Consider the following 230686-nt stretch of genomic DNA (forward strand, 5'->3'; position numbering starts at 1 on the left):
TTCGGGGTAACGCAGCGGACCCCTTCAGCGGGGCTTCCCGGTGCGCTGGGCGCGCGCGGAGGCGTAGAGGCACACGGCGGCGGCCGTCGCGAGGTTGAGGCTCTCGGCGCGGCCGTGGATGGGTACGCGCACCACCTCGTCGGCGAGTGCGCGGGTCTCCTCCGGCAGGCCCCAGGCCTCGTTGCCGAAGACCCAGGCGGTCGGGGTGCCCATGGTGCCGTGGTCGAGCTCGTCGTCGAGGTCCCGGTCCCCGGCCCCGTCGGCGGCGAGCACCCGAACTCCCGCTTCCCGCAGGCCGGTCACGGCCTCTTCGACGGGTACGCCGACGGCCACCGGCAGGTGGAAGTGCGAACCGACGGAGGCGCGTACGGCCTTCGGGTTGTAGAGGTCGACGGAGGCGTCGGTGAAGACCACGGCGTCGGCACCCGCGGCGTCGGCGCAGCGCAGCACGGTGCCGGCGTTGCCGGGGTCGCGCACGTGGGCGAGTACGGCGACCAGCTCGGGCCGGGCGGCGAGGATCTCGGCGAAGGGCTTGTCGAGGAACCGGCAGACGCCGACGAGCCCTTGGGGCGTGACGGTGGTGGAGATGTCGGCGATCACGGCCTCGTCGGCGAGGTGCACCCGGGCGCCGCCGTCGCGCGCGGCCCCGACGATGTCGGCGTACCGCTCGGCGGCCTCGACGGTGGCGAACAGCTCGACCAGCGTCGCCCCGGCGTCGCCGCGATGCCCGGCGGCTTCCCGTACGGCCTGCGGCCCTTCGGCGAGGAACAGCCGCTCCTTGCCGCGGAAGTTCCGCTTGCCGAGCCGCCGCGCGGCACTGACGCGCGGGGAGCGGGGGGAGATCAACTCGGGTACGGCACCCATGCATTCACCTTGAGCTAAAGGCTGGGCCCCTGTTTTTCAGGGGCGCGGGGCTGTGACATCAGCGGCTTCGGCGCGGGGCGCGACAAGCCACGACGGCGCGGCAGACGGCAATCAACGGTCGACGGCAGACGAGAAGCCGAACGCACTCGGACCCGCAGACCACAAGGGGTCTGCGGGTCCGACACGGCTCAGCTCAACCCGAAACTCAGGCGGAAGCCTTCGGCGCGTTGACGTCGCTCGGCAGCGCCTTCTGCGCGACCTCGACCAGCGCGGCGAACGCACCGGCGTCGTTGACCGCGAGCTCGGCCAGCATCTTGCGGTCCACCTCGATGTTGGCGGCCTTCAGACCCTGGATGAAGCGGTTGTAGGTGATGCCGTTGGCGCGGGCAGCGGCGTTGATGCGCTGGATCCACAGCTGACGGAAGTCGCCCTTGCGCTTCTTGCGGTCGTTGTAGTTGTAGACGAGGGAGTGGGTGACCTGCTCCTTCGCCTTGCGGTAGAGGCGCGAACGCTGACCGCGGTAGCCGCTGGCCTGCTCGAGGATCGCCCGACGCTTCTTGTGCGCGTTGACTGCGCGCTTGACGCGTGCCACTTGTTAACTCCTTGTAGCGGGGCCGTGGGTGTGGTCACACGGCCCGGTGTCGAATAGGTCCCGGTCCTGGCGTCCGGCCCCCTGCCTCGGGGGCCGCGACGTCACTTGCCGAGAAGCTTCTTGATCTTCGCGGCGTCGCCCGGGGCCATCTCGGCGTTGCCGGTGAGGCGACGCGTCACGCGGGACGACTTGTGCTCGAGCAGGTGGCGCTTGCCGGCGCGCTCACGGAGCACCTTGCCGGAGCCGGTGACCTTGAAGCGCTTGCTGGCACCGCTGTGCGACTTGTTCTTCGGCATAGCGCCGTTCTCTCCTCGTCAGTGGCGCTCCCACCGAGCCCGGTCGGGCAGGCGGGAGCGTCAGTTGTATCGGTTGCGTCCGGGACGTCCGGGGCTCGCACCCCAGGTCTCGGATCAGGCCTCGGCGGATTCCTGGGCAGACTCCGCGGCGGGCTCTTCGTCCGCCGCGCGGTCCCGGCGGGTCGTGGTGCCGGGGGCGTCCGCCTTGCGGGCCGCCTGGGCTTCACGGGCCTCGGCCATCGCCTCGGTCTTCTTCTTGTGCGGACCGAGAACCATGATCATGTTTCGGCCGTCCTGCTTCGGGTTGGACTCGATGAACCCGAGGTCCTCGACGTCCGAAGCGAGACGCTGCAGCAGTCGGAAGCCGAGCTCCGGCCGGGACTGCTCGCGACCACGGAACATGATCGTGATCTTGACCTTGTCGCCCTGCTTGAGGAACCGGACGACGTGACCCTTCTTGGTGTCGTAGTCGTGCGGGTCGATCTTCGGCCGGAGCTTCATCTCCTTGATGACCGTGTGCGCCTGGTTCTTGCGCGCCTCACGGGCCTTCATGGCCGACTCGTACTTGAACTTCCCGTAGTCCATGAGCTTGCAGACGGGCGGACGGGCGTTCGCCGCCACCTCGACGAGGTCGAGGTCGTACTCCTGAGCAAGCTCAAGGGCCTTGGCAAGCGGAACAATCCCGACCTGCTCGCCGCTAGGACCGACAAGTCGCACTTCGGGAACGCGAATCCGGTCGTTGATGCGGGGCTCGGCGCTGATGGATCCTCCTCGGTAGCACCACGCGACGGCCTGGCGGACTGCCGCGTAACGTCTCTTTTCGTAAGACCTAACCGCGCCGGCGCAAGAAAAATGCCCCGGAGACGATCACATGCGGGGCTCCATCACTTACCGGAGCACCGCCGCGTCGTACGCGGGGCGCGAGGACCGCCACTCGAGGTGGCCGTCGGACCGGTGACCCGCCGCCCTGGGGGCGATCAGGTGGGAGAGCGGAGCCTCCACTTGTGGGCCGGTGCGACTGCTTCCTTCAGCGAGGAAACCAGACATGTCCGGCCGGTCGGTTCACCAGCATACCAGCGTTCGGGGGCGCGGACGCCACGCCGGTGCCAGGCCCTGTCCTCGATCTCCCGTCGTCGCCCGGAGGGCGGCCCTGCGGCGTCAGGTGCGTGCTCTCGGCGTGCCGGGCGAAGGGCCTCGATTGGGGTCTCCCCTGCTCGAGCGAAGCCGAGAGCTTGGGGAAGGAGCTACTTGGGCCATTGCCCGGTGCGGCGAGAGTGCCTGCATGGCGTCGCGGGGCAGGCGGGAGATCGAAGACAGGGCCTGGGGCCTAGGCTGGTGCGCGCCCGGCAGCCGCCGGAACCCTCTGTAGCAGCAGCCAGGAAGTAGAAGCAAGCCATGAGCGACGCGACCCCCGCCCCCGGCGAAGAGACCTCCGCCGACTTCGACGCCATGACCCGTGACATCGCGGAGGTCCCCGCGGTCGAGGTGATCGTGACGGTCGCGGTCAACCTGATGAGCGCCGCCGCCGTGAAGCTCGGCCTGACCGAGGAGGGCGACGCGCACAAGGACCTGGACGAGGCCCGCAAGCTGGTGCACGCCCTGGCCGGACTGCTCGACGCGAGCACCACCGAGATCAGCTCGTTCCACGCCGCTCCCCTGAAGGACGGCCTGAAGTCGCTGCAGCTGGCGTTCCGCGAGGCGTCGGTCGTGCCGGACGAGCCGGGTCAGGGCCCGGGCGAGAAGTACACGGGCCCGGTCTTCGGCTGAGGGCTCACGCGCATACGTAGTCAGGCGCGCGTAATCAGGCGCGTACGTAGAGGGGCTCGCCCGGTGGCGTCGCCTCGGCGGGCAGGAGTGCCAGGTCGAGGCCGCGTACCAGGCGGGCCCTCAGCGTTTCGTCGGCGGCGAGTGCCCCTGCGATGCGGCGGGCGGCCTCGGCGGGGGCCAGGTCGGGCCCGAGGACGAGGGCGAGGGTGCCGTCGGCGCTGCCCGGGCCGAGGTGGGCGCGGAGCACCGCGGGCTCGGCGGCGACGATCGCGCGTACCGCCTCGGTGACGGCGGGGTCGGCGAGCGGGTCGGTGGAGGTGCGGCCCTCGGCGACGGCGAGCAGGGCGGGGCGCGGCAGTTCGAAGGGCACCGGTCCGGCGACGTCGAGGACGATCGTGTCGGCCTTCTCGTGCACGGCGGCCTGCACGGCCTGGTGCAGCGGTACGGCGACGGGGCGGGCCTCGGGGTCCCACAGGGCGAGGGCCTCGGTGGAGGTGAAGGCGGGCAGGGCGCTGCGGTCGCCGGCCTTCAGGATCGGCACGGCCATGTCGCTGGTCTTCTCGCGGCGCAGGCCGTTCTCGTCCGTCTCGACCTCGCCGAGTACGGCGACGACGGGGACGAGCAGCCGGGTGCCGGGGAGGTTCTCCAGGACGGCGCGGCCGGTGTCCTGGGTGCGCTGTGCGGCCCAGGCCGCGAGGGCCGCGCTCAGCTTCGGGTCGGCGGAGCCGTCGTCGTCGGAGAAGCCGGAGTCCGGGATGTTCTTGTTCGCCACGGTCCTCGACCTTACCGGGGGCGGTTCAGTACGTTTCGCGGCGCCCGCGCCACAGGACCACGGCCGCGACCAGGCAGACCGCGCCGAGGCTGCCGGCGAGGGGGCCGAGCCAGGCCGCGACGGAGTCGTCGGGGTCGGGGTCCGGGCCGCCGCCGAAGTACTCGTCCTGGTAGGCCGCCGGGCTCAGCTTCTCGGGCTTGAGCTCGCCGCCCTCCTCGATGGCGGCGGCGGGGTCGACCAGTCCGTAGCCGCGGGAGTCGTCGCGGCCGCCGTCGGGGGCGTCGCGGGCGGTGTCCTCAAGGAGCTGCTTGATCTGGGCGGGCCGGAGGTTCGGGTGGGCGGCGCGGACCAGGGCGGCGGCGCCGGAGACGAAGGCGGAGGCGGCGCTGGTGCCCCAGCCGCGGTAGTACTCGCGGTCCGGGTCGGCTATGACGATGTCCTTGCCGGGGGCGCTGACCGTGGCGTACCAGCGGCGGGTGGAGAAGGGGGCGCGGTCGCCGTACCGGTCGACGGCGGCGACGGCGATGACGCCCGGGTACGCGGCCGGGTAGGAGATGTGGTCGCCCTTCTCGCCGCCGTTGCCGGCGGAGGCGACCACGACGACGCCCTTCTTCAGGGCGTACTGGACGGCGGCGTCCTCGGTGGCGTCGGCGTGGGCGGACTCGCTGTCGTCGCCGAGGGAGAGGTTGATGACGTCGGCGCCGTTGTCGGCGGCCCAGCGGATGCCCTGGGCGAGGGCGCCGGCGCGGGTGGAGCGGGCCTTCTTGCGGGACTTGTCGCCGTCTTCGAGGATCACGCGCACGGGCAGGATCTTGGCCTCGGGGGCGATGCCGAGCACACCCTCGTCGTTTCCGGTGCCATGGCCGTGACCTGCGATGATTCCGGCCATGGCGGTGCCGTGCCGGGCCCAGGGGCGGTCGCCGCGGGTGGCGCCGAAGCCGATCATGTCCTTGCCGGGCAGGACGTTGTCCTTCAGGTCGGGATGCTGGTCGTCGACGCCGGTGTCGAGGACGGCGACGGTCATGCCCGCGCCGCGGGTGCTCTGCCAGGCCTCGGCGGTGTTCAGCGCGGCCAGGCCCCACTCCTGTGCACGGATCTCGTCGGCGCGGGCGGTGGCGGCGGGCAGCAGGGCGAGCGCGGCGGCGGCGAGGAGCGTGCCGCCCTTGCGCAGCGGGCCGACGCGGCGGGAAGTCGTTCTCGTACGGGCGCTCATGACGGCTCCTTCTCCGACGCCGCCTTGGCCGTCTTGCGCAGGGCGCGCTCCACCTGGTCCGCGAGGCCCTTCGCCTCGTGCCCGAGGCCGGACTGGGCCGGGGCGCTGGTGGCGCCGGACTTCATGGCCTCGGCGGCGGGCTCGGGCTCGGAGACCTCGCGGCCGTCGGCGAAGCCGGAGACGGCGTAGACGACGACGGGGGCGTCGGTGAGGACCGAGACCGTCCAGCTGGCCCGCTGCTCGTCCCCGAAGGAGGCGGCGACGGTGCCCTTCTTCGCGTACGGCCGTGGCATCAGGTCGTCGCGCCGGTCCAGGCCCTCCTCGGTGAAGCGGGTGCGCAGGGAGCCCATCGAGGGTGCGTCGGCCCTGGTGAAGAGCATGCCGACGGTGGTGACATAGCTCCGCGTCGCATCGGTGTACGTGGCGCGCAACAGCCGTTCGCAGCCCACGGGTTGGAGTGCCTTGCGCAGGAGCGGGTCGAGGGCGTCCTTGCAGCCGCTGTCGGGGGCGACGGCGATCCGGGTCCAGACGCGGTCGGCGCCGCCGGGGCCCGCGCCGTCGCCCTTGACGCGGGGCGGGAAGAGCGTGTCGACCTTCTCGTTGTGCCAGGCGGCGCCCGCCGCGCTGTAGACGCGCTCGGCGCTGGGGGCGCCGTCGGCCTCGCCGGTGAGCCAACTCCCGGTCACCGCACCGCTGATGAGGCCGAAGCCGAGCACGAGGCAGGCGGCGACGGCGGCGAGGCGGGGCTTGGTGCGGGCCGGGACGGGACGCAGCCGCGCGGTGCGGTCGTCGAAGACGGCGGGCCGGCCGAAGTGGATGGGGCGGCCGGCGCCGGGCTGCGGGGTGAGGTCGACGGAGCCGACGGGGCGGCGGCGCGGGGCGGGGCGGGGCGGCTCCGTGGGGCGCGGCGGCGGCTGCGGATGCCGAGGCGTCTCGGGCGACAGGGGCGTCTCGGGCGGCAGCGGCGTCTCGGGCGGCAGGGGTGCGGAGCCGCCGCGGCGCGCGGGCTGCTCGCCGGGGGCCGGGGGCACGGGCCGCAGCCGCGCGGTGGTCTCGCTGGGGCGCGGGGCGGGGGCCGCAGGGGGCGCGGGCTGCGCGGGGATACGGCCGGTGCCGCCGGGGCTCGGCATGCCTCCGTCACCGGCGGGCCCCTGGGCGCTTCCGGCGGCCTCGCCACCCTGCGCGCGTCCCGCGCCGCCGGGACCGTGTGCGCCGCGGGTGGTGTGCGGGCCTTGCGGCGGGACGGCGGGAAGCGGGGGGACAGCCGGGGTGGCGGGGCCGTTCGCGGGCGCGGGCGCAGAGGGCTGTACGGGGGCGCCGACCGTCGGATTCGGGCGCTGCGGAGGCGTGGGGTCGGCCGGTTCGGGGCGCTGTCCGGCATCGGCACGGTGGACCGGGACGGCGGTCTCGGTGCGGGGCGGCTCGTCGGGCAGCCGGGTCGACGGGTTGGGCGGGGGCGGCGAGGAGGGGCGCGGGGGGACTCCGGCACTGCGCGCGTCTGTGCTCATGCACCCCCCGTCCTCGAGCGCGGGCTCTGTTCGACCTCCGTCGGGTACAGCGGTCGGAGACAGGCCCGTTCTTCCCTGCCTGCGCGTCACTCTACGGGCTGATGCAGGCCGGGCGGGAACCCGTCCGAGGGCCACGGGTGATCTGTCCGGATCATCCCCCTACCCCTGGGTAGAGCGGTCTGGCAGGCTGCGTTCATGACGGCTCTCGCTGCAGATCGCGCCCGTTACGACCGGGCCACCGCCCACCTCGACGCCCCCGTCGCCATCGTGGACCTGGAGGCGTTCGACGCCAATGCCGCGGACCTGGTGCGCCGGGCCGGCGGCAAGCCGATCCGGGTGGCGAGCAAGTCGGTGCGCTGCCGTGCGCTGCTCGAACGGGCCCTGGCGAAGGACGGGTTCGCGGGGATCATGTCGTTCACGCTCGCCGAGTCGCTGTGGCTGGCCCGCTCGGGCTTCGAGGACGTACTGCTCGCGTATCCGTCGGCGGACCGTGCGGGCTTCGCGGAGCTGACCGCCGACCCGAAGCTGGCCGCGGCGGTCACGGTGATGGTGGACGACCCGGCGCAGTTGCGGCTGATCGACGCGGCGCGGGACGGCGACCGGGGGCGTGAAGAGGTGCGCGTCTGCCTGGAGTTGGACACGGCCCTGCGGCTGCTCGGCGGCCGGGTGCGGATCGGTGCGCGCCGCTCGCCGCTGCGCTCCCCCGCGCAGGTCGCCGAGTTGGCGCGGGCGGTGGCGCGCAGGCCGGGGTTCCGGCTCGTGGGTGTGATGGCGTACGAGGGGCATGTGGCCGGGGTGGGCGATCTGCTCGCCGGGCGGCCGGTGCGCTCGCGGGCGATCCGGGCCATGCAGGCGGCGGCGCGGCGTGAGCTGGCGGCGCGGCGGGCGGAGGTGGTGCGCGCGGTGCGGGCCGTCGAGCCGGGCCTGGAGTTCGTGAACGGCGGCGGCACGGGCAGCGTGCAGCACACGGCGGCGGAGGCGGCGGTCACGGAGATCGCGGCGGGCTCGGGGCTCTACGTCCCGCGGCTCTTCGACAACTACACGTCGTTCAGCGGCCGTCCGGCGGCCCTGTTCGCGCAGCCGGTGGTGCGCAGGCCCGGTGTGGGTGTGGTGACGGTTCTGGGCGGCGGCTATCCGGCGTCCGGTGCGGCGGGCCGCGACCGGCTGCCGGTGCCGCATCTGCCGCAGGGCCTGCGGTACGACCCGCAGGAGGGCGCGGGCGAGGTGCAGACGCCGCTGCTCGGCTCGCCCGCCGACGATCTGCTGATCGGCGACAAGGTGTGGTTCCGGCACGCCAAGGCGGGCGAGCTGTGCGAGCGCTTCGAGCAGCTGCACCTGGTCGAGGGCGACCGGGTCACGGAATCGGTGCCGACGTACCGGGGCGAGGGCCGGACGTTCCTCTGACGGGCCCTGGGGCACGTCTCCCCGGTCTTCGCTGATCAGTGGGTGCCCTCCGGCCGGAGGCTGGCGGCGCGTACCCGGGAACATCTCCCGGCCGAAGGCAGGCGGCGCGGCCCGCAAAGATCCGGAGACGGGCCCGGGCCGTTCAGCGGGTGGGGCGGATCCCGCGGGTGATCCGGTCGATGGCGGAGAGCGGGGGTCCGTCGGGGCCCGCGTCGAAGGCGAAGCGGACGACGACCATGCTGCCCGCGCCGCCCGAGGGTGCCGGGAAGGCCAGGGACTGCACGTATCCGCCGGGGCCCGACGCGGTGGTGACCCGCCAGCGCACGAAGTGCCCTGCGGCGCCCGCGACTTCGACGCGTCCCGAGTCGACCTCGCGGTGGTCCTTCATGCCGTTGTAGGGCCTGCGGCCGATGCTGTCGCGGTCGTACGCGAGCTCCGCGGCCTCGGCGATGTCCTGCTCGGCGACGCTGCGGGCGGAGGCGTTGCCGTCGGCGGTCACGGAGTACGTGCCGACCCGGCCGGTCCTGCAGAGGGCGGTGGTGCCGGGGCAGTCGTACTCGTCCTGCGTGACCGCGGTGGGCACCCGGTCGGCGGGGCGCTCGGCGCGCTCCCAGCCGTCGAGGAGGGGCAGCGAGACGCCGTTCAGCTGGTCGACCAGGACGTCCGCGTCGGCGGTGGGGCTCGCGGTCGGCGAGGCCGCCGGGGTCGTCGGTGTCGTCGGTGTCGTCGGTGTCGTCGCCGGGTTGGTGGGGCTTTCCGGGGCGGAGGCGGTCGGACCGGGGCCGGGGCCCGGCTCGCCCCCGCCGCCGAGGACGAAGACGCCGGTGACGATCGCGGCGACGAGCACGAGTCCGGCGGCGCCGAGCGCGACGACCTTGGCCCGGCCGGACGCCTCACCGGTCGGGGCAGGGGCCTGCGGCGGTCCGGTGTGCACCGCGCCGGGTGGGCCCGCGGCGCGCGTGTGCTCGGTCCACGCGGCGCCGTCCCACCAGCGCTCCAGGGACGGTGCCGCGGGGTCCGGGAACCAGCCGGGCGGGGTCGTCATGCTCATCCGCACACCTTAAGTGGGGTGCCGCCCGGCGGGGAGGGAGCCCTCGGACGCCGTACGAGCAGGGCTCTCGGCCCGTACGGCGTCCTGGGGCGGCCCTCCTACAGCGGCGTCACGTACGCGCCCGCGATGCCGCCGTCGACGAGGAAGTCCGTGGCGTTCACGAACGAGGAGTCGTCGCTGGCGAGGAACGCGACCGCCGCGGCGATCTCCTCGGCCTCGGCGAAGCGGCCCACCGGGACGTGCACGAGGCGGCGCGCGGCGCGCTCCGGGTCCTTGGCGAACAGCTCCTGGAGCAGCGGGGTGTTGACCGGCCCGGGGCACAGCGCGTTGACCCGGATGCCTTCGCGGGCGAACTGCACGCCGAGCTCGCGGGACATGGCGAGGACGCCGCCCTTGGACGCGGTGTACGAGATCTGCGAGGTGGCCGCGCCCATCCGCGCCACGAACGACGCGGTGTTGATGATGGAGCCGCGGCGCTGCTCGCGCATGTACGGGATGGCGGCCTTGCAGCAGAGGTAGACCGAGGTGAGGTTGACCTCCTGGACGCGCTTCCACGCCTCCAGGCCGGTCTCCAGGATCGAGTCGTCGTCGGGGGGCGAGATGCCGGCGTTGTTGAAGGCGATGTCGACGCTGCCGTACGTGTCGTACGCGGTCCTGAAGAGCGCCTCGACCTGCTCGGCGTCGGTGACGTCGACCTGCACGAAGGTGCCGCCGACCTCCTCGGCGGCGGTCTTGCCCGCACGCTCGTCGATGTCGGCGCACACCACGTTCGCGCCCTCGGAGGCGAGGCGGCGGGCCGTGGCGAGGCCGATGCCGCTGCCCGCCCCGGTGATGACGGCGGTACGGCCGACGAGGCGGCGGCAGACGGGGGTCTGGGGGGCACCCCCAGGAGAGGTCACAGTCTGGTCGGTCATGTGCGTCAGGCCTCCGTGCTTTCCGTGCTGATGAAGACGTTCTTGGTCTCGGTGAAGGCGGTCAGGGCGTCGGGGCCGAGTTCGCGGCCGAGGCCGGACTGCTGGTAGCCGCCGAACGGGGTCCAATAGCGCACGCTGGCATGCGAGTTGACGGACAGGTTGCCCGCGCGGACGGCCTGCGAGACGCGGATCGCGCGCCCCGAGTCCCGGGTCCAGATCGAGCCGGAGAGGCCGTACTCGGTGGCGTTGGCGAGCCGCACCGCGTCCGCCTCGTCCTCGAACGGAAGGACCACGGCGACCGGCCCGAAGACCTCTTCGGCGGCGACGGGCGCGGCCGGGTCGACGCCGGTGACGACGGTCGGCGGGAACCAGAAGCCGGGGCCCTCGGGCGCGCTGCCGGTGATCGTGTCCAGGTCGCCGGTGACGTACGAACGCACCCGCTCCAGCTGGACCTTGGAGATCAGCGGGCCCATCTGGGTCTTCTCCTCGGCGGGGTCGCCGACGACCACCGACTCGATGGCCGGGCCGAGCCGCTCCATGAAGCGGTCGTACGCGGAGCGCTGCACGAGGACGCGGGTGCGGGCGCAGCAGTCCTGGCCGGAGTTGTCGAGGAAGGACATCGGGGTGGCGGCAGCGGCGGCCTCGATGTCCGCGTCGGCGAAGACGATGTTGGGGCTCTTGCCGCCGAGTTCGAGGGTCACGCGCTTCACGCGGTCCGCGCACGTGGCCATGATCTGCTTGCCGACGCGGGTGGAGCCGGTGAACACGATCTTGGCGACGCCGGGGTGCTCGACGAGCGCGTTCCCCGTGACGTCCCCGGCGCCCGGCAGGACCTGGAAGAGGTGCTCGGGAAGGCCGGATTCCAGGGCGAGTTCGGCCAGGCGCAGGGCGGTGAGCGGGGTGGTCTCGGCGGGCTTGAGGAGGACGGCGTTGCCCGCGGCGAGCGCGGGTGCGGTGCCCCAGGCGGCGATCGGCATCGGGAAGTTCCAGGGCGCGATGACGCCGACGACGCCGAGGGGTTCGAGGAGGGTGACGTTCAGGCCGCCGGGTACGGGGATCTGGCGGCCGCTGAGACGTTCCACTCCCCCGGCGGCGTAGTCGAGGAGGTCGCGGACGTTGCCCGCCTCCCAGCGGGCGTTGCCGATGGTGTGCCCGGCCTCCCGGACTTCCAGCCGGGCCAGTTCCTCCAGGTGCTCGTCGACCTTCACGGCGAAGCGGCGCAGGGCCCGCGCCCGGTCGGCGGGGGCGAGGGCGGACCATGTCCGCTGGGCCGCGGCGGCCCGTACGACGGCCGTGTCGACCTCGTGCACGGTGGTCGCCGGGACCGTCGCGACCAGCTCTTCGGTGGCCGGGTTCAGTACGTGGTGCTCGTACGACAACAGGGGCCTCACATGCGTTCGAAGGAGCGGCGCAGCTCCCAGTCGGTCACCGCGGCGTCGAACGCGTCGAGTTCGACCCGCGCCATGTTGCGGTAGTGGGCGACGACTTCGTCTCCGAAGGCGGCCTTGGCGATGGGGCTGTTCTCCCAGAGTTCGGCGGCCTCCCTGAGGGTGGTGGGGACGTGCTCGAAGTCGGCGGTGTAGGCGTTGCCGGGGCAGGCCTCGGGGAGTTCGAGCTGCTGCTCTATTCCGTACAGGCCCGCGGCGACCAGGCCCGCGACCGCGAGGTGCGGGTTGACGTCGCCGCCGGGCAGCCGGTTCTCGAACCGCATCGAGCGGCCGTGGCCGACGACGCGGAGGGCGCAGGTGCGGTTGTCGTACCCCCAGGCCACGGCCGTCGGCGCGAACGAGCCCGGCTGGAACCGCTTGTACGAGTTGATGTTGGGGGCGTAGAGGAGGGAGAAGTCGCGGAGTGCGGCGAGCTGGCCTGCGAGGAAGTGGCGCATGACGGGCGACATGCCTCCCCCAAGCTCTCGGCTCCGCTCGAGCAGGGGGGACCCCCATCCGCCGTCTCCCGGCATCACGTTGGTGCCGTCGGCGTCGGCGAGCGAGAGGTGGATGTGGCAGGAGTTGCCCTCGCGCTCGTTGTACTTGGCCATGAAGGTGAGGGAGAGGCCCTCCTGGGCGGCGATCTCCTTCGAGCCGGTCTTGTAGATCGCGTGCTGGTCGCAGGTGACGAGGGCCTCGTCGTAGCGGAAGGCGATCTCGTGCTGACCGGGGTTGCACTCGCCCTTGGCCGACTCGACGGTGAGGCCCGCGCCCGCCATCTCGTTGCGGATCCGGCGCAGGAGCGGCTCCACTCGGCCGGTGCCGAGGACGGAGTAGTCGACGTTGTACTGATTGACCGGGGTCAGGCCCTTGTAGTCGGCGTCCCAGGCCTGCTCGTAGCTGTCCTTGAAGACGATGAACTCCAGCTCGGTGCCGACCTGGGCGGTGTAGCCGAGCTCGGCGAGCCGGTCGAGCTGGCGGCGCAGGATCTGCCGGGGGGCGGCCACCACGGGTGAGCCGTCGTTCCAGGCGAGGTCGGCGATCAGCATCGCGGTGCCGTCGTTCCACGGGACCCGGCGCAGGGTGGTGAGGTCGGGGACCATCGCGAAGTCGCCGTAGCCGGTCTCCCAGCTGGACATCGCGTATCCGTCGACGGTGTTCATCTCGGCGTCCACGGCGAGCAGGTAGTTGCAGCCCTCCGTGCCGTGCTCCAGGACGTCGTCGAGGAAGAAGCGGGCGGCGAACCGCTTGCCCTGAAGGCGCCCCTGCATGTCCGGAAAGGCCAGGACGACGGTGTCGATCTCGCCGCTCGCGACGAGGGCGCGCAGCTCCTCGACGGTGAGCGGCGGTGTGCGGTCTGCCACGGGGGTCTCCTCCTTGGGCGGTCCGGAGGCTTTAAGGTATGCATGAGAACCATTCCTTGGGAAGGGGGAAACGCTCGATGTCCACGACCGAGGGAGCGCAGCGCCTCCCGCGCGTCCTGCGCCCGGTCCGCGCGGGCAACGGCTTCGAGGAGGCGCTGGAGCAGATCCTCCAGGTGGTCCGGCTCGGCCTCGTGCCCGCGGGCGAACGGCTGCCCGCGGAGCGGGAGTTGGCGGAGCAGCTCGGCATCAGCCGGGTCACGTTGCGCGAGGTGCTCAAGGTGCTGCAGGACCAGGGCCTGGTGGAGAGCCGGCGCGGGCGGTACGGCGGCACGTTCGTGCTGCCCCGCGACGGCGGCGCGGGCGGCGAGGACGAGTTGCGGCGCCGCCTGAAGGACGTCGACCTGGAGGACGTCCTGCGTTTCCGCGAGGTCCTGGAGACGGGGGCGGCCGAGCTGTGTGCGGGGCAGGGCCGCCTGTCGAAGGAGCAGGAGGACCGCCTCCTGGACGCGCTGGCGGCGACGCAGGACGCTCCGCTCGCGGAGTACCGGCGCCTCGACACCCTCTTCCACCTCACGCTCGCCGAGCTGTCCGGTTCGCCGACCCTTGCCGGGCAGTATGCGGCGGTCCGGGCCACGGTGAACGATCTGCTCGACTGCATCCCGCTGCTCGTACGCAACTTGGAGCACTCGCAGCAGCAGCACGCGACGCTGGTGGCGGCGGTGCTGGACCGCGATGCGGGGGCTGCGCGGCGGGTCATGCGGGAGCACTGCTGCGGGACGGCGGCGCTGTTGCGGGGGTTCTTGGCGTAGGGGTTCCCGGGCCGCGGCCCCGCCCCGTCGACTCGGTCACCGCCGATCGCCCTGCGGGCTCGCCCTCAGGCGCCGGACGGGCTGATTCCTTTCCCCTCCCCGCCCCTTCCCGAAAAGCCTGCGGCGCTTCGGGGGCTCCGCCCCCGGACCCCCGCTCCTCAAACGCCGGAGGGGCTGAATTTGGCCCGCATAATTGAGCCCCTCCGGCGTTTGAGGAGGCCCGTCCGGCAGGACTTCGGGAAGGGGCGGGTAGGGGAGAAAAAGCGCCGCAGGCCTTGCGCCGCACCCGCCCCCACCGCAAAGGTATGGAACCACTCCATTGACCGACGCGGGAGCCCCTGCCATGACGCAAGCACGGCCCGAGCGCGAACACACCACCGCACCACCCGGCACGCCGACAGACGACTACCTGGAGCGCCGCGCGCTGCGCCGCGGCAGCGCCGGCTGGCTCCTGCTCACCGGCCTGGGCGTCGCGTACGTCGTCTCCGGTGACTTCTCCGGCTGGAACTTCGGCCTCGCGGAGGGCGGCTTCGGCGGACTGGCCATCGCCACCGTGCTCATGGGCGTGATGTACACGTGCATGGTCTTCTCGCTCGCCGAGCTGTCCTCGATCCTGCCGACGGCGGGCGGCGGCTACGGCTTCGCGCGCCGCGCCCTCGGCCCCTGGGGCGGCTTCCTCACGGGTACGGCGATCCTCATCGAGTACGTCCTCGCCCCGGCCGCCATCTCCATCTTCATCGGCGACTACGTCGAGTCCCTCGGCCTGTTCGGCCTGGAGTCGGGCTGGCCGCTGACCCTCGCCTGCTTCGTGATCTTCATCGGCATCCACCTGTGGGGCGTCGGCGAGGCGCTGCGGTTCAGCTTCGTGGTGACCGGTATCGCGGTGGCGGCACTGCTCGTCTTCGCGGTGGGCGCGTTCACGGAGTTCGACGCGTCGGGCCTGAACGACATCAAGGTGGACCCGGAGGCGTTCGGCGCCAACTCCTGGCTGCCGTACGGGATTCTGGGCATCTGGGCGGCGTTCCCGTTCGGGATGTGGTTCTTCCTCGGCGTCGAGGGTGTGCCGCTGGCCGCCGAGGAGACCCGGGACCCGGCGCGTACGCTGCCGAAGGCGATCCGCTGGTCGATGCTGATCCTGGTCTGCCTGGCCCTGCTGACGTTCTTCGCCGCGGCGGGCGCCCGCGGCTCCGCCGCGATCCAGTCGGCGGGCAACCCCTTGGTCGAGGCGCTGCAGCCGGACGGCGAGCCGACCACGCTCAGCCGGATCGTCAACTACGCGGGTCTCGCCGGCCTGGTCGCGTCGTTCTTCTCGCTCATCTACGCCGGTTCGCGGCAGCTCTTCGCGCTCTCCCGGGCCGGCTATCTGCCCAAGTTCCTCTCCTTGACCAGCCGCCGCAAGGCCCCCTACCTGGGCCTTCTGGTGCCGGGCGCGATCGGCTTCGCCCTCGCGGCGGCCAGCGGCAACGGCGCGCGCATGCTGAACGTCGCGGTCTTCGGCGCCACCATCTCGTACGCCCTCATGTCGCTCTCGCACATCGTCCTTCGCCGCCGCGAGCCGCACCTCGACCGCCCCTACCGCACCCCCGGCGGCGTCCTGACCTCGTCGGTCGCGCTGGTCCTCGCGTGCGCGGCGCTGGTGGCGACGTTCCTGGTCGACGTGACGGCGGCGTTCATCGCGCTCGGGGTGTACGTGGTGGCGATCGGGTACTTCGGCTTCTACAGCCGCAGGCATCTGGTCGCGCGGGCGCCGGAGGAAGAGTTCGCGGCGCTGGCCGCGGCCGAGGCAGAGTTGGAACGGAACTAGAGCGCCGTACGGCGACGAGGGAGCGTGAGCGGTGGCTGTCAGGCCGTTGATCGGGGTCAGCACCTATCTGGAGGCGAGCGCGCGCTGGGGCGTGTGGGACCTGGAGACGGCGCTGCTGCCGGCCGGCTATCCGCGCCTGGTGCAGTCGGCGGGCGGCGTCGCCGCGATGCTGCCGCCGGACGACCCGGCGCACGCGGCGGCCGCCGTCGCCCGCGTCGACGGTCTGGTGATCGCGGGCGGCGAGGACGTCGAGCCGGTGCGGTACGGCGCCGCGCCCGAGCAGCGCAGCGGCCCGCCGAACCAGGCCCGGGACAGCTGGGAACTCGCCCTGATCGACGCCGCGTTGGCCTCCGGCACCCCCCTGCTCGGCATCTGCCGCGGCATGCAGCTCCTGAACGTCGCCCTCGGCGGCACCCTCGTCCAGCACCTGGAAGGGCACGCCGCCGAGAAGGGCGTCTTCGGCAGCCACCCGGTCAAGCCGGTGCCGGGCACGCGGTACGCCTCGATCGTGCCGGACGAGGGCCACGTACCGACGTACCACCACCAGGCCGTCGACCGCCTCGGCCGAAACCTCGTGGCCTCGGCATACGCGGCCGACGGCACGGTGGAAGCGGTCGAACTGCCCGGACTCGCCTGGGTGTTGGGGGTCCAGTGGCATCCGGAGATGGGGGTGGACGTGCGGGTGATGCGAGCACTGGTGGAAGCTTCGGGCCCACCTCGGGCCCACTGAGCCCTCGGGCTCGCTGCCTCCTCTGGTCTTGCGGGGCTCAGGGCTCGCTGGGCTCCTCGGGTCTTGCCGACTCGCTGGGCTCCTCAGACCTCCCAAGCCCCCCAGACCTCACTGAGCCCGTCGCGTCAGCGACAGCAAGTCCCGCCCGGGGCCCGTGGGCCGTTGGCCCGAGCGCCATACCGCGCGCAGGGCGCGGCGCAGGTCGACGCCCTCGACCGGGATCTGGATGAGCCGGTGCGCGGCCAGCTCCTCGGCCACGGCGAGTTCGCTGAGCACCGCCGGGCCCGCGCCGCTGGCGACGGCCGCCTTGAGCGCGGTGGTCGAGGTGAGTTCGAGCAGGGGCGCGGCGAGGCCGCCGTGCTCGGCGAGTGCCGCGTCCAGGACCTCCCGGGTGCCGGAGCCCTCCTCGCGCAGGATCAGCCCGGTGGCGGCGAGTTCGGCCGGGGCCAGCGGTGCGCGCCGCCTGGCCCACGGGTGGTCGGGCCCGACGACCACGACGAGCCGGTCCCGGGCGACGACCGCGCCGCGCAGGCCCCGCGGCGCCGTCAGCCCCTCGACGAAGCCGAGGTCGGCCTCGTCGGCGAGGAGCCGCTCCACGACGGCCGCGGAGTTCCCGGAGAGCAAGGACACCGCGGTGTCCGGCCGCTCCCGGCGCAGCGCGATCAGCCAGCCGGGCATCAGATACTCGGCGACGGTCATGCTCGCCGCGACCCGCAGCCGGGAGTCGCGGCGGTCCCGCAGCGCCTGCGCGCCCGCGTCGAACGCCTCGGCGGCCTCGACGACGCGGCGCGCCCAGTCCGTGACGAGCACGCCCACGTCGGTGAGCCGCGAGCCGCGCGGCGAACGCTCCACCAGGCCGACGCCCAACTGCCGTTCCATGGCCCGGATCCGGTTGCTCGCGGCGGGCTGGCTGATGCCGAGCTCCGCGGCCGCGCGGCCCAGGCTGCCGAGCCGGGCGACGGCGAGCAGCAGTTGCAGCGCGCCGAGTTCGGGCACCCGGTGGGCGAGACGCGCGTCCCCCGCCGAATCCCCGGTCCCGTTCCCCCAGCCGTTCGCCGCGCCCGTCACGCCCGCCGCCGTCCCCTCGTCCCGCCTGTCGCTCATAACTCCAGCTTATGCCCTCATAGCAACATCCCCCCTGGTGAGGGCAGGACGGCGGCGGGACGCTGAGGCCATGGCAAGCTACGCGCACCCGCAGCACCTTCCCGCCCCCACTCTCGCGGCGGACCACAGGACCACCTCCCCCCTGCGCTACCTCGGCCCCAACTGGTACGCGGCCGTCATGGGCACCGCGATCGTCGCATCGGCCGGGGCCGCCCTGCCCTCCCCGGTGCCGCACGCCGCCGCCGTCGCCGTGTGGGCGCTGTCCGCACTGCTGCTCGCGGTGCTGCTCGTGGCCCGCGCCGGGCACTGGCTGCGCCACCGGGACCAGGCCAGGGCGCATCTGCTCGACCCGGCGGTGGCGCCGTTCTACGGCTGCCTCTCGATGGCGCTGCTCGCGGTCGGCGGCGGCACGCTCACACTCGGCGGGGGCGTCCTCGGCGAGCGCACGGCGGTCGCCGTCGACGTGGTGCTGTTCACGGCCGGTACGGCGATCGGCCTGGTCGCGGCCGCCGCGATCCCGTATCTGATGGTGACCCGGCACAAGGTCGACCCGGGCACCGCGTCGCCGGTGTGGCTGCTGCCCGTGGTGGCGCCGATGGTGTCGGCCGCGCAGGGTCCGCTGCTGCTGCCGCATCTCCCGGCCGGCCAGTGGCAGGAGGCCATGCTGCTCGGCAGCTACGCGATGTTCGGCCTGAGCCTGCTCGCCACGCTCCTCATCCTGCCGCTGATCTTCGGCCGGCTCGTGGTGCACGGCCCGCTGCCGCTCGCCCTGACGCCCGCCCTGTTCCTGGTCCTCGGCCCGCTCGGCCAGTCCACGACCGCCGTCAACTCCCTGGCCGACGTGGCCCCGGCCGCCATCGGCGGCTCGTACGCGGGCGCCTTCGAGTCCTTCGCCGTGGTGTACGGCGTGCCGGTGCTCGGGTTCGCGCTGCTGTGGCTGGCGATCGCGCTCGCGATGGTGGTCCGCGCCGCCCGTGCCGGACTGCGCTTCAGCATGACGTGGTGGGGCTTCACGTTCCCGGTCGGCACCTGCGTCACGGGCGCCGCGGGCCTGGCCCGGCACACGGGCCTCGCCGCGTACGACTGGCTCGCGACCGCGCTGTACGTCTTCCTGGTCGCCGCCTGGCTGATCGCCGCGACCGCCACGCTCCGGGGGCTGCTCGCGGGTCGGCTGCTTGCCGCGCCCGCGCGTGCGTGAGCGCGTACGCGAGCCCGTACGCGAGCCCGTACGACCTCCTCAGCGGGCCGTGAGCGCCGCCCGCAGCTGCGCGCCGAGTACGGCGGGCGCATGCACCAACGACGGCCCGTACCACGTAAGTTGGCGCCCGTCGACCAGCGCGGCGGGCAGCCCGGGGAACGCCTCGGGGCCGTCCTCGGCCGTGAAGCGGTACGGCTCGTCCGGCAGGACCACCAGATCCGCCCCGGACGCCCGCAACGCGTCGAGCGGGACGCGGGGATAGCGGTCGGCGTGCCCGGCGTACACGTTCGCGACGCCGAGCCGGGCCAGGAGATCGCCGGCGAAGGTGTCGCGGCCGAGGACCATCCACGGGCGGCGCCAGATCGGGACGACGGCGCGGGCGCCGAGAGGTTCCGGCGGCGACTGCCACGCGGCGGCCGCCTCGTCCAGCCACGGCGGCCGGGCGAGGCCGCACCCCCGCACCAGCACCCGCTCCAGTTCACGCAGCGCCGACGGCAGGTCGCGGATCTCCGTGACGAGGACGTCTAGCCCGGCGGCGCGCAGCGCGGCGAGGTCCGGGGCGCGGTTCTCCTCCTCGTTGGCGATCACCAGGTCGGGGGCGAGGCGGACGATGCCCGGGACGTCGGGGTTCTTCGTACCGCCGACGCGTACGACGCCCGCCGCGTCCAGGTCCGCCGGGTGACTGCACCAGTCCGTGGCGCCGACGAGCAGGCCGGGCGCACTGTGGGCCACCGCCTCGGTGAGCGAGGGCACGAGCGAGACGACCCGGCGCGGACTCACTCCGGCTCGGCCTTGATGTGCTCACCCACGGCGACGACCAGGACACGTGTGTCGGGCACCGCGGCCCGCCACCGGTGTCGCACACCGCCGGACAGGAACATCGAGTCACCGCGCGCCAGCCGGTACGCGCGGCCCTCCGCCTCGACCTCCACGGCGCCCTCGGCGACGTACATCAGCTCGTCGTTGCGGTGCTGGAACTCGCGGCCGGCGTCGTGGTCTCCGACGAACTCCAGTGCGTGCAGCTGGTGGTGGCCGTGCACGAGGCGGCGCGTGCTCGGCACCGGCTGCTCGGCCTCGGCCCGGACCACCTCGACGGTGCGCTCGGCGTCGGCGGCGGAGAGCAGCTCGACGGCGGTGGTGCCGAGGGCGTCCGCCACGCGCTCCAGGGACGTACGACTGGGGCGCGCCCGCTCGTTCTCGATCTGGCTGAGGAAGGGCACCGACAGGCCGCTGCGCCCCGACACCGCGGCGAGCGTCAGGCTCAGCGCGCGGCGGCGGCGCCGGATGGCCACGCCGACCCGCGCGGATTCCTTGTCGTCCATGGTCCGGCCCCCCTCTGTCGCTTCGGTCCGATCCTGTCTCAGCACCCTACGCAAGCAGCTCGGCCAGCGCCCTGCCAACGGTCCTGCTGCTTCAGGCACCCGTCGCAAACCAGCCGGGCTCGGACCGTACCGGCCGGAGGCACGGCCCGTACACCGTCTGGTTCACCCTTCCAGTGTGCGTCAGAAGATCAGTCGGCGGCTTCTGCGCTGCGGGCGGCCGCGAAAAGCCCCGAGGGGTGGGCCTCACCGCAGGCCGTACGGCCTGGGCAGACCCACCCCTCGGGCGGTGCGGTGCGCTCGGGTTACCCGATCGGTGCCATCCGGTCGACCATGCCCGGGTGGTCCTTCATCCACGCGGCGACGGCTTCCTCCTCCTCGCCCTTGCCGCGCTTCTTGATCTCGTTCTCCAGGCTCGCGAGCTCTTCCTCGCTCATCTTGAAGTTCTTCAGCCACTTGGAGAGCTGCGGGTACTGCTTCGGGAAGTTCTTGTTGGCGATGTTGTAGAGCTTGTCGCCCTCGCCGAACAGGCCCTTGCCGTCCTTCAGCTTGGTCAGGTCGTACTCGCTGTAGGCCCAGTGCGGCGTCCACAGCAGGACGGCGACCGGCTCCTTCTTGGCGTACGACCGCTTGAGCTCGGCCAGCATCGCCGGGGTGGAGCCCTCGACGAGCTCGTACTCCTTGTCGAGGCCGTAGCCCGGAAGGATCTTGTCCTTCATCTTGGTCATGATCCCGGCGCCCGGCTCGATGCCGATGATCTTGCCGTTGAACTCACCGGAGCGGCCCTTGAGGTCCTCGATGGACTTCACGCCCTTGACGTACGAGGGGACCGCGATCTCCAGGGAGGTCGGGCTGTACCAGGAGCCGAGCTTGGTCAGGTCGTTCTTGTGCTTGTCCCAGTACTGCTTCTGCGTGGTCGGCAGCCAGGCGTCGAAGTTGACGTCCAGGGAGCCCTGGGAGAGTCCGGCGAAGACCGGGCCGACGTCGGACTGCTTCAGGTTCAGCGTGTAGCCGCGCTTCTCCAGGACGTTCTTCCAGAGGTACGTGACGGCGACGTCCTCGTCCCACGGGAACCAGGCCACGTTGACCGGACGCGCGGCCTCGCCCTTGCCGCCCTCGGTGGGCGCCTTCTTCTGGACGGGGGCGAGCTTGTCGACCAGACCCGGGTTCTTCTTCAGCCAGGCGCGGACGGCCTCCTGCTGCTTGCCCTTGCCGGTCTTGTTGATCTGCGACTCGAGGCTGGTGAGCTGCTTCTCGGTGAGCTTGAAGTCCTTCAGCCACTTGGCGAGCTCGGGGTTCTCGGCGCCGAAGCCCTTGCGGGCCACGGTGTGCACCTGGTCGCCCTTGCCCCAGGCACCCTTCGGGTCCTTGAGCTTCTTCAGGTCGAAGTCGCTGTACGCCCAGTGCGGCGACCACAGCGTGGTGACGATGGGCTCCTTCTTGGCGTACGCGCGCTTCAGCTCGGCCAGCATCGCGGGCGTCGAGCCGTCGACGACCTGGAACTCGCCTTCAAGGCCGTACTCCTTGAGCACCTTGTCCTTGAGGAGCTTCATCATGCCGGCGCTGGGCTCGATGCCGATGATCTTGCCCTTGAACTTCTTGCCCTGGCCCTTGAGGTCCTCGAGCGAGTCGATGCCCTTCATGTACGAGGGCACGGTGAGCTCCAGGGAGGTCGGGCCGTACCAGTCGCCCATGTCCTCCAGCTTGGAGCCGTACTTCTTCCAGTACTCCGCGTGCGTGGTGGGCAGCCAGGCGTCGGTCTGGAAGTCCAGCTGGCCCTGTGCGAGCGAGGTGTAGAGCGGTCCGGCCTCGAGCTGCTTGACCTCGGGCTTGAAGCCGCGCTGCTCCAGGATCTCCTTCCAGAGGAAGGTGGAGGCGACGCCCTCGTCCCACGGGATGTAGCCCATGGAGATCTTCTTGCCCTGGCCGACGTTCGTGCCGTCTCCGGCCGCCTCGGTGTCGGACTTGCCCATGAAGTTCATGCCGCCCGCCACGAGGGCGAGGATCACGACGCCGATGACCGCGAACGCGGGGCGCGGACGGTAGCTCCAGATCTTCAGGCCCTGGGCGGCGCGTGCCTTGGCGGCGGCGCGACGGCCGAGCGGGGAGACCTGGCTGCCGAGCGAACCGGTCATGCGGTCGAGGTAGATGGCGAGGATGACGATGGAGATACCGGCCTCGGCGCCGAGGCCGACGTCGAGCTGGCCGATGGCCTGGTTGACGTCACCGCCGAGGCCCTGGGTGCCGACCATGCCCGCGATCGCGGCCATGGACAGGCCCAGCATGATGACCTGGTTGACGCCCGCCATGATCGTCGGCAGGGCCAGCGGGAGCTGGACGCGGAGCAGCGTGTTGCGCGGCGTGGTGCCGAACGCCTCAGCCGCCTCGACCAGTTCCTTGTCGACCTGGCGGATGCCCAGCTCCGTCATGCGGACGCCGGGGGCCAGGGCGAAGATCAGGGTAGCGATGATGCCCGCGGGAGCACCCAGGCCGAAGAACAGGATGGCCGGAATCAGGTAGATCATCGCGGGCAGCGTCTGCATGAAGTCCAGGACGGGCCGGACGATGCCGCTGACGGTGCTGGAGCGCGCCGCCCAGATGCCGAGCGGCACCGAGATGACGAGCGCGATGATCGTGGCGACGAGCACCAGGGACAACGTGATCATCGCGTTGTCCCAGAGTTCCATCGAGATGATCAGCCCGAAGCCCGCGACGGTGAGCACACCGGCGAGCAGCCCGCGCAGCCAGAACGCGATCACGGCGAAGATGCCGACGAGCAGCAGCGGCTCGGGGGCGGACAGGACGGCCATGATGCCGTCGTAGAGGCCCGTGACGACCGCCTTGACGGCGTCGAACAGCCAGTTCATGTGGTCGAGGAGCCAGTTGACTCCGCTGTTGACCCAGTCTCCGAGGGGGATCCTAGGCATGGGCGGCCACCTCCTCGGCCTCGCCGGCCTCGCCTTCGTCGGGCTTCACGTCCTCGACGGGCTTCCGGTCCTCGACGGGCTTCCGGTCCTCGGGCTCGGCGTCACCGGCCTTGTCGGCCTGCTTGGTGAGCGTCGGCGCCTCGTTCCGCTGCTGCGGTACGGCGGCCCCGGCCGAGCTCTCCTCGCCGAGCGCGGCGAGCAGGCACGTCCGCGAGATCTGGCCGACGAGCTCGCCCGCGGCGTCGGCCACGGCGACGGGGGCGTCGGTGGTGGCGCACAGCGCGAACAGCTCGACCAGCGGGGTGTCCTCGTCGACCGTCGCGGGCGCGGCGGCGCGCACGGCGTCGGCGGCACCGTCGACCGGCTCCATGACGGCACCGGCGGTGAGCACACGCGAGCGGTCCACGTCCTGGATGAAGGACGCGACGTAGTCGTTGGCGGGCCGCACGAGGATGTCCTCGGAGCTGCCGATCTGCACGATCCGGCCGTCCCGCATGACTGCGATCTGGTCGCCGAGACGCATGGCCTCGTTGAGGTCGTGGGTGATGAAGACGATGGTCTTCTTCAGGGTCTTCTGCAGCTCCAGGAGCTGGTCCTGCATATCGCGCCGGATCAGCGGATCGAGGGCGCTGAACGACTCGTCCATGAGCAGCAGGTCGGCGTCCGTGGCGAGCGCGCGGGCCAGGCCGACGCGCTGCTGCATACCGCCGGACAGCTCGTCGGGCCAGGACTTCTCCCAGCCCTCCAGGCCGCAGAGGCGCAGCGCCTCGGTGGCGCGCTCCTCGCGCTCGCTCCGGCTGACGCCCTGCACCTCGAGGCCGTAGCCGGCGTTCTCCAGGACGCTGCGGTGCGGGAAGAGGGCGAAGTGCTGGAAGACCATGCTGATCTTCTTCGAGCGGACCTCGCGCAGCCCGCGCGCGGTGAGGTGCGTGATGTCCTCACCGTCGAAGAGCACCCGGCCCGCGGTCGGCTCGAGCAGTCCGTTGAGCATGCGCAGCAACGTGGACTTGCCGGATCCGGACAGACCCATGACGACGAATATCTGGCCCGGCTCGACGGTGAACGAGGCGTCGATCACCGCCGCGGTGGTGCCTTCGGAGCGGAGGTCGTCACGGTCGGCGCCGCTTTCGAGCCTGCGGACCGCGTCGTCGGGTCGTCTGCCGAACACCTTGTAGAGGTGCTCGGCCTGCAGCCTGGACATAAAGCCTCTCGGTTCGTACGTGAGACGGCCCGCCTCCCCCGCCGGCGGGCCGTGGAGCGGCGCGGAATCCTCCCGCTCACCGTTACAAACGGACTAGTTGAATCCGTCAATCGGTTCGCTCCGGCTCCGCGCCTGCCCTGGCCAAGTGGCTTGAAACGCAAGAGTGTTCCAGCTCACAGCGCGTGGCGTTCACATTCCGTTTACGCGTACGACCGCGCACGGTGTGTGATCGTTTCGGGGTGCCGCGGTCGGCGCCGGTGCGCTGTCAGTGGGGTGCGGCATGATGCCCGTGTGACGCAGCAAACACGACGGCTCATGCTCCTCGACACCGCTTCCCTGTACTTCCGGGCCTACTTCGGCGTCCCGGAATCCGTGAAGGCCCCGGACGGCACGCCGGTCAACGCCGTGCGCGGGCTGCTCGAGTTCATCACGCGCCTGGTCCTCGACCACCATCCGGACGAGCTGGTGGCCTGCATGGACGCGGACTGGCGCCCGCAGTGGCGGGTGGACCTCATCCCCTCGTACAAGGCGCATCGCGTGGCGGAGGAGGTGCAGGGCGGCGGAGACTCCGCATACGCAGAGGAGATCCCCGACACCCTCTCCCCCCAGGTCCCGATCATCGAGGACATCCTGGACGCCCTCGGCATCGCCCGCATCGGCGCGGAAGGGTACGAGGCGGACGACGTGATCGGCACGCTCACCGCCCGCGCCGGCGGCCCGGTCGACATCGTCACCGGCGACCGCGACCTCTACCAACTCGTGGACGACAAGCGCGGGATCCGCGTCCTGTACCCCCTCAAGGGCGTCGGCACCCTCCAGGTCACCGACGAGGCGTGGCTGCGCGAGAAGTACGCGGTGGACGGCTCCGGCTATGTCGACCTGGCGCTGCTTCGCGGCGACCCGAGCGACGGACTGCCCGGCGTGCCCGGCATCGGCGAGAAGACCGCGGCCAAGCTGATCGCCGAGTTCGGCGACCTGGACGGGATCATGGCCGCCGTCGACGACCCGAAGTCGAAGCTCACGCCCACGCAGCGCAAGCGCCTGGACGAGTCCCGTCCGTATGTCGCGGTGGCGCCGAAGGTCGTCCGCGTCGCCACGGACGTCCCCATCCCGGACGTCCCGCTCGCCCTCCCCCGCGAGCCGCGCGACCCGGCGGCGCTCGACGAACTCGCCACCCGCTGGGGCCTGACCGGCCGCGTGAAGCGGCTGCTCTCCATTCTCGAAGGGTGAGCATTCTCGAAGGGTGAGCACGCTCGAAGGGTGAGCACTCTCGAACAGTGAAGTGTTAACTTAGGCTTACCTAAGCAATTCACTGGTCAGGGAGGCCTCCGTGGCAGAACGTCCGCCCCGCAAAGCACCGAAGGCCCATCTCGCGGAGGTGCTCCGCTCGGAGCGGCTCACCCCGCACATGCAGCGGGTGGTGCTCGGCGGCCCCGGGCTCGACCGGTTCGAGGCGGGCGCGCACACCGACCACTACATCAAGCTGCTGTTCCCGGCCGCGGGCGTGAGCTACCCCGAGCCGTTCGACATCCAGCAGATCCGCGCGGACTTCCCGCGCGACCAGTGGCCGGTGACGCGTACGTACACGGTCCGTGCCTGGGACCCCGAACTCCGCGAGCTGACCGTGGACTTCGTGGTCCACGGCGACGCGGGCCTGGCCGGACCGTGGTCCACCGCCGTGCGCCCCGGCGAGCAGCTGCGCTTCCTCGGCCCCGGTGGCGGGTACGCACCGGACGCCGCGGCGGACTGGCACCTCCTCGTCGGTGACGAGAGCGCCCTGCCCGCGATCGCCGCGTCGCTTGTGCGGATCCCCGCAGGCGCGCCGGTGCACGCCTTCGTGGAGGTCTCCGGCCCGGAGGAGGAGCGGTATGCCGCCGCCTCCCCCGAGGGCGGCCGGATCACCTGGCTGCACCGCGGCTCCCGTCCGGTCGGCGAGGCCCTCGTCGCGGCGGTCCGGGACCTGCCCTTCCCGCCCGGCGACGTCCAGGCCTTCGTCCACGGCGAGGCGGGCTTCGTGAAGGAGCTGCGCCGCCACCTCCGCCTGGACCGCGAGGTCCCCCGCGAGCGCCTCTCCATCTCCGGCTACTGGCGCCTCGGCCACAACGAGGACGGCTGGCAGTCCGCCAAGCGCGAGTGGAACGCCCAGGTGGAGGCGGAACAGGAGACCCCGACCACGGCGACTGCAGCCTGACCCCTCTCGGCCCCGGCCTACTGTCGGGGCCGGGCTCCGGCTACGTCGGATCGGCTCCGGCTACGTCGGATCGGCTCCGGCTACGTCGGCAAATCCAGCCCGTCCGGCGCTTGAGGACGAGCCCGCAGGGCGACAACCCAGCCCGTCCGGCGCTTGAGGACGAGCCCGCAGGGCGATCGGCGAGGCCCGAGTCGACGGTGCCGCCCTCCTACGGCAAGCCCCCTCCACAAAGACCCCCGTACCCTTGCCCCCGTGCCCCGACGCAAGCCGCACGTTCCGCCCTCGCCCCTCGCCCAGCGTGACGGGATCGACGCGGTGCACCTGAAGCTGCCGCTCGACGGGGGCTGGGGGACCGTGCGGGAGTACCTCGTGGAGCGGCTCCCCGTGGGCCCGGACGTCGTGGAGGCCCTGCTCGCCGCCGGTGAAGTGGTCGGCGTGGACGGCCCGTTGAGCGGCGACAGCCCGTACGCCCCCGGTGCGCACGTCTGGTTCCACCGCCCGCTCGCCCCCGAGCCGCGCGTGCCGTTCGCGCCGCGCGTGCTGTACCGCGACGCGCATCTGCTCATCGTCGACAAGCCGCACTTCCTCGCCACCACCCCGCGCGGCAGCCACATCACCGAGACCGCCCTGGCCAGGCTGCGCCGCGAGCTCGACCTCCCCCTGCTCTCCCCGGCCCACCGCCTGGACCGGCTCACCGCCGGCCTGGTCCTGTTCACCCTGCGCCCCGCCGAACGCGGCGCGTACCAGCGGCTGTTCTCCGAGAAGCGGGTCCACAAGGAGTACGAGGCGATCGCCCCGTACGACCCGGAGCTCCAGCTGCCGCGCACGGTGCGCAGCCGGATCGTGAAGGAGCGCGGGATCATCGCCGCGTACGAGGTGCCGGGCGAGCCCAACAGCGAGAGCCGCGTCGAGCTCCTCGACCACCGCGCACACGGCCCCGGCGCCCCGCTCGCCCGCTACCGGCTGCTCCCCCGCACCGGCCGCACCCACCAGCTGCGCGTGCACATGAACGCGCTCGGCGTGCCGATCCTCGGCGACCCGGTGTACCCGGTCGTCGCCGACCCCGCGCCCGATGACTACTCCCGGCCGCTGCAACTCCTCGCCCGTACGCTGGAGTTCACCGACCCGCTGACCGGCCGCGCGCACCGTTTCGAGAGCGAACGCACCCTGCGGGCGTGGACGGACCACGAGGGCTGGGCCACCGGAACCGCGCACGGCTGACCAAGGCCACACACGGCTGAGGGGCGGCGCGCCTCAAGCACACCCCTCAAGCCCACCGCCCCTCACCACGCCGCGAGAAACCGGCTCAGCCGACCGACGAGTAAGCCACAACTCCCCGAAGCAGCGCGTCGACCGCCTTGCGGGCGTTCTTGCCGACCGTCGTGCCGTCCGCCTGGGACGCCGCCGCGATCTGCCCGAGGACGTCGATGACCTGCTTGCACCAGCGCACGAAGTCGCCCGCGGGCATCTCGGCCTCGCGCAGCACCTCGTCCAGGCCCTTGTCGGACGCCCACATGTACGCCGCCCAGGCGAAGCCGAGGTCGGGCTCGCGCTGGCCGACGCCCTCGGCCTGGCTGATGCGGAACTCCTCCTCCAGGGCGTCGAGGCGGCCCCAGATCCGCACCATCTCACCGAGCGCCACCTTGGCGGGCCCGGCGGGCAGCTTCGGCGCGAGCGCGTCGTCGGCGGCACGCGCCTCGTACACCAACGCCGAGACGCAGGCGGCGAGTTCGGCCGGGTTGAGGCCCTCCCAGACGCCTGCGCGCAGGCACTCGGAGGCCAGGAGGTCCAGCTCGCCGTAGAGCCTTCCGAGGCGGCGGCCGTCGTCGGTGACCTCGTCCCCGCGCAGGTAGTCGAGCTCGGTGAGGAGGGCGACGATGCGGTCGAAGGTGCGGGCGATGGTGTTCGTGCGCCCCTCGATGCGGCGCTCCAGCTGCCGGGTGTCGCGCTTGAGCCGGTGGTACCGCTCGGCCCAGCGGGCGTGGTCCTCGCGTTCGTCGCAGCCGTGGCAGGGGTGGGCGCGCAGCGCGGTGCGCAGGCGGGCGATCTCGCGGTCGTCCGCGGCGGCCGAGCGGCCCTTGCGGTGCTTCTCGGGCCGGATGTGCCCGGCCTTGGTGCGCAGCGCGGAGGCCAGGTCCCGACGGGACTGCGGCGAGCGGGGGTTGAACGACTTGGGGATCCGCATCCGGTCGAGCGCCTCGACCGGCACCGGGAAGTCGATCGACGCGAGCCGCTTGACCTGCCGCTCGGCCGTGAGGACCAGCGGCCGCGGCCCGTCGTGGTACTCGAAGCCGCGGTGGCCGTTGGACCGCCCCGCCGCGAGCCCGGGGTCGAGCACGAGGGCGAGGCCCGCGAACTTGCCGGTGGGGACGTGGATCACGTCGCCCGGCTTGAGCTTCTCCAAGGCGGCGGCCGCGGCCACCCGGCGTTGCGCGGCGCCCTGTTTGGCCAGCTCGGTCTCGCGGTCCTTGAGGTCGCGGCGCAGCCGCGCGTACTCCTCGAAGTCGCCCAAGTGGCAGGTCATGGAGGCTTTGTAGCCCTCAAGGCCCTCTTCGTTGCGCTGCACCTGGCGGGAGATGCCGACCACCGAGCGGTCCGCCTGGAACTGCGCGAAGGACGTTTCGAGCAGCTCGCGCGAGCGGTGCCGACCGAACTGGTGGACCAGGTTCACCGCCATGTTGTACGACGGCTTGAAGCTGGAGCGCAGCGGATACGTACGCGTGCCGGCGAGGCCCGCGAGCTGTTCGGGGTTCATGCCGCGCTGCCAGAGCACGACGGCGTGGCCCTCGATGTCGATGCCGCGACGCCCTGCGCGGCCGGTCAACTGCGTGTACTCACCGGGGGTGATGTCGGCGTGCTGCTCGCCGTTCCACTTGACCAGCTTCTCCAACACCACGGAGCGCGCGGGCATGTTGATGCCGAGGGCGAGCGTCTCGGTGGCGAACACGGCCTTCACCAGGCCGCGTACGAACAGCTCCTCGACGACCTCCTTGAACGTCGGCAGCATGCCCGCGTGGTGGGCGGCGATGCCTCGCTCCAGGGCCTCCAGCCACTCGAAGTAGCCGAGGACGTGCAGGTCTTCGTCGGGAATGGAGGCCGTGCGCTCCTCGACGATCCGGCGGACCTTCTGGCGGCCCTCCTCGTCGTTGAGCCTGAGGCCCGCGTACAGACACTGCTGGACGGCGGCCTCGCAGGCGGCGCGGCTGAAGATGAACGTGATGGCCGGGAGCAGGCCCTCCGAGTCCAGCCTGTCGATGACTTCGGGGCGGCCGGGGGTCCAGATGCGCGACCTGGAGCGCCGCTCCCGCTCCCGGTCGGCCTCCCGGATCCGCTTGCCCTTGCGGCGGTCCCTGCCGTACGAGGGCCGGGAGTCCTCCAGGCGGGCCATCCGCGTGAGGTCCGGGTTGACGGCGCGCTTGCCGGACTCCCGCGACTCCTCGAAGAGGTCGTACATCCGCCGGCCGGCGAGCACGTGCTGGAACAGCGGCACGGGCCGGTGCTCGGAGACGATCACCTCGGTGTCGCCGCGGACGGTGTCCAGCCAGTCGCCGAACTCCTCGGCGTTGGACACCGTGGCCGAGAGGGAGACCAGCGTCACCGACTCGGGGAGGTGGATGATCACTTCCTCCCAGACGGCGCCGCGGAAGCGGTCGGACAGATAGTGCACCTCGTCCATCACCACGTACCCGAGGCCGCGCAGGGCCTGGGAGCCCGCGTACAGCATGTTCCGCAGCACCTCGGTGGTCATGACCACGATGGGGGCGTCGGCGTTGACGCTGTTGTCGCCGGTGAGCAGGCCGACCTTGTCCTGGCCGTAACGGCGGGCCAGATCGGCGTACTTCTGGTTGGAGAGGGCTTTGATGGGCGTGGTGTAGAAGCACTTCTTGCCCTGTCTCAGGGCGAGGTGGACGGCGAACTCGCCGACGATCGTCTTGCCCGAGCCCGTGGGCGCCGCGACGAGCACGCCCTTGCCCGCTTCGAGCGCCTGGCAGGCCTCGATCTGGAAGGGGTCGAGCCCGAAGTCGTACATCTCGCGGAAGGACGCGAGTGCGGTGGCCTGCTCGACAGCCCGCTTGCGTGCTGCCGCGTACCGCTCGGCCGGTGAGAGGTCCTCTGTCATCTTGTCTTCGAGCCTACCCGCCCCCACTGACAGCGTCGCGATCTTTGTTCAGGGTGCAGGTTTCTGACAGCTGCCCTTGCGGGGAGCGGGCCCCGGGGGCCTCAGGGAGCGAGGACGCGGACGGCTCCGGGCACGCACCGCGCGGTCAGCGGCAGCGGACCGAGCGGTTCCCCGTCGGCGTATCCGCTGACGTCCGGCGCCTCGACGCTGATCTTGGCGGCGCGGTGCACGGTGACCTTCGGGTGGTCGAGGTGGGTGCCCCGGTAGACGCGTGGGAAGACCCGCAGCAGCGTGGTGCGTGAGCAGTCGCCGACGACGGTGACGTCGAAGAGCCCGTCGTCGAGCACGGCCCCGGCGCAGATCCGCATGCCGCCCCCGTACGAGCTGCCGTTGCCGACGGCGACGAGGGTGGCGTCGACCTTGAGGACGGGCCCGTCGTCGAGCCGGATGCGGTACGGGACGGGCCGGAACGCGGCGAGTTCGGCGACCATCGCCAGGTCGTACTTGAAGCGTCCGGCGGGCCATCGCATGCGGTTGCCGCGGTCGTTGACGCGGGAGTCGAAGCCGGAGGCGAGCACGGTACCGAACCAGCGCCCGCCGCCTCGTCCTCCGTCGACCCGGCCGAGGTCGACGTCCCGGATGCGCGCGCTCTTCAGGGCCTCGGCGGCGAGCCTGCCTGCGGCGGCGGGGTCGCGTATGGGCAGGCCTAGGGCGCGGGCGAAGTCGTTGCCGGTGCCGACGGCGATCACGCCGAGCGGGGTGCGGGTTTCGGCGACGGCCTGCAGGGCGAGGCCCGCCATGCCGTCGCCGCCGACCGCGATGAGGGCACCGGTGCCTGCGTCGACGGCTTCACGGGCGCGCCGCAGGGCGTCCTCGGGGCCGTTGCCGACGAGGGTGCGTACGGAGAATCCGGCGGCCCGGAGCGCGGCGGCGGCCGGCTGCGCGGCGTGCGCGCCCCGGCCGCGTCCTGCGGTGGGATTGACGAAGAGTGTGATCTCGCTGGTCACTGCGGGCCCCTCCGGACAGTGTGGGGGCAGGACCCTACAAGATCAGGTGACGTCGTCGAAACCGTTCGCCCTGCGGTCGTTGGGCTCGGTGCTCGCCTGCTCGGGCAGGGCGCGCGCGGTCGGCACGGACTCGATGTCGCCGATGGCCTCGGGGGTGAGGTCGAGGTCGGAGGCCTCGTCGTCGGGGAGGGCGGCGTCGGGGTTGTTGCGGGCGCGGCGCTTGTCGTTGAGGAGGGAGATGCCGACGGCCATGAAGAACAGCACGATGATGGGCCCGGAGAGGGCGATCATGCCGACCGGGTCCGTGGTCGGGGTCGCGACGGCGCCGAAGACGAAGACGCCCATGACGACGCCGCGCCACCATCCGGCCATGCGGCGCCCGGTGACGATGCCCGTCAGGTTCATCATGATCAGCAGCAGCGGCAGCTCGAATGCGAGACCGAAGACGAGCACCATGCGGACGGTGAAGTCAAGGACGTCGTCCAGCGCGAGGATGTTCGCGGAGCCCTCGGGCGTGATGCCGAGCAGCACCTTCATGCTCACCGGCAGGACGATGTACGCGAGGTAGGCGCCGGCCGCGAAGAGCGGTACGGCGGCGGCCACGAAGGTGTAGGTGTACTTCTTCTCGCTCTTGTGCAGACCGGGCGCGACGAAGGCCCACAACTGGTAAAGCCAGACCGGACTGGCGACGATCACACCGGCCATGAGGCTGACCTTCACCGTGGTGGTGAACGGCGAGAGCAGCGTGTTGAAGGAGACCACCGCGCAGTTGCCGCCGGTGGACTCACCCAGGCCCCCCTTGCAGCTGGGTACGGGCTCGGTGAGGAACGCCATGAGTTCCCCGCTGTAGAACGCGGCCACCGCCGTGACTACGACGATGGCGAGAATTCCCTTGGTGAGCCGGTTCCGGAGCTCACGCAGATGCTCCGCGAGGGGCATCCGTCCCTCGGGGTCCTTCTCCTGTTGGCGGGCAGACTTGAGCAACCCACGTCCTCATCTCGTGCGGCAGACCTGCTCCGGCCTGCTCCGGATCAGCGCTGCGTCGTACGGTCGGACGGCTCGTTCACCGGGCGCGCGCTGTTCACGTCGCCGGGAGCGGCCTGGATCGTACGGGGAGCGGACTGGTCCGTGCCCGGGTTGGGCGGGTCTGCCGGGGCGTTCTGCTTCTCGTCGCTCTTCATCGCCTTGGCCTCGCTCTTGAGGATGCGGGCCGACTTGCCGAGGGAACGGGCCATGTCGGGCAGCTTCTTCGCACCGAAAAGAAGGACGATGACGAGGATGATCAGAATGATCTCGGTGGGGCCGAGCCTACCCATAGCGTTTACCTTCTTCACCGAGGCGACAGGATCAGGTGCTCGGTGGGCCGGACAGGCATCCGACCACCGCGCTTCACTGCGATCGTAACCCCCTGGAGTAAACGCAGGGCAATCCCCTTGCGTACTCCTGGTTGGCACCGGCGCCCTGGCGTCAGGCCGCTCGTTCGTCCAGCGCCCGCGCCGTGAACACGCCTCCGAGAGGTGCGCTCTAGAGGGCCTCGCGACCCGTCCGCGCCATGTCGGTGGCGGCCCGCTCCAGATCCTCCGCGGCGCGGTTGATCTTCCCCGCGGTGTCGGCGACTTGGGCACCGAGCCGCCTGACCTCCAGGAAGACGCGTACGGCGAGCACACCGAGGACGGCGAGCCCGCAGAACCCCAGGGCGATCGCGATCATGGGCCAGAACATGCGCGCCACCCTAGACCGTGGAGTGCAGCCGCAGGGTCCGCACCCCGCCCCGCGTGAGGAGTTCGACGATCCGCGCCCCGGCGGGCTTGCGGACGGCGGCGTCGCACTCGGGACAGGTGAAGGAGTAGAAGGTCGTACGGCGGCTGGCGCCGATGGCCAACCTGATGGCACCGGCGGCCAGTTGGAAGCGGGCCCGGCAGTCGGGGCAGGCGGCCTTGAACCGCGTGGGGCCGGGCGGCCGCGGGACGACCGGGTCGCCGTGACCCTCTGCAGAACACCGCATACGCTCCGCACTCACGGCGCCGAACGCGGATCTCGCAGACGTATCAGCCCTCGTCGACATGTCGTCCGGCACCCTCAGACCCCCTGCCCGCCGGGGGCCTCGTAGGCGGCCAGCGCCTCCGCCGCCGCGCTGCGCGCGCTCTGCGCCAGGTCCTCGGGCGCGGTGATCCGCCCGTCCGGGCCGAGCCGCAGGGCCAGCCTGCGCAGCGACGTCGGGTCGGGGGTGCGCAGGGTGATCCGCAGTCCGCCGTCGGGCAGTTCCTCGGCGCTGTCGTGCGGGTAGTACTCGGCGACCCAGCGCCCGCCGGGCCCGACCTCGACGACCACCTCCGGGTCGTCGGCGGAGGGCTGCACCAGCGCCTCGGACAGGTCGCGCAGCTCCAGCTCGGGGGGCGCCGCCGGCTCGTCCAGGATGCGGATCTCCGCGACCCGGTCGAGGCGGAAGGTGCGCCGCGCCTCGGAGCGGTAGCACCACGCCTCCATGTACGTGTGGCCGAGCGCGAACAGCCGGATCGGGTCGACCTCGCGCTCGGTCAGCTCGTCGCGCGCGGGCGAGTAGTAGCGCACCCAGAGGCGGCGCCGCTCGGAGATCGCCCGGTCCACCTCGGCGAAGACCCCGCCCTCGGACTCGAAGGTGACCGAGAGCCGGTCGCTCGCCCCGGCCGTCTCGCCCGCCGCGGCCTCCAGCTTGGCGGTGGCGCGGAGCAGCGCCTCCCGGTCGCCCTCGCGCAGCCCCGGCAGCGTGGCCACGGCACGGGCCGCCACGAGCAGCGCGGTCGCCTCGTCCGCGGCGAGTCGGAGTGGGGCTGCGGCCTCGGCCGACAGGGCGGCCGGGTTGTGCCACCAGATCCGCTCACCGTCGGTGTCGATGTCGAGCAGGTCACCGCCCCGGAAGCTGGTCCCGCACAGCGGCAGCACGTCCAGGTCGGAGATCAGCTCGTCCTCGCTGATGCCGAACGCCCGCGCCACATCGGCGATCCGGGCACCGGGGCGCTCGCGCAGATACGTCACCAGGGACAGCATCCTGCGGGTCTGGTCGATCGCGTTCGCGGCCATGATCTGTCCGTCTCCCCCTCAGCCCTTGGCCACGGCACGCAGCCGGTCCACGACGTCCGCCCGCAGCTCCGCGGGTTCGAGCACCACCACGTCGGGCCCGAACTCGACGAGCCAGGCGTCCATGCCGTGCCCGTACGGAATCTCCAACTCGTCCCAGCCGTCGCCCAGTTCGCGTACCGACGTGGCCTTGGCACGCAGCGGATAGCCCGCCCCGGAGCGCAGCCTGAGCTTCGCGGAGCGGTCGGCGATCTCCCCGGCCCAGCTCGCCACGGTCTCCCGTACGGTCACGACATCGGGGACCTCGGCGGTGAACTTCCCTGCCCGGGAACGGACCTTGCCGGTGATCCGGGAGAGCCGGAACAGCCGCTCGGCGCCCCGGTCGCGGTCCCAGCCCGCCAGATACCAGTGACCGCGCCAGCACTCCAGGGCCCACGGCTCCACATGCCGGGCCTCGGGGCGGGCCGCGGTGGCCTTGCGGTAGTCGAAGACGACCGGACGGCGGTCGCGGCAGGCCAGCATCAGCGGCTCGAACGCCGCCTCGTGCACGGGGATCCGCGGTTCGAGCGCACTGTGCGGCTCGTACGGATCGACCTCCTCCGGAAGCCCGGCGGCGCGCAGCTTCTGCAACGCGCCGCTCGCGGCACCGGCGAGGCGGGCCTGCTGCCACACCTTCGCGGCCAGGCCAAGCGCGGCGGCCTCCTCGGCGTCGAGCGTGACGGCCGGAAGGCGGTTGCTGTCGCGGCGGGCCAGGTAGCCGACGTCGCCGTCGATGTTCTCGACGGTCTCGATGACCAGGCCGAGTTCCCGCAGGTCGTCCTTGTCCCGCTCGAACATCCGGTTGAAGGAGTCGTCGGAACCCGCCTCCAGGTACGCCTCGATGGAGCCGCGCAACTCACGCTTGCTCAGCGGCCGCCGGGTCCCCAGGAGGCACAGCGCGAGATTCATCAGCCGCTCTGCCTTGGCAATCGCCATCGACGCCCTCTCCCACCTGCCACGCACGCTGTTCTACGACGGTCGACCGTACCGCTACGGAGGGTCGTGGCAAAGCCGAGGGCCCCATGCCGGCAGGCATGGGGCCCTCGGGCGGAACCCGGATCAGACCGCGACCAGGTCGCAGACGAAGATCAGCGTCTCGCCGGGGGCGATCCGGCCGCCGCCCGCGCCCTTGTCCCCGTACGCCAGGTGCGGCGGGATGACCAGCTGACGGCGACCGCCGACCTTCATGCCCTGCACACCCTGGTCCCAGCCGGCGATGACCTGGCCGGCACCGAGCTGGAACGCGAGCGGGTTGCCGCGGTTCCAGCTCGCGTCGAACTCCTCACCACTGGAGAAGGAGACGCCGACGTAGTGGACCTGGACGGTGTCGCCCGCCTTGGCCTCGGGGCCGTCGCCCTCCCAGATGTCCTTGATCTCCAGGTCCGCCGGGGGCTCGCCGCCGGGGAAGTCGACCTCGGGCTTGTCGATGCTCACGTGTATTGCTCCTGCTTCTTCGAATGTGCAGCGGGGACAGTCTTACATTTCCGCGGGACCGGCCGGACTCACATCTTCGCGATGATGTCGACCGAGAAGACCAGCGTCGAGTTGGCGGGAATACCCTGCTGCTCCTTGTCGCCGTACCCCAGGTCCGGCGGCACCACGATGAGCACCCGGCTGCCGACCTTCTTGCCCGTCAGCCCCTGCGACCAGCCCTTGACGACCCCCGCCAGCTGGAACTGCGCGAGCTGCGAGCGCTTGTACGTGGAGTCGAACTCCTTGCCGCCGTCCCACAGCACGCCCTTGTACTGCACGAGCACGGTGTCCGAGGCCTTCAGCGCCGCGCCGTCGCCCTCGATCACATAGTTCGACACGAGCTTCTTCGGGGCGTCCTTCTTCGGCACGTCGAGGGACGGCGCCTTGCCGTCGGTGTTCGTGCCCACCTTCGGCAGGTCGATGTTGTCCTGCGCGACGTCCTTGCCCTTCGCGGAGCTCTTCGCACCGAACGAACCCACGATGTCCACGACGAAGACCAGGGTGTCGGTGCCCTTGATGCCCGCCTGCTCGTTGCCCTGCTCGCCGTACCCGAGCGCCGGCGGAATGCCCAGCTCGACGCGGCTGCCCACCTTCTTGCCGACCAGACCCTGGTCCCAGCCCGGAATGACCTGGCCGACACCGATCGGGAAGATCGCCGGCGTACCGCGGTCGTAGGAGTTGTCGAAGACCTTCGCCGAGGTCCAGATCTGCCCCAGATAGTCGGCCTGCAGATAGTCACCCTTGGCGACCTCCGCGTCCTTGCCCTCGATCAGCACCTTCACCGCGAGGTCCTTCGACGGATCGCCCGAACCCTTCGCGACCGTCGGCTTCGTACCGAACTTGTCGCCCTTGGTGATCCGGGGCAGCGGCCCGTCCACGATCTTCGCGGCGTCCGCCGAGTTGGAAGCACCGTCCGTGGCCTTTGACTTGGACTTGTCGGCCTTGTCGTCGCCGCAGCCGGCGAGCGTCAACAGTCCGGCGGGAACGGCGAGAAGCAGCGAGCGTCGGCGCACTGGGGGCCTCATCATCGATAGATCTGGTGTGGGGTGCGCGCAACTCTACGACGTGAGAAGGGCGCCGTACGAGAAACGTACGGCGCCCCGCGTTGCGTTCCCGGCCTGATGAGCCCCCGGAACAGCCGCGATTCATCACATTCCGGCGATCAGCTTCTCCACCCGGTCGTCCACCGAACGGAACGGGTCCTTGCACAACACCGTGCGCTGCGCCTGATCGTTGAGCTTCAGATGCACCCAGTCCACCGTGAAGTCCCGCCGCTGCTCCTGCGCCCGGCGAATGAAATCACCGCGCAGCCGCGCCCTGGTGGTCTGCGGAGGCACCGACTTGCCCTCGAAGATCTTCAAGTCGTTGCAGATACGCGCCGCTTGCCCCTTCTTCTCCAGCAGGTAGTACAACCCGCGACGCCGGTGGATGTCGTGGTAGGCGAGGTCTATCTGCGCGACCCGCGGATGCGACATGGTCATGTTGTGCTTGGCGCGGTACCGCTCGATGAGCTTGTACTTCATGACCCAGTCGATCTCGGTGTCGATCTTGTCCAGGTCCTCCTGCTCGATCGCGTCGAGCGTACGGCCCCACAGCTCCAGGACCCGCTCCACGGTGCCCGTACGAATACCGCGGCGCTCGCAGAAGTCCACGGCCTTCTCGTAGTACTCGCGCTGCACTTCAAGGGCCGAGGCCTCCCGGCCGCTGGCCAGCCGCACCTTGCGGCGCCCCGTGGTGTCGTGGCTGACCTCGCGGATGGCCCGGATCGGGTTCTCCAGGGTCAGGTCCCGCATCACCGTGCCCGCCTCGATCATGCGGAGCACCAGGTCGGTCGCGCCGACCTTCAACAGCATCGTGGTCTCCGACATGTTGGAGTCGCCGACGATGACATGCAGGCGCCGATAACGCTCGGCGTCCGCGTGCGGCTCGTCCCGGGTGTTGATGATCGGGCGGGAACGCGTCGTCGCGGAACTGACGCCCTCCCAGATGTGCTCGGCACGCTGACTCACGCAGTACACCGCACCGCGCGGCGTCTGCAGCACCTTGCCCGCCCCGCACAGCAACTGCCGCGTGACGAGGAACGGAATGAGAATGTCGGCAAGCCGGGAGAACTCCCCGTGCCTGGCCACCAGATAGTTCTCGTGGCAGCCGTAGGAGTTGCCCGCGGAATCGGTGTTGTTCTTGAACAGATAGACGTCGCCCGCGATTCCTTCCTCGTGCAGGCGACGCTCGGCGTCGACGAGCAGGCCCTCGAGAATGCGCTCGCCCGCCTTGTCGTGGGTGACCAGCTCGGTCACGTTGTCACATTCGGGCGTTGCATATTCCGGATGTGAACCCACGTCGAGATACAGGCGGGCGCCGTTCCGCAGGAAGACATTGCTGCTGCGGCCCCATGACACGACTCGGCGGAAGAGGTAGCGCGCCACTTCGTCAGGCGACAGACGGCGCTGTCCCCTGAACGTGCACGTGACGCCGTACTCGTTCTCCAGCCCGAAAATGCGGCGGTCCATGACTGAACATTACGCCTGATGCCCCGCACTGAAACCGGGTTCGACCGCTCCGTTTCGATCACTTTCCGCCGAGCCCGCGACATGCCCGCCGCCCACGGGAGCGGAGAGCACCCGAACCGTGCCGAGGAGCACAAGCAGCGCGGCCACCCCACCGGCACCCGCCACGGCGAACCCCCACGCCGTGCCACCGCCCTCGATCGCCGGTCCCGCAACGCCCGTTCCCACCGCGGCACCCACACCGAACGTCGTCACCAGCCACGAGAACGCCTCCGTCACCGTGCCCCGCGGAGCGTGCCGGTCCACCACGATGAACGCACACGCCAACGACGGCGCCAGGAACACCCCGGCGACCGCGGCCAGTACACACATCGGCAGCACACCCGGAGTCAGCGTCAACGGCAGATAGCCCAACGCCAACAGACCCACCAGCACCCGCAACCGGCGCTCCGGCACCCCCGCCCACTGCCGCGCCCCATACACCACACCGCCGAGCAGCGCACCCAGACCCAGCGCCGCCATCAGCCAGCCGTACACCGACTCCTGGCCCGCGTCGTCCGCGTACGCCACACCCGCCACCGTGATCGAGCCAAGCGCGAGCCCCACAAAGAAGAACGAACCGAGCAGCGCCAGCAGCCCCGGCGAACGCAACGCCCCCAGCCAGTGCGCCTCCCGCGGCGCCGACCGCCACTTCCGCGACGGCTCCGACACCACCACCGACAGCGCCCCGAGCACCCCGATCACATTGATGACGAGCAACGCCGCCCCCGGCGACCACAGCGCCACCAGCAACGTCACCAGCAACGGCCCCACAGTGAACATGACTTCCTGCGCCACCGCGTCCAACGCGTACGCCGCGTGCACCTTGTCCGCCCGCCCGAGCACACTCGGCCACAACGCCCGCAGGCCGCCCTCCAGCGGCGGCGTGAACAGACCGGCCACACCCACCGCCGCGTACGCGAGCGGCAGCGAACCGATCCCCACGAACGCGAACGCGGCCATGCCGAGCGCCGACAGCACCGCCGCGGGCAGCATCACCCGCGCCTGGCCCCGCAGGTCGACCGCACGGCCGAGCAGCGGCTGCCCTACGGCCGTGGCGAGCCCGTACACCGCCGCCAGCGCCCCCGCGAGCGTGTAGCTGCCGCCCTCCGCGCGCGTGAACAGGACGATCGCGATGTGCCCCGTCGCGTTCGGCAGCCGGCCCACGAGCGTGCCGCTGAGCAGCCGCGCCGCATGCCGGGTCCGCAACAGCTCCACGTATCCCGCGGCCATGTCCTGCCCCCTGGAAGTTTTACGTATAACGTCGCTCCATACGTACCATGAGCGCGAACCCCCGGTCCACCCCACGCAGACCGCCCCGCCCCGCGCACACGCCACCAGAACGGAGCCCGACGTGGCACGGCCCACCAGCAAGGACGTCGCCAAGGCCGCCGGAGTCTCCCAGGCCGCCGTCTCCCTCGTACTCGGCGACAAATGGCGCGGCCGCGTCTCCGAGACCACAGCCGACCGCGTCCGCGACGCCGCCCGCCGACTCGGCTACCGCCCCAACCTCGCCGCCCGCAACCTCCGCCTCGGCCGCACCCGCACCGCCCTCCTCGTCGTCCCCGCCCTCACCAACGACTTCTTCGCCCGCGTCTACACCGGCGCCGCCCGCAAAGCCACCGAACACGACTTCGGAGTCGTCCTCTACCCCTCCCCCGAAGGCACCGGCCCCGCCAAAGACCCCTTCGCCTCCGCCCGCGCCGCCCTCGACGGCGTCATCGCCTCCTCCATGGCCGCCCACGCCCTCACCGCACTCCGCGGCGCCGACCTCCCCCTCGTCATGCTCGACAGCGACCCCACCGACCCCACCGCGGGCGCCCACGTCAACCTCGACGTCGCCGACGGCATGCGCCAGATCACCGAACACCTCCTCACCCTCGGCCACCGCCACTTCCTCCACCTCGCCGCCGACATCGACTCCTGGACCTTCGCCGCCCGCGCCCAAGCCATCGCCGCCACCCTCCGCACCGCCCCCCACACCACCCTCCGCACCGCCCACGCCCCCCTCTCCGCCGCCTACGCCCGCGCCGCCGCCACCTCGGCCCTCGCCGCCCCCGGCCCCCGCCCCACCGCCGTCATCTGCGACGGCGACATGATCGCCGCCGGCGCCTGCAAAGCCGCCCGCCGCATGGGCCTCCACGTCCCCCAGGACCTCTCCGTCACCGGCTTCGACGACCTCGCCCTCGCCACCGCCGTCGACCCCGAACTCACCACCGTCCACCTCCCCGCCGAACGCGTCGGCGAACGCGGCATGGAAGCCCTCACCGCCCTCCTCGAAGGCCACACACCCCAGAGCGGCGCCCTCCCCACCCAACTCGTCGTCCGCGACTCCACCGCCCCACCACCACCCGCCTGAAACCCGAAAACGCCCTGCGCCCCGCACCGCTCCGAGAGCGACACGGGGCAACAGGGCACGGGGCACGGGGCACACGCCACGACTGGCCGAAACCGGCTGCCGAACGGACCTCCAGGCGGGACTACTCCTCGCCCTCCTCCTCATCCGAAGGCGCATCCGTCGGCGCGGACGCCGCACCATCCGCCTCCAGAAGACGCGCCAACTGCCGACCGACGATCCGCTTGAACTTCCGCTGCTGCGGCCGCGTACGGTCAAGCACCGCAACCTCCAGCCGCTCGGCGGGAATCTCCCGCTCCCCACCGTTCGGCTCCCGCGACAACGCCTGCACAGCCAGCTTCAACGCCGCGGCAAGACTCATCCCGTCCTCATGCCGCTGATCCAGATAACTGCTGATCTGCTCGGAATTACCACCCACCGCGACCGAACCGTGCTCATCCACGATCGAGCCGTCGTGCGGCAACCGATAGATCTGGTCACCCTCAGGCGTCTCACCGACCTCGGCAACCACCAACTCCACCTCGTACGGCTTCTCCGCCGCACTGGAGAAAATGGTGCCCAGAGTCTGCGCATAGACGTTCGCCAGACCACGAGCGGTCACATCGTCCCGGTCGTACGTGTACCCCCGCAGATCGGCATAGCGGACACCACCGATCCGCAGATTCTCGTACTCGTTGTACTTACCGGCCGCGGCAAAACCGATCCGGTCATAGATCTCGCTGAACTTGTGCAACGCACGGGACGGGTTCTCGCCGACGAACACGATGCCATCGGCGTACTGCAGCACAACCAGGCTGCGACCACGGGCAATGCCCTTACGGGCATACTCCGCCCGGTCGGCCATGGCCTGCTGGGGTGAGACATAGAACGGCGTAGACACCGGCTATCCGTCCCTTTCTGTCAGTGGCTGGACGATCACATTTCCGGAACCGGCTCAAAGAAGCGCAGCACGCGGACCATCAGGCTGCTCAAGCCGCCGCTCAAGAACCGAGCGGGCAACCTCCGAAGCCTCGTCATCGCTCAGCCGACGGAAACCCTCGTCAGTGATCACAGTGACGATCGGATAGATACGGCGCGCCACATCAGGCCCACCCGTCGCCGAATCGTCGTCCGCCGCGTCGTACAACGCCTGCACGACCAGCGTCGTCGCCTGCTCCTCGGTCAGATCGTCCTTGTACAGCTTCTTCATCGACCCACGAGCGAAGATCGACCCGGAACCGGTGGCGGCGTACCCCTGCTCCTCGGAACGGCCACCCGTCACGTCGTACGAGAAGATGCGGCCCTTCTCGCGATCCAGGTCGTACCCCGCGAAGAGCGGGACCACGGCCAGGCCCTGCATCGCCATGCCGAGGTTGGAACGGATCATCGTCGAGAGCCTGTTGGCCTTGCCCTCCAGCGAGAGCGTCGCCCCCTCGACCTTCTCGAAATGCTCCAACTCCAGCTGGAACAGCTTCACCATCTCCACGGCCAGACCAGCCGTGCCGGCGATACCCACCGCCGAGTGCTCGTCCGCCGGGAAGACCTTCTCGATGTCCCGCTGCGCGATCATGTTCCCCATTGTCGCCCGCCGGTCACCGGCGAGCACGACACCTCCCGGGAAGGTCGCGGCGACGATCGTGGTGCCGTGCGGCGCCTCGATCACGCCCTTCACAGGCGGGAGTTGACGATTGCCCGGCAGCATCTCCGGCTGGTGCTCGGAGAGAAAGTCCACGAACGACGAGGACCCAGGCGTCAGGAAGGCAGCTGGTAGACGCCCGGTGCTACGAGGATTGGCTTCCACGAGTTTCCTTCCAGATAAGCGGCGGCCCGCCTCATGGCGTCCGGTCGATCCTTGTACTGGCCCAAACCTGCGTTGCAGCTGAAGCACAGCACGCCACGGACCCTACCCGTCTCGTGACAGTGATCAACATGTTCTGCAGGAGCCGTGAGACAGATGCAACAGACGCCCATCTGCTGGGCTTTGAGGTCATCCAACTCACTTGGCGTCAGGCCGTACTTGCGCTTGAAGTAGCTGATCCGGTTCCGCTCCGCACGGCACTCACGGCAGTAACTCGCCCAACCGTCAGAGGATGTCTTGTTGCGCTCCCACTGCGCGTGCGGTTTCACTTTGCCGCACTGCGGGCAGCGCTTGTGACCTCGCGGCACCGGGACCTTGGCCCTGACGGCCTTGCCCTGAGCCTCGCGGCGCCGCCGGTAGTGCGCGGCGCTGTACTCCGCCACGCACTCCCGACAGTGCGGCTGCAGCCCGTCTCGGCGATTCTTGTCCCTGGCGAACGACGCGACCTGAAGCACCCGCTCACACTTGGGGCACCGCTTCTGATCGAGCGAGTCCGACATGTCCGTTACTGTCCGCCTTTTTGCACAAATGACCTCACGAAATCCTCTGCGTTCTCCTCGAGCACATCGTCGATCTCATCCAGCACCGAGTCGACATCGTCGCTCAGCTTCTCCTGGCGCTCCTTGAGATCCTCCGAGGCCTCGGCATCCTGCGCCTGCTCCTCGACCTCCTCGGTGGAACGCGTCGCCTTCTGCTGTCCGCCGCCAGTGTCCTTGGTCGCCATCTGACTCACCCCGCTCGGTGTCGACGTTCGACGTTCTTGATCAGACCCTACGTTCTGGGTCCGACATTGGCCCCGCAGTTCGTTCAACGCGCGGGGCCCACCCCAGTGATTCCCAGCTCCCGGGCTTTCAGGCGCCGGTCAGCTGCCGGAAAGGACGCGGACGAGCTCTTCGGCCGTCCTGCACCGGTCGAGCAGCTCCTTGACGTGGTTTCGCGTTCCGCGAAGCGGTTCGAGGGTTGGGACGCGCTGGAGCGAGTCGCGGCCCGGGAGGTCGAAGATGACCGAGTCCCAGGAGGCCGCGGCGACGTCGTCGGCGTACTGCTCGAGGCAGCGGCCGCGGAAGTAGGCGCGGGTGTCCTCCGGAGGCTTGGTCTCGGCTCGTTCGACGGTCGGCTCGTCGAGGAGGCGCTTGATCTTGCCGCGGGCCGCGAGGCGGTTGTAGAGGCCCTTCTCGGGGCGTACGTCGGCGTACTGGAGGTCGACGAGGTGCAGGCGTGCGGCGTCCCAGTCGAGGTTGTCGCGGCGGCGGTAGCCCTCCATGAGTTCGCGTTTGGCGATCCAGTCCAGCTCGCCGGAGAGGCTCATGGGGTCGGTCTCGAGGCGGGTGAGGACGTCTTCCCAGCGGGTGAGGACGTCCTTGGTCTGGTCGTCCGCGTCGGCGCCGTAGCGTTCCTCCACGTACTTGCGGGCGAGTTCGAAGTACTCCATCTGCAGTTGTACGGCGGTGAGGGTGCGGCCGCTGCGGAGGGTGACGAGGTGTTGCAGGGACGGGTCGTGGGAGACCTGGTGGAGGGTGCGTACGGGCTGGTCGACGGCGAGGTCCACAGCGATGAAGTTGTCCTCGATCATCGACAGGACCAGGGCCGTGGTGCCGAGCTTCAGATACGTCGAGATCTCGGAGAGGTTGGCGTCGCCGATGATGACGTGCAGGCGGCGGTATTTCTCGGCGTCGGAGTGGGGCTCGTCGCGGGTGTTGATGATGGGGCGCTTGAGGGTCGTCTCGAGGCCCACTTCGACTTCGAAGTAGTCGGCGCGCTGGCTGATCTGGAAGCCGTGTTCGTGGCCGTCCTGGCCGATGCCCACGCGTCCGGCGCCGGTGATGACCTGGCGGGAGATGAAGAAGGGCGTGAGGTGGCGCACGATGTCGGAGAAGGGGGTTTCCCGCTTCATCAGGTAGTTCTCGTGCGTGCCGTAGGAGGCGCCCTTGTTGTCGGTGTTGTTCTTGTAGAGGTGGATGGGCTGGGCGCCGGGGAGCTGGGCGGCTCGTTCGGCGGCTTCGGCCATGATCCGTTCGCCGGCCTTGTCCCAGAGGACGGCGTCGTACGGGTTGGTGACTTCGGGGGCGCTGTATTCGGGGTGTGCGTGGTCGACGTAGAGGCGGGCGCCGTTGGTGAGGATGACGTTGGCGAGGCCGATGTCCTCGTCGGTGAGCTGGCTGGAGTCGGCGGCCTCGCGGGCGAGGTCGAAGCCTCGGGCGTCCCGCAGGGGGTTTTCTTCCTCGAAGTCCCAGCGGGCCCGGCGGGCCCGGTGCATCGCCGCCGCGTAGGCGTTGACGATCTGGGACGAGGTGAGCATGGCATTGGCGTTGGGGTGGCCGGGGACGGAGATCCCGTACTCCGTCTCGATGCCCATTACTCGCCGTACGGTCATGCGGCCCTCCTTGCCCGGCGGCGTTCCCCGGTGGGAACGGCGCTCAAGTACCGCTGGTTCTCCTGTGCGTGTGCGGTGCCCGTCCCCGCACTGCGCTTGTCGGCGGTACGGAAGAGCCTAGAACGCCTTTGCGCTGGTGGGGAGATCAATTCGGTCATTGCTGTGGCTCGGTGTGTGTTCCGCGTGTGTTCCCCGGAAAACAGTCGGCTGCGGGTACCCCGTGATGGGCACCCGCAGCCGCCCTGTTTTTACAGGTACTGCCCGGTGTTCGCCACGGTGTCGATGGAGCGTCCGGTGTCGGCGCCCTGCTTTCCGGTGACGAGGGTACGGATGTAGACGATCCGTTCGCCCTTCTTGCCGGAGATTCGGGCCCAGTCGTCGGGGTTGGTGGTGTTGGGAAGGTCCTCGTTCTCCTTGAACTCGTCGACACATGCCTGGAGCAGGTGTGCGACGCGGAGGCCCTTCTGCTTCTGTTCGAGGAAGGCCTTGATGGCCATTTTCTTGGCGCGGCCGACGATGTTTTCGATCATTGCGCCGGAGTTGAAGTCCTTGAAGTAGAGGACTTCCTTGTCGCCGTTGGCGTACGTGACTTCGAGGAAGCGGTTCTCCTCGGATTCGGCGTACATCTGCTCGACGACGGACTGGATCATGGCGGCTGCGGTGGCGTCGCGGTCGCCGGTGTGTTCGGCCAGGTCGTCGGCGTGCAGGGGCAGCGTGGACTTCATGTATTTGGCGAAGATGTCCTTGGCGGCCTCGGCGTCCGGGCGCTCGATCTTGATTTTCACGTCGAGGCGGCCGGGGCGCAGGATGGCGGGGTCGATCATGTCCTCGCGGTTGGAGGCGCCGATGACCACGACGTTCTGGAGGCCTTCCACGCCGTCGATCTCGGCGAGCAGCTGGGGGACGATGGTGTTTTCCACGTCGGAGCTGACGCCGGATCCGCGGGTGCGGAAGAGGGATTCCATCTCGTCGAAGAAGACGATGACGGGGGTTCCCTCGCTGGCCTTCTCGCGTGCACGTTGGAAGACGAGGCGGATCTGCCGCTCGGTCTCGCCGACGTACTTGTTGAGGAGTTCGGGTCCCTTGATGTTGAGGAAGAAGCTTTTGCCGGCGGCCTGTCCGGTGACTTCTGCGACCTTCTTGGCAAGGGAGTTGGCGACGGCTTTGGCGATGAGTGTCTTGCCGCAGCCGGGTGGGCCGTAGAGCAACACGCCCTTGGGCGGGCGGAGTTCGTGCTCTTTGAACAGGTCGGGGTAGAGGTAGGGGAGTTCGACTGCGTCCCGGATCAGTTCGATCTGGTTTCCCAGGCCGCCGATCTGTTCGTAGCCGATGTCCGGGACCTCTTCGAGGACCAGTTCTTCCACTTCGCTCTTGGGCACGACTTCGTAGACGTATCCGGAGCGGGGTTCGAGCAGGAGGGCGTCGCCGGGGCGGATGGTGATGTCGAGAAGCGGTTCGGCGAGCCGGACGACGCGTTCTTCGTCGGTGTGTCCGACGACGAGGGCGCGTTCGCCGTCCTCGAGGATCTCCTTGAGGGTGACGATGTCGCCGGCGCGCTCGTATTCCATGGCCTCGACCACGTTGAGCGCTTCGTTGAGCATCACTTCCTGGCCGCGCCTGAGCTCGTCGAGCTCGACGCTGGGGCTGACGTTCACGCGGAGTTTTCGGCCGCCGGTGAAGATGTCGCAGGTGCCGTCCTCGTTGGCTTGCAGGAAGACACCGAAGCCGGCCGGGGGCTGTGCGAGCCGGTCGACTTCCTCCTTGAGGGCCACGATCTGGTCTCGGGCCTCACGGAGCGTGTTCGCGAGCCGTTCGTTCTGGGCGGAGACTCCGGCCAGGTTCGTCTGCAGCTCGACGATCCGCTCTTCGAGAATTCTCGTGTGCCGCGGAGAGTCGGCGAGCTTGCGTCGCAGGACGGCGATCTCCTGCTCGAGATAGGCAATCTGTCCGGCAGGGTCGTCGGACCCTCGACCCGGGCGGATGCCGCGGTTCATGTCGTCGTCGTGGGCTGCCACGGTCCTCACCTCCTCCAAGGGGAGCTGGACGCTTCCTGACCCTACCTGGGCAGGTACGGATTGAAACCCCTAGATCACAAAGAGGTCTGGGGTGTGTCCGATCTTCACCCTTGCGTACTCCCTCACGCCAGGTGAATACCCACGGAACAACATCAAAAAGCGAGCGGTTGTAGGGTCGGAAGGTCCAACACCCGTCCGTACGGGGCCGACTTGTGAGTGAAGCAGGAGATATGAGCGTGCAGCAGGAGGCCCGGGGAGCGGCTGTCGGCGAGGAGCTGGAGGTCTGGATCGATCAGGACCTGTGCACCGGTGACGGCATCTGCGCGCAGTACGCGCCGGAGGTCTTCGAGCTCGATATCGACGGTCTGGCGTATGTGAAGAGTGCTGACGACGAGTTGCTGCAGGATCCGGGGGCTACGACGCGGGTGCCGCTGCCTTTGTTGAAGGATGTCGCGCACTCGGCGAAGGAGTGTCCGGGCGACTGTATTCATGTGCGGCGTGTGACGGACCGTGTCGAGGTGTACGGACCGGACGCGGAGTAGCGGTCCGTACACCTCGGGTGGTGGTGCTGGGGTTCCCGGTGGGGTCAGACGCTTTGGGCGGCGGGCTCGTCGGGCTGTTCGCTGCGGACGAACGATCCGTTCTGCCATTGCCACTTGGCCTTGTCCTGGGTGTCCGGGCAGCAGCTCGGGACGTCGGGTGAGGAGTAGCCGAGGAGGGTGGCGGTGACGGCTCCGTCGCGTACGGCGAAGTCGGTGACGCTGAGGCGGTCCTTGGGGTCGACGAGGGTGGCGACGACGCGGGGTGTGCCTTCGGTGGGGTTGGCGATGACGTAGACGCCGCTGGGTGGGGTGCCGGAGCCGGAGGCGCAGCGGACGACGGCGACGGTTTCGGGGTTCTGGTCGCCGTCGAGGTCGCCGGTGGCGTGCTTCTGGATCTGGGGTGCGGTGACTCCGCACTGCAGGGGGTATTCGGCGTTCTTGGGGTCGGGTGCGGTGGTTCTGGTGGCGGGCGGGGGGCCTGCCTGGGCTGCGGTGGCGTGGTCGGGCTGCAGGAAGGAGGAGCCCGCGACGACTGCGGCCAGTGCTGTGGCGGTGGCGAGCCAGTGCACGGGGCGGGGGGTTGTGTGTGCCAGTTCCGGGACGGCGGGGTGCTGCACTAGGAGCGTCTCCTGTGGGCTGTGCCGGTGGGAGGGGTGCCCAGCATGGTGCCATACGTCACAGTGGGGTGGAACGGCGGGGTGCGATGAGTTGCTGTCGGGTATAAGCGGTCAACGGCGAAGCGCCGCCGCCGAGTTCCGTGGTCGGTACGGGAACTCGGCGGCGGCGCTTGTTCGTTGGGGTGCTTCTGTGGTCCGGTCAGCGGCCGGCGGCTGCTGCTCCGCCGTCGGCGTTCGGTCCGGAGTAGTCCTCGCCGTACGCGCCCTTGGCGGGGCGGCGGCGGCGCATGGGGGGCTCGACTCCGTCGGCGAGGCGGCGTGCGGTGAGCAGGAAGCCGGTGTGGCCGATCATGCGGTGGTCGGGGCGGACGGCGAGGCCTTCGACGTGCCAGTTGCGGATCATCGACTCCCACGGCTGGGGCTCGGCGAAGCAGCCGATCTCGCGGATCGACTCGACGGTGCGGGCCAGCTGTGTGGTGGTGGCGACGTAGCAGCAGAGGATGCCGCCGGGGACGAGTGCCTTGGAGACGGCGTCGAGGCATTCCCAGGGGGCGAGCATGTCGAGGATGACGCGGTCGACGTCGCTGTCGGTGAGGTTGTCCTGGAGGTCGCCGACGGTGAGCTGCCAGGCGGGGTGGGGGCCGCCGAAGTAGCGCTCGACGTTCTGCTGGGCGATCTCGGCGAAGTCCTCGCGGCGCTCGTAGGAGTGCAGCATGCCCTGGTCGCCGATGGCGCGGAGCAGGAAGCTGCTGAGCGAGCCCGAGCCGACGCCGGCTTCCACGACGCGGGCGCCGGGGAAGATGTCGCCGAAGGCGAGGATCTGCCCGGCGTCCTTGGGGTAGACCACGGCGGCGCCGCGGGGCATGGACAGGACGTAGTCGGGGAGCAGGGGGCGCAGCGCGAGGTAGGCGACGTTGCCGGTGGTGCGGACAACGCTGCCCTCGGGTGCGCCGATCAGCTCGTCGTGCGGGAAGGAACCCTTGTGGGTGTGGAAGTTCTTTCCCTCTTCGAGCGTGAACGTGTAGTGGCGGCCCTTGGGGTCGGTCAGCTGTACCTGGTCCCCGACCTTGAAGGGCCCGCGTCGGCGGGCGGCACCGGTCGGTTCGGACATGTGACCAGCGTACCGGCCCGGTCGCGGGTGCCGGACCACGAGGGGTGGGCGGTGGGGTCAGTCGGAGCGGGCCATCGCCTTGACGAAGGCGCGTTCCACGTCGGCGGTGGAGAGGACGCCGTAGATCTCGCCGGTGGGTTCGACGACGAGGTACTCGGTGGCGGGGGTGGCGCGCAGGGTGTCGATGAGGTCTTCGCCGGCGAGTTCGGCGGAGACGCGCATGCCGTCGGTGAGGTCCTGGGCGAGTGAGCTGACGGCGACCCAGGGGCGGCGGTGTTCGGGGACTCCGACGATGGCGGCTTCGCGGACGACGGCGGTGGCGTCGCCTTCGCTGTCGACGACGACGAGGGCGCGGGCGCCGGCGGCGTTGGCGCGGCGGAGGGCTTCGGAGAGGGGGGTGTCGGAGGTGACGGGCACGGCGCGGCGGGTGAGGGTGCGGGCCTGGAGCTGTGGGAGGTGTTCGCGCAGGCGGGCCATGCGGAGGCTGTTGCCGGCGCCGGTCCAGATGATCGCGGCGAGGATGGCGGCGAGCAGGGCGTCGGTGACGGTCTCCACGCCGACGCTGCGGGGGGCGCCGCCGAGGATGCCGGACTGGGTGAGCAGCGGGAGTCCGATGAGCACGGTGATGGCGAGGGCGCGGCCGACCCAGGCGGCGGCGACGGTGCCGGCCATCGGCCTGCCGGTGATCTTCCAGACGACGGCGCGGAGCATGCGTCCGCCGTCGAGGGGCAGTCCGGGGAGCAGGTTGAAGATCGCCACGATGAGGTTGGAGATCATCAGGCCGGCCATGAGGACGCCGGGGACGGTGCCGGGTTCGACGACGTACATGCCGGCGTAGAAGACGGCGGTGAGGACGAGGGAGAGCAGCGGGCCGACGAAGGCGAGCATGAACTCGCGGCCGGGGGTCTCGGACTCCTTCTCGATCTCGGATACGCCGCCGAAGAACTGGAGTTGGATGCGGCGGACGGGGAGCTTGTAGCGGAGCGCGACGATGGTGTGGGCGATCTCGTGGACGAGTACGGAGGCGTAGAAGGCGACCGCGAAGAAGAGCGAGACGAGATAGCGCAGAGCGCCGAGCTCGGGCAGGATCCGGTCGAGCTGGGCGCCGAAGACCCAGGTGATGAGGGCGGCGACGAGGAACCAGCTGGGTGCGACGTGGATCGGCACACCGAGGATCCGCCCCATGACGATGCCGCCGCGGGGGCGGTCGGGCTTGGGGGCGGGGGGCTTCGGCTTGGGGGCGGGGGGCTTCGGCTTGGGGGCGGGGGGCTTCGGCTTGGGGGCGGGGGATTTCGGCTTGGGGGCGGGCTCGGGCTTCGGGTCCGCGTCGGGCTTCGGCTCTACGGAGGACTCCGGGGCGCCCTTGTCCGTGGCTGCGTCCGAGGTCACGTCCGACGCTGTGCCCGTGCCCGTGCCCGCGCCCGTGCCTGTGTCCGTGCCCGTACCCGAGCCTGTGCCCGTATCCGTATCCGTATCCGTGCCTGTGTCCGGGGGCGTGCCCGCAGCCGGGTCCCCGCCCGTGTGGTTCTCCGTATCGGTCGCGGGCGCAGCGAGGTCCGCCGACTGCTCGGCGTGCTTGGTGCTCTCGTCGGTGCCGGAGGCCGCTCCCCCGGTGCGGGAGCGCGGCTGGCCGCTCTCGTCCACTGTGACCCTGTCTCCTCGTTCGAAGCGTCTTCCGCCGCCGTGTGACGCGCCCGCCCGTCTTCCGGCCGGCGCATCCCAACGGGGCGCCGTGAGCCGCTGCTTCTCTGATCATGCAGTGCGAGAGGGTTCGACGTCGATGGTATGCGTCCGCTGTCAGTGGCGGGTCGTAGGGTCTTCTCCATGGAAAACAGCACCGCCGCTGCCGTGGCCGCCGTCCCCCCGGCGTCGCTCTCGCCGTCCCGGGCGAGCGACTTCATGCAGTGCCCGCTGCTCTATCGCTTCCGGGTGATCGACAAGCTGCCGGAGAAGCCGAGCGAGGCGGCGACGCGCGGCACGCTGGTGCACGCCGTCCTGGAGCGGCTCTTCGACGCCCCGGCGGCCGAGCGCACCGCGCCGCGCGCGAAGTCGCTCGTGCCCGGCCAGTGGGACCGACTGCGGGCGTCGAAGCCGGAGTTGGGGGAGCTTTTCGGGGATGCGGATGAGGAGAGTGCCGGGCTGCGGATGGCCGAGTGGCTGGCGCAGGCCGAGTCGCTGGTGGAGCGCTGGTTCACGCTGGAGGATCCGACGCGGCTTGAGCCGGCCGAGCGGGAGCTGTTCGTGGAGGCGGAGCTGGAGTCGGGCCTCAGACTGCGCGGCATCATCGACCGCGTGGACGTGGCGCCGACGGGCGAGGTCCGCATCGTCGACTACAAGACGGGCAAGGCCCCGCGCCCCGAGTATGCGGAGGGTGCCCTGTTCCAGATGAAGTTCTACGCCCTGGTGGTGTGGCGCCTGAAGGGTGTGGTGCCGCGGCGGCTGCAGCTGGTGTATCTGGGCAGCGGTGATGTGCTGACGTACGACCCGGTGCCGGCGGATCTGGAGCGGGTGGAGCGGAAGCTGCACGCGTTGTGGGACGCGATCCGGCAGGCGACCGAGTCGGGGGACTGGCGGCCGCGGCGGACGAAGCTGTGCGGCTGGTGCGACCACCAGGCGGTCTGCCCGGAATTCGGGGGGACTCCCCCGCCGTATCCGCTTCCGGTCAGGGCGCCCGGCTCCGGTGGGGAGGAGCAGGGCAGAATGGGCGGCCCGGTCTAGGCCTGTCGAAGGAGTTGTCTCGTGGCGATCCGCGTCCTGCTGGTCGATGACCAGCCGCTGCTGCGCACCGGTTTCCGGATGATCCTGGAGGCTGAGCAGGATCTCGCGGTCGTCGGTGAGGCGGGTGACGGGCTGCAGGCGCTTGATCAGGTGCGTGCGCTGCAGCCCGATGTGGTGCTGATGGACATCCGTATGCCGCGGATGGACGGGGTGGAGGCGACCCGGCAGATCACGGGTCCGGAGAAGGACGGTCCGGCGAAGGTCCTGGTCCTGACGACGTTCGACCTCGACGAGTACGTGGTGGAGGCGCTGCGGGCGGGCGCCAGTGGCTTCCTCCTGAAGGACGCTCCGGCGCACGAGCTGGTGCAGGCGATCCGGGTGGTCGCGGCGGGTGAGGCGATGCTGGCGCCGAGCATCACGCGCCGGCTGCTCGACAAGTACGCGGGGCATCTGCCGTCGGGCGAGGAGCCGGTGCCGGACACGCTGCACACGTTGACCGAGCGTGAGGTGGAGGTGCTGAAGCTGGTGGCTCGGGGGCTGTCCAACGCGGAGATCGCGGCGGATCTGTTCGTCAGCGAGACGACGGTGAAGACGCATGTGGGCCATGTGCTGACGAAGCTGGGCCTGCGGGACCGGGTGCAGGCGGCGGTGTACGCGTACGAGAGCGGTCTGGTGCGCCCCGGAGCGCAGTAGGGCGGGGAGTACGCGCGACGGCCCGGGGTGGTGTTCGCCCCGGGCCGTCGCGCGTGGGGCGTCAGTGCTTCTCGAGTTCCCAGAAGCGGAAGACGGTGGAGGCGTCCAGGCACCATTCGACGCCGGTGACGCGGTCGGAGGTCACCGCGTACTGCTTGCCCTGCCAGATGGGGAGGAGGGGCAGTTCGTCGGCGACGATCTCCTGGAGTTCGCCGAAGTCCTTCGCGGTGGCGGAGCGCTCGCTGACTCCGGCGGTTCCGGGGATGATCCGGTCGGTGATCGTCTCGTTGGTGTAGTTGTTCTGCAGCACGTTGTCGTGGCCGAAGAACGGCTGGGTGAAGTTGTCGGGGTCCGGGTAGTCGGGGACCCAGCCCTTGGCGTAGACGCCGTACTTCCCGGCCTTGATGTCCTTCTCGTACTGCTCGAACGGTACGGACCTGACCTTGGCGTCGAAGAGGCCGCTGTCGTTGAGCTGCTCGGCGATGGCCTTGAACTCCTGGACGGTGGCGGGCCCGTAGCGGGAGGGGGTGGCCCACAGGGTCAGGTCGACCTTGCCCCGCACGCCGTCCTCGCGCAGGGCGGCGGCGGCCTTGTCGCGCTGGGGGTGGGCGCCGTAGGTGTCGAAGAACGGGGTGGTGTGGGCGGTGATGCCGGACGGGATGATCGAGTACAGCGGGGTGGCGGTGCCGTTGTGGACCTTCTCGACGAGGGCGTCGCGGTCCAGGAGGTACGCGAGGGCCTTGCGGACGCCGAGCTTGCCGGTGACGGGGTGGTCCATGTTGAAGACGAGGTGCTGGACCTCGGCGCTGGAGCCTTCGACGACCTCGACGCCGGACTTGTCGCCCTGCCGCTCGATGTCGGCTATGTCCTCGGCGGCGAGGCCGCGGTAGGCGAGGTCGATGTCGCCGTCGAGGACGGCCTGCTTCAGCTTCTTCTGGTCGTCGTGGAAGAACTTGAGGGTGACCCCGGAGTTCTTGGGCTTGGCCGGGCCGCGGTACTTGGGGTTGGCCTTGAACACCGACTGGTCGTCGCCGAAGGACTGCAGGGTGTAGGGGCCGGAGCCGATGGCCTTGTGGTCGTCGCGGAGCCGGTCGTACGGGTACTCGCGGTGGTCGACGATGGATCCGGCGCCGGAGGCGATCTTGCTGGGGAAGGTGGCGTCGGGGACCTTGAGGCGGAAGACGACGGTGCGGGCGTCGGGGGTCTCGATGTGGTCGATCGAGGAGAGCATGGCGTCGGCCGGGCCGTCGGCGGCGTTGATCTCGCGGGTGCGGTCGAAGGAGAACTTGACGTCCTTCGAGGTCAGCGCGTTGCCGTTGCTGAACTTCAGTCCTGAGCGGAGGGTGCAGCGGAAGACCCGGGTGTGGGCGTCGGTGAAGCCGCACTCCTCGGCCGCGTCGGGCTCCGGCTGGGTGCCGCCCTTGGGGAAGCTGAGCAGCGACTGGAAGACGTTGTTGAACAGCATCCACGAGCCGGGGTCGTAGCCGGCGGCGGGGTCGGTGGCGAGGACCGCGTCGGACATTCCCATGACCACGCCGTCGGCGGTGTCGGCGGCGCCGCCCTGGTCGGTGCCGCAGGCGGTGAGCAGTCCGGCGGCGAGTCCCGCCGCGAGGAACGGGGCGTACCGCTGGGTGCGCTTGTTCACGTGGTTCTTCGTTCCTTTGGTGCGCAGTGGTTCAACTGGTGCGGTTCAACTGGTGCTGATTCAGCTGGTGCTGGTTCAACTGGTGCTGGTTCAAGTGGTGCTGTTCAACTGGTGCTGTTCACCAGGACATTGCTGAGGGCTCAGTCGCCGACGCCGCGGCCGAGCTCCCAGAGCTGCATGTTGGACGAGGAGTTGAGGGCCCATTCGACGCCCGTGATGTCGTCGCGTGCGGCGACGTACTGCTTGCCCTGCCAGAGCGGGAGGACCGGCACGTCGCGGGCGACGATGTCCTGGACGTCCTCGATGGGTTCGGCCGCGGAGAGGCGGTCGGTCTCCTGGCGGGACTCGGGGATCAGCGTGTTGCGGATCCTGCTGTTCGCGTACGGGGAGGCGAGGAAGTTGTCCTGGCCGAGGAACGGGGCGATGAAGTTGTCGGCGTCGGGGAAGTCGGGGAACCAGCCCATGCCGTAGACGGCGTACTCGCCGTCCAATTCGCTGGGGCGGAACTTCAGCCAGTCGGTGCCCTTGATGTCCACGTCGAAGAGGCCGGAGGCGTTGAGCTGCTTCTTCAGGAGCTCGAACTCTTCCTTGGTGCCGGGGCCGTAGTGGTCCGACGTGTAGTTGAGGGTCAGCTCGACCGGGGTCCGCACGCCGGCCTTGTCGAGCAGGGCGCGGGCCTTGGCGGTGCTGGGGTGGCCGTACTCGTTGAAGAAGGAGTTGGTGTGTCCGGTGATGGTGGCCGGGACGAGGGAGTAGAGGGGCTCGGCGGCGGTGCCGTACACCTTGGAGGTGATCTCGCCGCGGTCGACGAGCTGGGCCATGGCCTGGCGGACGGCCTTGTTCCTGACGGCGGGTGCGTCGGTGTCGAAGCCGAGGTAGCGCATCTCCAGGCCCGGCATCTCCACGACGTCGATCTTGTCGTCGGCGTCGTCGGACAGCGTGCGGATCTGTTCGGGCGTGACGCCGCGGGCCATCAAGTCGATGTCGCCGCTCTTGAGGGAGTCGCCCATGGAGTCGGCGTCGTCGAAGGGGCGCAGCACGATGCGATGGTCGCTCTTGGGCGTCAAGTTGCCTTTGTAGTGCGGGTTCTTGGTGAAGACGGCCTTCACCACGGTGTTCTTCTCGACCTCGGTCTTGAGGGTGTACGGGCCGGAGGCGTCGACGTCGAAGCCGCTGCGCAGGCCCTTCGCGTCGTATGCCTCGGGGTTGACGATGCCGGCGGCGGGGGTGGCCAGCTTGTACGGGAAGGTCGCGTCGGCGGCCTTGAGGTGGAAGATCACCTTGCGTTCGCCGCTGGTCTCGACGGTGTCGATGCCGGCGAGGAGGCCGGAGGGGCCGTTCTTGTCCTTGATGGTGAGGACGCGCTCGATGGAGTACTTCACGTCGTCAGCGGTCAGCTCGCTGCCGTCGGAGAACTTCAGGCCGCTGCGGAGCGTGCACTCGAAGCGCTCGTTGCCGTTGTCGGTGAAGCCGCAGCGTTCGGCCGCCTCGGGCTCGGGTTCGCCGCCGCCGCGGGGCAGGTGCATCAGGGTCTGCACGGTCTGCCGGAGTACGTTCCAGGAGCCCGCGTCGTACGCGTACGCCGGGTCGAAGGGGGCGGGGGCGTCGCCCGAGGCCGAGAACCGGTCGGTGGTGCCGACGACGATCGCGTCGTCGCTCGTGTCGCCGCCGTCCGGTCCGCCGCAGGCGGCGAGGACCGGGGCGAGCAGGCCGATGACGGCCGCCGGCACCAGAGTCTTGCGGTTCATGCTCGGACTTCTCCAACGTTCATCCCCGCGGTCTCCGCGACAGGGGTGGGTCGGGGAGGCACGGGAGCAGGGCGATGTTCTCGCGACGAGATTAGTCCGCGCTGTCAGGAACGCTGGAGACGCCCGGAGTTGGACGGTAATCACGCAGTGACAGCGGATGTGGACGCACCGAATACCCGAACCGGGGAAGTTTTCGTGCACGCGGCGATGAATCGGGACACAAGGTCACGCAAGTCCCTTGCCCCATAAGGGCCGCAGCACATCGGGCGAGCCTTGTCGACCGGCGTATACGTGACAAAGCTCACATGTGTCGTGCGGGCTGAACTGCCGTCATTCCGGGGCAGTCCGCCGGTGCCGCGTCAGCCGACGGGGAACTGGATCAGGCCGCGGAGAAACGGAAGGTCGACGTCCTCCAGCGAGGAGACGACCGTACGGCCCCCTGCGGGGGCGATCGGGGCGACCGACGGTACGGCGACGACGCGGCATCCGGCGGCCTCGGCGGAGGCGACCCCGGTGGCGGTGTCCTCGACGACGGCGCAGCGCGCGGGGTCGGCGTCGAGCCCCGCGGCGGCGGCGAGGTACGGCTCGGGGTGCGGCTTGGTGCGCTCGACCTCGTCGCCCGCGACGGTGAGGGCGAAGTGCTGCGGGCCGAGGGAGTCCAGGACGCGGTCGATGATGCGCCGGTGGGAGGCGGAGACCAGTGCGGTCGGTACGTCCTGCGCGGCCAGCTCGGCGAGCAGGCGGGCGGCGCCCGGCATCAGCGGGAGGCTGCGGCTGATGCGGTCCTCGAAGCCGTCGTTGAGCAGCATGGTGAGCTCGGGCAGCGTGATGTCGGCGCCGGTGGCCTCGAGGAGGAAACCGGCGCTGCGGGTCATCGGCCCGCCGACGACGACATGCCGCCAGGAGTCGTCCAGGGCGTGGCCCAGCTGCGCGAAGACCTCGACCTCGGCGTCCCACCAGAATCCCTCGGTGTCCACCAACGTGCCGTCCATGTCGAGGAGCACTGCCTGCAGGGCAGAGCCTTCGGCCGTTCGGGTACCGACTACGGGGACCGTACTGGTCATCCGGGCACACCTCCGTAAGGGACGAGAAGGCCGGTCGGGAGCGTCGCGGGTAGGTTCACCCGCTCCGTCGCCGACCGGCCTGCGCTGGACCGACCAGTGTACGTCCCCGATGGTCGAAGTGCCTCGCTATGAGGCCGCCACCGGTTCCTATCGGGCGTTGAAGTACTTCGCCTCCGGGTGGTGGATGACGATCGCGTCGGTGGACTGCTCGGGGTGCAGCTGGAACTCCTCGGACAGTTCGACGCCGATGCGCTCCGGCTCCAGGAGGTCGGCGATCTTCGCGCGGTCCTCCAGGTCGGGGCAGGCGCCGTAGCCGAGGGAGAAGCGCGCGCCGCGGTACTTCAGATCGAACATGTCCTCGATGGCGGCCGGGTCCTCACCGGCGAAGCCGAGCTCGGAACGGACGCGTGCGTGCCAGTACTCGGCGAGGGCCTCGGCCAACTGCACGGACAGGCCATGGAGTTCGAGGTAGTCGCGGTACGAGTTGGCCTCGAACAGCTCGGCGGTGGCCTCGCCGATCCTCGAGCCGACGGTGACGACCTGGAGGCCGACCACGTCGGTCTCGCCGGACTCCTCGGGGCGGAAGAAGTCCGCAAGGCAGAGGCGGCGGCCGCGGCGCTGGCGCGGGAAGGTGAAGCGGGTGCGCTCGTTGCCGTCGTCGCCGAGGAGGATCAGGTCGTCGCCCTTGGACACGCACGGGAAGTAGCCGTAGACGACGGCCGCTTCCAGCTGGTTCTTGGTCTGCAGCTGGTCGAGCCAGCCGCGCAGCCGCGGGCGGCCCTCGGTCTCGACGAGCTCCTCGTACGAGGGTCCGTCACCGGCGCGGTTCTGCTTGAGGCCCCACTGGCCCTTGAACAGCGCGCCCTCGTCCAGCCAGGACGCGTACTCCTTGAGCTGGATGCCCTTGACGACGCGGGTGCCCCAGAACGGCGGCTCGGGCACCGGGTTGTCGACGGAGACGTCCGAGCGCACGGGGCCCTCGTCGGGGCGGTCCTCGACCACGGCGTTCGACGTGGCCTTGACGCGGCGCTGCTTGAGTTCGGGCAGGGTCGCGCCGGGCACGCCGCGCTTGACCGCGATGAGCGCGTCCATCAGGCGCAGGCCCTCGAACGCGTCGCGGGCGTAGCGGACTTCGCCCTCGTAGATCTCGTGCAGGTCCTGCTCGACGTAGGCGCGGGTGAGGGCGGCGCCGCCCAGGATGACCGGGAAGTCGGCGGCCATCTTGCGCTGGTTGAGCTCTTCCAGGTTCTCCTTCATGATCACCGTGGACTTGACCAGGAGGCCGGACATGCCGATCACGTCGGCCCGGTGCTCCTCGGCGGCGTCCAGGATCGCGGAGACGGGCTGCTTGATGCCCAGGTTGACCACGTTGTAGCCGTTGTTGGACAGGATGATGTCGACGAGGTTCTTGCCGATGTCGTGCACGTCGCCGCGCACCGTGGCCAGGACGATGGTGCCCTTGCCCTCCGCGTCGGACTTCTCCATGTGCGGCTCCAGATGCGCCACCGCGGTCTTCATGACCTCCGCGGACTGGAGCACGAACGGCAGCTGCATCTGACCGGAGCCGAACAGCTCACCGACGACCTTCATGCCCTCAAGCAGCGTGTTGTTGACGATGTCGAGGGCCGGGGTGTCCTGCAGCGCCTCGTCGAGGTCGGCCTCCAGGCCGTTCTTCTCACCGTCGATGATCCGCCGCTGCAGGCGCTCGTCCAGCGGCAGCGCGGCCAGCTCCTCGGCCTTGCCCGCCTTCAACGACTTGGCGGTGGCGCCCTCGAACAGGGCCATCAGCTTCTGCAGCGGGTCATAGCCCTCCGCACGGCGGTCGTAGATCAGGTCGAGGGCCGTGGTCACCTGCTCCTCGTCGAACCGGGCGATCGGCAGGATCTTCGACGCGTGCACGATCGCCGAGTCGAGACCCGCCTTCACACACTCGTCCAGGAACACCGAGTTGAGCAGAATCCGCGCGGCCGGGTTCAAGCCGAAGGAGATGTTCGACAGACCGAGCGTGGTCTGCACGTCCGGGTGGCGGCGCTTCAGCTCCCGGATCGCCTCGATCGTGGCGACACCGTCCTTGCGGGACTCCTCCTGACCCGTGCAGATCGTGAACGTGAGGGTGTCGATGAGGATGTCCGACTCGCGGATACCCCAGCTCCCCGTCAGATCAGCGATGATCCGCTGCGCGATCGCGACCTTGTTCTCGACCGTACGGGCCTGCCCCTCCTCGTCGATCGTCAACGCGATCAACGCCGCACCGTGCTCGCGGGCCAGCTTGGTGACCTTCGCGAACCGGGACTCCGGCCCGTCACCGTCCTCGTAGTTCACCGAGTTGATGACCGCACGGCCGCCCAGCTTCTCCAACCCCGCCTGGATCACCGGCACTTCGGTCGAGTCGAGGACGATCGGCAGCGTGGAGGCGGTCGCGAAACGGCCCGCCAGCTCCTCCATGTCGGCCACACCGTCACGGCCGACATAGTCCACGCACAGGTCCAGCATGTGCGCGCCCTCACGGATCTGATCGCGCGCCATCTCCACACAGTCGTCCCAGCGGCCGTCCAGCATCGCCTCACGGAACTTCTTCGACCCGTTCGCGTTCGTCCGCTCACCGATCGCCATGTACGAGGTGTCCTGACGGAACGGCACCGTCTGGTACAGGGACGCCGCCCCCGGCTCCGGGCGCGGCTCACGCACCGTCGGGGTCAGGTCCCGCACCCGCTCGACCACCTGACGCAGATGCTCGGGCGTCGTGCCGCAGCAACCACCCACCAGGGACAGGCCGTACTCGCCGACGAAGGTCTCCTGGGCGTCGGCCAGCTCCTCGGCGGACAGCGGGTAGTGCGCGCCGTCCTTGCCGAGGACGGGCAGGCCGGCGTTGGGCATGCAGGAGATCGGGACCGTGGAGTGCCGGGCGAGGTAGCGCAGGTGCTCGCTCATCTCGGCCGGGCCGGTGGCGCAGTTGAGGCCGATCATGTCGATGCCCAGCGGCTCCAGGGCCGTGAGCGCGGCGCCGATCTCGGAGCCGAGGAGCATCGTGCCGGTCGTCTCGACGGTGACCGAGCAGATGATGGGGAGGTTGGCGCCGGTCGCGGTGAGGGCGCGGTGGGCGCCGAGGATGGCGGCCTTGGTCTGCAGCAGGTCCTGGGTGGTCTCCACCAGGAGGGCGTCGGCGCCGCCCGCGATCATGCCCTCGGCGTTCTGCTGGTAGGCGTCGCGCAGTTTCACGTACGGGGCATGGCCGAGGGTGGGGAGCTTGGTGCCGGGGCCCATCGAGCCGAGGACCCAGCGCTGCTGCCCGGTGGACTCGGTGAACTCGTCGGCGACCTCGCGGGCGATGCGGGCGCCCGACTCGGACAGCTCGAAGACGCGCTCGGGGATGTCGTACTCGGCGAGGGCCGCGAAGTTCGCCCCGAAGGTGTTGGTCTCGACGCAGTCCACGCCGACCGCGAAGTATTCGGCGTGCACCGACCGGACGATGTCGGGCCGGGTGATGTTGAGGACCTCGTTGCAGCCCTCGAGCTGCTGGAAGTCGTCCATCGAGGGGTCCTGGGCCTGGAGCATCGTGCCCATCGCTCCGTCGGCCACCACCACACGGGAGGCGAGGGCGGCACGCAAGGCGTCCGCTCGGGCGGCGCTGGTGAGTACGGGGGTCGGCTGCGAGGCCATGGACGATCTCCCTGGAGTGCGACGGCTGTCGGCTTTGCGGCTACCGGCGGAAGCCGCACCCCGCCAGGGTAGCCGGGAGGCCGCCCTCTCTGTGAAGGGCGTCCAGCTGGCAGACAGCGAGCCTGTCAGGTCGCGGTCGAGTACACCCGGTGCGGGGCCGGGATCCGGCTACAGGGACAATCTCGCGGGCGACGCGCCCACAACCACCGCACGCGGAACGGCAGAAGACCGCGTCACGGGTTAGGACAAGTTCGGCATGGGCCGATAGTGTTCAGCATTGCCGAACAGGGCATGTGCGGACGGACGGACGGATGGACGGGGCCGTCGTACGCCCCGCCAGAGGGACCGACAGAGCGAAGGGAGCCGACGCCATGGCGAAGAACATCCAGTCGCTCGAGCGCGCGGCAGCCATGCTGCGCCTGCTCGCGGGCGGCGAACGGCGCCTCGGCCTCTCCGACATCGCCTCCTCGCTCGGCCTCGCCAAAGGCACCGCGCACGGCATCCTGCGCACCCTCCAGCAGGAGGGCTTCGTCGAGCAGGACGCCGCCTCCGGGCGCTACCAGCTGGGCGCGGAACTGCTGCGCCTCGGCAACAGCTACCTGGACGTGCACGAGCTGCGCGCCCGCGCCCTGGTCTGGGCGGACGACCTGGCCCGCTCCAGCGGCGAGAGCGTCTACCTGGGCGTGCTGCACCAGCAGGGCGTCCTGATCGTGCACCACGTCTTCCGGCCGGACGACAGCCGGCAGGTCCTGGAGGTCGGCGCGATGCAGCCGCTGCACTCCACGGCCCTCGGCAAGGTCCTCTCCGCGTACGACCCGGTGGCGCACAGCGAGGCCGTCGAGGCCGAGCGCAAGGACTTCACTCCGCGTACGGTCACCGCGCTCGACGCGTTCGAGGGGACCCTCGACCTGACGCGGGCGCGCGGCTGGGCCGACGACGTCGAGGAGACCTGGGAGGGCGTGGCCTCGGTGGCGGCGCCGATCCACGACCGGCGCCGGATGCCGGTCGGCGCGGTGGGCGTCACGGGTGCGGTCGAGCGGGTCTGTGCGGAGGGCGAGCTGCGGTCCGAGCTGGTGGCGGCGGTACGTGATTGTGCTCGTGCCGTGTCCCGGGATCTGGGCGCGGGACGTTTTTAGCGGCCCCTGAGGCACGACGTCCCGCACCGTCGTCCGGGGCTCGGCACCCCAGGGCCTGCGGCCCCGGACCCTGCTCCCTTTGTCGGCCTGCTCGGCCCCGAACCGGTGGCCCCCTCTTCGGCCTTCGGCCTCGTCCTCAATCGCCGGACGGGCTGGATTTGGCCTCGCTCCTCCGGTACCGGGCGGGCTGGATTTGACCTCGCTCCTCCGATACCGGGCGGGCTGGATGGGACCTCGCTCCCCCGATACCCGGATGGGCTGGACGGGGCCTCGCTCCCCAAAACCGGACGGGACTGGATCACGCCCCGCCACTCCGGGCGCCTCCGACACGGACGAGGATGAATTGGACCTCGCCCCTCCGACACGGACGAGGCTGGATTGTGCCTCGCCCCCCTGGACCGGACGGGCCGGGTCAGGCCTCGCACCCCTGCACCGGACCGGCCGGATCAGGCCTCGCTCTCCAGCACCGGACCGGCCGGTCCAGGCCTCGCACTCCAGCACCGGACCGGCCGGACCAGGCCTCGCTCTCCAGCACCGGACCGGCCGGTCCAGGCCTCGCACTCCAGCACCGGACGGGCCGGGTCAGGCCTCGTCCCTCCGATGCCGACGGGCCGGATCAGGCCTTCCCAATGCCGGGCGGACTCGATTCGGCCTCGCCCCCGAGACGGACAGGCTCGATTCGGCCTCGCTCCCCCGGTGCCGGGCAGGCCGGTCCGAACCCGGCCCCGCGCAGTCCGCATAACGATCGCGACACCGCCCCCACACCTCTTGACGTCCAGTTCACCCGGAGGCAAAACTGCCGTTCATCGGTCGGCATTGTCGAACACCTACCGGTAATGCAAGGTAGAGTGTCGCAAGGCGGATCGGGCCAACGCCCTCAGCCTGAGGGCGCGAACCACCGGCGGGACCCGTGGTTCGCCTTCCCCTGGACGAAGGACAAAGGAGTCGCGGGTGTCCAGCTCCGACATCTTCATCAGCGAGACCATCGGTACCGCTGTTCTGATCCTCCTCGGCGGTGGCGTGTGCGCCGCCGTCACGCTGAAGCGCTCGAAGGCCTTCCAGGCCGGCTGGGTCGCCATCGCGTTCGGTTGGGGCTTCGCGGTCCTCACCGGCGCCTACATCGCCGCCCAGTCCGGCGCGCACCTCAACCCCGCGGTGACCGTCGGCATCGTCCTCAAGGGCGGCGAGGGCGCCCCCACGTGGGCTGACACCCCGGCGTACTTCGGGGGCGAGCTGCTCGGCGCCATGATCGGCGCGGTGCTGGTATGGCTCGCGTACTACGGCCACTTCAAGCTGCACCTGAACGACCCCGAGGTCGCCGAGCAGAAGACCGCGAACCCCGGGCCCGTGCACGGTGTCTTCTTCACCTCCCCCGAGATCCGCAATCCGCTGCAGAACCTCGTCACCGAGGTCATCGCCACCGCCGTGCTCGTGCTCGCGATCCTGTGCCTGGGCCTCAGCGACGACGGCAAGGGTGTCTCGTGGGGCGGCTCGCTGATCGTCGCGCTGGTCGTCGTCGGTATCGGTCTCTCCCTGGGCGGGCCCACGGGCTACGCCATCAACCCGGTCCGCGACCTCGGCCCGCGCATCGTGCACGCGCTGCTTCCGCTGCCCAACAAGGGCGGATCGGACTGGGGGTACGCCTGGATCCCGGTCGCCGGCCCACTCCTGGGCGGTGCCATAGCGGCAGGCATCTACAACGTCGCCTTCGCCTGAGCAGCCACCGGACCAGCGGACCACCGGACCACCGGACCACCGACCGGACCAGCGCACAGCGCCGCCGTACATGAGACTTCAGGAGCACACAGTGACCGACGCACACACCGCAGGGCCCTTCATCGCGGCGATCGACCAGGGCACCACGTCCTCGCGCTGCATCGTCTTCGACAAGGACGGCCGGATCGTCTCCGTCGACCAGCGCGAGCACGAGCAGATCTTCCCCAAGCCGGGCTGGGTCGAGCACGACGCCAAGGAGATCTGGGCCAACGTCGAGAGCGTGGTCGCCGGGGCGATCGCCAAGGCCGGGATCACCTCCGCCGACGTCAAGGCGATCGGCATCACCAACCAGCGCGAGACCACGCTGCTCTGGGACAAGCACACCGGCGAGCCGGTGCACAACGCCATCGTCTGGCAGGACACCCGCACCGACGCGCTCTGCAAGGAGCTCGGCCGCAACGTCGGACAGGACCGCTTCCGCCGCGAGACGGGCCTGCCGCTCGCCTCGTACTTCGCGGGCCCGAAGGTGCGCTGGCTGCTCGACAACGTCGAGGGTCTGCGCGAGCGCGCCGAGGCCGGGGACATCCTCTTCGGCACCATGGACTCCTGGGTCATCTGGAACCTGACCGGCGGCACCGACGGCGGCGTGCACGTCACCGACGTCACCAACGCCTCCCGCACCCTCCTGATGAACCTGCACGAGATGGCCTGGGACGAGCGCATCCTGCACTCGATCGGCATCCCCGCCGCCGTGCTCCCCGAGATCCGCTCCTCCGCCGAGGTGTACGGCCGCACCAAGGGCGGCGTCCTCGACGGCGTGCCCGTGGCGTCCGCCCTCGGCGACCAGCAGGCGGCCCTGTTCGGCCAGACCTGCTTCGAGAAGGGCGAGGCCAAGTCCACGTACGGCACCGGCACCTTCATGCTGATGAACACCGGTGACGAGCCCGTGAACTCGTACAACGGACTGCTCACCACGGTCGGTTACCAGATCGGCGAGCAGAAGCCCGTCTACGCCCTCGAGGGGTCCATCGCCGTCACCGGCTCCCTCGTGCAGTGGATGCGGGACCAGATGGGCCTGATCCAGTCCGCCGCCGAGATCGAGACGCTGGCGTCCTCGGTCGAGGACAACGGCGGCGCGTACTTCGTCCCGGCGTTCTCCGGCCTCTTCGCCCCGTACTGGCGCTCCGACGCCCGCGGTGTGATCGCCGGTCTGACCCGGTACGTCACCAAGGCGCACATCGCGCGCGCCGTACTGGAAGCCACCGCCTGGCAGACCCGTGAGATCACCGACGCCATGACGAAGGACTCCGGCGTCGACCTCGCGGCCCTCAAGGTCGACGGCGGCATGACCTCCAACAACCTGCTGATGCAGACGATCTCCGACTTCACGGACGCGCCGGTGGTGCGCCCCATGGTCGCCGAGACCACCTGCCTCGGTGCGGCCTACGCCGCCGGCCTCGCCGTCGGCTTCTGGCCGGACACCGACGCCCTGCGCGCCAACTGGCGCCGGGCCGCCGAGTGGACCCCCCGGATGCCCGCCGACCAGCGGGACCGTGAGTACAAGAACTGGCTCAAGGCCGTCGAGCGGACCATGGGCTGGATCGAGGACGAGACCTCCGGTGACTGACCCGGCGCTTTCGGCCTCGAGGACGAGCTGACGAGGAGCAAACACCCATGAGCACCCCCACTCTGCAGAACGGCCCCGCCTACCCGGCGCTCGGGCTGCACCCGGCGGGCGGTTCGAACCCGAGCCGCGCGGAGACCCGCGAGCAGCTGGCGAAGGCGACGTACGACCTGCTCGTCGTCGGCGGCGGCATCCTGGGCATCTCCACCGCGTGGCACGCGGCGCAGGCCGGCCTGCGGGTGGCCCTCGTGGACGCCGGTGACTTCGCCGGTGCCACCTCGTCGGCCTCCTCCAAGCTGCTGCACGGCGGTCTGCGCTACCTGCAGACCGGCGCCGTGAAGCTGGTCGCGGAGAACCACTTCGAGCGGCGTGCGGTGTCCCGTCAGGTGGCACCGCACCTCGCCAACCCGCTGACGTTCTACCTGCCCGTCTACAAGGGCGGCCCGCACGGTGCGGCGAAGCTGGGCGCGGGCGTGTTCGCGTACAGCGCCCTGTCCGCCTTCGGGGACGGCGTCGGCCACCTGCTGTCGCCCGCCAAGGCCGCGCAGGACGTGCCGGAGCTGCGCACGGACAACCTGAAGGCCGTGGCCGTGTACGGCGACGACCAGATGAACGACGCGCGGATGGCCCTGATGACGGTCCGCGCGGCGGTCGAGGCGGGCGCCGTCGTCCTCAACCACGCCGAGGTCACCGGCCTTCGCTTCACCAAGGGCCGGGTCACGGGCGCCGAGCTCAAGGACCGTCAGTCGGGTGACGAGTTCGGCGTGAACGCCCGGCTCGTGCTGAACGCCACCGGCCCGTGGGTGGACCACCTGCGCCGGATGGAGGACGAGAACGCGGCGCCGTCCATCCGCCTCTCCAAGGGCGCGCACCTGGTCCTCAAGCGCACCGCGCCCTGGAAGGCCGCCCTGGCCACGCCGATCGACAAGTACCGCATCACGTTCGCCCTGCCCTGGGAGGACATGCTGCTGCTCGGCACCACGGACGAGGAGTACGAGGGCGACCCCCGGGACGTGTCGGTGACCGAGCAGGACACCGCGCAGATCCTGGACGAGGCGGCGTTCTCGATCCGGGACCAGCAGCTGTCCCGTGACCTGATCACGTACGCCTTCGCGGGTCTGCGGGTGCTGCCGGGCGGTCCCGGCGACACCTCCAAGGCGAAGCGCGAGACGGTCGTCAGCGAGGGCCGCGGCGGCATGCTGTCGGTGGCGGGCGGCAAGTGGACGACGTTCCGGCACATCGGGCGCACGATCATGAACAAGCTGGCGGAGCTGCCCGGTCACCCGCTCGGCGAGGACATGCAGCCGATCTCGCAGCTGCCCAAGAAGATTCCGCTGCCCGGTATCTCGAACCCGAACGCGGTGGCGCACCGGCTGCTCGTGGATGGCGGTACGCCGGGTCCGCGGATGTCGGCCGACACCGCGCGGCACCTGGCCACGCACTACGGCTCGCTGTCCTTCGACATCGCGCGCCTGGCCAACGAGGACCCGGCGCTCGCGGAGCGCATACACCCGGACGCCCCGGAGATCTGGGCGCAGGTCGCGTACGCCCGTGACCACGAGTGGGCGGAGACCGCGGACGACGTGCTGCGGCGCCGTACGACGCTGACGATCCGGGGGCTGGCCACGGACGAGGTGCGGGGCAGGGTCGAGTCCATGCTGGGCTCCGACAAGTAGCCCCCAGGGGGCTACGCCCCCGGACCCCCTGCTCCTCAAGCGCCGGAGAGGCTCAGTTCGAGCCCCTCCGGCGTTCTCGTTCGTCGGCTGCGCCGTCGTGGCTGATCGCGCCCCGCGGCGGAACCGCACATGTCACAGCCCCGCGCCCCTAAAAACCAACCAGCGCGCCCCTGAAAACCAACCAGCGCGCCCCTCAAGAGCCACTCAGGGCGAGACCTCTTCCAGGCGCCGCCCGGCGGTCTCCTCCGCGCCGAAGCCCGCGACGACCGCGCCCGCGAGGGCGACTCCGCCCAGGACCAGGAAGACCGTGCCGATGTCGCCGCCCGCGTACACCGCGCCGACCGCGATCGGGCCGAAGATGACGCCGAGGCGGTTGAACGCGCCGCCGACGCTGCTGCCGAGGGCCCGCATCCGGGTCGGGAAGAGCTCCGGTGTGTAGACGTACAGGCAGATATTGGAGCCGAAGAAGAACACCGCGGCAAGCGACGTCCAGACCAGGACTTGCACCGGCGTGCTCGCGCCGAGCCAGGCGAGGACGAGCAGGACGGCCGCCGCGCCGCCGAGGCAGGACGTGATGACGCGGCGCCGGCCTGCCCGGTCGACGGTGAGGGCCGCGACCAGGCAGCCGAGGAGGCCCGCGCAGGACGTGACGGTGGAGTAGAGCAGGGCGTCCGAGAGGGAGAGGTCGTACCGGTTCTGGTAGATCGTCGGGAGCCAGGACATGATGCCGTAGTTGACGAAGTAGCCGGTGAACCAGAGCCCGCCGATGACGAGGGTGCGGCGGCGGTAGCGGCCGCTGAAGAGGCCGCGCAGGCCCGAGGAGCCCTCGCCGGGCGGGGTGACGGGCAGGGCCTCGCCGACCGGGGGCAGCGGTTTGCCGGTGGCGCGCTCGACCGCGGTCTCGATGCGGACCATGGTCGCCTCGGCCTCCTCGGTCCTGCCGTGCTCGGCGAGCCAGCGCGGGGACTCGGGCACGGCCTTCTGCACGAGGACGCAGAGCACCCCGGGGATCGCGGCGAGCGCGTACATCCAGCGCCAGCCGAGGATCGGCACCACCCAGGCGGCGACGAGGGCGCCGACGGTGAGGCCGGCCGGGAAGACGAGTTCGTAGAGAAGTACGAAGCGGCCGCGCTTGTGGCTGCGGGTGATCTCGGCGATGAAGGTGGCCGCGACCGGGACCTCACCGCCGATCGCCAGGCCCTGGACGAAGCGCAGCGCCATGAACTGCTCGGGCGAGGTGGTCGCGGCGAGGGCCAGGTTGGCGAGGCTGGAGATTCCGATGCAGAGGGCGATGACCTTGACACGGCCGATGCGGTCGGCGAGCCGGCCGGACAGGAGCGCGCCGACGAGCATGCCGAGGGAGCCGATGGTGAGCATCAGCGTGGCGGCCGAGGTGGACAGCTGCCACTCGGCGCGCAGCTCGGGCATCGCGTAGGCGATGAGGAGCTGGTCGAAGGCCTCGAAGAAGGTCACGGCGCCGACGATGAGGCGGACGGTGACGTGCCAGCGGCTGAGCGGCAGTCTCTCGAAGCGGGCGGAAATCGAGGCCCGGACGGCGCTGCCCGGCGTGGGGCGCGGCGTGTCGGGGGCGTTGAGCGTCATACGGGGACTCCGCGGCGATGAGGGAGCGGGGAACGTCGAACGGGGTACGGCGTACGGGAGGGACGGCGCAGCGCAGATTCTGCTTGCTGGCGCCGGTGGGCGGAACCCGGGCGGACGTGTCGGGTTAGCGCAAAGTTTCTAAGCGCTTAAGTTGTATCGCCCTCCTCCCGTGGGTCGTCAAGAGTCTGGGCAGCAAAAGAAGTCACGACGGGGTCTTGCGCCGAAAATATCTAAGCCCTTAGATTTCTAGCGCTGAGACGGCGCTGAGACGGACCGCCGCTGCAAGCCGCTGCAAGCCGCCGCAAGGAGACCCGCATGACCCCGACTCCCCCGGACGAGGCGCTCCCGGTCCCCCCGGACGAGGCGCTCCCGGTCCCCCCGGACGAGGCGCTCCCGGTCCCCCCGGACGAGGCGTTCCCGATCCCTCCGGACGAGGCACTGATCGCCGGAGCCTGGCGCCGTGGCACGGGCGCGCCGACCGAGACCGTCGACCCAGCCACCGGACGCACGCTCGCCACCGTGCACGCGGCCACCGTCGAGGAGGTCGCCGAGGCGGCCGAGGCCGCGGCGCGGGCTGCAGCCGACCCCCGCTGGCGCGACCTGCTCCCCCACCAGCGCGCCCGACTCCTCACCCGTATCGCGGAGTTGATCGACGCGGAGGCGGACGGCCTGGCTGCGCTGCAGACCGCCGACACCGGCAAGGCGCTCACCGAGACGCGTGCCCTGGTCGCGAGCGCGGCGGGCACGTTCCGGTACACCGCCGCCGCCCTGGAGACCGCCGAGGAGTCCATCACCCCGGCGCGCGGGGCGTACGTGACGATGAGCGTGTACGAGCCGATCGGCGTCGTCGGCGCGATCAACCCGTGGAACTCGCCGGTCGCGAGCGACGCGCAGAAGCTCGCCCCGGCCCTCGCCGGCGGCAACGCGGTGCTGCTCAAGCCCGCCGACTGGACGCCGCTCGTGTCGCTCGCGCTCGGCCGTCTGGTGACCCGGGCCCTCGACGAACTCGGCCTGCCCACCGCCCTGTTGGCGGTGTTGCCGGGGCGCGGCAGTGTGGTGGGGGACGCGATCGTGCGGGATCCGCGGGTCGGCAAGGTGTCGTTCACCGGTGGCACGTCGACCGGGCGCACCCTCGCCCACGCGGCCGCCGAGAAGCTGATGCCGGTCTCCCTGGAGCTGGGCGGCAAGTCGCCGACGGTCGTCCTCGCCGACGCCGATGTCGAACAGGCCCTCGCCGGGGTGATGTTCGGGGTGTTCTCGTCCAGCGGCCAGTCCTGCATCGCCGGTTCGCGGCTCTTCGTGGCACGTGCGCTGTACGACGAGTTTGTCAGTGAACTAGCCCAGCGGGTGCGGAAGTTGAGGGTGGGCCCGGGTACAGACCCGGCCACGCAGGTCGCGCCTCTCGTGCATCACAAGCACCGGGACGCGGTCGCCGCGTACGTGGACCTGGCCCGCTCGGAGGGCGCCCGGGTGCTCGCCGGTGGTGCCGTGCCGGAGGGCGAGGCGTACGCCGACGGCGCGTACTACCTGCCGACCGTGCTCGACGGGCTCACCAACGACGCCCGGGTCTGCCAGGAGGAGATCTTCGGGCCGGTGCTCGTCGCGCTGCCCTTCGACGACGAGGACGACCTGGTCGACCGAGCCAACGCCTCCGTCTACGGCCTGGCCTGCGGGATCTGGACGCGGGACCACCGGGCCGCCTGGCGGATCGCGCGCCGCATCGAGGCGGGCACCGTCTGGATCAACACGTACAAGCAGTTCAGCATCTCCACCCCGTTCGGCGGCATGAAGGACAGCGGCCTCGGCCGGGAGAAGGGCCGGGACGGCATCCGCCGGTACCAGCGCCAGAAGTCCCTCTACTGGGGCACCTCCGAGTCCCCGCTGCCCTGGGCCAACTGATCACCCCCGTCGGAGAGTTCCTATGACCAACCATCCCCCGATCGCCCGGCTGCGCGCCCTGCGCTCCGTCGAGCTGCTGACCCCGGCCTTCGCCGAGGCCACCGACTTCTACGAGGACGCCTGGGGCCTGGAGGTCGTCGAGTCCGAGCACAGCGCGAGCTGGCTGCGCGGCACCGGCGAGGAGCACCACGCCCTGCAGCTGTCCCGCTCCGAGCGCACCGGGCTCGGCCGGATCGTCTTCGCCGTGGCCACCCCGGCCGAGATCGACGAGGCGGCCCGCAGGCTGGAGGCGCGCGGTATCACGCCGGTGGCCGGTCCTGGCCCGCTCGACCAGGTCGGCGGCGGCTACGGCCTGCGCTTCCACGACCACGAGGGCCGCCTCATCGAGCTGTCCGCCGACACCTGGGCGGTCGCCCCGCGCGGCCGGGAGGCCGCCGTGCCGGTCGGCGTGACGCACACCGTCCTCAACACCCCCGACATCGACGCGGCCGTCGCCTTCTACTGCGACGTGCTCGGCCTGCGCGTCTCCGACTGGTCCGAGCACCAGATGGCGTTCCTGCGCTGCAACGCCGACCACCACTGCATCGCGTTCAACCAGGCCGAGTGGGTCTCCCTCAACCACGTGGCGTACGAGATGAGTTCGGTCGACCACTTCATGCGGGGCCTGGGGCGCCTTCGGCACCACGGGATCGTCCCGCAGTGGGGGCCCGGCCGGCACGGCCCCGGCAACAACACGTTCTCGTACTTCACCGATCCGACCGGCCTCGTCTGCGAGTACACCTCCGAGGTCGCGCAGGTCGTCGAGGACCGCTGGATCGCGAAGGTGTGGCGGCGGGTGCCGGAGCTGTCCGACCTGTGGGGCACGGCCGGGCCGCCGTCGAAGGAGATCCGCTGCCACATGGCCGGACGGCCGGAAGGAGAGCAGAAGTGACCAGGACCCTCAAGGTGGGGATCGTCGGCTGGGGCGCCATCGGCCGCGTCGTCGGCACTGCGCTCGCCGGACAGGACGTCCAGGGAGCCGAGTTGACGTGCGTCGTCGACAACCGGCCGCTCGGCGAGGCCGCGCCCGCGCCGCAGGTCCCCTTCGAGGAGGCCGTCGAGCGGTGCGACCTGATCGTGGAGGCCGCGGGCCAGGGTGTCGTACGGGAGTGGGCCGAGCGGGTCCTCACCTCCGGCACCGATCTGCTGATCGCCTCCACCGGGGCCCTCACCGACGACGAGCTGGCCAAGCGACTGCTCGCGGCCGGGCCCGGCCGGGTGTACTTCACGGGCGGCGCCGTCGGCGGACTCGACCTGCTGCAGGCCGTACGGCACCTCGGCCCCCTCGAAGACGTCCACCTCACCACCACCAAGCTGCCCTCGACCCTCGAACAGCCCTGGATGGACGAGGAGTTGCTCGCCCGGATGAGGTCGGCCACCGGCCCGGTCGAGGTCATGGCGGGCACCGCCCGGGACGTCCCGGTGAAGTTCCCCAAGTCGACCAACGTCGCGGCCTCGGTCGCGCTGGCCGTCGGCGACCTGGACGCTGTGCGGGTCCGGGTCGTCGCGGACCCGGGCGCGACCCGCACCCGGCACGTCGTCGAGGCCTCCGGCACGCACGGCGCGTACCGCTTCGAGGTGGCCCACGCCCCCGACCCGGGCAACCCGGCGACCAGCCAGGTCGTGCCGTACGCGGTACTGCGCTCACTCGCCGCGCTCGCCGGGCGGACGGGGCAGATTCTGTGACCGCCGTCCACCTGGAAGAGGCAGGCGCCGAAGGGCCGCTGCTGCTCTGTCTGCACGGCATCGGGTCGTCCTCGGCCGCCTTCGCGCCGCAGCTGGACGCCCTCTCCGCGTACGCCCGGGTGGTCGCCTGGGACGCTCCCGGATACGCCAAGTCCCCCGATTCCGAGGGCGAGTTGGACCTGGACGGTTTCGCGGACGCGGCGGCCGGGGTGATCCGCTCGTACGGGGAGCCCGCGCATGTCCTCGGCGTCTCCTGGGGCGGCGTGATCGCGCTGCGGCTCGCCGCCCGGCACCCGGACCTGGTGGCCTCGCTGATCGTCGCGGACTCCAGCGCCGGTTCCGGTACCGATCCGGAGAAGGCGGCGGGGATGCGCGCCCGCGCCGAGGAACTGGCCGAGCTGGGGCCGCGCGCCTTCGCCGAGCGGCGCGGGCCACGGCTCGTGTCGGACGAGGCGCCCGCCGCACTGGTCCAGCGGGTCGTCGACACCATGGCGGGCGCGGTACGACTGCCCGGCTACGGGCACGCCGCCGCGTCGATGGCCGCCGCCGACCTGCGCCCCGAACTGTCCGCCGTCACCGCGCCCACGCTCGTGGTCTGCGGCGACCGCGACACGGTCACCGGAGTCGAGGCCTCCCAGGCCCTCGCCGGGGGCCTGCACAAATGCGCCTACGTGATCGTCAAGGACGCCGGTCACCTGGCCAACCAGGAACAGCCCGAGCGGTTCAACGCCTGGGTCCTGTCCCACCTGCACATCGTCACGAACCAGCGAAGCACGCACCAGCGAAAGGGCTGAGCCATGCCTCTGACCACCACCGCGTACGACAACGGCGGCGACCTCGGCAAGTACACCGACTCGCTGATCGCCTCCAAGGAGTCCCGCGAGCCCGACTGGGGCACCCTCTCCTTCCAGGAGAAGGCGGGCCCGCAGTACAAGCGCGCGCAGATCCGGTACGTCGGCTCCGGCGCCACCGGCAACCACGAGGGCGACAACCGCATCCTGCCCTCCGGCGGCTTCACGTTCTCCAACATGCTGCTGCCCCCGGGCGCCGAGGGCCCGGCCCACACCCACCACGACGTGGAGGAGGCCTTCTTCGTCCTGGAGGGCGAGGTCCGCGTCGGCGTCCACCGCGGCCCCGACGAGGTCGAGTACCGCACACTCGGCTACCGCGACATGATCGTCGTCCCGGCCGGCGTGACCCGCTCACTGAAGAACGAGGGCGACACCGACGCCCTGTTCTGCGTCGTCATCGGCACGCAGAAGCCGCAGGTCCCGACGTACCCCGAGTACTCCCCGCTGTACGGGATCACCCGTGACTGAGCAGTCCCCCGACGGCCGCCTCGTCGTCGTGACCGGGGCGGGCCGTGGCCTGGGACTGGCCATGGCCCGCCGGGCGGGCGCGGACGGCTTCCGGGTCGTCGTCGCCGAGCTGGAGCAGGAGCGCGGCGAGGCGGCCACGGCGGAGCTGCGGGGCGAGGGCATCGACGCCCACTTCGTGCGCTGCGATGTCGCCGACCCGGCCTCGGTCGCCGAACTCGCCGCAACCGCAAGGGAATTGGGCGGGCTCTACGGTCTCGTCAACAATGCCGCGCTCGCCAACGGGGTGGGCGGCAAGGAGTTCCAGGACATCGACATCGAGACCTGGGACCGCCTGATGACGGTCAACGCGCGCGGCCCCTGGCTCGTCGCCAAGGCCCTGCACCCGCACTTCGGCCCGGTCGGGCGGATCGTGAACATCGCCTCGGACGCGGCCCTCTACGGCTCGCCCCGGCTCGCCCACTACATCGCGTCCAAGGGCGCCGTCATCGCCCTCACCCGGGCCATGGCGCGGGAGCTGGGCGAGCGCGGCATCACCGTGAACGCCCTCGCGCCCGGCCTCACCGAGTGCGAGGCGACCGAGACGGTCCCCGAGGAGCGGCATGGCCTGTACGCCGCGAACCGGGCGATCTCCCGGCCGCAGCAGCCGGACGACCTGGTCGGGCTCGCCGCGTTCCTCCTCTCCGAGGAGTCCCGCTATCTCACCGGACAGGTGGTCGCCGTCAACGGCGGCTTCACCATGCACTGAACCAACTGACGTACTGGAGACGGAACTTATGGATCTGGGCCTCGCCGACCGGACCTACGTGGTCACCGGAGGCAGCTCGGGCGTCGGCCTGGCCACGGTCCGCGCCCTGCTCGACGAGGGCGCGAACGTCGCCACCTGCGGCCGCGACGCCGAGCGCCTGAAGCGCGCCGGGGAGCACGAGCGGCTCTTCACCGCGGTGTGCGACGTACGGGACGCCGCCGCCGTAAGGGAGTTCGTACGCGGCTCCGCCGACGCGTTCGGCGGGCGCGTGGACGGCCTGGTCAACAACGCCGGGCAGTCCCGCATGAAGCGCCTGGACGACACGACCGCGGACGACTGGCGCGACGAGCTGGAGCTGAAGTTCGCGGGCGTCCTCCACCCGCTGCAGGCGGCCCGCGGACATCTGAGGGCCTCGGACGCGGCGTCCGTCGTCAACGTCAACGCCGTCCTCGCCAAGCAGCCCGAGCCCCGCCTCATCACGACCAGCGCCGCCCGCGCCGGCATCCTCAACCTGTCCAAGTCTCTTGCCCAGGAGCTGGCTTCGGACGGCATCCGGGTCAACTCGGTCTGCCTGGGCCTGGTCGACACCGGCCAGTGGACCCGCCGGCACGCGGCCGCCGACTCCGGGCTCTCGTACGAGGACTGGCAGGCGGAGCTGGCCGCGGACCGGGGCATCGCGCTCGGGCGGCTCGGCCGGGCCGAGGAGGTCGCGTACGCGATCGTCGCGCTGCTCTCGCCGCGGGCCTCGTACATCACCGGAACCAGCATCGACGTCTGCGGCGGAGTCGGCCGCGGCATTCTCTGAGGGGTACTGCTGCATGCGTTACGACCATGGGGGCGCGCTCCTCGTCGCCGTCCTGAGGGAACTCGGCATCGACACGGTCTTCGGGATCGTCTCGGTGCACAATCTGCCGCTGGTCGAGGCCGTCGACCGCGAGCTGCGCTTCGTACCCGTCCGGCACGAGGCGACCGCCGTGAACGCGGCCGACGCGTACGGCCGGGCCCGCGGCGGACTCGGCTGCGCGCTGACGTCGACGGGCACGGGTGCGGGCAACGCGGCCGGTTCGCTGGTCGAGGCACTGGCCTCGGGAACGTCCGTCCTGCACGTCACCGGCCAGGTCGAGACCGAGTTCCTGGGCAGCGGCCGTGGCTTCATCCACGAGACCAAGGACCAGCTGGGCATGCTGACCGCGGTCTCGAAGTACGCCGCGACCGTGCGCTCCGCCGGCGAGGCGGGCCGGGTCCTGCGCGAGGCGGCGGCCGCCGCGCTCGCCGCGCCGGGCGGCCCGGCGAGTGTCGAGTGGCCGATCGACCTGCAGTACGCGGCCCAGACGGACGCGCCGGATGCGCCGCCCGCGGAGCCCTCCCCGGCCGCCCCCGACCCCGCCCAAATCGCCTCCGCAGCAAAGCTGTTGTCCTCCGCTCGGCGTCCGCTGATCTGGGCGGGCGGCGGCGCGGTGCGGGCCCGTACCGAACTGGCCGCGCTCGTAGAGGCCACCGGCGCCGGGCTACTCACCTCCAACTCGGGGCGCGGCAGCGTCCCCGAGGACCACCCGCAGGTCGTCGGCAACTTCGCCACCACCCCCGCGGGCCGCGCCCTGCTCGCCGACGCCGACCTGCTCCTGACCGTGGGCACGCACTTCCGCTCCAACGAGACGGCCGACTACGGGCTGCGGATTCCGGAGCAGCACATCCAGATCGACATCGACGCGGCGGCGCTCGGCCGCGTCTACCCGGCCACGCACGCCCTGCACGGCGACGCGGCCGACACGCTGGGGGCCCTGCTGCCGCACGCCCGCCGCGCCGAGCCCGCGTGGACGGAGCGGGTCGGCCAGGTGCGTACGGAGGTCCGGTCGGCCCTGCACGACAACCTCGGCCCGCAGGCCGCGATCTGCGACGCGCTGCGGGCGGCGCTCCCCCGGGACGCCGTGGTCGCCCGTGACGTCACGATCGCGTCCAGCAGCTGGGGCAACCGCCTCCTGGAGATGTACGACCCGAGGGCGAACGTCTTCCCGCGCGGGGGCGGCATCGGGCAGGGCCTCGGCATGGGCATCGGGGCCGCGCTCGCCGCCCCGGACCGGCCGACGGTCGTGATCGCCGGCGACGGCGGCCTCGCGGTCCACCTCGGCGAACTCCTCACCCTGGCCCAGGAGCGCCCGTGCCTGACCCTGCTGGTCTTCAACGACGGCGGCTACGGCGTGCTGCGCAACATGCAGGACCGGTACGCGGACCGCCGCTCCGGTGTCGACCTGGCCACGCCCGACTTCGAACTCCTGGCCCGCGCCTGCGGGTTGCCGTATCTGCGGATCGCGGACGCCGAGCACGCCGCGCCGGTAATCGACCAGGCCGTGGCCTCCGACGGGCCGGTGCTCGTCGAGGTGGACCTGGCGGCGCTCGGCCCGATGAAGAACCCATTCACCCCGCCCGTCAAGATCCCCGCCGCGTAGGGAGGCCGCCATGAGCGAAGAACGTCAACTGGAGCTGCTGGTACGGCGGATGACCTGGGAGGCCGAGGGCGTCCTGTCCGTCGAGCTCGTCCACCCGGACGGAAAGCCGCTGCCCGCCTGGGCGCCGGGTGCGCACATCGACGTGCACGTGGGCGGGCAGATCCGCCAGTACAGCCTGTGCGGCGACCCGGCCGCGTGCGGCTCGTACCGCATCGGTGTCCTCGACGCGCCGTCCTCGCGCGGCGGTTCGCGCCATGTGCACACCGTGCTGCGGCCCAGCCAGCGGGTCACCGTGTCGGAGCCGCGCAACCACTTCGCCCTGGAGGAAGCCGCCGGGTACGTGTTCCTCGCGGGCGGCATCGGCGTCACCCCGATCCTCGCCATGGCCCGCGAGGCCGCCCGGCGCGGGGCCGCGTGGCGGATGGTGTACGGCGGCCGCAGCCGCGCCTCGATGGCCTTCGCCGACGAACTGGCCGCGTTCGGCGGCGACTTGACCCTCGTACCGCAGGACGAGCAGGGCCATATCGATCTGGCCGCCGCGCTCGCGGAGCTGCCGGAGGGCACGCTCGTGTACTGCTGCGGGCCCGAGCCGCTGCTCGCCGCCGTGGAGGCCGCCTGCCCGGCGGAGGTCCTGCGGGTGGAGCGGTTCGCGGCTCCGGTCGTCGAACGCGTCGCGGACGACGGGGAGTTCGAGGTGGAGTGCCGCGCGTCCGGGCTCACCCTGACCGTCGGACCCGACACCTCGATCCTGGAGGCCGCCGAGCAGGCCGGCCTGACCGTGGAGAGCTCCTGCCGCGACGGCATCTGCGGCTCCTGCGAGACCCGGGTGCTCGACGGCACACCCGACCACCGCGACTTCCTCCTCTCCGAAGCCGAGCACGCCGCGAACGCCTCGATGATGATCTGCGTCTCGCGCTGCGCGTCCGGCCGCCTCGCCCTCGACCTCTAGCCCCTGGGAGCACCCGACATGAACACCGCAGAGACCTGGCCGTACCTGGACGTGCACCAGTCCCGTACGCGCGAGCCGTCCCCGTACGAGTACAAGCTGGCCGCCACCCTCGAAGAGGTCTTCACCAAGGAAGGCCATGAACTCGCCGATGTCGTGCGGGGGTTGAACGCCCGCCAGGTCCCCGCGCCCGACGGCACCCCGTGGACCGAGGACTCCTTCCGCGCCGAGATGCACCGACTGGGAGCGTGACCACCATGACCCTGACCCTGACCCTGACCGCTGACCAGATCTACGCGACCGGCCTGCGCGGCCAGTGGCACCCGGTCTGCCCCTCCGACTTCGTCGCCCCGGGTGCGATGCACAAGGTCACCGTCCTCGGCGAGCAGTGGCTGCTGTTCCGCCGCTCCGACGGCACCCTGAGCATGCTCGCCGACCGCTGCCCGCACCGCGGCGCCCCGCTCTCCCTCGGCAAGCACCTGGGCGACCGGGTGGCGTGCTGGTACCACGGCGTGGAGGTCGAGACCGACGGCACGGTGTCGTCGGTGCCCGGGCTGCCCGGCTGCAACCTGGAGGGCAAGCAGCTCGTCCGCTCCCTTCCGGTACGGGAGGTCGCGGGTGCGGTCCTCGCGTACTTCGGCTCCGAACAGCAGCCGCAGCCGGTCGAGTTGACGCTCCCCGAGCCGCTCACCGACCCGGACATCGACGCGTTCCTCTGCTACGCGGAGTGGAACGTGCCGTGGCGGTACGCGGTGGAGAATCTGCTCGACCCGATGCACGGGGCGTTCCTGCACCACGACTCGCACACCATGTTCGAGGGCGACACGACCGCCAAGTTCCGCATCCGGGAGACCGACCGCGGCTACTTCTTCGAGAAGACCGACCAGCGGGGCGTCAACTTCGACTGGGTGGAGCTGTGCCGCACGGGCGTGGACTGGGTGGACCTGTCCATCCCGTACCCGCCGTCGGCGGGTCCCGGCGGCCCGTTCGGGATCGTCGGCATGGTCCGCCCGGTCGACGAGGAGCGCTGCGCGGTGTTCTTCTGGCGCTACCGCAAGGTCCAGGGCTGGCAGCGCGACAGCTGGCGCTTCCTCTACCGGACGCTGATCGAGGAGCGCCACTGGGCCGTCCTGGAGCAGGACCGCGTGATGCTGGAGGCGATGCCGTCCGACGCGGACCAGCAGGAGAACCTCTACCAGCACGACCTGGGCGTGGTGCGGCTGCGGAGGCTCTACCGAGCGGGGGCGGAGTCGCAGGCGGTCCCGGCCGGCTGACCTGACGGTTCCCCGTGCCTCTTCAGGGGCGCGGGGAACTGCACGCTCAGCCCACGACCAGGCGCGGACCGGACTCCGCGGAAACCCCCGCGGCGAACCCGGCTCACCCCTCGTCCGGCACCGCCGTCTCCTCGATGGACCGCTCCAACTTGGACAGCAACCGAGCCAGTTGACGGCACTCCGCAGGAGACAGTCCGGCCAGCATGCGGCGCTCGTTGTCCAGGTGCTCCGCGAACACCTCGTCGACCTTGGCCAGACCGGCGTCCGTGAGCCGCGAGTACACGACGCGCCGGTCGTCGGCGTCCCGCTCCCGCACGATGAGCCCGTCCTTCTCAAGCCGGTCGATCCGCAGCGTCACCCCGGCCGACGAGACGAGCCCCGAGTCGGCCAACTGCCCGGCCGTGAGCCGGTACGGCGCTCCCGCGCGGCGCAGCGCCGTCAGTACGTCGAACCCGGCCACCGCCAGGCCGTGCCGGTCGATCGCGGAGGTCAGCCGGGTGTTGTAGCGCAGGAAGGTGCGGTGCAGCCGTGCGAGGACCTCCAGGGGCGAGGTGTCGAGCTCGGGCCGCTCGCGCGCCCAGTCCTCGATGATCGACGCGACCGCGTCCTTGCGGACGGCCCCGTTCTTCCCGGCGTTCTTCCCGGCGTTCTTCCCCGTCATGTGCGACTGCCTGCCTTCCCCTCGTGGCCGCTCCGTCGAGCCGCCGAAGAAACCTTAGCCCTGAAACACATACGCCCTCCCCCCACCCGGGGTCATAATGAGGCCGATACATCGGATGTCTACCGGCGCGCACGGCCTCGGCGAGGATGCGGCGAGGACGCGGGCGTGCCGACGGGTCGAGGCGGGGGCACCATGGCGGTCACGGACGAGGCGATCGAGAAGATCAAGGGCATGATCGTCTCCGGCGCGCTGCGCCCCGGCGACCGCCTGCCCAAGGAGAGCGAACTCGCCGCCGACCTGGGCCTCTCCCGCAACTCCCTGCGCGAGGCGGTGCGCGCCCTCGCCCTGATCCGCATCCTCGACGTACGCCAGGGCGACGGCACGTACGTCACCAGTCTCGACCCCCAACTCCTCCTGGAGGCCCTGAGCTTCGTCGTCGACTTCCACCGCGACGACACGGTCCTGGAGTTCCTCGCCGTCCGCCGCATCCTGGAACCGGCGGCCACGGCGATCGCCTGCAAGCAGATCGGCGACGCCGAACTGGACGCCCTGGAGGCCCAGTTGGACGCCCTCGGCACGGCCCCGTCGGTCGAGGAGCTGGTCGCGTCCGACCTGGAGTTCCACCGCGGCATCGTGCAGGCCTCCGGCAACTCGGTGCTCTGCTCGCTGCTCGACGGCCTGTCCGGGCCGACGACCCGGGCCCGGGTCTGGCGCGGCCTCACCCAGGAGGACGCGGTCAGCCGGACCCTGCACGAACACCGCATGATCCTCACCGCGCTCCGCGACCGCGACGCCGAGGCGGCCCGCTCCTGGGCGACGGTGCACATCGCGAGCGTCGAGCAGTGGCTGCGCTCGACGCTGTGAGCGCCGTCACCAGCACCACTCCCCCACCCACCTCGCACAGTTGACCATCCACGGCTCGGACGAATAGACCTCTGCGCTGAGGCGTATGCATCACTTCTGGCGTGCCAGGGGCATGCAAGGGGGCTGCGGAGGCCCCCCGCGGACGCCGTAAGGTTGGGGCGTACGCGAGTGGGGTCCCTCCCAGACCCTCAAGGCTCTGGGGGAACGTCGGAAGGAGGCGCTGGGTGATCGAGCTCGAGGGGGTTCCCGAGCTGGTCGACCCGGTCATGGTGGCCGCGTTCGAGGGCTGGAACGACGCAGGCGACGCCGCCTCCACCGCGGTCGCACACCTGGACCGGGAGTGGAAGGGCGAGGTGTTCGCCGCCCTCGACGCCGAGGACTACTACGACTTCCAGGTCAACCGTCCCACGGTGTGGCTGGACGGCGGCGTCCGCAAGATCACCTGGCCGACGACCCGCCTGTCCGTCGTCCGGGTCGGCGGTGACAAGCCGCGCGACCTCGTCCTGGTGCGCGGCATCGAGCCGTCCATGCGCTGGCGCTCGTTCTGCAACGAACTCCTCGGCTTCGCCCACGAACTGGGCGTCGAGCTCGTGGTGATCCTGGGCGCCCTGCTCGGCGACACCCCGCACACCCGCCCCGTCCCGGTCAGCGGCGTCACGTCCGACCCGGACCTGGCCCGCACGATGAACCTGGAGGAGACGCGGTACGAAGGCCCCACCGGCATCGTCGGCATCCTCCAGGAGGCCTGCACGCACGCGGGTGTCCCCGCGGTCTCGCTCTGGGCGGCCGTCCCGCACTACGTCTCGCAGCCGCCCAACCCGAAGGCGACCCTGGCCCTCCTGAACCGCCTGGAGGACCTGATCGACCTGCGCATCCCGCTCGGCGAGCTGGCCGAGGACGCGCGCGCCTGGCAGCTGGGCGTGGACCAGCTGGCGGCCGAGGACAGCGAGGTCGCGGAGTACGTGCAGAGCCTGGAGGAGGCCCGCGACACGGCGGAGCTGCCCGAGGCGTCCGGCGAGGCGATCGCCCGCGAGTTCGAGCGCTACCTCCGTCGGCGTGACGGCGGCCCGGCGGGCCCGGGGCACGCGACGGACGGCAGCGACGCGGGCCCGTTCCTGCGCGACACCGCGAGCGACCGCACGCGCCCGCCGAAGCCGCTGCCCCAGGAGCCCAAGGCACAGCCGGAGCCACCGGAGGACGACGAGCCCTCCGATGACGACGAGCAGGGCGACAATTGAGCCCCTCTGGGGGCACCTCCCAGCGATAGCTGGGGGAGATTGAGGAGCGGGGTCCGGGGCAGAGCCCCGAAGCGCCGCAGGCTTTCGGGAAGGGGCGGGGCGGGGAAAGCAAAAGAAGGCGCCGGACGAGTCGAACTCGTCCGGCGCCTTTGCCTACGCAGGTACTACAGCGCCACACCAAGGAGCGCGTCGACGGCGCGGGACACCACACCGGGCGCCCCCTCGTCCGTACCGCCCTCGGAGGCCTGGAGCGCGGCCCAGCGGTCGACGGCCGCGAGCGCCTTCGGGGCGTCGAGGTCGTCGGACAGGGCCTCGCGGATCTCCTCGACGAGCGCCTCGGCGGCCGGGCCGTCGGGCCGGGAGACGGCGGCGCGCCAGCGGCCCAGGCGGTCCACGGCGTCCTGGAGGACCTGGTCGGTCCACTCCCAGTCGGCGCGGTAGTGGTGGGCGAGGAGCGCGAGCCGGATCGCGGCCGGGTCGACGCCGTCGCGGCGCAGCTTCGAGACGAAGACCAGGTTGCCCTTGGACTTCGACATCTTCGCGCCGTCCAGACCGACCATCCCCGCGTGCACGTACGCCTTCGCGAAGGGGTGCTCTCCGGTGAGGACCTGGGCGTGCGAGGCGCCCATCTCGTGGTGCGGGAAGGCCAGGTCGGAGCCTCCGCCCTGGACGTCGAAGCCCATGCCGAGGTGGTCCAGGGCGATGGCGACGCACTCGATGTGCCAGCCGGGCCTGCCGCGGCCGAGGCTGGCGCCGTCCCAGCTGGGCTCGCCCTCGCGGGCGGCCATCCACAGCATCGGGTCGAGGGGGTTCTTCTTGCCGGGGCGCTCCGGGTCGCCGCCGCGCTCCGCGGAGAGCGCCTTCATGGCGGCGGCGTCGAGGCGGGAGACCTCGCCGAAGTGGGCGTCCGACTCGACGGAGAAGTAGACGTCGCCCTCGAGTTCGTAGGCGGCGCCCATGTCACGCAGTCGCTCGACCAGCGGGACGATCCCGGGTATGGCCTCGACGGCGCCTATGTACTGCTGCGGGGGCAGCATCCGCAGGGCGGTCATGTCCTCGCGGAAGAGTGCGGTCTCGCGCTCCGCGAGCCCGGTCCAGTCGACGCCGTCGCGCACGGCCCGCTCCAGGAGCGGATCGTCCACGTCGGTCACGTTCTGGACGTAGTGAACCTGCCGCTTGGTGTCGAGCCACACGCGCTGAACGAGGTCGAACGCGTTGTAGGTCGCCGCGTGACCCATGTGGGTCGCGTCGTACGGCGTGATGCCGCAGACGTAGATACGGGCGACGGGACCGGGGTCAAGGGCGATGCGCCCACCGGTCGCGGTGTCGTGGATCCTGAGGTCGCGGCCCTTGCCGGGCAGGGCGGGGACCTCGGAAGCGGGCCAGGCATGCATGCTTCGAGACTAACCGGACGCGCCTTCCGGATACGAACCGGACCGGATCTTCTGGCCGGGAAGGCCCTCTTGCGTCTCGGCCGCCGATGTGCCGCGCCGCTCCACCACCCCGGCCCCACCCGTCGCCGAGGGCAGAGCTCACACGGGCGGCCACGGAATCGCCGGCCACGATCCGTTCGGCACCGGGTGCACCCCGGACCGCAGCAATTCGGCCACCCGTTCGCGTACGGCGTGCACCTCGGCCGGAGTGATCAACTCCACGAGCCGGTTCGCGAGCGGCGCCCCCTCGGCCAGGTCCCGCGCGAGGGCGGCGAGGACGTCGACGGCCTCCGCGGTCAGCGGCTCGCCGGCCCAGCCCCACAGCAGGGTGCGCAGCTTGTCGTCCACGTGGAAGGTGACGCCGTGGTCGATGCCGTACAGCGTGTCGCCGGGTGCGGGCAGCAGGTGGCCGCCTTTGCGGTCGGAGTTGTTGATCACGGCGTCGAGGACGGCGAGGCGGCGCAGGCGGGGGTCGTCGGCGTGCACGAGCAGGGCGGTGCGCCCCTCGCCGACCTCGGCGAAGCCGACGGCCTTCCAGCCCTCGCCGGGCTCCTCGCCGTCGACGAGCGCGAGGAGTTCGGGCGCGGAGTCCCCCTCCGACGGGGCGACCGGCTCGATCCACAGCTGGCACATGCCCTCGCCGTGCGGCCCGTCGCGCAGGACGGTCGGCGGTACGAGATCCCAGCCGGTGGCCCGCGACACCTCGTACGCGGCGACCTCGCGCTGGGCGAGCGTGCCGTCGGGGAAGTCCCACAGCGGACGCTCACCGGCGACCGGCTTGTACACGCAGTGCGCGCGGGCGCCCTCGTGCTCGACCGAGCAGTAGAGAACCGCGTTAGAGGCTTCGCGGATCCGTCCGAGCACGGTGAGTTCGCCGTGCGTCAGCAGATCGACGGCCTCCGCGCCTGCGGTCACAGGCCGCGCCGGTATCCGTTCTGACGCGGGCATACGTGTCCTTCCGGGTCGAGCGGCAGGCTGCACAGCGGGCACGGCGGACGGCCCGCGTTCACGACGTCGAGGGCGCGCTTGGCGAAGGCCCTGGCCTGCGCTCCGGAGAGCCGTACGCGCAGCATCGGCGGGCCGTTCTCGTCGTCTTGGAGCAGCCGCTCCTCGGCCTCGGCGAGGTCCTCGTCGTCGTCGGCGTCCAACTCGACCAGCGCCTGGGCCTCGACGACCATGCGCTGCTCCTCGCCGTCCCAGGCGAGCGCCATGGTGCCGACGCGGAACTCCTCCTCGACGGGGGCGTCGAGGGGCGCGCTGTCAGCGATCTCGCTGGGTGCGACGGCCGGCACGGGGGCGCTGCCGCCGCTGCGCCGCACGACCTCGTCGAGCAGCTCGTCCATCCGCTCGGCGAGCGCGGCCACCTGGGTCTTCTCCAGGGCAACGCTCGTGACCCGGCCACCGGCGGAGGCCTGCAGGAAGAACGTACGGCGCCCGGGGAGCCCGACCGTGCCGGCCACGAAACGTTCCGGCGGGTCGTAGAGGAACACCTGACGGGACACGTCCTGGCCTCTCCCTCGGTATCGGGTACTGCTGGTGTAAGTACTGCTGGCTGTCGGGCCTGCTGGCGTTGTCGGGCCTGCCGACTATCGGGTTCGACGGCTTGAAGTGCTGCGACCCGGGCCGCGGCCGACGTGGGTCACCCTACTGCGGGCGACGATCACGGTGCGCCCGCACCGCCCCCGACCGTCGCGTCGCCCCGCCCGGCGTCGGTCCCGTTGTCGCGCGGGGCGAGCCCGCCCAGGTCCCCGGTGTCCCCGAGGCGTACGAGGAAGGGGCGGAGCCGCGTGTACCGGATCACGGTGACCGAACAGGGCTCGACGGAGATCCGCTGGAACAGGTCGAGGTGGAGCCCCAGCGCCTCCGCGACGAGCGACTTGATGATGTCGCCGTGGGAGCACATCACATAGAGGGCGTCGGATCCGAAATCACGCTCCACGCGCGCGTTCCACTCCCGTACCGCCTCGGCGGCGCGGTGCTGCATGGCGCGCATGGACTCGCCGCCCGGGAAGGCGGCGGCGGAGGGGTGCTGCTGGACCACCTGCATGAGGGGTTCGTCGGCGAGCTCGGCGAGCTTGCGGCCCGACCAGTCGCCGTAGTCGCACTCGTTGACGCCCTCCTCGGTGTGCAGCGTGAGCTCCGGGCGGGCGGCGAGCAGCGGCTCAAGGGTCTGCCGGCAGCGCTCCAGGGGGCTGCTCACGGCCGTGGCGATCGGCAGATCGGCGAGCCGTCCCGGCAGGGCGGCGGCCTGGGCCGCGCCGCGCTCGTCGAGGACCACTCCCGGCGTCCGTCCGGCGAGCACGCCCGCGGTGTTGGCGGTGGACCGGCCGTGCCGGACAAGGATCAGGGTGGGCATGGCTGCCAGCGTAGGCGGACCTGGCCGCGGGGATGCGTACAGGCCCGGATCACGGGAGAATGCCCGCAATGATCGTGGACTGCGCCATCTATCGCGACGGCCGCCGCGCCGAGGGCCCGGAGGACTTCTCGACGGCCCTCGCGGAGGCCAGGGCCGGCGGGGACGCGTTCCTGTGGGTCGGCCTGCACGAGCCGACGGAGCGGGAGTTCGACCACGTCTCGGACGAGTTCGGCCTGCACCCGCTGGCCGTCGAGGACGCCCTCAAGGCGCACCAGCGGCCGAAGCTGGAGGTGTACGACGACTCGCTGTTCATGGTCCTGAAGCCGATCGTCTACGACGAGGCGGCGGACAGCATCAGCTCGGGCGAGCTGATGCTCTTCGTCGGGGACGCGTTCGTGGTGACGGTGCGGCACGGCGAAGGCGCACCGCTCGCGGCCGTACGCAAGCGCCTGGAGGCGGACCCGAAGGTACTGCGGCAGGGGCCGACGGCGGTGCTCTACGCGGTGAGCGACGCCGTGGTGGACCACTACATCGACGTGGCCGCCGAACTGCACCTGGATCTGGAGGGTCTGGAGGCGGAGGTCTTCGAGCCGACCGGCGGCGACACCCGGCACACAGCGGGCCGCATCTACAACTTCAAGCGCCAGGTTCTCGGGTTCCGCCGCGCCACCATGCCGTTGGCGGCCCCGATGACCCGGCTCGCGGGCGCGGCCGTGCCGTTCGTGCACGAGGAGTCGCAGCCGTTCTTCCGCGACGTCGCCGACCATCTGACCCGCGCCAACGAGAGCGTCGAGGGACTGGACCGCCTCGTCTCCGATGTCCTCTCCGCGCACCTGGCGCAGACCGGGGTGCGGCAGAACGACGACATGCGCAAGATCTCCGCGTGGGCCGCCATGGCCGCCGTCCCGACGATGGTCGCGGGCGTGTACGGCATGAACTTCGAGCACATGCCGGAACTGAAGCACGCCTGGGGCTACCCGGCCGTGGTGGCGCTCATGGCGGGTGCGGTGTACGGGCTCTACCGGCTGTTCAAACGCCGCGGCTGGCTGTAACCCGTCACAGGGTCCCGCTAGGCGTACTCGGGGGCCGAAGTCGCGGGCTCGCCAAGGGCGTTGCGCCGCTCCGGCATCCTCAGGGACACCATCCGCCGCCACCCGCCGCCCCGCTCGTAGGCGTGGACGGCGTGGATACCGGCCGCGAGCAGGGCCGCCTTGGGGCGGGGCCAGCCGAGGATGCGGCCCATGTGGGACATGACGGCGAGGCTCACATCGCGGTAGACGCGGATCTCGGCGTGCGCGGACTCGTGCAGGATCCGCTGGATCTCCCGGCCGTGCCCGGCGTACGCGAACCGCAGCAACTCCTCGTGGCAGTACGCGAGATGGTTGTCCTCGTCGTGGGAGATCATCTTGACGGCGCGGCCGATGTCGGGGTGGTCGGCGAAGTGTCTGCGGAGCAGGTCCATCTGCTCGGAGGCGCGCTGTTCGGTGACGCGGCTGTGGGCGAGGTACCTGATGATGTCCCGGTCGCCGAGCGGCCGCTCCGCCCTCAGCTGTTCATGCGCGAGGCCGATGCCGTTCCGCTCCAGGAGCATGGTGTAGTCGGTCTCCGGCGGGACCTCGCAGGGTTCGAGGCGGCGCTTCTTCAGGAGGGCGTTGAAGATCCGCCCGTGCTTGTCCTCGTCCGCCCCGTGCCTGCTGATCCTGGGGGCGAGGTCGCGTTGACTCTCCGGTACCAGCGCGGCGATCCGGCCGTTCTCCCAGCCCCCCTGAGACTCGCCGCCGGCCGCGATGGAGCAGAACAGCCGGAACGCCTCGTCGTCGTCGAGGATCTCGGAGAACAGGCTCTTGGCCGAAAGCATCACTGCCACCTCCTGGGGGCGCCCGCGAAGTGACCCCGCGAAGAACGAGTCAAATGCGGTGCGAGGCGGCGGGCAACTCGAGATGGTTCGTGCGCCTGGAGAGCGGGCGGGCAGGCAGGACTCCCCGGAGCCCGTCAGCGGACCGCGGCAGAGCCCGCCACCGCCCGCCAGAGCCCGTCGGAGGCGTAACCGACCGGCTTGTGCGGCGTTGTACGCAGTAACGGCCGTGGCGGGGAAGACCCCCCGAGCCCCCACCACGGCCGTAGAGACTTCCCCGGCGCTTCCCCGACGCCTCCACGACGCCTCCCGAACGCCTACCGGAGCACTCCCTAACGCTCCGGACTCCGGAAATCCCCCGCCTCAGGCCAGTCCGGCCCGCTCCAGCGCCTCGGTGCCCGCGCGCAGCGCGGCCAGCCGCTCGTCGAGCGTGAAGCCGGCCGGTGCGAGGGTCAGCGTCGTCACTCCGGCCTCCGCGTAGGCCTGCATGCGGTCGGCGATCCGCTCCACGGAGCCGAGCAGCGTGGTGGAGTCGATCAGCTGCTGCGGCACGGCGGCGGCCGCGCCGTCCTTGTCGCCGGACAGGTACTTGTCCTGGATCTCGGCGGCTTCCTTCTCGTACCCCATGCGCTGCGCGAGCTGGTTGTAGAAGTTCTGCTTGCGGCTGCCCATGCCGCCGACGTAGAGCGCGGTGTACGGGCGGAAGGTGTCGGCGAGGGCGCCCACAGCGCCGTCGTCGCCGAGCGCGAGCGGCAGCGTCGGGCACACGTCGAAGCCGTCCATCGTCAGCCCGGCCTTCTCGCGGCCCGCGCGGATGTGCTTGAGCGCGGTGTCCTCGATGTGCTCGGCGGCGGGAAAGATCAGCAGCGCGCCCTCGGCGATCTCGCCGGTCTGCTCCAGGTTCTTCGGGCCGATGGCCGCGATGTAGACCGGGATGTGCTCGCGGGCCGGATGCACGGTGAGCTTGATCGGCTTGCCGGGGCCGTCCGGCAGCGGCAGCGTCCAGTGCTCACCTTCGTACGAGAGACGCTCGCGGCTCATCGCCTTGCGGACGATGTCGACGTACTCGCGGGTGCGGGCCAGCGGCTTGTCGAACTTCACGCCGTACCAGCCCTCGGAGACCTGCGGTCCGGATACGCCGAGGCCGAGGCGGAAGCGGCCGCCGGAGAGGGAGTCGAGGGTGGCCGCCGTCATGGCGGTCATCGCCGGCTGCCGGGCCGGGATCTGGAAGATCGCGGAGCCGACGTCGATGCGCTCCGTCTGGGCGGCGACCCAGGAGAGCACGGTCGCCGCGTCCGAGCCGTACGCCTCGGCCGCCCAGCAGACCGAGTAGCCGAGCTTGTCCGCCTCCTTGGCGACGGCGAGATTGTCCGCGTCCATCCCGGCGCCCCAGTAGCCGAGGTTGATCCCGAGTCGCATGCGCCGAACCCCTTACCCATGAGTAACGTGCCTGTTGTCCGGACTCTAGCGCGCCGTGGTGCGATCCGTCAGCGGGTGGTTCTCCACGGGCTCCGGCGAAGGGTTATCCACAGGCCCACCCGGGTTCGGCACGTGAGCAGTAACCTCAGCGCCCATGGAGCAGAGGCATCTCGGCCGCACCGGCCTGCGCGTGTCCAGGATCGGCCTCGGCACCCTCACCTGGGGCCGTGACACCGACGAGCACGACGCCGCCCACCAGTTGAAGGTCTTCTGGGAGGCGGGCGGCACGCTCGTCGACACGGCGGACGTGTACGGCGGGGGCGAGGCGGAGTACGTCCTGGGGCAGCTCGTCGAGGGATTGGTGCCCCGGCGTGACCTGGTCATCGCCACCAAGGCGGGCAGCGTCCCCGATCCGGAGCGCCGCTTCGACGGTTCGCGCGGCCATCTGCTCGCTGCCCTGGACGCCTCGCTCCAGCGGCTCGGCACGGACTACGTCGACCTGTGGCAGGTGCACGCCTTCGACGCGTCGACGCCCCTGGAGGAGACCTTGCAGGCCCTGGACATCGCGGTCTCCAGCGGCCGCGCCCGCTACGCCGGGGTGTCCAACTTCTGCGGCTGGCAGCTCGCCAAGGCCGCCACCTGGCAGCTCGCGGCCCCGGGCGCGCGCACCCGCCTGGCCAGTACGCAGATGGAGTACTCGCTGCTGCAGCGCGGTGTGGAGCGGGAGGTGCTGCCGGCCGCGCTCGACCTGGGCGTCGGTCTGCTGCCCTCCTCGCCGCTCGGCCGGGGCGTGCTCACCGGCAAGTACCGCCACTCCACGCCCGCCGACTCGCGGGGCGCCTCCGAGCAGTTGGCGCCCTTCGTGGAGCCGTATCTCGACGAGGCGGCGGGCCGGGTGGTGGACGCGGTGGCGACGGCGGCGGACGGCCTCGCGGCCACACCGCTGCAGGTGGCCCTCGCGTGGGTGCGCGACCGGCCGGGGGTGGCCGCGCCGATCGTGGGCGCGCGCAACGCACAGCAGCTCACGGCCGCGTTGTCAGTGGAGAGCCTTAGTCTTCCTGACGAGATCTGCCGGGCTCTCGACGACGTGTCGGCGCCCGTGCACCGCTACCCCGACCAGGACTGGAGCACCCTGTGAGTACGGAGTCCGCCGCCCCGGACGAGACCGGCAGCACCACCCCCGAGCCGGCCGCGGAGGACGCCCTGCCCGAGACGCCCACGGAGGACGCCGCGGCCCCCGGCGGGGCGGCCCCCGGCGGGGCGGCCCCCGGCGGGGCGGCCCCCGGCGGGGGCGGCGCGGAGGGCTCGGACGGCGTCGAGGACGGCGCTGGGGAGGACGTTGCGGAGTCCTCCGCCGACGGCACCGACGGCACCGACGGCACCGACGGCACCGAGGAGGAAGCCGCCGCCCAACCCTCCGAAGCCGAGGCCGAGTTGACCGCCCAGCGGGAGCTCAGGGAGCGGATCGAGCGGCGCAAGGCCGAGCGGGACGCCCCGATCGAGAGCGGCACGAAACTCAGCGGCACGGCGGCCGACCTCCTGGCCGCCGTCCGCGCCGTGGAGAGCGGCGAGAAGCCGGCCGGAGCGGTCTTCGAGCCCGAGTCCGCACCCCGCCGCCCGGCCCCCGAGCCGGTCCGCGGGCCCGAGCGCCCGGCGCCGGTGAGCACCCCCGCGGGCCCCGCCGCCGAGGCCGTGGACGCGGTCCGCGCGGTCCTCACCGAAGGCGGTGCTCCCGCCGTGCTCGCCGAGCAGACGGCCACGGCCCTGGGCGACGGCGCCGAGGCCGTGCTGCGCGAGGACCCCTGGCAGCTCCTCCGGGTCACGGGCGTGCGCCCGGAGCAGGCCGACGGCTTCGCCCGCGCCCTGCTCGGCGACGCCTGCCGTCCGGACGACGAGCGCCGCGACCGCGCGGTCGCCGTCTGGCTCCTGGAGCAGGCGGCCGTCGCCGGCCACACCGCTCTGGACGCCCCGGCGCTCGAATCCACGCTCGGGCGGTACGGCGTGGCGGACGCCGACGCCGCCGTCCAGAGCGCGATCGCCGAGGGTGACCTGCTGGTCTTCCAGGACGCCCTGGAGAGCGCCCCGGGCGGCCCGCCCGCCCCCGCCGCCGCAGCACCCGAGCGCGAGGTCGAGGGCGAGGGCGAGGAGGCGGAAGAGCAGGAGCGCCCGGTCCGTGTCCTCGTCGGCCTCGAGCGCTACGCCATGGCGGAGGAGAGCCTCGCCGACGGCCTGGCCAGGGTGCTCAACTCCCTTGCCAAGGAGGAGAGTCCGCAGCAGTCCGCCCTGCTCGCGGCGGCCGGTTCCGCTCGCGGTTCGACGGCCGAGCTGATCCGTGCCGTCGCGGGCTCCAGCCTCGTCCTGCACACCGGAGGCGAGGAGGCCCGCGCCGAGCCCGCCGCCCTGGTGGCCGCCGCCGCAGCCGCCGGACTCCGGGTCTGCGCCGCCTCCCACACCCCGTACGGGAAGAGGACGTTCCGGCAGGCCATCGCCGCACGAACCGGTGCGGCACCCGGGTCCGCGGGGGCCGGGTCCGCGGGGGCCGGGTCCGCGGAGGCCGGGTCCACGCCGGGCGGGTCCACGCCGGGCGGCACCGCGGCAGGCGCCGCCGTGACCGTCGCCGAGTTGCTCTCCGGCGCGGAGGGCCCCGGCCGGGACGCCGAGGGCGCGTTCGACCTTGACCTGCTCGTGCTGCTCGACGCCCCGCAGCTGGACGTCGAGGGCGCGGCGATGCTCGTGGAGTCGCTGCCCGACGGTGCCCGGCTCGTGCTGAGCGGCGATCCGGGGACGCTGTGGTCGGCGGGCCCGGGGCGGGTCTTCGCCGATCTCCTCGGCGCCCGCGTCTGCCCCGTGGTGGTCTCGCGCGTCCCGGACGAGGGCCCGATCGGCGAGCTGGTCTCCGGCATCGGCATCGGCGAGCTGAACCAAGTGGCCGCGCCGGACAAGGAAGTTGTGATCGTCCCGGTGCGGGACGCGGGCGAGGCCGTGCACCGTACGGTGCAGCTCGTCGCCGAGTCGGTGCCCCGCGCCTTCGGCCTGCCCGCCGGCGCCACGCAGGTGATCACCGTGGGCCACGGCGGCGCCGCGGGCACCCGCGCGCTGAACGCCGCGCTGAAGGAGCGGCTCAACCCCGGCCCCGGCCGCTTCGGCGGCTTCGACCCCGGCGACCGGATCGCGTACTCCCCGGCGCCCGGCCGCACCGTCCTCGGCCAGGTGGTCCGGGCCGACGCGGACGGGCTGCACGTGGAGTGCGAGGGCAGACCGCTCGTCGTCCGCAAGGACCGGGTGGAGCAGGCCGTACGGCACGGCTGGGCGCTGACCGCTCAGCAGGCCGTCGGACAGCGCTGGCCCGCAGCCGTCGTCGTCCTGCCCGGTGACGCGGCCCAGGGGCTGACCAGAGCGTGGGTCTACACCGCGTTCGGGCGGGGCGAGCGGCATCTGTCGGTGGTGCACGGCGTGGAGCAGGCCCTCCCGCGCGCCGTGGCGGAGCGCCCGGCGAAGCCGCGTACGACCCGGCTGCAGACGCTGTTGCGTACGCAGGTCCCCGCGCCCGAGGCCACACCGGCCCAGGACGCCTGACCCCGCACGCACGGGGGCGCCCGACGGGAAGAACCCGTCGGGCGCCCGGCCGTGACCGACGGCAGGCGGTGAGATGCCAGGCGCGGTGAGGACGCCCGGCGTCGGCCTCAGGCGAGCCCGTCGACCTCCTGCGATGTCGTACGGGCGGCTCTGCCGCGGCCTGCTGCGGGGCGGGTTTCGTCCACGTCGTCGTCCAGGTCCTCGTCGAAGACCGAGCTGACGTCGAAGCGGCACACGATCTGCTGCGGGTCGGCCTGCTCGAACGGCGCGTCCAGCCACTCCCCCGGTTCGGCCGGCTCGTCCGCGGCCGCCACCCACAGCGTGGAGTCGCCCTCCTCCAGGCCGAACTCCTTGTGCCGCGAGGCGATTTCGTCTGGTTCGAACTCGCCGAAGAGCACACCGAGCGCGGCGTGCACGCTGTGGCCCACGACCCCGGCGGCCGAGGGCTCGCCCGCGGCGGTGTCGGTGTCCAGATCCGCGACGCGCTGTGCCTGTGCCCGCAGCCGCTGCGGCTCGATCACGGTGTAGTCCCGGCGGATCAGCACGCTCACCGCGTTCGGCTCCTCCGGCCCGGTGTACGGCGGCAGGCCGTCCTCCGCGCCCGGGATCTCGAAGGGTGTGACCTCGTCGTAGGCGTCGTAGAGCAGTTCGTCGTACACCTCCGCCGCCGCGGCCAGCTGGTTGAACGCCTCATGGACGCCCGAGTCGTCCTCCCCCGACCTCCGCTCGACGGCCGCCAGGTGGGCGTCGAGCGCGGCCTTGACCGCCTCGGCGGCGGCACGTACCTCGGCAGCTGTGGGCTGCGCAGCATCAGACATAGTGCAGACGCTATCCGTACCGGGGCGCTGCCCGCACAATAGATGCGATGCCGGAATACGAATTTGTCGATGTGTATGTGCCGCGCGGGGTGTCCCGCAAGGAAGCGACGCGACTACTGACGGACCACGCGGAGTACGGACACTGGGAGTTGGACCGACTGAGCCTGCGCAGGGACGGCAGCCGAAAGGTGCGGTTGCGCCGCCGGATCATCCGGCAGGTGCGCGCCACCTGGTGAGGCCGCTGGGCAGGAGCCGCCGGACCTGAGGTGCATGGCGCAAGGAGCTGCCTGACGTAAGGCCGCCGGACATGCGAACGGAGTGGGTGCCGTCCTTGACGGCGCCCACTCCGTCGTCGTGCTCCCGGGGGCGTCAGGCGCGCACGCGGGCCCTGCGGTACAGCACGGTGCCGGCGAGCAGCATGCCCGCACCCACCGGAACCGCCACACCGAGCGGCAGCTCACTGCCGGTCTGCGCGAGTACCTCGGTCTCCTCGACCGGCTTCACGAGCTGGGTCTTCGGCTCGTTCGGCGGCTTGCCGGGCTCCTCCGCGACCGGGTCGCGGGGGTCCTGCGGCTTGACGGGGACCTCGGGAACCTCCTTGTCCGGAGGCGCGACCTCCCCGTTGCCGCAGTCGTTGCCCAGGGTGGGGTTGAGAGCACCGACAACCGAGACGCCGTTCCCGCAGGCGTTGACCGGCGCCTCGACGGGGGCCTGGACGTTGTTGCCGGAGAGCACGCCGGGTGAGCCGGAGGTGACACCTTCGGCGGTCGCTCCGCCGCCCGATCCGTGCTCGGAACCGCTGCCGCCCTCGCCGTAACCGCCGCCCTTGCCGGAACCGCGGCCGTGGTCGGACGAACTGCCGCCTCGCTTGGAGGAGTTGCTGCAGTCGTTGCCGGCCGCCGGGTTGAGGAGGCCGACGACGTTCACGGTGTTGCCGCAGACGTTGACCGGCACCTCGATCGGTGCCTGAACGCTGTTCCCGGAGGCGACGCCGGGCGACCCATGGGCGCCGCCCTTGGCGCCCGAGTCGGCGTGTGCGTAGCCGGTGACGGCGAGGACGCCGGACGCGGCCGCCACGGTGATCAGGCCTTTACGCGTGACCTGTCGCATAGGTACTTCCCTGTCTTGGAACTACTGGGAACGCGCACGCCCCACAGCGGAACGTGCGCCGAATGCCCAACAGCCCCGGAGCGCATGGCGCACACTCCGGGGCCACGGACTCAACCCCTCAAGGGGTGAGGCACATACAGATCACTTGTTGATGCAGGTGTTGCCGAAGGTGGGGTTCAGCAGCCCGATCACGGAGACCGTGTTGCCGCACGCGTTCACCGGCACGTGCACGGGCACCTGGATCACGTTGCCCGAGACCACGCCCGGGGACTTGACGGCAGCGCCCTGAGCACCGGCGTCGGCGACGGCGATACCCGCGCCGGCGAGCACCAGACCACCGGTGGCAGCCGCAGCAGCGACGACCTTCTTGATCATTATTCCTCCTTGTTGGCAATGCAGTCCCAGCCGCGGACTGCATCACCTGTAACGAGGAGAGGTGACGGGGGCTACGACCGAACAGCCCCATTCACCCGTTTCAGTCAACTGCGCACACGCAGACGATTCTTGACGCGAGCGCGACGCCTTCCGGAGGGCGCCAGGAGGCGTCACGAGACGTCACGAAGGCATCACGAGACGTCACGAGGCATCACGAGGCATCACGAAGCGTCGATGAACCGGTCGAGGACGCGCACGCCGAACTTGAGGCCGTCCACCGGAACCCGCTCGTCCACGCCGTGGAACATGCCCGCGAAGTCCAGCTCCGGCGGCAGCTGCAGCGGCGCGAAGCCGAAGCAGCGGATACCGAGGTCGTCGAAGGACTTGGCGTCGGTTCCGCCGGAGAGCATGTACGGCACGGCCCGCGCGATCGGGTCCTCCGCCTTGAGGGCGCTCTGCATGGCGTCGACGAGCTTGCCGTCGAAGTCGGTCTCCAGGGCCTTGTCGGCGTGCACGTCCTCGCGCTGCACGCGCGGGCCGAGGAGGCGGTCGAGGTCGGCCAGGAACTCCTGCTCGTAGCCGGGCAGGAAGCGGCCATCGACGTGGGCGGTGGCCTGGCCGGGGATGACGTTCACCTTGTAGCCCGCGCCGAGCATGGTGGGGGCGGCGGAGTTCTTCAGCGTCGCGCCGACCATCTTGGCGATGCCGCCGAGCTTGGCGAGCGTCTCGTCCATGTTCTCCGGGTCGAGCTCGGTGCCGAGGGCGTCGGAGAGCTCGTCGAGGAAGGAGCGGACGGTCTTGGTGACGCGGATCGGCCAGTTGTGCCGGCCGAGGCGGCCGACGGCCTCGCAGAGTTCGGTGATGGCGTTGTCGGTATTGGTCATGGAGCCGTGGCCCGCCGTGCCGTCCACGGTGAGCCGCATCCAGTGCATGCCCTTCTGGGCGGTCTCGACGAGGTAGAGGCGGAGGTTCTCGTTCACGGTGAAGGAGAAGCCGCCGACCTCGCCGATCGCCTCGGTGACGCCCTCGAAGAGGTCCGGGTGCTGGTCGACGAGGTAGCGCGCTCCGTACGTACCGCCGGCCTCCTCGTCCGCGAGGAAGGCGAGCACGATGTCGCGCGGGGGCTTGCGGCCGCTGCGCAGCCGGTCGCGTACGACCGCGAGGGTCATCGCGTCCATGTCCTTCATGTCGACCGCGCCCCGGCCCCAGACACAGCCGTCGGCGATCTCGCCGGAGAAGGGGTGGTGGGTCCAGTCCTGCGCGTTGGCCGGTACGACGTCGGTGTGGCCGTGGATCAGCAGCGCGGGCTTGGACGGGTCCTCGCCCTCGATGCGGGCGACGGTCGAGGCACGGCCCTGGTGGGACTCGAAGATCTTCGGTTCGAGGCCGACCTCGGCGAGCTTCTCCGCCACGTACTCGGCGGCCTTGCGCTCGCCCGGCCCCGAGTGGTCGCCGTAGTTGCTGGTGTCGATACGGATCAGGTCCCGGCAGAGGTCGACGACCTCGTCCTCGCCGGAGACCGACGGTGCCTTCTCGCCCCTGCTCGACTCGCTCACGCTGCTTCCTCCCGAGTTGCCGCTGCTGGTCCCTCACATCCTCGCGCGCCGACCCCGCTCGCCCCAAGGCAGGGCACCGCCCGCAATGCGCCGTTCATGGCCGGGCGGGGGTGGGGCAGGGATGGGCCGGGGGTGGGCCGGGAGTGGGCCGGGGGTGTGATCAGGGCACCCCGAATGTTTGCTATGGTTTTCCACGTCGCCGCGGGAAACCGCGGGTCACCGGTCCGGGTGGCGGAATGGCAGACGCGCTAGCTTGAGGTGCTAGTGCCCTTTATCGGGCGTGGGGGTTCAAGTCCCCCCTCGGACACAGCGAAGATCCCCGGCTCCACTGGAGCCGGGGATCTTTTCGTTGGGCGGCGGCTCAACTCCCGTACGGGCGCGGCCGGTTCGGCGCCGGACACACGTCCGCCCCGGCCGGGCTCGGGGCGCACCGGTCGGGGCGGGGTTCGTGGAGGCGGTCAGTTGCCCGGGGGCCACGCCTTGAAGTGCTTCGGGCGGGGAGGCGCGTACGTCCGGACCTTGGAGGTCCTCAGGCCGAGGCGGACCAGGGACTCGGCGATCGTCACGGCCGCCGCGACGCCGTCGACGACCGGGACGCCGGTGCGCTCGACGACGCGTTCGCCGAGGCCCGACATGCCGCCGCAGCCCAGGCAGATGACCTCCGCGCGGTCCTGCTCGACGGCGCGGGCGGACTCCTCCACGATCGCCTCCACGGCGGCGGCGGGGTCGCGCTCCAGGTCGAGGACGGCCATGCCGCTGGCGCGGACGGAGGCGCAGCGGTCGGCGAGGCCGGCGAGGGCGAGGCGGTCCTCGATCAGGGGGACGGCCCGGTCGAGGGTGGTGACGACGGAGTACGTACGGCCGAGGAACTGGGCCGTCGAGGCGGCGGCCTCGGTGATGTCGACGACGGGGACGTCGAGCAGTTCCTGCAGGCCCTCGCGGCCGTGCTCGCCGTAGCCGGCCTGGATCACCGCGTCGAAGGGCTCCGGGTAGGCGCGGACGGTCTCCATGACCGCGATGGCGGCCAGGTGGCTCTCGTAGTTGCCCTCGACGGAGTCTGCGCCGAAGGCCGGGGTGAGCGGGACGATCTCGGTGCCGGGGGCGGCGACGCTCGCGGCTTGCTCACCGATGCTCTTCGTCATCGTTTCGGTGGTGTTGACGTTGACGACCAGGAGTCGCATGGGGTGGTGTTCCTGTTTTCTCGCGTGAGGGTGCGGGTGGGACGGGTGCGGCGGTCTTCCGCTCAGACGCTCGGTACGGCGATGTCCTCGCCGTCGACGTCCTCCTCGGGAACCCCGGGGCGGCCCGGCAGGACGACGAAGAGCAGGGCGGCGAGCAGGGCGCCGATGAACCAGGAGAAGCCGGAGATGCCCTTGAAGGCCGGGACGAGCGCGATGACCACGGCGACGGCGGCGGCCGGGACGAACGCTCCGACGGCGCGGGGGTTGATGCCCTTGCGGTACGCGTACGTGGCCTCGGGGTGCTCGGTGTAGAGGTGCGGGACGTGCACGCGGGTCTTGCGGATCAGCCAGTAGTCGGCCATGACGATGCCGAAGACCGGGCCGAGGAGCGCGCCGAGTCCGCCGAGGAAGTAGTTGACGACGACCGGGTTGTTGTAGAGGTTCCAGGGCAGGATGACAAGCCCGATCGAGGCGCTGACGACGCCCGCGCGGCGGAAGTTGAGCTTGCGCGGGAAGAGGTTGACCAGGGTGTAGACGGGCGCGACGAAGTTGGCCATCAGGTTGACCGCGACGGTCAGGACGATCAGCGCGAGCGAGGCGAGGACCAGCAGGAACGTGTTCGGGATCGTCTGCACGATGTCGGAGGCGCTGGTGACGACCCGGCCGTCGAGCTTGAACTGCGCGCCGCTGAGGACGACCACGATGCCGGCGAAGAACAGCATGTTCACGGGGATGCCGACGAGGTTGCCGATGTTGATCGAGCGGTTGCTCTTCGCGGAGCGCGTGAAGTCGCAGAAATTGAGCACGAACGTGCCGTAGATGACGACCCAGAGCGCGGCGGCCTGAAGGATGTGCAGCCAGCGGTCGGCGCCGGTGAAGGCGTTGCCGGCGTCCATGGCGATGGACATGTCGGCCTTGGCGAACATCCACACGGCGAGGGCGAGCATCGTGATGAGGACGGCGGGCGCGGCGAGCTCGACGTACTTGCGGATGGCGTCCATGCCGAAGCTGACGATCAGGACCTGGATGACCCACAGGCCGAGGAACGAGACCCAGCCGAGCGCGGAGAGGCCGAGCACGGAGGTCTGCTCCCAGCTCGCGAGGCTCGGGATCAGCGCCTTGAGCAGTGCGGAGAGCACGGTCGCCGCCAGATAGGTCTGGATGCCGAACCAGGCGATGGCGACGCCGCCGCGGATCATGGCGGGGAGCTGGGCTCCTTTGACGCCGAAGGCGATGCGGCTCATGACCGGGAACGGGACGCCGGTCTTGGAACCCATGTAGCCGGAGAGGGTGAGCAGGCCGAACAGGAAGAGCGAGGCGAGCAGGAACGCCGCGAGGATGTCCCAGACGCCGAGCCCGAGGGCGAACAGACCCAGGGCGAAGGCGTAGTTGCCGAGGCTGTGCACGTCGTTGGCCCAGAGGGTGAAGACGCTGTAGCCGCTCCAGTTGCGGCCTTCCTTCTTCGTGGGCGCGAGGTCCGGGCTGTAGAGCCGGGTACTGGTGCCCGTCGCGGTCGCCTGCGAGGCGTCCGGAGACGACTCTCCTGTGTGCGATGCGTCCTGTGCTGTGGTCACACCAGTCACCTTCCGGGAGTTCCGACATCCGGGAGTTCCGGTATACGGAATCAGTTTTTCGAAGCAGGTGAGCCAGGACGCTACGACCGGTTTCGCATACCGGTCAAGAGGTTCGCGGGAGAAAACCACAGGTGAACGGGGGGCGATCAAGGCCGGAGCCTGCGGCAGGAGCCTCAAACCGGGGCTGGAACCGCTGGGTAAATGGGATACCAAATCTTGCTGAGACACAAGGGGTGACCTGCCCACACGTCGCCCGAGCCGCCTCGCCGCAGGCACGGCACAATGAGCGGCATGTCCCTCGTACGACCTCACCGTGCCCTTGCGGACAGCCGCTCGCCTACGCGGAATGCTGCGGAAGATTGCACTCCGGAAAGGCCGTCGCGGCCACTCCGGAGGAGCTGATGCGCTCCCGGTACGCGGCGTTCGCCGTCGAGGACGAGGCGTACCTGCTGCGGACCTGGCATCCGCGCACCCGTCCGCCGCGGATCGGCTTCGAGGCCGGCGGGTCGATGCGCTGGACGGGCCTGGAGATCCTGGACAGCGCGGAGGGCAGCGCGTTCCACAGCACGGGCACGGTCACGTTCCGGGCCCGGTACGTCGACGGCGGCCGGGCGGGCGCGCTGCACGAGCGCAGCCGGTTCGAGCGGCTCGACGGGGCGTGGGTGTACGTGGACGGGGATGTGTACGAGTAGCGGGGCGCCGGGCTGGGGGTACCCGCGGACCCGCGAAGACCGGGAAGCGGCTAGGCCGGGTCCTTGAAGTCTCGCCCGCTCTCAGGGAGTTGCCGCATCTCAGGGTATTGCCGCATCGCGCTCCGCTGGGACCACATGCTCAGGGCCATGCCAATGTGCCCGGCCACCACGATCGCGACCGCGAGGGCCAGCCAGTCGTGCACGAAGGTCGCCCCGGTGCGTACGGCGAGCGGGGCCAGGCCGGTGAACCACATCAGGAGGCCGGTGCCGAGCATCACCAGGACCGCGCCCGCGATCCACGCCGCGTACAGCTTCTGGCCCGCGTTGAACTTGCCCTGCGGGCGCGGCCGGCGCTCGCGGCGGAGCGCGGCCCGCAGCCAGTGGCGGTCGTGCGGGCCGAAGCGGTCGAGGCGGCGCAGGTCGGCGCGGAGCGCGCGGGAGGCGAGGGCGGCGAGGAGCGGCACGGGCAGCAGCAGGCCCGTCCACTCGTGCACGGTGACGACCAGGGCGCGGCGGCCGACGAGCTGGGCGAGCGCGGGGATGTAGAGGCAGGCCGCCGAGGCGATGCAGAGCAGCATCAGGGCGGCGGTCGCGCCGTGCGCCCAGCGTTCGGCCGGGCTGAACCGGCCTTCGCGTACGGCCTGTTCAGGTGGTCGGGGCGTCGTCGCGGCCGTTGGAACGGCCGACCCAGGCGTCGACGTCATAGCCTCGCTCCTCCCAGTATCCGGGCCGGACGTCCTCGGTGACGGTGATGCCGGAGAGCCACTTGGCCGACTTGTAGAAGTACATGGGCGCGACATACAGGCGTACCGGCCCGCCGTGTTCGTGGCTGACCGGCTTGTCCTGCATGCGCAGGGCCACCAACACGTCGTCCCTGCGGGCCTGTTCGAGGGTGAGGCTCTCGCTGTACGCGCCGTCGAAGCAGGTGAAGCGGACGGCGCGGGCCTCGGGGCGGACCCCGGCGGCGTCCAGGAGCCGGGACAGCCGTACGCCCTCGAAGGGGGTCTCGGGGACCCGCCAGCCCGTCACGCACTGCACGTCGCGCACGATCCGGGTCTGCGGTTCGGCGCGCAGCCCGGCCAGTGTGTACGTGCTCGGGCGGTCGACGAGGCCGTCCACGCGCAGGCGGTACGTGCGGTCGTTCTTCGACGGTACGGACGCGGTCACGGAGTAGTACCGGAAGGTGCCGCCCGCGGGCAGGACGTCGGTCAGGCCGGTCGGGTCCTGCCGGGCCAGCGCCTCGACTCCGCGCTGCAGGAGCGGGGCGGCGGCGACTCCGGCCGCGCCCAGACCGAGCATGCCGAGCACGACGCGGCGGCCGACGGGGGCGCCTGAGGCGTCGTCGGACCGGTCGCGGACGTCTTCGGACCCGTCGCGGACGTCGTCGGACCGGTCGCGGACGCCGTCTGGCGGGGTGGGGTTCACATCCCCGAGTTCAGCACTCGGGACGCGGTCGGACCAGGGGGCTCGGGGCGTCGTCAGGGTTTCGTCATCTCTTGCGGTGCGGCCCTACGTGGGCGTGCGCTGTGTCGCCTGCTCCAGCTGGAACGCCTCGTTGCCCAGGCCGATGCGGGCGTGCGCCTCCGGGCGCCGGGCGCGCAGGACCGCGCCGTGCACCAGGCCGACGACCGCCGCGAGGCCGATCACGCCCGGCAGCACCCACGCGAGGGCGGAGCCGGGGCCCGCGCCGACGAGGACGTCGAAGTCCTTCACCGTGTACCCGGCGATCACCAGGAGCGCCAGGCCCGAGAGGGCCGCGGCGACCAGCCGCCAGGCCTGGGCGCGGGCGGCGCCGCGGCGGGCGAAGAAGACGATCACCGCGAGGGAGGCGGCGGCCATGAGGGCGATGATGCCGAGGGCGCCGACGTTGCCCATCCATGTGAACAGCCGCAGCACCGGAACGGTCGGGTCGCCGATGGGCTTGTCGTCGGTGACGGCGAAGGCCGCGACGACGGTCACCGAGATCACCGTCTGGAGGAGTGAGCCCGAACCGGGCGCCCCGCTCGCCTTGTTGGTACGGCCGAACGCGGCGGGCAGCAGCCCCTCGCGGCCCATGGCGAAGGCGTACCGCGCGACGACGTTGTGGAAGCTGAGCATCGCCGCGAACATCCCGGTGACGAAGAGGATGTGCAGGACGTCCGTGAAGCCGGTGCCCAGGCGGTCCTCGGTGAGGCCGAACAGCAGGCCGGGGCCCTGCTCGCGGGCCGCGTCGACGATCCCGGACGGACCGGCCGCCACCGTCAGCGCCCACGAGCTGACCGCGAAGAACAGCGCGGCGAAGCCCACCGCCAGGAACATCACACGGGCGACGACCACCTGCGGCCTGCTGGTCTCCTCCGCGTACACCGGCGCCTGTTCGAAGCCGACGAACGCGGCGATGCAGAAGCAGAGAGCCGTGCCGAAGCCCGCGCCGGTGAGGGAGTCCGGGTCGAACGCGGTGAGCGCGAGCCCGGAGGCGGCGGGCTCGGCGACCGCCGCCACGTCGAAGACGACGACCAGGAGGCACTCGATGAGCAGCAGAACGCCCAGCACGCGCGCGTTGAGGTCGATCTTCAGCCAGGCGAGTGCGGCGACGAGTGCGACGGCCGCCAACGCCGGTATCCACCAGGCCAGTTGGATGTCCAGGTAGGTGGCGAAGAGGGTGGAGACCTCGAAGCCGAAGATGCCGTAGATGCCGACCTGCATGGCGCTGTACGCGACCAGGGCCACAAGGGAGGCGCCCGCACCGGCGGTGCCGCCGAGGCCGCGGGAGATGTACGCGTAGAAGGCGCCGGCGTTGTGGACGTGCCGGCTCATCTCGGCGTATCCGACACTGAAGAGCGCCAGGACCAGGCCGAGGATGACGAAGAGCAGCGGCTGTCCGACCATGCCCATCACGCCGAACGTGGTGGGCATGACACCGGCCACGACCATCAGGGGCGCGCTGGCGGCGAGGACGGAGAGCAGCAGGCCCGCCGTGCCGAGCCGGTCGGCGCGCAGGGCGCGCTCCTCGCCCTTGTAGGTGTTGATCCGGCCGTCACGCGCGGTGGCGCTGACGTTCGCTGTGCTCGAACTGCCCGTCGACATGGTGGGGTCGGGTCCTTTCGGGGTCGGGTTCATGCGGCGCCGAGGGCCGCGTTGCGGGCCGCGCCGAAGGCCTGTGCCGGGTCGCGCCCGGGGTACGACCAGGGGGCTTCGGTCGCGCTTCGGCCGATGCGGTGGAACAGGGCCGCCGCTTCGGCCGCGCGGCCCTCGCAGAACTTGGCGTGGGCAAGGAAGTTGAGGTCGATACGGCCGCGCGGATGCCGGTCGCCGCCCCACTCCAGCCACCAGTCGAACGCGCCCTTCAGGACGAGGCGCGCCAGACGTCCGGACCAGTGGCCCGAGCGCTCCGGCGGGGACCCGGCGCGGGCGGCACCGGCGAGGACGCGGTAGCGCTCGGCGTGCGCGACGACCGGGAGGATCGCGAGCGGGGAGTCGGGCGGCGCCTGGTCGACGGCCCAGGAGGCGAAGTCGTACACCTCGTGCAGCGGGTCCTGGCCCAGGTCGGCGCGGCGCTCGGCGAGGCGGCCGACCATGAGGTGGTGGGCGTGGTGGTGCTGCGGGTGGCGGTGGCGGACCTCGTCGAAGAGGCGGACCACGTCCTCCTCCGAGCCGAGGGTGCGGGCCAGGAGCAGCAGGGCGAGCCACGGGGTGGGGTCGTCGGGGGCGAGCGAGGCGGCGGCGCGGCAGGCGTCCTGCGCGCTCTCGGGGCGCTCCTTGCCGCGCAGGGCACGCCAGACCGAGGCGCAGGCGAACAGGGCCGCGGCGTCCGCGCTCTCCGGCTCGACGAGCCGCCACTCCTGCGCCCACGCGCGCGTGGCGGGTGACTGGCCGAGGACGACGAGGCGGTGGCCTCTGCGGTCCCAGTCGGGGCCGGTGGCGGCGAGCAGGGCACGCGTGTCGGCCCAGCGGCCGCGTTCCAACGCGGCGCGGGCGGCGGTCAGTTCGGTGTCGTCGAGGGCGGGGTCGAAGTCGTACGTGGCGCGCTTGCGGGCGCGCCCGAGCGGAGGAGGCGGTGGGGACACCTCGGTGAGTCCTTCCCATCACGGTGGTCAAGCGGAGGGTGTGGACGGCTGCTGCGGGCCTGTGGTCGTGAGCCCGCGGCGATCACGCACCGCAGACCGGATGATCACGGACAGCTAAGCGGCAGGGGTCTCTTCCGTCAAGGCCGGGCCGGGAGGAATCGATTCGCCAACTTGCTTGTCCACAGGGTGAATTGGGGTGGTGGGGCGATTGTCAGTGGGGGGTCGTAGTCTCGGCGGCAGTGGGAACGAACGGGCCACCGTCGCCCAAGCCGAGCGAAAGGGAGCAGACCATGAGTGAGAATCCGAAGCGGACCGAGCCGATCCCTGGCTCCGACAGCCTGCCGCCCCTGGCCCTGGGCTTCCCCGGACCGCTCCGGGACACCCTGGTCGCGGCGGTGCTCTCGGGCGAGAAGACATCGACGACGGGCTTGCTGGTGGAGTACGAGCTGGAGGGCGAGCCCCTGCCCAGACCCGGGAACCGCTATGCGCTGATCGACTCCGACGACCGGCCCGTCGCGGTCGTCGAGACCACCGGAGCGCAGGTCATGCCGCTCGCCGAGATCGACCTGCGGCACGCCCTGGACGAGGGCGAGGGGTACACGTCGGTGGCGGAATGGCGGGTGGAGCACGAGAAGTTCTGGCACTCCCCGGAGATGCGGGCCGCGCTCGACGACCCGGAGTTCACGGTCGACGACACCACGCTCGTCGTCGCCGAACGCTTCCGCATGGTCACGGACGACCAGAGCTGACGCCCCCTACCCCACCGCCCGACCCGCGGCCCGCCCCGCCGCGCGGCCGGAGAAGATGCAGCCGCCGAGGAACGTGCCTTCGAGGGAGCGATAGCCGTGCACGCCGCCACCGCCGAACCCGGCCGCCTCCCCCGCCGCGTACATCCCGGGCAGGGGGTCGCCGCCGTCCGTGAGCACGCGCGAGGTCAGGTCGGTCTCCAGGCCGCCCAGGGACTTGCGGGTGAGGATGTTCAGGCGTACGGCGACGAGCGGGCCCGCTTTCGGGTCGAGGATGCGGTGCGGGGACGCGGTGCGGATCAGCTTGTCGCCAAGGAACTTGCGGGAGCCGCGCATCGCGGTGATCTGCAGGTCCTTGGTGAAGGGGTTGGCGATCTCCCGGTCGCGGGCGGTGATCTCGCGGCGCAGCTCCGCCTCGTCGATCAGCGGCTCGTCGGTGAGCGCGTTCATGCGGCGGACGAGCGCGGCCAGGTCGTTCTCCACGATGAAGTCGTCGCCGTGGTCCATGAACGCCTTCACCGGTCCCGGCACGTCGGCCCGCGCGCGCCCGATCACGTCGCGTACGGACTTGCCCGTCAGGTCCGGGTTCTGCTCGGAGCCGGAGAGGGTGAACTCCTTGCCGATGATGCGCTTGTTGAGCACGAACCAAGTGTGGTCGTGGCCGCTGTGCATGATGTGGTCGAGGGTGCCGAGGGTGTCGAAGCCGGGGAAGAGCGGCACTGGGAGGCGCTTGCCGCGGGCGTCCAGCCAGAGGGAGGACGGTCCGGGCAGGATGCGGATGCCGTGCCTGTTCCAGATCGGGTTCCAGTTCTCGATGCCCTCGGTGTAGTGCCACATCCGGTCGCGGTTGACGACATGGCCGCCCGCGTCCTCCGCGATGCCGATCATCAGTCCGTCGACGTGCGCGGGCACCCCGGAGAGCATCCTGGCCGGCGGGCGGCCGAGGCGCTCGGGCCAGTTGGCGCGGACCAGCTCGTGGTTGCCGCCGATGCCGCCCGAAGTGACGATCACCGCCTGGGCCTTGAGCTCGAAGAGACCGGTGACGGTGCGGCCGGACTCCTGGCCGCGCTCGATGTCGGACGGTTCGAGCACCTCGCCGCTCACGGTGTCGACGGCGCCCGCGCTGCGGCCGAGGCCGGTCACGCGGTGCCGGAACCGCAGGTCGACCAGGCCGCGCGCCACCCCTTCGCGCACGCGCCGCTCGAACGGGGCGACGAGACCGGGCCCGGTCCCCCAGGTGATGTGGAACCGGGGCACCGAGTTGCCGTGCCCGGTCGCGTCGTACCCGCCGCGCTCGGCCCAGCCGACGACAGGGAAGAACCGCACGCCCTGCGCGTGCAGCCAGGAGCGCTTCTCGCCCGCCGCGAAGTCCACATAGGCCTCGGCCCACTTGCGCGGCCAGTGGTCCTCCTCGCGGTCGAAGGCGGCGGTGCCCATCCAGTCCTGGAGGGCGAGGGCGTGGCTGTCCTTGATCCGCATCCGCCGCTGCTCCGGGGAGTCGACGAAGAACAGCCCGCCGAAGGACCAGTGCGCCTGCCCGCCGATGGACTGCTCGGGTTCCTGGTCGAGGAGGATCACCTTCCGTCCCGCGTCCACGAGTTCGGCGGTGGCCACGAGACCGGCGAGGCCCGCCCCGATCACGATCACATCAGCGTCGTACGCCATGGTCATCCGTCCTGTCGGCGGTGCGCTCCGGGGAGAGGGCACGGGGGTCGGGCAGGGAACTCAGGGATGGGTTAAGGGTTATGGGTTACCCATGGGTTAGATCTTCGGGACACATGTGCGGGGCGTCAACCGCTGTGTTGGACGTGCCTGGTGCGGCGCGGGTTGGATGGGCCGCATGAGTGCTGACGAGATCCTCGACATCGTGGACGAGCAGGACCGCGTCGTGGGCACCGCGCCGCGCGGCGAGGCCTACGCGAAGGGCCTGCGCCACCGCTGCGTCTTCATCCTCGCCCGGGACGCGAAGGACCGCGTCTTCGTGCACCGCCGTACGCCGACGAAGCTGGTCTTCCCGTCGATGTACGACATGTTCGTGGGCGGCGTCGTCGGCGCGGGCGAGGCGTACGACACGGCGGCGCTGCGCGAGGCCGAGGAGGAGCTTGGCGTCTCCGGACTCCCGCAGCCCCTCCCGCTGTTCAAGTTCCTGTACGAGAGGGACGAGCACACCTGGTGGTCGTACGTCTACGAGGTGCGCTGCGAACTTCCGGTGTCCCCGCAGGTCGAGGAGGTCGAATGGCACGCGTTCCTGCCCGAGGACGACCTGCAGCGCCGGCTCGGCGAGTGGGAGTGGGTGCCCGACGGACTGGCCGCGTACGAGCGGCTGAGGGCCTGGCGTGCGCGGTGATCGGGCGCCGGTAGGGTGCGGGGCGTGATCGGGTTCGTGGAGTCGCTGCGGCTGTGGTTCGCCCCCGCGCGGGTGCGGGAAGAGGGCGAGACGCCGGACTACCGCTTCTCGCTGGCCAACGAGCGGACCTTCCTCGCCTGGATCCGTACGGCGCTCGCCCTTGTGGGCGGCGGCTTCGCGGTCGACCAGTTCCTGCCGGACCTGTCCTGGGGCTGGCGGATCGCGCTGGCCCTCGCGCTGCTCGTAGTGGGTGTGCTGTGCGCGCTGCGGGCCGTCAACCACTGGATGCGGTGCGAGCTGGCGATGCGGCGCGGCGAGGACCTGCCGGTGTCCCGGTTCCCTGCGCTGCTCGCGCTCGCGGTGGGGCTCGTCGCCCTCGCGATGGTGGTGGTCGTGCTCTTCGGCTGGGCCGAGGGGTGAGTCACCCCGTACCCCCGGCAACTCCCGAGCGGGATCCGGGACTTCAGCCGGAGCGGACCCGACTCGCGTGGCGGCGTACGACGTTGTCCTGCACGGTGGCCGCCGTGCTCGCGGGCAAGCAGGCGCTGCACGGCGGGGCGAGCCCGCTCGCCCTTGCCGCCACCGGGTTCTCGCTGGTCCTGTGGCTGGTGTTCGTGGTGGTCGCCAACCGGCGGATCCACGCCCTGGTGAGTGCCCGGCCGGTGTCGATGCGGTGGGGTACGGCACTGGGGGCGGCGGGCTGCACGGTAGGGCTCGCGGTCTTCGCGGTGGCCGTGGTGCGCTGAGGCCGAGCGCCGAGCGCCGAGCGCGAGCGCGGTCTTAGTGCGCCGAGCACCGAGCCCCAGTCGCCGAGCACGGCGGTGGCGCGCCGAGCACCGAGTCCCAGTCCGAGTCGCCGCGTGCCGAGCACGGCCGTGGTGCACCGCGCAACGAGCCCGAGTCGCCGCGTGCCGAGCGCGGCCGTGGCGCACCGAGCACCGAGTCCGAGCCGCCGTACACCGAGCGCCGAGCGCGGCCGTGGTGCGCTGAGCGCGCGGACGGAGCGCGCCCTTCCGCGCGCGCCACCGCACACCGGGACGCACCCTCCACCGCACACCCGGACGCCCCCGCCACCCCTGCCATCCCCACCACCACAACCGGATGAATCCGACATACGGGTCTAGCCTGGTGCTGTCATCCACCCCCGGAACACCGAAGGTGAGCAGCATGACCACCCTCCACCTGGAGCACCCGACCCACGAGCACACGCACGGCGAGGGCTGCGGGCACCCGTCGGTCACGCACGGCGACCACATCGACTACGCGCACGACGGCCATCTGCACCGCGAGCACGAGGGCCACTGGGACGAGTGCGAGCCCGCCGGGCATCAGGCCCACGAGGGGCACGAGCACCAGCACGGCGAGGGCTGCGGCCACCAGGCCGTCCCGCACGGCGACCACGTCGACTACGTGCACGACGGACACCGGCACGCCGAGCACGAAGGCCACTGGGACGACCACTGAGCAGCACCCCCGAGCCGTACTTCCCCCGCTCCCGCCCCGACTGGCAGGCTCTGCCGAGAGGGTGCGGTGGGCGGGGGTTCTCGTGCGGCGGCCCCCGCACGCTCAGCGGCTGGGCACCTCGCCCTTCCGGACGAGAGTCCGATCACTTTCGGCCCACAGGGTAGACGGCATACCGACTGGTCGGCATGATGCTCCTGGAGTCAAACACACAGGGAGCTACAGCATGGCCTCAGACCAGCCACCGGGCCTCGACCTCGACGCACTGCGCGGCCACCTCGACCGTGTGCACCCCGGACTCGTGCGCGGCCCCCTCGAAGGACGGCTGATCGAGGGCGGCCGCTCGAACCTCACGTACGCGGTGACCGACGGAGCCGACCGCTGGGTGGTGCGCCGCCCGCCGCTCGGGCACGTCCTCGCGACCGCGCACGACATGAAGCGCGAGCACCGGGTGATCAGCGCGCTGCGGGACACCGCGGTGCCGGTCCCGAACGCGGTGCTGCTGTGCGAGGACGAGTCAGTGATCGGTTCGCCGTTCTACGTCATGGAGTTCGTGGAGGGCACGCCGTACCGCACCGAGGGCGAGCTGGCGGCGATCGGGGCCGAGCGGACCAGGGCCGCCTGCCTCAACCTGGTGGACACCCTGGTCGAGCTGCACGCCGTGGACCCGCAGGCCGTGGGGCTCGGCGACTTCGGCCGGCCCGAGGGCTTCCTCGACCGCCAACTGCGGCGCTGGGGGAAGCAGTTGGACGCCTCCCGCAACCGTGACCTCGCGGGCGTCGACGAACTGCACGCGGCGCTCGGCAGGGAGCTGCCCAACTCCCCCGCGGCCACCGTCGTGCACGGCGACTACCGGCTCGACAACGTCCTGATCGACGACCGCGAGCAGATCACCGCGATCCTGGACTGGGAGATGTCGACGCTCGGCGACCCGCTGACCGACCTCGGGCTGCTCGCGATGTACAGCGCGCGGCTCCAACTTCCCGGCTCCCCCATCTCCACGACCGCTTCGGCTCCCGGCCACCCGGACGCGAGCGAGCTCATCGAGCGGTACGCCGCGCGCTCGGGGCGCGACGTGTCGGCGGTCTCCTGGTACACGGCGTTCGCCTGGTTCAAGCTCGCCGTGATCCTCGAGGGCATCCACTACCGGTACACGCTCGGGCAGACGGTCGGTCCCGGTTTCGACCGTATCGGCGAGCTCGTACCGCAATTCATCGAGCACGGCCTGACCACCCTTCAGGAAGGCTGATCCGCCATGGACTTCGCATTCGACGCCCGCACCGAGGAGCTGCGCACGAAGCTGCTCGCCTTCATGGACGAGTACGTGTACCCGGCGCAGCCGGTGCTGCACGAGCAGCACGCGCGGCTCGACTCGCCCTGGAAGGTCCCGCAGATCGTGGAGGACCTGAAGGCGGAGGCGCGGCGGCAGGGATTGTGGAATCTGTTCTTGCCGGACTCGGAGCACGGGGCCGGGCTCACCAATCTCCAGTACGCGCCGCTCGCCGAGATCACCGGCCGTGCCCCGCAGTTGGCGCCGACCGCGCTGAACTGCGCGGCGCCAGACACCGGCAACATGGAGGTGCTCACCCAGTTCGGCGACGAGCGGCAGAAGAAGCAGTGGCTGGAGCCGCTGCTCGCCGGTGAGATCCGGTCGGCGTTCGCGATGACGGAGCCGGAGGTGGCCTCGTCGGACGCGACGAACATCGAGACGCGGATCGAGCGAGCCCCCGATAATCCCGCTGAATACGTCATCACCGGGCGCAAGTGGTACATCTCCGGGGCGATGAACCCCGACTGCAAGATCTTCATCGTGATGGGCAAGACCGACCCGGACAACGAAGACGTACGCCGGCAGCAGTCGATGATCCTGGTCCCGCGCGACACCCCGGGCCTCACCGTGAAGCGCGCCATGACGGTGTACGGCTACGAGGACCACTGGCACGGCGGCCACGCCGAGGTGGTCTTCGACCAGGTGCGGGTGCCCGCCTCGAACCTGATCGGCGAGGAGGGCGGCGGCTTCGCGATCGCGCAGGCGCGGCTCGGCCCCGGCCGTATCCACCACTGCATGCGCCTGATCGGCATGGCGGAGCGCGCCATCGAGCTGATGTGCAAGCGGGCCGTGTCGCGTACGGCGTTCGGCAAGCCGCTCGCGCAGCAGGGCGTGGTGCACGAGTGGATCGCGGACGCGCGGGTCGCCGTGGAGCAGTTGCGGCTCCTCGTCCTGAAGACGGCCTGGCTGATGGACACGGTCGGCAACAAGGGCGCGCACACCGAGATCCAGGCCATCAAGATCGCCACTCCGCGTACGGTCGTCGACATCATCGACCGCGCGGTGCAGCTGCACGGCGCGGGCGGTGTCAGCCAGGACTTCCCGCTGGCCGAGCTGTGGGCCGGGGCGCGCACGCTGATGCTCGCGGACGGCCCGGACGAGGTGCATCAACGGTCCCTCGCTCGGCGGGAGTTGAAGCAGTACCTGTGACCTGAGGAGTCAGGGGCGCAGCGCGCGCAGCAGCAGGTCGGCGAGGTGATCGGCGACCTGCTGCTGTGTGAGCGGGCCGTCCGGCCGGTACCACGTCGACAGGTGGTGGACCGAGCCGAAGTGGTAGTCCACGACGAGGTCGGCCGGGGTGGCGGTGGAGAACACCCCGGCCTTCTGGCCTTCTTCGATCAGGGCGCGGAACCGTTCGTGGTAGCGGCGGCGTTCGGCGCGTACCTGCTTGTTCTTCTCCGGGCTCAGGTGGTGCATGGAGCGGAAGAAGATGGCGGCGTCGTCGAGGTTGTCGATGGTGGTGACGACGACATCCGCGGCGGCGTCCCGCAGCCGCTCCTCCACGGGTGCGTCGGAGTCCGCGTACGCGTCGAGGCGCTCCTGCTGGAGGCGGAGCACACGCGCGTAGACCTCCTGGAGCAGGTCTTCCTTGGAGCCGAAGTAGTGGTAGAGGGCGCCCTTGGTGACGCCGGCCGCCTCGACGATCTCCTGCACGGAGGTGCGGTCGTAGCCCTGCTCGGCGAAGAGCCGGGTGGCGGCGGCCAGGAGCCGTTGGGGGACGGGCGTGCCGGCATCGGAGTCCGTCACCTTGGCCATGGCCGCCACCTGCCTTTCGTACGTGTGCGAGTTGCTATGTGTGCGAGTTGCTATGTGTGCGAGTTGCTATGTGTGCCAGTTGCTGTGTGTACCGGTCAGCGGGCAACCGTATGCGATCTACGGCTGGGAGCGCAGTTCCCGTCGGAGGATCTTCCCACTCGTGGTCTTGGGGAGCTCCGGCAGGATCTCCACCTCGCGCGGGTACTTGTACGCGGCGAGCCGCTCCTTGCAGTACGCGCCGAGCTCGTCCGGGTCCGCGCTCGCGCCGGGGCGCAGGCTGACGTACGCCTTCACGGACTCGCCGCGGTAGCTGTCGGGGACTCCGACGACGGCCGCCTCGCGGACCGCCGGGTGGCCGTAGAGGACGTCCTCGACCTCGCGGGGCCAGACCTTGAAGCCGGAGGCGTTGATCATGTCCTTCTTGCGGTCGACGACGTAGAGCCAGCCGTCGGCGTCCATGAAGCCGATGTCGCCGGTCCTCAACTCGCCCTGGGGGAAGGTCGCTTGGGTGGCCTCGGCGCGGCGCCAGTAGCCGGGGACGACCTGCGGTCCGGTCACCGCGATCTCGCCGTGCTCGCCGAACGGCACGTCGGCGCCCTGCTCGTCGACGATCCGCACGACGGTGTCCGGGCCCGGCACGCCCACCGAGAGCGTCCCGGAGGCCGGGTCGACGGGCACCTCGTGCTCGGGCGGCACGGAGGCGCAGGGCGCGGTGCACTCGGTGAGTCCGTAGCCGTTGCGGATGTACGGGCCGAAGGCGGCGCGGAACTTCTCCACCAGGGCGGGCGGCAGCGGGGCGCCGCCCGAGGAGATGACCTCGAAGGACGAGAAGTGGTCGCGGGTGACGTCCGGGTGCGCGGCGAGCGCCATGAACGCGGTGGACGGGCCGACGGTGTACGCGGGCCGGTGCTCCAGGAACGCGTCCAGGACGACACCCGCCTCGAAGCGGTACGCGAGGGCGAGGGTGCCCGCGTTGGCGAAGCAGGCGGAGAGCTGGCAGACCATGCCGGTGATGTGGAAGAGCGGCGCGAGCCCGAAGTAGGTCGCGCCCTCGGCGATCCCGTGGCCGCCGCGCTGCCGTTCGGCGTTGTACGTGATGTTGCCGTGCAGGTTCATGGCGCCCTTGGGGGTGCCGCTGGTGCCCGAGGTGTAGCTGATCAGCGCGATGCCGTCGGCGGCCGGTTCGCGGCCGGTGGGCGGTTGGGCGCCTGCGCGGGCGACGGTCAGCAGGTCGTCGGCGTCGGCGTCGGCGTCGGCCGCCCGCTGGAGGCGCTCGAAGCCGAGGACGCGGGTGTCGCCCCGGGTCTGCAGGTCCAGCTCGCAGGCGGTGAGCACGATCCGTACCGGCGAGTCGGCGGCCGTGTCCCGCAGGTACGACTCCCAGGCGCGGTCCGAGCAGATCAGTGCGGTGACCTCGGCGTCGTGCAGGACGTGCCGGACCTCGCCCGTCTTGTACATCGGGTTGACCGGGACGACCGTGGCCCCGGCCTTCCAGGCGCCGAGCAGGGCGAGGACGAAGTGCGGGGTGTTCTGCAGCATGATCGCCACCCGGTCCCCGGGACCGAGGCCGCGGGCCGCGAGGTGTCCGGCGACGGAGTCGCTGAGCGCGTCCGTCTCCGCGTACGAGAGGCGGCCGTCGAAGTAGGCGAGGGCGGTGTGCCGCGGGGCCCTGGCGACGGCCTCGCGGAAGGCGTGCACGACGGAGGGCGGCGGGTCGGCGGGGGCGCGCTGGGCCTCGCTGAGGCGGCCGAGCCAGGGCTTGGCGGCGTAGATGCCGTTCGGGGCCACGGTCACTGAGCGGCCTCCCACTTCTGCTGGATGTGGTTCATGTTGCCGAGCCAGCGGTCCGGGTCCGAGGCGCGTGCCGCGTAGTATCCCGCGACCTCGGGGTGCGGCAGGATCAGGAAGCGGTCGGCCTCGATGCCCGCGAACAGCGCGTCGGCGACGTCCTCGGGCTCGATGGCGCTGGGCGCGAGGACGAGTTCGCCGGCCGAGCCGGAGGCGGTGAGCATGTCGGTGCGCACGCCCTGCGGGCAGATGGCGTGCACCTTGAGGCCGCGGTGCCGGTACGTCAGCGAGAGCCACTCGGCGAAGGCGTACGCGCCGTGCTTGGTGACGCTGTACGGCGCCGCCCCGACCATGGTGAGCAGTCCGGCGGCCGACACGGTGGAGACGAAGCGGCCGTCGCCGCGCTCCAGCCAGCCGGGCAGCAGGGTGTGGGCGGCGCGGATGTGGGCCATCACGTTCACGTCCCAGGCCGTGGCCCACACCTGCTCGGCGGCGGCCTCGGTGCCGCCGGAGGCGAGGCCCGCGTTGGCGCAGTAGACGTCGACGGTGCCGCCGAGCGCCTCGCGCGCGGGCTCGACGATCGCGGAGGCGTCCCCGGGTACGGCGATGCCGCCGATCTCCCCGGCCACGGTCTTCGCCTTGTCGGGGTCCAGGTCGTTGACGGCCACCCGGGCCCCCTCGGCCGCGAACCGGCGGGCCAGTGCGGCGCCGATGCCGGCACCTGCCCCCGTGACGACAACTGCCTTGTCCCGCATGCTCTCCACCCTCGTGTCTCCCCTCGTGAACGACTCGTCAACAGCCTCGACGCGATCGCAGACTAACCAGTCGGTATGCCGTGGGGGAAGGGGACGGACGAGACGACCCCTGTCCGGTTCGTTCCGTGGGAGGCGTGTGCGCGTTAGCGTGCGTGCGCATGTCAGCCGCGCTCATCGATGTCACGGAGGTCATGGAATGAATCTCTCCAGACGGAGCCTGCTCGCCGCCGGAACCGGAGCGGTCGCCGCGACGGCCGCCTCGTCTCCCGCCCTCGCGGCCGGTGCGGGCCGTACGGGACATCCGGGCGGCCGCAGGCTCCGGACCGGCTTCGAGCGGCTCGCCGACGACGGCTACGGGATCCTCGACGGCGAGCGCGTCGGCATGGTCACCAACCCGACCGGCGTGACCCGCGACGTCCGGCACATCGTGGACGTGATGCACGCCGACGAACGCGTGGACCTGGTCGCGGTGTTCGGCCCCGAGCACGGCTTCCGCGGCACGGCGCAGGCGGGCGGTTCGGAGGGCCGGTACGACGACCCGGCGACGGGCCTGCCCGTCTTCGACACGTACCGGCAGAGCGGGCAGGCGCTCGCGGACATCTTCACGGAAGCGCGCGTGGACACCGTCGTCTTCGACATCCAGGACGCGGGCGCGCGCTTCTACACGTACATCTGGACGCTCTACGACTGCATGGTGGCCGCCGAGCTGGCCGGGAAGCGGTTCGTGGTCCTGGACCGGCCGAATCCGGTGTCCGGCCGGTCGGCCGAAGGGCCGGTCCTGCACAAGGAGTTCGCGACGTTCGTGGGGCGCGAGCCGATCTCGCAGGCGCACGGGATGACGGTGGCGGAGCTGGCGCGGCTGTTCAACGCGGAGTTCCTGAAGCGGCCGGTGGAGCTCGACACGGTGCTGATGTCGGGCTGGCGCAGGGACGAGTTCTACGACGCGTCGGACCTGCCGTGGGTGCCGCCGAGCCCGAACATGCCGACGCCCGAGACGGCGCTCGTGTACCCGGGTACGTGTCTCTTCGAGGGCACCAACCTGTCGGAGGGGCGGGGCACGACGCGGCCGTTCGAGCTGCTCGGCGCCGAGGGCATCGACCGTCGATGGGCCGAGGCCGCGAACGAACTCGGGCTGCCCGGCGTGCACTTCAGGGAGGCGTACTTCGCGCCGACGTTCTCCAAGTTCCAGGGCAAGACCGTCGGCGGTGTGCAGCTCCATGTGCACGACCGGGAGGCGTTCGACGCGGTGGCGACCGGGATCGGGCTGCTCGTGACGGCCAAGCGGACCTGGAAGGGCTTCGCCTGGCGCGGTGACCACTGGATCGACAAGCTCACCGGGTCGACGCAGGTGCGCACGATGATCGACGCGGGGGCGGACGCGGAGGACGTGGTGGCTGCCTGGCAGGGGGAGTTGGCGGAGTTCCGCGCGGTGCGCAGGAGGTATCTGGCGTACCGCTGAGACCGATGCGCGGTCTCAGCATCCGAGACCGCCCGTCCCACCTATTGACTGCACGGTACACCGATCGCCACAGTGCCGACGTGATCGACGACGACCCCACCACCGACCTCAGCAAGGCCACCGCCCCCGGCGACGCCGCCTCCACGGACGAGAGTCCGGAGAGCCTGCGCCGGGTGGCGGTGGCCAGCTTCATCGGCACCGCCATCGAGTTCTACGACTTCTACGTCTACGGAACGGCCGCCGCCCTCGTCCTCAACGACGCCTTCTTCCCGAACCTGTCGCCGGTCAACGGCACGCTCGCGGCGTTCTCCACGTACGCGGTGGCCTTCGCGGCGCGGCCCATCGGCTCGCTGGTCTTCGGCCACTTCGGGGACCGGGTCGGCCGCAAGTCCGTCCTGGTCGCCTCGCTGCTCCTGATGGGGCTCTCCACGGCGCTCGTGGGCCTGCTGCCCGGCTACGGCACGTGGGGCATCTGGGCGCCGCTGCTGCTCGTCCTCCTCCGCTTCCTCCAGGGCGTCGGGCTCGGCGGCGAGTGGGGCGGGGCCGCGCTGCTCGCCGTGGAACACGCACCGCGCGGCAAACGCGGCATGTTCGCGGCGTTCCCCCAACTCGGCCCGTCCGTGGGGTTCTTCGCGGCGACCGGCATCTTCTGGCTGCTCTCGTCCGTGCTGGACGACGAGGCGTTCCGCGGCTGGGGCTGGCGGGTGCCGTTCCTGCTGTCGTTCCTGCTGGTGGCGGTCGGCCTGTTCGTGCGGCTCAGGATCAGCGAGACCCCGGTCTTCGCGCGCGTGATGGCCGCTCAGGAAGCCAGCAGGGCCCCCGCCCTGGAGGTGTTCAAGCGGCACCCGCGCGAGCTGCTGCTCGGCGCGGGCGGCATGGTCGTCGCGTACGGCCTGTTCTACACGGCCACCACGTACTGCCTGGCGTACGGGACGAACACGCTCGGCGTCTCCCGGAACACGATGCTCGGACTGTCCCTGGTGGCCTGCGTGTTCCTCGCCGCGGGCACCTGGTTCGCGGCGACCCGCTCCGACGCGGGCGGACGGCGCCGCCTGGTCCTCGCGGGCAGCGGGCTCGCGGTGGTGTGGGGGTTCGTGCTGTTCCCGCTGATGGACACCGAGCAGCCGGTGCTCATCGCGATCGCGCTCGGCGGTGCGCTGTTCTGCATGGGTGTGGTCTACGGCCCGATGGGCGCGTACCTGCCGGAGCTGTTCGGGGCGCGGGTGCGGTACTCGGGGGCGTCGTTCGCGTACAACCTGGGTGGGGTGGCCGGGGGTGCGGTTGCTCCGCTGGTGGCTACGCGGTTGCAGGAGTCTTTCGGGTCGGGCGCGGTGGGGTGGTACGTGTCGGCGATGGCGGTCGTCTCGCTGGTGTGCGTGTTGGCGCTGCCGGAGACTCGGGAGCGGGAGCTGGGCTGAGGCGTTTTCTTCCCCTCCCCGCCCCTTCCCTAAAGTCCTGCGGACAGCTTCCTGGGCTCCGCCCCGGACCCCGTATCGCGCTGAGGCGCTCGTCCTCAAACGCCGGACGGGCTGATAAATCAGCCCCTCCGGCGTTTGAGGAGCGGGGGGCCGGGGGCGGAGCCCCCGGGACGGTGCCGCGCAGGTGCCTCACCTGTGCCGGGGGAACTCCACCACCTGCTGATACGTAGGCCGGTTCTGCCACTGGATCGGCTCGTGCGTGATGCCGCCGACCGCCCGGTGGACGATCGTGTCCGCGCACCACTGGTCGCCCGCCTCGCAGCTGTCGTCGCCCGGGTAGACCTCTTCCGCGGACAGCGCCGCCGCCTCCGCGAGGCTGCCGAGGAGGGCGTCGCGGCACGCGTCGAGCTTCCCGCCACCGCAGTACGTCGCACCCAACTTGCCCTGCACCGGCTGCCCCAGCACCGTCCGCAGGTCCTTGTCGACATAGCCCCACCAGCCGTACTGGAAGGCCGAGCCCGCGTGCGCGCCGGTCGGGCCGTGGCCCGCGGACGGGGCCTCGTCGACGGCGAGCTGCCCGGTCAGGGCCTCGTACAGGTCGCCGCCGAGCCCCGGCTTGAACTGGGCCTCGACGAGCCGTGGCCACCAGGCGTCCATGACGCGGATCGCGTCCGGGTGTGCGTACGTCTTCGACCCGGCCGAGGTCTGGTTGCGCTGCGCGCCCGCCTTCCGCCAGGACTCCAACTGCTGGACGACCTTGGCGAGTCGGGGGTCGGTGATCGGCTTGCTGCGCAGCACCTTCAGGAGCTCGGGCAGCACCTGCTCGCCGCGCAGATCGGTGACCGCGGCCTCGGCCATCGCGCGCGTGAGCGAGGCACGGGTGACGCCGCCCTCGTCGACCAGCTCCTTCACCCGGTCGTCGAGGAGATCACCGCGGTGCACGGCCCCGTAGCTGAAGTTCGCGCCGCTGAAGTCCTTGGCCTGCTTGTTGTTCCAGGAGATGTAGTAGTCCTGGTTGACGGACTGCGGGTGCTCGGCGGGCGGGGTGTACGCGGCCGTGTTGTCCGTGGGGTCGAAGTCCCGCCATTCGTACGCCTTCTCGGCCTTCACCGGGAACGACGGGTCCACGCCCTCCGCGCGCTGCGGGTTGGAGCCGCTGTTGTAGTACGCGGTGTCGCGGGAGTCGGCGTAGAACCAGTTGAAGGCGTAGCCGATGTGCTCGGCGGCCTTCTGGAAGGACTCGGCGTCCTTGACGTACGACGGGTCGTTGAACATCTGGAAGCCGATGATCGAGTCGGCCTCGTGCTGGTAGGTGGAGCGCAGCGAGGTGTACGCGACGGGCTTGCCGTCGACCGTCGCGCGGTGCGTGACGATGCCGTACTTGGTGCGGAAGACCTGGAGGCGGTAGGAGCCCGCGGCCGTGGAGTCGGCGAGGGTGGGCTTCCAGGCGTTCTTCTTCTCCAGCTTCTCCATGGGCAGGCAGTCGCCGCGGTGGCGGTAGTGCGTGGACTGCTTGGTGGGCGCCGAGCCGTCGGATTCGCAGAGTTCGACGGCGTACGTGTCGGTGATGTCCTGGTTGGCGGAGGTCGCGCTCCAGGCGTAGTCCTGGCCGCGGCCGAGCTGGACGTACATGCCGACGCCGGCGAAGGAGACGCCGCGGGCGCTGATGCCGGGCCCCTGGAGCTCCTGCATCATGAGGAGCTGGGGCGCGAAGTAGCCGGTCTGCGGGCCGAAGACGGCCACCGGGTTTCCGCTCGCCGTGTGCTTCCCGGAGACAAGCAGGGCGTTCGACATGCCCTTGCGGGATGTGGAGTTCGGCCCGCTGAAGGTGTCCTCGGGCAGGACCCCGTCGTCGTACATCCCCTGGAGCTTCTTCAGCTTCTCCGGGGCCTTCACCGGGTCCTTGGCGCCCGTCTTCGCGGCGCCTTCCCGGTCGTACACGAGCGGTTCGCGCTCGACCGAGCCCTGGTCCGGCATCGCCTTGCCGCGCGCCTTTTCGGGCTTGCCCGCGTACGGGAAGGACGTGCCGTCGTGGACGGTGAGGACGGTCTCCGGGTCGTTGCGCTGGCGGAACGACTCCCAGACCTTCGTGCCCTTCTCGACGCCGTACTTCTCCTGCGCCTTGAGGAGCGAGAGCGCCGCGTCCACCTCTCCCCCGCCGCCGCCTCCGAAGAGGCCGCCGACGACCGAGGCGAGCGCGATCATGTCGGTGATCTTGAAGGGTTCGATCTCGCCGATGTTGGTGATCGCGTCGACCTTGCCGGTCAGCACGTACTCACCGGGGAAGTAGCGGCCCTTCTTCGCCTTCTCGCGATAGGAGTTGAGGCCGTCGACATAGGCCTGCGCGTCCTTCATCGCCTGCTCGCCGCGCGGGCCCGCGTTCGTCCGCAGCCACTCGACCTGCTTCTCCAGGTCCTTCTCGGTGTACGGGGCCTGCGGCCAGAACTGCTGCTCCAGGCCCTGGTTGGCGGGGGCGCCGCCCGCGAAGGGGGTCAGCTCGCCGCGGCCGATGTGCCGGAACAGGTCGATGAGCCAGAGCCGGTCCTGGCCCGCCGCGTAGCCCGCGCCGAACTCGGTGCCGTAGCGGGTGGTGCCCTTGATGTGCGGGACGCCGTGTCGCTTGTCGCGGGTGATCGTGACGTCCTCGCGCGGCTGGGTGACCGACGCGGCCTGGCCCTCGGGGACGCCGAAGGAGGAGTCCCGGAAGAAGTCGGTGAGGGAGTCGTCGGTGAGCGAGGAGTAGCCGGAGGAGAGCGCGTCGTACGGCCCCAACTGGTCGTCGCTGTGGGCCGGTTTGGTGCCGAAGAGGCGGTGGCCGAGGATCTGCGCGAGGGTGGCGCTGCCGTTGGCGCCGGGCGGCAGGATGTCGGCGCACTGCTTGCCGCAGTAGTCCCGCGCGGTCGCGGCGGGCGCGGGTTCGGCGGCCGCGGCCTGCGGCAGCGGCGCGAGCAGGCCGCCCAACAGGGCCGCGGCGGTGAGAAGTACACCCGGGCCGCCGCGGACGCGATGGCCTCTGCGGATCACTCTGCGCGGGATGCGCCGTTGCATTCCTGCTCCTCCCGAAGACGGTGGCCGGGAGGTTACCGGCGGTAGAGCAGGGACTGAAGATGAACAACCGTCACTTTTTCCGAATCACCACAGTCGACTGGCCGCGGACAGGGCGGGCTTACGCGGATCCCACGGCCGCTGTGGTGGACTCGCGCCACTCGACGCATCGCTGATGGGTGCCATCGGAAATCGGATGGAGCCGGATCGCGAGTCGATACGTCTATGAGGCGACGTCTTTTCGCCGACGCCGAAGTAGCCGAAGCAGTAGCGACGGAGGTGTGATGCGGTGGCTGGATTCAGAAGCCTCGCGAGACAGGTCCGCGACGGACACAACGACTTGGCCCTGCGGCGGTACTCACTGCGCAAATGCCTGGAGCGATTCGCTCCGTACGGCCACCGGGCCACCTGGGACCACCTGTGCACGCGGGCGGGCTTCGGCCCCGAGGACCGGTCCCCCGACCCGGCCCGCCTCACGGCCGCGCTCGACGAACTGGAGGAGGCGCGGGCGGTGTGGCTCGCGTACGAGACGGAGTTCGCGCACCGGCGCAAGCAGGAGAAGCACGACGGACTCCGCAGCCCCGGCACCGTCGACGACTGGCACCGGCTGACCTGGGGCGGCCACGGCATCGCCTGGTGCGACGACCCGCATGTCCACCCCACCGAACCGCTCGCCGTTGTCCTGCGCAGGCTGATCGCGGCCCTCGAACGGGAGCCGGGGGGCTGCTGCCCGGTCTGCGCGTCGGACGGCATCGTCTGGAAGTACGACCTGGCGCACGAACCCTCCGCGGGACCGGTGTGCACCGGCTGCGGCATCGTCGTACCGCAGCCCGTCCTCGTACCCGGATCGCTCGCGCGGGCCCGGCAGTTCAGGACGCTCGTGACGGTTTGAGCACGACGGGGGTGCGCCGGACCGGCCGCACCCCCGTGCCCTCGGGGCTCAGGGCGTCTTGACGTCCGTGTGGATCGCCAGCTTGAACTGGGCGTGCATCAGCGGGGTCTTGATCTTCACGTCGCCCCGAGCGCGCGCGGACACCTTGAAGCCGAGCGGTATGCCCTTGTGCACGAACATCTGCCAGACGTAACTGCGGTACTGGCCGCCGCCGGTGGGCGTCGAGTCCGTCGTGGCCGTCGAGTCGTAGCCGGAGCCGAGCGGGTCGCGCACGAATCTGGCGCGGTACTCGCGCGGCCGGGAGTCCGGCTCCCAGAACACGAGCGCGGAGAGCACACCCCAGCCCTCGTGGCTCGGCCAGATGAGCCCGGAGCGCCCGTCGGGGAACTTCGACGGCGTGCTGCCGCCGTGCGCCGGGTCGTGCATCTTCCACGGGTCGTACGACTCCTGACCTGAGGTGTACGGGAATCGCACCAGGTAGTACCCGTCGTCGTCATAGCCGACCGACTGCTTGCCGCCCTGTGCGGCGTCCCACAGCAGCGAGCAGATCACGAGGCTCATCGGCACTCCTTCTGGCGTCGGTGGTGGTACGGGCCTCCTGAGCTTCTCCCCACCCCGCCCCTTCCCGAAAGCCCCCGGCGGGCAGCCCTCGGGGCGGAGCCCCCGGCTCCGCGGCCGTCAGCCCGACTTCCGTCCCTCCGCCAACAGCCGCGACCCCGTGAGGCGTTCACCGAACACGTCGTCCGGGTTCGAGAGCACGCAGGTCTCCAACGACAGGCAGCCGCAGCCGATGCAGTCGGTGAGGTGGTCGCGCAGGCGGCCGAGCTGCTTGATCCGCTCGTCGAGCACCGAGCGCCAGTTCTCGGAGAGCCGCGCCCAGTCTTCGCGGTTCGGGGTGCGCTCCTCGGGGAGCTGCGCGAGGGCGTCCCGGATGGTGGCCAGCGGGATGCCGACGCGCTGGGCGGCCCGGATGAACGCGACCCGGCGCAGCGTGTCCCTGGTGTACCGGCGCTGGTTGCCGCTGGTGCGGCGGCTGCCGATCAGGCCCTTGGACTCGTAGAAGTGCAGGGCCGAGACGGCGGCGCCACTGCGCTGGGACAGCTGGCCGACGGTGAGCTCATGAACCTTCTCTGGAATCTGCGCCACCCCGTCGACCCTACCCGCGTGATCCGTTGACAGGCACACATACCGGCGAGCATGCTGAGCAAGCGCTTAGACATACTCACGTGGGAGGCATGGAACATGGCGGAGCCGAGGATCTTCCGGTCGGTCGAGGAACTGCAGGCCGCGGTCGGCGAGGAGCTGGGCAGCGGTGACTGGCTGGAGGTCGACCAGAAGCGGATCGACCTGTTCGCCGACGCCACGGGCGACCACCAGTGGATCCACGTCGACCCCGACAAGGCCGCCGCGGGCCCCTTCGGCACGACGATCGCGCACGGCTACCTCACGCTCTCGCTGCTGCCGACGCTCGTGCCGCAGATCATGCGCGTGGAGAACGTACGCATGGGCATCAACTACGGCACGAACAAGGTGCGGTTCCCCTCCCCCGTCCCGGTCGGCTCGCGGCTGCGCGCCACCGGCACGCTGAAGGACGTCTCGCCCACGAAGGACGGCGGCGTACAGATCACGACGACGGTGACGGTCGAGCGCGAGGGCGCCGACAAGCCGGCCTGCGTGGCGGAGTCGGTGTCGCGCTTCTACTTCTGAGTCCCGCTTCTACTTCTGAGGGCCGCTTCTAGTTCTGAGGACCCGGGGCCCCGGCTCCCACCATCCGCAGCACGAGGTCGGCGTACATCGCGCCGACCTCGTCCGGCGTCCAGCGCCCGTCGAGGCTGAACCAGCGGGCCACGTCGATGCAGAGGGAGAGCACGGCGAGGGTGGTCCCGGAGACGTCCGGCACCTCGAACTCGCCCGCGTCGACGCCGTCGCTCAGGATCCGCCGTACGGCCGCGTCGCAGCGGCGCCGCAGCAGGACGACCTCGGCGCGGTGCTCCTCGCCCAGCGCGTCCAGCTCGTACTGCACGACGCGCGCGGTGGTGGCCTGGCCGGCGTGCCAGACGACGAAGGAGCGTACGGCCTCGACCAGGCGGTCGGCGGCGCTGCCGGGGCCGTCCGCGGCGGACTCCAGGATGGCGAGCGCCTTGGTGTGACCGATGGTGCTGATCTTGTGGAGCAGCTCTTCCTTGGTCTTGTAGTGGATGTAGAGCGCGGCGGGGCTCATGCCGGCGCGGCCGGCGATGTCACGCGTGGTCGTCGCGTGGTACCCGCGCTCGGCGAAGGCCTCGACCGCGGCGATCAGCAGCCGCCTGGCCGCGTCCGGAGTCACCTCGCCCCACGGCATGTTCTCGCCGCCGGTCTCCTCCGCCGTACTCATCACAGGCCCCTTCCCTCTCGCAGGACGCACACCATACCTGCTGGGGGTGAGCAAGCGCTTAGGGTTGGGGCGGGCACTTGGGTCAGGACACCGGGAACTGTCGGCTGCGGCACCGTCGATCGCCCTTACGGGCGGCTTCTTCCCCTCCCCGCCCCTTCCCGAAAGTCCTGCCGGACGGGCCTCCTCAATCTCCCCCAGCTACCGCTGGGAGGTGCCCCCAGAGGGGCTCAAATTGAGCCCCTCCGGCGATTGAGGAGCGGGGGTCCGGGGGCGGAGCCCCCTGGGAGGATCCGTACAGCTGCTCAACTCCGTACTCAGAACGCCGAGATCCCCGTCAGCGCGCGGCCGATGACCAGTTTCTGGATCTGGCTCGTGCCCTCGTACAGCGTCATCACGCGGGCGTCGCGGAGGAGTTTGCCGACCGGGTACTCGTCGATGTAGCCGTAACCGCCGAAGACCTGGAGGGCGTTGTTGGCCGCGCGTACGGCCGCCTCGGAGGCGAACAGCTTGGCCTTGGAGGACTCCGTGGTGAAGGGCTGCCCGCGGTCGATGAGGTCGGCCACGCGCCAGGTGAGCAGGCGCGCGGCGTCCACGTCGACGGCGATGTCGCTGATCAGCTCCTGCACCAACTGGTGCTGCGCGATGGGCTTTCCGAACTGCTCGCGCTGGCCCGCGTACGTCACAGCCGCGTCCAGGGCCGCCTGCGCGATGCCGACGCAGCCCGCCGCGACCGACATCCGCCCCTTGGCGAGCGCCGACATGGCGACCGAGAAGCCCTTGCCCTCGGGCCCGAGCATCGCGCTCGCCGGCACCCGCACCCCTTCGAGGACCAGCTCGGCGGTGGCCTGGCCGCGCAGGCCGAGCTTGCCGTGGACGGTGCGGCGGGTGAGGCCGGGCGTGTCGGTGGGGACCAGGAACGCGGAGACGCCGCGGTGGCCGGGCTCGGGGCCGGTGCGGGCGAAGAGCAGGACGACATCGGCCCACGTCCCGTTCGTGATGAACATCTTGGCGCCGTCGATCACGTACGAGTCGCCGTCCCGTACGGCCTTCGGGGCGAGGTTGCCCGCGTCGGAGCCGGTGCCGGGCTCGGTGAGGCCGAAGCAGCCGACGTACTCCCCCGAAGTGAGGCCGGGCAGCCACTTCCGCTTCTGCTCCTCGTTCCCCCAGGACGCGATCGTCTTGGCGACCAGGCCGAGGGAGACGGAGACGATGCCGCGCACCGATGAGTCGCCCCGGCCCAGCTCTTCGGTGACCAGGCAGTACGCGAGGTGGTCGCCGCCGGAGCCGCCGTACTCCTCGTCGATGGTGAGGCCGAGGAAGCCGACCTCGCCGAGCTTCTTCACGATGCCCCGGTCGACGCTCTCGGCCCGGTCCCACTCGACGACATGGGGCGCGATCTCCCGGTCGACGAAGTCCCGTGCGAGCTGCCGGACGGCGTTCTGTTCCTCGCTCAGCTCCAGGTTCACTCGGTCCACCCCACTTTTAATTACCACTGCTAGTTTTAGTCTCAGCAGGGCCTACTATGAGCCGCATGGCCCGACCGCGCAAGCCCCTGCTCAGCCGAGATCTGATCGTCGACACGGCACGCGCGCTCGTGGACGCGGAAGGGCTCGCGGCCCTCTCCACCCGCCGCCTCGCCGCCGAACTGGGCGTCAGCGGACCCTCGCTCTACAACCACTTCCGCACCAAGGACCAGCTCCTGGAGGCGGTCGCCGATTCGGTGAGCGCGCGGGTCGACCTGTCGATGTTCGAGGACGGCAGGCCCTGGCGTACGGCGCTGCACGACTGGGCCGTCTCGTACCGCGCCGCGCTCACCGAGCACCCGAACATCGTCCCGGTGCTCGCCCAGGGTCCCGGCCGCCGGCCGGCCGGACTGCGGCTCGCGGACGCGGTGTTCGGCGCGATGACCGCGGCGGGCTGGCCGCACGCGCAGGCCACGTCGATCGGCGCCCTGATGAGGTACTTCGTGATGGGCTCCGCGCTCGGATCGTTCGCGGGCGGCTTCGTGGACGACGAGACGGCGTACGACCCGGCGGACTACCCGCACCTCGGCCAGGCCCATCTGCTCGCCGAGCGCCAGGAGAAGGTCGACGAGCGCGCCTTCGAGACCGGCCTGCAAGCGCTGCTCGACGGCCTTGAAGTGCAGTACCGGGCGGTGGCCGAGGGCGCGGACGGGCGGGCCGGGCGGGACGTTTGACGGGTGCCGTCAATTCGTTCGACCCCGAAGTGTTCCGCCCTTAGGTTCGGCCCATGACCAACCCCTTCTCCCGGGCCGTACCGCGCCCCGAAGTCCTCGCCATCCTGGCCGCCGCCGTCACGGTGGTGCTGTGGGCCTCGGCCTTCGTCTCCATCCGCAGCGCGGGCGAGGCGTACTCGCCGGGCGCCCTCGCGCTCGGCCGGCTGCTCTCCGGCACCGTCGTCATCGGGCTGATCTGGGCGCTGCGTCGGGAAGGGCTGCCGCCGCGGGCCGCGTGGCCGGGCATCGCGGTGGCCGGCGTGCTGTGGTTCGGGCTCTACATGGTGGCGCTCAACTGGGGCGAGCAGCTGGTCGACGCGGGCACCGCGGCCCTGGTCGTGAACGTCGGCCCGCTCCTGATGGCGCTGCTCGGCGGCTGGCTCCTGAAGGAGGGGCTGCCGCGGCGGCTGCTCGCCGGGATGGCGGTGTCGTTCGCGGGCGCGGCGATCGTGGGCCTGTCCATGTCGGGCGGCGGGGACGCCTCCCTGCTCGGCGTCGCACTCTGCCTGGTCGCGGCCCTCGCGTACGCGAGCGGGGTCGTGGCGCAGAAGCCCGCGCTGCGGTACGCGAGCCCGCTGCAGGTCACCACGTTCGGCTGCGCGATCGGCGCGGCGGTCTGCCTGCCGTTCGCGGGGCAGCTGCTCGACGAGGCGGCGCACGCCCCGCTGCCGGCCACGCTCAACATGGTCTACCTGGGCGTGTTCCCGACGGCCCTGGCGTTCACGACCTGGGCGTACGCCCTGGCCCGTACGACGGCGGGGAAGATGGGCGCCACCACGTACGCGGTGCCGGCGATCGTCGTCCTGATGTCCTGGCTGGCCCTGGACGAGGTGCCGGGGTGGCTCACGCTGCTCGGCGGTGTCTTCTGCCTCGCGGGCGTGGCGGTGTCGCGCTCCCGGCCGCGCCGGTCCCGCGACACCGCCACCACCACCGCCCCCGAGGCCGACGCCGTCAGCGCTGAGCAGCCCGCCCGGCCAGCACCTTGATGCTGATCAGGGCAATGATGGCGAGCAGGATGATGTACGCGGACACCGACATGGACGTGCCGGTGAGTTCGAGCAGCAGCACCATCACGAACGGCGCGAGCCCACCGCCGCAGACGGCCGCGATCTGGTAGCCGAGCGAGGCGCCGGTGTACCGCATCTCGGCCGTGAACAGCTCCGCGAACAGGGCGGCCTGGGGCCCGTACATGATGCTCAGGAAGCAGCTGCAGACGAAGGTGGCGACGGCCAGCCAGAGCAGCGAGCCGGTGTCGATGAGCAGGAACATCGGCACCGCCCAGACGGTGAGTCCGACCGCACCGAGCCCGTAGATCTTGATCCGGCCGATGCGGTCCGAGAGGGCCGCGGCGAGCGGGATCAGGGCGAGCTGGGTCAGGCTGATGCAGAGCGAGACCATCAGCACGGAATCGCGCTCCATGTGCAGCTCGCGGGTGGTGTAGTCGAGGACGCCGGTGATGATGATGTAGAAGGTCGCGGTGTTCACGGCGAAGGAGCCGCCCGCGAGCAGCACCGTGCCGAGGTGCTCGCTCAGGATCGCGCGCAGCGGGGAGCGCTTGGCGCCCTCGCCCTTCTCCTGCTCGGCGAGCGCCTTCTCGGCCTCCTTGAACGCCGGGGTCTCCTCCACCTTCGCGTGGATGTACCAGGCGAGGCCGAGCACCAGCAGGCCGACGAGGAACGGCAGTCGCCAGCCCCAGGCCGCGAAGGCGCTGTCGCTGGTGAAGGCGCCGGCGATGAGGAAGACGGTGTTGGCCGTCACGACGCCGATGGGCACGCCGAGCTGGACGAGGCTGCCGTAGAGGCCGCGCTTGCCCTCGGGGGCGTACTCGGTGGCCATGAGCATCGCCCCGCCCCACTGGGCGCCGACGGCGACGCCTTGCAGGATGCGCAGGACGACGAGGAGCAGCGGGGCCGCGATGCCGATCGTCTCGTACGTCGGGAGCAGGCCGATGCCCGTGGTGGCGAGGCCCATCAGGGTCAGGGCCATGACCAGCATGGGCTTGCGGCCGCGCTTGTCGCCGAGCTGTCCTGCGATGACGCCGCCGATGGGGCGGGCCAGGAAGCCGACGGCGAAGGTCGCGAACGAGGCGAGGACGCCGGCGGAGGGGCTGCCCGCGGGGAAGTAGAGCTCGCCGAGGACGAGGGCCGCGGCGATGCCGAAGACGAAGTAGTCGTACCACTCGACGGCGGAGGCGAGCGCGGCCGCGGTGGCCACCCTGCGGCGGTGCTTGTCCGTGGGGCCTTGGGCGGTTTCGGGCGTGACTGCGGAAGGTGCCGAGTCCATGCGGATGCACACTCCGGTGGGTGCGGGGATGGTGGGATCGGGGGGCGGCGCCGTGAGATGCGGGGAACGTACCGACCAGTCGGTGCGCGGTCAACGGGTCGCGCGGTCACAGTTTTTTGCTTCTGGTTTGCCTGTACGTGGCCCTCACGCGGGCAGCACGACGACCCCGGCCGCGGGTGGGTGCGGTCGGGGTTGTTGGGTGGTGCAGGCGCGGGCTGTTCCCCTACCCGCCCCTTCCCGATAGTCCTGCGGACGGCTTCGGGGGCCAGCCCCCGGACCCCCGCTCCTCAAACGCCGGAGGGGCTGATCCCTCAGCCCCTCCGGCGTTTGAGGAGCGGGGTCTGGGGCGGAGCCCCGGTTACTCGAAGACCACCAGCGCCCTGCCCCCCTTGCCCGCGATCATGTTCTCGAAGGCCGACGGAATCCCGTCCAACCCGATGCGTTCCGTGATCAGGGAGCCCAGATCGAGCCGCCCCGCACGGACGTGCGACGCCAGGACCGGCAGGTCGCGCTCCGGATCGGAGTTGCCGTACACGCAGCCGGAGAGCGTGCGGCCCCAGTGGAACAGCTCCAGGGCGTTGAAGCTGACCTGCTGGTCCTTGCCGCCGATGCCGACGACCGTGGTGCGGCCGCCGCGCCGCGTGGACTCCCAGGCGGTACGGATCGTCACCGCGTGGCCCACGCACTCGACGGCCACGTCCGCCCCCTGGCCGCCGGTCAGCTTGCGGATCTCGCGGGCGGTCGTGTCGGAGGCGACGACATACTCGGTCGCTCCGGCCGCGCGGGCCAGCTCCTCCTTCTCCGGGGAGACGTCGACGGCGACGATCGGGCCCGCCCCGGCGATCCGGGCCGCCTGGAGGGTGGCGAGGCCGACGCCGCCGACGCCGAAGACGGCCACCGACTCGCCCTCGCGTACGCGCGCCGAGTGGTGGACCGCCCCGTACCCGGTGAGGACGGCGCAGCCGAGCAGGGCCGCGTCGGTGAGCGGTACGCCGTCCGGCACGGGCAGCACGCAGTTGGCGGCGACGACGGTCTCCTCGGCGAACGCCGCGACGTTCAGGCCGGGGTGCAGCTCGGTGCCGTCGGGCAGCTTCGCGTAGACGTTCGCGGCTCCGGCGAGGGCGCTGGTGCAGAGCCACACCTCGCCGATCGCGCAGGCGTGGCAACTCCCGCAGGACGGCGCCCAGTTGAGGACGACACCGTCACCGGGGGACACGTGGGTCACGCCCTCGCCGACGGAGACGACGGTGCCGGCGCCCTCATGGCCGAGCACGCAGGGGGTGGGCACCCGCATGGTGCCGTTGGACAGGGACAGGTCGGAGTGGCAGACCCCGGCGGCGGCGAGACGGACCCGGACCTGGCCGGGGCCGGGCTCGGGGAGGTCGATCTCCCTTATCTCCAGGGGTGAGTCGACAGCGGGCAGAACGGCGGCGCGGACCACGTGGCGTACTCCTCGGAATTCCGGAACAGGCTCAGAACTGCAGGGACTTGGTCTGGAGGTACTCGCCCAGGCCGTGCGGGCCCAGCTCGCGGCCGACGCCGGACTGCTTGTAACCGCCGAAGGGGGCCTGCGGGTTGAAGCGGCCGCCGTTGATGTCGACCTGACCGGTGTCCATACGGCGGGCGAACGCGACGGCCTCCGCCTCGTCACCGGCCCACACCGCACCGGCGAGGCCGTAGACGGTGCCGTTGGCGATGGCCAGGGCCTCGTCCTCGTCGGCGTACTTCAGGATCGACAGGACCGGGCCGAAGATCTCCTCCTGGGCGACGGTCATCTCCGGGCGTACGTCCGCGAAGACGGTCGGCGCGATGAAGTACCCCTGGTCGTGGGGGGTCTCGGGGCCGCCGACGACCACACGGGCGCCCTCGGCCACACCCTTCTCGATGTAACCGCGCACCCGCGCCTGCTGCTTGGCGTTGACGACCGGGCCGATCCGCTCGCCGTACTTGGCGGCGGCAGCGGCGGCGAGCTCGACCGCCTCGTCGTACTGGTCGGCGTGGACCAGCATCCGGGTCCAGGCGCTGCAGGTCTGGCCGGAGTTGGACATCACGTTGGCCACGCCCACGTTGACGGCCTTGGCCAGGTCGGCGCTCGGCAGGATCACGTTGGCGGACTTGCCGCCCAGCTCCAGGGCGACGGGCTTGACGGCCGCGCCCGCGGTGGCGCCGATCTGCTTGCCGACGGCGGTGGAGCCGGTGAACGAGACCAGGTCCACGCCCTCGTGCTCGGCGAGCGCCTGGCCCGCGACCGGGCCGAGACCGGTGACGAGGTTGAACACCCCGGCCGGGACGCCCGCCTCGTGCGCGGCCTCCGCGAAGAGCTGCGCGACCAGCGGGGTGTCCTCGGCGGGCTTGAGGACGACGGTGCACCCGGCGGCGAGCGCGGGCGCGACCTTCGCGACGATCTGGTGCAGCGGGTAGTTCCAGGGGGTGATCGCGCCGACGACACCCACCGGTTCGAGCAGCACGGTGGAGTTGCCGATCTTCTCCTGGAAGGCGTACGAGGCGGCGAGTTCCGCGTACCCACCGGCCACCGCGATCGGCACGGCCGCGTGCACCATCTGGGAGAACGGGAGCGGGGAGCCCAGCTCGGCGGTGACAGTCTCGGCGATCTCGTCCTTGCGGGCGGCCAGGGCGTCGCGCAGGGCGCCGATCACGGCCCCGCGCTCGGCGGGCGGGGTCGCGGCCCAGCCGGGCAGCGCGGCGCGTGCGGCCGCGACCGCGGCGTCGACGTCCTCGGCGGTGCCGGCCGGGACGTGGGCGATCACCTGCTCGTCGACCGGGTTGACCACCGCGATGGTGTCCGCGCCCGTGGCGGGCCGCCACGCGCCACCGATGTACATGCCGTCGTGCGCCTTCATGACACTCCTTCCGAGCCTGGTTCCGTCGTCCGCGAACCAAACTAGCGGTGTTAGTTTTCTGGCGCCAGAGTCACCTGGTGTCCCGGTTGCAGCGTACGGACACACGCAACGGCCCGGCGGTGGGGTGCACCGCCGGGCCGTTCCGCAGGACCGCGAGGGTCAGGCCTTCGCTCCGGCCATCGCCTGGGCCTCCGGTTCGGGCTTCGTGATCTTCACGGGCGGCGCCGCACCCGCGAGGGCGTTGTGCCGCTCCTCCCAGGTGGCCAGGGCCATCGCGCAGGCGTGGTCGACGTGGCGCAGACCGCTGAGGTCGATGTGCAGCTCACGTTCGTCGGGCAGCGACTCCAGGGAGTCGAGCAGCTTGGGCAGGCGCAGGAAGGTCGCGTTGCCCAACACCCGTATCTTCAGGGCGGGTTGCGCGCCCTCCTCGGCCACGGGCTCCTCGGTGACGTCGATGTGGACGTGGCTGACCTCCCAGGCCGTCTTGGCGATGGCGAGGAACAGGCCGATGAGCACGCCCTCGAAGAGGTTGCCGACGACGATCGCGACGGCCGTGACGACCAGGATCACCAGCTCGCCCCGGTGCTCGCGCCACAGCGGCTTCAGGTCCTTCCACGGGACCAGCTTGACCCCGGCGTGTACCAGGACACCGGCGAGCGCGGCGATCGGGATGACGCCGAGGGCCGCCGGAAAGGCCGCCGCGAAGATCAGCAGCCAGACGCCGTGCATGATCCGGGAGGCCTTCGTACGGGCGCCCGCCGCGACGTTGGCCGAGCTGCGGACGATCACCGCGGTCATCGGGAGCGCGCCGAGGGCGCCGCAGACCGCGTTGCCCGCGCCCTGCGCCATGAGCTCCTTGTCGTAGTCGGTGCGCGGGCCGTCGTGCATCCGGTCCACGGCCGCGGCGCTGAACAGCGACTCGGCCGAGGCGATCAGCGCGAACGCGAGGACGGTGCCGAGCATCGCGACATCGGCCAGCGCGGCGAACCCGGCGCCGCCGGGCGGCTGTACGGCGTCGAACAGACCCTGCACCTCGACCCGGGCGACCGGCAGGCCGAACACGGCGACGGCGAGCGTGGCGGCGGCGACGGCGACCAGCGGGGCGGGCAGGATCTTGGCGGCGGCCTTCCAGCGCGGCCACAGGACGAGCAGCACGATGGTGCCGACGCCGACGCAGAGCGCGGCGAGCGCCTCGGACGACGCGGCCACGTCGAGGACGAGCCCCGGCAGGCCCGCGATCTTGGCGAGGCCGCCGCCGGGCGCCTCCAGGTCGGCCATGGCGTACACCTGTCCGGCGATCAGGACCAGGCCGATACCGGCGAGCATGCCCTGCACGACGGCGAGCGAGATGGCCCGGAACCAGCGGCCCAGCTTCAGCGCGCCCATGGCGAGTTGGAGCGCTCCGGCGGCGAGCACGAGCACGCCGAGCGCGGCCAGGCCGTACGCCTGCACCGCTTCGTAGACGAGCACGGTGAGGCCGGCGGCGGGGCCGGAGACCTGGAGGGAGCTGCCGGGCAGGAAGCCGGTGAGGAGGCCGCCGACGATGCCGGTGACGATGCCGAGTTCGGCGGGGACGCCGGAGGCGACGGCGATACCGACGCACAGCGGCAGCGCGACGAGGAAGACGACGAGGGAGGCGGTCAGGTCGTACCGGAGGGTGCCGCCACGGGTGTCGGGAGCGGTTTCGGAGGGGGGAGCAGGCATGGTGTTCGTTCCCTTCACAGCGGCAGGAAGGCGTCGGCCGCCGGGTCGTGCTGCATCACGAGGCCGGTGTCTATGGCGTAGTACCAGCCGTGCAGGCGCAGCCGTCCGGCCGCCAATCCCTCGCGTACGCAGGGGTATTGGCGGAGCCGGTCGAGCTGGGCCTTGACGTGGCGCTGCACCGAGCCGGCCACCTGGGCGTCGTCGTCGACGCCGGAGCCGGGCTCGCGGACCGGGAGGTGCGGCAGCTGGCGCTCCAGCCAGCCGGCGACGGCGGGCACGGCCGCGAGGTCCTCGCCGTGCACGCGGGCGCGGACGGCGCCGCAGTGCGAGTGCCCGCAGACCACGATGTCGGGGACCTTGAGCACGCTCACCGCGTACTCGATGGTGGCGGCCTCGCCGCTGGCGCCCTCCGCGTAGTCGGGTACGGCGTTGCCCGCGGTGCGCAGTTCGAAGAGCTGGCCGGGGCGGGCGCCGGTGAACAGGGAGGGGATGACCCGCGAGTCGGAGCAGGTGATGAACAGGGCTTCGGGGGACTGCCCTTCGGCGAGCCGGCCGAAGGCCTCGCGCTCCTGCCCCGCCGCGGCGATGCGGCCGGGGAAGTCGCGGGCATGGTCGATGAACGAGTGCATGAAGGTTCCTCCAGGCGTTCCACGCCGGGCGGTCGGGCAGGGCGCATCGCCGGGCGAAGGGACGCCTCGGTCGGATGTGCGCTGCCGGTGCCGCCCTCGGGAAACGTGGTCGGGGGCACTGAAGTGCGGTACGGGGGAAGGGAGTTGCTCGGGGCCGCGGGTGGGGGGTGGTGCCGTGGGTGCGGGTTCCGCCGACAGTGCGACGGTTCCGCGCCGAGGGTGCCGGGGCCTCGCGGGCTCAGGTGCTGTCGTACGGACTCGTCTTTGAACGTACGCGCGTGCCGCGGGGCGGGTGACCTTCGGGGATGCGGCCCGGAGAGGGGGCGGGGATCAGCAGCGGAACACTTGCAGCAGGGCGGGCCGTTCGCCCGGGTCGGGGGCCGCGGCGACGGCGGCGTGGCCACTGACCGGTCTCGGGACGCGCACCGTGTGGGCGGGGCGCTCGGGCGACGCGCAGCAGTCGCAGGGCTCGGGCTGCGCCACGGGCGCGGCGACCGAGGCGCGGATCGCGCGCCGGTGCCGGCAGTCGTCGAACGGACCCGGGTGGCGGTCCTGCTCGACGTTGGACGCGCTGTGGCCCTGGCCCGCCGCGGCGGGGGCGCCGAAGGAGGCGGGCGCCGCGGCGGCCGCGGCGTACGGGATGGTGGCCGCGGAGGTCGGGGCGCCCGGGTGGGCCATGGCGCTGTCCGTGGTGACCGCGAGGGCGAGGAGGGCGCAGAGGGCGACGGTCAGCGCACCGAACAGGCCGCGGCATCGACGCATCTCAACCCCCTTGCACTTCTGGACGGTTCACTCAGGGAACGTCGGAGCACCCCTGAATGGTTCACTCCTGGAACGGCAAACGCAGCTCGCGCTCGGGCGCGCGGTGTGCCGCCAGGCGGTGATCACCATTGTGCCCAAGTGCTGTGTCCAGTGTGCAAGTTGCCGTGTGAACGGCGGGTTAACCCTGGGGCGCAGTGTGGCTGGATTCACGCTGGTCAGTGCCGTGCGTGATCCTTCGTGGCCGATTTTGACCCCCTTACGCCGGTCGTGCTTTGCGACCGCAGACCTCCGCGTGTCGCGAGCCCCGCGGCGGCCACGAGGAGCGCGCCGAGCATCAGGAACGGCGCGGCGGCGCCCGCGACTCCGGCGACGAGTCCGGCGGACGCGGGGGTGGCGACCTGGCCGAGCCGGTTGCCGGTGAGGCGCAGCGCGAGGGCGGTGGACCGGGCTCCCTCGGGGGCGGCCTGGACGACCGTCGTCATGGACAGCGGCTGGCCCACACCGAGGCAGAAGCCGAGCAGGGCGAGCATCAGGGCGAGCGCCCACACCGGTACGGGCAGGGCGATCCCGGCGCAGAGCAGGCCGCCGAGCAGGCAGGTCGTGACGAGCAGGGCGGTGCGGCCGATCAGCCGGATCATCGGCGTCATGACCAGTCGGCAGGCGATGGTCGCGGCGGCGCGCAGGCTCAGGAGGAGGCCGATGGTGGCGGGCGCGATGCCGCGGTGCTCGCCGACGACCGGCAGGTACGCGGTGAGGATGTCGGTGGCGGAGAGCACGGCCAGGCTGATGAGGATCCCGGCGGGGACGCCGCGGGTGCGCAGGATGCGGTGCACAGGGACCTTGGAGCCCTGTTCCGTGCGGGTTCCGGTCGCGGTGCGGTGCTCGATGCGCCAGAGCGAGGTGAAGGCGACGGCGGCGACCGCGGCGGCGGCGATCAGGGCGAGTGCGCTGGTCCGCGCCATCGCCCCGTCCTGCTCGGAGATGAGGAGTCCGGCGGCGATCGGGCCGATGAGTTGGCCGAGTGAGGCGCCGATCGTGAAATGGCCGAAATTGCGGTCCTGTTCGGCGGGTGCGGACTGCCGGGCGACGATCGACTGGGCGCCGATCACGAAGCAGAGGTGCCCGAGCCCCATGACGCCGCTCCACGCGGCCATGGCGGCCAGGGAGTTCACGGCGCCGCTCAGGGCGCAGCCGCCGGCGATCAGGACGACGCCGAAGGGCAGCAGCGGCGCGCACCGGCCGTGGTCGGTGCGGCGGCCGAGGGGGACGGCCGCGAACAGCGGCAGGAGCGCGTACACACCCGCGATGACGCCGATCGCGCGTTCGTCGGCGCCGAGCGACAGGGCCCGGTAGGACACGGCGGGCCGCGCCATCGACACCGCCGCCTGGGCGAAGCCGAAGGCGATGACGAGGCGCAGGAGCCATGCCCTTCCGGGCCCTGAACTGCCGTCCCGCATGGGTCAGATGATCCCGAAGAGGATTCCGGAGGCGAGCACCACGAGCGAGGTGAGCGCGGCCCATTTGACGGTGAATTTCGTGTGGTCGCCGAACTCGACCTTGGCCATGCCGACGAGGACGAAGACGGCGGGCACCAGCGGGCTCGACATGTGCAGGGGCTGGCCCGCGATGGAGGCGCGGGCGATCTCCACGGGGGCGACGCCGTGGGCGGCGCCTGCCTCGGCGAGGACAGGCAGGATGCCGAAGTAGAAGCCGTCGTTCGACATGAAGTAGGTCAGCGGGAGCGAGAGGAGGCCGGTGACCAGGCCCATCTGCGAGCCCATGCCGTCGGGGATGGAGCTGACCATCCACTTGGCCATGGAGTCGACCATGCCGGTGCCCGACAGGACGCCGGTGAAGACGGCGGCGGCGAAGACCATGCCGGAGACGTTGAGGACGTTCTCGGCGTGGGCCCCGATCCGGGCCTTCTGGTCGGTCATGTTGGGGAAGTTGACGGTGAGCGCGAGCGCGGCGCCGAGCAGGAACAGCACCGGGATGGGCAGCAGTTCCGTGATCATCGCGGTGAGCAGGGCGACGGTCAGGAGCGCGTTGAACCAGTACAGCTTGGGGCGCAGGGTGGCGCGGTTCGGGTCGAGCCCGACGAAGGTCTCGCCGTCCTCGTTCTCGTACGCGGGGGCGCTGTGGTCGCCGCCGCCGGTGCCGGAGCCCTCGGCGGAGCCGGAGCCCTTGCCGGTGCCCTTGCCGTTGCCCTTGCCGTTGCCGTTGCCGTTGCCGGAGCCCGCGCCGACGAGGACCTTCTCGTCGGCGGTCTCGGTGACCGTCTCGGTGGCCTCTTCGAGGGAGAGGTAGCCGAGGCGCTTGCGCTCGCGGCGGCCGAGGACGTAAGCGAGGACGAAGACGGCGAGCAGACCGACCGCGAGCGCCGGGATCATCGGCACGAAGATGTCGGTGGCGTCCAGCTTGAGGGCGGTCGCGGCGCGGGCGGTGGGGCCGCCCCAGGGCAGCGTGTTCATCACGCCGTTGGCGGTGGCGGCGACACCGGTCAGCACGACGAGGCTCATCTTCAGCCGCTTGTAGAGCGGATACATCGCCGAGACGGTGATCATGAAGGTGGTGGAGCCGTCGCCGTCGAGGGAGACGATCGCGGCGAGCAGGGCGGTGCCGACGACGATCCGCATCGGGTCGGCCTTGCAGAACCGCAGGATGGCTCGGACGACCGGGTCGAACAGGCCGACGTCGATCATCACGCCGAAGTAGACGATCGCGAACATCAGCATCGCCGCGGTGGGCGCGAGATCGGTGACGCCGTCGAGGACGTAGTCCCCGAGCTTCGCTCCTTGTCCGACGATTACGCAGAAGAGCGCGGGGATCAGCACGAGTGCCGCTATCGGCGACATCTTCTTCATCATGATCAGGACCAGGAAGGTCGCGATCATGGCGAAGCCAAGGATTGTCAGCATTTTGGGGCCTCTCACGTTCGCCCTTGAACACCCACCACGGCCGGCGGTTCGGACGACGTTAAGACCCGCTATTCGGCGTTAACAAGATGTTGACACGCGAGCAATACGAGCAAAACTCCAGGTCACAGCCTTGCCTGCGGTTCTTCGCCGCCGACGGGCGTGAGCAGAACCGGCACCCCGTTGAGGACCGCCGTGCCGGACAGCGGGTCCAGGAGCGTCCCGTCGAGCAGCTGGTTGCTGTTCACCCCGGGAGTCGCCCCCGCGACGGTCGTACGGGTGCCGGGCCGGTCGTGGCCCCAGCCGTGCGGCAGGCTGACGACGCCCCTGCGCACGGTCGCGGTGACCTCGGCGGGCGCCTCGACCTCTCCCCCGGCGCCCTTGACGCGGACGTGCTCCCCGTCGGCGATCCCGGCGCGGGCGGCATCCTCGGGGTGGATGTGCAGGGTGCAGCGGTTGCTGCCGCGGTTGAGTACGGGGACGTTGTGCAGCCAGCTGTTGTTGGACCGCAGATGGCGGCGGCCGACGAGGACGAGTCCGGCCGGGTCGCGGTCCAGGGCGGCGCGCAGCCGCGGCAGGTCGGCGGCGACCGGCTCGGGCAGCAGCTCGACGTGTCCGCTGCGGGTGCGCAGGATCTCGGGGAGGCGGGGCCCCAGGGCTCCGAGGTCGATGCCGTGCGGGTTCGCGAGCAGCCTGGCGAGGCTCAGCCCCTCCGGCTCGGCGCCGAATCCGTCGCCGTACGGGCCGAGGCGCAGCATCAGGTCGAGGCGGCGTTCGGCGCCGCTGTCGCCGGTGAGCTGTGCGGCGAGTTCCTTCGGGTCGCGGCCGTGCACGCTCTGGTGCGGGTCGGAGACGGCCTTGCCGAGGGCGCGCTCGATGACCATGTCGTCCACGGCGCGCGCCGGCGCCCCGTGCATCCCGGACACGGCGAGCACGAGCCGGGCCTGGATCTCGCACTCGTCCAGGGCACCGTCCCGCAGCGGGACGGCGGCGCGCGTGTAGCGGGCCTGGTTGCGTACGGCGAGGGCGTTGAAGGCGAAGTCGTAGTGGGCGCTCTGGGCGGGCGGCGGCGGGGGCAGCACCACGTGCGCGTGCCGGGAGGTCTCGTTCAGGTACGGGTCGACGCTCACCATGAAGTCCAGGCCCGCGAGGGCCCGGTCGAGGCGGTCGCCGTCGGGCGCGGAGAGCACCGGGTTGGCGGCGAGCACGAGCAGGGCGCGGATGCGGCCCTCGCCCGGGGTGTCGATCTCCTCGGCGAGGGCGGCGGTGGGCAGCTCGCTCTTGACCTCGGGGTGTCCGCTCACCCGGCTCTGCCAGCGCCCGGTCCGGAACCCCTTGCCGGGCGCGGCGGGACGGGGTGCGCGGTCGGTGGCGGAGAGCGGGAAGAGGGCGCCGCCGGGCCGGTCGAGGTTGCCGGTGAGCACGTTCAGGACGTCGACGAGCCAGCTCGCGAGGGTGCCGAACTCGACGGTGCAGGTGCCGATGCGGCCGTACACGGCTGCGGCGGGCGCGGCGGCCAGCTCCCTGGCCAGGGCGCGGATCTCGGCGGCCGGTACGTCGCAGGCGCCCGCGACAGCCTCGGGGCTGAACTCGCCCACGGCGTCCCGGACTTGGCCCATTCCTTCCACGTACGGCTCAAGTCGGCCGAGCGAGATCAGGCTCTCCTCGAAGAGGACATGGACGAGCGCGGCGAGCAGCAGGGCGTCGGCGCCGGGGCGGATCGCGAGGTGCCGGTCGGCGAGCTTCGCGGTGCGGGTGGCGCGCGGGTCGACGACGGTGAGCGTGCCACCGCGCTCGCGCAGGGCCTTGAGGCGGCCGGGGAAGTCGGGCGCGGTACAGAGGCTGCCGTTGGACTCAAGGGGGTTGGCGCCGAGGAGCAGCAGGTGGTCGGTGTGGTCCAGGTCGGGCACCGGGATGGCCAGCGGGTCGCCGTACAGGAGCCCGGACGAGACGTGCTTGGGCATCTGGTCGAGCGTGCTGGCGGTGAAGAGGTGGCGCGTGCCGAGGGAGCTGAGCAGGACGGGCGGGTAGAGGGCGCCGGCCATGGTGTGCACGTTGGGGTTGCCGAGCACGACGCCGATCGCGTCGGGCCCGTGCTCCTCGACGAGCGGCCTGATGCCCTCGGCGATCGCGTCGAAGGCCTCCTCCCAACTCGCCTCCTGGAGCGTGCCGTCGCGGCGGACCAGGGGGCGGGTGAGGCGGTCGGGGTCGCTGTCGAGCGCGCCGAAGGCGGCGCCCTTGGGGCAGATGAAGCCACGGCTGAACACGTCGTCGCGGTCGCCGCGCGCGCCGGTGACCCGGGTGCCCTCGATGGTGAGGGTCAGCCCGCAGGTGGCCTCGCAGAGGGGGCAGATCCGGGGCGCGGTACGGGATTCGGTACCGGATTCGGTGCGGGATGCGGTACGGGAATCCGTAAGGGGCGCGGTACGGGCGTTGCGGGACACGGGGCCCTCCCTGGGCGGCGGCAGCGGCGGCGCACTCTCCGCCGCGAGCATACCGACCGGTACGCATGGGGGCGAGACCCTGGCGCACACACTCCCGGCGAGCTCAGTCCAGCGCCCGCGCCAGATACGCGTGCAGCAACTCCCGGGTCTCCTTGATCAGTTCGGGATCGCCCTCCGGCCGGAGGCGGAAGGCCAGGCGGAGCACCGCGTCGGCAGCCTCCACGCCGACCAGGAGGCAGCGGCGCAGACCTGCGTCGAGGGAGCGTTCCAGGTGCCGGGCGAGGAGGTCCGCGAGGCGGTCGGCGAGCAGATGGTTGGCCTCGGACGGCGCCTGCACGGGCCCGGCGAAGTCGACCAGGGCGAAGCCGGGGACGGTGCGCTTCATCGTCAGGTACTCGTCTAGCGCGGCGTCGACGGCGGTCCGCCAGTCGTCGTGCCCGACCGTCGCCAGGCGCCCGGAGATGCGCTCGGCGTACCGGTCGAGGTTGCGCTGCGCGAGGGCCTCGGCCATGGCGCGCTTGTTGCCGAAGAAGCGGTACACGGAACCGATCGGCACGTCCGCGCGCTCGGCCACGGCGCGGGTGCTCAGCGCCTCGTACCCGGCCTCGTCGAGCAGGCCCGCGCAGGCGTCGAGTATCCGGTTGAGCCGCTCGGCGCTGCGCTGCTGCACGGGCGCGCGCCGGAGCCGGCTCGGGTCGGGGTCGGGGGTCCAGGACATGGGCGTGAGCGTAAGGGGTTCGCGCAACAGTCGTCGGCACCGCGGCACGGGGCTCGGCATCCTGGGGCCTTCCCCCAGACCCCGCCCCATCGCCCTCCGGGCTCGTCCTCAATCTCCCCCAGCTACCGCTGGGAGGTGCCCCCAGACGGGCTGAATCTGTTGACGGGACCACCGCACAATCCTACGGTGAACCATAGGATTGCGAGATTCCTACGGCAGCGGGGAGCACACATGAGCGGCACCGAGCAGGCGCGGAAGACGGCGGAGGGGCTCTCGTACCTCTCCGGCTTCGGCAACGAGCACAGCAGCGAGGCCGTCCCCGGCGCCCTGCCGCACGGCCGGAACTCCCCGCAGCGCGCCCCCCTCGGCCTGTACGCGGAGCAGCTGAGCGGCAGCGCGTTCACCGAGCCGCGCGGCCACAACCGCCGCTCGTGGCTGTACCGCATCCGCCCCTCCGCCGCGCATCCGGCGTTCACGCGGATCGACAACGGCGCGGTGCGCACGGCCCCGTTCACCGAGTCCGTGCCCGACCCGAACCGGCTGCGCTGGAACCCGCTGCCCGAGCCCGCGCCCGGCACCGACTTCCTCGACGGCCTGTGGACGGTCGGCGGCAACGGCGACGTGACGCAGCGCACCGGCATGGCCGTGCACCTCTACCACGCCAACTCCCCCATGGAACGCAGGGTGTTCAGCGACGCCGACGGCGAGCTCCTGATCGTCCCCGAGCACGGCGGCCTGCTGCTCCGCACCGAACTGGGCCTGCTGCGCGCCGAGCCGGGCGAGGTCGCCCTGATCCCGCGCGGGGTGCGCTTCCGCGTGGAACCGCTCGACGCGACCGCCCGCGGCTATGTCTGCGAGAACTACGGCGCGCCCTTCCAGCTGCCCGACCTCGGCCCGATCGGCGCCAACGGCCTCGCCAACGCACGGGACTTCAGGGCCCCTCAGGCCGCGTACGAGGACGTGGAAGGGGACGTGGAGGTGGTCAGCAAGTACTGCGGCAACCTCTGGTCGGCGGTCTACGACCACTCCCCGCTCGACGTCGTCGCCTGGCACGGCAACCACGTCCCGTACGTCTACGACCTGCACCGCTTCAACGTCATCGGCTCGATCAGCTACGACCACCCGGACCCGTCGATCTTCACGGTCCTCACCTCGCCGACCGACACCCCGGGGCTCGCGGGCGTCGACTTCGTGGTGTTCGCGCCGCGCTGGCTGGTGGGCGAGGACACGTTCCGGCCGCCGTACTTCCACCGGAACGTGATGAGCGAGTACATGGGCCTGATCGAGGGCGCGTACGACGCCAAGGCCGAAGGCTTCGTGCCGGGCGGCGGCTCGCTGCACAACATGATGTCGGCGCACGGACCGGACCGGGACACGTTCGAGAAGGCGTCCGCGGCCGAGCTGAAGCCGCAGAAGATCGACGACGGCCTGGCGTTCATGTTCGAGACCCGCTGGCCCGTGACGCTCGCCCCGCAGGCGGCCGAGGCGTCCCACCTGCAGACGGGCTACGACGATGTGTGGCAGGGTCTCCAGCGTCATTTCCGGCCAGGAAATGTCTGAGGCTCGGGACACTCCTGAGCTCAACCCCACGCATTCCGTCATGAACCGGTCGCAAGACGGAGCGGATCCTTACGGAGCGGAGCAGCCGTGACCGCCTTTGCCCCGGACTCGATCGTCCTCAACCGCAAGCTGCCGCTGTGGTACCAGGTGTCGCAGTCGCTGCGCGCCTCGATACTCGGCCGCACCCCGGAGGCGCCGCTGCGCCTGCCCACCGAGGAGCAGCTCGCGCTGCACTACGGCGTGAGCGTCCTGACCATGCGCCAGGCGCTCAAGGAGCTGGAGGACGAGGGCCTGATCAGCCGGCACCGCCGACGCGGCACGTTCATCGAGCCGAGCGCCGAACGAGGCGCTCCGGTACGGCTGTTGGGCTCGGTCGACGCGATCGTGGCCCAGCAGTCCGGCATGCGCACCGAGCTGCTCAGCCACGGCGAGGGCCCGGCGCCGGCGGATGTCGCCGCGTACTTCCCGGGCCTCGCGGAGGTGGCCACGTACCACCGGCTGCGCGGCGACGAGCAGACCGGGGAGCCGACCAACCACGCGCGCAACTACGTCCGTCCGGACGTCGCCGCCCGTATCGATCCGGCCGATCTGGAGCGCTGGCCGATGACGAAGGTGCTCCGGGACGTGGTGCGGCTTCGCATCAGCCGCATCACGGACACGGTGGAGGCCCGGCTCGCGGACCCGGAGACGGCGACCCTGCTCCAGGTCCCGCTGCTCAGCCCGATCCTGCACTACACCGGCGTCACCTACGACGAGGACGGCGAGGTCCTGGACGTCGCCCGCATCCACTACCGCGGTGACCGCTTCTCGTTCACGGTCACCCTGGACGCCCACTGATCACGCCGTACGATCGGTGCGTGACTCAATCGGACGTGGCAGCCGTTTCCGCCGCCCCGCTGCTCGACGATCTGCTGCCCTGGTCGGTCGCTCCGCTGCGGCTCGGCCGCGGCTGGCCGATGGCACCGGACGCGGCGTCACTGAAGGCGCGCTGGGCGGCGTTCGTACGGGCGGACGCCGAGAAGCGTCAGGTGCTGCTGCACCCCAGCCGGTCCCGCACCCTGATCACCTCCGTCGCCCAGCTCCCCGGCCAGAGCAGCGGAACGCGCCCGCTCGCCGACGAGTCCGGGCCGTGCCCCGAGCCCGTGCGGGTGCTGCACGGGCCGTTCGACGAGCAGTGGCTGCTGCCCGACCACCGGCTGATCGACGCGGCCAGGCCCGAGCTGTGGCGGGTCGCGGACGTCGAGCAGCTGTTCCTCGTCGAGCCCGGGCACGTGCCGGAGGCCGGTGGGCCCGCGCTGGTCGCCACCGGGCTGCTGCCGGACGGCCGCTCCCCCGCCGGGCGCCCCGGCCGGATCCGCCCGCTCTACCGGCGCCCCGGCGGCACCGAGCCCAACCTGGCGCCCGGCCTCCTGGACGCACTCGCCGACCGCCTCGGCACGGACGTACGCCCCGAGGACCTGCTCGCCTGGTGCCTGGCCACGGCCCGCCGCACCCCGTCCGGCTGCCGGGTCCCGCTCACCGCCGACCCGGACGTGTGGGCGCACGGCGTGGACCTCGGCCACCGCGTCCTGTGGCTGCATCTGCGCACCGGCGAGCGCCCCAAACTCCCCGGCGGCCGCCGCCCGTACGTCCGCTCCGCGCTGCCCGCCCGCCCCACCGAGCTGCTCTACGACCGCGAGGAGGAGGCCCTGCACATCGGCGAGGGCCGGATCTCCCCGGTCCCGGCGGCGGCCTGGGACTTCCACGTGTGCGGGGTACGGGTCCTTCAGCTGTGGTTCGAGCGGCGCTCGTGGGCCGAGCAGCCGGAGGGCCTGGAGGCGCTGCGGCCGTCGGAGTGGCCGCAGACCTGGACGTCCGAGCTGCTCGAACTGATCACGGTCCTGTCCCTTCTCGCCGAAGTCCGCCCACGTCAGGAGGAGTTGGCGCGCGCGGCGGCCGAGGCGCCGATCGGCGCGGAGGCGTTGCGTACGGCGGGGGTACTTCCCGTGCCGGACACGGCCCGCCGACCCGCCTCGGTCCTGGACCACCAGGAGGAGGGTCCGGGCGGGCAGTTCGCGCTGCTGTGAAATTGAGCCTCTCTGGGGGCACCTCCCAGCGGTAGCTGGGGGAGATTGAGGAGCGGGGGTCCGGGGGCTGGCCCCCGAAGCTCCGCAGGATTTCGGGAAGGGGCGGGGTGGGGAAGAAGCCCCCTAGGCCACCTCACGATGCAGCCACCCCCGCGCCACCAATTCCAGCACCGCCGCCACCGCAACCCCCTGCACCGCCATCAGCGCGACGAGCACGAAGAGCTGGACCGCGCCGGCCTGTACCGGTGACGCCCCGCCGAGGAGCATGCCGACGAACGCGCCGGGCAGCGTGACCAGGCCGACCGTGCGGGTCTGGTCGAGGCCGGGGATCAGCGCGTCCGACGCGGCCGGGCGGGCGACCAGGAAGCGGGCCTCGGGGTCGCTCAGGCCGAGGGCCATGGCCGCCTCCACCTCGCCCTTGCGGGCGTCGAGTTCGTCCAGGGCGCAGCGGCCGCCGAGCACGGTGGCGGTGAGCGCGCCGCCGATGAGGATGCCGGTGACGGGGATCAGCGCGATGCCCTTGAGCGGCACGAGCCCGGTGAGCAGCAGCGCCAGGACCACGGGGACGACGCCCGCCCCGATGGGCACGGCCGCCCACCACCAGCTGCCGTCGGCGGTGATCCGGCGTCCGGCGGTGCGGGTGGCCACCGCGTACATCAGGACGAGGAAGCCGAGCAGCAGCGGTACGGAGCGGACCACCCAGCCGATCAGCAGGGAGACCACGGCGAGCTGGACGGCGGCGCGCAGCCCGGCGACGACGATCTCGCGGGCGCGCCCCCGGTCCTCGGCGGGGCTCAGCCTGGCGAACGCGGCGACGCAGGCGGCCACCGCGAGCAGCACGGCGAGGACCGCGCCGAGAGTCAGGTTGACCGGGAGCAGGGTGGTGGAGGCGGCATACGCGGGCACGCGGCAACCCTATGCTCCCCGACCCGCCCCGCCCCTTCCCGAAAGCCTGGCCTACTTCTGCGGCGCCAACTCCGGCCCCAGGGAGGAGAACTGTTCCTGCGAGACCACTCGCCCGGGCGGCCACGTGATGTTGCTCGGGGGCCACTTCTGGCCGGTCCGCTTGAGGAACCACGCCGGCGGCTCGTACATCGGCGGCTCGTACCCTTCCGGGAGCGCCGTCTTCCACTCCACCCCCTTCGTCCGCTCGGCGAACTCCTCCTTGACCGCCTTCAGCCGCTCCGGCTGAGTGAGCAGGTCGACCGCCGTCGCCGCCAGGTACGAAGCCGCGGCGAGCACCGCCGCCCGGCCGGGCGCCGCCGCCGCGCAGGCCGCCGTGGACCAGGTGTGCATCTTGGTTCCGATGGGCGCGAGGGCCGCGCCCAAGGACACGGTCGGCACGTTCCAGCTGATGTCGGCGACATCCGTGGAACCGCCGCCCATGAAGACCGGGTTGGGCGGGCTGAGCTCGCCGATCTCGGTGTGCAGGCCCTTCTCGGGCAGGCCGAGGGACTTCTGCAGTTCCTTCGCCAACTCCTGCGCCTCGCCGGAGAACTCGGGCGGACCGATCTGCCGCATGTTGTCGTGCAGGAGCTCGGCGAAGGACCGGGACGGCAGCTGGTTCCAGCAGGCCGCGGTGATGCGGTGGCGCACCTTGGTCTGCGAGGCCTTCGCCGCCGCCTCGGCCACGGCGATCACCTTGTCGAGCAGCACCTGCACACGCGCGGGGCTGCCCTCGCGTACGTAGTACGAGATCTCGGCGATCTCCGGGGTGACGTTCGGGATGTCGCCGCCGTTGTTGATCACCCAGTGGAGCCGGCCGCTGGGTGCCAGATTCTCCTCGCGCAGGAACTCCGACATCGTCGCCATCATCACGGCGGCGTCGAGGGCCGACTTGTTGCCGAGCGGGGTGCCGCCGTGCCCGGCGACGCCGAGGAAGGTGAACGTCACGGCGGTCATCGCGGTGGTGCTGCCCCAGCCGGTGGCGTTGGCGGTCGAGGGGTGCCAGTCGAGGAACGCGTCGAGTCCGTCGTACACACCCTTCGAGACCGCGTACGTCTTGCCGACCAGGGTCTCCTCCGCCGTGGAGCCGAAGAACTTCACGGTCACGGGCATGTCGTGCTTCTTCGCGGCCCGTGCCACGGCGGCGGCCGCCGCTGCCGCCGCTGTGCCGAGCGCGCTGTGCCCGCAGCCGTGGCCGGGGCCGTACGTGGGGGCGTACGGGTCGTGCACGTACTCCAGGGGGTCGTGGTGGCCGACGCCCTTCTTCTGGGAGAGGCCGGGCAGCGCGTCGTACTCGCCGCTGAAGCCGATGGCCGGTCCGCCCGAGCCGTGCCGGTACGTCGCGGTGAAGGCGGTGGGGAATCCGGCGGTGCCGAACTCGACCTGGAATCCGGCCTTCTTGAGGAAGTCGGCCTGGGCGAGCGACGACTTCCACTCCCGCAGGGAGAGCTCGGCCAGCTCCCATATCTCTTCGTTGAGGCCGGTGATCCGGTCCGCGTGGGAGGCGATCCAGCCGAGCGCGGTCCGCTTGGCGGCGCTGTCCTCGGCGAGCCCTTCGGGTGCCTTGTACGGGCCGTCCGTATCGGCGGATTCGGAGGCGGCGGCCATCGCGGGGTCGGCGTCGGCGCTCATCGCGGCGGCCGTGACGCCCGCGGCGCCGAGGAGCTGCACCACGCGCCGGCGGCTGAGCGCGGGGTGTCCGGCGGTGGCGGTCTCGTGGTCGTGCTCGTGCTGATCGTGCAGGTCACACACGCGGGCCTCCGGGGGTGAGGGCGGTGGCGAGGACATCGGCGAATCGCGGCATACGGGGACAACAGCGCACGGGCACACCGCAGTTCGGTGTACCTGCCATGCGCTTGCGGTGATCAGCACCTTGGACCGTGATCGTTGCCACGTCAACATCCGGGGGTGACAAAGCCATTACGCGGGGTTCAGGATCAAGAACCATGCAGAACTCTCCGCGTCCCCCTCAGCCGCAGCAGCAGCCGCTGCCCCTGGACGGCATCACGGTCGTCGCCGTCGAGCAGGCCGTCTCGGCACCGTTCGCCACGCGTCAACTGGCCGATCTGGGCGCCCGGGTGATCAAGGTCGAGCGGCCGGACGGCGGCGACTTCGCCCGCGGCTACGACACGGCGGCGGCCGGTCTGGCCTCGCACTTCGTGTGGGCGAACCGCGGCAAGGAGTCCCTGGCGGTCGACCTGAAGGATCCACGGGGCCTCGCGGCCGTACGGGCACTGATCGCGGACGCGGACGTCTTCGTGCAGAACCTGGCGCAGGGTGCGGCGGCCCGCCTGGGCCTGGACGCGGCGTCGCTGTGCGCGGAGCATCCGCGGCTTGTGGCGGTGGACATCTCGGGGTACGGGGCGGGCGGCCCGTATGCGGACAAGCGGGCGTACGACATGCTCGTGCAGTGCGAGGCGGGCCTGGTGTCGGTCACGGGGACGCCGGAGCAGCCGGTGAAGGCGGGCATCCCGGCGGCCGACATCGCGGCGGCGATGTACGCGTTCTCGGGGGTGCTCGCGGCGCTGCTCAGGCGGTCGACGACAGGGCTCGGCGGCCCGGTGGAGGTCTCCATGCTGGAGGCCCTCGCGGAGTGGATGGGCCATCCGCTGCATCACGCGATGCACGGCGGCGAGCCACCGGTCCGCACGGGCCTGGCGCACGCGGTGATCGCCCCGTACGACGCCTACGGGACGGCGGACGGGGCGCGTGTGCTGCTCTCCGTGCAGAACGACCGGGAGTGGCGGCGCCTGGCCGAACTGGTCCTGGAGCGGCCGGAGTTGGCGGACGATCCGGCGTACGCGACGAACGCGGCGCGGACGGCGCACCGGGCGGCGACGGACGAGCTGGTGGCGAAGGCCCTGGTGCGGCTCGACGCGGACACCGCGCTGGCGCGTCTGGAGAAGGCAGGGATCGCGTGCGCGCGGCTGCGGGACGTCACGGAGGTGGCGGAGCATCCGCAGCTGGCGGCGCGGGGGCGGTGGCGCGAAGTGGGGTCACCGGTGGGGCCGTTGCGGGCGCTGCTGCCGCCGGTGACGCTGCCGGGCGGGGCGGAACCGGTGATGGGAGCGGTGCCCGCGCTCGGCGAGCACACCGGGGCGCTGCTGCGTGCCGTGGGGATGTCGGACGCCGAGATCGCAGCGTTGCGCCGGGACGGTGTGGTCGCCTGAGCGTGGCGGGCTGTGCGTGGCGGGCCTGTGCGTGTGACGGGCCGGGGTGTGGCCCGCGGGCTGCGGGCTCACACTGTCGTGCTCTGCTCTGTCGTGCTCTGCTCTGTCCTGCTCGCTTCGTACGGTGGCCGGGTGGCCGCCGCAGACGGCTCAGTGGCCGCAGACGGCTCAGTGGCCGCCGAAGAGCGAGCGGGTCAGCCGCCGGAGCGGCGCGAAGAGAGAGACCTTGCGCACACGGGCCACACGGCTCGTGCGCTCGTGCGCCACATCACGCGTCGTGAGCTCGCGCATCAGCGACGTCGCGTCCGCCGACTCCCGCCGCGGGACGGCGGGGCCGCCCAGCACCGACAGATGGCGGTCGAGACGAGAGCTGGTCGCACTGCTCCCGCAGGTGATCGCAGGGATTCGCGCCCTGCTGCGCACTGTTATCTGTTCCATGTCACTCCCCACCCGTACGAGGGCACCCGGCCCGGGCAGGTTAACCCTATCGCCCCACACTGACACCCGTGTATCCCGGTCGCAGGATTCACTTCCACCTTAAGGATGTTGACGCTCACTCTCTGAATACGCCTGATTCCAGGGCGAGTTGGACAAGTTGGGCGCGGCCGACTCGTGGTGACCGACCGTCACCTCGGGGGCGGCCGAGGGCCTGTTCGCCCATGCCTCCAGATGGCGGAACGCGGCATGTCCCGACGGCCCTGTGTGGACGGTAACGCGACGCGAGCCCTTGCAGTCTGTGATGATCACCACTTTCCGGCGTGGCGATGTTTACGAGGGCGGATCGCGGGGCCGAACTGCTACCCCGCGCGCATCAGCGGTCACCCTCCGCGTCAAGTTCCTTGTGCGGGAGGAGAGTTGACCTGTCGTCGAACGGCACGGCGAACGGGCAGGAGCCCCGGTCGTACGGGAGCTCCTGCCCGCGGTCCTGCACTGCTCACACGGTGCCGCTGAAGCTGGGCAGGTATCCGCCCGACTGACCGGCGGCGGTGGGGTGGTAGGACTCGCCGATGTTGCCCCAGTTGACGCTGTGCAACCAGGAGTCGCCGGAGCAGATCTCGTGACCGGTGAAGGCCGGGACCACGTCGCCGAAGGCGAAGCCGTGGTCGGCGGCCCGCTTGGCGGTGGCGGCGTTGAGGTGGTCGGCGGCGCCGTTGATGGCGGCGCGCTCGTTCTCGGTGAGCCCCGCGACGCAGCCGCCGTTCAGCTTGTAGAAGCGGGGGTAACCGAGCACGGCCACCTGCGCGTTGGGGGCCTTGCCGCGGATCGCGCTGTACGCCTTGTCGAGGTTGCCGGGAAGCGTCGTGTCGACGTATCGCTTCGCCTCGTTGACGCGGGCGATGCAGTTGCTCTCGGACTGCAGGACGCAGGTGGTCATGACGTCTGCGAAGCCCGCGTCGTTGCCGCCGATGGTGAGGGAGACGAGCGTGGTGCCGGAGTTGAGGGGGCCCAGCTGGTTGTTGATCAGATCGCCGGTGCGGGCGCCGGAGCAGGCGGTGAAGGAGAAGGACGACGGGGAGTGGGAGTTGGCCCACAGGACGGGGTACGCCCGGGTGCTGCGCTTGCAGTCACCGCTCCCGCTGTCGTAGCTGCCGGCGCCGAGGCCCGAGGAGTAGGAGTCGCCGAGCGCCACATAGGCCTCGGCCGCCGCGCCCTCGGTGGCCCCTGCCGTGCCCGCTCCGGTGAGAGCTAAGCCTGTGGCAAGGAGAAGTGACGAGGCGTAAGCCGTGATTCGGGACAGTCTCATGGAACCTCCCTTTAGCAGGATCTCTGCCTAAGCCGTGGTAGCACGCGGCCGGTGACGCCGGGAGTGTCCATGCCAAGAAGGTTCGGTGTGGGGACCTTCACGCGGAACAGGTTTGACCTGGGAACGGCCCCTTCACAGGACAACTCCCTTGCTGGGAGCGGGAGATGAGAACGGCTCAGTTACCAGGGAGTTCGGTGGGGCTCAGCGGTCCCGGAGGGCGCCTTCGCTTCCGCCCCGCTTCCGGACGCGGCACGCGCACCAGAGGCCCCGCCCACCTCGTAGCAATCGGCGTCCCGGTTGCGGTGCTTGGGCCGGATCGCCCCGAGCTGGAGCGCGAGCAGGAACGGCGAATCCGTGACCGCCGCCGGGCCAGTGCGGTGCGAGGGTGCCCCAGAGCGGCGCCGACCAGAAGAAGGTGCCCGTCGCGGAGGCGGTCAGGGCGAGCACGATGAGCGTGATGGCGGGCCAGGCGCGGGAGCCGGTTCGGCCGCGGGAGCCGGTTCGGCCGCGGGAGCCGGTTCGGCCGAGGGAGCCCCCGCCTCCTCGGGAGCCGCCGACTCGTCGCAGGCCGCCGCGCTCCCCGGCGCCTCGCTCACGTCGTAGCCGGGGTGCGCGCGGTGCCACCGCCAACGCCGAAGGTGCCGCCCTGCGCCGTTTCGGCCGCGCTGAACCCGGCACGTCAACTCCCCCGCCCCGCACGGATCTGCCGGTCCGGCCGCCACGGCTCGGCGCGCCGGGCCGCCTCATTGCACCACGCCGCCCGGCACGGCCCGGAACCACGTCGCCCGGCCCGCCCCGCAGCACGGCCGGGCCTTGAGGAAATGCGGTGCGGGACCGGCGGGTGTGCCGGATCATGGGCCGCATGCCTGCTGACGACCCTCACGGTGCCCTGCCGATCCGGCTCAACGTCGATGACAGCGACTCCCCTTCGGACGTCGTCGACGCGCTGTTCCTCGGCCGCTTCGCGACGGGCGAGCAGCCGTACGCGCACAGCTCGTCGATCGACCGCGTCAAGTCCGGCCTGACCCTGATCCCCCCGGGTGCGGCGGTGCTGCGCGCCGCGCGCGACGACGACCGCAGCGCGACCCTCGCTGAGGGCGAGGGCTGGACCCTGCTGATCTCCCGCTGGAACCGGGGCGCGGACGTCACCGTCACCGCGGTCACCGAGGAGCTCGCCCGCGAGATCGTGAAGCAGTCCACGGACGGCGCCGCCGACGAGCCCGAACCCCAGCCCGAGAACGTGACGATGGGCTTCTGGTACGTGTCGCCGCGCCGCGGCCCGCACCGCACCACCCGGCAGATCGCCGCAGGCACCTGGGACGAGGTCCGCCCCAACTACACGACACCGGTCGCCGAGGCCATGGACCGGCTGATGAAGACCACCCCCGAGGACATCGCGGGCCGCCTGCTCCTCCTGCACGGCCCGCCCGGCACCGGCAAGACCTCCGCCCTGCGCACCCTCGCCCGCTCCTGGCGCGACTGGTGCCAGGTGGACTGCGTACTCGACCCGGAGCGGCTCTTCTCCGACGTCGGCTACCTCATGGACATCGCGATCGGCGAGGACGACGCGGCGGGCGGCCGCTGGCGGCTGCTGCTCCTGGAGGACTGCGACGAGCTGATCCGCGGCGAGGCCAAGCACACCGCAGGCCAGGCCCTCTCCCGGCTGCTCAACCTCACCGACGGACTGCTCGGCCAGGGCCGCAACGTCCTGGTGGGCGTCACCACCAACGAGGACCTGGAGCGGCTGCACCCGGCCGTGGTCCGCCCGGGGCGCTGCCTGGCCCGGATCGAGGTGGGCGGACTGACCCGCGTCGAGTCCCTCGACTGGCTGGGCGCGGGCTTCCCCGACGCCGAGGAGGCCGTGGGGCGGGACGGCGCGACGCTCGCCGAACTGTTCGCCCTGCGCCGCGGCACGAGCCCGACGTCCGTGCCGGACCAGCGGGACGCAGCGGATGCGGGGTTGTACCTGTAGGGGCTCGTCCTCAAGCGCCGGACGGGCCGAAGAATCAGCCCGTCCGGGGCCGAAGAATCAGCCCGTCCGGCGCGTGAGGACGAGCCCTTGGGCGATCCGGCGGTGACCGAGTCGACGGTGCGGGACGTGGTCCGCGAGCCCTTCCCCGTACCTACTCGTACGCCGCCCGCACCGCATCCCGTACCGCGTCAAGGGCGGCGCCGTGGCCGAGGCCCAGGCGACGGGCCTCCCTCGCATACGCCTGCGCGGCGGCCGCCGCACGCCGCTCCGCCGCGTCCCCCGCGGCCGCGATGAACGTGCCGTTGCGGCCGCGGGTCTCGATCACCCCGTCCGCCTCCAACGCGCGATATGCCTTGGCCACCGTGTTGGCGGCGAGGCCGAGTTCCTCCGCGAGGCCGCGCACCGTCGGGAGTTTGTGGCCCACGGGCAGTGCGCCCGACCTGGCCTGCTCGGAGATCTGGGCGCGCACCTGCTCGTAGGGCGCACCGGCTTCGTGGTCGACGTGGATCTTGAGGGTCACGGTTCGATTCTGGCGTACGGACCGGAAATTCGAAGGCGCGGGCAGCGGTTCGCGTCGTACGGTCCGTCACCATGACTGTGCTCGTCAGAGAATTCCGCCCCGAGGACGCCGAGGCGACCGCCGAAGTGCTGCGCGCGGCCATCCCGTTCCTGGTGACCACGCCCCAGGAGATCGTATGGTCGGTGGCGCACGCCAACCCGGCGAGCGCCTATCGGCTGCTCGTCGCCGAGATCGACGGCCGGGTGGTGGGCCGCGCCCAGGTCGGTCTCGCGTACGAGAGCGGCACGCCGGGGCAGGCGTACGCGAACGTGTACGTCCACCCGGAGCACCTCGGGCAGGGCGCGGGCTCCTTGCTCGTGCGCACCGCCGAGGAGCATCTGGCGTTCGCGGGCGCGAGCTCCGTCTACTCCTGGGTGCTCGACGAGCCGGGGAACCGGGCCTTCGCGCAGCGGCGCGGCTACCTGGCGCGCCGCTCCGCGCGCTTCCTGCGGCTCGGCCTGGCCGAGGACACGCTCCCGCCGCTGCCCGAGGTCCCGGCCGGGGTGGAGCTGCGTACGGCGGCGGACTTCGCGGCCGATCCGCGGCCGCTGTTCGCCCTCGACGCGGAGACGACGGCGGACGAGCCGAGCGACGTCGGGGCCGAACTGGACGACTACGAGGGCTGGTTGACCAGCACCTGGGGGCACCCGGGCCTGGACCGCGACCTCACCGTGGTGGCCGTGGTGGACGGGGTGCCCGCGGCGTTCACCGCGGCCCGCACGGACCGGGTCAGCCGGTACACCTCGGGGATGACGGGCGTGACGCGCGCCCACCGGGGCAAGGGGCTGGCCAAGCTGGTCAAGGCGCACTCGCTGCACCGGGCGCGGGCCGCGGGCCTCACCGAGGCGTTCACCGGCAACGACGCGGGGAACCAGCCGATGCTGGCGGTCAACAAGTGGTTCGGTTACGAGATCTGTGCGACGGAGGTACGGCATGTCCGAGAACTCGGCATCGGCTGAGGCGGTCGTGGACGTGGTCCTGCGCAAGGCCGGGCGCACGAAGATCAGCTATCCGGCGGCGCTGCTCAGCGACGACGGCACCCATCTCGTGGTGCGGGCGGCCTGGGCGGGCGCGGGCGTGCGGGACTTCGGCTTCGTACGCTTCGAGCCGGGCGACATGTTCACCGAGCACTACTGGCGGGACCGGTGGTACGCGGTGAAGGAGGTCCGGTCGGGCAGCGGGGAGTTGAAGGGCTGGTACTGCGACGTGACCCGGCCGGCCGAGGTCGGCGCGGCCGGGGTCGTCGTGGAGGACCTGGACCTCGACCTGTGGGTGTCCGCCGACCGCACGTCGGTGCTGCGCCTGGACGAGGACGAGTTCGCGGAGAGCGGCCTCGCGGAGCGGGACCCTGCGGCCGCACGGCAGGCCGTGGCCGCCCTCGACCAGCTCGAACTCCGCGCTCCGGGCGAGGGCTTGGGCCCGCTCCTCACCGGCTGAGCCGCGCCCCGGGCCGTCCGTCTCACACCTGTCCCGGGGCATCGCCCGCACCCCCGCTCACCGGCAGCGGAACCGCCCGCCCGGACTTCGGGTCGTACGCGATCGGGTCGTCGTCCTCGTGCCAGTGGAGGACGAAGCGCTCACCCGCGCGGTACGCGTCCAGGCCCGCTCTGCAGTACGCGACCATGTCGTCCGGCAGCGCGTCCAGCGCGTACCAGCCGAGCTCGGAGCACTTGTCCGGCTCGCAGTTGACGGGGGTGCCGCCCGCGCCGTGGTCCGCCTCGAAGAACCAGCCGATGCGGGGTGCGGTGCCGGGGCCGCGGTGCTGCATCACGAGGGCGACCCGCAGGTCGTCCGGGGCCAGGCGCAGGCCGACCTCCTCCTCGGCCTCGCGGATCACCGCCTCCCGTACGTCCTCGCCGTCCTCGGTGTGGCCGGAGGGTGCGTGCAGCAGGCCGTCCGCGTAACCGGTGTTCGCGCGGCGGGCGAGCAGTACCTCGCCGCCCCTGCGGACGATCAGGTGGACGTCGACCACCTCTCGGTGGCGGCGCGGGCCGTCCACGACCGCCACCAGTGCGTACCGCTCGTCGGTGACCGGGCCGCCCCACAGCCGGGCGTCGGACGACAGCGACTCGGTGTGCACCCGGCCGGCGAGCGGGGCGAGGGCGCGGGTGAGCCGGGCGGCGGGGAGGCCGACGGGGCTGCGCTCGCCCCGCACGCCCTCGACCAGGACGAGCCGCCCGCCGGGCCGGAGCAGGGAGCACCAGTGGCGCAGGGCGGCCTCCGGGTCGGGCAGCGCCCCCAGCACGTGCCGGACCAGGACGGCGTCGAAGCGGCGGCCGCCGACCGGGGGTCTGCTCGCCTCGCCCACGAGCACCTCGGCGCCGGTCCCGGCGAGCCGCGCGCGGGCCCGCTCGGACATCCTCGGCTCGCTGTCGACGGCGGTGACCCGGTGTCCCCGCTCGGCGGCGAGCAGTGCCAGGCCGCCGGTGCCGCAGCCGAGGCCGAGGACGTCCGCCGGGGCGGGCGGGAGCCACTGCGCGAGCCGTTCCGCCCAGGCGGTCTCGGTGTGGTCGCGGGGGACGGTGCGGTCCGTGCGGTCGGTGCGGTCGGTGCGGTCGGTCCGGTCCGTGCGGTCGGTGCGGTCGGTGCGGTCGATCGTCATGACGCCGATGGTCGCAGTCGGCACTGACAGCGAGGAGTCGTCCCGTCACAGGAGTGCACAGGGGGCGCACGGGGCGCAGGAACAGTCCCGTAGAACGGGGTCCACACCTCTGCGCGCGGGTCCGCGCACCAGAGGGAGTGACGCACGCCACAGACAGAGGTGCGGCGATGGGTGACGCTCCTCTTCCGGGTCTGCCTCCGGAACGCGGAACCAGGCCTGCTCCACCCTAGGAGGCCGTCATGCGTCGCCAGACCCTGCACAAGCCCCTGACCAGGCCCGCCAAGCGCCGCGCCGAGGAGCGCCGCGAGGAGGCCGCCCGGCCACGCCCCGAGATCCGCGAGGACGTTCGCAGAACGTGGTGGCCGGAAAGCTGAGCATCCTGCCGGACAGGCCTCCTGAAGCGCCGGAGGGGCTCATTTTTGAGCCCCTCCGGCGCTTGAGGAGCCGGGGTCCGGGGGCGGAGCCCGGTAAGCCGTCGGGGGGTGTCATGCGTCCACGGTGCGGTCCGAACGGTCCGAACGGTCCGAACTGCTCTTCCTGATCAGCTTCTTGAGCAGCGGCCAGGCCAGCAGGATCACGACCACGGCGTAGACCGTCACCGAGAACGGCGTGTTGACGAGCCCGGTGACGCTGCCGTCGCTGATCTGCAGGGCGCGGCGCAGCTGCTGCTCCGCGGCCGGGCCGAGGATGACGCCGATGACGGCGGGCAGCACGGGCAGTCCGTAGCGCCGCATGCCGAAGCCGATCAGGCCGATGACGAGCAGGATCACCAGGTCGAGCGACTCGCCGCCGACCGCGTACGCGCCGACCGCCGCGAAGAACAGGATGCCCGCGTAGAGGTAGGGGCGCGGGATCCGCAGGAGCTTCGCCCAGAGCGGGGCCAGCGGCAGGTTCAGGGCGAGCAGCAGCACCATGCCGACGAACAGCGAGGCGATCAGGCCCCACACCAGCTCCGGCTCGCGCTCGAAGAGGAGCGGGCCCGGCTGGATGCCGTACTGCTGGAACGCGGCGAGCATCACGGCCGCGACCGCGGTGGTCGGGAGGCCGAGGGTGAGCATGGAGACCAGCGTTCCGGCGGCGGAGGCGGAGGCCGCGGACTCGGGGCCCGCGACACCTTCGATGGCGCCCTTGCCGAACTCGTCCTTGTGCTTGGAGAGCCGCTTCTCGGTGACGTACGAGAGGAACGTGGGGATCTCCGCGCCGCCTGCCGGGATCGCGCCGAACGGGAAGCCGATGGCGGGGCCGCGCAGCCAGGACTTCCAGGACCGCTTGACGTCCGCCCTGCCGAGCCAGGGGCGGCCGACCGGAATCGCCTCGGCACTGCCCCGCCGCAGATGGGCGGCCACCCACAGCGCCTCGCCGATCGCGAACAGACCCACTGCGACGATCACCACGTCGACGCCGTCGGCGAGTTGGAGCGAGCCGAACGTGAGGCGCTGCTGTCCGGTCATCTGGTCGAGGCCGATCAGGCCGATGGTGAGGCCGATGAGCAGGGAGGCCAGGCCGCGGATGCGGGAGGAGCCGAGGACGCTGGTCACCGCGATGAACGCGAGGACCATGATGGCGAAGTAGTCGGGTGCGCCGATGTCGACGGCGAGTTCGGCGATCTTCGGGGCGAGCGCGACGAGCAGGATCGTGCCGACCATGCCGCCCGCGAAGTGGCCGATGGCGGCGGCCGCGAGCGCCTGCGCGCCGCGCCCGGACTTGGCCATCGGGTTGCCCTCCATGGCCGCGACGACGGCGGCGCTCTCACCGGGGGTGTTGAGCAGGATGGAGGTCGTGGAGCCGCCGAACATCGCGCCGTAGTAGATCCCGGCGAACATGATGAACGCGCCGGTCGGGTCAAGTCCGTACGTCACCGGGAGCAGCAGGGCGACGGCCATGGCCGGGCCGATGCCGGGCAGCACGCCGATGGCGGTGCCGAGGAGCACACCTATGGCGGCCCACAGCAGGTTGAGCGGGGACAGCGCCGTACCGAAGCCGTCCATCAGGGAGTTGAGGGCGTTCATGTCACAGCACTCCCATCAGCGGACCGCCGGGCAGCGGCACCCCGAGCAGGTTGTTGAAGACGACGTAGGTCAGCAGTGAGAGCGCCGCGGCGATCAGCGGGTCGCGGTCGTAGCGGCGGCTGCCGAGCGTGAAGGCCGCGCCCCAGAAGAGCAGCGCCCCGGCGACCGGGAAGCCCAGCGGGTCGATCAGGACGGCGGTCGCCAGGAAGACCCCGGCGAGCAGCAGGACCGTGCGCCAGTCGGCCGGTTCGGACAGGTCGACGTCCTCGCCGCTCTCGGCCTCGCCGCGGCCGCCGCGCAGCACGTCGACGGCGAGCAGTACGGCGATCAGGAGCAGCCCGGCGCCGACCGCGATCGGCACGGTCTTCGGGCCGATGGGGCCGCGCTGCGCGATGTCGACGTCCATGGTGAGGGCGTCGGTGAGGACGAGCAGGCCGAGCACCAGCAGCAGGACGGACACGCCGAGTTCGGAGTGTTCCTTGAGCCAGGACCGGCGCGGCTCGGGCTGTGCCCCAGGGGACTCAGGGGGTTCAGGGGATTCAGGGGACTCAGGGGTCGCGGTCGTCACAGGCCTAGCTCCTTCAGTACGGACACGACACGCTTGTCCTGGGCGTCGAGGAAGTCGCCGAACTCGTCGCCGGTGGCGAAGGCGTCCTCCCAGCCGTTCCTCTTCATGGACTTCTGCCACTGCTCGGACTTGTGCAGGTTCTCCACGAGGCCGGTGAGCTTCTCCCGTTCGGCCTCGCTCAGGCCCGGCGGGGCGACGATGCCGCGCCAGTTGGTGAAGTTCACGTCGTAGCCGGACTCCTTGAGGGTCGGCCCGTCCAGGCCCTTGACCCGCTTCGGCCCGGTCACCGCGAGCAGCCGCAGCTCCCCGGACCTGATCTGGTCCAGGTACTCGCCGACGCCCGACACCCCGAAGGCGACCTTGTTGCCGAGGATGGAGGCGAGGAGTTCACCGCCGCCGTCGAACGGTACGTAGTTGACGTTCTTCGGCTCGATCCCGGCGGCCCGCGCCATCAGCATGGGCGCGATGTGGTCGGGCCCACCGGGCGAGGAACCGCCGCCCACGGGCATCTTGCCCGGATTCTTCTTCCAGGCGTCGACCAGGTCCTCGATGGTCTTGTACGGGGAGTCCTTGGCGACCACCACGACGTCCTGCTCCTCGGTGAGGCGGGCGATCGGGGTGGTGTCGGCGAGGGTCTTGGGCGAGTCGTTGGAGCGTACGGCGCCCACCACGCCCAGGCCCATGGACATGGCGAGCTTGCCGTTGCCGTGCTCGCCGACGAGCCGGGTCAGACCCACGGTGCCGCCCGCGCCGGGCAGGTTGAACACCTCGATGTTGTGGGTGAGGCCGGCGTCCTCGGCGTCCTTGGCGGCGGTGCGGGCCGTGATGTCGTAGCCGCCGCCCGGGGTGTTGGGAACCATGAAGCGCAGGCCCGGGATCTGCGTGCCGGTGTCGGCGCCGCTGCCCGAGGTGAGCAGCGGCGGCCCGGCGAGCACGAGCAGCGCGGCCCCGAGCAGGGCGAGGGGAGTGCGCAGGCGCACGTGTGCCACCACCTGTCGGTACGTAGACGGAATTTGTGGACGGAACTCGTTGACGGAACTCGTTGACGGAATTCACAGATAAAGGTCCCGTGAAGGCTTGTGAAGTGGCCCACATGTTGCCCGTGCGTGAACAAGCTGTCTCCCTTCCGCAAGCAACGGACGTTGTGGTCGTTGTGGTCACGCGCTTAGCCTGCGGCGATGACGAAGGTGCTGGTCGTGGACGACGACTTCATGGTGGCCAAGCTGCACGGCCGCTGCGTGTCCGCGATGGACGGATTCACGGTGGTCGGTGTCGCCCACAGCGGCGCCGACGCGCTGCGCGCGGCCGAGCGGCTGCGCCCCGATCTCGTCCTGCTCGACGTGTACTTGCCGGACATGGACGGCATCTCCGTCCTGCGCGAACTGCGCGCCGCCGAGGAGCGCGATCCCGGGCGGCCGCGGGTGGACGCGCTGTTCATCACGGCCGCCAGGGACGGCGACATCATCCGTTCCGCGCTGCGCGCCGGGGCGCTGCACTACCTCATCAAGCCGTTCAACCAGGCGGCGCTGCAAGAGCAGTTGAGGCATGTGGCCGCGCTGCGGGCCCGCCTCGACGACCTGGGCGAGGCCCGCCAGGAGGACGTCGACCAGATCTTCGGCACCCGCCCGCCGGGCTCCCGCGAACTGCCGAAGGGCCTCGCGGCCCATACGGCGGACCTGGTCGAGCGGGTGCTGCGCGCGGAGCCGGGCGGCCTGTCCGCCACGCAGTGCGCCGAGGCGGGCTCCCTGTCGAGGGTGAGCGCCCGCCGCTATCTGGAGTTCTTCGCGGACACGGGCCGGGTCGAGGTGACGCTCAAGTACGGGGGTACGGGGCGGCCGGAGCGGCGGTACCGGTGGGTGGGATGAGCTCCGGCGAACACGGCTCCGGGGAGAAACCGGACGTTCCGCACGCTGTCTTTAACCACTTCTGAGCCGACCCTTAAAGCGACCATAAGGATCACCAAGACCCGGCCTCAGCAGGCGATTTCACGGTTTCCAGGGGCTAGCTTCGAACTCGCCAACCCCCAGGGCTCGTCTCAGGCAGAACCCTGTTGAACCGTTTCGAGGAGACCCCCAATGACCACGCGCCGCACCGTCGCCTCCGTCGCCGCCCTCGGCATCGCTCCGCTCGCGCTGACCGCCCTGGCCGCCTCCCCCGCCGCCGCGCACGGCTCGATGACGGACCCGGTCAGCCGCGTCTCGGCCTGCTTCGCCGAGGGCCCGGAGTCGCCGAAGTCGGCCGCCTGCAAGGCCGCGGTCGAGGCCAGCGGGGCGCAGGCCTTCTACGACTGGAACGAGGTCAACATCGCCGACGCCGCGGGCAAGCACCGCGAGATCATCCCGGACGGCAAGCTCTGCAGCGCGGGCCGCGACAAGTACAAGGGCCTCGACCTGCCCCGCGCCGACTGGCCGGCCAGCGAACTCGGCGCCGGGAAGCACACGTTCCGCTACAAGGCGACCGCCCCGCACAAGGGCTCCTTCGAGCTGTACATCACCAAGGACAGCTACGACCCGAGCAAGCCGCTGAAGTGGTCGGACCTGGAGTCGGAGCCGTTCGCGAAGGTCACCGACCCGAAGCTGGAGAACGGTGAGTACGTCTTCGACGGCACCGTTCCGAACAAGTCAGGGCGCCACCTCGTCTACAGCATCTGGCAGCGCTCGGACTCCCCCGAGGCCTTCTACACCTGCTCGGACGTGACGTTCGGCAAGGACGGCGGTAGCGCCGCGAAGGCGCCGGAGGCCGAGGCTCCGTCGGGCGACCAGATCGACGCGGGCGCCGAGAAGTCCACGGTGGACCACTCCGGCCACGGCGGCGACCACGCCGAGCACGGTGCGCAGCACCAGGAGGCTGGGGCCGCCGAGACCGCCGGGGGCGCCGCGCCGCAGGAGGACACCGGCAACGCGCCCGAGGCGAACGGCGCCGCCGAGCCCGCGGCGGCCACCGGTACGGAGCTCGCCGAGACCGGCGGCGACTCCACCACCCCGTACATCGCGATCGGCGGTGCCGCGGCCCTCGCCGTCGGCGCCGCGGCCCTGTTCGGCTCGGTCCGCCGCCGCGCCACCGCGGGCGGCCGCCACAGCCGCTGACGCCCGTCCGGCTCCCGAACCCCGGCGCCTGCACGCCGGTTCCGCCGCGCCGCCGCTCCCCTTCCTTCACCTCGGGGGCGGCGGCGCGGCCCTGCGTACGCTGGCCGGGTGCCCGAGTTCCGGATCGCCCACCGCTGCCCGCTCACCCCCGCCGAGGCCTGGCGACGCGTCACCGACTGGCCGCGGCACGCCGCGCAGGTCCCGCTGACGCGCACGGCCGTACTGACGGCCCCGCCCACCCGTACGGGCACCTGCTTCGTGGCCCGCACGGGAGTCGGCCGGTTCGCCTTCGACGACCCGATGGAGGTCACCGCCTGGCAACCCCCGGCCGGGGACAGCGAGTTCGGCCACTGCCGACTGGTCAAGACGGGCTCATTCCTGACGGGTTGGGCCGAGATCGAGGTACGCCCCCTCGGCACGGGTTCGTACGTGGTGTGGCGCGAGGACCTGCGGGTACGCCCCCTGCCGAGGTTCCTGGACGCGTTGACGGCGCGGGCGGGCCGGGTGGTGTTCGGGTACGCGCTGCGGAAGGTGCTGGCTTGACGGGGGCTTCTTTCCCCTACCCGCCCCTTCCCGAAATCCTGCGGAGCTTCGGGGCTCCGCCCCGGGCCCCGCTCCTCAATCGCCGGAGGGGCTCAATTTTGAGCCCCTCCGGCGATTTAGGAGATTCGGGAAGGGGCGGGGAGGGGAAAAGTCAGCCCTACGCCGCCAGCGCCCCCAACCCCACCGCCCCCTCCCCGAACCGCGCCCGCGCCCGGTCCGTCGCGGCCTCCAGGCGGCGGGCCTTGTCGTCGACCGGGTCGAAGGTCAGCTGGCGGGCGGCCTGTTCGGCGGGGCCCAGGCCCTCCGCGCGCAGGGAGAGCGTCCGTACCCGGGCGCGCTGCAGGCCGAGGGCCTCGTACATGCCGTACGCGGCGGCGGTCAGGGACGCCGAGTGCGCGGTGGGTTCGCGCAGGGCGCGGGAGCGGGTGGTGGTGGAACGGTCGGCGTAGCGCACCGTCAGCGTCAGGGAGCGGCACACCTGGCTCGCGCCGCGCATCCGCGCCCCCAGTTCCGCGGTGAGCGAGAGCAGGGCGCGCCGGTGCCTGGCGGGGTCCAACTCGTCGCGGGCGAAGGGCCGTTCGGCGGCGAGGGAGCGGGCCGCGGCGTTGCGTACGACGGGGGTGCGGTCGATGCCGCGCGCCTTCTCGTACACCTCGCGCCCCGTCTTCGCCCCGAGGATCCGCTGGAGTGTGCCGGGCGGTGCGGCGGCGACGCGGTCGACGGAGTCGAGGCCGTAGGTGCACAGGGTGCGGGCGGTGGCCCGGCCGACGCCTTCGAGGGCGACGACCGGCTTGCGGTCGAGGAACTCCCGTACGCCGTCGGCCGTCGCCGGCACCACCCGGGTCTGCCCGGGCCCCGCCTCCCGAGCGGCCATCCTGGCCAGCATCGGGTTGGGGCCCGCGCCGATCACGCAGTCCACGCCGTGCAGGGCGAGCGCGCGGACCCGTACGAGCGCGGCGAGCTGTTCGGCGTCCCGGTCGAAGTAGCGCAGGGCGCCGCGCACGTCGGCGAGGGCCGTGTCGGGCGGCGCGGCCTCGACGACGGGCGTCAACTCGCCGAGCAGCGCGATGAGTTCGGGCAGCAGGGCATCACTGTCCGCGCCCGTCAGGAACCGTACACAAAGAATCATCCCGCGCTCCCCTGGCTCCGGTGCCACAACTTCCGTCCTCCCGGGGGCCCTTCGCCGGGTGGCTGAAGGTCGGCCCACGGGTTCATCTCGTAGCCGGTGGGCATACGGATCCGCCGTCCCGTATCGGCGTCCGTATCGGCGTCCGTATCGGCGTCCGTATCCGCGACGGCGACGGGCGCCGCCAGCCGCTCCCCCACCGCTTCGAGCCCGCCCGTCCCGCGCAGCTCGACCAGCTCCTGGAGGTTCCACGCCGCCGCGCCCACCACGGACAGGCTGCGCGGGCCGCGCCGCTGGACCACGCCGCGGACGAGGAGCAGCCAGGAGTGGAAGACGGTGTGCGCGCACCGCTCGTGGCTGTCGTCGAAGAAGGCGAGGTCGACCAGGCCCGTGCCGTCGTCGAGGGTGGTGAAGATGACGCGGCGCCCGGAGCGGATGGGCGGCGTCTGGGTGGCCGCCTTGGCGCCCGCGACCAGGACGGTCTGCCCGTTCTCGGCCAGCCGCAGCCGCTTCGCGGAGGTCACGCCGAGCTCCTGCAGGAACGCGTAGTGGTCGCCCATGAGGTGCCGCGATGCGTCCATGCCGAGGACGCCGAGCTCGGCGCTGAGCCGTTCGGCCTCGCCGAGGTCGGGCAGGCCGACGGCGGCGGTCTTCCGGCCGCCCGCGAGGGGGAGTTGCGAGCCGTACGAGCCGCGGGCGCCGCGGTGCAGTTCGGCGAGGTGCAGGAGCAGATCGCGCCGGTTGCCGCCGAACGCGTCCAACGCGCCCACCTGCGCGAGCCGTTCGGCCACCGGCCTGCCGGGCCTGGCCCGCTGCCAGAAGTCGAGCAGCGAGGAGTACGGGCGGCCCTCGTCGATCCGCCGCGCCTCCGCCTCGCTGATCCCGTGCACGTCGGACAGCGCGAGCCGCACGCCCCAGCGGCCACCGGACCGCCCACCCTCATCGGACACCAGTTCGATGGTGTGGGCGACCGCGGACCGGTTCACGTCGAGGGGTAGCACCGGCACCCCGCGCCGCCTCGCGTCCGCGAGCAGCAGCCGCTTCGGGTACATGCCGGGGTCGTGGGTGAGCAGCCCGGCGTAGAACGCGGCCGGGTGGTGGGCCTTGAGCCAGGCGGACTGGTAGGTCGGCACGGCGAAGGCGACGGCGTGCGCCTTGCAGAATCCGTACGATCCGAACGCCTCGATGATCTCCCAGGTCCGCTGGATCGTCTCGGCGTCGTACCCGTTCGCGGCCGCGTGCTGGGCGAACCACACCTTGATCCGGCCCTGCGACTCGGGGTGGGAGAGCCCGCGCCGCACCCGGTCGGCCTCGCCGCGGCCGCAGCCGGTCATGATGTCCACCATCGCGATGATCTGCTCGTGGAAGACGACGACGCCGTACGTCTCGCGCAGCGGTTCCTCCAGGTCGGGGTGCGGATAGCTGACGGGCCTGCGGCCGTGCCGGGACTCGATGAACGGCCGCACCATGTCGGCCGCGACCGGTCCGGGCCGGAACAGCGAGATGTCCACGACGAGGTCGTGGAAGGTCGCGGGCTGAAGCCGCCCGACCAGGTCGCGCTGGCCCGGCGACTCGATCTGGAAGCACCCAAGGGTCTCGGCGCTGCGGATGAGTTCGTACGTCGCCGGGTCGCCAGGCGGGACCGCGTCCAGGTCGACGGAGGCACCCGTGGCGCGTTCGACCTCTCGTACGGCGTGCGCCATCGCGGACTGCATGCGGACGCCGAGCACGTCGAGCTTGAGCAGTCCGAGCTCCTCCACGTCCTCCTTGTCGAACTGGGACATGGGAAGCCCTTCGCCGCTGGTCGGCACCACGGGCGTACGGGCGAGCAGCGAGGCGTCCGAGAGCAGCACCCCGCACGGGTGCATGGCGATCCCGCGCGGCAGCGCGTCGAGCCCTTCGACCAGCTCCCACAACCGCCCGTACTTCTCCCGCTGTTCGGCCACGTCCTTCAGCTCGGGCAGTTCCGCCATCGCCGCGCGGGCGTCCTTGGCGCGGATGTGCGGGAACGCCTTGGCGAGCCGGTCGATCTCGGCGGGGTCCATGGACAGGGCCGCGCCGACGTCCCGGATGGCGTGCCGTACGCGGTAGGTCTCGGGCATGGAGACGGTGGCGACCCGTTCGGCGCCGAAGCGGTCGATGATCGCGCGGTACACCTCGATCCGGCGGGCGGACTCCACGTCGATGTCGATATCGGGAAGGACGGACCGCCGCGTGGACAGGAACCGCTCCATCAGCAGCCCGTGCTCGACGGGGTCGGCGTGCGCGATGCCGAGCAGGTGGTTGACGAGCGACCCGGCCCCCGAGCCGCGCGCGGCCACCCGGATCCCCATCTCCCGTACATCGTCCACGACTTGGGCGACCGTCAGGAAGTACGAGGCGAAGCCGTGGTGGGCGATGACGTCCAGCTCCTGGTGCATCCGCTCCCAGTAGGCGCGCCGGTCGCCGTAGCCGCGAAGCAGCATTCCGGCGGCGGCGCGGGAGGTGAGGGCGCGCTGCGCGGTGCGCCGCCCGGCGCCGACGAGCCGCGCCTCCGGGAAGTGCACGGAGCCGATGCCCAGGTCGTCCTCGGGGTCGACGAGGCAGGCGGCGGCGGTCTGCTGGGTGCTTTCGAGCAGGCGGTACGCGGCCTCGCGCCGGTAGCCCGCCGCCTCCACGACCCGCTCCGCCTCATGCAGCATCGCGTCGGCGCCCTTGAGCCAGCGCTCACCGCTGTCCAGCCCCTTGCGCGGATCGATGGGCACGAGGCGCCGGGCGGCGTCCAGGACGTCGGCGACGGGGCCCTGGCCCGGGTCGGCGTACCGGACGGCGTTGCTGAGCACGGGCCGTACGCCCTGCTCGGCGGCGAAGCCCACGGTGCGGGCGGCGAGCCGCAGCGATCCGGGCCCTGTGCCTTTCAGCCCGTGGTGGACGGCCTCCAGGCGGAGCGCGTCGGCGTACCGCTCCCGCCAGGGCGCGAGGAGTTTCGCGGCGCGGTCGGGGCGGCCTGCGGCGAGGGCGCGGCCCACGTCGGAGGCGGGGCCGAGCAGCACGGTGAGGCCGTCGCCGTGGTTGTCCGACCAGGGAAGCAGCGGCTGCGCCGAGGCGTCCCGGGCGTCGGCGTGCGCAGCGGTGATCATCCGGCAGAGCTCGGCCCAGGCGGCGGCGCCGTCCCGGGCGAGGTAGGTGACGCGGGGCGCGGACTCGTCGACGAAGGCGCCGCCGCGCACGGGGGTGCGCCGCTTCTCCTGCGCGGAGCCCGATTCCCGTACGGCCGGCGCCACCGCGAGGTCGACGCCGAACAGCGGCCGCACCCCGGCCTTCTCACAGGCCGAGGCGAAGCGCACCGTCCCGGAGAGGGTGTCCCGGTCGGTGAGCGCAGCTGCGTCCATGCCCCGCTCGGCGGCGCGCTCGGCCAGCCGCTCCGGGTGCGAGGCGCCGTAGCGCAACGAGAACCCGGAGACGGTGCGCAGATGCGTGAACTCCGGCACACGCACCTCCTGAACCCACCTGAACCATCGCTCTCCGCATCCCCTTCTCCACCATAGACCAGTTTCGAACGTACGTACGACCCCACGGGACTCCACGTGGACCGCAGGTGTGCCGCTCGCCCGCACTCACCCGTTCGGTCCCGCCCTGCTGCGGGCCGCGGGCTCCCCGTCGAGCGTGGTGGGCATGACGAGGACCACACGCGGCGGCGGCCTGGACGGCGACCCGGGAACCGGATTTCTCCACGAGGTCAGGGACGCGGTGAGCGTCCGCACCGGTCTCCTGGTCATCGGGGTGCTCCTGGTGCAGCTCGCCTTCATCGCTTCGTACATCGGCGCTTTCCACAAGCCCGTGCCGCACGAGATCCCGATCGCGGTGGCGGGACCGAACGCCCAGGTCACCGGGCAGGCCGTGGAGCGGCTGCGCGCGCTGCCGGGCGAGCCGCTGAAGCCGCGCGCGGTCAGGGACGAGGCGGAGGCGGTCGAGCAGATCCGGAACCGGGGCGTCGACGGCGCCCTGATCGTCGACCCGCGCGCGCCCGGCGACCGGCTCCTGGTCGCGAGCGCCGCGGGCGGCAGCCTCTCGCAGGCGCTCGAAGAGGTCGTCGGAGCCGCGGAGAAGGCCCAGAAGCGCACGCTGACGGTCAGGGACGTGGTCCCGGGCGCCGCCGGGGACGCCCGCGGCCTGTCCTCGTTCTACCTCGTCGTCGGCTGGTGCGTGGGCGGCTATCTGTGCGCCTCGGCCCTGGCGATCAGCGCGGGCGCCAAGCCCGCCAACCCGGCCCGCGCCCTGATCCGGCTCTGCGTGATGCTCCTGTACGCGATCGTGGCGGGCCTGCTCGGCGCGGTGATCGCGGGCCCGTGGCTGGACGCGCTGCCCGGCAACGTGATGGCGATGTGGGGCCTCGGCGCGCTCCTGGTCTTCGCGGTCGGCGCGCTGACGCTCGCGTTCCAGGGCATCGCGGGCGTGGTCGGCATCGGCCTGGCGATCATCGTGGTCGTGGTCCTCGGCAACCCGAGCGCGGGCGGCGCCTACCCGTACCCCTTGCTCCCCGGCTTCTGGCGCGGCCTCGGCCCCGTACTCCCACCCGGCGCGGGCACGTTCGCCGCCCGCTCCATCGCGTACTTCAAGGGCAACGGCGCGGGCGGCCCGTTCCTGGTCCTCGGAGCGTGGGCGGTCGCGTCGGCGGCGGTCACCCTGGTTCTTTCACTGCTACGCCAGGACCGGCGCGCCCGAACCCGGCAGCAGCCTCAACTCCCGTAGTACGCCCGCCGCATCAACCGCTCCATATCCCCCAGCACCGGCATCCGAGGATTAGCCGGCGCACACTGATCCGCGTACGCGTTCACCGCCTGCTGCGGCACCGCCGCGAGGAACGCGGCCTCGTCCACCCCGGCCTCCGCGAACGACGCGGGAATCCCGCACCGCTCCCGCAGCGACTCCACCGCACGCGCGTAGGACTCCACGCCCTCCTGAGGCGTGGCCGCCGCGAGGCCGAGCGCCCGCGCGATCTCCTGGAACCGCTCCGGCGCCCGGTACACCTCGGCCTTCGGCCACGGCGTCGCCTTGTGCGAGACGGTGCCGTTGTACCGGATGACATGCGGGAGCAGCAGCGCGTTGGTGCGCCCGTGCGCGAGGTGGAAGGTGTTGCCGAGGGTGTGCGCCATCGCGTGCACGAGCCCGAGGAAGGCGTTGGCGAAGGCCATGCCCGCCACCGTCGAGGCGTTGTGCATCTTCTCCCGCGCCTCCGGGTCGCCCGCCCCCGTCCGCGCCGCGTCCACGCACCGCTCCAGGTTCTCGAAGATCAGCTTGATGGCCTGCAGGCAGAGCCCGTCGGTGTAGTCGTTTGCGTACACGGAGACGTACGCCTCGGTCGCGTGTGTCAGCGCATCGAAGCCGGAGTCGGCGGTGACGGCCGCCGGGAGGTTCATCACAAGGACCGGGTCGACGATCGCGACGTCCGGGGTGAGGGCGTAGTCGGCCAGCGGGTACTTCTGCGCGGCCTCCGGGTCGGAGATGACCGCGAACGGGGTGACCTCGGAGCCCGTCCCTGACGTGGTCGGCACGGCCACGAGCTGCGCCTTCGCGCCCAGCGAGGGGAACTTGAAGGCCCGCTTGCGGATGTCGGAGAACTTCTCCTTGGTGTCGGCGAACTCCACCTCGGGGTGCTCGTACATCAGCCACATCACCTTGGCCGCGTCCATCGGCGAGCCGCCGCCGAGCCCGATGATCGTGTCCGGCTCGAACTCCCGCATCCGCGCGGCCCCGGCCCGTACGGTCGCGAGCTCCGGGTTGGGCTCGACGTCGTCGATGACCTGGACGGTGACGGGTTCGGGGCGGGCCGCGAGGATGTCGGTGACCTTCCGTACGAAGCCGAGCTCCGACATGGTCCGGTCGGTCACGATCGAGACGCGTCGTACGCCCGCCAACTCGCGCAGGTAGCGCAGGGAGTTGCGCTCGAAGTAGATCTTCGGCGGGACCTTGAACCACTGCGTGTTGGTGTTGCGCCGCCCTATCCGCTTGATGTTGACCAGGTCGACCGCGCTGACGTTGTTCGACACGGAGTTGTGCCCGTACGAGCCGCAGCCGAGGGTGAGCGAGGGCAGGAAGGCGTTGTAGACGTCGCCGATCCCGCCGAACGTGGAGGGCGAGTTGGCGATGATCCGGACCGCCTTGACCCGCTTGCCGAACTCCTCGACCAGCTCCTCGTCCTCGGCGTGGATCGCGGCGCTGTGCCCGAGGCCGTCGAACTCGACCATGCGGGCGGCCAGTTCGATGCCGAGCTCGGTCGAGCCCGCCTTCAGGACGGCCAGGACCGGGGAGAGCTTCTCGCGGGTCAGCGGCTCGGCGGGGCCGACCTCGGTGCACTCGGCGAGCAGCACGGAGGTGGACTCGGGCACGCTGAACCCGGCCTGTCCGGCGATCCACCGCGGGGACCTGCCGACGACATCGGGGTTGAGCCGGGCGCCCGCACAGTTCGCGCCGTCCGCGCCGACACCGAAGACGAACTGCTCAAGCAGCGCCTTCTCCGCCCCGCACACGAGGTACGCGCCGAGCCTCTCGAACTCCGCGAGGCCCCGGTCGTACACCTCCTCATCGAGGATGACGGCCTGCTCGGAGGCGCAGATCATGCCGTGGTCGAAGGCCTTGGAGAGCACGATGTCGTGCACGGCCCGCCGCAGCCCGGCGCTCCTGTGGACATACGCGGGTACGTTGCCGGCGCCGACGCCGAGGGCCGGCTTGCCGCACGAATAGGCGGACCTGACCATGGCGTTGCCGCCGGTGGCGAGGATGGTGGAGACGCCGTCGTGGTGCATCAGGAGGTCGGTGGCCGCCATCGACGGCTCCTCGATCCACTGCACGCAGTGCTCGGGCGCACCGGCCTCGATCGCCGCGTCGCGCACGGTCCGCGCGGCCTCGGCGGAGCAGCCCTGGGCGCTCGGGTGGAAGGCGAAGACGATCGGGTTGCGGGTCTTCAGGGCGATCAAGGCCTTGAAGATCGTCGTGGAGGTGGGGTTGGTGACCGGGGTCATCGCGCAGACCACGCCGACGGGTTCGGCGATCTCGGTGATGCCGTTCAGCTCGTCGCGGGAGATCACGCCCGCGGTCCTCAGGCCGCGCATCGAGTCGACGACGTGCTCGCAGGCGAAGAGGTTCTTGACGGCCTTGTCCTCGTAGAGGCCGCGCCCGGTCTCCTCGACGGCGAGCCGGGCCAGCTCACCGTGGCGGGCGAGCGCCGCGAGGGCGGCCTTCCTGACGATGTGGTCGACCTGCTCCTGGTCGTAGGTCCCGAACCGGTCGAGCGCCTTCAGCGCCCCTTGCACCAGTCCGTCCACCCGTGCCGCTGTGTCCACCATTTCCTCGGCCTGCATGGCAGGGCCTCCTTCGGTGCGACCTTCTCGTAACACCTCAATTCGACACCCGTACGCATGACTGCAGGCATGGAAAAAGCCCTGACCGAAAGGGACGAAAGCCCTGGAATCCCGTGACTTGTGACAGCGAACGCAAAAGGCTCGGCCCACCGAGGTGGGCCGAGCCGTGGAGCGGTGCGGGAGGCGGACCGTCAGCCGATCTCGGCCCCGAAGGCCTCAAGGGCTTCCGGAACGGGCTGGAAGAAGGTCTCGCCACCGCCGGAGCAGTCGCCGCTGCCGCCCGAGGTCAGACCGAGCGCGGTGTCGCCCGCGAAGAGCGCGCCGCCGCTGTCACCGGGCTCGGCGCAGACGTTGGTCTGGATCAGGCCGTTGACGATGTCGCCGCCGCCGTAGTCGACCGTGGCGTCGAGGCCGGTGACCTCACCGTCGTGCAGCTGCGTGGTGGAGCCGCTGCGCTGCACCTGCTGGCCGACCGTGGCGTCGCCCGCCTGCGCGATGGCCTGCGTCGAGCCGTTGTACAGGTTCACCTCGCTGGGGTGCGCGGTGTCACCGGTGTACTTGACGATGCCGTAGTCGTTGTCAGGGAAGCTGGAGCCGGCGTTGGTGCCGATGACCGGGCCGCCCTGCTCCTCGGACCACTCCTGGATCGACTCGGTGCAGTGGCCGGCCGTCAGGAAGTGCGGCTCACCGCCGACCGTGACGTTGAAGCCGAGCGAGCAGCGTCCGCTGCCGCCCCAGATGGCGTCGCCACCGGCGATGAACTTCTTGAACTCGCCCTGGCTGCGCTTGAGTTCGACCTGCGCGCCGAGCGCGTCGGTGGCCTTGGTGAGCTTGGCGAGCTCGGCGCCCTTGACCGTGCGGTCGGCGGTGACGACGACCTTGTTGGTCTTCGGGTCGAGGGCCCAGGAGACGCCCTTGGTGCTGGCCTTCTCGATCAGGTCGCTGCGGGTGCTCTTGAGCTCGGCGAGCGAGTTCTCGACGACCTTGGCCTTGGCTCCGGCCTGCTCGACGACGTCCGCGGCCTTCTGGTCGAGGACGTTCACCACGAGCGACTTGGCTTTGGCGTCGTAGTAGGCGCCGGCCGCGTCGGCCCCGAGGTCCTGGCCGAGGACCGAGCCCAGCTTGCCGGCCGCGGTGGCGGTGAGGGTCTTGAGCTCCGGGGTGGCGGGAGCGTCGCTCGCGTTCGCGGTCTGGAAGGTGACGCCGGCGGCGACCAGTGCGGCGATGCCCGCGCCTGCCATGGCCGCGCGGCGCTTCGGTATGCGTCGGTGCTTCAAGTCACGTCCTCCTGTGGGGGGTCGGGTCCGGATCGGTGGGGTTCACCGGGCCCTGAAGGGTGACAGTCACTATTGCCACGTTCACAGGGGGCACACAAGGTCGAGTTCCGGACGCGCACTCGACAACCACGGCGCGGTTCCCGTGCCTTCACGGAACCTTCGCTTGCAGGTGGCCTGTCCTCCGCAACTCGACGCGGGGCTGGCCGATTCCTTTCCCCTCCCCGCCCCTTCCCTAAAGCCTGCGGCGCTTCGGGGGCCAGCCCCCGGACCCCCTCCCCCAAGCTCTCGGCTTCGCTCGAGCAGGGGGGACCCCCATCTCAAACGCCGGAGGGGCTGGATTTGGCCGGTGGGGCGGATCTTTCAGGGGCGCGGGGAACTGCGCGACCAGCCACGACGGCGCGGCAGCCGAAGACGGAGCCGGGGGCGGGGCGGAGCCCCGAGCTGTCCGCAGGACTTTCGGGAAGGGGCGGGGTGGGGAAAGAAGCGAGCCCCCGCCCGGGAGTTCGGGCAGGGGCTCAAGAGGTGCGGGAGGGGATCCCGTACGGATCAGTACACGGCAACCCCGTACGCGCTCAGCGCCTCCTTCACGGGCTGGAAGAACGTCGTACCCCCGGAGGAGCAGTTCCCGCTGCCGCCGGAGGTGAGCCCGATGGCCCGGCTCCCGGAGTACAGCGGACCGCCCGAGTCACCGGGCTCGGCGCACACATTGGTGCGAATCATGCCGTAGACGACATCTCCGCCACCGTAGTTGACCGTCGCGTTGAGGCCGGTGACGGAACCGCTGTGGGTGCCGGTGGTGGATCCGCGACGGGTGACGGACATGCCGACCGTGGCGTCGGCCGCGCTGGTGATGTCCTGACCGCCGACGGTGCCCGGGTGGGAGAGCCCGGTGTTGGAGTAGCGCACCAGGCCGTAGTCGTTGCCCGGGAAGCTGGATCCGGCCGTCGGGCCGATGGTGGTGGTGCGGGCGGAGTTGGTGTACCAGGTGCCCGCGCCGTCGGTGCAGTGGCCAGCGGTCACGAAGTAGTACGTGCTGCCGCTGCGCACGTTGAAGCCGGCCGAGCAGCGCCAGCTGGAGGCGTAGATCGCGTCGCCGCCGGAGAGCAGCTTGCTGAACTTGCCGGGGGTGCGCTCGATCTTGAGGGCGTCGGCGTTCGCACCGGCTTCGCGCTCGATCTTGTTGATCTCGGCCCGGGAGACGGTGCTGTCGACGGTGAGCACGACGCGCTTGGTCTTCGGGTCCACGTTCCAGGCCGTGCCCGCGACATCGGCGGCGAGCACCGCGTCGCTCGCCTCGGTGAGCTGGGCGCTGCTGAAGGTGGGGGCCTCGTCCGCACTGGCGGCCGGTGCGGCGAACGCCCCGGCGGCGACGAGGGATCCGGCCACGACGGCCAGGGACGCACGTCTCGCGACGCTGCTGCGGGGGGTGGTGCGCTTGATCCTCACTTCACGTTCCTCCGAGGGAATCGGGGGCCCGCCTGGGAGGAGCGGGCCCGTGAGGCGCAGCCGGGGGCGGGCGGCCCGGGTCCGGTGTCCGGAATCCGGTTTGGCCGTGCCCCTGACAAGCGCTGGCTCGGAGTATTCGGTCGGCGTGAGAGGCGCACAAGGCCAGCTTTCGGCCGTCTGCGCATGACACACCTCGGCCCCGGCGGCGGGTGCGTCGCGGTGTTTCGCGGGTGCCGTCGGGGTCGCTCGTCGAGGGTGTGACGTACGGGTGACGCTCGGGGTTCCAACCCGGTACGCGGCGGAGCTCACCCTCAAATCAACGCGTCCAGAAGGGAGTTGAAAGATGAACCGATTCGCCCGCGTCCGTCCGGGGCCCGGGCCTGGCCGGAAGTCGCCGCTCCGGATGACCTCCGGTAACCGGCGGGGGTGACGGTGACGGTGGCGGTGGCGGTGGCGGTTCAGCCGCAGCCGCAGTCGCAGTTGCAGTCGCAGCCGTCACAGCACCCGCCGTCGTCGCCTTCGCCGCTCTCCCCGTCTCCCCCGCAACAACTGCAGCAGTTGGAACAGTTGGAACAGCAGTCACAGGCGCCGCAGCAGTCGTTGCACAGCCCCTCCTTGCGCTCCCGGCTCCACGGGTCCTCGTGCGTGCCGCAGCACAGCTGGCACGTACAGGCGAGCCCCGCCCACACCAGGCACCCGGCGATCAGCCCCCGCCGGTCACGGCGCGGCGGCCGCGGTCCGCCGGGCCCACCGGGCGGCGGCCCGAACGGCCCGCCGGGCCCCGGCCCGTACGGTCCACCGGGGCCACCGGGGCCGGGCTGCTGCGGAGCGTACGGACCGGCCGGACCACCAGGGCCACCCGGACCCGGCTGCGGGTACGAGACGTACGGACCGACGGGACCGGAGCCACCGCTGCCCGGCTGCTGGTGCGAGCAGCCCGTGGTGCCGAAGGCGCGGTCGACGGAGCGCGGCAGTTCGTGCACGAGCAGCCGGTGCGCGAGCCCCGCGTCCGTGAACTCCACGTCGCGCAGGGCGAGTCGGATGCCGCGCAGCGCGTCGTCGGCGAGCCTGCGGGCCTCGGTGAGCGAGGTCCCGGTGACGGCGAGCGGGTTCCACGCCCCGCGTACGGCGTCCTCCTGCCGGTCCTCGACGGCGTCCAGGAGGTGTGCGAGCCGCCCGAAGAGCCGGCCTGCCTCGGCGAGCGGTGCCGCGTTGCCCGGCCGTCCGGCGAGGTGCGCGGTGTGCGCGAAGGCCGCGGCGGTCGCGGTCTCGGTCGGTTCGGTCACGACGAGCAGCGAGGTGCCGGGACCGGCGAGCGCCTCGATGCCGCCCTGCCGCCGCACTGCGTCGACGAGCACGGACGTGTCGAAGCCGACGTCGGCCCCGGTGCGCGCCCCGGCCCGGTCCCAGGAGCGGGCCACCCGGCGCGCGGCCAGGGCCACCGGCTTGCGCCCCAACATCCCGTCCCCGTCGGCCACGTGGTCGCGCACCTTCGCCGAGGCGAGGACGAGCGAGACGGCCGCGGCGAGGCGCGCGCCCTCGCCCTGGGCGACCGAGGCGCCGCGCATCCCGCGCAGCGGACAGGGCCCGGCGGTGCGCCGCCACTCCGTGGCCCGCTCGACCTGACCCTCCGTCAGAACCGAGACGAGCAGCCCGTCGTAGTTGGTGACGACCCGCGCGAACTGGCCGTGATCGCTGCGCAACGCGAGGCAGAGCCCGCACAGATGCGCCATCCACTGCGTCTTGAGGCCCTCACCGAGTCGGTGACTGCAGGGCCTGACGATGCCGAACAAGACGGCTCCCCCGTGAGTCGCTGATGACGTGCGACCGCATCGTATCGGCCACGCTCAGCACCTCGACACGCCCGTCGTCACCCGGACGCGCCGACAAGTCATATTTCACTCACTGTCAGCAGCCCTGCCTGGCAGGACCCTTGGAGAATGGGGGTGCGTTCTGCACCAGTACCGTCACGAAAGGCCCGCGGCGCGACTAACCGCTTGGTCGGAGCGACGCGCCTTCCGCATCATGGACGACCATAGGGGTGCGGACAGCAGGACCGCTTGAGAGGAGGCGTCCATGGGATCGGTGCGCAAGGCGAGTGCCTGGCTTGGCCTCGTCGACGACAACGATGACGAGCGTTACTACGACGGTTACGAGGACGACGCGGCCGAGGGCCCCGAGTCCGGCGAGACCTGGGTGACCGACCCCCGGGTGCGGGTCGCCGGCGAGCAGGCCGAGGAGGCCGGCCGCCGGATCGGCACCATCGCCCCGGACGGCTTCCGGGACGCGCGCGCCATCGGCGAGCTCTTCCGGGACGGCGTCCCGGTCATCATCAACCTCACGTCGATGGACCCGGGCGACGCCAAGCGCGTGGTCGACTTCGCGGCCGGGCTCACCTTCGGCCTGCGCGGCTCCATCGAGCGGGTGGCGACCCGGGTCTTCCTGCTCACCCCGGCCGACACCGCGATCGTCAACGGCGAAGCGGCCGCCCGGCCTTCGGACGGCTTCTTCAACCAGAGCTAGCCGGCAGGCCGCTCACCGACTCCCCCCGGACCGTACCGGACTACCGGAACGCGTCGAGCCCGGTGAGCGCCTTGCCGAGCACCAACTGATGCATCTCGACGGTGCCTTCGTAGGTCAGCACCGATTCGAGATTCGTCGCATGCCGCATCACGGGGTACTCCAGCGAGATCCCGTTGGCCCCGAGGATCGTCCGTGAGGTGCGGCAGATCTCGATGGCCTCTCGTACGTTGTTGAGCTTGCCGAAGCTGACCTGCTCCGGCCGCAGTCGGCCCGCGTCGAGACGGCGCCCCAGGTGGTGGGCGAGCAGGATTCCCTTGTGCAGTTCGACGGCCATGTCGGCGAGCTTGGCCTGGGTGAGCTGGAAGCCGCCGATGGGCCTGCCGAACTGCTCCCGCGTCTTCGCGTACTCCACCGCCGCCTCGAAGGACGAGCGGGCCGCTCCCATCGCGCCCCAGACGATGCCGTAGCGCGCGTGGCTCAGGCAGCTGAGCGGGCCGCGCAGACCGGTGACCTCGGGCAGGACCGCGTCGGCGGGCAACCGCACCTCGTCCAGGACGAGTTCGCTGGTGACCGAGGCGCGCAGGGACCACTTGTGCTTGATCTCGGGGGCGGAGAAGCCGGGGCTTCCGGTGGGGACGACGAAGCCCCTGATGCCGTCGTCCGTCTGCGCCCAGACGACCGCGACACCGGCCACCGAACCGTTGGTGATCCACATCTTGCGGCCGGTCAGGATCCAGTCCGTGCCGTCCTTCTTGGCGTGCGTCCGCATCGAGGCGGGGTCGGAGCCGTGGTCGGGCTCGGTGAGGCCGAAGCAGCCGATGACCTCGCCGGCCGCCATCCGCGGCAGCCACTGCTGCTTCTGCTCCTCGGAGCCGAACTTCCAGATGGCGTACATCGCGAGCGAGCCCTGGACGGAGACCAGGGAGCGGATGCCGGAGTCGGCGGCCTCCAGCTCCAGGCAGGCCAGGCCGTACTGGACGGCGCTCGCGCCCGCGCAGCCGTAGCCGGTGAGGGACATGCCGAGGGCGCCGATCCCGCCGAGCTCCCGGGCCAGTTCGCGTACGCCGGGCAGTTCGCCGCGCTCGTACCAGTCGGCGATGTGCGGCAGTACGCGGTCCTGGGTCCAGGTCCTGACGGTGTCGCGGATGGCGAGGTCCTCGGGGTCGAGGAGATCGTCGAGGCCGAGCGGGTCGGCGGGGTCGAAGGGCGGCGGGGCGGGGCGGGACGAGGACGACATGGGCGGGCCTCCGGACACGTAAAACTAGCAGCGTTAGTTACGGTGGTGCCGACGGTACGGCCCCGGGAAGCCGCACGTCCAGAGTGTGCCCCGCGGGCGGCGTCAGGCAGAGGACTCGGCGGCGAGGGCCTCGTGGTCCCGCTGGGCCGGGGCGGTCTTCCGCAGGCCGCGCTCGCTGGTCGCGGGGGCGGCGTCCTCGTCCGCCGGGGACGCGGAGAGGTCCATGGCGCGGGGCAGCCGCAGGGCGGCCAGGGCGCCGATGAGGAGCAGGCCCGCGCTGGCGTACAGGGTGACGTGCAGTCCGTGCACGAAGGCGTCGCGGGCCGCGGTGCGCAGGGCGGCGCCCGCGCCGGATCCGAGCCCCTGGGAGATCTCGTAGGCCTCGCCGAGGGAGTGCCGGGCGGCGGCGACGTCGCCGCCGGGGACGCCGGGGACCGAGTCGAGGCGGGGGCCGTAGGCGGCGTTCATGACGCTGCCGATGAAGGCTATGCCGATGCCGCTGCCCAGCTGGTACGAGGTCTCGCCGATGGCCGCGGCGCCTCCCGCCTGGCCCTGGCTGACGTCGCTGAGCATCGACTCGTACGCACCGAAGAGCGTGGTCTGCAGGCCGAAGCCGAGCAGGACGAAGCCGGTCAGGAGCAGCGCGAGGTTGTCCTCGTGGCCCATGAACGTGAGCGTGAGGACGGCGACGGCGGTCAGGCAGAAGCCGAGCGAGACCATCACGCGCGGGCCGAGCCGGGGCAGGATCGAGGATCCGGTGAGCCCGCCGGCCATGGCGGCGAGGGTCAGCGGGACCATCCTGAGGCCGGTCTCAAGGGGCGAGAGGCCGAGCACCAGCTGGAGGTACTGCGCGGCGATCAGCATCAGGCCGACGAGCGCCAGCATCGCGATGATGATGCAGCCGACGGAGGTGCCGAAGGCCGGCCGGGAGAACAGGCTGAGGTCGACCAGCGGGTGCTTGCGGCGGCGCTGGCGGCGGACGAAGAGCACCAGGAGCAGCGCGCCGAGCAGCAGCGGCACGAGGGTCATCGGGGAGACGACGCCCTCGCCGCCGCCCGCGCGCTTGATGCCGAGCACGACGCCGAAGAGTCCGGCCGCGGCCATCAGCGCGCCGACCACGTCCCACGGGCCGTCGCGGTCGCCGGTGGACTCGGGCAGCAGCCAGCGGCCGACCAGGAGGCTGGCGAACATCAGCGGGATGTTGATGAGGAAGACCGAGCCCCACCAGAAGTGCTCCAGGAGGAAGCCGCCGAGCAGCGGTCCCGCGGCGGCGCCGACGGCGGCGACCGCGCTCCAGATGCCGATGGCGAGGGCCCGCTCGCGCCGGTCGGGGAAGACCTGCCGGACGATGGAGAGCGTCGCGGGCATGATCATCGCGCCACCGACGCCAAGCAGGACGCGGGCCGCGATCAGCGTCTTGGGCTCGTGCGCGAGCGCGGCCATCGCGGAGGCGACGCCGAACAGGCCGTACCCGAGGAGCAGGATCCTTCTGCGGCCGACGCGGTCGCCGAGGGTGCCGAAGAGGATCAGGAGCGAGGCGCAGACCAGCGGATACGAGTCGACGATCCACAGGAGCTGGATGGCGCCGGGCTTGAGGTCCTCGGTGACGGCCGGAACCGCCACGTGCAGCACCGTCGAGTCGATGGCGACGATCGCGAGGCTCACGCACAGGACTATGAGGACGACCCAGCGGTTGGCGCCTTCCGGGCGTCCGATGCCCATGCGCTCCAGGAACCGGGATGCCGAGGGCCGCGTCGGAGCAGCCGTGGTCGTCCCGGTCATGTAGTACCTCCCAGTGATCCCGTACTCAGGCGGTCGGCGGGCGGCGGCTCTGCCAGCGGCAATGGGCCCGACCGGGTGTACGAGTGAGCAGTCAGCGTACGCGAGTCCACAGCGGGCTTGGGTGTCCCACCTCTCACGTAGCTGAACGACGCGGTGTGGCATACGCCACGCCTCGCCGTCCGAAGCCCCCCGTCCCAACTGGTCGTCCCCGTCCAGTGGAACGACCGCCCGGGGGTATGCGGTTCCCTCTTCCACCCATAATCGAGCCCGTGACCGACCTTGCCCCGTACGTTCCGACCGTCCGCCGCGCCCGGGTCCGCAGTGCGCTGCGCCGGGCGGCGCCCGCGCTCCTTGTGTACGCCGGGGTGCGCGCGCTCGGGCTCGTGGTGCTCGCGGGGTGGTCCGCGGCGAACGGCAAGAGCGCGCACGGGCTGCTCACCGCGCGCTGGGACTCGCTCTGGTACACCCGCGTCGCCGATTTCGGCTACGGCTGGGAGACCCGCCTGCCGGACGGCTCGGTCCACTCCAACCTGGCGTTCTTCCCGCTGCTCCCGTGGCTGGAGCGGCTCGGCCACGCGCTGACCCCGCTGTCGTACGCGGATGCCGGGCTGCTCGTGGCCTGGCTCGCCTCACTTGCGGCGGCGCTCGGGATCTTCCTGATCGCGGAGCGGCTTTACGGGCTGCGGGCGGGCGTGTGCGCGGTGGCGTTGTGGGCGGTGCTGCCGGTCGGGATCGTGCAGTCGATGGCGTACAGCGAGTCGCTGTTCACGGCGCTGGCCGCCTGGGCGCTGTACGCGGTCCTCCGGGAACGGTGGGTGTGGGCGGGCGTGCTCGCGGCGCTCGCCGGGCTGACCCGGCCGGTGGGCGCCGCGGTCGTGGCGGCGGTCTGGGTGACGGCGGCGATCGCGGTCGCGCGCGAGCGGCGGGCCGGATGGCGGCTCGTGCTCGGGGTGCTGCTCGCTCCGCTCGGGGCGGCGGGGTACGTGCTGTGGGTCGGGCAGCGGACCGGCGACGGGCTGTTCGGCTATCTCGACGTCCAGGCGCAGTGGGGCAACGGCTTCGACGGCGGCCTCGCCTTCGCGCGGTTCGTCGGCGGGATGCTGACCTCGTTCCCCTCGGTGTTCGCCGGGCTCGGTCTGACCGTCGGGGTCGCCCTGGTGATCTGGCTGTACGTGGTGTGCGTGCGCCGGGGGCAGCCGCCCGCGCTGCTCGTGTACTGCGGGATCGTCGTCGTACTCGCGCTCTGCGCCTCGGGCTACTTCGGCTCCAAGCCTCGGCTGCTGCTGCCCGCCTTCCCGCTGCTGCTGCCGCTCGCGGTGGGCCTGGCGCGGTGGCGCGCCTCGCGGGCGGCGGCGCTGCTCGCGGTGGTCGCGGTGGGCTCGGCGGTGTACGGGGCGTTCTGGCTGAACGGGTCGGGACCGCCGTGATCCGGCCGCCCCGGCGAGGGGAGCGACCACGGGCCGTACACACGATGTCACCGGCCGGTGCGCCGTCACCGGAATTCACATCACGTCGTACGGAATCAATTCAGACACCATCCGAAATCACAGCAGATGAAGATCGAATAAATAGCGATCCAAGGTCATCAGCTTTTACTCGGGACTCCTGAATAACTCCCCGCCTGAGATCAATCCCACATCACATCGTCATCACAAACCCTCTGATTCGGCCGGGTCTGCCGCTCACTCGCTGTAGCGTCGATTGAGTGCGTACCGAACCAAACATGACCCGTCTGGACCGGCTCTTTGCCCGGCTGGACCGGGAACCCGAACGGCCGGCGGGCCTCGAAGTGCCTCGTATGAGCCCGCACCGGATCGTGCTGTTCGGCTCGACGCTGGTCTTCTACCTGCTCATCGTCGTGGCCGTGATCAACACGTCCTGGCTCGTCCGGCTCGACTGGCAGCTGATGTTCTTCCGGCCCTACCAGCAGTGGCAGGAACTGCACGCGTTCATCGACTACTACGTCGTGCTCGGCCAGCGCGGCCCCACCGCCGTGATGGTCGCGGCCTGGCTGGGCTGGCGGTCCTGGCGGCAGCACACGCTGCGCCCGCTGCTCATGCTGGGCACCTCGCTGCTGCTGCTCAACGTCACCGTCGGCGCGGCCAAGTTGAGCATGGGCCGGGAAGGTCCGCACTACGCCACGGTCATCGGCTCCAACGAGATGTGGCTGACCGGCGACATATTCCCTTCGGGCCACACCGCGAACGCCGTCGTGACCTGGGGCATCCTCGCCTACCTCGCCTCCTCCGCACGGGCCCGCCGCTATCTCTCGGCGCTCTCCGCGGTGGTCTCGCTCGGCGTCGGCCTCAGCACGGTCTACCTGGGCACGCACTGGCTGAGCGACGTCCTCCTCGGCTGGGCCGCGGGGCTCCTCATCCTGCTCGCGCTGCCCTGGTTCGAGCCGCTGGTCAGCCGCGCCGAGGCCTGGATCCTCGCCCAGCGCGACCGGTACCTGCCGGGCCTGCGCGGCCGCGCCACGGCACCCGCACCGGCCGGTGCGCCCCCGCTGTTCCCGCAGCCGGGTCCCGTCACCGAGCCCGTACTGGAGCCGGTGGGCGCCGGGCACGGCGGCCGTGTGCCGGCGCACTTCAGCACGCAGCGGTACACGGTGCGCTCGGAGCGCTCCCCCGGCACGCCGGCCGGCAGCCGCCGACCCGCGCACGCCGACAGCGCCACCCGCACCGCCCGCACCGCTCCGGCCCGCCCGGTGGCGGGCGGCTGACCCCAGGCCGCGGGGGCGGTACGCACAACTCCCCCGCATGCGAAGGCCCCGGCTCCCCTTGACCAGGGGGCCGGGGCCTTCGCCGTGTCGCGTGCCGGGTCCGTTCAGCCCTTCCAGCAGCGCTTCACGGTGTCAGCCCTTCCAGCAGCGCTTCACGGTGCCTTCGCTGACCTCGAAGTTCAGCCGTCCGGCGAGGTACTCCATGGTCACGATCGCGCCCGGGGGCAGCGCCCTGACGGTGGACCAGCCGCGCTCGCGGGCCTGCCGCTCGGCGCCCTCGGCGTCGAGTCCGACGTACGCGTCGGGGGTGTCCTGCGGTTCTGCGGGGGGTGTGGGTGTGGGTGCCATGCCGTCACCGTAGGCCGCTCGCGGCGGGAAGTGAAAGGGCCGCCGAAAAGGCCGCAGCGGGCGGGCACCCAGGGTCACCTGCACCTTCGAGGTCACGCTTGTGTCACAGGATCGCCACATGTGTTTGCCGATTCCCGCTTCACACGAACGAGCGGTACGGAATTGTTCCGGCCTGCCCAGTAATTACCCGTGCCCGCCGGGCAATTCGGGCGCCGCTCATCCGAAGATCGAATGCATCGGCCTTTCGACGAGCGGCCCGAGATCGTTTTTCGGCGAGTGGTCGACGAATTACCCGAAACTATTCCGGACCACCGGGCGGGCCGGGTCGTACGCCTCCAGGGGCGCGGGGAACTGCGCGAGCAACCCACGACATGCCGCGGCCGCCGTAAGACCGTCCGTGGCAGACGCGTCTGCGGCTCGTGGGGGCTGGGCGCGCAGTTCCCCGCGCCCCTGAGGGCGGGACTCACCGCGACCGGTCGAGCGCCCGCGAGAGGCGGTCCCGGGCCGACCGGAGGTGCTCGGTCAGCTCGGCCGGCTCCAGGACCTCGAACTCGAAGCCCAGGAGCATCAGATGGATCACCATCACGTCGAGGCTCGCCGCTCCGGTGCGCAGCAGACACGTGTCCGCGGATTCGTCCTCCAGGGTTCCGGCCGACGGCGAGATGTCCACGGCGGCCTCGGCGAGCGGCACGAAGAGGCGGACCAGGGCCTGCTCCGCGTACGCCCTGCGGGAGACGCCCTCGGAGACGTACGCGGCCAGGTCCTGCGCGGGCGGCGTGCGCGGGGTGAAGCGGGGGCCGTGCGGAGGCTTGGGGGTGATGCGGTCGGCGCGGAAGGTGCGCCAGTCCTCCCGGTCCAGGTCCCAGGCGACGAGGTACCAGCGGCGCTCGGTGCAGACCAGGCGGTGCGGCTCGACGGCGCGGCGGGTGGTGGTGCCCTCGTGGTCGCCGTACTCGAAGCGCAGGCGCCTGCTGTCGCGGCACAAGTGGGCCAGTTCCGTGAGCACTTCGGAGTCGACCGCTCGCGCCTGGCGGCCGCGCAGCATCGGCACCGTGAAGGCGTTCAGCGCGCCGACCCGGCGCCGCAGCCGGTCCGGCAGCACCTGCTCCAGCTTGGCCAGGGCGCGTACGGAGGTCTCGTCGATGCCCTCGATGCCCTGGCCGGCGGCGGTCCGCAGGCCGACCGCGACGGCGACGGCCTCCTCGTCGTCGAGCAGCAGCGGCGGCATCTCGGCGCCCACACCCAGCTGGTAGCCGCCGCCGGTACCGGGTGAGGCGCGCACCGGGTAGCCGAGCTCACGCAGCCGGTCGACGTCGCGGCGGACGGTGCGCGGGGTGACGCCGAGCCGGTCCGCGAGGTCGGCGCCGGACCACTCGCGGTGGGCCTGGAGCAGCGAGAGGAGCCGCAGGAGTCGTGCCGAGGTCTCCAACATGCGGGCGAGTCTGCCAGCCCTTGCGGACAGCTGCGGTCCGCGATATCCGATCAGTCGGCCTCCGTCACCCGCAGCGACAGGTCGTTGTCGCGGGTGTAGTATGGGCCGACGGCCACCGGGCCGGTGCGGACGGCCGGGTACGTGAAGATCGGCTTCTTGTCGGCCACGTCGTCGAGCAGCCGGGCCACCCGCGCCTGCGGTCCGTGCGCGCCCTGGGGCAGCAGCCACAGGTCCCAGACCCCGGGCTCTCCGGCCAGGTCCTGGTACGCCACGGTGAGCCCGAACTCCCCGCCGGAAGCGCCGAGCTCGACCCGGCGCGTGACCTGCCCCGGCGCCCGGCCGCGCAGCTCGGCGTACCCGGCCGGGGTGACCGGCGCCCCGAGGAGCCTGCCTCGTACCGTCAACTCGGCGCCGTCGATGTGCAGTTCACCGGCCTCGGCGTGCGGGGCGCGGTGCCAGGCGCGGATGGTGAGGTTGCCGTGCTTGGTGGCGTACGGGATGCGCACCGCGACGTGCGGGCGGGTGCCGCTGGGCATCCGGTCGACGAGCGAGCGCAGGTCGTTGACGCCGGGCGAGAGACGGCGCGGGGCGGTGTCGCCGTGGTCGACGTACACGTCCCAGCGGCCCTCGGCGAGCTGGACGCTGCTGGGCAGTACGGCGCGCAGCCTGCCGTCGGCGGCCGGGGTGAGCGGGAGCCGGGTCTCGGTGGGTGCGCGGTGCGGCTGCCGCTCGCGCAGCCGGAGCAGCAGAGACGCGGCGCCGGGGCGGCCCAGGTCGGCGAGGTCGAAGGTGAGCCCGCCGGCGGAGTCGGCGACGCAGTCGGCGCGAGGCACGGCCAGGACGTCCTCCTCGACCTCGTCGGGCAGCGGCGGGGGCAGCAGAGCGCTCATGCGGTCCGTCCCTTTCTCAGGGCGGCGCGCCCCGCGTCCCTGACCGCGTAGGCGCCGCCGAGCATCGCGCCGCGGGTGCGGTGCAGCGAGCCCCGGAAGCGGCCGAGCGGTCCGGCGGGGCCGCGTGCGGTCAGATCGGTGAACAGCGATTCGTAGCGCTCCGCTATCCGCGCGGGGTCGAAGCGCTGGGAGTCCACCAGCGCGGCGGCGGACATCCGGCCGCGCAGGTCGTCGTCGTTGATCAGTTCCAGGAGGCCGCCGGCGATCGCCTTGACGTCGCCGACGGGGACCAGGCGGCCGTCGACACCGTTGTCGATGATCTCGCCCGGGCCGTGCGGGCAGTCCGTGGCCACCACGGGCAGTCCGCAGCGCATGGCCTCGACGATGGTCATCCCGAAGGACTCCAGGCTGGAGGTGACCGCGGCGACGGAGCCCTTGGCCCACTCCGGGTCGATGGGATGGGCGGGACCCATGAGGAACACGTGGTTGTAGAGGCCGAGTTCGTCGATCAGGCGGCGCAGCGAGTCCTTCTGCCGACCGCCGCCGTATATCCGCAGGCGCCAGTCCGGGCGTTGGGCGCGGACCAGGTCGAAGGCTCTGATCAGCAGGTCGTACCGCTTGACCGGGGCGAGCCGGCCGGCCGCGACGACCCACTTCCCGGTGCCGTCGGCGGGCGCCACCTCGGGGGCGGGTACGGGGTTGGCCATGGCGTCGACGCGCACTCCGGGCAGCCGCATCTTGTCGCGGTAGGCGGCCGCGTCGGCCTCGGTCGTCGTGGTCAGCGCGTCGAGGCGGGGGTAGACGCCGCGCAACTGGGTGCGCAGGGCCTTGGAGTGGCTGTCGAGGGTGAGGTGTTCCTGGCCGACGCGGAGCGGGCCGCGGCGGGCCTGGCGGGCGATGTGCACATTCAGCCCGGGCCTGGTTCCCACGAGGACATCGGCTTCGACGGTCGCAAGGTGGTCGGCGATGCGGCGGTCGGTGAGCGCGTTGTACTGGTGGAAACGGCCCTCCGCGCGCGGGAAGACCTGTGCCGGGCGCTGGTACTCGGGGCTGTCGCCCTCGTACCCCGGCGTGCCCTTGCGGATGTCGACCAGGTGGCGCACCCGCACCCGCGGGTCGACCTGGAACACCGGGTCGTCGCGGTGCCGGAACACCGACACGACCTCCACGTCGTGCTGTTCGGCCAGGGTGTTGGCCAGGTTGTAGGTCGTCCGGATCGTCCCCCCGATTCCGTACGCGTTGTGTATCAGGAAAGAAATATGCATGCGTCCCCGTATCCCACGCTTCCCCGCGGACAGTCCTGTCTCGTCCGCCTACCGAGGGGTTAGACCCGAACCAGGGGGTGAGGGTTGGGCGGCATCATCATCTTGTTCTTGAACAGTTGCGCTATTGGTAGGCGAATTCGGGAACCTGCGGGCACTCCGCCGCATCAGGGGCAGTGTGGGCGTACGCGCGGTACGGCCTTTACGTAGGGGTCGTGCCCGAGTCCTCAGGGTTTGTACGCGAGTTGCGGTACGTCGAAGCAGTTGCTGTTCATGTCGCCGCTCTGCGTGACCCAGCCCTCGCCGTCGCGCCAACGGGCCACGGACAGGCAGGTGGTGCGGGTCTCCGGTGGTTCGTCGCGGTGCTCGAAGACGACGGGGACGAGCAGTCCGTCCGCGTCGTAGGGCCCGCCCTTCTCCAGGTACGCGTCCACGCACGCGCGCGTGGCGGCGGTTTCGGGCTCCGCGCGTGTGCAGGTTTTCGCGGCGTCCGTGAACCACATGGCCGCCGCCCAGCCTTCGAGCGCCCACTGCGACAGCGGCCGGCCCTTCATCGCGTGCCGGAACTCCCGTACGGCCGGGTGCCCGGTGTCCTGGTGGTTGCGGCTCGACCCGGTCACCCAGAGGGAGTTGCGGCAGGCCGGCGCGTCCTCGTAGTCCTCGGCGACCGTGTCCGTCCAGTTCTGCGCGTTGGTGACCTTCGCTGTGACGTGGGCGCCGACGTCGTCCATCGCCGCGCAGAGGCGGGCGTTGCCGTGGCTGTCGAGGGCGTCGAAGACCAGGTCGGCGCCCTGCTCCTTGAGGTCGGCGGCCACGGCGCGGAAGTTGGGCAGCGCGAAGTCGACCTGCTCGGTGACCACTTCGTACCCCTCGGCCCGCAGCCCCTGCGTGACGAGCCGGGCGTACGCGGCGGACGCGGACTGGTTGTAGGAGACGACGGCGGCGGTGCGGGCGCCGTGCTCGCGCTTGAAGTAGCGGTAGACCTCGGTGCCGCCGTACAGCTTCCCGTCCCAGCCCGGCTCGTCGCCGGTGCGCGGCGCGAGGCTCCCGTAGATCGAGTAGAGGTGCGGATACGTCTCGTACGCGGGCCCGACCGGCTGGCCGCCGATGTCGGGGACGCCGGCGGCGGAGACGCGCGGGGCGGCGGCGTAGTCGAGGACGGCGGTGGCGACGAGCGCGACGACCCGCCGTTCGTCGACCAGCTCGCGCACGCACTCGTTGTTGCCGACGCCGCTGCCGCCGTCGTCGCAGGTGTGCACCTCGACGCGGCGGCCGTCGACGCCGCCGCGCGCGTTCAGCCGCTCGAAGTAGGCCAGGGCGCCGTCGCGCGGTCCGGTGAAGGCGCGGCCGCCGACCGGGCTGGTGGCGCTGGTCACGATGCCGACGCGGAGCGGCTCGGCGCGCGCCGGCGGCTCGCTCGCGGCGTCGTGCCCGGTGAAGTCGCTCTCGGGCAGCCGACTGCCGCAGGCGGCGCCGAACAGCAGCGTCAGCGCCGCGACGAGGACCTCAACAGCCCGGAACCGGCGAGGCATTGCCGCTGCTCATCTGCACCAGGGCGCACAGCGACTTGACCGACACCTTCCAGGTGCCGTCCTGCTTCACCGAGACACCGGCCGCGTCCTGCAGCGCGGGCTGTCCGTCAAGGGAGAGCGTGTACGTCACGTCGGCCTCGGTCTTCGACGTCAGCTCCACATCCGAGACGCTCGCCTCCGTCTGCTTGCCGCGCGGGTCGGCGTTGAAGGCCTGTAGGACCGGACGCATCTCGGCGCCGTTCTCCAGGACCTCCTCCTTCTGGTTCAGGGGAACCTCCGCGTCGAAGAACTTCTCCCAGTTGGCCTTGATCTCGCGCTCCGCCGCCGCGGCGTCCTCCGGGTCGCCCGGGGCCTCCTCGGTGCGCTCGACGGAGGGCTCGGACGGCGGCGTGCCCCCGCCGTCGTCCCCGCACCCCGTGACGGCCACGCCGATCGTCAGCATCGCGGCGGCCGCCACGGCCGCGATCCGAGTCCCACCCCGCCTGCGCCTGCTGCTCCCGAGCACCATCTGGCTCACCGCCGGGTCGATCGTCCGGGCAGAGACCGCCCGGTGCTTTCAGGGTCGGCCGAGGGGAGGCAGAGTGCAAGCGGTCTCTTGACATGAACAAATGGGTACAGAGCCACTCTCATCCCCCGGGAGCCTCGGATGCGCACCAGCCGACTCCGCACCGCCCACCCCCTGCTCTGGGCCGGTGCCGCCGCACTCGCCCTCGGCGCCGTGCTGTGCGTGCTCGGCTGGTACGGGGTGTCCGGGGAGCGCTTCGCCGAGCGGCAGGTCCCGTATCTCGCGTCCTGCACGCTGCCCGGTGCCGCGCTGATCGTGGCGGGCGCGGTGCTGCTCGTCGGCGGCCGGGGCGCCCTGGCCACGGCGCGGGTGCAGGAGCTCTACGAGCTGCTCGTCGCGGCCGACCCCGGCGCCCCGGAGACCGCGCCCGCCGCGCCGGGCGCCCGCAGCGACGCGCTCGTCCTGGTGCCGGGCGGCACCCTGTACCACCGCGCCGACTGCCCGCTGGTCGAGGGCAAGCCCGAGGCCGTACCGGCGGATCCGCGCCCCGGCCTCACCCCGTGCCCGATCTGCGAGCCGCCGGTGCGTGCGGCGGACAAGGCCGCGTGTGCGGCGGGCCAGCCGGTGCGTGCGGCGGACCAGCCCGGGCGTGGGGCGGACCAGCCCGCACGTGAGCCGGACCAGCCCGGGCGTGGGGCGGACCAGCTCGCGCGTGAACCGGACCAGCCCGCACGTGAACCGGACCAGCCCGGGCGTGGGGCGGACCAGCCCGCACGTGAACCGGACCAGCCCGCACGTGAACCGGACCAGCCCGGGCGTGGGGCGGACCAGCCCGGGCGTGGGGCGGACCAGCCCGCACGTGAACCGGACCAGCCCGCACGTGAACCGGACCAGCCCGGGCGTGGGGCGGACCAGCCCGCACGTGAACCGGACCAGCCCGGGCGTGGGGCGGACAAGCCCGCGCGTGAACCGGACCAGCCCGCCCGTGAACCGGATCAGCCCGCCCGTGAACCGGACCAGCCCGCACGTGAACCGGAACCGGACAAGGCGGACCCGGAGCCCTGACATGGACTCCCTCACGTACGACCTCACGCTCGCCGGACTCGCCGTCGGCAGCGCGGCCGCGCTCACCGGGATCGGCCTGATCGTGACGTACCGGGCCACCGGGGTCCTCAACTTCGCGCACGGCGCCGTCGCCATGGTCTGCGCGTATCTGCTGCGCCAGCTCACCGTCGACTGGGGCTGGCCGCTCTGGCTCGCCGCCCTGGTCACGCTGTGCGTGGCGGCGCCCGGCATCGGGCTCGTCCTGGAACGGGCCGTGTTCCGGCCGCTCGCGGTTATCAGCGCCGATCCCGCGCAGACCCTGGTGGCGTCCATCGGGGTGTTCGTGCTGCTCGTCGGCGGGGCGGCGCTCGTGTGGGGGCCGGGGGCGCGCGCGGACGCGCCCGAGCTGCTCGACGACAGCGCGCCCTGGGGACAGCTGGCCGTCGTGCTCCTGCTCGCCGCCGCCGTGGGCGCGGTGAGCCGCTGGACCCGCTTCGGCAGCGAGCTGCGGGCCGTCGTCGACAACCGCTCCCTGGCCGTGCTCGGCGGCATCGACGCGGACCGGGTCGCCGCCGCCGGCTGGGCCTTCGGCTCGTTCACCGCCGGCCTGACGGGGGTCCTGCTCGCCCCGCTCGTACGCCTCGACCCGTACGGACTGCCACTGCTCGTCATGGAGGTCGTGGCCGTCGCCGTGGCGGCGGGGATGCGCAGCCTGCCGCTCGCGGTGCTCGTCGCGCTCGGCATCGGTGTCGCGCAGGCCCAGCTGACCCGGCTGCACCCCGCGGGCCTGGGCGAGCCGCTGCTGCGGGCGTTGGGGGCGAACCTGTTCGTGGTGGCGCTGCTCGTCGCCGCGCTCGTACTGCCCGCGCCGGGGCGGGTACGCGGGCACGGGGACGGAGCCGGGCAGGGGCGCGCGGCACCGGCGCGCACGGCCACCGCGCGGGTGCGCACCCCGCCCGGGGCGTGGCTCGTGGCGGGCGTGCTGTTCCTGCTGCCCCTCGGCTTCGCGGGCTCCGACCTGCACACGGCCGTCCAGGTCCCGGCCCTCGCCGTCGTCCTGCTCTCGCTGGTCGTGGTCACCGGCAGGGGCGGCCAGATCTCCCTCGGGCAGTCGGCGTACGCGGGGCTCGGCGCCCTGTTCACGGCCCTGCTCGCGGCCGGGCGCTTCCCCGGGCTCCCCGCCCTGCCGACGCTCGCGGCGCTCGGTCTCGCGGTGCTCCTGGTCGCACCGCTCGGCCTGCTCACCGGGTGGCCCGCGATCCGGCGGCACGGGCTTGCGCTCGCGCTCGCCACGTTCGCGGTCGGCGTGGGTGTCAGCCGCTTCGTCTTCGACCAGCCGTACGCGACCTCGGGGCTCGGCCTCGACCGCCCGGCCGGACTCGGCGGTGACCGGGCCTACTACCTCCTCGAACTCGCCCTGCTCGGGGCCGCGTTGCTCACCGTCGCCGCACTCCGCCGGGGCCGTACCGGACGGGCGCTCGCCGCGATGCGGGACCACGAGGCGGGGGCGGCGGCCGCCGGGGTTCCGGTGCCTCGCCTGAAGGTCGGCGCGTTCGCCGTGGGCGCCGCCCTGGCCGCGCTCGGCGGCGGCATGCTCGGCCTGGGCGTGCGCGCCTTCGACCCGGCGGCGTTCGACCCGGTGCGCGGGCTGCTCTGGTTCGCGGCCGTCCTTGTGCTCGGCGCGGACTCCCTGCTCGGCGCGCTCCTCGCGGCCGCGCTCCTGGTGGGCCTCGACGAGGGCACGCGCGGCGGCGTCGCGGCAGCGGTGATCGGCCTCCTCGCGGTCCTCATCGGCCGCTTCCCCGGCGGCCCGTACGAGGCGCTCCGCGCGGCGTCGACGCGGCTGCGCCCGCGGCGGAGGCAGGTCGCCCTCACCCCGCTGGGCGAGCGGGTGGCATCCCGCCTGCGCCCGCGGAGAGTCGCCCCGCCCCCACCGGTCGAACCCGCACGCGCCCCCGCACCCCCCACCCCCGTACCGCCCCGCACCCCCACCCCCGACGAACCCCTCTCCGGCCGCCGACTGACCGTCAGATACGGCGAGTTCACCGCGCTCGACGGGGCCGACGTCGAGGTCCCGCCAGGGCGTATCACCGCCGTGGTCGGGCCGAACGGGGCGGGCAAGAGCACGCTGTTCCACTGTCTGGCCGGTACGGTCCGCCGGCACTCCGACATGACGGGCCGGGTGCGCTTCGCCGGCCTCGACCTCACGGACCGGCCCGCGCACGCCCGCGCCCGGCTCGGCGTGGCCCGTACGTTCCAGCAGCTCGCCGTCTTCCCGTCCCTGACGGTCGCCGAGAACGTCGCGGTCGGCGCGGAGCAGGGGCGGGTGCGCGACGCCCGGACGGTCGGCCGCGTCCTGGCCCTGCTCGGCCTGGACGGGCCCGTACGCGACCGGCCTGCGGCGCGCCTTCCGACCGGGACGCTGCGCCGCGTCGAGCTCGGCCGTGCGCTGGCGGGCGCCCCGCACGTCCTGCTCCTCGACGAGCCCGCCGCGGGCCTCGACACGGCCGAAGTCACCGCCCTCGCCAAGGTGTTGCGGGCTCTGGCGGCGGAGGGCACGGGCCTGCTCATCGTCGAGCACGACCTCGACCTGGTGGCCCACCTCGCCGACACCGTGCACGTCATGACCGCCGGCCGCATCGTCGCCTCCGGCCCACCGGACCAGATCCTGGACGCGCTCACCCCCGCCCGGGCGGACCCCACCCGAGGAGGTCCGGCCGAGCCATGAGCGCGGAGCTCGAACTGCGCCACGCGCGCGTGCGGTACGGCCCGCTGGAGGCGCTGCACGGCGTCAGCCTCACCGTGGCCGCAGGCGCCGTCACGGTCCTCCTCGGCCGCAACGGCGCGGGCCGTACGACGACCCTGCGCGCGCTGGCGGGTACGGTCCCGCTGTCCGAGGGCGCGGTCCTGTGGCGGGGCAGGGACGTCACCCGGCTCACGGCGCACGCGCGTGCGGCCCGCGGCCTCGCCCTCGTACCCGACCGCGAGGCGGTGTTCGGCTCGATGACGGTCGACGAGAACCTCCGACTCGCCGCGCACCAGGCCGACTTCACCCCTGCCCTCGACACGTACCCGGAACTCCGCCCCCTCCTCCCCCGCACCGCGGGCACCCTCTCCGGCGGTGAGCAACGCATGCTGGCCCTCTCCCGCGCCCTGCTCTCCCCCGCCCGCGTCCTGCTCCTCGACGAGCCGACCCAGGGCATGTCCCCCTCCGTCGCGGCCCGTACGTACGCCCTCCTGGCCGCTTTGCCGAACACCCTCGTCCTGGCCGAACAGCAGCTGCCCCCCGCCTTGGACGCCGCCCCGCGCCCGGTTCTCGTACACGAACTGCGGCGCGGGGCCCTGGTGTTCAGCGGGGAAGTCGCCGAGGTGAGGTAGCCCCCGGCCGTGCGGCGCCTCAGATCATCCGGCCCTTCGCGTCCAGGTTCGGAACGACGATCAGCATGCCGACCGAGATCCGGTGCGGGGACGGGCCGACCACCTTGCGGTTGGCCTCGTAGAGCGCCTGCCAGCCGCCCTTGACGTGGTAGCGGCGGGCGATCCCGCTGAGGGTGTCGCCGGACACGACCCTGTGGATGCGGCGGTCGAAGCGGATGCCCTTCGAGCACACCGGCCACGCCTCGGGCCCCTGGCTGACGAGCACCTTCTCGGCGACCCTGACCTGCTCCTCGGGCGTGGCGAGGTCCGCGCGCGGGGCGTACTTCAGGCCACCGTGCTCCTTCCACGTCGGCTGGAAGAACTGCAGGCCGCCGTAGAAGCCGTTGCCGGTGTTGGCGTCCCAGCGGCCGCTGCTCTCGCACTCGGCCAGACAGGTCCAAGGCGACTTCCCGGGCCCGCACTTGCGCGGCTTCTTCACGGCCGGCGCGGTGGCGGAGCCCGGGCCGGGTGCTCCGGCCGCACCGTCCCGTACGGGGTCGCCCACCGGGGGCGTGGGCTCGGCGGCGGAGGCGGTCAGGGGCGCACACGAGAGGAGAGCTGCGGCGAGGGCAACGAACCAGACACGAGTGTTCGACATCGCGTCAGCTAAGCAACCGCCGCCCGACCCGCCGGTCCGCCGCGCCCCGCCGCTCCGTACCCCACCCGGTCGGGCGGCATCCGGCTGCAGCAGCGGCAGGAGGAGCCGGGGTCCGGCCAGGTCGCGAGCGTACGCGGGCCCGCGCGTCCGGACCGCGGGAGCCGGGCCCCGCCCCAGGAAACGGAAGATCAACTTCCCTGCGCGCTCCGGGGGTTGTCCGGGCCCGGCGATTCCGGGAGGACCCTCGCATCCCGCTGCGGATGGCCTGATTCCGTACGCCGTCCAGCGTGACTTGCCCGCAGGCACGCCGTTGAACTCTGCATGAGCCGGGCTCCGTCCGGCCGTCCACGCATCGAACGACGTACCGAACTCCTAGGAGCACCCGTGCCGCGCATGCTCGACGTCAGCGACGACGTACGCGCCGAGATCGGCGACGAAGAGGCCGACCGGCTGCTCGCCGGCGACAACTCCCCGGGCAGTTACGACTGCACCTCCTGCCGCACCCCCGGCGACTCGGCACAGGAACGCACCAGCACCGTGCTGTTCATCGGGGACGAGACCGCGGTCCTGGCCTTCGCCCACGCCACCTGTCTGCCCTCCCAGGTGGTGAAGGTCGCGGAGGAGCAGCTGCAGGGCGCCGTGCGGTCCATCACCGGCGAGAGCGACGCCGCCGGAGGCTTCCCGGCCACCGCCGCACAGACCGTCCCCGCGGCGCCCGTGGCGCCCGTGGCGCCCGCGGCGGCCGAGGGCCAGCCGCAGGCCGCCGTCCTCGGCATCACCAGCGGGCTCGTGCTGCTCGCCGACGAGCTGTACCCCGCCCTCGTCGTGGAGCCCACCGGCCCCATCGCGCGCCCCGGCACGACCGGCGGCGAGGACCAGTTCCTGACCCTCCTGAGCGAGCAGGGCTTCCAGCCCCTCGGCCAGGTCCAGGAGGCCCCGGCCGTGCTGCCCGGCTGGTCCGTGCTGCTCGCCGTCGGCCAGCTGCACGCCGTGCTGCAGCCGGGCAGCGGCGGCTCGCCGGTCGCCTGGTGGCAGGCGCACCAGCCGCTGCAGGTCACCGACGGCTGGCGAACCGCCGCGTCCAAGCTCGGCAAGGTCGTCGTCTTCGCGGCCCCGGTCGGCACGATCGGCCGCCAGCCGCGTGAGGACCTCCTGCGCGACGCCCTCGACAAGGCCGCGGCCAACGGCCTGTTGATGGCGGCCACGATGCCGCTCGCGGGTACCTGATCCACCGACGCCGTTCCCTCGGGGCCCGACGGATGTCCGTGACGCGCCTCCCGCGCTCACTCCGCACTCACCCTCGCGATCGCTCTCCGTGCTCACCTTCCGTGATCGCCTTGGGGTGCACCGCATCCGATCGGGCCCCCGGGTCGTTGGCAGATACGTGCCGCCATACGACCCCTCCCACCACCAGATTCCCCCGATGCGTCCGGCCCGTGACACCACCGCGGACCGCTCGGCCACGCCGATCTACGACGCGCTCTACTCGGAGTGGCGCCGGTTCTTCCGGGCCCTGCCGGGAGACCGGAGCGGCGAGGAGGATCTGAGGTTCCGGGGCTTCTCCAGCGGCCCCCGATATCCCGGCACCGGCTCGACCCACTCCGGCTCCGCGCACACCGGGCACACCCCGCCCGGCTTCTGGTTCAGCGAAACCCCGCAGCGCCCCGCCGGCCACCACGACCGCCCGCAGCCCGCCCTCCCGCCGGCCCGACGCCCCGAGAACTGAACTCCCGTACCCGGAACGCCACTCAACGCCCCTTCGTCCTTGGACGCGCGTGCGCCGTACGCCACCGGAGACCCGGTGCCGTACGGCGCACGTTTCGCTGTGTCCGCCGCTCTCGGGGTGGGCTACTTCTTGCGGCCGCGCTTCTCGCGGACGCGGACCGAGATATGGATCGGCGTGCCCTCGAAGCTGAACTCCTCGCGCAGGCGGCGCTCCACGTACCTGCGGTAGCCGTGCTCGATGAAGCCGGAGGCGAAGAGCACGAAGCGCGGGGGCTTGGTGCCCGCCTGGGTGCCGAAGAGGATGCGGGGCTGCTTGCCGCCGCGGATCGGGTGCGGGTGCGCGGAGACCAGCTCGCCGAGGAAGGCGTTCAGGCGGCCGGTCGGCACGCGCGTCTCCCAGCCGTCCAGGGCCGTCTCGATCGCCGGGACCAGCTTCTCCATGTGCCGGCCGGTGCGCGCCGAGACGTTGACCCGCGGGGCCCAGGCGACCTGGCCGAGCTCGGTCTCGATCTCCCGCTCCAGGTAGTAGCGGCGCTCCTCGTCGAGGGTGTCCCACTTGTTGTACGCGACGACGATCGCGCGGCCCGCCTCGACGGCCATCGTGACGATGCGCTGGTCCTGGATGGAGATGGACTCGCTGGCGTCGATCAGGATGACCGCGACCTCGGCCTTCTCGACCGCGGCGGCGGTGCGGAGCGAGGCGTAGTAGTCGGCGCCCTGCTGCAGGTGGACGCGCTTGCGGATGCCCGCGGTGTCCACGAACTTCCAGGTGACGCCGCCGAGTTCGATGAGCTCGTCGACCGGGTCGCGGGTGGTGCCCGCCAGCTCGTTGACGACGACGCGCTCCTCCTTCGCGACCTTGTTCAGGAGGGACGACTTGCCGACGTTCGGACGGCCGATCAGGGCGATCCGGCGCGGTCCGCCGATGCCGGCTCCGCCGAAGGTCTGCATCGGCGCCTCGGGCAGCGCCTCCAGGACGGCGTCCAGCATGTCGCCGGTGCCGCGGCCGTGCAGCGAGGAGACCGGGTGCGGCTCGCCGATGCCGAGACCCCAGAGCGCGGTCGCGTCGGCCTCGCCGCTCGGGCCGTCGACCTTGTTGGCGCAGAGCACCACCGGCTTCTTGGCCTTGCGCAGCAGACGTACGACCGCTTCGTCGGTGTCGGTGACGCCGACCGTGGAGTCGACGACGAAGACCACGGCGTCGGCGGTCTCGATGGCGTACTCGGCCTGGGCGGCGACGGAGGCGTCGATGCCGAGGACGTCCTGCTCCCAGCCGCCGGTGTCGACGATCTTGAAGCGGCGGCCTGCCCACTCGGCCTCGTAGGTCACGCGGTCGCGGGTGACGCCCGGCTTGTCCTCGACGACGGCCTCGCGGCGGCCGATGATGCGGTTCACCAGCGTCGACTTGCCGACATTGGGGCGGCCGACGACGGCGAGCACGGGCAGCGGGCCGTGGCCCGCCTCCTCGATGGCGCCCTCGACGTCCTCGAGATCGAAGCCCTCTTCCGCGGCGAGCTCCATGAACTCCGCGTACTCGGCGTCGCCAAGTGCTCCGTGGTCGTGCTCGTCCGAGCCGCCGGAGTGGATCTGCTCGTTCATGAAGTCCGTACCTCTGTCATCTGTCATCGATGGACCGCAAGTCCGCGGTCCACTACTCAAAGTCTCGCTCAGCGCCCGGTCAGGCGCCTGGCGTTCTCCAGGTGGCCGGTCAGCCGCTCCTGGATGCGCACGGTGGCCTCGTCGAGCGCCTTGCGCGTACGCCGCCCGCTGCCGCCCACCCGTCTCCCACCGCCGCCCTTGGCCGAGCTTCGCGCCCCCTCTTGGGCCTCGAAGGCCTCGCCGAAGACGACGTCCACGCGGCTCTTCAACGGGGGCAATCCCCGTATCAACCGTCCCTGGCGCTCTCCGCTGCCCAGGACCGCCACCGGCACGATCGGCGCCCCGCTGCGCACCGCGAAGTAGGCGAGGCCCGCGCGCAGCGACGCGAAGTCGCCCTCGCCCCGGGTGCCTTCGGGGAAGATGCCGAGCACACCGCCCTCCGACAGGACGTCCAGGGCCTGCGTGATCGCCGTGCGGTCGGTGCTCGACCGGTCCACCTTCAGCTGACCGATGCCGCGCAGGAACGGGTCGAGCGGGCCGACGAACGCCTCCTTCTTGATGAGGAAGTGCACCGGCCGGGGCGCCGTCCCCATCAGCATCGGGCCGTCGAGGTTGTGCGCGTGGTTCACGGCCAGGACGACCGGGCCGCTCGCGGGCACCCGCCAGGCGCCCAGGACGCGCGGCTTCCACAGCCCGTACATCAGGCCCACGCCGATCCGCCGGCCGACTTCCGCGCCCTTTTCCGAGGGCGGGACGGATGCGGTCACGCGGCGGCCCGCTTCTCCTCGACCAGGGTCACGACGCACTCGATGACCTGCTGCAGGGTGAGCTCGGTGGTGTCGACCTCGACGGCGTCCCCGGCCTTGGCGAGCGGGGAGGTCTTCCGGCCGGAGTCGGCGGCGTCCCGCTTGATCAGGGCTTCCCTGGTCGCGTTGACGTCGGTGCCCTTGAGCTCACCGCTGCGGCGGGCGGCACGGGCCTCCGGCGAGGCGGTGAGAAAGATCTTCAGGTCGGCGTCGGGCAGCACCGTCGTACCGATGTCACGGCCCTCGACCACGATGCCGCCCGCGGCGCCGCGGGCGATGGAGCGCTGGAGCTCGGTGATGCGGGTGCGCACCTCGGGCACGGCGCTGACGGCGCTGACCTTGGAGGTGACCTCCTGGGTGCGGATCGGGCCCGCGACGTCCGTGCCGTCGACCGTGATGGTCGGTCCTGACGGGTCGGTGCCGGAGATGATCTCCGGCTTCTCGGCGACGGCGGCGATGGCGGCGGCGTCGGCGATGTCGATGCCGTTGTTCACCATCCACCAGGTGATCGCGCGGTACTGGGCGCCGGTGTCCAGGTAGTTGAGGCCGAGCTGGGCGGCGACGGCCTTGGAGGTGCTCGACTTGCCCGTGCCGGAGGGGCCGTCGATGGCGACGATCACTGCTGCCGGGGCGGCGTTTGCGGCGGTTTCCACGGGGGACGGACACCTTTCTCAGTGCACGGGGCAGGGGGTGGGGCAAGCGGTGGGCGCGAGAAACGCCCCGGACAAGGTTACTGGCTCGGGGCGTGACTCTTCACGGGGCTGTGGACAACCCCGGATACAGCAGGTGGCGGGGGCTCCTGCCACCCCGCCACGCCGGGCGGCTACTGCCGGATGGACCAGCCCCGCTCCCGCAGCGCCGCCGTGAGCACCGGGGCCGCGTTCGGCTCGACCGTCAGCTGGATCAGACCCGCCTGGCGGCCGGTGGCGTGCTCGATGCGGACGTCCTCGATGTTGACCCCGACCGCGCCCGCGTCCGCGAAGATCCGCGCGAGCTGGCCCGGCTGGTCGTCGATGAGCACGGTGACGATCTCGTACGACACCGGGGCCGAGCCGTGCTTGCCGGGCACCCGGACCTGCCCGGCGTTGCCCCGGCGCAGGACGCGCTCGACGCCCTGCGCGCCGTCGGACCGCTTCTCCTCGTCCGCGGACTGCAGGGCCCGCAGCGCCCGCACCGTCTCGTCCAGGTCGGCGGAGACCTCGGCGAGCAGGTCGGCGACGGGGCCCGGGTTGGCCGACAGGATGTCGATCCACATGCGCGGCTCGGACGCCGCGATCCGCGTGACGTCCCGGATGCCCTGGCCGCAGAGCCGCACCGCGGTCTCCTCGGCGTGCTCCAGGCGGGCCGCGACCATGCTGGAGACCAGGTGCGGCATGTGCGAGACGAGGGCGACGGCGCGGTCGTGCGCGTCGGAGTCCATCACGACCGGGACGGCCCGGCACAGCGAGATCAGTTCGAGGGCGAGGTTGAGCACCTCGGTGTCGGAGGCCCTGGTCGGCGTCAGCACCCAGGGCCGGCCCTCGAAGAGGTCGGCGGTGGCGGCGAGCGGCCCGGAGCGCTCCCGGCCGGACATGGGGTGCGTGCCGATGTACGCCGTCAGGTCGAGGCCGAGCTCCTCCAGCTCGCGGCGCGGCCCGCCCTTGACGCTGGCCACGTCGATGTACCCGCGCGCGGCACCGCGGCCCATCAGCTCGGCGAGGGTGCTCGCCACGTGCGCGGGCGGTACGGCGACCACGGCGAGGTCGACCGGGCCCTCCGGCGGGGTGTCGGTGCCGGCTCCGAGGGCCGCGGCGGTGCGGGCGTGCTCGGGGTCGTGGTCGGCGAGGTGCACGGTCACGCCGCGGCCGGCCAGGGCGAGGGCGACGGAGGTGCCGATCAGGCCGGTTCCGATGACGGCGGCGGTTCTCACTGGGCGATGTCCTTGCGCAGGGCGGCCGCGGCCCCGAGGTAGACGTGCGCCACCTCGGACCGGGGCCGGTCGGACTCGATGTGCGCCAGGAGCCGTACGACGCGGGGCATGGCGCCCTCGATGTCCAGCTCCTGGGCGCAGATGAGGGGTACGTCGGTGATGCCGAGCTTGCGGGCGGCGGCCGCCGGGAAGTCGCTGTGCAGGTCGGGGGTAGCTGTGAACCAGACGCTGATCAGGTCGTCCTGCGTCAGGTCGTTGCGCTCGAGGACCTCGGTGAGCAGGGCGCCCACCCGCTCGTCCATGTGGCGCGCGTCGTCCCGCTCGAGTTGGACGGCGCCCCGGACCGCTCGTACCGCCACGCTGCTGCTCCTTGCCTGCTGTACCCGTCGGAACCCGTACGGGACCCTCCGGAGCCGTGCCGGAACCGTCGGGACCTGTACGGGCCAAGGGTAGTCAGCCGCTCGGACACACACGCGCGGCGCCCGTCAGCCGAGACGGGCACCGCGCGTGTGCGGGAGCGGCGTCCGGTCAGAGGCGCTGCTGCTCGATGAGGTCCTGGAGGGAGGAGCCGCTGGGGACCTGGCCCTCGGGGGTCAGCTTGTCCACGACCTGCGGCAGTTCCTGGGCGACCTGGTCGGCCACCTGGTCGCGGCTCACACCGGCCTCGGTGGCGACCCGGTCCAGGGTCTCGTCGGGCACCGCCTGCTTGACTTGCTCGGGGCTGAGCGGCCGGTTCTCGCCGGTGCCGACCCAGGAGTCGAGCTGGCTCCGGTCGCCGAGGCCGGACCTGGTGAGCATGTCGAGGAGGCCGCCGAGCGGGTTGTCGCCGCCCGCGCCTCCGGTCGCCCCGCCGGTCGCGCCCGCCTGGGTGGTTCCGGCTCCGCCGAGGAGGCTGCCGAGGATCGAGCCGAGGATGTTCCCGCCTCCGCCACCCGCGCCGCCCTGCTGTCCGCCGCCGAGGAGACCGCCGAGAAGACTTCCCAGATCGTTGCCTGCCATGTCGCGCCTTTCGAGAGGGAATCCGGGTCCGGGGCCGAGGCCTGGGCCGGGGCCGGGGCCGGGGTTCGCCGCGGCCGGCCGGACGGTTCCAATGTCGCCCGGTCCGCACCGCCCCGCCACCTGGGACAACCGCCCGCACGGCTCCCGCCGCGGAGCCTCACGTACGCTCCACCCATGCTGAGCCCCGAGGACCTGGTGCGTGAACACACCGTGTACGCCTGCGTGATGGGCTCCCGGGCCTTCGGCCTCGCGACGGACACCAGTGACACGGACCGCCGTGGCGTCTTCCTCGCGCCCTCCTCGTCGTACTGGCACTTCCAGAAGCCGCCGACTCATGTGGAGGGGCCGCTCGAGGAGCAGTTCTCCTGGGAGTTGGAGCGGTTCTGCGAGCTGGCGCTGCGGGCCAACCCGAACATCCTGGAGTGCCTGCACTCCCCGCTCGTCGAGCACTGCGACGCGACCGGCCGTGAACTCTTCGCCCTGCGCGGCGCGTTCCTGTCCCGCAGGGCGCACGAGACCTTCGCCCGGTACGCGCTCGGCCAGCGCAAGAAGCTCGACGCGGACGTACGCGCCCACGGCGCCCCGCGCTGGAAGCACGCCATGCACCTGCTGCGGCTCCTGATGTCCTGCCGCGATCTGCTGCGTACGGGAGAGCTGGTCGTCGACGTCGGGGACGCCCGCGACCAGCTGCTCGCCGTGAAGCGCGGCGAGGTGCCGTGGGACGAGGTGGAGGCCCGGATGCAGCGCCTCGCCGAGGAGGCGGAGGCAGCGGCGTCCGGCAGCCCCCTCCCGGCAGAACCGGACACCGCGCGTGTGGCGGATTTCCTGTACCGGGTCAGGCGCGCCTCGGCTCTGACGGCGCTTTAGTTTCCCCAAATAGGCGGGCCAAATTCAGCCCCTCCGGCGATTGAGGAGCGGGGTCTGGGGCGGAGCCCCAGTTCGGGAAGGGGCGGGGCGGGGAGCAATCAGCCCCGGCCCACCCGAACCCGCACCACGAAGTCGTGCAACGCACCGTGCGCCGTAGCCGTACCCGGCAGCACAGACTCCCCCTGAGCCACCTCCAACTCCCCCTGCAACGCATCCAAATCCGCCCCCACGCGCGCGTGATCCACCGCAGCCGCACCATGCTCTGCCTCGGCCTTGGCCGCGACCAGGTCCGGCAGGTAGCCGGGGGCGGACTTCACCAGACCGAGCAACGTCGGCAGATGCGCCTGCACCTCTCCCGTACGCATCAGATGGATCCCGGTGAGCAGCACGCGGAACGCGTAAAGCAGCGGCTTGAGTTCACCGGTCTTGTCGAACAAGCGCCGCTGCGTGGTCGCGAACCCGCGGTAGTGGTGGGCGTGATGGGAGGTCAGCACCCCGGGCGCAAGCGCGACCAGCTCCGCGTGCGCGTCCGAGGTGTGCACGACGAGCGGCGAGAGCAGCTGCTCCAGGACGTAGCCGTTCCTGCGCAGCATCAGGCGGGCGAACTTGCGCAGGTCATGCGTGACGAGGTCCATCTCGACCGCGTCCCGCTCCCACATCCGCGACCGGGTCTCCTCGGGCTCCCGCAGGCCGACGAGGGACCCCACCGGCAGCAGATGCACGCCCCGCAGGTCGACGTCCGAGTCGCGGGACGGAAAGCCGTACAGGTGCGCCCCCGAGACCGTCGCGAAGAGCAGCGGGTCGGGCTGTTCGGCCAGGACCGGGGCGAGGTCGGTGTCCGGGAGCCCGGCGGCCCGCAGCAGGTCGGCGCTCACGCGTCCCACCCCCGGCCGAGGGCGAGGAGCTCGTCGCGGTGCTCGACGCGGTCCACCCACTGAGCGGGCCAGGCGTCCGCGCCGAGGTGGGCGCCGGCGAAGGCACCGGCGAGGCAGGCGATGGAGTCGGAGTCGCCGGCGGTGCAGGCGGCCCTGCGGAGCGCGGTGACGGGCTCGTCGGGGAAGAGCAGGAAGCACAACAGGCCGGTGGCGAGGACCTCTTCGGCGATCCAGCCCTGCCCGGTGGCCTGGCAGGGGTCGAGCTCCGGGTTGGCGTCGGTGAGAGCCGCGGCGAGCCGTTCGAGCACGGCCAGGCACTCGTCCCAGCCGCGGGCGACGAAGTGCTCGGCGCTCGGGTCCTGCGACCGGGTCCACAGGTCGCCGAGCCACTCCTCCCGGTACGTGGTGCGGTTCTCCAGGGCGTACGAGCGCAGCCTGCCGACCAGGCCGACGGGGTCGACGCCCTGCGCGAGCAGCCGTACCGCGTACGAGGTGAGGTCGCTGGCGGCGAGCGCGGTGGGGTGGCCGTGGGTGAGCGCGGACTGGAGCTGCGAGGCTCCGGCCCGTACGGCGTCGTCGAGCCCCGGGAGCAGGCCGAGCGGGGCGACGCGCATGTTGGCGCCGCAGCCCTTGGAGTGCACCTGGCTGGCGTCCCGCCAGTCGCGGGTCTCGTCGGCGAGGAGTTCGCAGGCGCGGATGCAGGTGGCGCCGGGGGCGCGGTTGTTGTCGGGCGACACGTTCCAGGCGACGTACTCCTGCCGCACCAGGTGCGCGAACCGCTCGGGCCCGCACAGGCCGCGCTCGGAGGCCCGGTTCAGGGCGCGGGCGAGGGCGAGTGTCATCTGGGTGTCGTCGGTGATGTACGCCTGCCGCGGCAGCTCCAACTGCCGCCAGGGGCCGAACTTGGCGAGGATCTGCGGTACGTCGTTGAACTCGGTGGGGAAGCCGAGGGCGTCCCCGAGGGCGAGGCCGAGGAGCGATCCGGCGGCGGCGCGCTTGGTCGGGGTGGTCGTCATCAGGGTCGTCCTTCCGGTCGCAGCAGCGGTGGGTGCAGGGCGGTGGCGCCGCCCGCGCGGTACAGGGCGGCGGGCTTGCCGCGACCGCCGGTCAGCCGGGCGGCCCCGGGCACGGCCTCGACGAGTCCGGGCGTGGCGAGCACCTTCCGCCGGAAGTTCGCGGGGTCCAACTCGGCGCCCCACACGGCCTGGTAGACCTGCCGCAGCTCGCCGAGCGTGAACTCGGGCGGGCAGAAGGCGGTGGCGAGGCCGGTGTACTCCAGCTTGGCGCCGACGCGTTCGTGGGCGTCGGCGAGGATCCGGTCGTGGTCGAAGGCGAGCGGCGCGTAGGACGGCCGGTGCTCGCCGTACGGCAGCCAGTCGGCGCGGGCCGCGTCGCTGCCCGCCCGTGCCTCGGGCGCGTCCGGGACGAGCGCCGTGAAGGCGACGGAGACGACGCGCATGCGCGGGTCGCGGTCCGGTTCGCTGTAGGTGCGCAGCTGCTCCAGGTGCAGCCCGGCGACATCCGACAGGCCGGTCTCCTCGGCGAGTTCACGCCGGGCCGCGGTCTCGGCCGCCTCGTCGGGCTGCACGAATCCGCCCGGCAGCGCTCTGCGTCCCGCGTACGGCTGCTCGCCGCGCTCGACGAGGAGCGCGTGCAGGCGGCCTTCGCGGATGGTGAAGACGGCCAGGTCGACGGTGACGGCGAACGGTTCGTAGGCGTATTTGTCGTAGCCCTGCATGGACACCCCCCTTTAATAGTCCACCTGACACTAAATGGTGGAGGCCGTGCGCGCAACCGGTTCGGGCGCGCAACCGGTTCAGGCGGGCGATCTCCGGCGTACGCGAAGGCCCGGTCACGTCGTCGGACGACGTGACCGGGCCCTGGGCTTTCGGGAGGGGCCGACCTAGAGGTCGACCTCCTTCATCAGCATCCCGACCTCCGTGTTGGAGAGCCGCCGCAGCCAGCCCGACTTCTGGTCGCCGAGCGTGATCGGCCCGAAGGAGACCCGCACGAGCTTCTCCACCGGGAACCCGGCCTCCGCGAGCATCCGCCGCACGATGTGCTTGCGGCCCTCGTGCAGCGTGACCTCGACCAGGTAGTTCTTGCCGGTCTGCTCGACCACCCGGAAGTGGTCCGCGCGCGCGTACCCGTCCTCCAGCTGGATGCCGTCCTTGAGCTGCTTGCCCAGGTCGCGCGGGATGGGCCCGACGATCGCGGCGAGATAGGTTTTCTTCACGCCGTACTTCGGGTGGGTCAGGCGGTGCGCCAGATCACCGTGGTTGGTGAGCAGGATGACGCCCTCGGTCTCGGTGTCGAGGCGGCCCACGTGGAAGAGCCGCGTCTCGCGGTTCTGGACGTAGTCCCCGAGGCACTGCCGCCCCTCCGGGTCCTCCATCGTGGAGACCACCCCGGCGGGCTTGTTCAGCGAGAAGAACTGGTACGACTGCGTGGCCACGGTCAGCCCGTCCACGCGGATCTCGTCCTTCTCGGGGTCGACGCGCAGTCCCTGCTCCAGGACGATCTCGCCGTTGACCTCCACACGGGCCTGGTCGACCAGCTCCTCGCAGGAGCGCCGCGAGCCGTAGCCCGCGCGGGCGAGCACCTTCTGCAGCCGCTCGCCCTCCTGCTCGGCGCCCGGGAAGGTCTTGGGCGGCTTCACGTCCTTCTTGCCCGCGTACCGGTCGCGGTTGCGCTCCTCGGCGCGCGCCTCGTACTCACGGGAGCGTGCGGGCGCGCTGCGGCGCCCCTGCCCCTGCGGGCGCTTCGGGCCGCCCTTGGCGCCGCCACGGGCCGCCCCGCCGCGTCCCGACTTGGGGCCGTCCTGCGTGCCGCCGGGGCCCACGTCGTAACGCCGCTCCTCGGGGCGCGGCTTCTTGGGGCGGCCGCTGCCGCCCTGCTTGTCGTCACGGGTGCCACCGGCACCGCGGTAGTTACCGCGGCCACCGCTGCTCCCGCCGCGGCCGCCGCTGTTGCCACCACGGCTCCCGCCGTTGTTTCCGCTGCTGTTCCTGCCGCTGCTGCTTCGCATCAAATGTCCGTTAGTCGTCTGCGTCTAGTCGTCTGCGTCGTCGGTATCCGGCGCATCGGGTGCGTCCGGATCGAACGACGGCACGCCTTCCTGGGTCTCGCCCTCGATCGCGTCCGCCTCGGGGAGGAAGGGCGCGAGCTCCGGCAGCTCGTCCAGGCCGCGCAGGCCCATCCGCTCCAGGAAGTAGTTCGTCGTCCTGTACAGGATCGCACCTGTTTCGGGTTCCGCGCCCGCCTCCTCCACGAGGCCCCGCTGCAGCAGGGTCCGCATGACCCCGTCACAGTTCACTCCGCGTACGGCGGAGACCCGGGAGCGGCTGACCGGCTGGCGGTACGCGACGACGGCCAGGGTCTCCAGGGCCGCCTGGGTGAGCCGGGCCTGCTGCCCGTCCAGGACGAAGCCCTCCACGGCCGCCGCGTACTCGGGCCGGGTGTAGAACCGCCAGCCCCCGGCGACCAGGCGCAGCTCGAAGCCGCGGCGCTGCACCGCGTACTCGTCGGCCAGCTCCCGCAGCGCGTGCGCCACTTCACGTGGGCGCCGCCGCAGCACCTTGGCCAGGTGCTCCTCGGTGGCCGGCTCGTCGACGACCATCAGGACGGCCTCCAGGGCGGGCTTGAGGTCGAGCTCGGCGACCTCGAGCAGCCCGGCCGGTGTCTCGGTGCTCCGCTCGGTGCTCACGCGCCGTCCTCCGCTCGCTCGGCTGTCTTCTCGTCGGGTACCTCGGGCGGCCGGTCGAACTCGTCGGTGACCTGCGGCTCGGCACCGTCACCACCGGTCCAGCGCACGGTCAGCTCGCCGAGCGCCTCGTCCTGGTCCATCGCGACCGCCTTCTCCCGGTACAGCTCGAGCAGCGCCAGGAACCGGGCGACGACGGTCAGCGTGTCCGGCGCGTCGTCGATCAGCACCCGGAAGCAGGCCTCGCCCAGCTCCCGCAGCCGCGCCACGACGACCTCTGCCTGCTCGCGCACGGAGACCAGCGGCGCGTGGATGTGGTCGACGTACACCTGCGGCTCGGGCTTGGGCTGCATCGCCTTCACGGCTAGCTTGGCGAAACCCTCGGCGCCGATGCTGATGACCACCTCGGGCAGCAACTCGGCGTGCTGCGGCTCAAGCCCGACCGTACGCGGATACCGGCGGGCCTCTTCGTCGAGCCGCCCGTTGAAGATGTCCGCGATCTGCTTGTACGCGCGGTACTGGAGCAGCCGCGCGAACAGCAGGTCCCGCGCCTCAAGCAGCGCGAGGTCCGCCTCGTCCTCGACCTCTGCGGCGGGCAGCAGCCGCGCGGCCTTCAGGTCGAGCAGCGTCGCGGCGACGACGAGGAACTCGGTGGTCTGGTCGAGGTCCCAGTCGGGGCCCATGGCGCGGATGTGCGCCATGAACTCGTCGGTGACCTTGGAGAGCGCGACCTCGGTGACGTCCAGCTTGTGCTTGGAGATCAGCTGGAGCAGCAGGTCGAACGGCCCCTCGAAGTTGTCGAGCCGGACCTTGAACCGCCCGTCCTCCACGGGGACTTCACCGGCGCCGGGCTCAGGCTCAGGCTCAGGCTCAGTAGCGGGCTCAGCCTCAGTCGCGGGCTCAGGCGCGCGCTCTGGCTCAGGTTCCGGAACAACCGGCTCCGGCTCCGGCTCCGGCTCCGGAACGACGGCCTCCGGCACAGCCGCCGGAGCACCCGCCCCCGGCCCCCGCCCCAGCACACGGCGGCGGCCGGGGCGCGCCGGATCGGCGGGGGCTGCGGAGGAGTCGTCGGTCGTCGGCATCGCGGTCCAGGGAGCGGGCGGGAAACGTACGAACGCGTACGAACGGGCAGGTTATCGTCCCCGCGCTCCCACTCGGGGACCTGGCGTGTCAGCGGCCGCGCAGGCGCCGTACGAGGATGCTCGCCTCGCCGCGGGACTCCAGGTCCGCGAGGACGACGGCCACGGCCTCGCGCACGATCCGGCCGCGGTCGACCGCGAGCCCGTGCTCACCGCGCAGCACGAGGCGCGCGTGCTCCAGGTCCATCAGCTCCTCGGCGGAGACGTACACCGTGATCTTCTCGTCGTGCCGCTCTCGCCCGCTGGGCCTGCGCGCGGCGGCCCGGCCACGGCGGCGGCCGGACTGGCTCGCGGTGCCGTTCGCCGCTGCCGCCTGCCGTCGCCCAGAGCGCTCGCCCGGCTTCTCGCCCTCGCCACCGCGGCTGCGGTGTTCACCGGAGCCCGACTCGGCCTCGGCGGTGGTGTGTTCGGTGCTCTCGCCGCTCTCCGCCGGGGCTCCCGCCTCGGCCTTGGCGTCCTCGTCGGACGCCGCTCCCGCCGCTCCCGCCACGGCCGCGGGGTCGCTCTCGCCGGCCGGGGCGGGTACCCGCACCTCACCGTTGGTCTGGCGGCGGCCTGCGTTGGGCGACGACGCCTGCAGCGCCATTCCCCCGGTGGTACGGAACAGTTCGTCGGCCCCGGGCAGACTCACTCGGCGTGACACCGGGCGAGCACCTCCCTGGCGAGCTGGCGATAGGCGGCCGCACCAACGGAGTTGGAGGCGTACGTCGTGATCGGCTCACCGGCGACCGTGGTCTCCGGGAAGCGGACCGTGCGCCCGATGACCGTGTGGTAGACGTGATTGTCGAAGGCCTCGACCACGCGGGCGAGCACCTCACGGCTGTGCACCGTGCGCGAGTCGTACATCGTGGCGAGGATGCCGTCCAACTCCAGCTCGGGGTTGAGACGTTCCTGCACCTTCTCGATGGTCTCGGTGAGCAGGGCGACGCCGCGCAGCGCGAAGAACTCGCACTCCAGCGGGACGATCACCTTGTGCGCGGCGGTGAGCGCGTTGACCGTGAGCAGACCGAGCGAGGGCTGGCAGTCGATCACGATGTAGTCGTAGTCCTGCATGAGCGGCTTGAGCGCCCGCTGCAGGGTGGACTCGCGCGCGACCTCGGAGACCAGCTGGACCTCGGCGGCCGAGAGGTCGATGTTGCTCGGCAGCAGGTCCATGTTGGGGACGGCGGTCTTCAGGAGCACCTCGTCGGCCGCCATGCCCCGCTCCATGAGCAGGTTGTAGACGGTGAGGTCGAGCTCCATCGGGTTCACCCCGAGGCCGACGGAGAGCGCGCCCTGCGGGTCGAAGTCGACCAGGAGGACCCGGCGTCCGTACTCCGCGAGCGCGGCACCCAGGTTGATGGTCGACGTGGTCTTGCCGACGCCGCCCTTCTGGTTGCACATCGCGATGATCTTCGCGGGGCCGTGATCGGTCAGCGGGCCCGGGATCGGGAAGTACGGCAGCGGGCGTCCCGTCGGGCCGATCCGCTCGCGGCGCTGGCGGGCAGCGTCGGGGGCGAGAGTGGCCGCGTACTCCGGGTCGGGCTCGTACTCGGCGTCGGGGTCGTAGAAGTGCCCCTCGGGCAACTCGTCGTAGTCGGCGAACTGTGTGGGGTTCTCGCCACTTGGGTCGCCGGCCATGGCGTTCACTTGATGGCCATCCATGCTCTGGTGGGCTGAAAGCGTCGGCTGCGGACGCTGCGTCGCGTGCGTGCGCTCGGGGTTCTGGTGGTCGGCGTGGGTACGGACGGCGACGGAGCCGACAGCCTCGTGCCCCGCGGAACCCGATCCCTGCGCAGGCATTCCTGGTTGACCACCCCCGGGAGTAAATGTCGACTCATTCACAAGTCGTCTTACCTCCTTGGTGACCAGGAAACTTCTAGATAGGTCAGCGTGGCACCATGCCGACGGTTGGCGACTCTATGGCGTGTCACCGCTCCGCAGCAACACAATCCGCCGGACCCGGCCCGATGTGTCGGCATCCGAACACCCCTGTGTCAAGGGCGCACAGGGCCCTCCAGGGGTGTTTCACCGGTGTGCGAAACGGTTAAAGGGTTACGTTCGAGGCGAGTTGACCGAGCCTCGCAAAGTGACCCGATACACATGCGGCCGGACCTTGGCGGGCAAGGTCCGGCCGCATGCGCGTGATTGACGTCGCGCGTTGACGCGCGCTTTGTCGACTAGCCGAGCAGCGTGCTCAGTTCGACGTGCTCCAGGCCGTGGGCCTCGGCCACGGAGCCGTAAACCACCTGGCCGTCATGGGTGTTGAGGCCGAGCGCGAGCGCCGGGTCGCGGCGCAGCGCCTCCGCCCAGCCACGGTTGGCGAGCTCGACGATGTACGGCAGCGTCGCGTTGGTCAGCGCGTACGTCGAGGTGTTCGGAACGGCGCCGGGCATGTTGGCGACGCAGTAGAAGACCGAGTTGTGGATCTTGAAGGTCGGCTCGGCGTGGGTCGTCGGACGCGAGTCCTCGAAGCAGCCGCCCTGGTCGATCGCGATGTCGACAAGAACACTTCCCGGCTTCATCTTGGCGACCAGCTCGTTGGTGACCAGCTTCGGGGCCTTGGCACCCGGGATGAGGACGGCGCCGATGACGAGGTCGGCCTCGACGACGGCCTTCTCCAGCTCGTAGGCGTTGGAGACGATCGTCTGCACCTTGGTGCCGAAGATTTTGTCGGCCTCGCGCAGCTTGTTGATGTCCTTGTCGAGCAGGGTCACGTGGAAGCCCATGCCGACGGCGATCTGCGTGGCGTTCCAGCCGGAGACGCCGCCGCCGATGACGACGGCCTTGCCCGCGGCGGTGCCGGGGACACCGCCGGGCAGCACGCCGCGGCCGCCGTTGAAGGCCATCAGGTGGTAGGCGCCGACCTGCGGGGCCAGGCGGCCGGCGACCTCGGACATCGGGGCGAGCAGCGGCAGGGCGCGGTTCGCGGTCTCGACGGTCTCGTACGCGATGGCCGTGGTGCCGGACTCCAGGAGGGCGTCGGTGCACTCCTTGGAGGCGGCCAGGTGCAGGTAGGTGAAGAGCGTCTGGTCCTTGCGCAGGCGGTGGTACTCCTCCGCGACCGGCTCCTTGACCTTCAGGAGCAGGTCGGCGGTGGCCCAGACCTCGTCGGCGGTGGGGAGGATCTGGGCGCCGGCGGCGATGAACTCGCCGTCCGTGATCGAGGAGCCGACACCGGCGTTCTGCTCGATGACGACCTGGTGGCCGTGGCGCACCAGCTCATGCACACCGGCGGGGGTGATCGCCACCCGGAACTCGTTGTTCTTGACCTCGCGGGGGATGCCGACCTTCATCGTCGATCACGGTCCTTGGCTCAGGGGATTTTTCAGGCAATGACACACATACCCGTATGTGCTCCGGCACAACGGGAGACACCGCGAATGACCGCGGCGGAGCCAGTCTAATGAAGGATATTGAGCTGTCTAGCCTTTCAAAGCATCAATCTTCACGAGATGCACTACGGATTTCGCAGGCGGATCACCCGGCTCCGGCTTCGGAGCTCTGTTCGGCACTCGTTGTGGGGACCCCTTCGGATCCCGCGGCGGAACCGGCCTCGGCCGGCTCTTCTCCCAGCATGCGCTCGGCGGCGGAGCGGTGCAGCCCGGCGGAGGCGCTGTCGCCGAGCCGGTCGAGAGTGTCGGCGAGCCGCAGCTGCAGCGCGGCCTGCAGTCGTACGTCCTGCGCCTGCCGCGCCCACTCCACCGCCTCCTGACAGGTGCGCAGCGACTCCTCGGGCCGTCCCGCGTACTCCTGCACCCGGGCCATCTCACTCAACGCCCTTGCGTACGAGGGGATTTCACCGGCCTTGCGGTAACCGCTCGCAGCCGAGCGCCAGTTGCGCAGCGCCTCGCCGTACCGGCCGGCGTAGGTGAGCGTGGAGCCGATCCGTCCGTACAGGCGGGCGGCGTCAAGGCGTTCGCCGCGCGCGAGGCGGTCGCTGAGGGCCCGCCCGAACCAGTCGGCGGCCCGCTGAAGATCGCCCAGCTCCTGGTAGGCCCCGCCTACGGATTCCATCGCGCGACCCAGTGCGTACGGGTCTTTCGCGGCCCGCGCGGGAACCAGCGCTGCCCGATACCGGGCAAGCGCCTCGCGCGTACGGCCGGTCCCGGCGTCCAGATCGCCGAGGTTGAGCAGCGCCGCCGCCTGCTCCCGGGGCAGGGCGCGCCGCTCGGCGACGTCCAGGACGAGGCGGTGGATGCCGTACAGGTCGGCGGCCGCCTCCGTGTCGCGGTGCGCGACGAGCGCCCTGGTCAGCGCCGCCATCAGCCGCCTGGCCAGGGTGTCCAGGTCACCGTCCGCGACCGCGAGCCGGGCCGAGGCGAGCAGCGCGGGACGGCGCAGTCGCAGCCAGTCGTCGGCCGCCTGCGGAGAGTCGAAGCGCAGGGCGCGCGGCAGCCCGGCGAGCCGGCCGCGCGCGGGTGAGCCCTCCGGCTCGGTCACGGCCCGGCAGGAGTGCAGCAGCCGCACCGTGCGCTCCAGCATCCGGGCCCGCGCGAGCTGCACCTCCCCCGGCCGGTCCTGCGTCTCGATCAGCCCTTGGAGCAGGGGCTGCAGGCATCCGGGCACGGCGTACTCCGGGCCCTGGGCGAGCGCGGCCCCGGTCCGGCGGAGGAGTCCGAGGCGGGCGAAGTCCTCCAGGGTGGTGGCCGCCCCCGAGATCGAGCAGCCGGCGAGCGCGGAGGCGGTGTGCGGGTCGGCGAGCCCGGCGGGTGCCAGGCAGAGGAGTCGCAGTACCCGGGCGGCCGGGCCGGGCAGCCCGTCGTACACGAAGCGGAAGACCCGCGCCAGGCTGCCCGGCGAGCCCTGGTCCGCGCTGTCGGCGTCCGGCAGGTTGTGCAGCTGCTTGGCCAGCTCCGCCACGGACGCCTTGGGCCGGGCCGCGAGCCAGCCGCCCGCCAGGACCAGGGCCGCGGGCTGGTGGCCGCACTGCTCGGCGAGGTGCTCGGCGGCGCGCGGGTCGACCGTGATCCGCACGGACCCGGTGTAGCCGGTGAGCAGGTCGAGCGCGGACTTGGTGTCGAGGCCGCCGAGCGTGCAGGGGCGGACGTCGGAGATCCCGGTCAGCGGCCCGAGCGAGGTCGCCACGATCAGGCACTGCGGGGCGTCCGGGAGCAGCGGATCGACCTGTTCCGCGTCGGCCGCCCCGTCGAGCAGCATCAGTACGCGCCGTACGGCGAGGGCCTCGCGGAGCTTCTCGGTGAGCTCGTCCTCCGTGGCGCCGGGGGTGACCGGCACGGACAGGGCGTCGAGGAGTTCGCGGGCGGTGCGCTCGGTGGGGACCGGGCGGCCGTCGGGTTCGGTGAGGCGGGCGTGCAGCTGTCCGTCGGCGTAGTCACCGGCGAGTTCGGTGACCAGGCGCTCGGCGAGTGCGGTGCGGCCGGAGCCGGGGCGGCCCGCGATGAGCAGGACGCGGGCGCGGGCGGGTTTGCGTCCGGAGAGGGTGTCCAGGCCGGTGCGCGCGATGTCGGCGCGCAGCTCCTTCAACTCCCGCTGCCTGCCGACGAATTCGGGTGCCCCCGGATCCCGCACCCCCCGTGGTGCGGAGGTCTCCGCCAGGGGCGAAGAGACCTGGGTGTCCACCGCCTGATCCGTCACGGGCCACGCTCCCGTCCAGCTGCGCACAGAGCCCGCCCGCGGTCGCGGGACGGGGAATTCCGAGCGTAGTTCACGCTCTGTGCCGGATCGGGTGGAGCGCGGCGGACACATCCCCCGATCGGATCAGGAGATGGTCACACCGGAGAGCTGGGGGAGTTCGGGCGACCGGGTCAGGCCTCGAAGGGGCGGGCGGGCCAGGGTGCGCCGGCCGGGCGGAGCGCGTCGAGGCCGTCGCCGCGCTCGGCGGCGACCAGCGAGAGGACGCCCACGACCAGGCAGTTGTGGTGCAGCTCGCCGGCGAGCACCCCGCGTACGAGTTCGTCGAGGGGGACGCGGGCGATCTCCATGTCGGCCTCCTCCTCGTCGACCTCGAAGCGCTCGCCGTCCGCCTCGGACAGGTCGCGGGCGAGGAAGACCCGGATCGCCTCGTCGCAGCCGCCGGGCGAGGAGTAGATGTCGGTGAGGACCCGCCAGTCCTCGGCCTTGACGTGCGCCTCCTCGTACAGCTCGCGCTGGGCGGCGTGCAGCGGGTTCTCGCCGGGGATGTCGAGCAGTCCGGCCGGGATCTCCCAGAGGCGGTGGCGCACGGGGTGGCGGTACTGGTTGATGACGAGGACGCGGCCCCGCTCGTCCAGGGCGACGACGGCGACCGAGCCGGGGTGGACCTGGTAGTCACGGGTCGCGACTCCGCCGCCGGGCATCACCACGTCGTCCGTGCGGACGCTGGTCTTGTTGCCCGTGAACGGGGTCGCGGTGGCCGTGATCTCCCACTCCTCGGCGGTGTCCTTGAGCGTCATGACGTACGTCCTCCCACATGCCCACATGAAGAAACCGGGGTACAGGCCGCGAACGGCCCGTACCCCGGCAACCGTATCTCCCGCTACTTGGCGGACTTGCCCTTGGCCTCCGGCTTCGCGGCCTGCTGACGCTCGACCGCGGCCTTCACCAGACCGGCGAAGAGCGGGTGCGGGCGGGTCGGGCGGGAGCGGAGCTCCGGGTGCGCCTGGGTGGCGACGAGGTAGGGGTGCACGTCGCGCGGGTACTCGACGTACTCGACGAGCTTGTTGTCCGGGGACGTGCCGGAGAAGACCAGTCCGGCCTTCTTCTCCAGCTCCGCGCGGTACGAGTTGTTGACCTCGTAGCGGTGGCGGTGGCGCTCCTCGACGTACTCCTTGCCGTCGTACGTCTCGCGCACGATCGAGTTCTCGCCGAGCTTCGCCGGGTACATGCCGAGGCGCATCGTGCCGCCCATGTCGCCCTCGCCCGCGACGATGTCGAGCTGCTCGGCCATGGTGGAGATCACCGGGTGGGCCGTGGCGGGGTCGAACTCGGTGGAGTTGGCCTCGGGGATGTCGGCGAGGTTGCGGGCCGCCTCGATCACGATGCACTGCAGGCCCAGGCAGATGCCGAGCAGCGGCACCTTGTTCTCGCGCGCGTACTCGATCGCGCCGATCTTGCCGTTCACACCGCGGTCGCCGAAGCCGCCGGGTACGAGGATCGCGTCCACGTCGGCCAGCTGCTTCTTGGCACCGGCCGGGGTCTTGCAGTCGTCCGATGTGACCCACTTGACCTTGACGCGGGCCTTGTTGGCGAAGCCGCCGGCGCGCATGGCCTCGGTGATCGAGAGGTACGCGTCCGGAAGGTCGATGTACTTGCCGACCAGGGCGACGGTGACCTCGTGGTTCGGGTTGTGCACCCGGTCGAGCAGGTCGTCCCACTGGGTCCAGTTCACATCGCGGAACGGGAGGTCCAGCTTGCGGACGACGTACGCGTCGAGGCCCTCGGTGTGCAGCACCTTCGGGATGTCGTAGATCGACTTGGCGTCGATGGCGGCGACCACCGCGGCCTCGTCGACGTCGCACATCAGCGAGATCTTGCGCTTGATGGAGGTCGGCACCTCGCGGTCGGCGCGCAGCACGATCGCGTCCGGCTGGATACCGATGTTGCGGAGCGCGGCCACGGAGTGCTGGGTCGGCTTGGTCTTCAGCTCGCCGGACGGGCCGATGTACGGCAGCAGCGAGATGTGTACGACGAAGACGTTGTCCCGGCCGACCTCGTGGCGGACCTGGCGGACGGTCTCCAGGAACGGCAGCGACTCGATGTCGCCGACGGTGCCGCCGACCTCGGTGATCACGACGTCCACCTCGTCCGTCGCCATGCGGCGGATGCGGGACTTGATCTCGTTGGTGATGTGCGGGATGACCTGCACGGTGTCGCCGAGGTACTCGCCGCGCCGCTCCTTGGCGATGACCTGCGAGTAGACCTGGCCGGTGGTGACGTTGGCCGAGCCGTCGAGGTCGACGTCGAGGAAGCGCTCGTAGTGGCCGATGTCCAGGTCGGTCTCGGCGCCGTCGTTGGTGACGAACACCTCGCCGTGCTGGAACGGGTTCATCGTGCCCGGGTCGACGTTGAGGTACGGGTCGAGCTTCTGCATCGTGACCCTCAGACCCCGTGCCTTGAGGAGCTGCCCCAGGCTGGAGGCGGTCAGGCCCTTGCCGAGGGAGCTGGCGACACCCCCGGTGACGAAGATGTGCTTGGTCGTCGTGGCTTTGGGCGGCATGGCCAAGAGGGGGCTCCCGTGGTCGCGAGGTGGTGGTGCGTACCGGCAACCAGGGCCCGGAATCGTTGATTTCCCGGGAGTTGCCGTCGCTGCGGTTCGGGGGTCTTGAAACCACCGCTCCACGGGCTACCAGGGTATCAGCGACACAGGGAGGCCGCTTCCGGCCACGCTCCGCGCAGCCCGCCGAACGCTCCGTACGCATCACTACGGGACGACCATCTGACCGTCACCCGACGCTCACCCGTTCGGCGCAGCCGCATTGCCCCGAGGGGCGCGCGGATCACTAGGGTGCGTCGTATCCTGCTCGGACGTTCGCTGCCGAGCCGGGCCGGAGCACGGCACCACCCCGCCCGACCGGAATCCCCAAGCTCGTCAACGACCCTTGACTGCATGGCAAGCGCCCCGCGGGGCGGACGTGGCCGTTCGACTGGAGATGTACGTGGCCGGGCGCATCGAGGATTACGCACTCATCGGAGACATGCAGACAGCGGCGCTGGTCTGCAGAGACGGCACGGTCGACTGGCTGTGCCTGCCGAGATTCGACTCTCATGCCGTGTTCGCCGGGCTTCTCGGCACCGAGGAGCACGGCTTCTGGCGGCTCGGCCCCGAGCACGGTGAGGACACCGGGCCTCCGGCCGCCAGCCGCAGGACGTACCGCGGCGACTCCCTGATCCTCGAATCGGAGTGGGACACCCCGCGCGGCACCGTCCGCGTCATCGACTTCATGCCGCCGCGCGAGGGCGCGCCCCAGCTGGTGCGCATCGTCGAGGGTGTGAGCGGGCGCGTGCCGATGCGCTCGGCGCTGCGGATGCGCTTCAGCTACGGCCGGATCGTGCCGTGGGTGCACAAGGTCGACGGGCGCACGGTGGCCGTCGCGGGCCCCGACTCCGTATGGCTGGACACGGACGAGGAGACGTACGGCGAGCACCTGACGACGTACTCGGACTTCACCGTGGCCCCGGGTGAGCGGGTGGCGTTCTCGATCACCTGGGAGCCCTCGCACAAGGCGCCGCCCGCGCTGCACGAGCCGGAGCACGCCCTGGAGGCGACCGCCGAGTTCTGGCGCGAGTGGGTCGAGCACTGCACGTACCACGGGCCCTACCGCGAGGCCGTCGTGCGCTCGCTGATCACGCTGAAGGCGCTGACGTACGCGCCGACCGGCGGGATCGTGGCGGCGCCGACCACCTCGCTGCCGGAGGACATCGGCGGCTCCCGGAACTGGGACTACCGCTTCACCTGGCTCAGGGACGCGGCGATCACGCTGTCCTCGCTGCTGCGCACCGGCTACCGGGAGGAGGCGCGGGCCTGGCGGGAGTGGCTGCTCCGCGCGGTCGCGGGCGACCCGGAGAACCTGCAGATCATGTACGGCATCGCGGGCGAACGGGAGCTCGGCGAGGCCGAGTTGGACTGGCTTCCGGGGTACGAGAACTCCCAGCCGGTGCGCGTCGGCAACGGCGCCGCGCACCAGCTGCAGCTCGATGTGTACGGCGAGGTCACCGAGGCGCTGCACCTGGCCCATATGACGGGCCTGGCGCGCAGCGACTACGCCGCGGTGCTGCAGCTCAAGCTGATCCGCTACCTGGAGACGCACTGGGACCAGCCCGACGAGGGCATCTGGGAGGTGCGCGGGCCGCGTCGGCACTTCGTGCACTCCAAGGTGATGGCCTGGGTCGCCGTGGACCGCACGATCAAGCTGATCGAGTCCGGCGACGTGGACGGCCCGCTGGAGCGGTGGCGGGACCTGCGGGACGGCATCCACCGGGACGTCTGCGAGAAGGGCTACGACCCGGAGCGGAACACGTTCACGCAGTCGTACGGCTCCAAGGAGCTGGACGCCTCGCTGCTGCTCATCCCGCAGATGGGCTTCCTGCCGCCGGACGACAAGCGGGTCGTCGGCACGATCGAGGCGATCCAGCGGGAGCTGTCCACCGAGGACGGCTTCGTGCTGCGCTACCCGACCTCCGGGGAGGACGCGGGTGTGGACGGCCTGGAGGGGGACGAGGGCGCGTTCCTGGCCTGCTCGTTCTGGCTCGCGGACGACCTCGCGATGATCGGCCGGGTCGACGAGGCGCGCGAGCTGTTCGAGAAGCTGCTCTCGCTCCGCAACGACCTGGGCCTGCTCGCCGAGGAGTGGGACCCGCGGCTGCAGCGGCAGGTGGGCAACTTCCCGCAGGCCTTCAGCCACGTCCCGCTGATCGACACGGCCCTGCGGCTCACTGCTTCGGGGGCGTACGGCGGCTGAGCCCGCCCGGTCCGTCGCGCGGCCCCTCGGCTCTCCGGCCGGGGGGCCGCGGCCATACTGCCCCCATGAGGATTCGGCGGGCCACACGTCTCCCCGTCGCCATGGCGGTCTCTCTCGCCGCGGTGGCCGTGGCCCCGGTGCTGCTGGTGGCGGGAGATCCGCTCAGGCACCTCTACCTGCGACACGTGGTGTACCGCCCGGGGGCACCGCCGGTGTCGGACAAGCGGGGCGGCTGGGTGTCGGTCCACTGGTTCGTCCTCACCAATCCCGTGGTGAGGGCGCTGTGCCGACCGTCGGCGGAGTTCCGGGCCCGCGCGGGCAGGCGTAGGCAGGGTGGCCGTTGAGGGCGTGTCCGGGTCGGGGATCGCGGCGGCGGTGCCCGGTGGTGTTCCCGGGCCGCCCGCACAGGTAGCGTCCCGCGGATGGACACGCACAACCCCCAGGCCGGGATCACCGTGCAGCGGGCCCTCGAACTGCCCGGACTGCGCAGCGGACTCCCCGAGGTCGTCGCCTGCTCCGACCGGTTGCAGCGCACCGTGCGCTGGGTGCACGCCGGCGAGGTGCCGAACATCGCGTCGCTGCTTAAGGGCGGCGAGCTGCTCCTGACCACCGGGCTCGGGCTCGGAACGCGCCCCGCCGAGCAGCGGGCGTTCGTACGCAAGCTCGCGGAGCGCGGGATCGCGGCGCTCGTCGTGGAGCTGGGGCCGCGCTTCGCCCGGCTGCCCTCGGCGATCGTGGAGACGGCGCGCTCGGCCGGGCTTCCGCTGGTGCAGCTGCATCGCGAGGTGCCGTTCGTGACCGTGACCGAAGAGGTCCACACGGAGATCGTCAACGGCCACTACGCCCTCCTCAAGGAGGCCGACGAGGTGCACCGGCGCTGCACCGAGGCACTGCTCGCCGGGGGCGGAGCGCCCCAGGTCCTGTCCGTACTGGCCGAGTTCTGCGGCAACCCGGTGTTCCTGGAGACCGCGGACGGGCAGCTCCTCTACGCGGCCGGTCCCACCGCGGCCTCCGAGGCGGACGGGCCGGTCGTCGATCCGCTCCAGGTGTGGGAGTCGCTGCGCGGCCGGGCCCGGGGTGAGGGGCCGCCCGCGGGGTCGGTGCTGATCGACGTGCCGGGCGGGGGTCCCGGCGCGCCGGGTACCTCCGGTACGAGCGGGGTACGGGCGCGGATCGCGCTGCTCGCGGTGTCGGGGCCGGTGCAGCCGGTGCACCGCATGGCCGTCGAGCGGGCCGCCGGTTCGCTCGCCGTGGTCCTGATGCAGGCGCGGCAGGAGGAGGAGCTGGCGGCGCGCGGCCGCGGTAACTTCCTGTCCGACCTGGCCGAGGGCCGCATCAGCGCCGAGGACGCGCCCGCGCAGGCCCGGGTGCTCGGCTTCCGGCCCGGCTCGGGACCGCTGCTCCCGGTGGTGATGCGGGTCGCCGACTCCCTTGTGCCGAGCGGGAGTTGGGCGGTCCTCGCGCGGGCCGTCGCGGAGGAGCTGGCGGCAGTGGGGGTGCCCGTGCTTGTCGGCGTACGGCCGGTGGAAGGGCGGGTTCCGGTGCTGCTCGGGCTGCGGTCCGAGTCGGAGCGTACGGCGGTGGCCGACCGGGTCGCCGAGGCGATGCGGGCCGGGCTGCGGCAGGCGGACGAGCGGGCCGGGGTGCAGCGCGCCGGGGTGCGCCCGCCCGTCGTGGTCGTCGGCGTGGCGGGCGGCTGGGCCGCGGCGTCGGCGGGGCTGCGGCACGCGGCGGAGACGGCGACGGCGGCGCAGGGCCTGATCGACCGGCCGTGGTACGACGCCCGGCGCCTGGACACCGAGCTGCTGCTGTGGCGACTGCGGGAGCATCCCGACCTGGCGGCGTTCGTGGAGCGCGCGATCGGTCCGCTCCAGGACCACGACCGGCGCGCGAAGCCGCCCCTGCTGCCCACCCTGGAGACCTACCTCGCGCACGCGGGCCGCAAGGCGGAAACGGCCCGCGAGCTGCACCTCAACCGCCAGACCCTCTACAACCGCCTGGCCCGCATCGCGGAACTCCTCGGCACGGACCTGGACGACCCCCAGACGGTCCTCGCCCTGAGCCTGGCCCTGCGGGCGCGGCGGCACGTGGAGTGACGTCCGCGGGGAGACTCAGCGCCGAAAGGGCTGGGCCAATTCGTCGTACACGCTGAGAACCTGGGCCACCGTGTCGTCCTCCGTCGGCCAACTCGCCGCCTGAGCACGGCCGTTGCTGCTGAGGCGGGCATGGTGGGCGGGGTCGGTCAGGAGGCGGGTCACGGAGGTGGCGAGGGCGGGGGCGTCGCCGTACGGGACGAGTTCGGCGGCGTCGCCGACCAGTTCGGGCAGGCCCCCGACGGCCGTCGCGACCAGCGGAACGCCCGCGTGCAGGGCCTCGTGGGCCAGGATCGAGCGGGACTCCCAGCGGCTGGGAAGGAGCGCCACGTCGGCCGCCGCGAGGAGCTCCGGGACATCGCCGCGGCGGCCGAGGAGGCGTACGGGCAGGCCCTCCGCGTCGATGCGGCGCTGCAGCGGGCCGCGCTCGGGGCCCTCGCCCGCGATCAGCACGAGCGGTACGGGGTCGAGGCCGCGCCAGCTGCGGGCGGCGTCCAGGAGCGTGTCGTAGCCGCGGTACCGGTCGAGGGAGCCGACCGCCAGCAGCAACGGGCGGTCCACCGCACCCAGTTCGGCCCGCGTCTTGTGGTGCGTCCCGTCCGGCACCGGGCGGCGCGGCGCCGGGAACGCGACGGGTGCGAGGCGGGCGTCCCGGGCGCCGCTGCCGCGCGCCCGGTCGACCAGGTCGGACGACGTACCGAGGAGCACCGCGCTGGAGCGCGCCACCCGTCGTTCGAGTAGCCGCTGCACCCGCGCCCGCGCGCCCTCGGCGTGCGCCCGGGTGTGCCAGGTGACGACCAGGGGCGTACGGCCGAGCACGGGCACCGGTCGGCGGCCGCGCAGCGCCAGCGAGGAGCGGAGCCCGGCGTGCAGCCCGTGCGCGTGCACCAGGTCGGCGCCCGCGCAGGCGCCGCGCAGGGCGACCACCGAGACCGGGTCGCTGCGCCGCGGCACGGGCACGAACTCCGCGCCGGCTGCGGTGAAGTCGTACATCCCGTCGAGCTCGGCGGGGGCGCACACGGTCACGCGCACGCCGCGCGCGACGAGGCCCGCGGAGAGGGAGCGGACGTGCGCGCTGCTGCCCGCGCTGCCGCCGCCGAGCACCTGCACGGTGCGCAGGGGCGGCCGGCCCTGTGATGGGGGGCTGCTCACGTGGGTCACGTGGCCGGACTCCTGGGTCGGCTTCGTCGGATGGGTCCGCCGCGGTGCCCGGTGCGGGCGCCCGTGGGGGCGGGCCCGGCGGGGCGCCTCGTGCCGGTGGTGTCCGGGACGTGCGCGGGGCGGCTGTGCGGAACGCCTCGCCAAGGATGCCAGCCCGCACGGGAGTTCCGGCACCGCCGGTGGTGGGCAGCCGTGTCGGGCCGGGGCCCGGGCCCGGCGGATCACCCACACGGGTGATCGTCCGCGTCTCCGCCGACGCGGTCTCCGGCGGTGACACGCCCGGGCGCGCGAGGAGCATCGAGGTACGGCGGGAGGGACAGCGCGGCGCAGCCGCATCGCTCAGGGGCGCGGGGAACTGCGCGAGGACTGGCCACCCGCCCGCGGACGGCAAGGAACCGCACCCCGCAGACGGGAACCCGTCACACGTCTGCCCGCGCCGCCGCAAGCAACTCCTCCGCGTGCGCGCGGGCGCTCTGGGAGTCCTCCTGGCCCGCGAGCATCCGCGACAGCTCGCGGACCCGGTCCTCGCCCTCCAGGACCTTCACGCCGGAACGCGTCACCGAACCGTCGTTGGTCTTCTCCACCAGCAGCTGCCGGTCGGCGAAGGCCGCCACCTGCGGCAGGTGGGTGACCACCACGACCTGCGCGGAGCGGGCGAGCTTCGCGAGCCTGCGGCCCACTTCGACGGCCGCCTTGCCGCCGACGCCCGCGTCGACCTCGTCGAAGAGGTACGTCGGTACGGGGTCGGAGCCCGCGAAGACCACCTCGACGGCGAGCATCACGCGGGACAGCTCACCGCCCGAGGCGCCCTTGGCGATGGGCCGCGGCGGCGCTCCGGGGTGCGGGGCGAGCAGCAGCTCCACCTCGTCCACACCGGTCGCGGTGTACGCCACGGACCGGCCGCCGACCTCGATGCCGTCGGCGTCCTCGGCCACCTCGGTCTGCCGGATGTCGATGGTCACGCGCGCGTGCGGCATGGCGAGCGAGGCCAGCTCCTCGGTGACCGCGGCGGCGAAACGCTCCGCCGCCTCCGTCCGCGCGTCCGTCAACGCCTGGGCCAGACCGGCGAGTTCGGAGCTGAGGGCGTCCCGCTCGGCGGTCAGTTCGCCGATCCGGTCGTCGTCCCCGTCGAGTTCGGTGAGGCGCGCGGCGCTCTGCTCGGCCCAGGCGAGGACGCCGGCAGCACCCCCGACGCCGTCGTCCCTGCCGTACTTGCGCGTGAGCTGGGTCAGCGCGGCCCGGCGCTCCTCGACGGCGGCGAGGCGCAGCGGGTCGGCGTCCAGGTCGTCCGCGTACCCGGCGAGCTCGCCCGCCACGTCGGCGAGCAGGATGCCGATCTCGCCGAGCCGTTCGGCGAGCGCGGCGAGGGCCGGGTCGTGCGAGCGCACCGCGTCGAGGGCGCGCTGCGCGCCGCCGACCAGGAGACCCGCGTCGACGCCCTCGGGGTCCTCGGGGTTGCCCGCGAGCGCGGCGTGCCCGGCCGCGGCGGCGGAGGCGAGGGCCTCGGCGTGGCCCAGGCGCTCGGCCTCGGCGGCGAGTTCGACGTCCTCGCCCGCGCGGGGTTCGACGGCGGCGATCTCGTCGAGGCCGAACCGCAGCAGGTCCGCCTCCTGGGCGCGTTCGCGGGCGCGGGTGGTCAGCTCGTCGAGCTCGACGGCGACCGCCCGCAGCCTGCGGTAGGCGGCCGCGTACTTCTCCAGCGGGACGGAGACCGCGTCCCCCGCGTACCGGTCGAGGGCCTGCCGCTGCCGGGCGGGCTTGAGGAGGCCCTGCTGGTCGGTCTGCCCGTGCACGGCGACCAGGTCGTCGGCGAGCTCGCCGAGCAGCCCGACCGGCACGGACCGCCCGCCGAGGTGCGCCCGCGAGCGTCCTTCGGCGGAGACCGTACGGCTGATGAGCAACGCCCCGTCGTCCAGTTCGGCGCCCGCCTCCTCGGCGCGTACGAGGGCCGAGGAATCCGCGGGTACGGCGATCCGCCCCTCCACCACCGCCGACTTCGCACCGATCCGCACCAGGGCCGGGTCCGCGCGCCCGCCGAGCAGCAGGCCGAGGCTGGTGACGACCATCGTCTTGCCCGCGCCCGTCTCGCCGGTCACGGCGGTGAAGCCTGGTGACAGCTCGACGACCGCGTCGTCGATGACTCCGAGCGACCGTATCCGCATCTCCTCCAACACGGACCTGACCATACGAGGTTTCCCCCGCACGGCGCGACGTCACCCCGGTTTCGACGCCGAAGCCACAGGTCGAAGGCCCGCAGGGGTCACTCGTCAGTGGGGCGCCCCGCGCCAGCCCGAGACCGGCAGCGCGAACTTGGCGACGAGCCGGTCCGTGAACGAGGCGTGGTGCAGCCGGGCGAGGCGTACGGGCACGGCGCCACGGCGCACCTCGACGCGCGCGCCCGCGGGCAGCTCCACGGTCCTGCGCCCGTCGCACCACAGCACGCCGTGCGGCGTGTGCGGCTGCACCTCGACCGCGAGCACCGAACTCGGCGATGTCACCAGGGGTTTGGCGAACAGGGCGTGCGCGCTGATCGGCACCATGAGCAGCGCCTCGACCTCCGGCCACACCACGGGCCCGCCCGCCGAGAACGCGTACGCCGTCGAACCCGTCGGGGTCGCGCAGACGATGCCGTCGCAGCCGAAGCCGGAGACGGGACGGCCATCGATCTCCAGGACGACCTCCAGCATCCGCTCGGGCGACACCTTCTGAACGGCGGCCTCGTTCATCGCCCAGTCGGCGTGCACGACCGAGCCGTTGTCGCGGACGAGGACGTCGAGGGTCATGCGCTCCTCGACCTCGTACGAGCGGGTGACGACGCGGTCGACGACCTTGTCGAGGTCGTCGCGCTCGGCCTCGGCGAGGAAGCCGACCCGGCCCAGGTTGACGCCGAGCATCGGCACACCGGAGGCGCGGGCGAACTCGGCGCCGCGCAGCAGCGTGCCGTCGCCGCCGAGGACGACGATCAGCTCGCAGCCGTCGAGGACGTCGGGCGTGGCCTCGTGGACCTGCTCGACGGCGGGCGGCAGCGGCAGGTCACAGGCCTCGGCCTCCAGGACCCGCACGCCGAGGCCGTTCTTCAGGAGGCCCTGGACGACGAGTTCGGCGCTGCGCACCGCGGCCGCCCTGCCGGTGTGCGCGAGGAGGAACACGGTCCGCGCCGCCCCGCCGGCCGCCTCGGTTTCCTCGGCGGTCTCGCCTTCCGTCACCGCTCCCCCTCCGCTGGTCGTCAACTCGGTCCCTCCGCCACTGCACGGTCGACATCGGCCGGGTCGAGCTCGGGTGCCCCGGCCGTGAGCCACAGAAAGTACTCGACGTTCCCGGACGGCCCCGGCAGCGGGCTCGCGGTGACCCCGCGCACTCCGTAGCCCAGCTTCCAGGCCTGCGCCGCCACGGTCCGCACGGCCTCGGCGCGCAGCTCGGGGCTGCGGACGACGCCGCCGCTGCCGAGCCGCTCCTTGCCCACCTCGAACTGCGGCTTGACCATCAGGACCAGGTCCGCCCCGGCCGCCGCGCAGCCCACGAGGGCGGGCAGCACCAGGCCGAGCGGGATGAAGGAGAGGTCGCCGACGACCAGGTCGACCGGCACGCCGTCGATCGCGTCGAGCGTCAACTCCCGTACGTTCGTACGGTCCTTGACGGTGACCCGCTCGTCGCTCTGCAGGGACCAGGCCAGCTGCCCGTACCCCACGTCCACGGCGACGACACGGTCGGCGCCGGCGCGCAGCAGCACATCCGTGAAGCCGCCGGTGGAGGCGCCCGCGTCCAGGGCCCGGCGGCCCTCGACCTGAAGGCCCTGCGGGACGAAGGCGGCGAGGGCGCCCGCCAGTTTGTGTCCGCCGCGCGAGACGTAGTCGGGGTCGTCGTCGTCCGCGGACACCACGATCGCGGCGCCGGTCGCGACCTGCGTCGCCGGCTTGGTCGCGGTGTTGCGGTCGACGGTGACGCGTCCGGCGGCGATCAGCTGGCTCGCGTGCTCGCGTGAGCGCGCGAGTTTGCGGCGCACCAGCTCGGCGTCGAGGCGGCGGCGTGCCACTCCTGCCACGTTCGGTTCAGCTCCTGAGGTCGTACGGCCTTGAGGGGGCGGAGGCCGGTGGGCCCTGGCGTGCGTCGAGCGCGGTCAGCGCGGAGCGCAGCCCCTGGTGTACATCCTCGTACACCTCGATGTGTCCGTCCGTGGCGAGGTGGTCGACATCGGCCAGGCGCTCCAGCTGCGCGTCCACGTCGGCTTCGCCGGTGGCGGTACGCGGGACGGCGAGCGGGCGGGGCTCGGCAGGGTCGGGGGCCCGCTCGTCCTCGGCCGGGTGCGGGACGGCCGGCTCGGGCTGCGGCTCGGCGTCCGGCATCGTGTCGCTCATGGACCCGACGCTACCGCGAAGCGCTGGGGTACCGTCGTCGCGATGGCGACGATCAAGGAGTGCCGCAGCGCACTCAGCAGGCTTTCGGACAATCTCGCGCAGGCCGACGGGGAGGTCCGCGGCGCCGCCGCGCTCGACCGCTCGCTGAGCTGCCACATCACGGACCTGGACGCCACGTTCACGGGACGCCTGGAGGACGGCAGCATCCACGTCGCCGACGTGCACGACGGCCCGCCGAGCGAGAAGGCCCAGATCCGCCTGGCCATGACGGGCGACGACCTGGTGGCCATGGTCGCCGGCGAGCTGAACTTCGCGAAGGCCTGGGCCACGGGCCGAGTCCGCCTGGAGGCGGGCGTCCGAGACCTGCTGCGCCTCAGGTCACTGCTGTAGCCGAAAGTCGGTCCTCGTCAAATTCAGCCCTACCCCGCCAAATTCAGCCCTACCCCGGCAAATTCAGCCCCTCCGGCGTTTGAGGAGCGGGGGTCCGGGGGCGGAGCCCCCGCAGCCGACGGCAGTCTTTAGGGAAGGGGCGGGGAGGGGAGAAAACCAGCCCGTCCGGCGCTTGAGGACGAGCCCGCAGGGCGTCCGGACGGCAACCCATCCGACGCCGCCGGACGGCTACTTCCGCAGAACCGCCGTACGCCCCCTCCGCGCCACCGGAACCACCAGCGGAGTCCCCGTCTCCGGATCGTCGATGACCTGGCACGGCAGGCCGAACACCGCCTCCACCAGCTCGGCAGTGACGATCTCGGACGGAGCGCCCTCCGCGATCACCGCGCCGTCGCGGAGCGCGATCAGGTGGGTGGCGTAGCGGGCGGCGTGGTTGAGGTCGTGCAGGACCGCGACGAGGGTGCGGCCCTGCTCCTCGTGCAGCTCGGCACACAGGTCGAGCACGTCTATCTGGTGCTGGATGTCCAGGTACGTGGTGGGCTCGTCCAGGAGCAGCAGCGGGGTCTGCTGGGCCAGGGCCATGGCGATCCACACGCGCTGGCGCTGTCCGCCGGACAGTTCGTCGACATAGCGGTCGGCCAGCTCACCGACCCCGGTCGACGCCATCGACTCCCGTACGACCCGCTCGTCCTCCGCCGACCACTGCCGGAGCAGCCCCTGGTGCGGGTAGCGGCCGCGGGCCACCAGGTCGCCGACCGTGATGCCGTCGGGCGCGATCGACGACTGCGGCAGCAGGCCGAGCGTCTTGGCGACCTTCTTCGCGGGCATCGAGTGGATGGTCTGCCCGTCGAGCAGCACCCGCCCGTGCGAGGGCTTCAGCATCCGCGAAAGGGCGCGCAGGAGCGTCGACTTGCCGCAGGCGTTGGGCCCGACGATCACGGTGAAGGAGTTGTCCGGGATCTCGACCGAAAGTCGCTCCGCGATCACCCGCTGGTCGTAGCCGAGGGTCACGTCGTCGGCGATGAGGCGATTCACTGCGGTGCTCCCGGGTGCGGTGGGGTCGGTCGTCGGATCATGGGGTCGGTCGTCGGATCAGGGGACGGCGAAGGGGTGCGTTTCCGGCTCATATCCGCCCCGCCCTGCGCTCGGAGACGAGCAGCCACAGCAGATACACGCCGCCGAGCACCCCCGTGAGGACGCCCACGGGCAGCGTGTCCGCGCCGAACGCCCGCTGCGCGGCCAGGTCGGCGGCGATCAGGAGCCCGGCGCCCATCAGCAGCGACGCCACCAGGTTCGGGCCGGGCGACCGGGTGAGCCGGCGCGCCAGCTGCGGCGCGGTCAGCGCCACGAACGAGACGGGCCCGGCCGCGGCGGTCGCCGACGCGGTGAGCAGGACGGCCGCCAGCATCAGCACGATCCGCGTCCGCTCGGGCCGCACCCCGAGGGCGTACGCCACGTCGTCGCCCATCTCCAGCATCCGCAGCGGCCGGGCGTACGCGAGGACGAGCGGTACGAGGACGGCGCACAGCCAGAACAGCGGCTCGACCTGGTCCCAGTCCCGCCCGTTCAGGGAGCCCGCCATCCACACGTACGCGCGGGCCGCGTCGACCAGGTCGGCCTTGGTCAGCAGGTAGCCGTTGAGCGCGGTGAGGATCGCGGCGGCGCCGATGCCGACGAGCACGAGCCGGTAGCCGTGCACCCCGCGCTTCCAGGCGAGCAGGTAGATCAGTACGCCGGTGACGAGCCCGCCCACGAGCGAGCCCGCCGCGACCGCGACGGCGCTGCCCTGGAACAGCACGATGACCGTGAGCGCCCCCACCGTCGAGCCCTGCCCGAAGCCGATGATGTCCGGACTGCCCAGCGGATTGCGGGAGATGGACTGGAAGATCGCCCCGGCCAGGCCGAGCGAGGCCCCGACGAGCAGTCCGACCAGGACCCGCGGCAGCCGCAGGTCGTTCACGATGAACGTGTGCGCGGTCGTGCCGTTGCCGAGCAGCGTGCTGATGACGTCGGTGGCCGGGATCTCGAAGTCGCCGGTGCCGATGAGCACCACGGCGACGACGAGCGCGGCCACGCAGAGCAGCACCCCGACGACCAGGGCGCGCGGCTCGATCCGTACGGAGAGACCGCTCCCGGTACGAACCGCCTTCAGGGACTTCACAGTTGAGCCATCCTCCGGCGTCGTACGAGGTAGATGAAGAGCGGGCCGCCGATGAGCGCGGTGACGATGCCGACCTGCAGCTCGGAGGGGCGGGCCACGACCCGGCCGATGACGTCGGCGCCGAGCAGCAGCACCGGCGACAGGACCGTCGCGTACGGCAGGATCCAGCGCTGGTCGGGGCCGGTGAAGGCGCGGACCATGTGCGGCACCATCAGGCCGACGAACGCGATCGGACCGCAGGCCGCGGTGGCCGCTCCGCAGAGCAGGGTCGCGGCGGCCATGGCGAGGATCCGGGTGCGGTTGACGCGCGCGCCGAGCGCGACGGCGGTGTCGTCGCCCATCGCCATCGCGTTCAGCGGCCGCGCGAGGCCGAGCGCGAGCAGCAGGCCGACGGCGATGAACGGGGCGACCTGGCCGATGGTCGACATCGACGCCGAGGCCAGCGAACCGACCGTCCAGAAGCGCATCTTGTCGAGGGCGGAGCTGTCGAGCAGCATCACGGCGTTGATGTAGCCGATCAGCGCCGCGGTGACCGCCGTACCGGCGAGCGCGAGCCGCACCGGGGTGGCGCTGCGGACCCCGCCGAGCGCGTACACGAGCACGGACACGACGGCGGCGCCGAGGAACGCGAACCAGACATAGCCGGTGAGCGAGGTGACGCCGAGAAAGCTGATCGCACTGACGACGGCGGCGGACGCGCCCGCGTTGATGCCGAGCAGCCCGGGGTCGGCGAGCGGATTGCGGGTCAGCGCCTGCAGCACGGCCCCGGCGAGCCCGAGCGCGGCCCCGACGAGCAGGCCGAGCAGGGTACGGGGCAGCCGCAGGTCCCTGATGACGACGTCGTTGTCCGTGCCGGTGGCGGAGAACAGCCCGTGCCAGACGTCGCCGACGGGTATCTGCTTGGCACCGACGGCGATGCTCGCGACGACGACCAGGGCGAGCACTCCCACGGCGAGAAGGAGCCCGACAGCGCGGATCGCCTGCCGCCCGCGGGGTGCCGGGGGCTCGGGCGGGGACGCCTCGGTGCGCTCGGGAGAGGGACTGTCGACCAACACCCGGTTAGGTTAGCCTACCCTGCCAACGGCTTGACCTGCGCGTACCCGCCCCCGGCCCGGAACTTCAGAGCCCCAGCCGCGCCAGCGCCTTCTCAGAGCCCCAGCCGCGCCAGCACCTTCCCCGCGTCCAGGCCGCACGTCCCCGCACCCGCCGCCGTCCACGCCGCGGCGCACAGCGCGCGCAGCCCGTCCATCGGCTCGCCGTCCCCGTCGAGCTCCAGCGCCTCGCCGGTCGCCCGCGCCACGAAGGAGCCGCAACGGAAGCTCTCCCCGTCAGCCGTCACCTCCGGCTGCCCGGTCAGCAGGCCGCGCAGATCCGTGTCCACGTACGTCGGCCGGTGCTCGGGCGGGGCCGCGAGCAGCTGGGCCGCGTCGGTCACCCCGGTCAGCACGAGCAGCGAGTCCACCTCGCCGTTGAACGCGCCCTCGATGTCCGTGTCCAGACGGTCACCTACGACCAGCGGCCGCTCCGCCCCGGTCCGCAGGATCGTCTCCCGGTGCATCGGCGGCAGCGGCTTGCCCGCCACCTGCGGCTCGGCTCCGGTCGCGATCCGTACGACCTCGACCGCCGCACCGTTGCCGGGCGCGATGCCCCGCGCACTCGGGATCGTCAGGTCCGTGTTGGACGCGAACCACGGCACTCCCCGCGCGATCGCATAGCAGGCCTCGGCGAACCGCCCCCACGCCAACTCCGGACCGCCGTACCCCTGCACGACCGCCGCAGGACCGTCCTCCGCCGACTCCACCGGCACGAGCCCCCGCTCCCGCAGCGCCGACCGCAGCCCCTCGCCGCCGATCACCAGGACCTTCGAGCCCCGCGGCACCTGCTCGGCGATCAGCCGGGCCACCGCCTGCGCGGAGTTGATCACGTCCGCGGCCTCGGTCGGCACCCCGAGCTCGGTGATGTGCTCGGCCACCACCTCCGGCGGCCGCAGCGCATTGTTCGTCACATACGCGAGATGCATCCCCCCGGCCCGCGCCGCGAGCAGCGACTCCACCGCGTACGCGATCGCCTCACCGCCCGTGTACACCACCCCGTCCAGGTCGAGCAGCGCCGTGTCGTACGCCTCGCTCAACGCCCGCTCACTGCCGCCCGGGCTCGTCCTGACGGTCTGGCTCATCACGTACGGCTCCTCGACTCGACGACACTCCCCCCGATCATCTCGCACTCCAGTGCCCACCCATACGATGCAGGCATGAACACCACAGGTCCGGACGGCAAGGGGCTGCGCCTCACCCCCATCCGGGGACTGCGCTACGTCCCCGACCGCGTCGGCTCGCTCGCCGCAGTGACGTCCCCGCCGTACGACGTGGTGGTGCGCCCGGACGGACTCCTGCACCTGGAGTCCGCCGACCCGCACAACATCGTCCGCCTCATCCTGCCGCAGGCCGACACCCCCGAGGCCCGCCACCAGCAGGCCGCCGACACCCTCCGCGAGTGGCTCGCCGACGGGATACTCGCCCCCGAGGCCGAGCCCGCCCTGTACGTCTACGAGCAGCGCAACGGCGACCTCCTGCAGCGCGGACTCATCGGCGCCCTGGAACTCTCCGAGGCCCACGAGGGCGTCGTCCTGCCGCACGAGGACGTCATGCCGCACATCATCGAGGACCGCGCGGACCTGATGGGCGCCACCGCCGCCAACCTCGAACCACTGCTGCTCACCTACCGCGGCGAGGGCACCAGGACCGGCGCCACCGCGGTCATCGAACGCGCCGTGAACCTCCCGCCGCTGCTCTCCACGACCACCGAGGACGGCTTCAGCCACCGTCTCTGGTCGGTCACCGACCCGGCCGAACTCGCCGAGATCCAGGCCGACTTCGCCCACCGCCAGGCCCTGATCGCCGACGGCCACCACCGCTGGGCCACCTATCTGCGGCTGCGCGGCCGCCACACGTCCCCGTCTCCGTGGGACCACGGCCTGGTGCTGCTCGTCGACACGACCCGCTATCCGCTGCAGGTCCGCGCCATCCACCGCCTCCTGCACGGCCTGCCGGTCGCCGACGCCCTGACGGCCGTCGCCGACTCCTTCCGCGTACGCCGCGTCGACGCCCCGCTCCCCCGCGCACTCGACGCCCTCGCGGAGGCGGCCGCCGAGTCGAACGCGTTCCTGCTCGCCGGCGACGGCACGTTCCACCTCGTCGACCGCCCGGACCCCGGCCTCCTGACCCGCACGATCCGCCACGACCGCCCGGAGCTGTGGCGCACCCTGGACGCCACGGTGCTGCACTCCACACTCCTGGACCACATCTGGCGCATCCCGGACGACCCGGACCACATCGCGTACATCCACGACACCCGCGCCGCGGTCCAGAAGGCCGAACACGACGGCGGTACGGCGGTCCTGATGCACCCGGTCCACGAGGAGGTCGTACGCGAACTGGCCCGCCAGGGCGTCACGATGCCCCGCAAGTCCACGTCCTTCGGCCCGAAGCCGGCCACGGGCCTGGTCCTGCGCAGCCTGGAGCACTGAGCGGCACAGAGGCGATACGAAAGTGGGAGGGGCGGGACCGATCCGGTCCCGCCCCTCCCACGTGCCACGGCTACTTACCGGTCGTCGTCCGAGTCCGAGTCCGTATCCGTATCCGTATCCGTGTCCGTGTCCGTGTCCTGGTCCTTCTCCGCCTCGGCGGCGGGCGGCACGTCGGCGTCCGCCTCCTCGTCGAAGGCGTCGACGAACTCCACGCCGTCCATCTCGGCGAGCCGGTCGGAGGCGTCCGTGCTGCCGTCCCGGTCGGCCTCGGCGGTCTTGGCGAACCACTCGCGCGCCTCGCCCTCACGCCCGGCGGCAAGCAGCGCGTCGGCGTACGCGTACCGCAGCCGCGCGGTCCACGGCTGCACGGAGTTCGACGCCAGCTCGGGGCTCTGCAGCGTCACGATCGCCGCGTCGAGCTGCCCCATGTCACGGCGCGCACCCGCGGCGACGAGACGCATCTCGACCTGCCCGGCCTTGTCGAGCTTCTGCACCTCGGGCCCACCGGCCATGTCCAGCGCCTTCTCGGGCCGCCCGAGCCCACGCTCACAGTCCGCCATGACGGGCCACAGCTCCGCGGAACCGGTCATCCGCCGCGCGGCCCGGAACTCGGCGAGCGCCTCGGAGTACTTCTGGTTCGCGTACGCGGCGAAGCCGGCCGCTTCCCGCACGGCCGCCACACGCGAGGCGAGCCGCAGGGCCACCCGCGAGTAGCCGTACGCCTGCTCCGGGTCCTCGTCGATGAGCTTGGCGACCATCACCAGGTTCCTGGCGACGTCCTCCGCGAGCCCCTTCGGCAGGCTCTGCAGCTCCTGGCGTACGTCGGCGTCGATCTCCTCGCCGGTGACGTCGTCCGGGATCGGCAGCCGCTTGATCGGCTCGCGGTCGGACCGGTCGTCCCTGCGCGGGCCGCGGTCGTCCCGGCCGTCACGCCCGCGGTAGCCACCGCCGCCGCCTCGTCGGTCATCACGCCGGTCGTCCCGCCCACGGAACCCACCGGGGCGCCCGCCTCGGTCGTCCCGACGGGGGCCACGGCCACCGCGGTCGTCACGGCGGTCGTCGCGGCGGTCGTCCCTGCGGTCGTCGCGGCCCCGGAAGCCTCCGCCTCCGCGCCGGTCGTCACGGCGGTCGTCGCGGCGGTCGTCTCGGCGGTCGTCCCGCCGGAAGCCACCCGGCCGGTCGTCACGACGGAATCCGCGGTCGTGGTCGTCCCGCCGGTCGTCACGGCGGTCATCGCGCCGGTCATCGCGACGGAAGGGGGGCCGCCCACGGTCGTCGCGGCGATCATCACGCCTGTCGTCGCGACGGAAACCACCACGGTCATCGCGCCGGTCGTCTCGACGGTCGTCCCGCCGGAAGCCACCGGGGCGGTCATCGCGTCGATCATCGCGCCGGAATCCACGGTCACGGTCGTCCCGCCGGTCGTCACGGCGGTCATCGCGACGGAAGGGGGGCCGCCCGCCACGGTCGTCGCGGCGATCGTCACGCCTGTCGTCGCGACGGTCGTCCCTGCGGAAGCCGGGGCGGTCGTCACGACGGTCGTCCCGCCGAAATCCACCACGGTCGTTGTCACGGCGGTCATCGCGACGGAATCCACGGTCGCGGTCGTCCCGCCGGTCGTCACGGCGATCATCGCGACGATCGTCCCGCCGGAAGCCACCCGGCCGGTCGTCACGACGGTCATCGCGTCGGAACCCGCGGTCCCGGTCCCTGCCGCGGTCACGGTCGTCGCGCCGGCCGTAGCCACCGCGATCACCGCGATCACCGTCACGGCGCGGTCCGCCGCGGTAGCCGCCTCGGTCCCTGTCGTCCCGTCCACGCTGCTCGCGTTC

At 71.8% G+C, this 230686-nt stretch carries 204 protein-coding genes, 1 tRNA gene and 2 pseudogenes (1 of these 207 cut by a window edge); 77 read left to right on the top strand and 130 right to left on the bottom strand.

Annotated features, from left to right (window positions below):
- Positions 1–24: 24 nt before the first annotated feature.
- The 4 genes from QIT00_RS09670 to infC all read right to left on the bottom strand — a co-directional run bounded on the left by QIT00_RS09670 (position 25) and on the right by infC (position 2514).
- Positions 25–864, bottom strand: coding sequence for a TrmH family RNA methyltransferase (locus QIT00_RS09670; protein ID WP_282534747.1), 840 nt, complete (start codon positions 862–864; stop codon positions 25–27).
- A gap of 205 nt (positions 865–1069) precedes the next feature.
- Positions 1070–1456: a 50S ribosomal protein L20 gene (gene rplT, locus QIT00_RS09675; RefSeq protein WP_282534748.1), complete on the bottom strand. Its 387-nt coding sequence runs from the start codon at positions 1454–1456 to the stop codon at positions 1070–1072.
- A gap of 101 nt (positions 1457–1557) precedes the next feature.
- Positions 1558–1752: a 50S ribosomal protein L35 gene (gene rpmI / locus QIT00_RS09680; protein ID WP_004933563.1), complete on the bottom strand. Its 195-nt coding sequence runs from the start codon at positions 1750–1752 to the stop codon at positions 1558–1560.
- 114 nt (positions 1753–1866) lie between these two features.
- Entirely contained in the window at positions 1867–2514 is a 648-nt protein-coding gene (gene infC / locus QIT00_RS09685; RefSeq protein ID WP_282534928.1) for a translation initiation factor IF-3, read from the bottom strand.
- A gap of 633 nt (positions 2515–3147) precedes the next feature.
- Between infC and QIT00_RS09690 the strand changes: the two genes are divergently transcribed.
- Positions 3148–3519, top strand: a complete 372-nt coding sequence (locus QIT00_RS09690) for a DUF1844 domain-containing protein (RefSeq protein WP_282534749.1) — start codon at positions 3148–3150, stop codon at positions 3517–3519.
- A 34-nt stretch (positions 3520–3553) separates the two neighbouring features.
- Here the strand turns inward: QIT00_RS09690 and QIT00_RS09695 are convergent, their stop codons facing one another.
- Genes QIT00_RS09695 through QIT00_RS09705 form a run of 3 tightly spaced genes read right to left on the bottom strand, consistent with a single transcriptional unit; the run spans position 3554 to position 7012 of the window.
- Positions 3554–4291 carry an SseB family protein gene (locus QIT00_RS09695; RefSeq protein WP_282534750.1) on the bottom strand — a complete coding sequence of 246 codons (738 nt, stop codon included), beginning with the start codon at positions 4289–4291 and terminating at the stop codon, positions 3554–3556.
- Positions 4292–4316: 25 nt separating this feature from the next.
- Positions 4317–5504: a type VII secretion-associated serine protease mycosin gene (gene mycP / locus QIT00_RS09700; protein WP_282534751.1), complete on the bottom strand. Its 1188-nt coding sequence runs from the start codon at positions 5502–5504 to the stop codon at positions 4317–4319.
- A complete protein-coding gene (locus tag QIT00_RS09705; RefSeq protein WP_282534752.1) occupies positions 5501–7012 on the bottom strand; it encodes a hypothetical protein in 1512 nt (503 codons plus the stop codon). Before QIT00_RS09705 ends, mycP begins: the two co-directional genes overlap by 4 nt.
- A gap of 195 nt (positions 7013–7207) precedes the next feature.
- On the opposite strand from QIT00_RS09705, the gene QIT00_RS09710 reads away from it, so the two are divergent.
- Positions 7208–8416: an amino acid deaminase/aldolase gene (locus tag QIT00_RS09710; RefSeq protein ID WP_282534753.1), complete on the top strand. Its 1209-nt coding sequence runs from the start codon at positions 7208–7210 to the stop codon at positions 8414–8416.
- Positions 8417–8558: 142 nt separating this feature from the next.
- Here the strand turns inward: QIT00_RS09710 and QIT00_RS09715 are convergent, their stop codons facing one another.
- From QIT00_RS09715 to QIT00_RS09730, 4 genes are all read right to left on the bottom strand, one after another.
- Entirely contained in the window at positions 8559–9467 is a 909-nt protein-coding gene (locus QIT00_RS09715) for a DUF2510 domain-containing protein (RefSeq protein WP_282534754.1), read from the bottom strand.
- Between the two features lie 98 nt (positions 9468–9565).
- Positions 9566–10381 carry a 3-oxoacyl-ACP reductase gene (locus tag QIT00_RS09720; protein WP_282534755.1) on the bottom strand — a complete coding sequence of 272 codons (816 nt, stop codon included), beginning with the start codon at positions 10379–10381 and terminating at the stop codon, positions 9566–9568.
- 5 nt (positions 10382–10386) lie between these two features.
- Positions 10387–11760 carry an aldehyde dehydrogenase family protein gene (locus QIT00_RS09725; protein WP_282534756.1) on the bottom strand — a complete coding sequence of 458 codons (1374 nt, stop codon included), beginning with the start codon at positions 11758–11760 and terminating at the stop codon, positions 10387–10389.
- A gap of 8 nt (positions 11761–11768) precedes the next feature.
- Positions 11769–13172, bottom strand: a complete 1404-nt coding sequence (locus QIT00_RS09730; protein ID WP_282534757.1) for a glutamine synthetase family protein — start codon at positions 13170–13172, stop codon at positions 11769–11771.
- A gap of 77 nt (positions 13173–13249) precedes the next feature.
- On the opposite strand from QIT00_RS09730, the gene QIT00_RS09735 reads away from it, so the two are divergent.
- The 3 genes from QIT00_RS09735 (at position 13250) to QIT00_RS09745 (ending at position 16515) form a co-directional block, all read left to right on the top strand.
- Positions 13250–13981, top strand: a complete 732-nt coding sequence (locus QIT00_RS09735; protein ID WP_282534758.1) for a FadR/GntR family transcriptional regulator — start codon at positions 13250–13252, stop codon at positions 13979–13981.
- A 343-nt stretch (positions 13982–14324) separates the two neighbouring features.
- The gene (eat, locus tag QIT00_RS09740) at positions 14325–15785 is read left to right on the top strand and encodes an ethanolamine permease (protein WP_282534759.1); all 1461 of its coding nucleotides are present in this window, start codon (positions 14325–14327) and stop codon (positions 15783–15785) included.
- A 31-nt stretch (positions 15786–15816) separates the two neighbouring features.
- The gene (locus tag QIT00_RS09745; RefSeq protein ID WP_282534760.1) at positions 15817–16515 is read left to right on the top strand and encodes a gamma-glutamyl-gamma-aminobutyrate hydrolase family protein; all 699 of its coding nucleotides are present in this window, start codon (positions 15817–15819) and stop codon (positions 16513–16515) included.
- Positions 16516–16623: 108 nt separating this feature from the next.
- On the opposite strand, the gene QIT00_RS09750 is transcribed toward QIT00_RS09745, so the two are convergent.
- Positions 16624–17619, bottom strand: coding sequence for a LysR family transcriptional regulator (locus QIT00_RS09750; protein WP_282534761.1), 996 nt, complete (start codon positions 17617–17619; stop codon positions 16624–16626).
- Between the two features lie 70 nt (positions 17620–17689).
- Between QIT00_RS09750 and QIT00_RS09755 the strand changes: the two genes are divergently transcribed.
- Positions 17690–18817 carry a TDT family transporter gene (locus QIT00_RS09755; protein WP_282534762.1) on the top strand — a complete coding sequence of 376 codons (1128 nt, stop codon included), beginning with the start codon at positions 17690–17692 and terminating at the stop codon, positions 18815–18817.
- Positions 18818–18856: 39 nt separating this feature from the next.
- Here the strand turns inward: QIT00_RS09755 and QIT00_RS09760 are convergent, their stop codons facing one another.
- The 4 genes from QIT00_RS09760 to QIT00_RS09775 all read right to left on the bottom strand — a co-directional run bounded on the left by QIT00_RS09760 (position 18857) and on the right by QIT00_RS09775 (position 24264).
- Positions 18857–19597, bottom strand: a complete 741-nt coding sequence (locus tag QIT00_RS09760; RefSeq protein WP_282534763.1) for a helical backbone metal receptor — start codon at positions 19595–19597, stop codon at positions 18857–18859.
- Positions 19594–20139 (bottom strand): helix-turn-helix domain-containing protein, encoded by a 546-nt coding sequence (locus tag QIT00_RS09765; protein WP_282534764.1) that lies wholly within the window; start codon positions 20137–20139, stop codon positions 19594–19596. Before QIT00_RS09765 ends, QIT00_RS09760 begins: the two co-directional genes overlap by 4 nt.
- Before the next feature lie 302 nt (positions 20140–20441).
- Positions 20442–23063, bottom strand: coding sequence for an ABC transporter permease/substrate binding protein (locus tag QIT00_RS09770; RefSeq protein ID WP_282534765.1), 2622 nt, complete (start codon positions 23061–23063; stop codon positions 20442–20444).
- On the bottom strand, positions 23056–24264 hold the full coding sequence (locus QIT00_RS09775) for a quaternary amine ABC transporter ATP-binding protein (protein ID WP_282534766.1): 1209 nt from the start codon (positions 24262–24264) through the stop codon (positions 23056–23058). Before QIT00_RS09775 ends, QIT00_RS09770 begins: the two co-directional genes overlap by 8 nt.
- Before the next feature lie 315 nt (positions 24265–24579).
- Between QIT00_RS09775 and QIT00_RS09780 the strand changes: the two genes are divergently transcribed.
- The 3 genes from QIT00_RS09780 (at position 24580) to QIT00_RS09790 (ending at position 27676) form a co-directional block, all read left to right on the top strand.
- A complete protein-coding gene (locus QIT00_RS09780; protein ID WP_282534929.1) occupies positions 24580–25494 on the top strand; it encodes a 5'-3' exonuclease in 915 nt (304 codons plus the stop codon).
- Positions 25495–25594: 100 nt separating this feature from the next.
- Positions 25595–26455 carry a siderophore-interacting protein gene (locus tag QIT00_RS09785; RefSeq protein ID WP_282534767.1) on the top strand — a complete coding sequence of 287 codons (861 nt, stop codon included), beginning with the start codon at positions 25595–25597 and terminating at the stop codon, positions 26453–26455.
- A 252-nt stretch (positions 26456–26707) separates the two neighbouring features.
- Positions 26708–27676, top strand: coding sequence for an RluA family pseudouridine synthase (locus QIT00_RS09790; RefSeq protein WP_282534768.1), 969 nt, complete (start codon positions 26708–26710; stop codon positions 27674–27676).
- 85 nt (positions 27677–27761) lie between these two features.
- On the opposite strand, the gene QIT00_RS09795 is transcribed toward QIT00_RS09790, so the two are convergent.
- The 12 genes from QIT00_RS09795 to QIT00_RS09850 all read right to left on the bottom strand — a co-directional run bounded on the left by QIT00_RS09795 (position 27762) and on the right by QIT00_RS09850 (position 39930).
- Complete coding sequence (locus QIT00_RS09795) at positions 27762–30575, bottom strand: DEAD/DEAH box helicase (RefSeq protein ID WP_282534769.1); 2814 nt, start codon at positions 30573–30575, stop codon at positions 27762–27764.
- A 101-nt stretch (positions 30576–30676) separates the two neighbouring features.
- Positions 30677–31582, bottom strand: a complete 906-nt coding sequence (locus QIT00_RS09800; RefSeq protein ID WP_282534770.1) for a diacylglycerol kinase — start codon at positions 31580–31582, stop codon at positions 30677–30679.
- A gap of 42 nt (positions 31583–31624) precedes the next feature.
- Positions 31625–32521, bottom strand: a complete 897-nt coding sequence (gene tatC, locus QIT00_RS09805; RefSeq protein ID WP_282534930.1) for a twin-arginine translocase subunit TatC — start codon at positions 32519–32521, stop codon at positions 31625–31627.
- 92 nt (positions 32522–32613) lie between these two features.
- On the bottom strand, positions 32614–32898 hold the full coding sequence (tatA, locus tag QIT00_RS09810; RefSeq protein WP_282534771.1) for a Sec-independent protein translocase subunit TatA: 285 nt from the start codon (positions 32896–32898) through the stop codon (positions 32614–32616).
- A 208-nt stretch (positions 32899–33106) separates the two neighbouring features.
- Positions 33107–33304, bottom strand: coding sequence for a hypothetical protein (locus QIT00_RS09815; protein ID WP_282534772.1), 198 nt, complete (start codon positions 33302–33304; stop codon positions 33107–33109).
- Between the two features lie 10 nt (positions 33305–33314).
- Positions 33315–33587 (bottom strand): hypothetical protein, encoded by a 273-nt coding sequence (locus tag QIT00_RS09820; RefSeq protein WP_282534773.1) that lies wholly within the window; start codon positions 33585–33587, stop codon positions 33315–33317.
- Positions 33588–33661: 74 nt separating this feature from the next.
- A complete protein-coding gene (locus QIT00_RS09825) occupies positions 33662–34642 on the bottom strand; it encodes a helix-turn-helix transcriptional regulator (protein WP_282534774.1) in 981 nt (326 codons plus the stop codon).
- Positions 34643–34660: 18 nt separating this feature from the next.
- Positions 34661–35614, bottom strand: coding sequence for a helix-turn-helix transcriptional regulator (locus QIT00_RS09830; RefSeq protein WP_282534775.1), 954 nt, complete (start codon positions 35612–35614; stop codon positions 34661–34663).
- Positions 35615–35737: 123 nt separating this feature from the next.
- Entirely contained in the window at positions 35738–36112 is a 375-nt protein-coding gene (locus QIT00_RS09835) for an FKBP-type peptidyl-prolyl cis-trans isomerase (protein ID WP_282534776.1), read from the bottom strand.
- Between the two features lie 68 nt (positions 36113–36180).
- Positions 36181–37164 (bottom strand): FKBP-type peptidyl-prolyl cis-trans isomerase, encoded by a 984-nt coding sequence (locus tag QIT00_RS09840; protein WP_282534777.1) that lies wholly within the window; start codon positions 37162–37164, stop codon positions 36181–36183.
- A gap of 135 nt (positions 37165–37299) precedes the next feature.
- Positions 37300–38661, bottom strand: a complete 1362-nt coding sequence (gene pafA, locus QIT00_RS09845; protein WP_282534778.1) for a Pup--protein ligase — start codon at positions 38659–38661, stop codon at positions 37300–37302.
- 9 nt (positions 38662–38670) lie between these two features.
- Complete coding sequence (locus QIT00_RS09850; RefSeq protein WP_282534779.1) at positions 38671–39930, bottom strand: MFS transporter; 1260 nt, start codon at positions 39928–39930, stop codon at positions 38671–38673.
- A 121-nt stretch (positions 39931–40051) separates the two neighbouring features.
- Here QIT00_RS09850 and QIT00_RS09855 point away from each other — a divergent pair, with 121 nt between their 5' ends.
- The gene (locus tag QIT00_RS09855) at positions 40052–41056 is read left to right on the top strand and encodes a LacI family DNA-binding transcriptional regulator (RefSeq protein ID WP_282534780.1); all 1005 of its coding nucleotides are present in this window, start codon (positions 40052–40054) and stop codon (positions 41054–41056) included.
- Positions 41057–41177: 121 nt separating this feature from the next.
- On the opposite strand, the gene prcA is transcribed toward QIT00_RS09855, so the two are convergent.
- The 6 genes from prcA to arc all read right to left on the bottom strand — a co-directional run bounded on the left by prcA (position 41178) and on the right by arc (position 47279).
- Positions 41178–41933, bottom strand: coding sequence for a proteasome subunit alpha (prcA, locus tag QIT00_RS09860; protein ID WP_282534781.1), 756 nt, complete (start codon positions 41931–41933; stop codon positions 41178–41180).
- A gap of 54 nt (positions 41934–41987) precedes the next feature.
- Positions 41988–42833, bottom strand: a complete 846-nt coding sequence (gene prcB, locus QIT00_RS09865; protein WP_282534782.1) for a proteasome subunit beta — start codon at positions 42831–42833, stop codon at positions 41988–41990.
- Positions 42785–43390 (bottom strand): endonuclease VII domain-containing protein, encoded by a 606-nt coding sequence (locus QIT00_RS09870; RefSeq protein ID WP_282534783.1) that lies wholly within the window; start codon positions 43388–43390, stop codon positions 42785–42787. Before QIT00_RS09870 ends, prcB begins: the two co-directional genes overlap by 49 nt.
- A gap of 5 nt (positions 43391–43395) precedes the next feature.
- Positions 43396–43614, bottom strand: coding sequence for a ubiquitin-like protein Pup (locus QIT00_RS09875; RefSeq protein WP_282513164.1), 219 nt, complete (start codon positions 43612–43614; stop codon positions 43396–43398).
- 138 nt (positions 43615–43752) lie between these two features.
- Positions 43753–45264 (bottom strand): depupylase/deamidase Dop, encoded by a 1512-nt coding sequence (dop, locus tag QIT00_RS09880; RefSeq protein ID WP_349017170.1) that lies wholly within the window; start codon positions 45262–45264, stop codon positions 43753–43755.
- A gap of 248 nt (positions 45265–45512) precedes the next feature.
- Positions 45513–47279: a proteasome ATPase gene (gene arc, locus QIT00_RS09885; protein ID WP_282534784.1), complete on the bottom strand. Its 1767-nt coding sequence runs from the start codon at positions 47277–47279 to the stop codon at positions 45513–45515.
- A 230-nt stretch (positions 47280–47509) separates the two neighbouring features.
- On the opposite strand from arc, the gene QIT00_RS09890 reads away from it, so the two are divergent.
- Entirely contained in the window at positions 47510–47821 is a 312-nt protein-coding gene (locus tag QIT00_RS09890) for a ferredoxin (RefSeq protein ID WP_282534785.1), read from the top strand.
- A gap of 44 nt (positions 47822–47865) precedes the next feature.
- On the opposite strand, the gene QIT00_RS09895 is transcribed toward QIT00_RS09890, so the two are convergent.
- From QIT00_RS09895 to QIT00_RS09905, 3 genes are all read right to left on the bottom strand, one after another.
- Positions 47866–48438 carry a hypothetical protein gene (locus QIT00_RS09895; RefSeq protein ID WP_282534786.1) on the bottom strand — a complete coding sequence of 191 codons (573 nt, stop codon included), beginning with the start codon at positions 48436–48438 and terminating at the stop codon, positions 47866–47868.
- Between the two features lie 199 nt (positions 48439–48637).
- On the bottom strand, positions 48638–49549 hold the full coding sequence (locus QIT00_RS09900) for a tRNA (adenine-N1)-methyltransferase (protein ID WP_282534787.1): 912 nt from the start codon (positions 49547–49549) through the stop codon (positions 48638–48640).
- Positions 49550–49606: 57 nt separating this feature from the next.
- Positions 49607–51193 (bottom strand): site-2 protease family protein, encoded by a 1587-nt coding sequence (locus QIT00_RS09905; RefSeq protein ID WP_282534788.1) that lies wholly within the window; start codon positions 51191–51193, stop codon positions 49607–49609.
- Positions 51194–51373: 180 nt separating this feature from the next.
- Here QIT00_RS09905 and QIT00_RS09910 point away from each other — a divergent pair, with 180 nt between their 5' ends.
- Together QIT00_RS09910 and QIT00_RS09915 are read left to right on the top strand one after the other, a co-directional pair.
- Positions 51374–52267 (top strand): RecB family exonuclease, encoded by an 894-nt coding sequence (locus tag QIT00_RS09910; protein ID WP_282534789.1) that lies wholly within the window; start codon positions 51374–51376, stop codon positions 52265–52267.
- A gap of 21 nt (positions 52268–52288) precedes the next feature.
- Entirely contained in the window at positions 52289–52960 is a 672-nt protein-coding gene (locus QIT00_RS09915) for a response regulator (RefSeq protein ID WP_282534790.1), read from the top strand.
- A 61-nt stretch (positions 52961–53021) separates the two neighbouring features.
- On the opposite strand, the gene QIT00_RS09920 is transcribed toward QIT00_RS09915, so the two are convergent.
- The 4 genes from QIT00_RS09920 to metH all read right to left on the bottom strand — a co-directional run bounded on the left by QIT00_RS09920 (position 53022) and on the right by metH (position 61077).
- Positions 53022–54605 (bottom strand): ABC transporter substrate-binding protein, encoded by a 1584-nt coding sequence (locus QIT00_RS09920; protein ID WP_282534791.1) that lies wholly within the window; start codon positions 54603–54605, stop codon positions 53022–53024.
- A gap of 140 nt (positions 54606–54745) precedes the next feature.
- Positions 54746–56353 (bottom strand): ABC transporter substrate-binding protein, encoded by a 1608-nt coding sequence (locus QIT00_RS09925; protein ID WP_282534792.1) that lies wholly within the window; start codon positions 56351–56353, stop codon positions 54746–54748.
- Positions 56354–56712: 359 nt separating this feature from the next.
- Complete coding sequence (locus QIT00_RS09930) at positions 56713–57417, bottom strand: HAD family hydrolase (RefSeq protein WP_282534793.1); 705 nt, start codon at positions 57415–57417, stop codon at positions 56713–56715.
- A gap of 147 nt (positions 57418–57564) precedes the next feature.
- Positions 57565–61077: a methionine synthase gene (gene metH / locus QIT00_RS09935; protein ID WP_282534794.1), complete on the bottom strand. Its 3513-nt coding sequence runs from the start codon at positions 61075–61077 to the stop codon at positions 57565–57567.
- Between the two features lie 371 nt (positions 61078–61448).
- Here metH and QIT00_RS09940 point away from each other — a divergent pair, with 371 nt between their 5' ends.
- From QIT00_RS09940 to QIT00_RS09955, 4 genes are all read left to right on the top strand, one after another.
- Positions 61449–62213, top strand: a complete 765-nt coding sequence (locus tag QIT00_RS09940) for an IclR family transcriptional regulator (protein WP_282534795.1) — start codon at positions 61449–61451, stop codon at positions 62211–62213.
- A 951-nt stretch (positions 62214–63164) separates the two neighbouring features.
- The gene (locus QIT00_RS09945) at positions 63165–63929 is read left to right on the top strand and encodes an MIP/aquaporin family protein (RefSeq protein WP_282534796.1); all 765 of its coding nucleotides are present in this window, start codon (positions 63165–63167) and stop codon (positions 63927–63929) included.
- Positions 63930–64020: 91 nt separating this feature from the next.
- Complete coding sequence (gene glpK / locus QIT00_RS09950) at positions 64021–65556, top strand: glycerol kinase GlpK (protein ID WP_282534797.1); 1536 nt, start codon at positions 64021–64023, stop codon at positions 65554–65556.
- A 47-nt stretch (positions 65557–65603) separates the two neighbouring features.
- The gene (locus QIT00_RS09955) at positions 65604–67229 is read left to right on the top strand and encodes a glycerol-3-phosphate dehydrogenase/oxidase (RefSeq protein WP_282534798.1); all 1626 of its coding nucleotides are present in this window, start codon (positions 65604–65606) and stop codon (positions 67227–67229) included.
- Positions 67230–67433: 204 nt separating this feature from the next.
- Here QIT00_RS09955 and QIT00_RS09960 read toward each other — a convergent pair whose 3' ends face one another.
- A complete protein-coding gene (locus QIT00_RS09960) occupies positions 67434–68831 on the bottom strand; it encodes an MFS transporter (RefSeq protein WP_282534799.1) in 1398 nt (465 codons plus the stop codon).
- A 420-nt stretch (positions 68832–69251) separates the two neighbouring features.
- Here QIT00_RS09960 and QIT00_RS09965 point away from each other — a divergent pair, with 420 nt between their 5' ends.
- From QIT00_RS09965 to QIT00_RS10015, 11 genes are read left to right on the top strand one after another with little or no spacing between them, the layout of a single operon-like run.
- Entirely contained in the window at positions 69252–70730 is a 1479-nt protein-coding gene (locus QIT00_RS09965; RefSeq protein WP_282534932.1) for an aldehyde dehydrogenase family protein, read from the top strand.
- 22 nt (positions 70731–70752) lie between these two features.
- Positions 70753–71661, top strand: a complete 909-nt coding sequence (locus QIT00_RS09970; protein WP_282534800.1) for a VOC family protein — start codon at positions 70753–70755, stop codon at positions 71659–71661.
- Positions 71658–72455, top strand: coding sequence for an aspartate dehydrogenase domain-containing protein (locus QIT00_RS09975; protein WP_282534801.1), 798 nt, complete (start codon positions 71658–71660; stop codon positions 72453–72455). The genes QIT00_RS09970 and QIT00_RS09975 overlap by 4 nt, the downstream gene beginning before the upstream one ends.
- The gene (locus QIT00_RS09980) at positions 72452–73249 is read left to right on the top strand and encodes an alpha/beta fold hydrolase (protein WP_282534802.1); all 798 of its coding nucleotides are present in this window, start codon (positions 72452–72454) and stop codon (positions 73247–73249) included. Before QIT00_RS09975 ends, QIT00_RS09980 begins: the two co-directional genes overlap by 4 nt.
- Positions 73250–73252: 3 nt before the next feature.
- On the top strand, positions 73253–73774 hold the full coding sequence (locus QIT00_RS09985; protein WP_282534803.1) for a cupin domain-containing protein: 522 nt from the start codon (positions 73253–73255) through the stop codon (positions 73772–73774).
- Positions 73767–74519 (top strand): SDR family oxidoreductase, encoded by a 753-nt coding sequence (locus tag QIT00_RS09990; RefSeq protein WP_282534804.1) that lies wholly within the window; start codon positions 73767–73769, stop codon positions 74517–74519. The genes QIT00_RS09985 and QIT00_RS09990 overlap by 8 nt, the downstream gene beginning before the upstream one ends.
- Before the next feature lie 28 nt (positions 74520–74547).
- Complete coding sequence (locus QIT00_RS09995) at positions 74548–75324, top strand: SDR family oxidoreductase (RefSeq protein WP_282534805.1); 777 nt, start codon at positions 74548–74550, stop codon at positions 75322–75324.
- A 13-nt stretch (positions 75325–75337) separates the two neighbouring features.
- A complete protein-coding gene (locus tag QIT00_RS10000; RefSeq protein ID WP_282534806.1) occupies positions 75338–76966 on the top strand; it encodes a thiamine pyrophosphate-binding protein in 1629 nt (542 codons plus the stop codon).
- Between the two features lie 10 nt (positions 76967–76976).
- Entirely contained in the window at positions 76977–77915 is a 939-nt protein-coding gene (locus QIT00_RS10005; protein WP_282534807.1) for a PDR/VanB family oxidoreductase, read from the top strand.
- Positions 77916–77933: 18 nt separating this feature from the next.
- Entirely contained in the window at positions 77934–78164 is a 231-nt protein-coding gene (locus tag QIT00_RS10010; protein ID WP_282534808.1) for a recombinase-like helix-turn-helix domain-containing protein, read from the top strand.
- A 5-nt stretch (positions 78165–78169) separates the two neighbouring features.
- Positions 78170–79186: an aromatic ring-hydroxylating oxygenase subunit alpha gene (locus QIT00_RS10015; RefSeq protein WP_282534933.1), complete on the top strand. Its 1017-nt coding sequence runs from the start codon at positions 78170–78172 to the stop codon at positions 79184–79186.
- 103 nt (positions 79187–79289) lie between these two features.
- Here QIT00_RS10015 and QIT00_RS10020 read toward each other — a convergent pair whose 3' ends face one another.
- Positions 79290–79847 carry a MarR family winged helix-turn-helix transcriptional regulator gene (locus tag QIT00_RS10020; RefSeq protein ID WP_282534809.1) on the bottom strand — a complete coding sequence of 186 codons (558 nt, stop codon included), beginning with the start codon at positions 79845–79847 and terminating at the stop codon, positions 79290–79292.
- Between the two features lie 192 nt (positions 79848–80039).
- On the opposite strand from QIT00_RS10020, the gene QIT00_RS10025 reads away from it, so the two are divergent.
- The gene (locus QIT00_RS10025; protein ID WP_282534934.1) at positions 80040–80711 is read left to right on the top strand and encodes a FadR/GntR family transcriptional regulator; all 672 of its coding nucleotides are present in this window, start codon (positions 80040–80042) and stop codon (positions 80709–80711) included.
- Positions 80712–80935: 224 nt separating this feature from the next.
- Positions 80936–81949 carry a PAC2 family protein gene (locus tag QIT00_RS10030; RefSeq protein ID WP_282534810.1) on the top strand — a complete coding sequence of 338 codons (1014 nt, stop codon included), beginning with the start codon at positions 80936–80938 and terminating at the stop codon, positions 81947–81949.
- A gap of 164 nt (positions 81950–82113) precedes the next feature.
- Here the strand turns inward: QIT00_RS10030 and mshC are convergent, their stop codons facing one another.
- The 4 genes from mshC to QIT00_RS10050 all read right to left on the bottom strand — a co-directional run bounded on the left by mshC (position 82114) and on the right by QIT00_RS10050 (position 85738).
- A complete protein-coding gene (gene mshC / locus QIT00_RS10035) occupies positions 82114–83343 on the bottom strand; it encodes a cysteine--1-D-myo-inosityl 2-amino-2-deoxy-alpha-D-glucopyranoside ligase (RefSeq protein ID WP_282534811.1) in 1230 nt (409 codons plus the stop codon).
- Between the two features lie 138 nt (positions 83344–83481).
- Positions 83482–84330 (bottom strand): SCO1664 family protein, encoded by an 849-nt coding sequence (locus tag QIT00_RS10040; RefSeq protein WP_282534812.1) that lies wholly within the window; start codon positions 84328–84330, stop codon positions 83482–83484.
- A complete protein-coding gene (locus QIT00_RS10045) occupies positions 84294–84884 on the bottom strand; it encodes a DUF3090 domain-containing protein (RefSeq protein ID WP_282534813.1) in 591 nt (196 codons plus the stop codon). Before QIT00_RS10045 ends, QIT00_RS10040 begins: the two co-directional genes overlap by 37 nt.
- Positions 84885–85042: 158 nt before the next feature.
- Positions 85043–85738 (bottom strand): histidine phosphatase family protein, encoded by a 696-nt coding sequence (locus QIT00_RS10050; RefSeq protein WP_282534814.1) that lies wholly within the window; start codon positions 85736–85738, stop codon positions 85043–85045.
- A gap of 59 nt (positions 85739–85797) precedes the next feature.
- Here QIT00_RS10050 and corA point away from each other — a divergent pair, with 59 nt between their 5' ends.
- The gene (gene corA / locus QIT00_RS10055; RefSeq protein WP_282534815.1) at positions 85798–86790 is read left to right on the top strand and encodes a magnesium/cobalt transporter CorA; all 993 of its coding nucleotides are present in this window, start codon (positions 85798–85800) and stop codon (positions 86788–86790) included.
- Between the two features lie 17 nt (positions 86791–86807).
- Here corA and QIT00_RS10060 read toward each other — a convergent pair whose 3' ends face one another.
- A complete protein-coding gene (locus QIT00_RS10060) occupies positions 86808–87596 on the bottom strand; it encodes a ferritin-like domain-containing protein (RefSeq protein ID WP_282534816.1) in 789 nt (262 codons plus the stop codon).
- Between the two features lie 360 nt (positions 87597–87956).
- Complete coding sequence (locus QIT00_RS10065; RefSeq protein ID WP_282534817.1) at positions 87957–89012, bottom strand: LLM class F420-dependent oxidoreductase; 1056 nt, start codon at positions 89010–89012, stop codon at positions 87957–87959.
- A 154-nt stretch (positions 89013–89166) separates the two neighbouring features.
- Between QIT00_RS10065 and QIT00_RS10070 the strand changes: the two genes are divergently transcribed.
- On the top strand, positions 89167–90150 hold the full coding sequence (locus QIT00_RS10070) for an aldo/keto reductase (protein WP_282534818.1): 984 nt from the start codon (positions 89167–89169) through the stop codon (positions 90148–90150).
- Positions 90147–92588, top strand: coding sequence for a helix-hairpin-helix domain-containing protein (locus tag QIT00_RS10075; protein WP_282534819.1), 2442 nt, complete (start codon positions 90147–90149; stop codon positions 92586–92588). Before QIT00_RS10070 ends, QIT00_RS10075 begins: the two co-directional genes overlap by 4 nt.
- 107 nt (positions 92589–92695) lie before the next feature.
- Here the strand turns inward: QIT00_RS10075 and QIT00_RS10080 are convergent, their stop codons facing one another.
- Positions 92696–93406, bottom strand: coding sequence for a hypothetical protein (locus QIT00_RS10080; RefSeq protein WP_282534820.1), 711 nt, complete (start codon positions 93404–93406; stop codon positions 92696–92698).
- A 47-nt stretch (positions 93407–93453) separates the two neighbouring features.
- Here QIT00_RS10080 and QIT00_RS10085 point away from each other — a divergent pair, with 47 nt between their 5' ends.
- On the top strand, positions 93454–93642 hold the full coding sequence (locus QIT00_RS10085) for a DUF5703 family protein (RefSeq protein WP_175410115.1): 189 nt from the start codon (positions 93454–93456) through the stop codon (positions 93640–93642).
- Positions 93643–93775: 133 nt separating this feature from the next.
- Here the strand turns inward: QIT00_RS10085 and QIT00_RS10090 are convergent, their stop codons facing one another.
- The 3 genes from QIT00_RS10090 to QIT00_RS10100 all read right to left on the bottom strand — a co-directional run bounded on the left by QIT00_RS10090 (position 93776) and on the right by QIT00_RS10100 (position 96447).
- Positions 93776–94516, bottom strand: coding sequence for a chaplin (locus QIT00_RS10090; RefSeq protein ID WP_282534821.1), 741 nt, complete (start codon positions 94514–94516; stop codon positions 93776–93778).
- Positions 94517–94657: 141 nt separating this feature from the next.
- Entirely contained in the window at positions 94658–94891 is a 234-nt protein-coding gene (gene chpH / locus QIT00_RS10095) for a chaplin ChpH (protein WP_282534822.1), read from the bottom strand.
- A gap of 221 nt (positions 94892–95112) precedes the next feature.
- On the bottom strand, positions 95113–96447 hold the full coding sequence (locus QIT00_RS10100) for a M20/M25/M40 family metallo-hydrolase (protein WP_282534823.1): 1335 nt from the start codon (positions 96445–96447) through the stop codon (positions 95113–95115).
- A 222-nt stretch (positions 96448–96669) separates the two neighbouring features.
- Here QIT00_RS10100 and QIT00_RS10105 point away from each other — a divergent pair.
- Positions 96670–96754, top strand: a tRNA-Leu gene (locus QIT00_RS10105).
- A gap of 151 nt (positions 96755–96905) precedes the next feature.
- Here the strand turns inward: QIT00_RS10105 and QIT00_RS10110 are convergent.
- The gene (locus tag QIT00_RS10110) at positions 96906–97628 is read right to left on the bottom strand and encodes an aspartate/glutamate racemase family protein (protein ID WP_282534824.1); all 723 of its coding nucleotides are present in this window, start codon (positions 97626–97628) and stop codon (positions 96906–96908) included.
- Positions 97629–97690: 62 nt separating this feature from the next.
- Positions 97691–99202: an NCS1 family nucleobase:cation symporter-1 gene (locus tag QIT00_RS10115; RefSeq protein WP_282534825.1), complete on the bottom strand. Its 1512-nt coding sequence runs from the start codon at positions 99200–99202 to the stop codon at positions 97691–97693.
- 359 nt (positions 99203–99561) lie between these two features.
- On the opposite strand from QIT00_RS10115, the gene QIT00_RS10120 reads away from it, so the two are divergent.
- Positions 99562–99894 (top strand): YchJ family protein, encoded by a 333-nt coding sequence (locus tag QIT00_RS10120; RefSeq protein ID WP_282534826.1) that lies wholly within the window; start codon positions 99562–99564, stop codon positions 99892–99894.
- A gap of 50 nt (positions 99895–99944) precedes the next feature.
- Here the strand turns inward: QIT00_RS10120 and QIT00_RS10125 are convergent, their stop codons facing one another.
- From QIT00_RS10125 to QIT00_RS10140, 4 genes are all read right to left on the bottom strand, one after another.
- A complete protein-coding gene (locus QIT00_RS10125; protein WP_282534827.1) occupies positions 99945–100598 on the bottom strand; it encodes a cytochrome b/b6 domain-containing protein in 654 nt (217 codons plus the stop codon).
- Entirely contained in the window at positions 100540–101202 is a 663-nt protein-coding gene (locus QIT00_RS10130) for a molybdopterin-dependent oxidoreductase (protein ID WP_282534935.1), read from the bottom strand. Before QIT00_RS10130 ends, QIT00_RS10125 begins: the two co-directional genes overlap by 59 nt.
- A 201-nt stretch (positions 101203–101403) precedes the next feature.
- Positions 101404–102960, bottom strand: coding sequence for an APC family permease (locus QIT00_RS10135; protein WP_282534828.1), 1557 nt, complete (start codon positions 102958–102960; stop codon positions 101404–101406).
- A gap of 29 nt (positions 102961–102989) precedes the next feature.
- Positions 102990–103940, bottom strand: coding sequence for a hypothetical protein (locus tag QIT00_RS10140; RefSeq protein WP_282534829.1), 951 nt, complete (start codon positions 103938–103940; stop codon positions 102990–102992).
- Positions 103941–104230: 290 nt separating this feature from the next.
- Here QIT00_RS10140 and QIT00_RS10145 point away from each other — a divergent pair, with 290 nt between their 5' ends.
- Positions 104231–104689, top strand: a complete 459-nt coding sequence (locus QIT00_RS10145) for an ASCH domain-containing protein (RefSeq protein ID WP_282534830.1) — start codon at positions 104231–104233, stop codon at positions 104687–104689.
- A gap of 6 nt (positions 104690–104695) precedes the next feature.
- Here the strand turns inward: QIT00_RS10145 and QIT00_RS10150 are convergent, their stop codons facing one another.
- Entirely contained in the window at positions 104696–106351 is a 1656-nt protein-coding gene (locus QIT00_RS10150; protein ID WP_282534831.1) for an FAD-binding dehydrogenase, read from the bottom strand.
- Between the two features lie 175 nt (positions 106352–106526).
- On the opposite strand from QIT00_RS10150, the gene QIT00_RS10155 reads away from it, so the two are divergent.
- The 6 genes from QIT00_RS10155 to QIT00_RS10180 all read left to right on the top strand — a co-directional run bounded on the left by QIT00_RS10155 (position 106527) and on the right by QIT00_RS10180 (position 110973).
- Positions 106527–107033, top strand: coding sequence for an NUDIX hydrolase (locus QIT00_RS10155; RefSeq protein ID WP_282534832.1), 507 nt, complete (start codon positions 106527–106529; stop codon positions 107031–107033).
- Between the two features lie 24 nt (positions 107034–107057).
- Positions 107058–107453 carry a YidH family protein gene (locus tag QIT00_RS10160; protein WP_282534833.1) on the top strand — a complete coding sequence of 132 codons (396 nt, stop codon included), beginning with the start codon at positions 107058–107060 and terminating at the stop codon, positions 107451–107453.
- The gene (locus tag QIT00_RS10165; RefSeq protein ID WP_282534834.1) at positions 107450–107779 is read left to right on the top strand and encodes a DUF202 domain-containing protein; all 330 of its coding nucleotides are present in this window, start codon (positions 107450–107452) and stop codon (positions 107777–107779) included. Before QIT00_RS10160 ends, QIT00_RS10165 begins: the two co-directional genes overlap by 4 nt.
- Before the next feature lie 421 nt (positions 107780–108200).
- Entirely contained in the window at positions 108201–108497 is a 297-nt protein-coding gene (locus QIT00_RS10170) for a hypothetical protein (protein ID WP_282534835.1), read from the top strand.
- Between the two features lie 223 nt (positions 108498–108720).
- Positions 108721–109743, top strand: coding sequence for a phosphotransferase family protein (locus QIT00_RS10175; RefSeq protein WP_282534836.1), 1023 nt, complete (start codon positions 108721–108723; stop codon positions 109741–109743).
- Between the two features lie 6 nt (positions 109744–109749).
- The gene (locus QIT00_RS10180; RefSeq protein ID WP_282534837.1) at positions 109750–110973 is read left to right on the top strand and encodes an acyl-CoA dehydrogenase family protein; all 1224 of its coding nucleotides are present in this window, start codon (positions 109750–109752) and stop codon (positions 110971–110973) included.
- A gap of 9 nt (positions 110974–110982) precedes the next feature.
- Here QIT00_RS10180 and QIT00_RS10185 read toward each other — a convergent pair whose 3' ends face one another.
- The 3 genes from QIT00_RS10185 to QIT00_RS10195 form a co-directional block, all read right to left on the bottom strand.
- On the bottom strand, positions 110983–111579 hold the full coding sequence (locus tag QIT00_RS10185; RefSeq protein ID WP_282534838.1) for a TetR/AcrR family transcriptional regulator: 597 nt from the start codon (positions 111577–111579) through the stop codon (positions 110983–110985).
- A 117-nt stretch (positions 111580–111696) separates the two neighbouring features.
- The gene (locus tag QIT00_RS10190; RefSeq protein ID WP_349017171.1) at positions 111697–113388 is read right to left on the bottom strand and encodes a class I adenylate-forming enzyme family protein; all 1692 of its coding nucleotides are present in this window, start codon (positions 113386–113388) and stop codon (positions 111697–111699) included.
- On the bottom strand, positions 113370–114122 hold the full coding sequence (locus QIT00_RS10195; RefSeq protein WP_282534840.1) for an SDR family oxidoreductase: 753 nt from the start codon (positions 114120–114122) through the stop codon (positions 113370–113372). The genes QIT00_RS10190 and QIT00_RS10195 overlap by 19 nt, the downstream gene beginning before the upstream one ends.
- Positions 114123–114318: 196 nt before the next feature.
- Between QIT00_RS10195 and QIT00_RS10200 the strand changes: the two genes are divergently transcribed.
- Together QIT00_RS10200 and QIT00_RS10205 are read left to right on the top strand one after the other, a co-directional pair.
- On the top strand, positions 114319–115581 hold the full coding sequence (locus QIT00_RS10200; protein WP_282534841.1) for an exo-beta-N-acetylmuramidase NamZ family protein: 1263 nt from the start codon (positions 114319–114321) through the stop codon (positions 115579–115581).
- 80 nt (positions 115582–115661) lie between these two features.
- Positions 115662–116999 (top strand): MFS transporter, encoded by a 1338-nt coding sequence (locus tag QIT00_RS10205; RefSeq protein ID WP_408909748.1) that lies wholly within the window; start codon positions 115662–115664, stop codon positions 116997–116999.
- Positions 117000–117188: 189 nt separating this feature from the next.
- On the opposite strand, the gene QIT00_RS10210 is transcribed toward QIT00_RS10205, so the two are convergent.
- Positions 117189–120047, bottom strand: a complete 2859-nt coding sequence (locus QIT00_RS10210; protein ID WP_282534842.1) for a penicillin acylase family protein — start codon at positions 120045–120047, stop codon at positions 117189–117191.
- 286 nt (positions 120048–120333) lie between these two features.
- Here QIT00_RS10210 and QIT00_RS10215 point away from each other — a divergent pair, with 286 nt between their 5' ends.
- Entirely contained in the window at positions 120334–120936 is a 603-nt protein-coding gene (locus QIT00_RS10215) for a hypothetical protein (RefSeq protein WP_282534843.1), read from the top strand.
- 48 nt (positions 120937–120984) lie between these two features.
- Here QIT00_RS10215 and QIT00_RS10220 read toward each other — a convergent pair whose 3' ends face one another.
- Both QIT00_RS10220 and soxR read right to left on the bottom strand, forming a co-directional pair.
- Positions 120985–121497: a hypothetical protein gene (locus QIT00_RS10220; protein WP_282534844.1), complete on the bottom strand. Its 513-nt coding sequence runs from the start codon at positions 121495–121497 to the stop codon at positions 120985–120987.
- 117 nt (positions 121498–121614) lie between these two features.
- Positions 121615–122082 (bottom strand): redox-sensitive transcriptional activator SoxR, encoded by a 468-nt coding sequence (gene soxR / locus QIT00_RS10225; protein ID WP_282534845.1) that lies wholly within the window; start codon positions 122080–122082, stop codon positions 121615–121617.
- 96 nt (positions 122083–122178) lie between these two features.
- Here soxR and QIT00_RS10230 point away from each other — a divergent pair, with 96 nt between their 5' ends.
- Positions 122179–122643, top strand: coding sequence for a MaoC family dehydratase (locus tag QIT00_RS10230; protein WP_282534846.1), 465 nt, complete (start codon positions 122179–122181; stop codon positions 122641–122643).
- Between the two features lie 28 nt (positions 122644–122671).
- Here the strand turns inward: QIT00_RS10230 and QIT00_RS10235 are convergent, their stop codons facing one another.
- Both QIT00_RS10235 and QIT00_RS10240 read right to left on the bottom strand, forming a co-directional pair.
- The gene (locus QIT00_RS10235; RefSeq protein ID WP_282534847.1) at positions 122672–123310 is read right to left on the bottom strand and encodes a TetR/AcrR family transcriptional regulator; all 639 of its coding nucleotides are present in this window, start codon (positions 123308–123310) and stop codon (positions 122672–122674) included.
- 314 nt (positions 123311–123624) lie between these two features.
- Positions 123625–124776, bottom strand: a complete 1152-nt coding sequence (locus QIT00_RS10240) for an acyl-CoA dehydrogenase family protein (RefSeq protein WP_282534937.1) — start codon at positions 124774–124776, stop codon at positions 123625–123627.
- Between the two features lie 65 nt (positions 124777–124841).
- Between QIT00_RS10240 and QIT00_RS10245 the strand changes: the two genes are divergently transcribed.
- Both QIT00_RS10245 and QIT00_RS10250 read left to right on the top strand, forming a co-directional pair.
- On the top strand, positions 124842–125507 hold the full coding sequence (locus QIT00_RS10245; RefSeq protein WP_282534848.1) for a TetR/AcrR family transcriptional regulator: 666 nt from the start codon (positions 124842–124844) through the stop codon (positions 125505–125507).
- Positions 125508–125560: 53 nt separating this feature from the next.
- A complete protein-coding gene (locus tag QIT00_RS10250) occupies positions 125561–126532 on the top strand; it encodes a DMT family transporter (protein ID WP_282534849.1) in 972 nt (323 codons plus the stop codon).
- On the opposite strand, the gene QIT00_RS10255 is transcribed toward QIT00_RS10250, so the two are convergent.
- From QIT00_RS10255 to QIT00_RS10300, 10 genes are all read right to left on the bottom strand, one after another.
- On the bottom strand, positions 126498–127829 hold the full coding sequence (locus tag QIT00_RS10255) for an MFS transporter (RefSeq protein ID WP_282534850.1): 1332 nt from the start codon (positions 127827–127829) through the stop codon (positions 126498–126500). The two genes, QIT00_RS10250 and QIT00_RS10255, sit on opposite strands and share 35 nt — an antisense overlap.
- Positions 127830–128187: 358 nt before the next feature.
- Positions 128188–129270, bottom strand: coding sequence for a Zn-dependent alcohol dehydrogenase (locus QIT00_RS10260; RefSeq protein WP_282534851.1), 1083 nt, complete (start codon positions 129268–129270; stop codon positions 128188–128190).
- Between the two features lie 31 nt (positions 129271–129301).
- Positions 129302–130690: an aldehyde dehydrogenase family protein gene (locus tag QIT00_RS10265; RefSeq protein WP_282534852.1), complete on the bottom strand. Its 1389-nt coding sequence runs from the start codon at positions 130688–130690 to the stop codon at positions 129302–129304.
- Between the two features lie 159 nt (positions 130691–130849).
- A complete protein-coding gene (locus QIT00_RS10270) occupies positions 130850–132394 on the bottom strand; it encodes a SulP family inorganic anion transporter (protein ID WP_282534853.1) in 1545 nt (514 codons plus the stop codon).
- A 14-nt stretch (positions 132395–132408) separates the two neighbouring features.
- Positions 132409–133023 (bottom strand): carbonic anhydrase, encoded by a 615-nt coding sequence (locus tag QIT00_RS10275; RefSeq protein WP_282534854.1) that lies wholly within the window; start codon positions 133021–133023, stop codon positions 132409–132411.
- Positions 133024–133353: 330 nt separating this feature from the next.
- Positions 133354–133785: a hypothetical protein gene (locus tag QIT00_RS10280; RefSeq protein WP_282534855.1), complete on the bottom strand. Its 432-nt coding sequence runs from the start codon at positions 133783–133785 to the stop codon at positions 133354–133356.
- 215 nt (positions 133786–134000) lie between these two features.
- Positions 134001–135242 (bottom strand): MFS transporter, encoded by a 1242-nt coding sequence (locus tag QIT00_RS10285; protein ID WP_282534856.1) that lies wholly within the window; start codon positions 135240–135242, stop codon positions 134001–134003.
- A gap of 3 nt (positions 135243–135245) precedes the next feature.
- The gene (locus QIT00_RS10290) at positions 135246–136703 is read right to left on the bottom strand and encodes a CitMHS family transporter (RefSeq protein ID WP_282534857.1); all 1458 of its coding nucleotides are present in this window, start codon (positions 136701–136703) and stop codon (positions 135246–135248) included.
- A gap of 122 nt (positions 136704–136825) precedes the next feature.
- Complete coding sequence (locus QIT00_RS10295) at positions 136826–139054, bottom strand: molybdopterin oxidoreductase family protein (protein ID WP_282534938.1); 2229 nt, start codon at positions 139052–139054, stop codon at positions 136826–136828.
- Positions 139055–139247: 193 nt separating this feature from the next.
- The gene (locus QIT00_RS10300) at positions 139248–139862 is read right to left on the bottom strand and encodes a TetR/AcrR family transcriptional regulator (protein WP_282534858.1); all 615 of its coding nucleotides are present in this window, start codon (positions 139860–139862) and stop codon (positions 139248–139250) included.
- Positions 139863–140093: 231 nt separating this feature from the next.
- On the opposite strand from QIT00_RS10300, the gene hmgA reads away from it, so the two are divergent.
- The 3 genes from hmgA (at position 140094) to QIT00_RS10315 (ending at position 143488) form a co-directional block, all read left to right on the top strand.
- Positions 140094–141422 (top strand): homogentisate 1,2-dioxygenase, encoded by a 1329-nt coding sequence (hmgA, locus tag QIT00_RS10305; protein WP_282534859.1) that lies wholly within the window; start codon positions 140094–140096, stop codon positions 141420–141422.
- An 87-nt stretch (positions 141423–141509) separates the two neighbouring features.
- Positions 141510–142259 (top strand): GntR family transcriptional regulator, encoded by a 750-nt coding sequence (locus QIT00_RS10310; protein ID WP_282534860.1) that lies wholly within the window; start codon positions 141510–141512, stop codon positions 142257–142259.
- Between the two features lie 20 nt (positions 142260–142279).
- A complete protein-coding gene (locus QIT00_RS10315) occupies positions 142280–143488 on the top strand; it encodes a type ISP restriction/modification enzyme (RefSeq protein WP_282534861.1) in 1209 nt (402 codons plus the stop codon).
- A gap of 123 nt (positions 143489–143611) precedes the next feature.
- On the opposite strand, the gene QIT00_RS10320 is transcribed toward QIT00_RS10315, so the two are convergent.
- Entirely contained in the window at positions 143612–144394 is a 783-nt protein-coding gene (locus QIT00_RS10320; protein WP_282534862.1) for an ABC transporter permease, read from the bottom strand.
- A gap of 51 nt (positions 144395–144445) precedes the next feature.
- The gene (locus QIT00_RS10325) at positions 144446–146185 is read right to left on the bottom strand and encodes an amidohydrolase (RefSeq protein ID WP_282534863.1); all 1740 of its coding nucleotides are present in this window, start codon (positions 146183–146185) and stop codon (positions 144446–144448) included.
- A 194-nt stretch (positions 146186–146379) separates the two neighbouring features.
- Between QIT00_RS10325 and QIT00_RS10330 the strand changes: the two genes are divergently transcribed.
- Positions 146380–147603: a CaiB/BaiF CoA transferase family protein gene (locus QIT00_RS10330; protein ID WP_282534864.1), complete on the top strand. Its 1224-nt coding sequence runs from the start codon at positions 146380–146382 to the stop codon at positions 147601–147603.
- A 168-nt stretch (positions 147604–147771) separates the two neighbouring features.
- On the opposite strand, the gene QIT00_RS10335 is transcribed toward QIT00_RS10330, so the two are convergent.
- The gene (locus tag QIT00_RS10335; protein ID WP_282534865.1) at positions 147772–148041 is read right to left on the bottom strand and encodes a hypothetical protein; all 270 of its coding nucleotides are present in this window, start codon (positions 148039–148041) and stop codon (positions 147772–147774) included.
- Between the two features lie 496 nt (positions 148042–148537).
- Positions 148538–149347: an SGNH/GDSL hydrolase family protein gene (locus tag QIT00_RS10340; protein WP_282534866.1), complete on the bottom strand. Its 810-nt coding sequence runs from the start codon at positions 149345–149347 to the stop codon at positions 148538–148540.
- A gap of 862 nt (positions 149348–150209) precedes the next feature.
- On the opposite strand from QIT00_RS10340, the gene QIT00_RS10345 reads away from it, so the two are divergent.
- Complete coding sequence (locus tag QIT00_RS10345; protein WP_282534867.1) at positions 150210–151319, top strand: DUF5925 domain-containing protein; 1110 nt, start codon at positions 150210–150212, stop codon at positions 151317–151319.
- A gap of 151 nt (positions 151320–151470) precedes the next feature.
- On the opposite strand, the gene QIT00_RS10350 is transcribed toward QIT00_RS10345, so the two are convergent.
- Positions 151471–151839 carry a GntR family transcriptional regulator gene (locus QIT00_RS10350; RefSeq protein ID WP_282534868.1) on the bottom strand — a complete coding sequence of 123 codons (369 nt, stop codon included), beginning with the start codon at positions 151837–151839 and terminating at the stop codon, positions 151471–151473.
- 71 nt (positions 151840–151910) lie between these two features.
- Here QIT00_RS10350 and QIT00_RS10355 point away from each other — a divergent pair, with 71 nt between their 5' ends.
- Together QIT00_RS10355 and QIT00_RS10360 are read left to right on the top strand one after the other, a co-directional pair.
- On the top strand, positions 151911–152837 hold the full coding sequence (locus tag QIT00_RS10355) for a GNAT family N-acetyltransferase (RefSeq protein WP_282534869.1): 927 nt from the start codon (positions 151911–151913) through the stop codon (positions 152835–152837).
- Positions 152812–153315 carry a DUF402 domain-containing protein gene (locus QIT00_RS10360; RefSeq protein WP_282534870.1) on the top strand — a complete coding sequence of 168 codons (504 nt, stop codon included), beginning with the start codon at positions 152812–152814 and terminating at the stop codon, positions 153313–153315. The genes QIT00_RS10355 and QIT00_RS10360 overlap by 26 nt, the downstream gene beginning before the upstream one ends.
- Before the next feature lie 22 nt (positions 153316–153337).
- On the opposite strand, the gene QIT00_RS10365 is transcribed toward QIT00_RS10360, so the two are convergent.
- Entirely contained in the window at positions 153338–154480 is a 1143-nt protein-coding gene (locus tag QIT00_RS10365) for a methyltransferase domain-containing protein (protein ID WP_282534871.1), read from the bottom strand.
- Between the two features lie 239 nt (positions 154481–154719).
- On the opposite strand from QIT00_RS10365, the gene QIT00_RS10370 reads away from it, so the two are divergent.
- Positions 154720–154854 (top strand): hypothetical protein, encoded by a 135-nt coding sequence (locus QIT00_RS10370; RefSeq protein ID WP_282515262.1) that lies wholly within the window; start codon positions 154720–154722, stop codon positions 154852–154854.
- A gap of 111 nt (positions 154855–154965) precedes the next feature.
- Here the strand turns inward: QIT00_RS10370 and QIT00_RS10375 are convergent, their stop codons facing one another.
- The 3 genes from QIT00_RS10375 to QIT00_RS10385 are packed head-to-tail and all read right to left on the bottom strand — an operon-like array spanning position 154966 to position 158037.
- On the bottom strand, positions 154966–156489 hold the full coding sequence (locus tag QIT00_RS10375; protein WP_282534872.1) for a tripartite tricarboxylate transporter permease: 1524 nt from the start codon (positions 156487–156489) through the stop codon (positions 154966–154968).
- A 1-nt stretch (position 156490) separates the two neighbouring features.
- Positions 156491–157057, bottom strand: a complete 567-nt coding sequence (locus QIT00_RS10380) for a tripartite tricarboxylate transporter TctB family protein (protein WP_282534873.1) — start codon at positions 157055–157057, stop codon at positions 156491–156493.
- A complete protein-coding gene (locus tag QIT00_RS10385) occupies positions 157054–158037 on the bottom strand; it encodes a Bug family tripartite tricarboxylate transporter substrate binding protein (protein WP_282534939.1) in 984 nt (327 codons plus the stop codon). Before QIT00_RS10385 ends, QIT00_RS10380 begins: the two co-directional genes overlap by 4 nt.
- Positions 158038–158235: 198 nt before the next feature.
- Here QIT00_RS10385 and QIT00_RS10390 point away from each other — a divergent pair, with 198 nt between their 5' ends.
- The 3 genes from QIT00_RS10390 (at position 158236) to QIT00_RS10400 (ending at position 160686) form a co-directional block, all read left to right on the top strand.
- A complete protein-coding gene (locus QIT00_RS10390; protein ID WP_282534874.1) occupies positions 158236–158922 on the top strand; it encodes a response regulator in 687 nt (228 codons plus the stop codon).
- 210 nt (positions 158923–159132) lie between these two features.
- A complete protein-coding gene (locus QIT00_RS10395; protein ID WP_282534875.1) occupies positions 159133–160143 on the top strand; it encodes a lytic polysaccharide monooxygenase auxiliary activity family 9 protein in 1011 nt (336 codons plus the stop codon).
- 108 nt (positions 160144–160251) lie between these two features.
- A complete protein-coding gene (locus QIT00_RS10400; protein ID WP_282534876.1) occupies positions 160252–160686 on the top strand; it encodes an SRPBCC family protein in 435 nt (144 codons plus the stop codon).
- Positions 160687–160843: 157 nt separating this feature from the next.
- Here QIT00_RS10400 and QIT00_RS10405 read toward each other — a convergent pair whose 3' ends face one another.
- Positions 160844–161815: a DNA polymerase Y family protein gene (locus QIT00_RS10405; RefSeq protein WP_282534877.1), complete on the bottom strand. Its 972-nt coding sequence runs from the start codon at positions 161813–161815 to the stop codon at positions 160844–160846.
- Positions 161812–165282, bottom strand: a complete 3471-nt coding sequence (locus tag QIT00_RS10410; RefSeq protein ID WP_282534878.1) for a DNA polymerase III subunit alpha — start codon at positions 165280–165282, stop codon at positions 161812–161814. Before QIT00_RS10410 ends, QIT00_RS10405 begins: the two co-directional genes overlap by 4 nt.
- A gap of 184 nt (positions 165283–165466) precedes the next feature.
- On the opposite strand from QIT00_RS10410, the gene QIT00_RS10415 reads away from it, so the two are divergent.
- A complete protein-coding gene (locus QIT00_RS10415) occupies positions 165467–166543 on the top strand; it encodes an ABC-2 transporter permease (protein ID WP_282534879.1) in 1077 nt (358 codons plus the stop codon).
- Here QIT00_RS10415 and adhE read toward each other — a convergent pair.
- The 4 genes from adhE to QIT00_RS10435 all read right to left on the bottom strand — a co-directional run bounded on the left by adhE (position 166531) and on the right by QIT00_RS10435 (position 173668).
- Positions 166531–169152: a bifunctional acetaldehyde-CoA/alcohol dehydrogenase gene (adhE, locus tag QIT00_RS10420; protein ID WP_282534880.1), complete on the bottom strand. Its 2622-nt coding sequence runs from the start codon at positions 169150–169152 to the stop codon at positions 166531–166533. The genes QIT00_RS10415 and adhE overlap by 13 nt on opposite strands.
- Before the next feature lie 191 nt (positions 169153–169343).
- On the bottom strand, positions 169344–170429 hold the full coding sequence (locus tag QIT00_RS10425; protein WP_282534881.1) for a S1 family peptidase: 1086 nt from the start codon (positions 170427–170429) through the stop codon (positions 169344–169346).
- Between the two features lie 546 nt (positions 170430–170975).
- On the bottom strand, positions 170976–171875 hold the full coding sequence (locus QIT00_RS10430; RefSeq protein WP_282534882.1) for a S1 family peptidase: 900 nt from the start codon (positions 171873–171875) through the stop codon (positions 170976–170978).
- A 458-nt stretch (positions 171876–172333) separates the two neighbouring features.
- A complete protein-coding gene (locus QIT00_RS10435; RefSeq protein ID WP_282534883.1) occupies positions 172334–173668 on the bottom strand; it encodes a DUF5685 family protein in 1335 nt (444 codons plus the stop codon).
- A 283-nt stretch (positions 173669–173951) separates the two neighbouring features.
- Here QIT00_RS10435 and QIT00_RS10440 point away from each other — a divergent pair, with 283 nt between their 5' ends.
- Positions 173952–174398, top strand: coding sequence for a cell division protein SepF (locus tag QIT00_RS10440; protein WP_282534884.1), 447 nt, complete (start codon positions 173952–173954; stop codon positions 174396–174398).
- A 40-nt stretch (positions 174399–174438) separates the two neighbouring features.
- Here QIT00_RS10440 and QIT00_RS10445 read toward each other — a convergent pair whose 3' ends face one another.
- Together QIT00_RS10445 and QIT00_RS10450 are read right to left on the bottom strand one after the other, a co-directional pair.
- Positions 174439–175635 (bottom strand): acyl-CoA dehydrogenase family protein, encoded by a 1197-nt coding sequence (locus QIT00_RS10445; RefSeq protein ID WP_282534885.1) that lies wholly within the window; start codon positions 175633–175635, stop codon positions 174439–174441.
- Between the two features lie 102 nt (positions 175636–175737).
- Positions 175738–177417, bottom strand: coding sequence for an MFS transporter (locus tag QIT00_RS10450; protein ID WP_408909749.1), 1680 nt, complete (start codon positions 177415–177417; stop codon positions 175738–175740).
- A 269-nt stretch (positions 177418–177686) separates the two neighbouring features.
- Here QIT00_RS10450 and QIT00_RS10455 point away from each other — a divergent pair, with 269 nt between their 5' ends.
- Entirely contained in the window at positions 177687–178844 is a 1158-nt protein-coding gene (locus tag QIT00_RS10455; protein WP_282534886.1) for a glycosyltransferase family 39 protein, read from the top strand.
- Between the two features lie 278 nt (positions 178845–179122).
- Positions 179123–180139, top strand: coding sequence for a phosphatase PAP2 family protein (locus tag QIT00_RS10460; RefSeq protein ID WP_282534887.1), 1017 nt, complete (start codon positions 179123–179125; stop codon positions 180137–180139).
- Between the two features lie 132 nt (positions 180140–180271).
- Here the strand turns inward: QIT00_RS10460 and QIT00_RS10465 are convergent, their stop codons facing one another.
- The 6 genes from QIT00_RS10465 to QIT00_RS10490 all read right to left on the bottom strand — a co-directional run bounded on the left by QIT00_RS10465 (position 180272) and on the right by QIT00_RS10490 (position 186111).
- Positions 180272–180487 (bottom strand): I78 family peptidase inhibitor, encoded by a 216-nt coding sequence (locus tag QIT00_RS10465; RefSeq protein ID WP_282534888.1) that lies wholly within the window; start codon positions 180485–180487, stop codon positions 180272–180274.
- A gap of 463 nt (positions 180488–180950) precedes the next feature.
- Positions 180951–181919: a helix-turn-helix transcriptional regulator gene (locus QIT00_RS10470; protein WP_282534889.1), complete on the bottom strand. Its 969-nt coding sequence runs from the start codon at positions 181917–181919 to the stop codon at positions 180951–180953.
- Between the two features lie 50 nt (positions 181920–181969).
- Entirely contained in the window at positions 181970–182809 is an 840-nt protein-coding gene (locus tag QIT00_RS10475) for a hypothetical protein (RefSeq protein WP_282534890.1), read from the bottom strand.
- Positions 182806–184074: a glycosyltransferase family 4 protein gene (locus QIT00_RS10480; RefSeq protein ID WP_282534891.1), complete on the bottom strand. Its 1269-nt coding sequence runs from the start codon at positions 184072–184074 to the stop codon at positions 182806–182808. Before QIT00_RS10480 ends, QIT00_RS10475 begins: the two co-directional genes overlap by 4 nt.
- A 224-nt stretch (positions 184075–184298) precedes the next feature.
- Entirely contained in the window at positions 184299–185603 is a 1305-nt protein-coding gene (locus tag QIT00_RS10485) for an ABC transporter substrate-binding protein (protein ID WP_282534892.1), read from the bottom strand.
- Complete coding sequence (locus tag QIT00_RS10490; RefSeq protein ID WP_282534941.1) at positions 185578–186111, bottom strand: hypothetical protein; 534 nt, start codon at positions 186109–186111, stop codon at positions 185578–185580. The genes QIT00_RS10485 and QIT00_RS10490 overlap by 26 nt, the downstream gene beginning before the upstream one ends.
- 138 nt (positions 186112–186249) lie before the next feature.
- Between QIT00_RS10490 and QIT00_RS10495 the strand changes: the two are divergent.
- The 4 genes and pseudogenes from QIT00_RS10495 to QIT00_RS10505 form a co-directional block, all read left to right on the top strand.
- Positions 186250–186687 (top strand): annotated as a pseudogene (locus QIT00_RS10495) (hypothetical protein); the annotation flags it as partial.
- Between the two features lie 217 nt (positions 186688–186904).
- Positions 186905–187084: pseudogene (locus QIT00_RS38910) on the top strand (hypothetical protein); the annotation flags it as partial.
- Between the two features lie 90 nt (positions 187085–187174).
- Positions 187175–189880 (top strand): ABC transporter permease subunit, encoded by a 2706-nt coding sequence (locus QIT00_RS10500; RefSeq protein WP_282534893.1) that lies wholly within the window; start codon positions 187175–187177, stop codon positions 189878–189880.
- On the top strand, positions 189877–190530 hold the full coding sequence (locus QIT00_RS10505; protein WP_282534894.1) for an ABC transporter ATP-binding protein: 654 nt from the start codon (positions 189877–189879) through the stop codon (positions 190528–190530). The genes QIT00_RS10500 and QIT00_RS10505 overlap by 4 nt, the downstream gene beginning before the upstream one ends.
- 19 nt (positions 190531–190549) lie before the next feature.
- Here QIT00_RS10505 and QIT00_RS10510 read toward each other — a convergent pair whose 3' ends face one another.
- On the bottom strand, positions 190550–191167 hold the full coding sequence (locus tag QIT00_RS10510; RefSeq protein ID WP_282534895.1) for a LysM peptidoglycan-binding domain-containing protein: 618 nt from the start codon (positions 191165–191167) through the stop codon (positions 190550–190552).
- A 384-nt stretch (positions 191168–191551) separates the two neighbouring features.
- Between QIT00_RS10510 and QIT00_RS10515 the strand changes: the two genes are divergently transcribed.
- Both QIT00_RS10515 and QIT00_RS10520 read left to right on the top strand, forming a co-directional pair.
- Positions 191552–192394 carry a hypothetical protein gene (locus QIT00_RS10515; RefSeq protein WP_282534896.1) on the top strand — a complete coding sequence of 281 codons (843 nt, stop codon included), beginning with the start codon at positions 191552–191554 and terminating at the stop codon, positions 192392–192394.
- Between the two features lie 196 nt (positions 192395–192590).
- Positions 192591–192893, top strand: a complete 303-nt coding sequence (locus QIT00_RS10520) for a hypothetical protein (protein WP_282534897.1) — start codon at positions 192591–192593, stop codon at positions 192891–192893.
- A 122-nt stretch (positions 192894–193015) separates the two neighbouring features.
- Here the strand turns inward: QIT00_RS10520 and der are convergent, their stop codons facing one another.
- The 6 genes from der to QIT00_RS10550 form a co-directional block, all read right to left on the bottom strand.
- Entirely contained in the window at positions 193016–194491 is a 1476-nt protein-coding gene (gene der / locus QIT00_RS10525) for a ribosome biogenesis GTPase Der (RefSeq protein WP_282534942.1), read from the bottom strand.
- Between the two features lie 68 nt (positions 194492–194559).
- A complete protein-coding gene (locus QIT00_RS10530; RefSeq protein ID WP_282534898.1) occupies positions 194560–195297 on the bottom strand; it encodes a lysophospholipid acyltransferase family protein in 738 nt (245 codons plus the stop codon).
- The gene (gene cmk / locus QIT00_RS10535; protein WP_282534899.1) at positions 195255–195950 is read right to left on the bottom strand and encodes a (d)CMP kinase; all 696 of its coding nucleotides are present in this window, start codon (positions 195948–195950) and stop codon (positions 195255–195257) included. The genes QIT00_RS10530 and cmk overlap by 43 nt, the downstream gene beginning before the upstream one ends.
- A 170-nt stretch (positions 195951–196120) precedes the next feature.
- Positions 196121–197206: a prephenate dehydrogenase gene (locus QIT00_RS10540; RefSeq protein ID WP_282534900.1), complete on the bottom strand. Its 1086-nt coding sequence runs from the start codon at positions 197204–197206 to the stop codon at positions 196121–196123.
- On the bottom strand, positions 197203–197565 hold the full coding sequence (gene aroH / locus QIT00_RS10545; protein WP_282534901.1) for a chorismate mutase: 363 nt from the start codon (positions 197563–197565) through the stop codon (positions 197203–197205). Before aroH ends, QIT00_RS10540 begins: the two co-directional genes overlap by 4 nt.
- Positions 197566–197734: 169 nt before the next feature.
- Entirely contained in the window at positions 197735–198205 is a 471-nt protein-coding gene (locus QIT00_RS10550; RefSeq protein ID WP_282534902.1) for a YidB family protein, read from the bottom strand.
- A 174-nt stretch (positions 198206–198379) separates the two neighbouring features.
- On the opposite strand from QIT00_RS10550, the gene QIT00_RS10555 reads away from it, so the two are divergent.
- A complete protein-coding gene (locus QIT00_RS10555) occupies positions 198380–199072 on the top strand; it encodes a nucleotidyltransferase domain-containing protein (protein ID WP_282534903.1) in 693 nt (230 codons plus the stop codon).
- 98 nt (positions 199073–199170) lie between these two features.
- On the opposite strand, the gene QIT00_RS10560 is transcribed toward QIT00_RS10555, so the two are convergent.
- The 12 genes from QIT00_RS10560 to QIT00_RS10615 form a co-directional block, all read right to left on the bottom strand.
- A complete protein-coding gene (locus QIT00_RS10560) occupies positions 199171–199947 on the bottom strand; it encodes a nucleotidyltransferase domain-containing protein (protein ID WP_282534904.1) in 777 nt (258 codons plus the stop codon).
- A complete protein-coding gene (locus QIT00_RS10565) occupies positions 199944–200963 on the bottom strand; it encodes an ADP-ribosylglycohydrolase family protein (protein ID WP_408909750.1) in 1020 nt (339 codons plus the stop codon). Before QIT00_RS10565 ends, QIT00_RS10560 begins: the two co-directional genes overlap by 4 nt.
- On the bottom strand, positions 200963–201685 hold the full coding sequence (locus tag QIT00_RS10570) for an NUDIX hydrolase (protein WP_282534905.1): 723 nt from the start codon (positions 201683–201685) through the stop codon (positions 200963–200965). Before QIT00_RS10570 ends, QIT00_RS10565 begins: the two co-directional genes overlap by 1 nt.
- A gap of 165 nt (positions 201686–201850) precedes the next feature.
- On the bottom strand, positions 201851–202975 hold the full coding sequence (locus QIT00_RS10575) for a pseudouridine synthase (RefSeq protein WP_282534906.1): 1125 nt from the start codon (positions 202973–202975) through the stop codon (positions 201851–201853).
- 24 nt (positions 202976–202999) lie between these two features.
- Positions 203000–203653 carry an SMC-Scp complex subunit ScpB gene (gene scpB / locus QIT00_RS10580; protein WP_282534907.1) on the bottom strand — a complete coding sequence of 218 codons (654 nt, stop codon included), beginning with the start codon at positions 203651–203653 and terminating at the stop codon, positions 203000–203002.
- Positions 203650–204732, bottom strand: coding sequence for a segregation and condensation protein A (locus QIT00_RS10585; RefSeq protein ID WP_282534908.1), 1083 nt, complete (start codon positions 204730–204732; stop codon positions 203650–203652). Before QIT00_RS10585 ends, scpB begins: the two co-directional genes overlap by 4 nt.
- An 88-nt stretch (positions 204733–204820) precedes the next feature.
- Positions 204821–205432, bottom strand: coding sequence for a hypothetical protein (locus QIT00_RS10590; protein ID WP_282534909.1), 612 nt, complete (start codon positions 205430–205432; stop codon positions 204821–204823).
- Positions 205417–206571 (bottom strand): ParA family protein, encoded by a 1155-nt coding sequence (locus tag QIT00_RS10595; protein WP_282534910.1) that lies wholly within the window; start codon positions 206569–206571, stop codon positions 205417–205419. Before QIT00_RS10595 ends, QIT00_RS10590 begins: the two co-directional genes overlap by 16 nt.
- Before the next feature lie 377 nt (positions 206572–206948).
- Positions 206949–208064: an alanine dehydrogenase gene (ald, locus tag QIT00_RS10600; RefSeq protein WP_282534911.1), complete on the bottom strand. Its 1116-nt coding sequence runs from the start codon at positions 208062–208064 to the stop codon at positions 206949–206951.
- A 184-nt stretch (positions 208065–208248) separates the two neighbouring features.
- Positions 208249–210366: a tetratricopeptide repeat protein gene (locus QIT00_RS10605; protein WP_282534912.1), complete on the bottom strand. Its 2118-nt coding sequence runs from the start codon at positions 210364–210366 to the stop codon at positions 208249–208251.
- Positions 210367–210536: 170 nt separating this feature from the next.
- Complete coding sequence (locus QIT00_RS10610) at positions 210537–211163, bottom strand: NUDIX domain-containing protein (protein ID WP_282534913.1); 627 nt, start codon at positions 211161–211163, stop codon at positions 210537–210539.
- 83 nt (positions 211164–211246) lie between these two features.
- A complete protein-coding gene (locus QIT00_RS10615) occupies positions 211247–212926 on the bottom strand; it encodes a CTP synthase (RefSeq protein WP_282534914.1) in 1680 nt (559 codons plus the stop codon).
- 439 nt (positions 212927–213365) lie between these two features.
- On the opposite strand from QIT00_RS10615, the gene QIT00_RS10620 reads away from it, so the two are divergent.
- From QIT00_RS10620 to QIT00_RS10630, 3 genes are all read left to right on the top strand, one after another.
- On the top strand, positions 213366–215168 hold the full coding sequence (locus QIT00_RS10620) for a glycoside hydrolase family 15 protein (RefSeq protein ID WP_282534944.1): 1803 nt from the start codon (positions 213366–213368) through the stop codon (positions 215166–215168).
- Between the two features lie 65 nt (positions 215169–215233).
- Complete coding sequence (locus tag QIT00_RS10625; protein ID WP_282534915.1) at positions 215234–215512, top strand: hypothetical protein; 279 nt, start codon at positions 215234–215236, stop codon at positions 215510–215512.
- A 78-nt stretch (positions 215513–215590) separates the two neighbouring features.
- Positions 215591–217264, top strand: a complete 1674-nt coding sequence (locus QIT00_RS10630) for a PucR family transcriptional regulator (protein WP_282534916.1) — start codon at positions 215591–215593, stop codon at positions 217262–217264.
- A gap of 15 nt (positions 217265–217279) precedes the next feature.
- Here QIT00_RS10630 and QIT00_RS10635 read toward each other — a convergent pair whose 3' ends face one another.
- From QIT00_RS10635 to QIT00_RS10655, 5 genes are all read right to left on the bottom strand, one after another.
- A complete protein-coding gene (locus tag QIT00_RS10635) occupies positions 217280–218422 on the bottom strand; it encodes a glycosyltransferase family 4 protein (protein ID WP_282534917.1) in 1143 nt (380 codons plus the stop codon).
- Positions 218423–218841: 419 nt separating this feature from the next.
- Complete coding sequence (gene recN / locus QIT00_RS10640; protein ID WP_282534918.1) at positions 218842–220608, bottom strand: DNA repair protein RecN; 1767 nt, start codon at positions 220606–220608, stop codon at positions 218842–218844.
- Between the two features lie 81 nt (positions 220609–220689).
- Positions 220690–221628 (bottom strand): NAD kinase, encoded by a 939-nt coding sequence (locus QIT00_RS10645; RefSeq protein WP_282534919.1) that lies wholly within the window; start codon positions 221626–221628, stop codon positions 220690–220692.
- Positions 221629–221648: 20 nt separating this feature from the next.
- Entirely contained in the window at positions 221649–222464 is an 816-nt protein-coding gene (locus QIT00_RS10650) for a TlyA family RNA methyltransferase (RefSeq protein ID WP_282534920.1), read from the bottom strand.
- Between the two features lie 7 nt (positions 222465–222471).
- Positions 222472–222777 carry a hypothetical protein gene (locus QIT00_RS10655; protein ID WP_282534921.1) on the bottom strand — a complete coding sequence of 102 codons (306 nt, stop codon included), beginning with the start codon at positions 222775–222777 and terminating at the stop codon, positions 222472–222474.
- A gap of 42 nt (positions 222778–222819) precedes the next feature.
- On the opposite strand from QIT00_RS10655, the gene QIT00_RS10660 reads away from it, so the two are divergent.
- On the top strand, positions 222820–223167 hold the full coding sequence (locus tag QIT00_RS10660) for an alkyl sulfatase C-terminal domain-containing protein (RefSeq protein WP_282534922.1): 348 nt from the start codon (positions 222820–222822) through the stop codon (positions 223165–223167).
- A 228-nt stretch (positions 223168–223395) separates the two neighbouring features.
- On the opposite strand, the gene QIT00_RS10665 is transcribed toward QIT00_RS10660, so the two are convergent.
- From QIT00_RS10665 to QIT00_RS10680, 4 genes are all read right to left on the bottom strand, one after another.
- Positions 223396–224202, bottom strand: a complete 807-nt coding sequence (locus tag QIT00_RS10665; protein WP_282534923.1) for an ABC transporter ATP-binding protein — start codon at positions 224200–224202, stop codon at positions 223396–223398.
- Between the two features lie 88 nt (positions 224203–224290).
- Positions 224291–225328 carry a FecCD family ABC transporter permease gene (locus tag QIT00_RS10670; RefSeq protein ID WP_282534924.1) on the bottom strand — a complete coding sequence of 346 codons (1038 nt, stop codon included), beginning with the start codon at positions 225326–225328 and terminating at the stop codon, positions 224291–224293.
- Positions 225325–226383, bottom strand: a complete 1059-nt coding sequence (locus QIT00_RS10675; protein WP_282534925.1) for a FecCD family ABC transporter permease — start codon at positions 226381–226383, stop codon at positions 225325–225327. The genes QIT00_RS10670 and QIT00_RS10675 overlap by 4 nt, the downstream gene beginning before the upstream one ends.
- Before the next feature lie 92 nt (positions 226384–226475).
- Positions 226476–227504 carry an HAD hydrolase-like protein gene (locus tag QIT00_RS10680; RefSeq protein WP_282534926.1) on the bottom strand — a complete coding sequence of 343 codons (1029 nt, stop codon included), beginning with the start codon at positions 227502–227504 and terminating at the stop codon, positions 226476–226478.
- Between the two features lie 75 nt (positions 227505–227579).
- On the opposite strand from QIT00_RS10680, the gene QIT00_RS10685 reads away from it, so the two are divergent.
- The gene (locus QIT00_RS10685; protein WP_282534927.1) at positions 227580–228854 is read left to right on the top strand and encodes a DUF1015 domain-containing protein; all 1275 of its coding nucleotides are present in this window, start codon (positions 227580–227582) and stop codon (positions 228852–228854) included.
- A 74-nt stretch (positions 228855–228928) separates the two neighbouring features.
- On the opposite strand, the gene QIT00_RS10690 is transcribed toward QIT00_RS10685, so the two are convergent.
- Complete coding sequence (locus tag QIT00_RS10690; RefSeq protein ID WP_282534945.1) at positions 228929–229720, bottom strand: tetratricopeptide repeat protein; 792 nt, start codon at positions 229718–229720, stop codon at positions 228929–228931.
- 336 nt (positions 229721–230056) lie between these two features.
- On the opposite strand from QIT00_RS10690, the gene QIT00_RS10695 reads away from it, so the two are divergent.
- On the top strand, positions 230057–230686 hold the 5' portion of the coding sequence (locus tag QIT00_RS10695) for a hypothetical protein (protein ID WP_282534946.1). It continues 36 nt past the right edge of the window; 630 of the gene's 666 nt are visible here — the first part of the coding sequence; the start codon lies at positions 230057–230059; its stop codon lies off the right edge, out of view.

Origin of the sequence: Streptomyces luteolus, assembly GCF_029968015.1 — a bacterium.
GTDB lineage: Bacteria > Actinomycetota > Actinomycetes > Streptomycetales > Streptomycetaceae > Streptomyces > Streptomyces luteolus.

Excerpts from the sequence above, each read along its gene's own strand:
- QIT00_RS09925 (WP_282534792.1), bottom strand. The coding sequence starts at position 56,353 with ATGAACCGCAAGACTCTGGTGCCGGCGGCCGTCATCGGCCTGCTCGCC.
- QIT00_RS10480 (WP_282534891.1), bottom strand. The coding sequence starts at position 184,074 with ATGCATATTTCTTTCCTGATACACAACGCGTACGGAATCGGGGGGACG.
- metH (WP_282534794.1), bottom strand. The coding sequence starts at position 61,077 with ATGGCCTCGCAGCCGACCCCCGTACTCACCAGCGCCGCCCGAGCGGAC.
- QIT00_RS09690 (WP_282534749.1), top strand. The coding sequence starts at position 3,148 with ATGAGCGACGCGACCCCCGCCCCCGGCGAAGAGACCTCCGCCGACTTC.
- QIT00_RS09900 (WP_282534787.1), bottom strand. The coding sequence starts at position 49,549 with ATGTCCGAACCGACCGGTGCCGCCCGCCGACGCGGGCCCTTCAAGGTC.
- QIT00_RS10490 (WP_282534941.1), bottom strand. The coding sequence starts at position 186,111 with ATGGTGCTCGGGAGCAGCAGGCGCAGGCGGGGTGGGACTCGGATCGCG.
- QIT00_RS10230 (WP_282534846.1), top strand. The coding sequence starts at position 122,179 with ATGGCGGAGCCGAGGATCTTCCGGTCGGTCGAGGAACTGCAGGCCGCG.
- QIT00_RS09985 (WP_282534803.1), top strand. The coding sequence starts at position 73,253 with ATGCCTCTGACCACCACCGCGTACGACAACGGCGGCGACCTCGGCAAG.
- QIT00_RS10655 (WP_282534921.1), bottom strand. The coding sequence starts at position 222,777 with ATGAGCGACACGATGCCGGACGCCGAGCCGCAGCCCGAGCCGGCCGTC.
- QIT00_RS10110 (WP_282534824.1), bottom strand. The coding sequence starts at position 97,628 with ATGCGACTCCTGGTCGTCAACGTCAACACCACCGAAACGATGACGAAG.
- QIT00_RS09670 (WP_282534747.1), bottom strand. The coding sequence starts at position 864 with ATGGGTGCCGTACCCGAGTTGATCTCCCCCCGCTCCCCGCGCGTCAGT.
- QIT00_RS10585 (WP_282534908.1), bottom strand. The coding sequence starts at position 204,732 with ATGCCGACGACCGACGACTCCTCCGCAGCCCCCGCCGATCCGGCGCGC.
- QIT00_RS10475 (WP_282534890.1), bottom strand. The coding sequence starts at position 182,809 with ATGAGCGCTCTGCTGCCCCCGCCGCTGCCCGACGAGGTCGAGGAGGAC.
- adhE (WP_282534880.1), bottom strand. The coding sequence starts at position 169,152 with ATGCAGGCCGAGGAAATGGTGGACACAGCGGCACGGGTGGACGGACTG.
- der (WP_282534942.1), bottom strand. The coding sequence starts at position 194,491 with ATGAACGAGCAGATCCACTCCGGCGGCTCGGACGAGCACGACCACGGA.
- QIT00_RS10505 (WP_282534894.1), top strand. The coding sequence starts at position 189,877 with ATGAGCGCGGAGCTCGAACTGCGCCACGCGCGCGTGCGGTACGGCCCG.
- QIT00_RS10550 (WP_282534902.1), bottom strand. The coding sequence starts at position 198,205 with ATGGCAGGCAACGATCTGGGAAGTCTTCTCGGCGGTCTCCTCGGCGGC.
- mycP (WP_282534751.1), bottom strand. The coding sequence starts at position 5,504 with ATGAGCGCCCGTACGAGAACGACTTCCCGCCGCGTCGGCCCGCTGCGC.
- QIT00_RS10180 (WP_282534837.1), top strand. The coding sequence starts at position 109,750 with ATGGACTTCGCATTCGACGCCCGCACCGAGGAGCTGCGCACGAAGCTG.
- tatA (WP_282534771.1), bottom strand. The coding sequence starts at position 32,898 with ATGGGTAGGCTCGGCCCCACCGAGATCATTCTGATCATCCTCGTCATC.
- QIT00_RS10050 (WP_282534814.1), bottom strand. The coding sequence starts at position 85,738 with ATGCCCACCCTGATCCTTGTCCGGCACGGCCGGTCCACCGCCAACACC.
- QIT00_RS09795 (WP_282534769.1), bottom strand. The coding sequence starts at position 30,575 with ATGACAGAGGACCTCTCACCGGCCGAGCGGTACGCGGCAGCACGCAAG.
- QIT00_RS09735 (WP_282534758.1), top strand. The coding sequence starts at position 13,250 with ATGTCCACGACCGAGGGAGCGCAGCGCCTCCCGCGCGTCCTGCGCCCG.
- QIT00_RS09715 (WP_282534754.1), bottom strand. The coding sequence starts at position 9,467 with ATGAGCATGACGACCCCGCCCGGCTGGTTCCCGGACCCCGCGGCACCG.
- QIT00_RS10450 (WP_408909749.1), bottom strand. The coding sequence starts at position 177,417 with ATGACCGGGACGACCACGGCTGCTCCGACGCGGCCCTCGGCATCCCGG.
- QIT00_RS10595 (WP_282534910.1), bottom strand. The coding sequence starts at position 206,571 with ATGCCTGCGCAGGGATCGGGTTCCGCGGGGCACGAGGCTGTCGGCTCC.
- dop (WP_349017170.1), bottom strand. The coding sequence starts at position 45,264 with ATGACCGTACGGCGAGTAATGGGCATCGAGACGGAGTACGGGATCTCC.
- QIT00_RS10680 (WP_282534926.1), bottom strand. The coding sequence starts at position 227,504 with ATGAGCCAGACCGTCAGGACGAGCCCGGGCGGCAGTGAGCGGGCGTTG.
- QIT00_RS10405 (WP_282534877.1), bottom strand. The coding sequence starts at position 161,815 with ATGATTCTTTGTGTACGGTTCCTGACGGGCGCGGACAGTGATGCCCTG.
- QIT00_RS10300 (WP_282534858.1), bottom strand. The coding sequence starts at position 139,862 with ATGTCCTGGACCCCCGACCCCGACCCGAGCCGGCTCCGGCGCGCGCCC.
- rpmI (WP_004933563.1), bottom strand. The coding sequence starts at position 1,752 with ATGCCGAAGAACAAGTCGCACAGCGGTGCCAGCAAGCGCTTCAAGGTC.
- QIT00_RS10085 (WP_175410115.1), top strand. The coding sequence starts at position 93,454 with ATGCCGGAATACGAATTTGTCGATGTGTATGTGCCGCGCGGGGTGTCC.
- QIT00_RS09815 (WP_282534772.1), bottom strand. The coding sequence starts at position 33,304 with ATGTTCTGGCCCATGATCGCGATCGCCCTGGGGTTCTGCGGGCTCGCC.
- QIT00_RS10070 (WP_282534818.1), top strand. The coding sequence starts at position 89,167 with ATGGAGCAGAGGCATCTCGGCCGCACCGGCCTGCGCGTGTCCAGGATC.
- QIT00_RS10210 (WP_282534842.1), bottom strand. The coding sequence starts at position 120,047 with ATGCAACGGCGCATCCCGCGCAGAGTGATCCGCAGAGGCCATCGCGTC.
- QIT00_RS09850 (WP_282534779.1), bottom strand. The coding sequence starts at position 39,930 with ATGGCCGCGGGATACGTGGAGCTGTTGCGGACCCGGCATGCGGCGCGG.
- QIT00_RS09910 (WP_282534789.1), top strand. The coding sequence starts at position 51,374 with ATGGAAAACAGCACCGCCGCTGCCGTGGCCGCCGTCCCCCCGGCGTCG.
- QIT00_RS10200 (WP_282534841.1), top strand. The coding sequence starts at position 114,319 with ATGAATCTCTCCAGACGGAGCCTGCTCGCCGCCGGAACCGGAGCGGTC.
- QIT00_RS10145 (WP_282534830.1), top strand. The coding sequence starts at position 104,231 with ATGAGTGAGAATCCGAAGCGGACCGAGCCGATCCCTGGCTCCGACAGC.
- QIT00_RS09830 (WP_282534775.1), bottom strand. The coding sequence starts at position 35,614 with ATGGCGATTGCCAAGGCAGAGCGGCTGATGAATCTCGCGCTGTGCCTC.
- QIT00_RS10335 (WP_282534865.1), bottom strand. The coding sequence starts at position 148,041 with ATGGAACAGATAACAGTGCGCAGCAGGGCGCGAATCCCTGCGATCACC.
- tatC (WP_282534930.1), bottom strand. The coding sequence starts at position 32,521 with ATGCCCCTCGCGGAGCATCTGCGTGAGCTCCGGAACCGGCTCACCAAG.
- QIT00_RS10285 (WP_282534856.1), bottom strand. The coding sequence starts at position 135,242 with ATGCGGGACGGCAGTTCAGGGCCCGGAAGGGCATGGCTCCTGCGCCTC.
- QIT00_RS09825 (WP_282534774.1), bottom strand. The coding sequence starts at position 34,642 with ATGGCCGCGAACGCGATCGACCAGACCCGCAGGATGCTGTCCCTGGTG.
- QIT00_RS10090 (WP_282534821.1), bottom strand. The coding sequence starts at position 94,516 with ATGCGACAGGTCACGCGTAAAGGCCTGATCACCGTGGCGGCCGCGTCC.
- QIT00_RS10485 (WP_282534892.1), bottom strand. The coding sequence starts at position 185,603 with ATGCCTCGCCGGTTCCGGGCTGTTGAGGTCCTCGTCGCGGCGCTGACG.
- QIT00_RS10185 (WP_282534838.1), bottom strand. The coding sequence starts at position 111,579 with ATGGCCAAGGTGACGGACTCCGATGCCGGCACGCCCGTCCCCCAACGG.
- QIT00_RS10360 (WP_282534870.1), top strand. The coding sequence starts at position 152,812 with ATGTCCGAGAACTCGGCATCGGCTGAGGCGGTCGTGGACGTGGTCCTG.
- pafA (WP_282534778.1), bottom strand. The coding sequence starts at position 38,661 with ATGGACCGCCGCATTTTCGGGCTGGAGAACGAGTACGGCGTCACGTGC.
- QIT00_RS10195 (WP_282534840.1), bottom strand. The coding sequence starts at position 114,122 with ATGCGGGACAAGGCAGTTGTCGTCACGGGGGCAGGTGCCGGCATCGGC.
- QIT00_RS10555 (WP_282534903.1), top strand. The coding sequence starts at position 198,380 with ATGCTGAGCCCCGAGGACCTGGTGCGTGAACACACCGTGTACGCCTGC.
- QIT00_RS09720 (WP_282534755.1), bottom strand. The coding sequence starts at position 10,381 with ATGACCGACCAGACTGTGACCTCTCCTGGGGGTGCCCCCCAGACCCCC.
- QIT00_RS10010 (WP_282534808.1), top strand. The coding sequence starts at position 77,934 with ATGAACACCGCAGAGACCTGGCCGTACCTGGACGTGCACCAGTCCCGT.
- QIT00_RS09955 (WP_282534798.1), top strand. The coding sequence starts at position 65,604 with ATGAGCACCCCCACTCTGCAGAACGGCCCCGCCTACCCGGCGCTCGGG.
- QIT00_RS10575 (WP_282534906.1), bottom strand. The coding sequence starts at position 202,975 with ATGCGAAGCAGCAGCGGCAGGAACAGCAGCGGAAACAACGGCGGGAGC.
- QIT00_RS09705 (WP_282534752.1), bottom strand. The coding sequence starts at position 7,012 with ATGAGCACAGACGCGCGCAGTGCCGGAGTCCCCCCGCGCCCCTCCTCG.
- QIT00_RS09970 (WP_282534800.1), top strand. The coding sequence starts at position 70,753 with ATGACCAACCATCCCCCGATCGCCCGGCTGCGCGCCCTGCGCTCCGTC.
- QIT00_RS10170 (WP_282534835.1), top strand. The coding sequence starts at position 108,201 with ATGACCACCCTCCACCTGGAGCACCCGACCCACGAGCACACGCACGGC.
- QIT00_RS10445 (WP_282534885.1), bottom strand. The coding sequence starts at position 175,635 with ATGTCGTCCTCGTCCCGCCCCGCCCCGCCGCCCTTCGACCCCGCCGAC.
- eat (WP_282534759.1), top strand. The coding sequence starts at position 14,325 with ATGACGCAAGCACGGCCCGAGCGCGAACACACCACCGCACCACCCGGC.
- QIT00_RS10265 (WP_282534852.1), bottom strand. The coding sequence starts at position 130,690 with ATGAAGGCGCACGACGGCATGTACATCGGTGGCGCGTGGCGGCCCGCC.
- QIT00_RS10125 (WP_282534827.1), bottom strand. The coding sequence starts at position 100,598 with ATGACGTCGACGCCTGGGTCGGCCGTTCCAACGGCCGCGACGACGCCC.
- QIT00_RS10150 (WP_282534831.1), bottom strand. The coding sequence starts at position 106,351 with ATGGCGTACGACGCTGATGTGATCGTGATCGGGGCGGGCCTCGCCGGT.
- QIT00_RS10340 (WP_282534866.1), bottom strand. The coding sequence starts at position 149,347 with ATGAGACTGTCCCGAATCACGGCTTACGCCTCGTCACTTCTCCTTGCC.
- QIT00_RS10155 (WP_282534832.1), top strand. The coding sequence starts at position 106,527 with ATGAGTGCTGACGAGATCCTCGACATCGTGGACGAGCAGGACCGCGTC.
- QIT00_RS10000 (WP_282534806.1), top strand. The coding sequence starts at position 75,338 with ATGCGTTACGACCATGGGGGCGCGCTCCTCGTCGCCGTCCTGAGGGAA.
- QIT00_RS10345 (WP_282534867.1), top strand. The coding sequence starts at position 150,210 with ATGCCTGCTGACGACCCTCACGGTGCCCTGCCGATCCGGCTCAACGTC.
- QIT00_RS10365 (WP_282534871.1), bottom strand. The coding sequence starts at position 154,480 with ATGACGATCGACCGCACCGACCGCACCGACCGCACGGACCGGACCGAC.
- recN (WP_282534918.1), bottom strand. The coding sequence starts at position 220,608 with ATGGTCAGGTCCGTGTTGGAGGAGATGCGGATACGGTCGCTCGGAGTC.
- QIT00_RS10015 (WP_282534933.1), top strand. The coding sequence starts at position 78,170 with ATGACCCTGACCCTGACCCTGACCGCTGACCAGATCTACGCGACCGGC.
- QIT00_RS09940 (WP_282534795.1), top strand. The coding sequence starts at position 61,449 with ATGGCGAAGAACATCCAGTCGCTCGAGCGCGCGGCAGCCATGCTGCGC.
- QIT00_RS10520 (WP_282534897.1), top strand. The coding sequence starts at position 192,591 with ATGCGTCCGGCCCGTGACACCACCGCGGACCGCTCGGCCACGCCGATC.
- QIT00_RS10060 (WP_282534816.1), bottom strand. The coding sequence starts at position 87,596 with ATGCTTTCGGCCAAGAGCCTGTTCTCCGAGATCCTCGACGACGACGAG.
- QIT00_RS09775 (WP_282534766.1), bottom strand. The coding sequence starts at position 24,264 with ATGTCCAGGCTGCAGGCCGAGCACCTCTACAAGGTGTTCGGCAGACGA.
- QIT00_RS10375 (WP_282534872.1), bottom strand. The coding sequence starts at position 156,489 with ATGAACGCCCTCAACTCCCTGATGGACGGCTTCGGTACGGCGCTGTCC.
- QIT00_RS10005 (WP_282534807.1), top strand. The coding sequence starts at position 76,977 with ATGAGCGAAGAACGTCAACTGGAGCTGCTGGTACGGCGGATGACCTGG.
- QIT00_RS10630 (WP_282534916.1), top strand. The coding sequence starts at position 215,591 with ATGGACACGCACAACCCCCAGGCCGGGATCACCGTGCAGCGGGCCCTC.
- QIT00_RS10135 (WP_282534828.1), bottom strand. The coding sequence starts at position 102,960 with ATGTCGACGGGCAGTTCGAGCACAGCGAACGTCAGCGCCACCGCGCGT.
- QIT00_RS10395 (WP_282534875.1), top strand. The coding sequence starts at position 159,133 with ATGACCACGCGCCGCACCGTCGCCTCCGTCGCCGCCCTCGGCATCGCT.
- QIT00_RS10175 (WP_282534836.1), top strand. The coding sequence starts at position 108,721 with ATGGCCTCAGACCAGCCACCGGGCCTCGACCTCGACGCACTGCGCGGC.
- QIT00_RS09780 (WP_282534929.1), top strand. The coding sequence starts at position 24,580 with ATGCTCCTCGACACCGCTTCCCTGTACTTCCGGGCCTACTTCGGCGTC.
- QIT00_RS10275 (WP_282534854.1), bottom strand. The coding sequence starts at position 133,023 with ATGCACTCGTTCATCGACCATGCCCGCGACTTCCCCGGCCGCATCGCC.
- QIT00_RS10625 (WP_282534915.1), top strand. The coding sequence starts at position 215,234 with ATGAGGATTCGGCGGGCCACACGTCTCCCCGTCGCCATGGCGGTCTCT.
- QIT00_RS10465 (WP_282534888.1), bottom strand. The coding sequence starts at position 180,487 with ATGGCACCCACACCCACACCCCCCGCAGAACCGCAGGACACCCCCGAC.
- hmgA (WP_282534859.1), top strand. The coding sequence starts at position 140,094 with ATGAGCGGCACCGAGCAGGCGCGGAAGACGGCGGAGGGGCTCTCGTAC.
- ald (WP_282534911.1), bottom strand. The coding sequence starts at position 208,064 with ATGAAGGTCGGCATCCCCCGCGAGGTCAAGAACAACGAGTTCCGGGTG.
- QIT00_RS10250 (WP_282534849.1), top strand. The coding sequence starts at position 125,561 with ATGACCAACCCCTTCTCCCGGGCCGTACCGCGCCCCGAAGTCCTCGCC.
- QIT00_RS10370 (WP_282515262.1), top strand. The coding sequence starts at position 154,720 with ATGCGTCGCCAGACCCTGCACAAGCCCCTGACCAGGCCCGCCAAGCGC.
- QIT00_RS10330 (WP_282534864.1), top strand. The coding sequence starts at position 146,380 with ATGCAGAACTCTCCGCGTCCCCCTCAGCCGCAGCAGCAGCCGCTGCCC.
- QIT00_RS10615 (WP_282534914.1), bottom strand. The coding sequence starts at position 212,926 with ATGCCGCCCAAAGCCACGACGACCAAGCACATCTTCGTCACCGGGGGT.
- corA (WP_282534815.1), top strand. The coding sequence starts at position 85,798 with ATGCCCGCAATGATCGTGGACTGCGCCATCTATCGCGACGGCCGCCGC.
- QIT00_RS10440 (WP_282534884.1), top strand. The coding sequence starts at position 173,952 with ATGGGATCGGTGCGCAAGGCGAGTGCCTGGCTTGGCCTCGTCGACGAC.
- QIT00_RS09995 (WP_282534805.1), top strand. The coding sequence starts at position 74,548 with ATGGATCTGGGCCTCGCCGACCGGACCTACGTGGTCACCGGAGGCAGC.
- chpH (WP_282534822.1), bottom strand. The coding sequence starts at position 94,891 with ATGATCAAGAAGGTCGTCGCTGCTGCGGCTGCCACCGGTGGTCTGGTG.
- QIT00_RS10685 (WP_282534927.1), top strand. The coding sequence starts at position 227,580 with ATGAACACCACAGGTCCGGACGGCAAGGGGCTGCGCCTCACCCCCATC.
- QIT00_RS09870 (WP_282534783.1), bottom strand. The coding sequence starts at position 43,390 with ATGTCGGACTCGCTCGATCAGAAGCGGTGCCCCAAGTGTGAGCGGGTG.
- QIT00_RS09770 (WP_282534765.1), bottom strand. The coding sequence starts at position 23,063 with ATGCCTAGGATCCCCCTCGGAGACTGGGTCAACAGCGGAGTCAACTGG.
- QIT00_RS09930 (WP_282534793.1), bottom strand. The coding sequence starts at position 57,417 with ATGACCAGTACGGTCCCCGTAGTCGGTACCCGAACGGCCGAAGGCTCT.
- QIT00_RS10500 (WP_282534893.1), top strand. The coding sequence starts at position 187,175 with ATGGACTCCCTCACGTACGACCTCACGCTCGCCGGACTCGCCGTCGGC.
- mshC (WP_282534811.1), bottom strand. The coding sequence starts at position 83,343 with ATGCATGCCTGGCCCGCTTCCGAGGTCCCCGCCCTGCCCGGCAAGGGC.
- QIT00_RS09960 (WP_282534799.1), bottom strand. The coding sequence starts at position 68,831 with ATGACGCTCAACGCCCCCGACACGCCGCGCCCCACGCCGGGCAGCGCC.
- QIT00_RS10080 (WP_282534820.1), bottom strand. The coding sequence starts at position 93,406 with ATGTCTGATGCTGCGCAGCCCACAGCTGCCGAGGTACGTGCCGCCGCC.
- QIT00_RS10040 (WP_282534812.1), bottom strand. The coding sequence starts at position 84,330 with ATGCCCGCGTCAGAACGGATACCGGCGCGGCCTGTGACCGCAGGCGCG.
- QIT00_RS10020 (WP_282534809.1), bottom strand. The coding sequence starts at position 79,847 with ATGACGGGGAAGAACGCCGGGAAGAACGCCGGGAAGAACGGGGCCGTC.
- QIT00_RS10390 (WP_282534874.1), top strand. The coding sequence starts at position 158,236 with ATGACGAAGGTGCTGGTCGTGGACGACGACTTCATGGTGGCCAAGCTG.
- QIT00_RS10065 (WP_282534817.1), bottom strand. The coding sequence starts at position 89,012 with ATGCGACTCGGGATCAACCTCGGCTACTGGGGCGCCGGGATGGACGCG.
- QIT00_RS10470 (WP_282534889.1), bottom strand. The coding sequence starts at position 181,919 with ATGTTGGAGACCTCGGCACGACTCCTGCGGCTCCTCTCGCTGCTCCAG.
- QIT00_RS10415 (WP_282534879.1), top strand. The coding sequence starts at position 165,467 with ATGACGAGGACCACACGCGGCGGCGGCCTGGACGGCGACCCGGGAACC.
- QIT00_RS10025 (WP_282534934.1), top strand. The coding sequence starts at position 80,040 with ATGGCGGTCACGGACGAGGCGATCGAGAAGATCAAGGGCATGATCGTC.
- QIT00_RS10570 (WP_282534905.1), bottom strand. The coding sequence starts at position 201,685 with ATGCAGGGCTACGACAAATACGCCTACGAACCGTTCGCCGTCACCGTC.
- QIT00_RS10610 (WP_282534913.1), bottom strand. The coding sequence starts at position 211,163 with ATGACGCTCAAGGACACCGCCGAGGAGTGGGAGATCACGGCCACCGCG.
- QIT00_RS10565 (WP_408909750.1), bottom strand. The coding sequence starts at position 200,963 with ATGACGACCACCCCGACCAAGCGCGCCGCCGCCGGATCGCTCCTCGGC.
- QIT00_RS10290 (WP_282534857.1), bottom strand. The coding sequence starts at position 136,703 with ATGCTGACAATCCTTGGCTTCGCCATGATCGCGACCTTCCTGGTCCTG.
- QIT00_RS09755 (WP_282534762.1), top strand. The coding sequence starts at position 17,690 with ATGGCAAGCTACGCGCACCCGCAGCACCTTCCCGCCCCCACTCTCGCG.
- QIT00_RS10510 (WP_282534895.1), bottom strand. The coding sequence starts at position 191,167 with ATGTCGAACACTCGTGTCTGGTTCGTTGCCCTCGCCGCAGCTCTCCTC.
- QIT00_RS09820 (WP_282534773.1), bottom strand. The coding sequence starts at position 33,587 with ATGCGGTGTTCTGCAGAGGGTCACGGCGACCCGGTCGTCCCGCGGCCG.
- QIT00_RS09875 (WP_282513164.1), bottom strand. The coding sequence starts at position 43,614 with ATGGCGACCAAGGACACTGGCGGCGGACAGCAGAAGGCGACGCGTTCC.
- QIT00_RS10235 (WP_282534847.1), bottom strand. The coding sequence starts at position 123,310 with ATGAGTACGGCGGAGGAGACCGGCGGCGAGAACATGCCGTGGGGCGAG.
- QIT00_RS10270 (WP_282534853.1), bottom strand. The coding sequence starts at position 132,394 with ATGCCTGCTCCCCCCTCCGAAACCGCTCCCGACACCCGTGGCGGCACC.
- QIT00_RS10220 (WP_282534844.1), bottom strand. The coding sequence starts at position 121,497 with ATGAGCCTCGTGATCTGCTCGCTGCTGTGGGACGCCGCACAGGGCGGC.
- QIT00_RS10245 (WP_282534848.1), top strand. The coding sequence starts at position 124,842 with ATGGCCCGACCGCGCAAGCCCCTGCTCAGCCGAGATCTGATCGTCGAC.
- QIT00_RS10280 (WP_282534855.1), bottom strand. The coding sequence starts at position 133,785 with ATGCGTCGATGCCGCGGCCTGTTCGGTGCGCTGACCGTCGCCCTCTGC.
- QIT00_RS10355 (WP_282534869.1), top strand. The coding sequence starts at position 151,911 with ATGACTGTGCTCGTCAGAGAATTCCGCCCCGAGGACGCCGAGGCGACC.
- QIT00_RS10255 (WP_282534850.1), bottom strand. The coding sequence starts at position 127,829 with ATGGACTCGGCACCTTCCGCAGTCACGCCCGAAACCGCCCAAGGCCCC.
- QIT00_RS09710 (WP_282534753.1), top strand. The coding sequence starts at position 7,208 with ATGACGGCTCTCGCTGCAGATCGCGCCCGTTACGACCGGGCCACCGCC.
- QIT00_RS09765 (WP_282534764.1), bottom strand. The coding sequence starts at position 20,139 with ATGGACGACAAGGAATCCGCGCGGGTCGGCGTGGCCATCCGGCGCCGC.
- QIT00_RS10660 (WP_282534922.1), top strand. The coding sequence starts at position 222,820 with ATGGCGACGATCAAGGAGTGCCGCAGCGCACTCAGCAGGCTTTCGGAC.
- QIT00_RS09750 (WP_282534761.1), bottom strand. The coding sequence starts at position 17,619 with ATGAGCGACAGGCGGGACGAGGGGACGGCGGCGGGCGTGACGGGCGCG.
- QIT00_RS09890 (WP_282534785.1), top strand. The coding sequence starts at position 47,510 with ATGAGCGTGCAGCAGGAGGCCCGGGGAGCGGCTGTCGGCGAGGAGCTG.